The organism is Pontibacter sp. GD13, assembly GCF_058216355.1.
This window is the reverse complement of the sequence record NZ_JBYZMQ010000002.1, coordinates 461,374-643,875: the sequence shown is the minus strand read 5'-3', so window position 1 is coordinate 643,875 and position 182,502 is coordinate 461,374. Positions and strand designations below refer to the sequence as shown.

The 182,502-nt window shown below is 49.3% G+C and carries 158 protein-coding genes, 2 tRNA genes and 1 riboswitch (1 of these 161 only partly in view); of the genes, 70 read left to right on the top strand and 90 right to left on the bottom strand.

Annotated features, from left to right (window positions below):
- Window positions 1–168 precede the first annotated feature (168 nt).
- From AC4BAN_RS06425 to AC4BAN_RS06415, 3 genes are all read right to left on the bottom strand, one after another.
- Window positions 169–792, bottom strand: a complete 624-nt coding sequence (locus tag AC4BAN_RS06425) for an OmpH/Skp family outer membrane protein (RefSeq protein ID WP_490563550.1) — start codon at window positions 790–792, stop codon at window positions 169–171.
- A 76-nt stretch (window positions 793–868) separates the two neighbouring features.
- Entirely contained in the window at window positions 869–2,188 is a 1,320-nt protein-coding gene (gene mtaB / locus AC4BAN_RS06420; RefSeq protein WP_490563549.1) for a tRNA (N(6)-L-threonylcarbamoyladenosine(37)-C(2))-methylthiotransferase MtaB, read from the bottom strand.
- Window positions 2,189–2,309: 121 nt separating this feature from the next.
- The gene (locus tag AC4BAN_RS06415) at window positions 2,310–4,154 is read right to left on the bottom strand and encodes an LTA synthase family protein (protein ID WP_490563548.1); all 1,845 of its coding nucleotides are present in this window, start codon (window positions 4,152–4,154) and stop codon (window positions 2,310–2,312) included.
- Between the two features lie 256 nt (window positions 4,155–4,410).
- Here AC4BAN_RS06415 and AC4BAN_RS06410 point away from each other — a divergent pair, with 256 nt between their 5' ends.
- The 8 genes from AC4BAN_RS06410 (at window position 4,411) to AC4BAN_RS06375 (ending at window position 13,192) form a co-directional block, all read left to right on the top strand.
- Complete coding sequence (locus AC4BAN_RS06410; protein WP_490563547.1) at window positions 4,411–6,603, top strand: glutamine synthetase III family protein; 2,193 nt, start codon at window positions 4,411–4,413, stop codon at window positions 6,601–6,603.
- A gap of 224 nt (window positions 6,604–6,827) precedes the next feature.
- Window positions 6,828–7,550: a peptidase-C39 like family protein gene (locus AC4BAN_RS06405; protein WP_490563546.1), complete on the top strand. Its 723-nt coding sequence runs from the start codon at window positions 6,828–6,830 to the stop codon at window positions 7,548–7,550.
- A 3-nt stretch (window positions 7,551–7,553) separates the two neighbouring features.
- The gene (locus tag AC4BAN_RS06400; protein WP_490563545.1) at window positions 7,554–9,023 is read left to right on the top strand and encodes a RimK family ATP-grasp domain-containing protein; all 1,470 of its coding nucleotides are present in this window, start codon (window positions 7,554–7,556) and stop codon (window positions 9,021–9,023) included.
- Window positions 9,016–10,272: a carboxylate-amine ligase gene (locus AC4BAN_RS06395; protein ID WP_490563544.1), complete on the top strand. Its 1,257-nt coding sequence runs from the start codon at window positions 9,016–9,018 to the stop codon at window positions 10,270–10,272. The genes AC4BAN_RS06400 and AC4BAN_RS06395 overlap by 8 nt, the downstream gene beginning before the upstream one ends.
- The gene (locus AC4BAN_RS06390) at window positions 10,266–10,994 is read left to right on the top strand and encodes an N-formylglutamate amidohydrolase (protein WP_490563543.1); all 729 of its coding nucleotides are present in this window, start codon (window positions 10,266–10,268) and stop codon (window positions 10,992–10,994) included. The genes AC4BAN_RS06395 and AC4BAN_RS06390 overlap by 7 nt, the downstream gene beginning before the upstream one ends.
- Window positions 10,995–11,123: 129 nt before the next feature.
- Window positions 11,124–11,732: a YqaE/Pmp3 family membrane protein gene (locus tag AC4BAN_RS06385; RefSeq protein ID WP_490563542.1), complete on the top strand. Its 609-nt coding sequence runs from the start codon at window positions 11,124–11,126 to the stop codon at window positions 11,730–11,732.
- Between the two features lie 126 nt (window positions 11,733–11,858).
- Entirely contained in the window at window positions 11,859–12,800 is a 942-nt protein-coding gene (locus AC4BAN_RS06380) for a DnaJ C-terminal domain-containing protein (protein WP_490563541.1), read from the top strand.
- A 44-nt stretch (window positions 12,801–12,844) separates the two neighbouring features.
- Window positions 12,845–13,192, top strand: coding sequence for a hypothetical protein (locus tag AC4BAN_RS06375; protein WP_490563540.1), 348 nt, complete (start codon window positions 12,845–12,847; stop codon window positions 13,190–13,192).
- Here the strand turns inward: AC4BAN_RS06375 and AC4BAN_RS06370 are convergent.
- Window positions 13,182–13,910 carry a pseudouridine synthase gene (locus tag AC4BAN_RS06370; protein ID WP_490563539.1) on the bottom strand — a complete coding sequence of 243 codons (729 nt, stop codon included), beginning with the start codon at window positions 13,908–13,910 and terminating at the stop codon, window positions 13,182–13,184. The two genes, AC4BAN_RS06375 and AC4BAN_RS06370, sit on opposite strands and share 11 nt — an antisense overlap.
- A gap of 119 nt (window positions 13,911–14,029) precedes the next feature.
- On the opposite strand from AC4BAN_RS06370, the gene AC4BAN_RS06365 reads away from it, so the two are divergent.
- From AC4BAN_RS06365 to AC4BAN_RS06340, 6 genes are all read left to right on the top strand, one after another.
- A complete protein-coding gene (locus AC4BAN_RS06365) occupies window positions 14,030–14,230 on the top strand; it encodes a hypothetical protein (protein ID WP_490563538.1) in 201 nt (66 codons plus the stop codon).
- 184 nt (window positions 14,231–14,414) lie between these two features.
- On the top strand, window positions 14,415–14,864 hold the full coding sequence (locus AC4BAN_RS06360; protein WP_490563537.1) for a hypothetical protein: 450 nt from the start codon (window positions 14,415–14,417) through the stop codon (window positions 14,862–14,864).
- A 187-nt stretch (window positions 14,865–15,051) separates the two neighbouring features.
- Window positions 15,052–15,345, top strand: a complete 294-nt coding sequence (locus tag AC4BAN_RS06355; protein ID WP_490563536.1) for a GIY-YIG nuclease family protein — start codon at window positions 15,052–15,054, stop codon at window positions 15,343–15,345.
- Between the two features lie 151 nt (window positions 15,346–15,496).
- Window positions 15,497–16,495, top strand: a complete 999-nt coding sequence (locus tag AC4BAN_RS06350; RefSeq protein ID WP_490563535.1) for a cation diffusion facilitator family transporter — start codon at window positions 15,497–15,499, stop codon at window positions 16,493–16,495.
- Window positions 16,496–16,583: 88 nt separating this feature from the next.
- Window positions 16,584–17,258, top strand: coding sequence for a peptide-methionine (S)-S-oxide reductase MsrA (msrA, locus tag AC4BAN_RS06345; RefSeq protein WP_490563534.1), 675 nt, complete (start codon window positions 16,584–16,586; stop codon window positions 17,256–17,258).
- A 74-nt stretch (window positions 17,259–17,332) separates the two neighbouring features.
- Window positions 17,333–17,668, top strand: coding sequence for a phage holin family protein (locus tag AC4BAN_RS06340; RefSeq protein WP_490563533.1), 336 nt, complete (start codon window positions 17,333–17,335; stop codon window positions 17,666–17,668).
- Window positions 17,669–17,974: 306 nt separating this feature from the next.
- Here the strand turns inward: AC4BAN_RS06340 and AC4BAN_RS06335 are convergent, their stop codons facing one another.
- From AC4BAN_RS06335 to AC4BAN_RS06325, 3 genes are all read right to left on the bottom strand, one after another.
- Window positions 17,975–19,108 (bottom strand): tetratricopeptide repeat protein, encoded by a 1,134-nt coding sequence (locus tag AC4BAN_RS06335; protein WP_490563532.1) that lies wholly within the window; start codon window positions 19,106–19,108, stop codon window positions 17,975–17,977.
- Between the two features lie 77 nt (window positions 19,109–19,185).
- Window positions 19,186–21,726: a DNA gyrase subunit A gene (gene gyrA / locus AC4BAN_RS06330; protein WP_490563531.1), complete on the bottom strand. Its 2,541-nt coding sequence runs from the start codon at window positions 21,724–21,726 to the stop codon at window positions 19,186–19,188.
- A gap of 454 nt (window positions 21,727–22,180) precedes the next feature.
- On the bottom strand, window positions 22,181–22,954 hold the full coding sequence (locus AC4BAN_RS06325) for an SDR family oxidoreductase (protein WP_490563530.1): 774 nt from the start codon (window positions 22,952–22,954) through the stop codon (window positions 22,181–22,183).
- 252 nt (window positions 22,955–23,206) lie between these two features.
- On the opposite strand from AC4BAN_RS06325, the gene AC4BAN_RS06320 reads away from it, so the two are divergent.
- Together AC4BAN_RS06320 and AC4BAN_RS06315 are read left to right on the top strand one after the other, a co-directional pair.
- Window positions 23,207–23,989, top strand: a complete 783-nt coding sequence (locus tag AC4BAN_RS06320) for a hypothetical protein (protein WP_490563529.1) — start codon at window positions 23,207–23,209, stop codon at window positions 23,987–23,989.
- Between the two features lie 218 nt (window positions 23,990–24,207).
- Window positions 24,208–25,245, top strand: a complete 1,038-nt coding sequence (locus tag AC4BAN_RS06315) for an ion channel (RefSeq protein WP_490563528.1) — start codon at window positions 24,208–24,210, stop codon at window positions 25,243–25,245.
- Here AC4BAN_RS06315 and AC4BAN_RS06310 read toward each other — a convergent pair.
- The 5 genes from AC4BAN_RS06310 to AC4BAN_RS06290 form a co-directional block, all read right to left on the bottom strand.
- Window positions 25,242–26,408 carry a hypothetical protein gene (locus tag AC4BAN_RS06310; protein WP_490563527.1) on the bottom strand — a complete coding sequence of 389 codons (1,167 nt, stop codon included), beginning with the start codon at window positions 26,406–26,408 and terminating at the stop codon, window positions 25,242–25,244. The genes AC4BAN_RS06315 and AC4BAN_RS06310 overlap by 4 nt on opposite strands.
- 137 nt (window positions 26,409–26,545) lie before the next feature.
- Window positions 26,546–26,618, bottom strand: a tRNA-Thr gene (locus AC4BAN_RS06305).
- A gap of 56 nt (window positions 26,619–26,674) precedes the next feature.
- A tRNA-Thr gene (locus AC4BAN_RS06300) sits at window positions 26,675–26,747 on the bottom strand.
- Between the two features lie 125 nt (window positions 26,748–26,872).
- Window positions 26,873–28,996, bottom strand: coding sequence for a DUF349 domain-containing protein (locus AC4BAN_RS06295; RefSeq protein WP_490563526.1), 2,124 nt, complete (start codon window positions 28,994–28,996; stop codon window positions 26,873–26,875).
- Window positions 28,997–29,028: 32 nt separating this feature from the next.
- Entirely contained in the window at window positions 29,029–29,598 is a 570-nt protein-coding gene (locus AC4BAN_RS06290; protein WP_490563525.1) for a YqgE/AlgH family protein, read from the bottom strand.
- A 247-nt stretch (window positions 29,599–29,845) separates the two neighbouring features.
- Here AC4BAN_RS06290 and pdxH point away from each other — a divergent pair, with 247 nt between their 5' ends.
- The 4 genes from pdxH to AC4BAN_RS06270 are packed head-to-tail and all read left to right on the top strand — an operon-like array spanning window position 29,846 to window position 33,620.
- Entirely contained in the window at window positions 29,846–30,496 is a 651-nt protein-coding gene (gene pdxH, locus AC4BAN_RS06285; protein ID WP_490563524.1) for a pyridoxamine 5'-phosphate oxidase, read from the top strand.
- A 38-nt stretch (window positions 30,497–30,534) separates the two neighbouring features.
- The gene (locus AC4BAN_RS06280; protein ID WP_490563523.1) at window positions 30,535–31,833 is read left to right on the top strand and encodes a DUF1015 domain-containing protein; all 1,299 of its coding nucleotides are present in this window, start codon (window positions 30,535–30,537) and stop codon (window positions 31,831–31,833) included.
- On the top strand, window positions 31,799–32,380 hold the full coding sequence (locus AC4BAN_RS06275; protein ID WP_490563522.1) for a Maf family nucleotide pyrophosphatase: 582 nt from the start codon (window positions 31,799–31,801) through the stop codon (window positions 32,378–32,380). The genes AC4BAN_RS06280 and AC4BAN_RS06275 overlap by 35 nt, the downstream gene beginning before the upstream one ends.
- A 55-nt stretch (window positions 32,381–32,435) precedes the next feature.
- Window positions 32,436–33,620, top strand: a complete 1,185-nt coding sequence (locus AC4BAN_RS06270) for a class I SAM-dependent rRNA methyltransferase (protein ID WP_490563521.1) — start codon at window positions 32,436–32,438, stop codon at window positions 33,618–33,620.
- A 52-nt stretch (window positions 33,621–33,672) separates the two neighbouring features.
- On the opposite strand, the gene AC4BAN_RS06265 is transcribed toward AC4BAN_RS06270, so the two are convergent.
- The 3 genes from AC4BAN_RS06265 to AC4BAN_RS06255 are packed head-to-tail and all read right to left on the bottom strand — an operon-like array spanning window position 33,673 to window position 36,523.
- Entirely contained in the window at window positions 33,673–35,067 is a 1,395-nt protein-coding gene (locus tag AC4BAN_RS06265; RefSeq protein ID WP_490563520.1) for a methyltransferase RsmF C-terminal domain-like protein, read from the bottom strand.
- Between the two features lie 33 nt (window positions 35,068–35,100).
- On the bottom strand, window positions 35,101–35,514 hold the full coding sequence (locus AC4BAN_RS06260; protein ID WP_490563519.1) for a (deoxy)nucleoside triphosphate pyrophosphohydrolase: 414 nt from the start codon (window positions 35,512–35,514) through the stop codon (window positions 35,101–35,103).
- Window position 35,515: 1 nt separating this feature from the next.
- Complete coding sequence (locus AC4BAN_RS06255; protein WP_490563518.1) at window positions 35,516–36,523, bottom strand: acyltransferase family protein; 1,008 nt, start codon at window positions 36,521–36,523, stop codon at window positions 35,516–35,518.
- A gap of 319 nt (window positions 36,524–36,842) precedes the next feature.
- Between AC4BAN_RS06255 and AC4BAN_RS06250 the strand changes: the two genes are divergently transcribed.
- On the top strand, window positions 36,843–37,115 hold the full coding sequence (locus tag AC4BAN_RS06250; RefSeq protein ID WP_490563517.1) for a hypothetical protein: 273 nt from the start codon (window positions 36,843–36,845) through the stop codon (window positions 37,113–37,115).
- A 51-nt stretch (window positions 37,116–37,166) separates the two neighbouring features.
- Here AC4BAN_RS06250 and AC4BAN_RS06245 read toward each other — a convergent pair whose 3' ends face one another.
- The 4 genes from AC4BAN_RS06245 to sdaAB are packed head-to-tail and all read right to left on the bottom strand — an operon-like array spanning window position 37,167 to window position 41,726.
- Entirely contained in the window at window positions 37,167–38,156 is a 990-nt protein-coding gene (locus AC4BAN_RS06245) for an NAD(P)H-dependent glycerol-3-phosphate dehydrogenase (protein ID WP_490563516.1), read from the bottom strand.
- A gap of 12 nt (window positions 38,157–38,168) precedes the next feature.
- Window positions 38,169–39,551 (bottom strand): efflux RND transporter periplasmic adaptor subunit, encoded by a 1,383-nt coding sequence (locus AC4BAN_RS06240; RefSeq protein ID WP_490563515.1) that lies wholly within the window; start codon window positions 39,549–39,551, stop codon window positions 38,169–38,171.
- A 6-nt stretch (window positions 39,552–39,557) separates the two neighbouring features.
- Window positions 39,558–41,036, bottom strand: coding sequence for a TolC family protein (locus AC4BAN_RS06235; protein WP_490563514.1), 1,479 nt, complete (start codon window positions 41,034–41,036; stop codon window positions 39,558–39,560).
- A 12-nt stretch (window positions 41,037–41,048) separates the two neighbouring features.
- Window positions 41,049–41,726 (bottom strand): L-serine ammonia-lyase, iron-sulfur-dependent subunit beta, encoded by a 678-nt coding sequence (gene sdaAB / locus AC4BAN_RS06230; protein ID WP_490563513.1) that lies wholly within the window; start codon window positions 41,724–41,726, stop codon window positions 41,049–41,051.
- Window positions 41,727–42,019: 293 nt separating this feature from the next.
- On the opposite strand from sdaAB, the gene AC4BAN_RS06225 reads away from it, so the two are divergent.
- The 3 genes from AC4BAN_RS06225 (at window position 42,020) to AC4BAN_RS06215 (ending at window position 45,168) form a co-directional block, all read left to right on the top strand.
- Window positions 42,020–42,994 (top strand): tryptophan 2,3-dioxygenase family protein, encoded by a 975-nt coding sequence (locus tag AC4BAN_RS06225; protein WP_490563512.1) that lies wholly within the window; start codon window positions 42,020–42,022, stop codon window positions 42,992–42,994.
- Between the two features lie 109 nt (window positions 42,995–43,103).
- Window positions 43,104–44,678 (top strand): NAD(P)/FAD-dependent oxidoreductase, encoded by a 1,575-nt coding sequence (locus AC4BAN_RS06220; protein WP_490563511.1) that lies wholly within the window; start codon window positions 43,104–43,106, stop codon window positions 44,676–44,678.
- A gap of 127 nt (window positions 44,679–44,805) precedes the next feature.
- The gene (locus AC4BAN_RS06215; RefSeq protein WP_490563510.1) at window positions 44,806–45,168 is read left to right on the top strand and encodes a CoA-binding protein; all 363 of its coding nucleotides are present in this window, start codon (window positions 44,806–44,808) and stop codon (window positions 45,166–45,168) included.
- A 186-nt stretch (window positions 45,169–45,354) separates the two neighbouring features.
- On the opposite strand, the gene AC4BAN_RS06210 is transcribed toward AC4BAN_RS06215, so the two are convergent.
- The 3 genes from AC4BAN_RS06210 to AC4BAN_RS06200 all read right to left on the bottom strand — a co-directional run bounded on the left by AC4BAN_RS06210 (window position 45,355) and on the right by AC4BAN_RS06200 (window position 49,712).
- The gene (locus AC4BAN_RS06210; RefSeq protein ID WP_490563509.1) at window positions 45,355–46,194 is read right to left on the bottom strand and encodes an SDR family NAD(P)-dependent oxidoreductase; all 840 of its coding nucleotides are present in this window, start codon (window positions 46,192–46,194) and stop codon (window positions 45,355–45,357) included.
- Between the two features lie 189 nt (window positions 46,195–46,383).
- Window positions 46,384–48,963, bottom strand: coding sequence for an ABC transporter permease (locus tag AC4BAN_RS06205; protein ID WP_490563508.1), 2,580 nt, complete (start codon window positions 48,961–48,963; stop codon window positions 46,384–46,386).
- A gap of 47 nt (window positions 48,964–49,010) precedes the next feature.
- On the bottom strand, window positions 49,011–49,712 hold the full coding sequence (locus AC4BAN_RS06200; RefSeq protein ID WP_490563507.1) for an ABC transporter ATP-binding protein: 702 nt from the start codon (window positions 49,710–49,712) through the stop codon (window positions 49,011–49,013).
- A gap of 171 nt (window positions 49,713–49,883) precedes the next feature.
- Between AC4BAN_RS06200 and AC4BAN_RS06195 the strand changes: the two genes are divergently transcribed.
- The 4 genes from AC4BAN_RS06195 to AC4BAN_RS06180 all read left to right on the top strand — a co-directional run bounded on the left by AC4BAN_RS06195 (window position 49,884) and on the right by AC4BAN_RS06180 (window position 53,364).
- Window positions 49,884–50,594, top strand: a complete 711-nt coding sequence (locus tag AC4BAN_RS06195) for an arylesterase (RefSeq protein WP_490563506.1) — start codon at window positions 49,884–49,886, stop codon at window positions 50,592–50,594.
- A gap of 218 nt (window positions 50,595–50,812) precedes the next feature.
- The gene (locus AC4BAN_RS06190; RefSeq protein ID WP_490563505.1) at window positions 50,813–51,346 is read left to right on the top strand and encodes an RNA polymerase sigma factor; all 534 of its coding nucleotides are present in this window, start codon (window positions 50,813–50,815) and stop codon (window positions 51,344–51,346) included.
- Window positions 51,347–51,361: 15 nt separating this feature from the next.
- Complete coding sequence (locus AC4BAN_RS06185; RefSeq protein ID WP_490563504.1) at window positions 51,362–52,222, top strand: hypothetical protein; 861 nt, start codon at window positions 51,362–51,364, stop codon at window positions 52,220–52,222.
- Window positions 52,223–52,233: 11 nt separating this feature from the next.
- Window positions 52,234–53,364 carry a porin family protein gene (locus tag AC4BAN_RS06180; protein ID WP_490563503.1) on the top strand — a complete coding sequence of 377 codons (1,131 nt, stop codon included), beginning with the start codon at window positions 52,234–52,236 and terminating at the stop codon, window positions 53,362–53,364.
- A 56-nt stretch (window positions 53,365–53,420) separates the two neighbouring features.
- Here the strand turns inward: AC4BAN_RS06180 and AC4BAN_RS06175 are convergent, their stop codons facing one another.
- Window positions 53,421–54,173 carry a TrmH family RNA methyltransferase gene (locus tag AC4BAN_RS06175; RefSeq protein WP_490563502.1) on the bottom strand — a complete coding sequence of 251 codons (753 nt, stop codon included), beginning with the start codon at window positions 54,171–54,173 and terminating at the stop codon, window positions 53,421–53,423.
- Between the two features lie 14 nt (window positions 54,174–54,187).
- On the opposite strand from AC4BAN_RS06175, the gene tamL reads away from it, so the two are divergent.
- Together tamL and AC4BAN_RS06165 are read left to right on the top strand one after the other, a co-directional pair.
- Window positions 54,188–56,617, top strand: coding sequence for a translocation and assembly module lipoprotein TamL (tamL, locus tag AC4BAN_RS06170; RefSeq protein WP_490563501.1), 2,430 nt, complete (start codon window positions 54,188–54,190; stop codon window positions 56,615–56,617).
- 458 nt (window positions 56,618–57,075) lie between these two features.
- Window positions 57,076–59,556: a T9SS type A sorting domain-containing protein gene (locus AC4BAN_RS06165; RefSeq protein WP_490563500.1), complete on the top strand. Its 2,481-nt coding sequence runs from the start codon at window positions 57,076–57,078 to the stop codon at window positions 59,554–59,556.
- 103 nt (window positions 59,557–59,659) lie between these two features.
- On the opposite strand, the gene AC4BAN_RS06160 is transcribed toward AC4BAN_RS06165, so the two are convergent.
- Window positions 59,660–61,738, bottom strand: coding sequence for an alpha-ketoacid dehydrogenase subunit alpha/beta (locus tag AC4BAN_RS06160; protein ID WP_490563499.1), 2,079 nt, complete (start codon window positions 61,736–61,738; stop codon window positions 59,660–59,662).
- 195 nt (window positions 61,739–61,933) lie between these two features.
- Between AC4BAN_RS06160 and hemF the strand changes: the two genes are divergently transcribed.
- The 4 genes from hemF to AC4BAN_RS06140 all read left to right on the top strand — a co-directional run bounded on the left by hemF (window position 61,934) and on the right by AC4BAN_RS06140 (window position 66,770).
- Entirely contained in the window at window positions 61,934–62,833 is a 900-nt protein-coding gene (gene hemF, locus AC4BAN_RS06155) for an oxygen-dependent coproporphyrinogen oxidase (protein ID WP_490563498.1), read from the top strand.
- Between the two features lie 2 nt (window positions 62,834–62,835).
- The gene (locus AC4BAN_RS06150; protein WP_490563497.1) at window positions 62,836–63,414 is read left to right on the top strand and encodes a phosphatase PAP2 family protein; all 579 of its coding nucleotides are present in this window, start codon (window positions 62,836–62,838) and stop codon (window positions 63,412–63,414) included.
- 84 nt (window positions 63,415–63,498) lie between these two features.
- On the top strand, window positions 63,499–65,838 hold the full coding sequence (locus AC4BAN_RS06145; protein ID WP_490563558.1) for a TonB-dependent receptor: 2,340 nt from the start codon (window positions 63,499–63,501) through the stop codon (window positions 65,836–65,838).
- Window positions 65,839–65,840: 2 nt separating this feature from the next.
- Window positions 65,841–66,770, top strand: coding sequence for a DUF4249 family protein (locus tag AC4BAN_RS06140; protein ID WP_490563496.1), 930 nt, complete (start codon window positions 65,841–65,843; stop codon window positions 66,768–66,770).
- A 22-nt stretch (window positions 66,771–66,792) separates the two neighbouring features.
- On the opposite strand, the gene AC4BAN_RS06135 is transcribed toward AC4BAN_RS06140, so the two are convergent.
- Window positions 66,793–67,377 carry a riboflavin synthase gene (locus AC4BAN_RS06135; RefSeq protein ID WP_490563495.1) on the bottom strand — a complete coding sequence of 195 codons (585 nt, stop codon included), beginning with the start codon at window positions 67,375–67,377 and terminating at the stop codon, window positions 66,793–66,795.
- Window positions 67,378–67,560: 183 nt separating this feature from the next.
- Here AC4BAN_RS06135 and AC4BAN_RS06130 point away from each other — a divergent pair, with 183 nt between their 5' ends.
- From AC4BAN_RS06130 to AC4BAN_RS06120, 3 genes are read left to right on the top strand one after another with little or no spacing between them, the layout of a single operon-like run.
- Window positions 67,561–68,220 carry a protein-L-isoaspartate(D-aspartate) O-methyltransferase gene (locus AC4BAN_RS06130; protein WP_490563494.1) on the top strand — a complete coding sequence of 220 codons (660 nt, stop codon included), beginning with the start codon at window positions 67,561–67,563 and terminating at the stop codon, window positions 68,218–68,220.
- 57 nt (window positions 68,221–68,277) lie between these two features.
- Window positions 68,278–68,814 carry an acyl-CoA thioesterase gene (locus AC4BAN_RS06125; protein WP_490563493.1) on the top strand — a complete coding sequence of 179 codons (537 nt, stop codon included), beginning with the start codon at window positions 68,278–68,280 and terminating at the stop codon, window positions 68,812–68,814.
- Between the two features lie 3 nt (window positions 68,815–68,817).
- Complete coding sequence (locus AC4BAN_RS06120; RefSeq protein WP_490563492.1) at window positions 68,818–69,432, top strand: hypothetical protein; 615 nt, start codon at window positions 68,818–68,820, stop codon at window positions 69,430–69,432.
- A 125-nt stretch (window positions 69,433–69,557) separates the two neighbouring features.
- Here AC4BAN_RS06120 and AC4BAN_RS06115 read toward each other — a convergent pair whose 3' ends face one another.
- Genes AC4BAN_RS06115 through alaS form a run of 4 tightly spaced genes read right to left on the bottom strand, consistent with a single transcriptional unit; the run spans window position 69,558 to window position 75,146 of the window.
- A complete protein-coding gene (locus AC4BAN_RS06115; RefSeq protein ID WP_490563491.1) occupies window positions 69,558–70,676 on the bottom strand; it encodes a redoxin domain-containing protein in 1,119 nt (372 codons plus the stop codon).
- 9 nt (window positions 70,677–70,685) lie between these two features.
- Window positions 70,686–72,143, bottom strand: coding sequence for an Asp-tRNA(Asn)/Glu-tRNA(Gln) amidotransferase subunit GatB (gatB, locus tag AC4BAN_RS06110; protein WP_490563490.1), 1,458 nt, complete (start codon window positions 72,141–72,143; stop codon window positions 70,686–70,688).
- A gap of 32 nt (window positions 72,144–72,175) precedes the next feature.
- Window positions 72,176–72,505 carry a hypothetical protein gene (locus AC4BAN_RS06105; protein WP_490563489.1) on the bottom strand — a complete coding sequence of 110 codons (330 nt, stop codon included), beginning with the start codon at window positions 72,503–72,505 and terminating at the stop codon, window positions 72,176–72,178.
- 10 nt (window positions 72,506–72,515) lie between these two features.
- On the bottom strand, window positions 72,516–75,146 hold the full coding sequence (gene alaS, locus AC4BAN_RS06100; protein ID WP_490563488.1) for an alanine--tRNA ligase: 2,631 nt from the start codon (window positions 75,144–75,146) through the stop codon (window positions 72,516–72,518).
- Between the two features lie 200 nt (window positions 75,147–75,346).
- Here alaS and AC4BAN_RS06095 point away from each other — a divergent pair, with 200 nt between their 5' ends.
- The 5 genes from AC4BAN_RS06095 (at window position 75,347) to AC4BAN_RS06075 (ending at window position 82,535) form a co-directional block, all read left to right on the top strand.
- Entirely contained in the window at window positions 75,347–75,694 is a 348-nt protein-coding gene (locus tag AC4BAN_RS06095) for a MerR family transcriptional regulator (protein ID WP_490563487.1), read from the top strand.
- A 21-nt stretch (window positions 75,695–75,715) separates the two neighbouring features.
- Complete coding sequence (gene dprA, locus AC4BAN_RS06090; RefSeq protein WP_490563486.1) at window positions 75,716–76,837, top strand: DNA-processing protein DprA; 1,122 nt, start codon at window positions 75,716–75,718, stop codon at window positions 76,835–76,837.
- Between the two features lie 72 nt (window positions 76,838–76,909).
- Window positions 76,910–77,710, top strand: coding sequence for an aminotransferase class IV (locus tag AC4BAN_RS06085; protein ID WP_490563485.1), 801 nt, complete (start codon window positions 76,910–76,912; stop codon window positions 77,708–77,710).
- 446 nt (window positions 77,711–78,156) lie between these two features.
- Entirely contained in the window at window positions 78,157–81,267 is a 3,111-nt protein-coding gene (locus tag AC4BAN_RS06080; protein ID WP_490563484.1) for a M4 family metallopeptidase, read from the top strand.
- A gap of 197 nt (window positions 81,268–81,464) precedes the next feature.
- Window positions 81,465–82,535, top strand: a complete 1,071-nt coding sequence (locus AC4BAN_RS06075) for an oxidoreductase (protein WP_490563483.1) — start codon at window positions 81,465–81,467, stop codon at window positions 82,533–82,535.
- A gap of 100 nt (window positions 82,536–82,635) precedes the next feature.
- Here AC4BAN_RS06075 and AC4BAN_RS06070 read toward each other — a convergent pair whose 3' ends face one another.
- Both AC4BAN_RS06070 and AC4BAN_RS06065 read right to left on the bottom strand, forming a co-directional pair.
- Window positions 82,636–83,403 carry an MBL fold metallo-hydrolase gene (locus AC4BAN_RS06070; RefSeq protein ID WP_490563482.1) on the bottom strand — a complete coding sequence of 256 codons (768 nt, stop codon included), beginning with the start codon at window positions 83,401–83,403 and terminating at the stop codon, window positions 82,636–82,638.
- Window positions 83,404–83,461: 58 nt separating this feature from the next.
- Window positions 83,462–84,256 (bottom strand): thymidylate synthase, encoded by a 795-nt coding sequence (locus AC4BAN_RS06065; protein ID WP_490563481.1) that lies wholly within the window; start codon window positions 84,254–84,256, stop codon window positions 83,462–83,464.
- 241 nt (window positions 84,257–84,497) lie between these two features.
- Between AC4BAN_RS06065 and AC4BAN_RS06060 the strand changes: the two genes are divergently transcribed.
- The 6 genes from AC4BAN_RS06060 to AC4BAN_RS06035 all read left to right on the top strand — a co-directional run bounded on the left by AC4BAN_RS06060 (window position 84,498) and on the right by AC4BAN_RS06035 (window position 91,496).
- Complete coding sequence (locus AC4BAN_RS06060; protein WP_490563480.1) at window positions 84,498–86,762, top strand: efflux RND transporter permease subunit; 2,265 nt, start codon at window positions 84,498–84,500, stop codon at window positions 86,760–86,762.
- A 54-nt stretch (window positions 86,763–86,816) separates the two neighbouring features.
- Entirely contained in the window at window positions 86,817–87,386 is a 570-nt protein-coding gene (locus AC4BAN_RS06055; protein WP_490563479.1) for a hypothetical protein, read from the top strand.
- Window positions 87,387–87,512: 126 nt separating this feature from the next.
- Window positions 87,513–89,456 (top strand): AAA domain-containing protein, encoded by a 1,944-nt coding sequence (locus AC4BAN_RS06050; protein WP_490563478.1) that lies wholly within the window; start codon window positions 87,513–87,515, stop codon window positions 89,454–89,456.
- Between the two features lie 91 nt (window positions 89,457–89,547).
- Window positions 89,548–90,060, top strand: coding sequence for an FKBP-type peptidyl-prolyl cis-trans isomerase (locus tag AC4BAN_RS06045; RefSeq protein WP_490563477.1), 513 nt, complete (start codon window positions 89,548–89,550; stop codon window positions 90,058–90,060).
- Between the two features lie 368 nt (window positions 90,061–90,428).
- Window positions 90,429–90,899: a hypothetical protein gene (locus tag AC4BAN_RS06040; RefSeq protein WP_490563476.1), complete on the top strand. Its 471-nt coding sequence runs from the start codon at window positions 90,429–90,431 to the stop codon at window positions 90,897–90,899.
- 126 nt (window positions 90,900–91,025) lie between these two features.
- Complete coding sequence (locus tag AC4BAN_RS06035) at window positions 91,026–91,496, top strand: hypothetical protein (protein WP_490563475.1); 471 nt, start codon at window positions 91,026–91,028, stop codon at window positions 91,494–91,496.
- A gap of 123 nt (window positions 91,497–91,619) precedes the next feature.
- Here AC4BAN_RS06035 and AC4BAN_RS06030 read toward each other — a convergent pair whose 3' ends face one another.
- The gene (locus tag AC4BAN_RS06030) at window positions 91,620–92,204 is read right to left on the bottom strand and encodes an acyl carrier protein phosphodiesterase (RefSeq protein WP_490563474.1); all 585 of its coding nucleotides are present in this window, start codon (window positions 92,202–92,204) and stop codon (window positions 91,620–91,622) included.
- A 172-nt stretch (window positions 92,205–92,376) separates the two neighbouring features.
- Between AC4BAN_RS06030 and AC4BAN_RS06025 the strand changes: the two genes are divergently transcribed.
- Together AC4BAN_RS06025 and AC4BAN_RS06020 are read left to right on the top strand one after the other, a co-directional pair.
- Window positions 92,377–92,880, top strand: a complete 504-nt coding sequence (locus AC4BAN_RS06025) for a pyridoxamine 5'-phosphate oxidase family protein (RefSeq protein ID WP_490563473.1) — start codon at window positions 92,377–92,379, stop codon at window positions 92,878–92,880.
- Window positions 92,881–93,013: 133 nt separating this feature from the next.
- A complete protein-coding gene (locus AC4BAN_RS06020; RefSeq protein ID WP_490563472.1) occupies window positions 93,014–93,754 on the top strand; it encodes a spheroidene monooxygenase in 741 nt (246 codons plus the stop codon).
- Between the two features lie 13 nt (window positions 93,755–93,767).
- Here AC4BAN_RS06020 and AC4BAN_RS06015 read toward each other — a convergent pair whose 3' ends face one another.
- Both AC4BAN_RS06015 and AC4BAN_RS06010 read right to left on the bottom strand, forming a co-directional pair.
- A complete protein-coding gene (locus AC4BAN_RS06015; protein WP_490563471.1) occupies window positions 93,768–94,478 on the bottom strand; it encodes a DUF1003 domain-containing protein in 711 nt (236 codons plus the stop codon).
- 74 nt (window positions 94,479–94,552) lie between these two features.
- Window positions 94,553–95,221, bottom strand: a complete 669-nt coding sequence (locus tag AC4BAN_RS06010) for a DsbA family protein (protein ID WP_490563470.1) — start codon at window positions 95,219–95,221, stop codon at window positions 94,553–94,555.
- Window positions 95,222–95,481: 260 nt separating this feature from the next.
- On the opposite strand from AC4BAN_RS06010, the gene leuS reads away from it, so the two are divergent.
- Window positions 95,482–98,250, top strand: a complete 2,769-nt coding sequence (leuS, locus tag AC4BAN_RS06005) for a leucine--tRNA ligase (protein ID WP_490563469.1) — start codon at window positions 95,482–95,484, stop codon at window positions 98,248–98,250.
- A 152-nt stretch (window positions 98,251–98,402) separates the two neighbouring features.
- Here the strand turns inward: leuS and AC4BAN_RS06000 are convergent, their stop codons facing one another.
- The 4 genes from AC4BAN_RS06000 to ispG all read right to left on the bottom strand — a co-directional run bounded on the left by AC4BAN_RS06000 (window position 98,403) and on the right by ispG (window position 101,785).
- Window positions 98,403–98,903 carry a MarR family winged helix-turn-helix transcriptional regulator gene (locus tag AC4BAN_RS06000; protein ID WP_490563468.1) on the bottom strand — a complete coding sequence of 167 codons (501 nt, stop codon included), beginning with the start codon at window positions 98,901–98,903 and terminating at the stop codon, window positions 98,403–98,405.
- Between the two features lie 260 nt (window positions 98,904–99,163).
- Entirely contained in the window at window positions 99,164–99,526 is a 363-nt protein-coding gene (locus AC4BAN_RS05995; protein WP_490563467.1) for an MmcQ/YjbR family DNA-binding protein, read from the bottom strand.
- Window position 99,527: 1 nt separating this feature from the next.
- The gene (locus tag AC4BAN_RS05990; protein WP_490563466.1) at window positions 99,528–99,692 is read right to left on the bottom strand and encodes a DUF6728 family protein; all 165 of its coding nucleotides are present in this window, start codon (window positions 99,690–99,692) and stop codon (window positions 99,528–99,530) included.
- A gap of 119 nt (window positions 99,693–99,811) precedes the next feature.
- Entirely contained in the window at window positions 99,812–101,785 is a 1,974-nt protein-coding gene (gene ispG, locus AC4BAN_RS05985; protein ID WP_490563465.1) for a (E)-4-hydroxy-3-methylbut-2-enyl-diphosphate synthase, read from the bottom strand.
- 407 nt (window positions 101,786–102,192) lie between these two features.
- Here ispG and AC4BAN_RS05980 point away from each other — a divergent pair, with 407 nt between their 5' ends.
- Window positions 102,193–102,549, top strand: a complete 357-nt coding sequence (locus tag AC4BAN_RS05980; protein WP_490563464.1) for a hypothetical protein — start codon at window positions 102,193–102,195, stop codon at window positions 102,547–102,549.
- 27 nt (window positions 102,550–102,576) lie between these two features.
- Here AC4BAN_RS05980 and argH read toward each other — a convergent pair whose 3' ends face one another.
- The 8 genes from argH to AC4BAN_RS05940 all read right to left on the bottom strand — a co-directional run bounded on the left by argH (window position 102,577) and on the right by AC4BAN_RS05940 (window position 110,962).
- A complete protein-coding gene (argH, locus tag AC4BAN_RS05975) occupies window positions 102,577–103,908 on the bottom strand; it encodes an argininosuccinate lyase (protein WP_490563463.1) in 1,332 nt (443 codons plus the stop codon).
- A gap of 65 nt (window positions 103,909–103,973) precedes the next feature.
- The gene (locus tag AC4BAN_RS05970; RefSeq protein WP_490563462.1) at window positions 103,974–105,035 is read right to left on the bottom strand and encodes a M20 family metallo-hydrolase; all 1,062 of its coding nucleotides are present in this window, start codon (window positions 105,033–105,035) and stop codon (window positions 103,974–103,976) included.
- Window positions 105,035–105,826: an acetylglutamate kinase gene (argB, locus tag AC4BAN_RS05965; RefSeq protein WP_490563461.1), complete on the bottom strand. Its 792-nt coding sequence runs from the start codon at window positions 105,824–105,826 to the stop codon at window positions 105,035–105,037. The genes AC4BAN_RS05970 and argB overlap by 1 nt, the downstream gene beginning before the upstream one ends.
- A gap of 52 nt (window positions 105,827–105,878) precedes the next feature.
- Window positions 105,879–106,838, bottom strand: a complete 960-nt coding sequence (locus AC4BAN_RS05960) for a Rossmann-fold NAD(P)-binding domain-containing protein (protein ID WP_490563460.1) — start codon at window positions 106,836–106,838, stop codon at window positions 105,879–105,881.
- Window positions 106,838–107,992 (bottom strand): aspartate aminotransferase family protein, encoded by a 1,155-nt coding sequence (locus AC4BAN_RS05955; RefSeq protein ID WP_490563459.1) that lies wholly within the window; start codon window positions 107,990–107,992, stop codon window positions 106,838–106,840. The genes AC4BAN_RS05960 and AC4BAN_RS05955 overlap by 1 nt, the downstream gene beginning before the upstream one ends.
- 99 nt (window positions 107,993–108,091) lie before the next feature.
- Window positions 108,092–109,099, bottom strand: coding sequence for an N-acetyl-gamma-glutamyl-phosphate reductase (argC, locus tag AC4BAN_RS05950; protein WP_490563458.1), 1,008 nt, complete (start codon window positions 109,097–109,099; stop codon window positions 108,092–108,094).
- Window positions 109,078–110,289: an argininosuccinate synthase gene (locus AC4BAN_RS05945; protein WP_490563457.1), complete on the bottom strand. Its 1,212-nt coding sequence runs from the start codon at window positions 110,287–110,289 to the stop codon at window positions 109,078–109,080. Before AC4BAN_RS05945 ends, argC begins: the two co-directional genes overlap by 22 nt.
- A 22-nt stretch (window positions 110,290–110,311) precedes the next feature.
- The gene (locus tag AC4BAN_RS05940) at window positions 110,312–110,962 is read right to left on the bottom strand and encodes a GNAT family N-acetyltransferase (RefSeq protein ID WP_490563557.1); all 651 of its coding nucleotides are present in this window, start codon (window positions 110,960–110,962) and stop codon (window positions 110,312–110,314) included.
- A 534-nt stretch (window positions 110,963–111,496) separates the two neighbouring features.
- On the opposite strand from AC4BAN_RS05940, the gene AC4BAN_RS05935 reads away from it, so the two are divergent.
- Complete coding sequence (locus AC4BAN_RS05935; protein WP_490563456.1) at window positions 111,497–111,778, top strand: hypothetical protein; 282 nt, start codon at window positions 111,497–111,499, stop codon at window positions 111,776–111,778.
- A gap of 7 nt (window positions 111,779–111,785) precedes the next feature.
- Here the strand turns inward: AC4BAN_RS05935 and AC4BAN_RS05930 are convergent, their stop codons facing one another.
- Together AC4BAN_RS05930 and AC4BAN_RS05925 are read right to left on the bottom strand one after the other, a co-directional pair.
- Window positions 111,786–113,042 carry an aspartyl protease family protein gene (locus tag AC4BAN_RS05930; protein WP_490563455.1) on the bottom strand — a complete coding sequence of 419 codons (1,257 nt, stop codon included), beginning with the start codon at window positions 113,040–113,042 and terminating at the stop codon, window positions 111,786–111,788.
- A 163-nt stretch (window positions 113,043–113,205) separates the two neighbouring features.
- Window positions 113,206–114,549: a voltage-gated chloride channel family protein gene (locus AC4BAN_RS05925; RefSeq protein ID WP_490563454.1), complete on the bottom strand. Its 1,344-nt coding sequence runs from the start codon at window positions 114,547–114,549 to the stop codon at window positions 113,206–113,208.
- A 42-nt stretch (window positions 114,550–114,591) separates the two neighbouring features.
- A riboswitch (Fluoride riboswitch) is annotated at window positions 114,592–114,660 on the bottom strand.
- Between the two features lie 298 nt (window positions 114,661–114,958).
- Between AC4BAN_RS05925 and AC4BAN_RS05920 the strand changes: the two genes are divergently transcribed.
- The 4 genes from AC4BAN_RS05920 to nhaA all read left to right on the top strand — a co-directional run bounded on the left by AC4BAN_RS05920 (window position 114,959) and on the right by nhaA (window position 119,580).
- Complete coding sequence (locus tag AC4BAN_RS05920; RefSeq protein ID WP_490563453.1) at window positions 114,959–116,701, top strand: sodium:solute symporter family protein; 1,743 nt, start codon at window positions 114,959–114,961, stop codon at window positions 116,699–116,701.
- Window positions 116,641–117,093 (top strand): GNAT family N-acetyltransferase, encoded by a 453-nt coding sequence (locus AC4BAN_RS05915; protein WP_490563452.1) that lies wholly within the window; start codon window positions 116,641–116,643, stop codon window positions 117,091–117,093. Before AC4BAN_RS05920 ends, AC4BAN_RS05915 begins: the two co-directional genes overlap by 61 nt.
- Window positions 117,094–117,095: 2 nt before the next feature.
- Complete coding sequence (locus AC4BAN_RS05910; RefSeq protein WP_490563451.1) at window positions 117,096–118,169, top strand: alanine racemase; 1,074 nt, start codon at window positions 117,096–117,098, stop codon at window positions 118,167–118,169.
- Window positions 118,170–118,239: 70 nt separating this feature from the next.
- The gene (gene nhaA / locus AC4BAN_RS05905) at window positions 118,240–119,580 is read left to right on the top strand and encodes a Na+/H+ antiporter NhaA (protein WP_490563450.1); all 1,341 of its coding nucleotides are present in this window, start codon (window positions 118,240–118,242) and stop codon (window positions 119,578–119,580) included.
- 52 nt (window positions 119,581–119,632) lie between these two features.
- Here the strand turns inward: nhaA and AC4BAN_RS05900 are convergent, their stop codons facing one another.
- Window positions 119,633–120,553: a universal stress protein gene (locus tag AC4BAN_RS05900; RefSeq protein ID WP_490563449.1), complete on the bottom strand. Its 921-nt coding sequence runs from the start codon at window positions 120,551–120,553 to the stop codon at window positions 119,633–119,635.
- A 223-nt stretch (window positions 120,554–120,776) separates the two neighbouring features.
- Between AC4BAN_RS05900 and mbhE the strand changes: the two genes are divergently transcribed.
- The 7 genes from mbhE to mnhG are packed head-to-tail and all read left to right on the top strand — an operon-like array spanning window position 120,777 to window position 126,682.
- Window positions 120,777–123,008: a hydrogen gas-evolving membrane-bound hydrogenase subunit E gene (mbhE, locus tag AC4BAN_RS05895; protein ID WP_490563448.1), complete on the top strand. Its 2,232-nt coding sequence runs from the start codon at window positions 120,777–120,779 to the stop codon at window positions 123,006–123,008.
- Window positions 123,009–123,010: 2 nt separating this feature from the next.
- Window positions 123,011–123,556, top strand: a complete 546-nt coding sequence (locus AC4BAN_RS05890) for an MnhB domain-containing protein (protein WP_490563447.1) — start codon at window positions 123,011–123,013, stop codon at window positions 123,554–123,556.
- A 5-nt stretch (window positions 123,557–123,561) separates the two neighbouring features.
- On the top strand, window positions 123,562–123,912 hold the full coding sequence (locus tag AC4BAN_RS05885; RefSeq protein ID WP_490563446.1) for an NADH-quinone oxidoreductase subunit K: 351 nt from the start codon (window positions 123,562–123,564) through the stop codon (window positions 123,910–123,912).
- Between the two features lie 4 nt (window positions 123,913–123,916).
- A complete protein-coding gene (locus tag AC4BAN_RS05880) occupies window positions 123,917–125,443 on the top strand; it encodes a proton-conducting transporter transmembrane domain-containing protein (RefSeq protein ID WP_490563445.1) in 1,527 nt (508 codons plus the stop codon).
- Window positions 125,444–125,468: 25 nt separating this feature from the next.
- A complete protein-coding gene (locus tag AC4BAN_RS05875) occupies window positions 125,469–125,966 on the top strand; it encodes a Na+/H+ antiporter subunit E (protein WP_490563444.1) in 498 nt (165 codons plus the stop codon).
- Window positions 125,963–126,232 (top strand): MrpF/PhaF family protein, encoded by a 270-nt coding sequence (locus AC4BAN_RS05870; protein WP_490563443.1) that lies wholly within the window; start codon window positions 125,963–125,965, stop codon window positions 126,230–126,232. The genes AC4BAN_RS05875 and AC4BAN_RS05870 overlap by 4 nt, the downstream gene beginning before the upstream one ends.
- A 3-nt stretch (window positions 126,233–126,235) precedes the next feature.
- The gene (gene mnhG / locus AC4BAN_RS05865) at window positions 126,236–126,682 is read left to right on the top strand and encodes a monovalent cation/H(+) antiporter subunit G (RefSeq protein WP_490563442.1); all 447 of its coding nucleotides are present in this window, start codon (window positions 126,236–126,238) and stop codon (window positions 126,680–126,682) included.
- On the opposite strand, the gene AC4BAN_RS05860 is transcribed toward mnhG, so the two are convergent.
- The gene (locus AC4BAN_RS05860; protein WP_490563441.1) at window positions 126,657–127,469 is read right to left on the bottom strand and encodes a metallophosphoesterase; all 813 of its coding nucleotides are present in this window, start codon (window positions 127,467–127,469) and stop codon (window positions 126,657–126,659) included. The genes mnhG and AC4BAN_RS05860 overlap by 26 nt on opposite strands.
- A gap of 192 nt (window positions 127,470–127,661) precedes the next feature.
- Here AC4BAN_RS05860 and AC4BAN_RS05855 point away from each other — a divergent pair, with 192 nt between their 5' ends.
- Complete coding sequence (locus tag AC4BAN_RS05855) at window positions 127,662–129,455, top strand: chloride channel protein (protein WP_490563440.1); 1,794 nt, start codon at window positions 127,662–127,664, stop codon at window positions 129,453–129,455.
- A gap of 23 nt (window positions 129,456–129,478) precedes the next feature.
- Here AC4BAN_RS05855 and hisIE read toward each other — a convergent pair whose 3' ends face one another.
- The 17 genes from hisIE to AC4BAN_RS05770 form a co-directional block, all read right to left on the bottom strand.
- The gene (gene hisIE, locus AC4BAN_RS05850) at window positions 129,479–130,087 is read right to left on the bottom strand and encodes a bifunctional phosphoribosyl-AMP cyclohydrolase/phosphoribosyl-ATP diphosphatase HisIE (RefSeq protein WP_490563439.1); all 609 of its coding nucleotides are present in this window, start codon (window positions 130,085–130,087) and stop codon (window positions 129,479–129,481) included.
- Between the two features lie 83 nt (window positions 130,088–130,170).
- A complete protein-coding gene (gene hisF, locus AC4BAN_RS05845; RefSeq protein ID WP_490563438.1) occupies window positions 130,171–130,929 on the bottom strand; it encodes an imidazole glycerol phosphate synthase subunit HisF in 759 nt (252 codons plus the stop codon).
- Window positions 130,923–131,645: a 1-(5-phosphoribosyl)-5-[(5-phosphoribosylamino)methylideneamino]imidazole-4-carboxamide isomerase gene (gene hisA / locus AC4BAN_RS05840; protein ID WP_490563437.1), complete on the bottom strand. Its 723-nt coding sequence runs from the start codon at window positions 131,643–131,645 to the stop codon at window positions 130,923–130,925. Before hisA ends, hisF begins: the two co-directional genes overlap by 7 nt.
- Window positions 131,642–132,223, bottom strand: coding sequence for an imidazole glycerol phosphate synthase subunit HisH (gene hisH, locus AC4BAN_RS05835; RefSeq protein ID WP_490563436.1), 582 nt, complete (start codon window positions 132,221–132,223; stop codon window positions 131,642–131,644). The genes hisA and hisH overlap by 4 nt, the downstream gene beginning before the upstream one ends.
- Window positions 132,224–132,630: 407 nt before the next feature.
- Complete coding sequence (gene aroF / locus AC4BAN_RS05830; protein ID WP_490563435.1) at window positions 132,631–133,641, bottom strand: 3-deoxy-7-phosphoheptulonate synthase; 1,011 nt, start codon at window positions 133,639–133,641, stop codon at window positions 132,631–132,633.
- Entirely contained in the window at window positions 133,638–134,420 is a 783-nt protein-coding gene (gene trpA / locus AC4BAN_RS05825) for a tryptophan synthase subunit alpha (protein ID WP_490563434.1), read from the bottom strand. The genes aroF and trpA overlap by 4 nt, the downstream gene beginning before the upstream one ends.
- Window positions 134,410–135,600, bottom strand: a complete 1,191-nt coding sequence (trpB, locus tag AC4BAN_RS05820; protein ID WP_490563433.1) for a tryptophan synthase subunit beta — start codon at window positions 135,598–135,600, stop codon at window positions 134,410–134,412. The genes trpA and trpB overlap by 11 nt, the downstream gene beginning before the upstream one ends.
- Window positions 135,601–135,708: 108 nt before the next feature.
- Window positions 135,709–136,335: a phosphoribosylanthranilate isomerase gene (locus AC4BAN_RS05815; RefSeq protein ID WP_490563432.1), complete on the bottom strand. Its 627-nt coding sequence runs from the start codon at window positions 136,333–136,335 to the stop codon at window positions 135,709–135,711.
- Between the two features lie 21 nt (window positions 136,336–136,356).
- A complete protein-coding gene (gene trpC, locus AC4BAN_RS05810) occupies window positions 136,357–137,187 on the bottom strand; it encodes an indole-3-glycerol phosphate synthase TrpC (RefSeq protein ID WP_490563431.1) in 831 nt (276 codons plus the stop codon).
- Between the two features lie 40 nt (window positions 137,188–137,227).
- Window positions 137,228–138,238 (bottom strand): anthranilate phosphoribosyltransferase, encoded by a 1,011-nt coding sequence (trpD, locus tag AC4BAN_RS05805; RefSeq protein WP_490563430.1) that lies wholly within the window; start codon window positions 138,236–138,238, stop codon window positions 137,228–137,230.
- Between the two features lie 126 nt (window positions 138,239–138,364).
- The gene (locus AC4BAN_RS05800; protein WP_490563429.1) at window positions 138,365–138,928 is read right to left on the bottom strand and encodes an anthranilate synthase component II; all 564 of its coding nucleotides are present in this window, start codon (window positions 138,926–138,928) and stop codon (window positions 138,365–138,367) included.
- A 1-nt stretch (window position 138,929) separates the two neighbouring features.
- Complete coding sequence (locus AC4BAN_RS05795) at window positions 138,930–140,339, bottom strand: anthranilate synthase component I family protein (protein WP_490563428.1); 1,410 nt, start codon at window positions 140,337–140,339, stop codon at window positions 138,930–138,932.
- 309 nt (window positions 140,340–140,648) lie between these two features.
- Window positions 140,649–141,752: a bifunctional histidinol-phosphatase/imidazoleglycerol-phosphate dehydratase HisB gene (gene hisB, locus AC4BAN_RS05790; RefSeq protein ID WP_490563427.1), complete on the bottom strand. Its 1,104-nt coding sequence runs from the start codon at window positions 141,750–141,752 to the stop codon at window positions 140,649–140,651.
- Window positions 141,753–141,850: 98 nt separating this feature from the next.
- Window positions 141,851–142,894: a histidinol-phosphate transaminase gene (hisC, locus tag AC4BAN_RS05785; RefSeq protein WP_490563426.1), complete on the bottom strand. Its 1,044-nt coding sequence runs from the start codon at window positions 142,892–142,894 to the stop codon at window positions 141,851–141,853.
- On the bottom strand, window positions 142,887–144,179 hold the full coding sequence (gene hisD / locus AC4BAN_RS05780) for a histidinol dehydrogenase (protein WP_490563425.1): 1,293 nt from the start codon (window positions 144,177–144,179) through the stop codon (window positions 142,887–142,889). The genes hisC and hisD overlap by 8 nt, the downstream gene beginning before the upstream one ends.
- Window positions 144,176–145,027, bottom strand: a complete 852-nt coding sequence (hisG, locus tag AC4BAN_RS05775; RefSeq protein ID WP_490563424.1) for an ATP phosphoribosyltransferase — start codon at window positions 145,025–145,027, stop codon at window positions 144,176–144,178. The genes hisD and hisG overlap by 4 nt, the downstream gene beginning before the upstream one ends.
- A 356-nt stretch (window positions 145,028–145,383) precedes the next feature.
- On the bottom strand, window positions 145,384–148,944 hold the full coding sequence (locus AC4BAN_RS05770) for an MBG domain-containing protein (protein WP_490563556.1): 3,561 nt from the start codon (window positions 148,942–148,944) through the stop codon (window positions 145,384–145,386).
- 837 nt (window positions 148,945–149,781) lie between these two features.
- Between AC4BAN_RS05770 and AC4BAN_RS05765 the strand changes: the two genes are divergently transcribed.
- On the top strand, window positions 149,782–150,012 hold the full coding sequence (locus AC4BAN_RS05765; RefSeq protein WP_490563559.1) for a hypothetical protein: 231 nt from the start codon (window positions 149,782–149,784) through the stop codon (window positions 150,010–150,012).
- A gap of 434 nt (window positions 150,013–150,446) precedes the next feature.
- The gene (locus tag AC4BAN_RS05760) at window positions 150,447–151,319 is read left to right on the top strand and encodes a DUF2911 domain-containing protein (RefSeq protein WP_490563423.1); all 873 of its coding nucleotides are present in this window, start codon (window positions 150,447–150,449) and stop codon (window positions 151,317–151,319) included.
- Between the two features lie 14 nt (window positions 151,320–151,333).
- Here the strand turns inward: AC4BAN_RS05760 and AC4BAN_RS05755 are convergent, their stop codons facing one another.
- Genes AC4BAN_RS05755 through mnmA form a run of 5 tightly spaced genes read right to left on the bottom strand, consistent with a single transcriptional unit; the run spans window position 151,334 to window position 158,009 of the window.
- Window positions 151,334–153,769 (bottom strand): TonB-dependent receptor, encoded by a 2,436-nt coding sequence (locus AC4BAN_RS05755; protein WP_490563422.1) that lies wholly within the window; start codon window positions 153,767–153,769, stop codon window positions 151,334–151,336.
- 10 nt (window positions 153,770–153,779) lie between these two features.
- A complete protein-coding gene (gene rpe / locus AC4BAN_RS05750; RefSeq protein WP_490563421.1) occupies window positions 153,780–154,436 on the bottom strand; it encodes a ribulose-phosphate 3-epimerase in 657 nt (218 codons plus the stop codon).
- 40 nt (window positions 154,437–154,476) lie between these two features.
- A complete protein-coding gene (locus AC4BAN_RS05745) occupies window positions 154,477–156,141 on the bottom strand; it encodes a S8 family serine peptidase (RefSeq protein WP_490563420.1) in 1,665 nt (554 codons plus the stop codon).
- 3 nt (window positions 156,142–156,144) lie between these two features.
- Complete coding sequence (locus tag AC4BAN_RS05740) at window positions 156,145–156,882, bottom strand: hypothetical protein (RefSeq protein WP_490563419.1); 738 nt, start codon at window positions 156,880–156,882, stop codon at window positions 156,145–156,147.
- Entirely contained in the window at window positions 156,882–158,009 is a 1,128-nt protein-coding gene (gene mnmA / locus AC4BAN_RS05735; RefSeq protein WP_490563418.1) for a tRNA 2-thiouridine(34) synthase MnmA, read from the bottom strand. The genes AC4BAN_RS05740 and mnmA overlap by 1 nt, the downstream gene beginning before the upstream one ends.
- 240 nt (window positions 158,010–158,249) lie before the next feature.
- On the opposite strand from mnmA, the gene trpF reads away from it, so the two are divergent.
- Window positions 158,250–158,873 carry a phosphoribosylanthranilate isomerase gene (gene trpF / locus AC4BAN_RS05730; RefSeq protein WP_490563417.1) on the top strand — a complete coding sequence of 208 codons (624 nt, stop codon included), beginning with the start codon at window positions 158,250–158,252 and terminating at the stop codon, window positions 158,871–158,873.
- 40 nt (window positions 158,874–158,913) lie between these two features.
- Here the strand turns inward: trpF and trmB are convergent, their stop codons facing one another.
- The 9 genes from trmB to holA form a co-directional block, all read right to left on the bottom strand.
- Window positions 158,914–159,567, bottom strand: a complete 654-nt coding sequence (trmB, locus tag AC4BAN_RS05725) for a tRNA (guanosine(46)-N7)-methyltransferase TrmB (protein WP_490563416.1) — start codon at window positions 159,565–159,567, stop codon at window positions 158,914–158,916.
- A gap of 5 nt (window positions 159,568–159,572) precedes the next feature.
- Window positions 159,573–160,865: a bifunctional folylpolyglutamate synthase/dihydrofolate synthase gene (locus tag AC4BAN_RS05720; RefSeq protein WP_490563415.1), complete on the bottom strand. Its 1,293-nt coding sequence runs from the start codon at window positions 160,863–160,865 to the stop codon at window positions 159,573–159,575.
- A 14-nt stretch (window positions 160,866–160,879) separates the two neighbouring features.
- The gene (locus AC4BAN_RS05715) at window positions 160,880–161,785 is read right to left on the bottom strand and encodes a hypothetical protein (protein WP_490563414.1); all 906 of its coding nucleotides are present in this window, start codon (window positions 161,783–161,785) and stop codon (window positions 160,880–160,882) included.
- A gap of 13 nt (window positions 161,786–161,798) precedes the next feature.
- Entirely contained in the window at window positions 161,799–162,194 is a 396-nt protein-coding gene (locus AC4BAN_RS05710; RefSeq protein ID WP_490563413.1) for an ExbD/TolR family protein, read from the bottom strand.
- Between the two features lie 2 nt (window positions 162,195–162,196).
- Window positions 162,197–162,901, bottom strand: coding sequence for a MotA/TolQ/ExbB proton channel family protein (locus AC4BAN_RS05705; RefSeq protein WP_490563412.1), 705 nt, complete (start codon window positions 162,899–162,901; stop codon window positions 162,197–162,199).
- Between the two features lies 1 nt (window position 162,902).
- Window positions 162,903–164,036, bottom strand: coding sequence for an HU domain-containing protein (locus AC4BAN_RS05700; RefSeq protein ID WP_490563411.1), 1,134 nt, complete (start codon window positions 164,034–164,036; stop codon window positions 162,903–162,905).
- A 6-nt stretch (window positions 164,037–164,042) separates the two neighbouring features.
- A complete protein-coding gene (locus tag AC4BAN_RS05695) occupies window positions 164,043–165,731 on the bottom strand; it encodes a hypothetical protein (protein WP_490563410.1) in 1,689 nt (562 codons plus the stop codon).
- Between the two features lie 45 nt (window positions 165,732–165,776).
- A complete protein-coding gene (locus AC4BAN_RS05690) occupies window positions 165,777–168,863 on the bottom strand; it encodes a tetratricopeptide repeat protein (RefSeq protein ID WP_490563409.1) in 3,087 nt (1,028 codons plus the stop codon).
- Window positions 168,864–169,082: 219 nt separating this feature from the next.
- Window positions 169,083–170,129 (bottom strand): DNA polymerase III subunit delta, encoded by a 1,047-nt coding sequence (holA, locus tag AC4BAN_RS05685; RefSeq protein ID WP_490563408.1) that lies wholly within the window; start codon window positions 170,127–170,129, stop codon window positions 169,083–169,085.
- A 156-nt stretch (window positions 170,130–170,285) separates the two neighbouring features.
- Between holA and tyrS the strand changes: the two genes are divergently transcribed.
- Window positions 170,286–171,590, top strand: coding sequence for a tyrosine--tRNA ligase (gene tyrS / locus AC4BAN_RS05680; RefSeq protein ID WP_490563407.1), 1,305 nt, complete (start codon window positions 170,286–170,288; stop codon window positions 171,588–171,590).
- Between the two features lie 78 nt (window positions 171,591–171,668).
- Here tyrS and AC4BAN_RS05675 read toward each other — a convergent pair whose 3' ends face one another.
- Window positions 171,669–171,860: a histone H1 gene (locus AC4BAN_RS05675; protein ID WP_490563406.1), complete on the bottom strand. Its 192-nt coding sequence runs from the start codon at window positions 171,858–171,860 to the stop codon at window positions 171,669–171,671.
- A 106-nt stretch (window positions 171,861–171,966) separates the two neighbouring features.
- Window positions 171,967–173,205 (bottom strand): aminotransferase class I/II-fold pyridoxal phosphate-dependent enzyme, encoded by a 1,239-nt coding sequence (locus AC4BAN_RS05670; protein WP_490563405.1) that lies wholly within the window; start codon window positions 173,203–173,205, stop codon window positions 171,967–171,969.
- 209 nt (window positions 173,206–173,414) lie between these two features.
- Between AC4BAN_RS05670 and accC the strand changes: the two genes are divergently transcribed.
- Entirely contained in the window at window positions 173,415–174,908 is a 1,494-nt protein-coding gene (gene accC / locus AC4BAN_RS05665; RefSeq protein ID WP_490563404.1) for an acetyl-CoA carboxylase biotin carboxylase subunit, read from the top strand.
- A gap of 69 nt (window positions 174,909–174,977) precedes the next feature.
- On the opposite strand, the gene bshB1 is transcribed toward accC, so the two are convergent.
- From bshB1 to AC4BAN_RS05630, 7 genes are all read right to left on the bottom strand, one after another.
- Window positions 174,978–175,697 carry a bacillithiol biosynthesis deacetylase BshB1 gene (gene bshB1, locus AC4BAN_RS05660; RefSeq protein ID WP_490563403.1) on the bottom strand — a complete coding sequence of 240 codons (720 nt, stop codon included), beginning with the start codon at window positions 175,695–175,697 and terminating at the stop codon, window positions 174,978–174,980.
- A gap of 15 nt (window positions 175,698–175,712) precedes the next feature.
- On the bottom strand, window positions 175,713–176,765 hold the full coding sequence (locus tag AC4BAN_RS05655; RefSeq protein ID WP_490563402.1) for a peptidoglycan DD-metalloendopeptidase family protein: 1,053 nt from the start codon (window positions 176,763–176,765) through the stop codon (window positions 175,713–175,715).
- 129 nt (window positions 176,766–176,894) lie between these two features.
- Complete coding sequence (gene trxB / locus AC4BAN_RS05650; protein ID WP_490563401.1) at window positions 176,895–177,833, bottom strand: thioredoxin-disulfide reductase; 939 nt, start codon at window positions 177,831–177,833, stop codon at window positions 176,895–176,897.
- Window positions 177,834–177,990: 157 nt separating this feature from the next.
- Complete coding sequence (locus AC4BAN_RS05645) at window positions 177,991–178,854, bottom strand: sigma-70 family RNA polymerase sigma factor (protein WP_007656436.1); 864 nt, start codon at window positions 178,852–178,854, stop codon at window positions 177,991–177,993.
- Window positions 178,855–179,043: 189 nt separating this feature from the next.
- Window positions 179,044–181,182, bottom strand: a complete 2,139-nt coding sequence (gene pnp / locus AC4BAN_RS05640) for a polyribonucleotide nucleotidyltransferase (protein ID WP_490563400.1) — start codon at window positions 181,180–181,182, stop codon at window positions 179,044–179,046.
- Between the two features lie 131 nt (window positions 181,183–181,313).
- Window positions 181,314–181,589 (bottom strand): 30S ribosomal protein S15, encoded by a 276-nt coding sequence (gene rpsO, locus AC4BAN_RS05635; protein ID WP_490563399.1) that lies wholly within the window; start codon window positions 181,587–181,589, stop codon window positions 181,314–181,316.
- A 115-nt stretch (window positions 181,590–181,704) separates the two neighbouring features.
- Window positions 181,705–182,502: the 3' portion of an LptF/LptG family permease gene (locus tag AC4BAN_RS05630; protein ID WP_490563398.1), read on the bottom strand. 615 nt of this gene lie beyond the right edge of the window; only the last 798 of its 1,413 coding nucleotides appear in the window; the start codon falls outside the window, past its right edge — the gene reads right to left on this strand; its stop codon occupies window positions 181,705–181,707.

The following is a 182,502-nucleotide window of genomic DNA, read 5'->3' as shown; positions in this document are numbered from 1 at the left end:
GCAGGTTCGCTATGGAAATCAGAAACCTGGCTATTGCCATCGTGGTGGCTCATTGCCAAGGAGACTTGGACAAGCTCTTTAAAACATAAAAAGTGGTCAGAATTTCTTCCGACCACTCCTGAGTGTATGCCCGCCTTTTTGAATGTGCTATTTATGCTATTCAGATGTCTATTTCTTATTCGTGGTGTCTGCTTTTTTGGCTTCTCCTTTTTCAGCTTCATACTCTTCGTTCAGTCCGGCTACCACCATCTTCGTGATGTCTCTGGAATCATCACTGTAAAGTATGGCGCTGTTGCCACGCTGGTAGGTAAGCACCATTTCATAGCCTTTCTCAGCGCTTAGTTTTTTCAGGTACGCCTCCACCTGGTCGTAAATCTTTTTCATCTCATCAGACTCTTCGGTTGCCAGCTCGTTGCCGGAGCTTTGCTGTAACGCCTGTAACTGTTGTTGCTTTTGTGCCAGGCGCTGCTCAGTGGAAGCACGCTGGTCGTTGCTCATGCCCTGCGCTGACTGCTGGTAACGCTGCACCTCTTTCTGAAATGCCTCCGCCTGTGTGCGCAGATCTTTCTCCTTCGTGTCGGCTTTGCCTTGTAAGCGGCTGCGAACATCCTTAAAATATTCGTAATTCGCCAGCAGCGAGTCTGAGTTTACATACACGATGTCAGGATATTCTCCGGTTGTGGTAGTAACGCCATCTTTTTTATTTACAGCGGTTGTTGTGTCTGCTTTCTCGCAGGCAACCAAGGTGGCAGTAGCTACTGCAAGGCCTAATGTTAGTTTTAATAATTTCACAGTAAGTTTATTTGATTTACTATTTAGTGATTCAAAGCTTTAAATATAGCTTATTTTTAATGATGCCCGAAATTTTTTAGTGTTTCAATAATTCCTGAAAAGTCTCATCCGCCTCCATCAGGCCCGAGGCAGTCAGTCGGGTAAGGCGCACATGTTTAATCTCATTCACCAATACGGGGTCATACTTGGCAACCACCCGCACATAATTCTCCGTCCAGCCTTCCATCAGGCCATCTTTCACATCGTCTTCAAACAAAACAGAAAATTCCTTTTCTAGGTTCTGCTCGTAAAAACGGCGTTTTTTCTTTTCAGACAGAATGCGGAGCATATCGGCGCGCCGGTTCCTGTCTTTTATGCTGACTTTGCCAGGCATCTCAGGAGCCAGGGTATTCTCACGCTCGGAATAAGGGAAAACGTGCAGGTAGCTCACATCCAAATCGTTGAGGAAGTTATAGGTCTCCAGAAAGTCAGCCTCAGTTTCACCGGGGAAACCCACTATCACATCTACTCCGATGCAGGCATGCGGCATGTAGGCTTTAATGGTTGCCACTCTGTCCGCGTATAACTCGCGCTGGTAACGGCGACGCATCAGCTTGAGTATCTTGTTTGATCCGGACTGTAGTGGCACATGAAAATGCGGCATAAAGCGCTGGCTTTCTGCGACAAAAGCGATGATCTCGTCTTTTAAAAGATTAGGCTCGATGGAAGATATCCTGAATCGAGCAATGTCCTGCACCTGATCAAGGGCCTGAACCAACTCGTAAAAGGAGGATACGCGTTGGCCATCCTGTAAGCCGAAGTCTCCGGTATTCACGCCGGTTAACACTATTTCCTTTACCCCGGACGAGGCAATCTCGTGGGCAGCCGCTACTATATTTTCCACCGAATCGGATCGGCTATTGCCTCTGGCTAAAGGTATGGTGCAGAATGAGCAGGAATAGTCGCAGCCATCCTGAACTTTCAGGAAGGTTCGGGTTCTGTCGCCAAAAGAGTAGGAGTTATGAAACGTATTTGCCTCCGCTATAGGGCTGGCGTATACCTGTGGGGTTTCCTTTTTTTCAAATCCAGCCAATATGTCCACCAGCTGAAATTTTTCGGCGGCCCCCAAAACGGCATCGACTCCCGGAATCTCGGCGATCTCTTTCGGCTTTAACTGGGCATAGCATCCTACAATGGTAATAAAGGCGTTAGGAGAATGCTTCTGGGCCTCTTTTACTATTTTACGACATTTCTTATCTGCGTTTTCGGTTACGGAGCAGGTATTGATGACGTATATATCCGGGGTGTCTGTAAATTCGACCTTCTCGAAGCCACGCTCTTGGAAGATCCTTCCGATAGTGCTGGTTTCGGAGTAGTTCAGCTTACAGCCTAAGGTATAAAAAGCTACTTTTTTCATATGAAGGTGACAAAGGTACGAATTTCCGCTTTCATTCAACCAAGATCCGGTTCAAAAACCAGTCAACTAACCGGTTAAGAATAAGGTGAATGCTGTGAGGATAGTGCAGAAAACCGAGAATTTACTTTTGAATAAAGTCCTCGAAGGAATATTGCATGTAAGCCTGCCCGAGTTGTAGCTGGTATGGGGTTACACTGCTGTCCTGGGAAATTACCTTTTTAGCCACATTATCAAACGTAAGCACGCCCTGCGGCGTCACCCATCCAAACCCATCGTTGAAAACATAAAAGGCAAAAGGATCTGGAGTATTGAGCAGCAAATTGCGGCCCCAGGCAAACTCCTGGTGCGGTAAATTTAAGGCCGCCAGCAGTGTGGTGGCAATATCTGTCTGGGAGCCTATTGTTGCCACTGTGCGTCCTTTTTGTTGCAAAGCGCCTCCTGCAACTATAAACGGGATATGGAATTTAGCAGGGGCATGATTGGGGTCGTTGCCAGGAAGCGGGTGTCCGTGGTCTGCCACCACCACAACCAGCGTATTGGCCCACCAGGTCTCCTGCCGGGCTTGCGCCAGAAACCGGCCCAGCGCCCAGTCCGTGTAATACACGCTGTTCCGGAACAGTGCTTCGTTATCGGCCCCCTCAAATTTTGCGGTAATCGGAATCTCGAAAGGCTCATGGCTGCTGAGGGTATATACTGTTGTGAAAAACGGCTTTTTTTCCTGCTTTAAGTCCTGCAAAACCCGCTCGAACAAAACGTGGTCGTGCGCCCCCCACTTTGAGTTGTAGGTAGCTGGATCGAAGTCATACTTGTCGATCAGTCTATTATATCTGCCATTGAGTAGGTACGATTTGATGTTTGCAAACTCCAGTTCACCACCATAGTAATAGCTGGTGCTGTAACCCTGCTGAGCAAACACCTTGCTAAGATGCGGTAGCTGCTCTGTCTTTTTAGGAGATTTGATGATCGAGGTTATGGTTTGCACGGGGTAACCGCTCAGTATGGCCACCATGCCTTTCTCGCTGCGGTCGCCGCTGGCGTACATTTGCGTAAAGTTCAGGCCCTCGGCAGCCAGTTGATCCAGGTTTGGGGTAACCCCTTTCTCACCACCCAGGCTTTCAACAAATTTAGCAGTATAGCTCTCCAGTATAATAAAAAGGACGTTGGGGTTCGGTTTTACGAGTTGGGTGGACGAATCCGCTGGACTTGGTTGCGTGTATAAACCGGTTACAAGTTGCTGCGCTTCCTGATCCTCCATGTAATGGTAGGGGTTACTGTTCGTCTTGTTGTACTTCAGCAAGGCATACATCAGGTTCCAGGGCATGTTAAGTCCGGCGTGGTTGGCATAGGGTGTAGTGGAAAAATAAACGACACTCTGGTTGATGGGAATCTGCTGCCAGCCCCCGCGCAATGGCAACACCAGCAAAAGGAGATACACCCCAGATAAAGCTGCAGGAATAAAACGAGGCCTGTAGCTAGCAACCTGCGCATGAAGAGCAAAGAGCTTTTGATAGAGCCATACAAAAACGCCGCAGAGCAGCAGAACGATCAGTAAAAGCAGTAGGATGGGGGCAGCCGTGGCGGAGGCCATCATCTCGGTGGGTGTGTTCAGGTACTGGAGCGGGGTGGCATCCAGCCTGAATCCCCAAAAAGTATACAGTTCCAGGTCAGCGGCGAGTAATACGGAGATAACAACCAGCAGCAAGAAAGTATAAAGCCTGATCATGCCATTAAAAGCAAGGCGTGGAAAAAGGCTGGAGATTAGGAGGAGTAAAAAAGGGAAAATGCTGCTGTATGCGATAAACGACAGGTCGAGCTGTATGCCGTAAAAAAAAGTACGTGCGATGTCGGAGCTGCTGAGTTGCGCTGTTTTATCTAGATGATATAGCAGGAACAGGGCTCTGGCCCCTGCAAAATAAATTAACCAATAAAGAAAGTAGAGTGGTTGAAAATAGAATCGTCGTTTCACGCTGCAAATATAATGCATTCGGTTAGCCAATTTAAACGCCCCGGGCAGAAAGATAATTCCAGGAGGGATGTATGTTATCAAAAAGGAAACAATGAAAAGTATATCGATAATGAAAATAGGGTATGTTTATGAAGGGGGGTAGTTCTGATAACTTTAATTAATATTGCCAATACCCCCTTAATTTACACCCCCTTTTGTTTTGATCTTTAAAAATATCCTTATCTTTGATTCGATTTTCATTCAAACTCATAATCCCATGGCAATACTTCGTTTTAAGGCGCTGGAACTGGTAAGTCAGCGTAAACCAAGTGAGGTTACTTTACCTGCACCCAAGATCTCTGATTTTTTCGGGGAGAATGTATTCGGTCCTCAGGCGGTGCGCGCCACCATGTCATCGGACAATTATAAGCGCCTGCGACAGGTAACGGAATCTGGCGACAAAGTGGACCGGCACCTGGCGGATGCGGTTGCCGCTGCCATGAAAAGTTGGGCCATCAGCAAAGGGGCCACGCACTATACCCATTGGTTTCAGCCTTTAACAGGAGCTACGGCCGAAAAGCACGACTCCTTTTTTGACCTGACCTCCGAAGGCGAGGCGATTGAGAGCTTCAAAGGCAGCGCCCTGGTGCAGCAGGAGCCTGATGCTTCTTCTTTCCCGAGCGGCGGAATTCGCAATACTTTCGAAGCGCGTGGCTACAGCGCCTGGGACCCGTCTTCTCCGGCCTTTTTAATAGAGAATGCCGGAACAAAAACCCTTTGTATCCCAACCATCTTTGTTTCATATACAGGCGAGGCCCTTGACTATAAAACACCTTTGCTGAAATCACTGAAGTTGCTCAACGACGCAGCTGTGCCGGTGTGCCAGTATTTTGACAAGGACGTAACCAAAGTAAACACCACGCTGGGCATAGAGCAGGAATATTTCCTGGTGGACCGCGCTTTGTTTGAGGCTCGCCCCGACCTGGTGATGACGGGCCGTACCTTGTTCGGGCATGCCCCGGCAAAAGGACAGCAGCTGGAAGACCATTACTTTGGAAGCATTCCGAGTCGCGTACACGCCTATATGGTGGATTTTGAGAAAACAGCCTTGCGCCTGGGCATTCCCCTCAGAACGCGTCACAACGAAGTAGCGCCTAACCAGTTTGAGTGCGCCCCTACTTTTGAGGATGCAAACCTGGCAGTAGACCACAACCAGCTGCTGATGGATATTATGGACCGGGTGGCTGAGCGCCATAACTTTAAGGTTCTGTTGCATGAGAAGCCCTTTAAAGGTGTTAACGGCAGCGGAAAGCATAATAACTGGGCCATGAGCACCAACACCGGCGTAAACCTGCTGGGTCCGGGTAAAAAGCCGAAAGAGAACCTGCAGTTTCTGACGTTCTTTATTAATACCATTAAGGCAGTGCATGCTTACGACGATCTGCTGCGCGCCTCCATTGCTTCTGCCAGCAACGACCATCGCCTGGGAGCCAACGAGGCCCCGCCTGCGATCATGTCGGTGTTTATTGGCCAGCAATTGACAGCGGTGCTGGATGAGTTTGAAAAAACCTCGAAAGTGCCTATCGAGAAGGGCGACAACATGTACCTGAAACTGGGCATCGACAGAATTCCGGAAGTGCTGCGCGATAACACAGACCGTAACCGTACGTCTCCGTTCGCTTTTACGGGTAATAAGTTTGAGTTCAGAGCCGTAGGATCTTCTGCCAACTCATCTTCCCCCATGACGGTGCTGAACACCATTGTGGCAAACCAGCTGCTGGAATTCCGCAGGGCCGTGGATGAGCTGATCGAGAACCAGGACATGAAGAAAGAACTAGCCATCATTCAGGTGCTGCGCGAGTATGTGGTCGAATCAAAGGAAATCCGTTTCGAAGGAAATGGCTACTCCAAAGAGTGGGAAGAGGAAGCGGCAAGCCGCGGGCTATCGAATATCAAATCGACGCCGCTGGCCCTGGATATCTACGAACGCGAGGACGTGGTAGACCTATTTGCCAGGTATAACATCCTCTCAGAAGTGGAGTTGAAAGCGCGCCATGAGATTCTTTTGGAGGATTATGTGAAGAAGATACAGATCGAGTCGCGAATTATGGGAGACCTGGCGGTAAACCATGTGATTCCTACTGCCATTGCTTACCAGAACAAGCTTATCCAGAACATCCGCGGCCTGAAGGAATTGGGGCTGGAGGATGAGTACACGGCAACCATCCTGGACTCGATCAAAAAAATGTCGCGCCACATTACCACAATCCAGAAAAATGTGGATGAGATGGTGGAGGCGAGAAAAATTGCCAATAAAATAGAGGATGCCCGGGAGCGTGCTATCGAGTACCGCGATACCATTGTCGCGTTTTTTGAAACCATCCGCTACAGCGTAGATAAACTGGAGTTGATGGTGGATGACGAGGACTGGCCGCTGATCAAATACAGGGAGTTGATGTTCCGTCGTTAATTACTTTCATTCTTTATTAAACAGGAAAAGCACTCTAAACGGGTGCTTTTCCTGTTTTGAGGCGCTCCATTTTCCATCGTTTATTTCATAAGCTGATACCTTTCCCAAGGACCGGAACGAGGCAGCAAGCTGTGCTATTTTATCTTTCAATAGTATTACAACTTATATAAATACGCGCGTATACAGGCACAAGAGCAGAATAGACTACTACTTTAACTTGTGCCGTGATTCCGATAAAGATCCATACTCAGCCCGACGATTCTACCTGCGGTCCCACGAGTCTGCACGCCGTATACCGTTATTTTAAAGACCCCATTCCATTAAGCGAGGTGATCCGGGAGGTTCCCTACCTGGATGAGGGCGGCACGCTGGAAGTGCTGTTAGCCTGCCATGCCCTGAAGCGAGGCTACAGAGCGCGTATCTATACGTACAACCTGCACATTTTCGACCCTACCTGGTTTCAGTTGGAGAATGAGGTTATCATTGAAAAACTCAAGCTGCAAATGAGCCTGAAGAAAGGTAGCAAACTGCACCGGGCTACCCGGGCTTACATTGACTTTCTGGAGCTAGGAGGGGAGCTGCGCTGCCATGACCTGACGAAGGGGCTGCTGAGCGACTATTTCGAGCAAGGCATTCCCCTGCTTACGGGATTAAGCGCCACCTACCTGTACCAGAGCGCACGCGAAACCGGCGATGCAGAAGGTAATTCTGTGTATGACGACGTGCGTGGGTTACCCATGGGGCACTTTGTCGTGCTTTGTGGCTTCGGAAAAGACCAGAAATCAGTTGTCGTGGCCGACCCTTACCCAGAAAACCCCTACTTTAAAGACAATTACTATGAAGTAAAGTCCTCGCATCTGATCAATTCCATCATGTTAGGCATGGTCACCTTCGATGCGAACCTGCTGGCCATAAAACCGATCGAAAAAGAACCTATTCAGGATTAAGACATGCGAAAAATAGTGGTGGTGGACTATCTCAAAGACTGGGATATTGCATTAGAGGACGTAGAGGTGATTGATGCACAGAGCTATTTAACAGGAGCAGCTTATACCGATATTCGTAACGCCCGGATTTTCAACCTCTGCCGTTCTACCAAGTACCAGAGTGCCGGTTATTATGTGTCGCTGTTGGCTGAAGCCAGGGGGCACAAATCGCTGCCCAGCGTAACGACCATACAAGACCTGAAAAGCCCTACCATTGTGCGGGCCATTACAGTTGAAATAGAAGATCTAATACAGAAAAGCCTTTCGAGCCTGCGTTCCAGTACATTTACGCTGAGCATTTATTTTGGCCATAATGTAGCCGAAAAGTATGAAAAGCTGTGTAAGCAGTTGCACGATCTGTTTCAGGCGCCCTTGTTGCGCGCGCAGTTTGTTTATAAAGAGGCATGGGTGCTGCAAAGTATATCGCCCATACCGGTTAACGAGATTCCGGAGCACCACTGGGGCTATGTAACAAAGTTTGCCAAGGCCTATTTTGCGCGCCAGCGCTTCCCGGGGGCCCGCATCTCCCGCAAAACATACGACCTGGCCATACTTGTCGATCCAGACGAGCAGGAGCCGCCCTCTAATAAAAAGGCCATTCAGCATTTTGTGGATGAGGCAGACGCCCAGGGCTTTTACGTAGAGCTTATCACCAAAGACGATTACAGGCGGCTACCCGAGTTTGATGCCTTGTTTATAAGGGAAACCACATCTGTAAACCATCACACCTATAAATTCTCGCGGAAAGCGTTCGCCGATGGACTGGCAGTAATAGATGATCCCGTTTCTATACTGCGCTGTACTAATAAGGTATACCTGGCCGAGTTGTTGGCAAAGGCAAAGGTGCCCACCCCGAAAACCATGATCATTCACAAAGACAACAAAGGTGAAGTGGAGCAAATGCTTGGGTTACCCTGTGTGCTGAAGAAACCGGACAGCTCCTTCTCGCAGGGCGTGGTAAAAGTGAAAGACAGCGAAGAGTTGCAGCGCGAACTCGAGGAGATGCTGAACGAGTCAGAGCTGATCATTGGGCAGGAGTATCTGCCCACTGAGTTTGACTGGCGCATAGGCGTGCTGGACAAACAGCCGCTCTATGCATGCAAATACTTTATGGCAAAAGGGCACTGGCAAATTTATAATTGGGAGGGCAAGAAACAAGACACGACAGGTGACGTAGAGACTATTCCTTTTGAAGAAGTACCTTTTTCCGTATTGCACACTGCCCTGAAAGCGTCTAACCTGATCGGGAATGGATTATATGGTGTAGACGTGAAGGAAATAGACGGAAAGGCCTTTGTCATTGAAGTAAACGACAACCCAAGCATCGAAGCGGGGTGCGAAGACAAAATACTAAAAAAGAACCTTTATGCATCCATTATTAAGTCCATTAAGCGCCGTATCGACGATCACAAAAACATCCGAACCGATGCGTAACAGAAAAACACCGCTACAATTATTTGAAGGCTTTGGTGTGGAACTGGAATACATGATCGTGCAAAAAAACACCCTGCGTGTTCAACCCATAACTGACAAGTTAATTTATGATGCCGTTGGGGCCTACCTCTCCGAAATAGAATTTGGGGAGATTGCCTGGAGCAATGAACTGGTGCTGCACGTGGTAGAGCTTAAAACGAACGGGCCCGTTGCGAAATTGGCAGGCTTGCAATGGAAAATGCTGGAACACATTAGGCGCATCAATGACATGTTAACCAAGTATGACGCCATGCTGATGCCCACCGGGGCGCACCCGCTCATGAACCCTGATAAAGATACAACACTTTGGCCGCACGAGTATAACGCCGTTTATGAGGCTTATGATAAAATATTCAGCTGTCAGGGGCATGGCTGGTCCAATTTGCAGAGCACGCACCTGAACCTTCCCTTCGCCAATGATGAAGAGTTTGGCAGATTGCATGCGGCCATCCGCTTTCTGTTGCCCATTATCCCTGCCCTAAGCGCCTCTTCTCCCATTCTGGAGGGCAAGGTGTCTGGCTTTGATGATACACGGCTGGAAGTATACCGCCATAACCAGGACAGGATACCTGCGATAGCAGGAGCAATTATTCCGGAACAAGCTTTCACAAAAAAGGAGTATGATGAAAAGATACTGCAGCCCATGTATGCCGCCATTGCCCCCTACGACCAGGAGGGTTTGCTTCAGGATGAGTTCCTGAATTCACGGGGGGCTATTGCCCGCTTCCAACGAAACGCCATTGAGATCCGCCTGATTGATATACAGGAAAGTCCCGTGGCCGATGTGGCGGTGTTGCAGGCCATTGTGGCTGTGTTGCAGGCACTGGTTGCAGCACGCTGGGTAAATCTGGATGCGCTAAAAGCGCGGGAGGAGCATAAGCTGGCCCTTATCTTGTCAGATGTCATTAAAAACGGGCAGCAAGCTATCATCTCAGACTTCGACTTTTTGCGTTGCTTTGGCTATAACTGCACTGAGAACTGCACTGCAGGGGAACTGTGGCAGTATCTTGTAAAAGAAACTATGGAACTGGAAGAACAGCCGGAGGTGGCTTATGCGCTGCAAATAATTTTATCACGAGGGAATTTATCGCGCCGCATTCTTGCAGCTTTGGGCGAAAACCCAACAGAAGAAGAAATAAAGCATGTGTATGCACAACTAACGGTGTGCCTGCATAATGGTGGAATCTTTTTACCGGAAAAGGCATGCTGAAATTGTTACTGACCTGTGAACATGGCGGTAATCACATCCCACTGGCTTTTCAGTCGTGTTTTGAGGCACAAAAGGAAGTTTTAGAATCGCATGAAGCATATGACATTGGGGCACTGGAACTTTACCAGGAACTGGAAAGCCTGGCAGACGTTAGTTTCTATTCGCAGACGTCGCGCTTGTTGGTAGAGCTAAACCGATCGCTGCATCACAAAAAACTGTTTTCTGACTATACCCGGCCTTTGGGTAACATCGATAAAAAGGAGATCCTAAAAGATTATTACTATGAGTACCGTGACCGGGTGGAGCAAATGGTGCATGACTTTGTGATGGCTGGCAGGCGCGTACTGCACATTTCGGTGCATACTTTCACCCCTGAACTGGCCGGCGAAGTGCGGCAGGCAGATGTTGGATTGCTCTATGACCCAAAGCGTAAAGCTGAACAAAGCTTTTGCCGCGCCTGGAAAGAAAAGCTATATCTCCAAAACCCCGATTTACTGGTTCGCTACAATTATCCATACCTGGGCATTTCGGATGGTTTACCCACTTACTTGCGAAAAAAGTATGCTAAGGAGGACTATCTGGGCATTGAGCTGGAGGTGAATCAAAAATTCCCGCTCGGGTGCCAACAGGAGTGGGATGTACTGAAACAAGCCCTCAAACTATCGCTGAGAGAAGTTTTACTGCAGCATGACACAACTTTGTGCCAGGAGCGGACGGTCTGATATTTCCTTTCCGTGTTTAAAATATAACAAAAAGTAATTACATCAAGTATTCTCTATAAACCATGTCACTCTGAACTACAGGCTTACATGGTTTTCAATGTTTTCTAATTAAACTATATCCCTACCACTATGAAGATCAAAAGTTTACTCAACCTTGTGTTAGTTTTGCTGGCAGGCCAGTTCCTGTTTGCCTGTAGCTCGGCAAAGTACTACGAATTTGCGGCGCATAAGCCCGAGGCATTCAACAAAGCGAAGGAAAAACCAGCTCCTGACTCGAACGAGAAGGTTGCCAGTCTGTCCCAGATAGCTTTAGAAGCTGCAACGGATAAAGCCGCTGCAACCGAAATTGCACCAGTGCTGGAGGCTACCACGGCTGAAACGAAACCTGTAATGGCGCCCCGCAATGCCATACTTTCAGTTGTAAATGAAGAAGCTACAGATTTGGCCGTTGCCGTTGCCGAAGCCGAAGCCATGGCTATGGCTAAAGAGCGGATCTCTAACCTGACCAGAGCAGAGAAGAAAGAACTTAAGAAAGAACTTAAAGAGGCAGTACGCCAGGACAGGAGGCCTTCAGGCACCTCTATTATTGAGATCGTGCTGGCGGTTCTGCTTCCTCCGCTGGCAGTGTTCCTGCACGATGGCATCGGAACATCATTTTGGATAAACATCATTTTAACCTTGCTGTTTTTTATTCCAGGTATAATTCATGCCTTGCTTGTAGTAACGGACTCTATTTAAAGTATAGCATTTCAAAGTATTAGTGAAGCACCGCCTAAAACGGTGCTTCACTGTTTTAAATCGGTTTGCTTAACCAGAATGCCTGATATTCGTTTTAATAAAATGCTTAATTAACCCATCTTCCCCATGGAGTATAAAGATTACTATAAAATTCTTGGAGTAGATAAAACTGCTGCGCAGGCAGATATCAAAAAAGCCTACCGGGCACTTGCTAAAAAATATCACCCTGATAAAACCAAAGGAGATACAGCCTCCGAAGAGAAGTTTAAGGATATAAGTGAGGCCTATGAAGTGCTGGGCGACAAAGAAAAGCGGAAGCAGTACGATCAGTTGGGATCCAACTGGCGTCAGTTCCAACAAGGCGGACCTGGCAGGGGGCAGCACTATGGTAGCCCTGGCGGTGGATTTCAAGGCGGCTTCTCACAGGGCGATATAAATGATATGTTCGGTGGAGGTGGAGGTGGCGGCTTCTCCGATTTCTTCGAGCAATTCTTCGGAGGAGGTGGTGGTTTCGGACAAAGCGGCGGGCGAAGGTCTCAGTCCCAAAGAGGCCAGGATTACCAGGCGGAGGCCGATATCTCGTTACAGGAGGCATATGCCGGCACATCACGACTGATCACGGTACATAACCAACAGCTTCGGTTTAAAACGAAACCGGGTATTGAGGATGGCCAAACATTGCGCATTAAAGGGAAAGGGGCTCCGGCCACCGGCGGAGGCCAAAGTGGGGACCTGTACATTAAACTCAATGTAAAACCAGACCCGGATTTTGAACGGAAAGGCAACGACCTGTATACTACCTTAACCCTTGACATGTTTACGGCTATATTGGGAGGGGAGGCCCGTGTAAAAACCATGAGCGGACAGCTAAAAATGAAGATTCCGGCAGGAACGCAAAGTGGGCAAACACTGCGCCTGCGCGGAAAGGGCATGCCCATCTATGACAAGCCTGACCATTACGGCGATCTTTACGTAAAGATAGAGGTGAAACTGCCCGTAAAATTGACGGCAGAAGAGATCGCGTTAGTTGAAAAGCTGAGGGATATCAGGCATGAGAAGGCAGTCTGATAAAACACATTTCTCCAAACAATTTTAGCCGTTTTGCTATGTTAATGACCTTAGAACAGACTGAAATTAAAAGTACTTTAGCGGACTTCTTAAGCAGCATCGCTGATCAGAATTTAACTTTTTATGCCTCCGACCTGCTGCCCATAACCGGCTGCACGCACATGGATGAACTGAGCGGTGCACTGAAAAGGGCAACTGAAGTATGCAACTGCATGCATTTGCCCTTACGGGAGAACTTTAAAGTGGTATACCGCTCACAGGCTGGAGAAGTATTGCAGGATTGGCGCTTATCCCCCATGGCTTACCTGCTTTTAGTTATCAACGCGGATTCGCAAAATGATCTGGTGGCACACCTGCAGGTTGAAATGGTGAAGAAAGTGCTTAACGCTTAAGGTCTCTCATACGCTCCTCTATTAAGTCACCCCAATTAAACAACTCGCACAGGCGCCTCATATTATGCGGAGCCTCCGCCTGAATATGGATTGTGTTTCCTGTAAATGGATGCATGAACTGAGCATGGGCAGCATGCAGGAGTAAGGCGGCACTCTTGTATTCATCTAAGAACATCTTATTGTGTCTCCAGTCCCCGTGCCGCTTATCCCCTACGATGTAATGTCTTATATGCGCAAAATGTTTGCGGATTTGGTGCATGCGACCCGTTTCCGGCATTACCTTCACCAGGCTGTAGCGGGCAGTAAGGTAGCGTCCTACAGGCACCGGTACCTCAACAGTTGCCAGCCGTGTGTAATGAGTGATGGCATCCTGGGTAAGTTTGTGCGCATGGTCCTTATCAGGCCTGATGGGGCTGTCAATGGTTGCCGCATCCTGTGTATAGCCCCGTACTATGGCAAAGTATGTTTTGCTTACCTGGCGCTCCTCAAATGCCCGCACCATAGGAGCGGTAGCTACCGCCGACTTTGCGAAAACCAGCACGCCTGACGTACCCCGGTCCAGGCGGTGTACGGGAAATACGCGGTAGCCCAGTTGATCCCTTAACAACTGTAGTGCAAACTCTTTTTTTTCTTCAGCAATTCGGGTTCGGTGCACCAACAGGCCGTTCGGCTTGTTTATGGCTACAAAATGCTCGTCTTCAAAAATAATCTCCAGCACGGTTTTGTATTTGTCGGAAACAAATATAATGGTATTATTGCTTTTTTTCGTAATTCCGCTAAACTAGCAGTTGTTTCTGTATATTTGCTGCAAGCGCATCTCAAATTATAGCACCTGGTATGGCTATTTCACTTGACAACCTCCGGAAAGGAAAAAAATACAAATTAACCAATCATGGGGAGGAGTTTGATTTCCAGGTAATGGATATACCAGAAGAAGGAGCTTTTACGGTTAAAGACCTTCATACCCTGGATATCTTTCCGCTAGAAGAACTGCTACAATACGGAAAAGGGAAAGATTTTGATCTGGAAGAATTGTAAGTTTTGGAGGTTGGAAAATCATCAAGCAAAAGGTTTATAAGAATAGAAGTTAAAGGGCACACTCTATAAAACTATGTTGAGAAAATAATGCGTGCTTTGCCTTTAATTTGTGCATGTATCTGAAATATGCAATTAGCTTGTATAACATTATGGCATCAGGGCCTGTATAGAATAGTTCTAACGTATGCCTTTAGAAATGATTGGTTTAGAAGCAGATGCCGCTTTTGAAAAGCTATTCGCAAATGAGTTTCTGATTATCTCTGCCAACCGAGCAGATAGTTTCTTGATGGCAGATTGGTCAGGAACTATTGATGCTACAAAAGCTAAAAACGGATGTCTTGAAATCTTGAAGTGGCTTAAAAAATTCCCAACGCATAAGATTCTGAATAATAATTCGAACGTAAAGGGGCATTACCCAGGCGCCATTAACTGGGTAGGAAGAGTTTGGTTTCCGAGTATGCATCAGTTAGGTGTTCAGTATTTTGCCTGGGTATACTCCCCGGAGTTTTTTACACAAATAGGCACCGATGTAATCGTTAATCTCGCCTCCAGAGTCACTGTCCAAACTTTTTATAGCGTCTCAGATGCCCATGTATGGTTAAACAGCCAGATAGTTTCAATTGATCATGCTTAGCATAGGTAACTTTGGACCTGATCAAAAAGTATTTTAAGCGTTAACAGCTCATTAATAAAACCTCTACAGATATATTGTTTTAAGGATAAGAAACAGAAAAAACGCTGTATTTGAAGGATAGTTAACTCGTGTATCTTTAAAAACGCAGCATTATTCTTTACGTATACACAGCAAAGACCACCTTTGTATGCGAGACAAACAACAACATTACTTCGTCTATATTTTTGGAGATAAACCAGAGTCAGACGTTCAGATTGGCATTGCCGATGACCTCCGGCTGCAGGTAGCAACACATAATGCATCTCTTGTACAGCAACACCAAGCTAACACGAAGGGAAAGCTTGTTTATTATGAGCATTACGATTTAGAGTCAATTGCCTTAAACAGAGAAAGGCAAATTAAAAGCGGTGATAAAACTTCTACCAACAGTCTAATATCGTCCATGAATCCTAACTGGCTTGATTTAAGCGATACCTTGTAAAAACAGGTGCCATAAACTTGTTGCGTTGCATTCAGATATATGATTTAAACAAGACAGAACATATTTGGAAGCTATTGTTTAGACTTTCGGGCAAACTGGACTACCTTTACAGTCTCCAGATCTTTCCTACATATACCTGACAAAGTTGTCTGTGACCAATACAACAAACAAATGGAGTGACAATATCAGGCTGCAGCTTTTTGTGGTATTAGTAGGAGTGGTGCTCTTGCTCGGTAAGTTTGTCGCCTTTTTCATCACCAACTCAAACGCGATCCTCACCGATGCCCTTGAGTCAATTATTAACGTAGTTGCAGGGGCTTTTTCACTTTATAGCCTTATTATTTCTTCGCGCCCCCGGGATTTGAATCATCCCTACGGGCATGGCAAAATTGAATTTGTGGCTGCCACCCTGGAAGGATCGCTTATTATGGTTGCAGGAGGGGCCATCATTGTAAAATCCATTTACAATTTATTCGAACCCGTTACGCTTCACCAACTGGATTTGGGTATAATTTTAACGGCAGTGGCTGGCTTCGTTAACTATGGTGTTGGTTTTTTAACGGAGCGGCGGGGGCAGCAAAGTAATTCGTTGGTATTAGTGGCAGGAGGGAAGCACCTGAAAACTGATGCCTATTCAACAGCAGGTATACTGATAGCACTGCTGTTGATATACCTCACCGGACTAATTTGGCTGGATAGTGCGGTGGCTATTATATTCGGGACCATAATCTGCATAACCGGGTACCGTATACTAAGATCGTCTATAGCCGGTATAATGGATGAGGCGGATTATGAATTGCTGAAGCGCATTGTGGTTGTTTTAAACGATAACCGCCGGGAAAACTGGATCGATATACACAACCTGCGTGTGATCAAGTATGGCGCTACCTTACACATTGATTGCCACCTGACGGTGCCCTGGTACTTAAATGTACTGGAGGCTCATGAGGAGGTGGAAGCGGTGGGGGAGTTGGTGCGCAGTAAGATCGATCCAAGTATAGAACTGTTCATTCATACCGACCCCTGTTTAGGTCCGTCGTGCTCCATCTGCGCAAAAAGAGATTGCAGTGTGCGCAATGGCAGTTTCGAGCAGCGTATAGAATGGGATTTTGATAAAGTTATTTCAGACCGTAACCATAGCCTGCATTAATTTGTACTTTGGCAAAGAGCAATGTAGCATCGAACAAATCTGATTATAGCTTGTTCACGTAGTTAAAGCATATTAAAACCTACACGCCATGTTACAACAGATACTTTATTCCTTTGTCCCGCTTCTTTTTTTAGTAGCATCCTGCACGGATGGGACTTCCGAAAAATCAAACGCCAACTATACAGAAGTTCAATATGCTGAGCCAATAGACACAGCCGGCCTGGCGAAAGCCACTTTTGCCGGAGGATGTTTTTGGTGCACAGAGGCATACTTTGAGCGCCTGGCAGGAGTGAAACAGGTCATATCCGGTTATTCGGGGGGCACGCAGCCGAACCCGACATATGAAGAAGTAGGTGCCGGAAAAACCGATTATGCAGAAGCTGTGCAGGTGTATTATAATCCGGATGAAATTAGTTACAGAGATTTGGTTGATGTGTTTTTTGCAACCCACGACCCGACAACGCTCAACAGGCAGGGGCCTGATGTTGGCAAGCAGTACCGATCCATCGCATTTTACCGCACTCCAACTGAAAAGAAAGTTATTCAGGATTATGTGAAAGAATTAGGCGAATCTGGTACCTATAAAAATAAGATTGTTACACAGGTACAGCCTTATCAGAAGTTTTGGCCGGCAGAAGGTTATCATCAAGATTATTACATGAGAAATCCGAATGATCCTTACGTAAGCTCGGTTGCCAGGCCTAAGGTCCATAAATTTGAATCAAACTACCGCGATAAATTAAAGCCTGAGTACGTGAATTAATACTCTTTTCTATCAAAATGATTTGATTTTTCGTAATACATTAGAACTATATTTAAAATCTAAACTATTGTATTATGGACTTTATTATCAATTTGTTAGTGAGTGCGGGTGTCATTTTGCTGCTTTCGTACGCCATGTCGAGTGTACACGTCAAAAGCTTTGGAACAGCACTATGGGTCGCTTTATTAATTGGTATCCTTAACGCCACGATTGGCTGGTTACTGAGCGGCTTGTTTAACTTAGTATCGTTCTTTTTGCTGGAGGCTGTTGTCAGCTTAATTGTGACCGCATTAATGATTAAACTGGTTGATAAACTGGTAGGTAACTTTAAAGTGGATGGTTTTCTGCCAGCGCTTATCATCGCCCTCGTGACAGCCTTGGCTGTAGGTGCAGTAGGGTGGATATTTTAATCTTGCATTCGTTGCGTTCTTAAAATTCAGAACATAAAAATATTTTAAAAAAACACCAGTGTTTAGGGGCACTGGTGTTTTTTTATAAAGTCTCATCTATTTAACATAAAGTATATTATAAGTGACACTTTAAAAGATGATTTCTGATCATATATTATAAGTCTTATAATATATATTATGTTAAGTAATAGATATAATTTAATATAATTCACTGCTTCTAATCATGTGCTAAGTCCTCTTTCTAAAATTTTACAATAAAAAAGGGAAAGCAGATCTGCTTTCCCTTTTAAACAAAGTATGCTAAAACTATTTGTTCAGCAACTTACTATATTTATCAGCCTCAGCCTTACGGCCTAAGCGAGTATTTACTTTTACCAAGTTTTGTAAGGTAGACTGATCTTCTGGCTGTACCTCGAGTGCTTTCTGAAAATATGGTAAGGCGGCCTCATAATGCTTTTTAGCTTCGTTTTCCAGTGCCTTGCCTTTTTTCTGATACGTGGCATAGTCCATTTTGGCGGCCTTGTTATTAATTTCGCTTCCTTTATTGTACTCCAATACACCCAGGTTATAGTAAGCATCGAAATTATTTGGATCTACCTCGATAGCTTTTTTATAACTAGCGGTAGCGGCATCAAGCGTTCCTTTTTTCTCTTGCAGGTTACCTAGCACCGCATAAAGACTGGCGTTTGTCGGGTCGGCCTTGATGGCGTTCTCCAATTTAGCCATCGCTTCATCGCCACGATCGTTCTTCAAATAGTACTTCAGTTCCTCCTGCATCAGAAATACACTGTTCGGGTGCTCTTTTAAGGCATTGGACAACGTGGCCATAACCTTTTCATCAGATGCTTCGGTAGCTTGGAGCAACTGTACTTTCGCCTTGTATACATCTTCTGTTTTATGTCCCATTCCAATAAGCTGGTCATAAAAAGTGATGGCCTGTGGGTAATCTTTATTGGCTGTTGAAGCATAGGCAGCATAAAGCACGGCTGTGGTATCCGTAGGCTCAATTTTAGAAGCAAGCTTGTATTTATCGATTGCCTTATCCCATTCCTGGTTGTTATGGTATTCAACGGCCTCATTTAAGATCTGTCCATAAAGCATTTGCTTACGCTCCGGAACTAGTTTGGCATACTCCCCATCTTTTCCATCTAGCGTAACGGCCTTGTCAAACGATTCCATTATAATCATGGGCGTTTTCTCTGTTGTTAACTTACTGTAGATCGGGTTACTGATCATATCCTGGTATATTACTCCACGATAAAACCAGGTTTTGGCTTTGTCCTGTGTTTTCTTGTGCTCTATTGCTTTATCGATATCAGCCTGTGCCTTGTCCAGCAAGCCCTGCTTATGGTTCAGGATTGCGCTGTTTACAGCTGAGTTTTGCGCACTGGCAACTGTTACTGTTGCGGCGGCAAAGGCAGTTAAAAGTATTTTTTTCATACTAGTTTGTGAAATTGGTTTGTGTTGTTTGTCTGTTAACGAAAAATAAGTGAAATATAATTCCCTAAAAATACAGTTTATACCTCTTCAGTTGTCTCCGTATCCACCAAGGTGTCAGACTGCAAACTATCATCAGGGGTTAATTCAGACTGATCCAGAACAACCTCCTCCTCGTCCTGCATCTCAATCTTAGCCACTGATGAAATTTGATCCTCCTCATTCAAGCGGATCAGCTTAACACCTTGTGTTGCTCTTCCAATAACCCGGATCTCATTTACGTGAAGCCTGATGGTAATGCCTGATCTATTAATGATCATCAGGTCATCTGTGTCAATAACTCCTTTAATGGCAACCAGATTACCGGTTTTATCGGTTACGTTCATCGTTTTAACACCCTTACCACCACGGTTGGTGATGCGGTACTCATCAAGCATGGAACGCTTACCAAATCCATTTTCTGAAACAACCAAGAGTTCTGTGCTTTCGTTCTGTACACAAACCATACCAACTACTTTGTCTGTTGGTCCGCCCAAGGTAACACCGCGCACGCCTGCTGCATTACGGCCCATCGTTCTCACCTGAGATTCGTTAAAGCGGATGGCCCTGCCTGATTGCAATGCAATCACGATCTCGCTGTTCCCATTCGTCATCTGAACATCTAACAACCTGTCACCCTCATTGATGGTGATCGCGTTGATGCCGTTCGTTCTTGGGCGGGAATAAGCCTCCAGGACAGTCTTTTTGATCGTTCCTTGTTCCGTGATGAAAACCAGGTTGTGATTCAGCACAAAATCTTCATTCTTCAGATCGTGCACATTTAACACAGCGCGCACCTTATCTTCTTTTTCGATCTGAATGATGTTTTGTATCGCTCGGCCCTTGGTTGTCTTCCCTCCTTCTGGAATCTCATACACTTTCAGCCAGAATACTTTACCAAATTCGGTAAAGAACAACATGTAGTTATGTGTGCTGGCAATGAAGAGATGTTCCGTAAAGTCGCTTTCTTTTGAAGCGGCAACGCCACGCGAGCCCACGCCGCCACGGCTTTGGCTGCGGTACTCACTTAGAGAAGTGCGTTTGATATATCCTTCGTGGGAGATGGTGATTACCATCGCTTCCTCCGGAATCATGTCTTCGTAAGAAATGTCGCCTGTGCTTGCCTCAATGCTGGTGCGGCGTGCATCGCCGTAGCGTTCTCTGATCTCGGTCAGTTCATCTTTGATGATCTGCATGCGAATCTCCTCGTTGTTGAGGATCTCGGTCAGATGATCAATCAATTTCATGATCTCATCAAACTCATGCTGGATCTTATCGCGCTCCAGGCCGGTAAGGCGCTGCAAGCGCATGTCAAGAATGGCGCGGGCTTGGATCTCAGAAAGGGCGAAACGCTCGATCAGGCCGTTACGCGCTATCTCCGGATCTCGTGAGGATCGGATCAGGTTGATCACTTCATCCAGGTTGTCCAGGGCAATGAGTAGGCCTTCCAGGATATGGGCGCGCTTTCTGGCCTCTTCCAGTTCGTACTGTGTCCGGCGTACTACTACTTCGTGGCGGTGATCCACAAAATGCACGATCATGTCTTTGAGGTTCAGCGTCATGGGGCGTCCTTTTACGAGGGCCACATTGTTAACACCGAACGAAGACTGAAGGGCTGTATACTTGTAAAGGTTGTTAAGAACCACATTCGGAATGGCATCACGTTTCAGGTCATAAACGATGCGTAAGCCATCGCGGTCTGATTCATCCCGTAAATCCGAAATACCTTCTATTTTCTTTTCGTTTACCAGCGCTGCGGTCTTTTCGATCAGGGTAGCCTTGTTCACCATGTAAGGGATCTCAGTTACGATAATCTGCTCTTTGCCGGATGGCAAGGTTTCAAAGATCGCACGTCCACGCATTAAAACACGGCCCCGGCCGGTCTCAAAAGCAGCCTTTACGCCATCGTAACCATAAATAATGCCTCCTGTTGGGAAATCTGGCGCGGTTATGTACTGCATCAGCTCGGCCACGGTAATATCCCTGTTCTCAATGTAAGCGGAAATACCGTCCACCACCTCCGTCAGGTTATGGGGTGCCATGTTCGTGGCCATACCCACGGCTATACCGGAGGTGCCGTTAATCAAAAGGTTAGGTAGTTTGGCCGGCATTACGCTTGGCTCCTTCAACGAGTCATCAAAATTGGGGACAAAGTCGACGGTGTTCTTATCCAGGTCAGACAGTAATTCGTCGGCAATGCGCTTGAGGCGGGCTTCGGTATAACGCATCGCAGCCGGAGAGTCCCCGTCAATCGAGCCGTAGTTTCCCTGTCCGTCAACCAGGGGGTAACGCAGCGACCATTCCTGGGCCATACGCACCATCGTGTCATAAACCGAGGAGTCACCGTGCGGATGGTACTTACCCAGCACCTCTCCCACTATCCTGGCCGATTTCTTATACGATTTATTATAGGCCACCCCCAGTTCTGACATGCCATAAAGCACGCGGCGGTGCACAGGTTTCAATCCATCCCGAACATCGGGTAAGGCTCTGGAAATGATAACAGACATTGAATAGTCGATATAGGCACCGCGCATTTCGTCTTCAATGTTGATAGGTATTATTCGTTCGCCTTCAATCATGTCTAAAGTCTAAAATAATTAATTTGGTGTTTACAGTAGATAGGGCAAGTTATGCAAAAAAGCTGTTAAGGACTATATAGCTTAATCCTTATTTTTAGTGTTACTCCCCCTAGCGGCAGGCTTTTCCTGAGAATGCTTTGGAAGCTTCTCGCCAATTTTTGGATTTTGCTTTTTCCAGAAAGGCTGCCCTCTGAATTTATCCTCCCCGTGTGCATGCACCATACGCACATGGCAGGAGGAAATTGGGCAGGTTTTGCAGGAAGAAAACGCAACAATTACGCTTATTGAAAACAACAGCGTAAGCAGTCTGGTATTGGTCATGTGTAAGCGGTTAAAATTCCCCCTTATAAAAAGGGAGAAGTAATATCCTTAGCATACAAAATTAAACAAATTCGCACAATTAAACCAGTGGGAATCAGTATTATTTAGGGTTTTGAAGGCCTCTAGCCCTATTTTAAAGCGGGTGGAAGCCGTTTATGCTGAATCCTCCATCCACGGCCAGCGTCTGACCTGTAATGTAGGCTGCGGCTGGCAGGCACAAAAAGGCCACAGCCGCAGAGACGTCGGAAGGTTCGCCCACTTTCTGCATGGGCGTGCGATTAATAACAGCCTCCGCATAAGCTTCATTTTGCAGCACGGTTTGAGCCAGCGGTGTGCTGATGTACCACGGAGCCACGGCATTGACCCGTATGCCATCCGGTGCCCACTCTGCTGCCAGGTTTCGGGTTAGCTGTACTAAAGCGGCTTTTGTAATGCCATAGATGCTACCCGTGCGCACATGGGTTAAGCCTGCCACTGATGTTACGTGAATGATATTGCCCTGCGAAGCCTGACTTAAAAGCGGGTAAAAAAGCCGATTTAACTCAAAGGCGGAGCGGAGATTGGTATTCATAATAAAATCGTATTCCTCAGATGTATAAGCCACCGTCGGTTTTCTGATGTTCGTGCCAACATTGTTTACCAGAATATCGAGCGCGCCCCACTCCTTTCCTACATGTTCTGCCAGGTGCCGGCGCCCTGAATCTGTGCTTACGTCTGCCGAAAGGACTGAAAGTTTCCCACAATCGTGGTGTTCCTTCATCCTTTGCAGCTCATCTGGCTTTCGGGCCACCGCCAGCACCTGTGCACCCAGGTCCAAAAATTCTTTGACTACGGCTTCTCCAATTCCTTTTGACCCACCTGTGATTATGGCTCTTTTCCCGGTGAGCGTCCATCTGTTACTATGCATGCTGTATGTATGGTTTTGTTAATAAGGTTGACAAAAATGCAGATTAATTAAATATACTATACACTTTTATTCTGGTCTTCTTTTTTCATTAGACTGTGCTAAACTTTGCCATTTCTCCATAATTTATTACCTGATTATACAAATAGCTTTATAAAAAGATTTAAATAAAGGTATATTGCATCGGGTTATATTTTTAAGATTAACAATACCAGTGTATGTGTCTGTAGAGACGCCCAGGTTAAAATCCAAATAATGAGTATTACGAACGATCAACTATTTTTTTATAAACCTATCAACCTGAAAATGAATCTTAGACGAAACACTCCAAAACAGATGTTTTTAACGCTGGGCCTAAGCTTGCTGATGCTTGCTGCAAATGCACAAGCACCGGTTGGCGCTCTAAATCAAAATAACATTTTAGGTACCGATGGCTTTATGCGCACCATTGCCCCGGAAAAATTTGAGATAACAGGGTCGCCATATTTCTATACAGATTGGTCTAAAGCATCTATCTTCACCACAAAGAACCAGATATTTGAAAACGTAACAGCCAAATATAATATTTACAAAAATGAGGTCATCATTTTAAAGGCTGGAGGCGATTCCTTAGCCTTATTTAATAACGTTGTAAGTGGTTTTACCTTAACAAATCAAAAAAATGAAACCATTGAGTTTAAGCGTTTTGTAGACCTGAACACCAAAGAGAATGAGTTACGCGATATTTTTATGGTAGTGCTTTACGAAGGAAAAACCTCTCTGCTTCAGAAAGTGACATCGCGTGTTTTACGAGCCAGCACCATGGCCAATAGTGGCTATGGCACACAGCAAAAGAGTGATGAATTTATAAGAGACGAGGCCTACTTTTTTGTAAGTGCTAAGCAAGAACCCGCCTTAGTTAAATTGAATAAAAGGAATTTGCTTGCTGCCCTTGGTGATAAAGAAACCGCTATGAAACAATACCTGGTTAAAGAAAGATTAGATGCTACCACGCCTCAAGGCTGGATTAAAGCATTAACCTATTACGATACTTTATAAGTCAGTTGCCAGGGAAAGGCAGAAGCATATAGCTGCTCACGGCTAAACCTACTGTATAAAATCCCTATGATCGCTGCGATGCTAATGCCTTTATAATGTCTCTATTTTTTCCATAAAACAGGCAACCGCTCATCACCCGGAGCTGAAAGCATAACATGTTATGCTAGTAAAAGGTATAAGTTCCCTAGTAGGGCTCACTCAACCCTTTACCAGGTATCATGGACCATCTTACCTATTTTATAGTTGGAGCTTGCCTCGTAGCAGTTACCTCTTATGATCTTATCTTCACAACCTTTGCGCCCAGAGGGTCGGGTTTTATCAGCGGAACCATAACAACGCTTGTCTGGAAGGGCTTTGGGTTTTTATGCAGGATTACCGGCAAACGTTCCTATTTAAACGGGGCTGGCATCGTTATCGTCTGCACTATGCTGATCGTTTGGGTAATGCTGCTTTGGTCGGGCAACTTACTTATTTTTATGTCTGATACGGAAGCCGTAGTAAACAGTACGACCAATGTACCAGCTGATGCTAAAGAACGCATTTATTTTACCGGTTACATCCTGTCTACTTTAGGCAACGGCGATTTTAAAGGTGGAACTGATGGATGGCGTATTTACTCCGCATTTATCTCCTTCTCCGGACTAATATTGATTACCATTGCTATTTCATACATGGTACCTGTTCTTTCGGCCGTAACTGAACGCCGCAGTATCAGTATTCGCATTGCCTCTATAGGGGATAGTGCGCCACAAATACTCCTTAACAATTGGAATGGAGAAAATTTCAAACGCTTAGAGGAGCACCTTAGTGGCCTGGCGCAAAGCATAGCCGAGCAGGGACAGTTGCACCTGGCTTACCCTGTTTTACATTATTTTCATCACAATGAGAAGAGTGTGGCGCTTCTACCCAACCTGGCCGCCCTGGACGAGGCCCTCACCATTCTACTGCTCTATGTGCCGGAAGCGTATCACCCGGACAGGCAATACATGTTTCCTGTTAGGAAAGCGATCACGACATTCCTTGAGTCACTCAACGCAATATTCCTTCATCCGGATGGTTCTGAAGCACCTGACCTGGATATGGCTGCGTTGCGGCAGTCAGGCATCCCGATGAAAGTACCTGACCCCCACGAAATCAATCACCTGGACCTTAGACGGCGTACGCTTAAGGCCATGATCGATAATGTAGGCTGGAAGTGGGACGAGGTAGACAACAAGGCTTTCAACCTAAAAATGGACCTGCCTTCTATGATTTAGCGAATAATAGGCGCTCTTTTGAATTCTTTCGTTCTATCGAACAGATAGCGGTACGTTACATGGGTTTTGTAAATACGACTACCAAGCTGCTCTACCAAATGCATCATCTTCGGATTAAAATCTCCGATCCAGTTCATTTGCAGTTCCTGGTAAGGGATGCTTGGGTTTTGTTGTACCACTTTACCCGCTGCTACTACCATGGCAGCTTCTACCCCTTTGCTTTGGTGTTCGGGGGTAATGCCAAATACGATGCCGTACATGGTGGTGCAGGCGCCCCTCCAACGATGAAAGGCAAACTTCAGCTTGCCCCAAAGGTTCATATTGCCATCCACATAGCGGAATAGTTTGTTTAACTCCGGAATAGCGATAAAAAAACCCACAGGTTGCTCGTCGTAATACGCAAACCACATGATGCGTTCATCAATGATCGGTTTTAGGGTATTCATAATAATGGTTGCTTGCGCTTCACTCATGGGTTTTACCCCTTCATGTTTGGCCCAGCCCAAATTATAGACAGTTCTGAAATCTTCGGTATATTTTTTCAGGTTGGTTTTATCCATGTGCCTGAAGTGGTAGGACTTGTCTTGTAACACCCGCTGTGCTTTCTCATTGCATTTTTCGGTAAGCGGGTCTTCCACCCTCCTGTAATATGTATACTGTTTAAAGTATAACTGGAAGCCGTAGTTCTCGATCAGGCGCTGGTAATACGGAAAATTATAATGCATGCCGTAGTTAGGAGGGTAAAAGCCATCCACCAACAACCCCCACCACTTATCGCGCTCTCCTAAATTAATCGGCCCATCCATGGCCTCCATACCACGTTCCTGTAACCACTGTCTGCAGGCATCCAAAAGCATGTTCGCTGCTTGCTGGTTGTCTGTACAGTCAAAAAAGCCCATGCCGCCTGTGGGTTGCTCAAAGGTGTTAGCCGTTCTTTTATTCACAAAGGCAGCCACGCGGCCAATCGATTTTCCGGCGGCGTCTTTTAATATCCACCTGATCGCTTCGCTGTCGCGGAGCAGTTTGTTTTTTTTCGGATCAAACACATTGTTAATGTCCTTATCCAAGGGGCGGATATAGTTCTTGTCCTTTTTATACAGCCTCACCTGTACCATCAGGAATTCCTGTGCCAGCTCCGGGGTATTTACCTCAATTAGTTGCATGGTATTTTTATGATCAGGGTGCTAAATAAGTCATTATCTTAAAAAAAACATAATGCCTGTGCAACCCCATGTGCTTTGCGTTAGCTATGAAACGAAAAAAGCCTTCAGAAAAATTTCTGAAGGCTTTGCTCTGCGTGAGCCCCCTGCCGGGATCGAACCAGCGACCTACTGATTACAAGTCAGTTGCTCTACCAGCTGAGCTAAGGAGGCGTGTACTTTGTGAAAGAAAAAAGCAGTAGAAGTACACTTGCTGCTTTTCCAAGAAGAGCCCCCTGCCGGGATCGAACCAGCGACCTACTGATTACAAGTCAGTTGCTCTACCAGCTGAGCTAAGGAGGCTTTAATTGGGCTGCTTTGGTGTTTTAAAGCGTTGCAAAAGTATAGCGAAGTTTCATATGTTCCAAATACTCCACCAATAAATTTGCAAGGCTTTATATAAACTTTTGAAAGTCAGGCTTTAATTTTTACTGCCTGAAAGCGGTTAGCTGATGCTGCAGCTTTTCAATACGACTTTGTGCGTCCGCGATGCGGCCTTCGTACTCTTCCCGAAGCTTGTCCGCGTTCTTTGAGCGGGCAAAAAACTCGATATTGGTACGAAGTGTCTGTATGTCGTTCTGTAGCTGCGATATCTCACGGCGAATCGTCTGCTCCCGCTGGTGTAGCTTCTGTCCTGCATCCGGACTGTGCTTTATCCGATCTACCTGCAGTTTAACCAACAGGTCGGTTCGTTCCTGTAGGGATAACTCGGGCACACGTTCTAAATATTTCTCCATCAGGGCAAGGAACTTGTCCTCAGCCTTCGGACTGGTGCGTTTGTTGTCTTTATCCAGATCACTCCATTGTTGCCTGAAACCCTCAAACTCCTCCAGCGAACCCGTTGCTGTCGGCTGGGCTAATATAGTGGCGATCTTTTCGCATAGCTCCAGTTTTTCGGCAGAGAGCTTGTCCTGCTCAACCGTTTTCTGTTGCTCTACAGACTGTTTGCGATCGAAGAACTCGTTGCAGGCAGCCCGGAAGCGCTGCCAGATCTTATCAGAATATTTATCCGGAACACGGCCAATGGTTTTCCATTTTTTCTGTAACTGAATCAGCTTTTCCTTTGTCGTATTCCAGTCGGTGCTTTCTTTCAGGTTTTCAGCCTCTTCACACAAAGCAGTCTTTAACTGCAGGTTCTGCATTTTCTGCTCATCCAACCCCTTAAAGAACTGGTTCTTATGCTGGAAGAACGCTTTATAATTTCCCCAGAAGTTTTTATTCACCTCCTCGGCATTTTCCTTGGGCACTAATCCGGCGGCATCCCATTCTTCTTTTAGCTTCTGTATCTCATCGGTCTTATCGCGCCAGTCGTTGATGCGGTCAGTGTTAAAATTCTGGAATTGCTGCAGCCGCTCTAAGATAGCGCGTTTCTTCTGTAGGTTTCCCATCTCCTTCTCACGACGCTCGCCCTGGTAGGCGCGTCTTTTTTCATGCACTTTTTCAGAAGCAAGTATAAACCGATCCCAAATGGCATCGCGCTGCTCGTTGGGAACCGGGCCGATATTTTTCCACTCCTCATGCAGATGGCGCAATTCCTGTAAGGCTTTGTTAACCGATTCCTCGTTAACCAAGGCCTCCGCGCGGTCCAACAGCTGCAGTTTAGCGTCCAGGTTACGCTTGCGGTCCAGTTCCTTCAGCTCAAAGAGTATGCTTCTGTTATTGTAGAAAATGTCTAGCAAGGCGTGGTAAGAATCCCAGAGTTCCTGGGCCGTTCCAGCAGGTACAGGACCCAGGTTTTTCCATTCGGCCTGTAGCTTTTTAAGCTCCTCGTAGCTGTTTTTGGTTTCAGCGGATTCCACCAAAGTGCGTAGCTCAGCCAGGATCTGTTGCTTGCGCTCCAGGTTGGAATGGCGTTGCTTTTCCGCATTCTGGCGTTGCTGGTGCCGGGAATCACGGTAAGAGACCAGTAATGACTCCAGGTCCTGATGTTCTTTAGGGGCATGGTACTCAAAATCATCCTCGGTGCCGCCCTCCTGTTTAAACCTTTCCAGCGCTTCGGAGCGTTCCGACTGAAATTTCTGATCGTAATGTCTGTGTATCTCGTTGATGGCCCTGTAGCGTTTAGCCGCATCGGCACTTTTTAAGGAAGTATGCAGCTGCTGCCGTAACTCTTCCAACGACAGATGGCTATAGTCTGTGCTTTCTTCCTCGTCCTCGTCTTCGTCATGCTCCTGATGAGCAGGCTCCGAGGCAGGAGTTGAACTGTCTCTTCTCAGCTCAACTGTATCCGGCGATGGCACCGGTGCTGCTGCTATATCTGAACCGATTTCATCTTTATCTACAATATTAGTATTCGCTGTTACGAAAGCCTGTGTTATATTTTCAGAGGTTGCGCTTTCAGATTCCCCAGAAAGTTCTGGCTTTATTTCTGGTTGTTCCTCTTTAGGCACTCCCTGCTCTTCTGGCCCTGCCTTGGCGGCTTCTATATCGGCCAGGCGTTCTTCCACCTTTTCCAGCTGTGCTTCTTTTTCTGGCTGGTTTTCGGTCTCTTTTTGCTCAGGCTTATTTGCTTCAGCTCCGGTGGTGTCAATGTTCTTATTTTCAGTTGTCATGAGTACTTTTTATAGGTACAACGTTAAGGCGATTAATTCAGTCGCGGGTCTACCGGGTAGTTGGAGAGCACTTTAAATTTGCCACCCATCTGGCGCAATACACTCCGCCATAGCTTATCTGCCTCCAATTTAAATAATTTCTTCGCAGCAGCGTTATTTACAATCCAAACATTTTCATCTATCTCCTTTTGCAGCTGACCTGATGTCCAGCCGGAATAACCTAAAAAGAATTTAATATCGGAGGTCGTGATTAAGGCCGAATCTATTAATGTGCGTAGCCGCTCAAAATCACCGCCCCAATACAACCCCTCCCCTAGTTTAACGGCCTGCGGCAAATCCGGGATTCTGTGTATGTAATGTAGGGTATTATGCTGTACAGGCCCTCCAATACCCAACGCTACGTCAAAAGAGTCGTTATATAGGTCCATTACGTCCGTCAGTTTAAGACTGGACAATTGGTTCAAGACCAACCCGAACGTGCCCTGTGCCTCGTCATGGCTGCACAGCAATACCACACTACGCTCAAAGTTGGGGTCGCCTAAAAAGGGTTCTGAAATCAGTAAGCTTCCACTTTGCGGCTTCATTTGGTTCTCTTCTCCCATCGGTTATATATGTCGTTATCAGCGCAGCCATGCTAAGTTTTTACTTTCAAAAAACCATGTCTGTGCAAAGGGGTTTAGTATTTATTACGCAAACAACACCAGATTGTAACAGTCGGGTGCAATCCAGTTAAAATTGGTATGCATTCCCCCACATTACCATTGTTTAGTGTTTTATGTTTTTACTGTGGTAATTTATTATTCATCAACCGCGAATATTTTTATAATTTTGATAAAATCAAGAAAATTCATGTCATTGACTCCTAACATTGCAGACCTCCGAAAAAACTACTCTAAACAAGTGCTCACTGAAAGTACGGTGCTGGAAGATCCGGAACGGCAGTTTCAGGTGTGGCTGCAAGAGGCCATTAACGCAGCCGAGGATGAACCGACAGCCTTTGTGCTTTCAACAGTAAACGAAATGGGGCAACCCTCGGCACGCATCGTGCTCCTTAAAAAGGTTGATGAGTCCGGTTTCACGTTCTTTACTAATTATAATAGTCGCAAAGGAAAGGAGCTTGCCCAAAACCCGCATGCAGCTATGACTTTTTTCTGGTCTACGCTGGAACGGCAGGTGCGCGTTGAGGGTATTGTAGTGCAGATTTCGGAGCATGAATCTGATGCGTATTTTCACAGCAGGCCCAAAGGAAGTCAGATCGGAGCATGGGCCTCACCACAGAGTCAGGAAATTGAAGACCGTGATGTATTAGAGAATGCTGATTCGCTTTACAAGGCTAAGTTTGCGGATGCCGTAATTATTCCGCGCCCTGCGCACTGGGGCGGATATCTGCTACGCCCGGTTCGGATTGAGTTCTGGCAAGGTAGGCCTAACCGTTTGCACGATCGCATCACGTATGAAAAAACGGAAAATGGCTGGGTGCGGAAACGACTTGCTCCCTGATCTTCCTATTGCTCATTCATTTCACGCTAAGAAAGTTTATGGCCGAAATACTCCCCTTTAAGGCATGGCGCTACAACGACAGCCTAGTTCAGAACATTGAGGAGCTTACTTGCCCCTTGTTTGATGTAGTATCCGAAAAGCAACGTGAGGCGCTTTATAAAAACAACCTTAACAGCATTCACCTTTCTGTTCCAAGGGGCGCAGACCCTGCCGAGGAAGCCGCTGACCTGCTTGAAAACTGGAAGGATGCAGGCATTTTAGTTCAGGATCCATTACCGGGCATTTATGTTTACTATCAATACTTCCGGCTTCCGGGAGCTAGCCAGGAATATTGCCGCAAGGGTTTTATCTGCAACATTAAAGCCTACGATTGGGATGAGCGCGTGCTGTTACGACATGAAAACACGATTCCCAGTGCCGTTAATGACAGGATAGCGCTCTTAGACAAAACGGAGCTCAACACCAGCCCAACACACGGACTCTACACTGACACCACCTTTGCGCTGGAACCCTTTATGGACGAAAGCATAAAATCCCCGATCTATGTAACGGAGGATTACCAGGGAGTGCGGGATGTGCTGGCCGTTATCCACGACCACGATGTGATTGCCATATTTCTGCGCACGTTGCAGCAAAAGCAAGTATTGCTGGCCGATGGGCATCACCGCTACGAGGGGTCGCTTGAATACCGCAAGCGGATGACAGCACTGAACCCGGAGCACACGGGGTATGAGCCTTATAATTACCACTTGATGTACCTCACCAACTCAGAACACGATGACCTGCGCATTTTGCCCACACATCGCTTGCTGAAGCAAATTGATATGCCGGATGAGGAATTCCTGGATAAACTGCAGCAATATTTTACCATAACCCACCTGGAGGATGCCTTTGAGCTAAATGAGGTAATTTTGGGTAAAAACTGGGCTTTCGGGCTTTACTTAAATGGGCAGGCATATAAACTGCGTTTGAAAGCCGAAGCGCATGCGCTCATTGAATGGGATATACCACAGGAGGTAAAAGACCTGGACCTGACCGTGATGCATTACTTTATCTTTGAAAAGGTGCTGGGTATAGACCGGGAGGCCCAGCGAAATTATGCTGGCCTGAGCTATGTCAGGAACTTTACAGAATGTATCAGTAAAGTAAATGCCAAGGTCGCGCGCCTTGCCCTGATCACCAACGATGTATCGATGGAACAGGTGAAACGGGTCTGCTACAGTGGGGCAATCATGCCACAGAAGTCAACTTTTTTCTATCCAAAGGTAATCTGCGGATTTTTATTCAGTTCAATCAAAAACGATGAATTTATCACGGCCTCTGCTGCTTGCTTCTAACTCGCCCCGGCGGCGGGAACTGCTGACGGGCCTTGGCCTGGATTTTACCGTGCGCGTAAAGCAAGTGCACGAGGAGTATCCTGCTGATCTGAAAGGGGCTGCCATAGCTGAGTTCCTGGCAAACCAGAAAGCTGATGCCTATGTAAAAGAGCTGCAGGATGCACTTGTGATCACGGCCGATACCATTGTATGTGTGGGCAACAGCGTGCTCAACAAACCGCAAACACACCACGAGGCGGCTGAGATGCTGCGGCAATTGTCAGGCCGCGCCCACCAAGTAATTACCGGCGTTTGCCTGCTTTCTAAGGAAAGGAGGATTACTTTTCATGACACTACTACGGTATATTTTAAAGACCTGAGTGCCGGTGAAATCGAATTTTACATCAACCACTACAAGCCTTTTGATAAAGCAGGCGCTTATGGCATTCAGGAGTGGGTTGGCATGGTGGGTATCGAACGCATTGAGGGCTCCTATTTTAATGTAGTGGGCTTACCGGTACAAAAACTGTATGCTAACTTAATAGAAGCAGGGTACCTCACTTACTAAAATTATCCTTTTTACCTTTGTGCCTTTACTACATGTTTAACAAGCAGCAAATTCAATGGCTTTAATAAAATTATTCCTGGCACCTGGCAAAGAGCACTCCTTAAAACGCCTGCACCCCTGGGTATTCTCGGGTGCCATCCGGAAAATGGACGGCGAACCAAGCGAGGGAGAAGTGGTGGAAGTATACTCGCACAAGCAGGAGTTCCTGGCGATGGGCCAGTATGCTCCCGGCTCCATCGCGGTGCGCATCATCTCTTTTGAGCAGGTTGAGCCGGACTATGCCTTTTGGAAAAGCAAGGTTCAGGCTGCTTACGATTACAGGAAAAGCCTGGGCATTATAGATAATCCGCATACGGATGTATACCGCTTGATCTATGCGGAGGGCGACGGGGTGCCTGGCCTGATAGTGGATGTGTACAAAGACACAGCCGTGGTGCAAACGCATTCTGTGGGTATGTACCTGGTGCGTGACCATATAACAAAGGCACTGCAGGAAATATATGGCTCCTCGCTTACCGCCGTTTACGATAAAAGCGCTGAGTCGCTTCCCGCCAAAGCACCGGTAACTCCTGAGAACGGCTATCTCTTTGGCGCCACTTCAGGGGGTGTTGTGGTGACGGAAAATGAGAATGAGTTCTTTATAGATTGGGAAGGAGGCCAGAAAACGGGTTTTTTCATCGATCAGCGTGAAAACAGAGCCTTGCTGGCCCGCTATGTACAAAACAAAACGGTGCTTAATACTTTTTGCTATACCGGCGGTTTTTCGGTGTATGCCTTAAATGCCGGGGCAAAAGAGGTGCATTCTGTGGATGTATCCAAGAAGGCGATCGAACTGACGGAGAAAAATGCTGCATTAAGCCAGCACCCGGAACGGCATACGGCTTTTGCCATGGATACCTTTGAATTTCTGAAAGGCAAAGAGGACCTTTATGATGTGATCATCCTGGACCCTCCGGCCTTTGCCAAAAGCCAGAAAGTACGCCACAATGCCCTGATGGGCTATAAGCGACTGAACGCGGAGGCAATGAAAAAAATAAAACCCGGCGGGATCATCTTTACTTTTTCCTGCTCCCAGGTTGTGGATAAGTATCTATTCAACAGTACTGTAATGGCAGCTGCCATAGAAGCAGGCCGAAAAATCAAGATCATGCACCACCTCTCGCAGCCAGCAGATCACCCGATTTCTGTGTTTCACCCGGAGGGCGAATATTTAAAAGGCCTTGTGCTCTTTGTGGAGTAGCCCACTCGGAGTATTTGGCACCCCAAGCCAGATTCAAATAAAATTTAAAAGGCTAATTACTGAGCCAGTTATTTTCAGGAAGCGCATCCGGTAACTCCATCCGGATGCGCCATTCCTTCGGGTAATAGTTATTTACACGGTTCCCAATTTGCTTGGCCCAGCCCAATGGCAGTTGCTTGTACTGCAGCAGCACCCAGTCGTTGCCCCCTCCTTCCAGCATTATATCCTCTTTACGCAGGTACTTCAATGCTTGCTCCAGACTAAGCTCAGCCACCTGGAAGAAATCCTTGTTCAGATGTTGTGCCAGCGCCAGGGAATGCACAGGCTTAAGCTTTTTCCCTTTTACCTCGGCAACTTCGGTGCCTGCATAAATGACGTGCATGTTTTGATAGAGCTCATCCAGTGCTTCAAAATGAATGGTGGGAATAGCAGATAGCAGCTCTCCCCATTGCAGCCAGCTGTACCTTTCCGGTTCCTGAAGCCAATTATGTACCAGTGCCTGTTCTTTTTTACCGGCCAGCGTTACCTTGTGTTTCTTCTTTTTGGTGTTGTGGCCATGCGCCTCCGCTGTGCCCGCTTTTTGCAGTACGGCCAAAAAGAAGCCCTCACCCTGCACACGGTGCGGATAAAATCGATAGCCCTCGATGCCATTCAACTGGGAGGCTTCTATGCCCCAAGCTGGCTTTAAATCAATTTTTACACTTACTGCGCATTCCTGGGTAGCCAGCCAGGTCATATTCTCTTCATTCTCTGCTGTATTCCAGGTACAGGTGCTGTAGACCATTACGCCACCCGGCCTGAGTGTTTCCCATACATCGGACAGAATGCGCTGTTGCCGCTGGGCGCAAAGGTTGACATTGTCCTCTGACCATTCCTCCATAGCCTTTGGGTCTTTTCTGAACATCCCTTCCCCGCTACAGGGCGCATCGATGACCACCACGTCAAAGAAATCAGGTAGCCTGGAAAACTGACGTGGATCGTTGTTGGTAACCACCACATTGCCACTGCCCCATTTGGTTACGTTTTCAGCTAAAATACTTGCCCTGCTTTTGATCACCTCGTTGGTTACCAACAAACTATCTGCAGAGAGCAGGCTTGCCAGGTGCGTGGACTTGCCTCCGGGTGCGCCGCAAAGGTCAAGTACCCGCAAAGGTTCCTGTATGTTAACTGCCTGTTTTAGCGCCTGCTCCAGGAACATGGAACTGGCTTCCTGCACATAATACCCCCCGGCGTGCAAAAGTGGGTCTAATGTAAAAAGAGGCCGTTTGGCTAAATAGTAAGCTTGCCTGGCCCATGGAACTTCTGGTAAATCGGGCAAAGCGCTGATTTTGGCACTATTCATCCGGATGCTGACTGGGGCGGCTTGTGCCAGGGAAGCCTCAAAACATGCGAAGCTGTTACCCAGCATATCTTGCATGCGTTCCTTAAATGCGATAGGGAGTTCCATAAGTATAACAAAGGTACAGCTAATAGCCTGTAATTAAAATGAGGACTTCAAGCACATATATTCCCTGACGATGGGAAGGTCGGCTGGACTCCAGTCATACTGAAGCAGCGCGTTTGCCTTTTCCCATACTGCCTGCCGGTGCTCCAGCAATTGGATAACACCACTTTGGAACGAGCATATGTAAGGATTGAGCTGGATGGTATTAGTAGGGTAACTATAATACACCGGGGAGAGCATTTTGCCAGGCCTGACCTGAATGTTCAGCTCTTCCTGTATTTCACGTTGGAGGCATTCCCGTTCTGATTCACCCCTTTCGAGTTTACCCCCCGGAAATTCCCATAACAGGGGGTGCGACATTTCTTTGCTGCGTTGTGTGATTAAGGTAAGTCCATCTCTCTCAATAATGCCACATACTACTTGTAAATGCACTAGCTTTCTTTGAACCATGTCAAAATTTTATTCTCAAGCCTTTTACGACCCGTTCTGGTTTCTCTAGTTCATAAAAAGTATAACCTAAGCCAAGGCAAAAGATAAGGTTGAGCCAACCTATACTTTGGTCAGGTATCAGGCCAAAGTATAGTACCTGCACCAAGAAAATATGATAAGAAGCCTGTCCCAAGCGTGTAAGTATTACCAAGAAGAGGCTGCTGGAGTTTTGCGGAAATAGCATCAATCCCATCCACACTAAAAAGGCGGCGTAACCAAAAGACATAAAGTTCTGCAGTTTCCAATCTTGCCTGATGAAGGGTAGTGTATAGGAAGTATAGCCTACCAGATAGAGATAAACTATACCTAGAAAACCCACTGTAACAAATAACATAATCAAGTAAGTGCGATTCACTTTGCCAAAGGGCCATTTCGATAGCCAATACCCGAATGCAACGGACGAGAAGTATCTCGGAAAGGCCGCACTGTACAAATAGTTATCAGTGTTAAAGTAGGCAATATGGCTGCCCCACCAAAGAAAGGCGACTTCCAGGCTTATTAAAAGTAACGTTGTCAGGATAGCATTCTTGTTAAGCAGGTACCCGATAAGGGGCAATAAAAGTATGGATTGAAATAGCAGGGTGATGAAATAATTGCCTTCGCCAGTTACAGGAAGCAGTCCAACCAGGGAATAGAGATTAATGGAGATTACGTCTTTGTTAAAAACAAATCCCCAAAGTAGCCCTAGCACATAGGCCATCAGAAAAACCTGCAGGTACGGTACAAGTATTCGGGAGGCTTTCCGGTAAAAATAGCTGTCAGTATAGAGTGGCTGTACGCGTGGTTGCTCTGTACTCATCTTCAAACCCAGGTTCAGGCCCATAAGTGTCATGAACAGGGGCACCGCCTGCCATATATGAAAGGGGGCATAACTAGTATACAGCACTTCTTTCGGTAAAGAGTGAAGCAGGATAACTGCTATAATACTCAACCCTTTTAAGATGTCGATTTGCTGTAAATATACTTTCATCTAAAGCAGATAATCGGATACCAATCTGTTTGTAAATCAAAAGTAACGAATCTGCAGTATAAAAAGAGTACAAACGTAACGTATGGGTTTAAATCTCAATTATAAATTTGTATTGCTTATAAGTAGTGTGGCTGCCATCGTATCTGCCCTATTCAACACTGTCGCAGTGACTGTCTTATGGCTAGGATATAGACTCGTGCCGGTATGGGGCCCGCGTAGCCTATCGAATTATTTGTTCATTTACAGCATTGCTGTTAGCTTCCTGATAGCCTGGATAGTTACCAAAACAACCCGGCATGCAATTCGATCCCGTAAGGTTATGCCTTTGCACTGGCACCTGAAAAGCCAGACCCTCGTTGATAAATTGCCTTCCAGAACCTTACACCGATCGGTGCTGCTGGCTGTTACCAGCGGACTTATGACAAGCTTGACCTTATACTTGCTGGAGCTAAAGGAACTCCATACATTGTATGTGACAGAGATACTGTACTTCTGCAATTTTTATGTGATATTACAAGCTATTGCTATTGCCATAATGGCCATTTACAGGGCCATGGGGGATAACGTGATGTGGCATGCTAAAGCCACCTGAGCCAAACGCAATCCCAGCAAAGTGAGTTTTTTGCTCAGGTGCCGCGGATGTTTATTTGAATTGTTCTTTAAGAATTTCGAATTCCACGGTTGGCGAAATGCGGTCATACAGTATCATATAAACTGCTTTTGTAATGGGCATGTTAACACCTAGCTTTTTGTTAAGCTCATAAATGCTTTGCACGGCATAGTACCCCTCCGCCACCATGTTCATTTCTATCTGTGCTGACTTAACTGTATATCCCCTTCCGATCATATTGCCAAAGGTTCGGTTACGGCTAAACTGTGAATAGGCCGTAACAAGCAGATCACCAAGGTAGGCAGAACCACTTAAATCACGGTGAATAGGCATAATGGCATCCAGGAATCGTTCAATTTCAAACATGGCATTTGATACCAGTACTGCTTGAAAATTATCGCCATAGTTTAAACCGCGGGCTATTCCGCAGGCCAGGGCAATGATGTTTTTCATCACCGCGCAGTATTCCACCCCATCCAGGTCATCTAGGGGGTTGGCTTTAACATAACGGTTGCGCAGCATCTCACAGAAACGATCGGCAGTACCGAGGTCATGCGATCCAATAGTCAGGTATGATTGTTTCTCCAAGGCTACTTCCTCTGCATGGCATGGCCCGGCAATCACGAGTTGATGTGTATTCGGAACCTGAAACTCACGCTCCATATAATCCGTGATCAGGATGTTCTGTTTCGGAATCATACCTTTTACCGCCGAAACCACCACCTTGTCGCGGAAAGCATTGCGAGGAAGATCTGCCAATGCCTGTTGTACGAAAGCGGCCGGAACGGCAAGTATCACCCAATCTGCAGCGGCAATTACTTCCTTGATGTCAGAAGAGGGTTTAACAAAATCCAAATCAAAGGAAACGCCGCTTAAATAGCGCGGATTATGCCTGTAATTTAGCAAGTGTTGCACATCGTTGTGGTTGCGCATCCACCAGTGAATCTGCGATCGGTTCTCAGAGAGAATCTTAACCAAGGCCGTGGCCCAACTCCCTCCCCCTAAAACGGCTACTTTTTCCAATACTGATTTTTCTTAGTTCTCGTCCTTTGTTTCAGCAGCAATGGCGGCTTTGTCCAGCGTGGCGGCATCTTTCACTGCTACCTTAGCCCCGTCTTTGAGTGTTTTTGATACAGCCCTAAACGGACCCGATACAACTTTTTGACCTGCTTTTAGACCGCTAACTATCTCAATGTTCTCAAAATCGCTTATGCCGGTTTTAACCTTTACCGTTTTCACTGCGTTGCTAGCACTGTCGTAGGCAAAAACAACTTCCTCTATTTTAACAGGTGCTTTTGGTAAATCCTTTTCGGCGTTCGCATCTTTTTGCTCTTCCCCAGGGATATTTTCCTCCTGGTTGGCAGATCGCGTTGTCACGGCTGAAAGCGGAACTGATAAAACGTCGGATTTCTTTTCGGTGATAATGTCTACTGATGCCGTCATCCCAGGTCTGAAGGGTCTGGCATTGGTTTTGGAAAGGTGGCTGTAGGAATCATTGATAAGGCGAATCCGCACTTCGAATTCCGTCACTGCTTCCAGGCTGGCAACATCGCGGGCCGTATTGGCAATGGATGTAACAACCCCTTTGAATTTCTCGTCCTTACTGGCGTACGAATCCACCTCTACGATCACGGAGTCTCCGAGCGCTACCCGAATGATGTCATTTTCGTTCACGTTTACGCGCACCTCCATATTGTTTAGGTTAGCAATGCGCATGATCTCCGTACCGGCCATTTGCGAGGTGCCTACCACCCTTTCGCCCCGTTCCACGTTCAGTTTGGATACAATTCCGCTGGCGGGGGCGTAAATAGTGGTCTTGTTCAGGTTTTCACGGGCATCCTTTAACGATGCCTGCGCATTCTGCACATTAAATTCGGAGGCGCGCACACTTTGGCGCAACGACTCTACTTCCTGCCGGGCAGACTCGTAATTAGCGGCAATCTGCTGCCATTCCGCCTGCGATATAACTTTCTGGTCGAACAAGGACTTGTTGCGGTCATAGTTCTGCTTAACCTGCGCCAGGTTTGCCTGCGATTGGGCCAGCCTCGCCTTCGACTGCCCCAGGTTTGCACGTGAAGAGTTCACGCTTGCCTGTTGCGCATCTACAAAAGACTGGTAATTATCAGGCCGAATGCGCAATAACAGTTGCCCTTTGACGACAGAGTCCCCTTCTTCCACATTCAACTCAATAATCTCACCGGATACATCCGGGCTGATCTTAATTTCTGTCTCGGGTTGTATCTTTCCGGAAGCACTCACTTTTTCAACAATCTCTACTTTTTTAGCCTCGGCCAGAACAACTTCTGTTCCTTCGTCCTGTGCTATCCAACCCGCTTTTTTTGCGCCAATAATTCCAAACAGTAGAAATAAAAGTACGCCAACCAGGATGGGGATCAGCTTTGATTTTTTCTTTGCCATAGTTTTTTATAAAGAGATTTCTTTTCCTTGGTAAAAGTCTAGTACCTTTTGTTTAAATGTGAATTCATACTTGGCCTGCAGTAAATTAGACTGTGCAGCACGGTAGTTGTTGGCCGCTATGTTAAATTCTACCGTGTTTATCACGCCGCTGTTTAAGCGGAGCTGGGCATTCCGGTAATTTTTTTCAGCTGCCCTGAGTTGCTCTTTGGCAGCAACATATTTGCGCCTGGCAGCCAGGGCATCAACAGTCGCCTGCTCTATTGTCTGGCGCAGGTTATCGCGGGCGATATCGGCATTCAAGCGCGCATTCTGCTCATTTATAATTGCCCGCTGCACATTGCTACGCGCCTGCAAACCATTTAAGATGGGTACACTGAGCTGTACTCCCACCTGCTTGTAAATATTATCACCGATTTGGTCAAAAAACGGGTAGTCGCCATAAACAGGCTGAAATGCCACGCTGGGCAGGAATACGGTGCGGGCCAGTTGTTCTCCCTGTGGGTCACTGTAAAAGTCCTGCCGGATGTATCCGTTATCGATGATCTCGCGCCCTGTTAAAAACTTACTGGTGTTAGAGTACCTGCTACTAATACCGCCAACCAGACTAACCCTGGGGTAATAGGCGCCCCTGGCAATCTCCAGGCCTTTGGCGGCGCTAAGCACCTGAAGATCGGCTGCTTTGATAGCTGGCTGCTCCAATTCGGCAATTTCATAAACCTGCTGCCCGTTAACGAGTACTGGTGCCTGATCCGGGTCAGGAATCAGAGGTATTTCGATTTTAAAATCGGGGGTAACGGGAATGTTCAGCAACTGCATTAGCGACACGAGTGTCAGGTCGCGTTGATTCTCTGCGTTGATGATGGACAACTCATCGGAAGACTGCTGTGATTCCAGATCCAGGACAGAGTTCTCTGCAACACTGCCGGCTTTGAACAAAATGCGGGTTCTATCCAGCTGCTGTTTTGTTAGGTCACGCTGCTGCATCGATGTTTTGATCAGCTCCTCAGAAAAAAGTATATTCAGATAAGCCGTGATGATCTGGATAGTGATATCGTTCTGTACAGCTAATGCCCTTTGTTCACTGGCCTTTAAATCCAACTCGTTCTGCTTGATGGTGTTCGTGTACTGGAAACCCATAAAAAGCGGAATGCTGGCATTAGCCTGTACATTGGCCGTTTGAGAACTTTGGTTAACCAGACTAAAGGTTACCGGATCCTGGTACGAGCCTGAGTTATAGTTGTAATTACCGCCAGTGTTAATAGAAGGCAGGCGTTCATACTTAGACTGCTTGAGATCAACCACAGCTAAATTACGGTTAAGTAGGCTTTGGCGCACCTGCAGGTTTTTACTTAGCCCATAATTCACAGCCTCTTGTAACGACCAAGCCCCATCCCCATTGGGGTCTTGCTGCGCAGATGCTGCGTTAAAGCCGGCAGAACCTAAAAAACCTAAGGCGAATAAGATTAGTTTATTTTTTTTTTTCATAGTGCTAGCAAATTATAGATCGATATTCGGAATATATATCACATTTTTAACCCAGCTCAACTGGCGCATGTACTCCAGCGTTATGGGTTTTATGCCCGAGTCCATTTCTATAAACTGACGGGCCAGCTCGTTTCTTCCTTTCCGCGAAACGCTCATAGTGGCAATGTTACAATCGTCGTGCGCCAGTACAGAGGCGATGAATGCAATGCTGCCGCGTACGTCGCCTGCATCAATAATAAGGGTGTGCAGCGTGGCAGAGAAGCTGGCGGTAAAGCCATCCACTTCCACGATGTTGATCACGCCTCCTCCTCTGCTCTGGCCAATTACTTCTACTTCCCTTCCCCCACCCTTCAAGTATAACTTGATCGTGTTTGGGTGCATGGTAGAGGCGTTTCCGACAGATTTGAAAGTATATTTCAGCCCACGTTCTGCTGCATGGTCAAAAGCTTCTTTTATGCGTTTATCATCCGTTTTAAAATCCAGTAAACCCGCCACTATTGCCCTGTCGCTGCCATGGCCCTCATAGGTGCGGGCAAAAGAATTGTAAAAGGTGATTGTGGCCTCTTCGGGGGCAGCTCCCAATATGCGAATGGCAGCACGTGCAATCCGCACCACACCTGCAGTGTGAGAGCTGGACGGACCAATCATCACAGGTCCTATCATATCAAATACACTACTTTTTTCAGCCATGTAGCTTAACAACAGATCAGATATTGTAAAAACCAAATTTAGGAATTTACAACCAGTTTCGCAGAATTTACCCCTTAAAATAGCTTTATTTATACTAACAGCGTGTTTTGCTCTACAAATAGAACACAATAACCCATAAAGGCCCTGCTAACCGGCTATCGTTTTATAAGCTATCTATCCGCAAAAGCCAGGTATCAGGTAGCTAATGCCAGGCTATTTCTCGTTTATTAGTGAATGGGTGCTATAAAATGGTTAGTTTTGTGTCATTCGCAGCATCCTAAAGATTGATTAAAATGCGTGAAATGGAACATGTCTTTAAACCTGAAGTTCTGGAACAACTAAAGCGGCTGGAGGAAAAATACGTGCCCCTTGGCCAGGATCTTGCTGCCTACCTGGAAGGTATGTTTCACACCAAATTCCTGAATTACTGGGATTACATTCACCTGGATACCCTCCTCAGCCTGCAGAACCCCAGAACAAATATTCCTGATGAAAAGATCTTCATCATGTATCACCAGATCACAGAGCTATACTTTAAACTTTGCCTGGAGGAATTCCGTCAAATAGCTGAAGATAAAGACATTACCGTTGAATGGTTCATCAGAAGGTTAAAGCGGATTAACCGTTATTTCGATAACCTGATCAACTCCTTCGATGTGATGGTAGATGGCATGGACCCAAAGCAGTTCCTGCAGTTCCGGATGGCGCTTATGCCTGCCAGTGGCTTCCAGTCGGCACAGTACCGGCAGATAGAGATCGCCTCCACGGACCTGCGCAACCTGGTTGACAAGGCTAAGCGTGCAGCCCTGGGGCTGGAGAGTTCTCAGGAAGAAATGATCGGCTGCATTTATTGGAAAGCCGGAGCCACCGAAATGGCCTCGGGCGCCAAGACGCTTACCCTGCTGCAGTTTGAAGAAAAGTATACAGCAGAACTCATACAGTTTGCCAAGGAATACCAGCATAAGAATGCATGGAGCGTATACAAGCGCTTTTCCGAGGAAGAGCAACAGTACCCCAAAGTAAAAAAAGCCCTGCGCGAGCTCGACAGCAATGTAAACGTGAACTGGCCCCTGATGCACTACAAGTCGGCGGTACGGTACCTGCAGCGCGACCCTGAAGTGATCGCTGCCACGGGAGGCACCAACTGGCAGAAGTACCTCCCTCCTAAATTCCAGAAGCGCATCTTTTACCCTGAGCTGTATTCCGAGCAGGAGCTGGAGGACTGGGGTAAAGGCTGGGTGGAGAAAATTCTGAACGGAGATGATTGACGGAAGCAAGCGCAGGCTTAGAACTTCTGTTGCTGCAATCTTGTTCAAAAGCGGTTAAGAGTATTCACCATTTAATTCGGTTTAAGGCAAACTACCTTACCCCATCCCCATGAATAAAAAAGAACTTGACCTGGTACTGTCACCCGAGGTTGCCTTTGATGCGCAACTACTCGAACAGGAGATCCTGAAAAGTGCACATGTTTACCCCGAAGATGTAAGGTATGTGCATCGGGTAAAGCGTTCTATTGATGCCAGGGGCCGCGAAGTGTTGGTGCGCATCAAAGCCGATGTTTACCTGGAAACGCCACCCACTGATGTTATATCCCCATCTTTCCATTACCCGGATGTCTCCGGCAGCAAATCGGTGATCATCGTGGGGGCCGGCCCTGCGGGTTTGTTTGCTGCCTTGCGCTGCATCGAGCTCGGGCTTAAGCCCATTGTGCTGGAACGCGGCAAAGATGTGCGCAGTCGGCGGCGTGACCTGGCTGCCATCAACAAGGCGCATGTGGTACACCCGGACTCGAACTATTGCTTTGGAGAAGGCGGCGCCGGTACCTATTCTGACGGCAAGCTGTATACGCGCTCTAAAAAACGGGGCGACCTGCAACGCATCCTGCAAATACTGGTGCAGCACGGCGCCTCGCCGGATATCCTGTTCGACGCCCATCCGCATATAGGCACCAACAAACTCCCCGGTATCATCGAGGCGCTTCGTACTACCGTGCGCACGGCGGGTGGGGAAGTGCTTTTTGACAAGCGCGTTACCGACTTTATAGTTGAGCATGGGCAAATGCGCGGCGTAGTAACCCAGGACGGGCAGGCCTACACCGGAGAGTCGGTTATTTTGGCTACCGGCCACAGTGCCCGCGACATTTTTGAACTGTTGCAAACCAAAGCGATCCTGGTTGAGGCCAAACCTTTTGCCATGGGTGTGCGCGTGGAGCATCAGCAAAGCCTGATAGACAGCATTCAGTATAAATGTGAGGCGCGGGGGCCGTATTTACCGGCCTCTAGCTACGCGCTCGTGCACCAGACACACTATAAGAACCGGCAGCGCGGTATCTTCTCATTTTGCATGTGCCCGGGTGGGTTCATCGTACCCTCGGCCACAGCGCCCGGCGAGGTGGTGGTCAATGGGATGTCCCCGAGCCGGCGCGATTCCCGTTTCTCTAACTCCGGCATCGTAGTGGCCGTGGAGTTAGAGGACATGGATATTGAAAAGCACGGTGCCCTCGCGGGCTTGCGTATGCAACAGGAACTGGAACAGAAAGCGTGCGCCCTGGCAGGTGGCACGCAGGCCGCCCCAGCACAGTTGTTAAAAGATTTTACCGATCGTAAGGTCAGCCCCCAGTTGCTGGAGACCTCGTATCAACCGGGCCTGGTATCTGTCGACATGAATCAGCTGTTCTCCGAAGAAATGGCTTATCGTTTACGGGAGGGCTTTAAGGCGTTTGGAGGCAAAATGCGCGGCTACCTGAGCAACCAAGCCCAGATCGTGGGGGTGGAAAGCCGTACCTCCTCCCCTGTGCGCATTCCACGCGACCGCGACACGCTGGAGCACGTGCAGGTAAAGGGGTTTTATCCTTGCGGCGAGGGCGCCGGATATGCAGGAGGTATCGTGTCTGCTGCCATGGACGGGGAACGCTGCGCCGAAAAGATTGCCCTTAAGGTTTTGGTGCCCTGAACAGCTAAGTATTCCTTATTTTAAACTCTTCTGGTACTTTTCAGCGTAAACACACAGAAGGCGGCAGCTGTAATACTTCGTTTCTGAGCAGCGTGCGTCTTTTGTAGAACCAGGTAGAATTTTAAATATGAAAAAAACTGTAGTGTTAGGAGCCTCCGATAACCCCGCCAGGTATGCTTACAAAGCTGTGCACAGGTTGCAGCAGCATGGGCATGAAGTGGTGCCTGTAGGCATAAAAAAAGCTGAAGTGGGAGGCCAGTCCATTGTCACGGATAAAAGCCAGCCCATCGCGAATGTAGATACCGTTACACTTTACGTAGGGCCGCAGAATCAGCCTTTCTGGTATGAGTATGTACTTTCACTCAAGCCTAAACGAATTATTTTTAACCCAGGCACTGAAAACCATGTGTTTGAAAAAATGGCCGCCGATGCGAACATTGAAACACTGCACCATTGTACCCTGGTTATGCTGGCCACAGATAGCTATTAAAAAAATGATTTCAAGCTAAACCCCTCTTTTTCCGCAACGTATATAAGATAAAATAAGGCAGATGGCATTTGTTGTCTATGCCCATTAAGAAGGGATCTATAAAGATCCCTTCTTTTGTTTTAGGCCTTAAAAAAGCTGGGCCCGCTATTCGTTTAGCGGGCCCAGCTTTTCTAGTTATTTACATTTCTACAATTTACTTTCTTCAGGCTTTTGTGCCCCATCTTCTTCGTCTTCCATCATGTGGCGCATGGTAGATGCCAGCGCCATATCAGACATGATGTTGGAACCGGTGGTCTGCATTTTGTTTTTCAGGCCCGATACGATCCTCGATTCCCCGTGCATCAGGGCATCGTACCCATCCTTGGCCACTTCCTCTGGTTCTGAAAGGCTTCCGTTGGCGGCCCGGGTGTGGGCGGCTCCTGCCCTTCTGAAGAACATCGTGTTGCTGGCACCTGGGCAAAGTGCCGTTACAGTGATACCGGTATCCTTCAGTTCGTTAGTGAGCGCTTCCGAAAAGGATAGCATAAAGGCTTTGGTCGCGCCGTAGATCGTCATCAGGGGTGAGGGCATAAACGACACCACTGAAGCCAGGTTCAGGATTTTACCTGCATTCATTCTTTTCATGTCCTGCAGGAAAAGTTTGGTGAGCTCCACCGGGGTGACCATGTTAAGCTGCATGATCGCTTTCTCTCTGTCCAGGTCCGTTTCATCAAAGAAGCCATGCACACCTGCCCCGGCATTGTTGATGAGCACATCCACATGGATTCCGCTCTTTTTTACTTCATGGTATACTTCCCGTGCCGCATCCGGCCTGGAAAGGTCGGAGGTGATGATGCAGACATGTTCCAGTTGGTGTTCTTCCTGTAACTGATGCCCCAGTTTACGAAGGCGTTCTTTGCTGCGCGCCACCAGAATCAGGTTGTAGCCATCCTTTGCAAATAACTTCGCGAATTCCATCCCGAACCCGTTGGAGGCGCCGGTAATAAGTACTGTCTTTCCTTTGTTTTCCTCTTTCATTGTTTTCATAGTTAAAGTGGCAAGCTTGCCAGAATTGGCAAACAGGTTTCTATATGTACCTTGCCAGCCGGCGATAGGTTACCAGGTAACCCATATTAAAGCCCTTAAAATCATGGCTGCCATCAGCTGCAGCAAAGGGAAAATACTGTTCAGGGTTCAAGTATAAGCACACTGCGAGCGCCCAGGTATAAAGCCGGCCTAAGCTTCTCTCCTGAGTACCTCCAGGGGTGGCCTGTTGAGAATGCCCCGGCTGTTTAGCATGCCGATAAAAACAGTTAAGATCGTAATGCCAAAGAAGACCGGGATAAGTGGTGTGAGGTCCGGCACAAAGGCTACCTCAAAGCTAAATACGGCTAAGGCCCAGCTTGCCCCCACGGCCAGTATAACGCCAGTGCCGGCAGCCAGGGCGCCCAGTAACAGGTACTCAAAGGCGTTGATGCTTAAGATCTGCTTGCGGCTTGCCCCCAAAGTTCGCAGTAGTACACTTTCCTGCACCCGCTGGTATTTACTGTTATTAATCGACCCGATCAGAACCAACAAGCCTGTGCTGATGCTAAAGAGGGCCATAAAGCGGATCACAAAGGATATCTTTCCCAAAATATCATCCAGGGTTTCCAGAATCAGGCCAAGATCTATAGCGGACACATTCGGGAACTGCCGCACCAGGGACTGCTGAAACTGTGCCGCCTGCTTATCTGTTTCTGTGCGGGTCATGATGACATGGAACTGTGGGGCCTCCTCTAGCACGCCTTCTGGAAAGAGGACCAGGAAATTGGTCTGAACCCTGTTCCATTCCACCTCCCGTAAGTTTGCCACTACCGTTGTCACCATAGCCCCCTGCACATTAAAGACCATTGTATCGCCGATGCCTACTTTTAATCGCGCTGCATAATCCTCTTCAACGGAAATAGGTACGGGTGCATTCGGGTCCGTTACTTTGCCCTGCCAGGTGCCTTCCACGCTTTTCTCTGAGTTGATGAGGGAATCGCGGTAGGTGACGCGGTATTCGCGCGTAAAGGTCCAGTCGGGTATGCCGAGCGTGGTGTCTTTCCGCACATCAGCAGCGGTAAGCCCTTTAATCTCCTCCACGCGCATCGACACCACCGGAACTGATTGAATGATGGGCAGCCCCTGCTCGCGCGTAAACTGCGTAATGGCCTCTTTCTGGGCACTCTGAATATCAAACAGCACCAGGTTCGGTTGGTTCTCGCTCCCGGCAAAAGCCACTTCGCTGAGCAAGATGCGCTGCATCAGGAAGAGGGTGGCAATCAGCGCGGTGCCTAATCCGATGGATACCGTGAGAAGCAGCGTTTGATTGTTGGGCCGGTACAAATTAGCCAGGCTCTGGCGCCACACGTAGCCCCAGCCCACCGGAAAAAAGCGCCTGACAAACCACATCATGAGCCGCGCTATCAAGGCCAGCACTACAAAGGCCACCAGAACACCCGCTGTAAAAACCAGGGCCTGCAGCCAGGTGCCGAGCTGAAAGTAACTGAACACGAAAATAAAGCCTAAAATGAAAAGGTATACCACCCAGCGCCACTTGTCCTGCCCCCCGGCGGTTGGCTCCACGCTGGCCCGGAGGGTAATGAGCGGCGAAACATTACGGATAGCAAGCAAAGGGAGCAAGGCAAACAAAACAGCCACGATCAAGCCAATGGCAATGCCCTGCAAAATAGCCGGCCAGGAAACAGCGACGGTAACCTCCACAGGGAGAAACGTTTTAAACAACTCGGGCAGGTACAGCTGTATCAGGCTCCCGAGCACAGCGCCCACGATAGATCCGATAATGCCCATGGCCATCACCTGGAACAGGTACACCAGAAAGGCCTGTTTCCCGCTCATGCCCAGGCACCGTAGTACACCAATGGTAGGCAGCTTCTCACGGATGTAAATGTGTACCGCACTGGCAACGCCCACGCACCCCAGAAGCAAGGCCACAAAGCCTACAAGCGCCAGAAAACGGGCCAGGTCCTCATACGATTTGCCGGTACTCTTTTTGCGGCTCTCGATGGTGTCGTAGCCAAATCCTGCTTCCTCCAGCCTAGGTTCCAGCTTTTTTACCAGGGCATCAGGGTCAGTTTTCAGGGGTAGCTTGTAGTACTGGTAGTAACTGATGCGGCTTCCGCGCTGCATCAGGCCCGTTTCATCCAGATACTTGCGCGGAATGTAGACTGCCGGGGCAATGGTGGCCGTCATAGCCGATTGCCCCGGAATCTTGTGCAAGGCCCCGGCAATCTCAAAGGTCTGGTTCCCGACTTTGATGGAGTCGCCGGGTTTGGTGTTAAACTGCAACAACAAGGTGTTGTCCACGAGCGCTTTTCTGCCCTCGCTCCGAAAAGTGCGGCTGGCGCTCGCAGGCTCGGTCTCTATCGCCCCATAATACGGAAAGCCGCCTTCTTCCAGTGCGCGCACCTGCACCAGGCGTGTGCCTTGCGAGGCCTCAAAAAGGACCATCGAAACGAAGCGCACCTCATCAGACCTGTCCCCGCCCAGACCAATGGAGTCCAGTAAAAGCTGCATCTTGGGGTCAATCTCCTTGTTAGAGGCAATGACCAGGTCGGCCCCGATAAGCGATTTTGCCTGTTTGTCGATGTCTGTGCGCAGGTTATCAGAAAAGGAGTTGATGGCGACCAGGGCGGCAATCCCCAACACAATGGAAGAGATAAACAAGGCCAGCCTGCCCCGGTTACGGCGGCTATCGCGCCAGGCCATTTTAAGCAGCCAGTGCAAGTTCAGGGGTCTCTTTATAGCAGGGCGAATAATGATGTCGGACAAAGCGGCTTATTTAAAGTATGATAATTTCTTCAGCTGGCAACCTGGTACTATTCCCACTTGCCTTCCAGCTGTATCCTGTCATCAGATAGTACCGTGCCTCCTTTTATTCGGATGATGCGGTCGGTCTTCTCGGCAAGCTCCAGGTCGTGGGTTACCAGCACCAGCGTGGTGCCTGCTTCCCGGTTCAGGTCGAACAAGAGCTGCTCCACGCGTTGCCCCGTTTCATCATCCAGGTTACCGGTGGGCTCGTCGGCAAACAATATGGCGGGCTTGTTGGAAAAAGCGCGGGCCAGCGACACGCGCTGTTGCTCTCCCCCCGAAAGTTGGGTAGGATAATGATCGTGCCGGTCCGCCAGGCCGACCCTAGAAAGCAACTCCAGGGCCTGGCTCCTGACATGGCGCTCCCCGCGCAGCTCCAGCGGCACCATCACGTTTTCCAGCGCGGTAAGTGTCGGGATCAGCTGGAAGTTCTGGAAGATAAACCCCACATACTGGTTGCGCACCTGCGCCCGGGCATCTTCCGAAAGGTTATCCAGTTTAATGTTATTGAGTATTACTGAACCAGCGGTGGCTCTGTCCAGGCCGGCGCAAAGGCCCAGCAGCGTGGTTTTACCACTCCCCGAGGGGCCGACGATCGCACAGGTGTCCCCGGCTTGTAGGCTGAAGTTAATTCCCTGAAGCACGGTTAGCGGTTTATCGCCGCTATGGTAGGTTTTCTGAAGTTGCTGAACTGCTAGTATCGTGGACACAGATAGTTATTAAAGTGAATATATTTGTTACTTGCGCCTTAAAACCATTAAACCGCCTGGTTGAGTTATAGTTTAATGGTAGCGGGAGGCAGCCTTAGCGCCGTATTTTCTGTAAAGTATGTAATTGCCTTCCCAACACCGTATAAATTTAAGAAACTAAGTATAAAACTGATGTCAAAGACAAATATTTTAGCGATCTGCACTGCCGCAATTTGTACGCTTTATAGTTGTGGCGATGTGGAGAAAGCCGATACTAATGGCGCAACCCACACAACGGCTGAAAAGGCAGCTGACAAAGCCGTTAAGCATACGGATACGAAAACAATACTGTTTTTCGGCAACAGCCTGACAGCAGGTTACGGATTGGAGCCCGATCAGGCCTTTCCGGCGCTCATTCAGCAGCGAATCGATTCATTAGGACTCCCTTATAAGGTGGTTAATGCCGGGGTGAGCGGTGAAACCACGGCTGGCGGGAAAAGCAGGATCAGCTGGCTGTTAAAGCAGCCCGTGGATGTTTTCGTGCTGGAGCTGGGGGCAAATGATGGTTTGCGCGGCATCGCACCCGAAGAGACCTATAAAAACCTGCAGGCCATCATTCAGCGCGTCCGGGAGAAAAACCCGGACACGAAGATCATCCTGGCCGGCATGCAGATTCCCCCCAACATGGGCCTGAAGTACGCCACCAACTTTAAGGAGGTGTTCACCCGATTGGCAGCGGAAGAAAACGTGGCGCTGATCCCTTTTCTGCTGGAAGGGGTAGCCGGGAACCGGGAGCTGAACCAGGCCGACGGCATACACCCTACGGTTGCAGGACAAAAGATTCTGGCCAACAATGTCTGGACTGTTTTGGATGACATGCTGGAAGCAAAGGCTAAACTTTAAGTCTTTCATGCTGCCGTGTCGTTAGTTACTTAAGAATTTATTTAGCTAATAATCAAAATGTTATAGTATAGGGCAGCGCTGTGTAGTAAATTTTCTAGAAATTTATACTTGCTCAGGCAACCTACTTGGGCAAAGGGGCATCTAAAGGGTACAAAGCAGTTTTCAGCTTTGGGTTTTACCGGATCATAAACAGATAATTTGATAAAATATTACACAGCGTGTCAGAGTCCGAGTTAATAGCAGGGTGTCAGAAAGCTGACAGTAAAGCGCAGAAGGCGCTTTACGAGCGATATGCTTCGCCGATGTTTGGGGTTTGTCTGCGTTACCTGAAAAACGAGATGGATGCCGAGGAGGCCTTACTGAACGGGTTTATGAAGATCTATAAGCACATCGGGAAGTTTGAGGCCAAAGGAAGTTTTGAAGGTTGGGTGCGGCGCATCATGGTAAACGAGGCGCTGGGCTTTCTACGAAAAAAAGAACCCCTGCACCTGGCCATCGACGACAGTCACATTCAGGTGGCAGGAGGCAGCAAAGCAGATCATGACCTGGCGGAGGGAGAACTGATGGAACTTCTGCATGCCTTGCCTGCCGGTTACAGGGCGGTTTTTAACCTCTATGCCATCGAAGGTTACGCACATAAAGAAATTGCAGATATGCTGGGCATTACCGAAGGAACATCTAAATCGCAGCTAAGTAAGGCGCGCGCCATGTTGCAACGCCGTTTAGAAGGACAAAACGCTATTGCCGTTTAATTAAAGGAGGAAACCATGAAACCAGAAGACATAGACAAAATATTTCGGGAGCGTGTAGGCAACGCTGCCCCCACGCCCCGCGCTGATCTGTGGAGTCGACTACAGGATAGGTTGGAGGATGAAATGCCGCAGGAACAACTGCCATTTGCAAAAAAGGCAAAGGAAGAGAGGAAAACCTTTATGTGGCTTTACTCTTCTGTAGCAGCTACCTTGTCTTTGCTGCTTACGGTTGGCGTTGTCTTCTACAATATCAAAACTACACCGGAGGTTAACGAGCACATTGTCAAGGCCGAGCAGCCTGTAATTACAGAAACACCGGTACTGTCGCAACCTGTACCCGCTGCTACTGTAGCGCATGATGCGATCCCTGAAAATAAATCGGAGGTTCAGGCAACCAGCACCACTCCGGCTGCATCTACCCCTACAGAAGCGGAAAGTAAACCCGCCGCCATCGCGAAAGCGGTAAAGGCATCGGCGCCACGGCATACCGCCCAAGCAGAGGCCGCCGAAAAACCGAAGGCAACTGTGCAGCAGGCCATTGCCAACAGCACCCAAACTGACAAGCCTGTAACTGCAGAAGGTGCTACAGCAGCTGCCCTGGCAGTTAACACTGCCAGAAACGCTAACCTGAATGCAGAGCCTGTCGAAATTATATTCAAGCGTGGCGGTGCCCCCCATGCGGCCCAGGCAGAGCCAGAAAGTGAGCCGAGTGGCTTTACTAAAAAAACCAAGCTCGCCAAGAACATTTTTAAGCAGGTGCGCAACCTGGCAAACGGCGAAGAAGTCGAGTTACAGGCCCTCGGCATCCGTGCGGATAAAGTTGCGCTGGAAACCCAGATCGGAAACAGAAAACTATCGAAAGTAATTAATCTCTAACTCTTAAGATCATGAAACGAGTACTACTAATCATGGCCATTTTCATGGCCGCCGCTACCGGTGTGTCTGCTAAAAGCGGCCCTACCATTGCAGAGCGCTTGCAACCCAACCAGGATACCATTGTGGTAAAGATGGCAAATGGCGCCAAACTGATCCTGCAGCTACAGAATATTCAGCAATTGCAGGCCTTTCAGCACTATAGCCTAGACTCCCTAATGCGTGAACTCAACCAGTATGTGGAGCGTGTTGACCAGATGGAGAACACCAACCAGAAGTCAAAGGACATGGTGGTTACGTTTAACAAATCAAAAGCCGTTGATGGCAAAACAGAGCAAATAACAGTAACTGTACAAGAGGATCCCTCCAAAAAAGGTGAACCGAAAACTGAGCGCCACGAGATACGCATCAACAAGACCTTTAAAATAAATGTAGAGGTGGAAGAGGGCGGCGACGACACGAAAGTAAACGTGAAGGTGCCGGATAAGGCTGAGCGTGACAGCACCCGTGAGGCCTATAAAGAAACCCATTACAAGGCATCGCAGTTTAATTTCGACGTAGACCTTGGCCTGAACAACTTCACTGATTCGGATGGCGGACAGGTGCCGGACCTGAAGCCGCTTGGTTCCCGCTACGTGAGCCTGAACATGCACCTTAACTCACAGTTGGGTGGTCGTAAGAGCCCTTTTTACCTGGTATCAGGCCTGGAGTTTGCTTTTAACAATTACATGTTCGACGACGATATTATAGTATCAGACAACAATAATGTAACAAGTTTTCTGATGGCGACGGACCGGACTTTCGAAAAAACAAAACTGACGCATTCTTCCGTAAACATTCCCATAATACCCATGCTTATGTTTAAACGCGAAAACGGGAAGGACGGATTTAAAATTGGGGCTGGCGGCTTTGCAGGGTATCGACTGGGCAGCCATACCAAACTGAAGTATGAGGAAGGTAGCCGCTCAGAGAAAGATAAAACCCGCGATAATTACAACCTAAGCGATTTTCAGTACGGGTTGGAAGGAGTAATAGGGTATGGGGGCCTGGATCTGTTCGTGAAGTATAACATGAACGACCTTTTCAAGGAGAACCGCGGTCCCCAAACGAATGTGGTAAGCTTCGGGATCAGGTTGCTGAACTAATGTAGTGTCTGTGTGAAAGTGAGTAAAAGGAGGAGCTGTTATGGCTCCTCCTTTTTTTATGAAGCCAAACCGCGCATAAAATTATCCACGATAATGGCGGTTGCCGTCGCCACGTTCAACGATTCAGCCTTACCAAAGGCAGGTATCTTAATGAGTTGGTTAACTTTGGCAGCCACTTCAGGCCGAATGCCGTTCGCTTCGTTGCCCAGCACCAGAATGCCTTCGGGCTTCAGGCGCATGGTGTGCAGGTTTTTTCCGTGCAACGAGGCCCCGAATATTTTAAACGGCGCCCTGTGCTCTGCAAGCCATAACGGCAGGTCAACGTAGTGTACCTGTACCCTGGTAAAGGAGCCCATGGTTGCAGCAATAACCTTAGGGTTGTAAAAATCTGCGCAGGATTCGGAGCAAATCACATGCTTTATGCCGTACCAGTCGGCAATCCGAATAATCGTCCCCAGGTTTCCCGGGTCCCGTATATCGTCGAGTGCGATCACAAAGTCTGTTGAATTTAGCTTAAGATGCGGTAACTTGCGCATGCGTGCTATGGCCAGGCCAGCGTTGTTACTGGAAAAGGTGCCGGCTTTTACCAGGTCAGGCTCATCCACGATCTCGTACCTAAAACCTTTCTGCAGTGTTTCGGTATGTTGGCTGTAAAAGGAATCCGTGACAAATAAATGTTCTAGTTCGAAGTCAGAACGAAGCAACTCCAGCACGCTTTTAGCTCCCTCCACCACAAAGGCTTGGTGTTGGTTGCGGTATTTTTTTACTTGCAGCGAGTTAATGTATTTAATTAAAGCTTTAGATAACATAGCTGGATAAACGTTTGAGAGCACGAGTATACATATACGCCTTAGCATTTACAATTATCGGCCTGGCTGGCTGCATTCCTACCAAGTACCTGGGCAAGGACGAAAAGCTGTTAGTGGGCATCCAGCCCGTGGGGCTAGACAAGGTTGATCCGGTTGCTATTCAGGCACTTTACCAACAGCAGCCAAACCGGTTGGTGTTCGGCTCTGCCCCTTACCTGGCACTCTACAATTTTGGCAAAAAGTTTTACGACCCACTTAAGATACAACAAAAAATAGAGGCACAGCAAGCCATGCAAAAACAGAAAATTGCTGAGGCCGGTACCGACTCGACTAAAGTGCAGAAACTGCGCAGCAAATTCGATAGCCGCATAGAGCGCTTGCAGACAAAAAAGAAAGAGGGTAATTTTGTCATGCAGCTTGGCGAGCCGCCCGCCATCTACGACTCCCTGGCGATGGCGCGTACTCAGGATCAGATCAGTATTTACCTGAACTCGAAGGGGTTTTTTAACAACCAGGTAAGCTATTCGAAAGAGGTAGCCGATGAGAAACTGGTCACCGTCACCATCAACATCGCAGAAAACACCCCCTATCGCTATGCCGATTTAAGTTATTCCATCCCGGATACCGCTATCGCTCGAATCGTGCAGCAGCAAGCCGCCAGGTCGCTGTTGCAGCCAGGTGCTGTTTACGACGAGGAACAGCTGAGCCAGGAACGGGACAGGCTCTACAACCTGCTCAAGAACAGGGGCTACTACGATTTTGCCCGGGCTTACATCGAGTTTGAGGTCGATACCAGTTTTGCTCCCTACACAGCTCAAGTTAAGACCATCATTCAAAACCCGGATGAGGGTGCCAGCCACAAGGTATTCACCATCCAGAATGTATACTTCAAAACCGATGTAGACAGGTTTGGCATACCCCGTGACACCATTAATTTTAATGGCGTTGCGTACCTGGCCTATAAACACAAATACGCCACCGACATACTGGATAAGAAAGTAGATGTTTACCCGGGCCAGACCTATAGCCAATTGCGCACCGCCACCACCCAGCGCAAATTGTCGAACCTGGATGTATTTCAGTTCAATAATGTGTTGTACCGCAAAGTAACTACTTCTGCTGACTCCCTGAATTTGCTGAACGCCTACATCAATGCCGTTCCGGGCAAAAAATTCCAGGAAACCACTGAACTCGGTATGAATTTTACGGAGCGCAGGCCGGGTCCCTTTTCCTCTATTCGGTTAAGGGTACGGAATGTGTTTGGCGGCGCCGAAAACCTGGACATTGGGTTAAGAGGGGGCTACGAGGCTCAGATCGGCATCACCGACGATGACCAGACCGTGATCATAAAGGAATTTGGAGGAAACGTGGCGCTATCTTTCCCTGTTATCCTGGTGCCTTTCACTAATAAAAGCCTGCTCACCGATTTAAGTCCGCGCACCCGCTTTTATACTGGGTACACCAACGAAGACCGACGGGAATACCAACGCTCTAACTATGAGATCGGCCTTGATTACATCTGGCAGCAGGCCCGGTCGCCTTTACAGCCGCCCATCATGCAGTACATCTTTTCACCTGTTAACTTAAACATTATACAGGTCGGCCGCATTTCCGATGCTTTTCAGCGCCGTTTAGATCAGGACGGCCTCAACCGCGGGAACCGGTCATTGGCAGAAAGCTTTAAGAGCGCGTTCATCTCCTACATGTCATTCAACTTTATTTACAATACCAACGACTTTACGCAGTCTAAAAATGCCCGCTACTTCCGTACGCTTGTCGAACTAGGGGGCCTTTCGCAGCAGTTGGGTTTAAATGTGAATATCGGTGATCTGCGCACGTTTCAGTATGCCAAGCTGAATCCGGATTACAGGCGCTACATCCCTTTGGGCAATCAGCGCGTTTTCGCTTACCGGATCAATACAGGTGTGGCCTCCCCCCTTTTTACTTCCAATGTATTGCCCTACGACAAGCACTTTTTCGCCGGCGGTGCATCGAGCGTGCGCGCATGGCAGTCAAGGAGGTTAGGGCTTGGGTCCTTTTCCGCGACCTCCACGCTGGAAGGAGATACCATACGTGATTTTATTAGCGAACAGCCCGGTGAGGTTTTGTTGGAGGGCAGCGCCGAATACCGCTTTAACCTGTTTAGTTTCTTAAACGGGGCTCTGTTTGTTGATGCCGGAAACGTATGGCTCTTAAAGGAAGACGCTGGTAGACCGGGGGCTAACTTTGCCCTGAACCGCTTTTACCAGGAGATCGCGGTAGGTACGGGCTTTGGCATTCGCTTCGACCTTTCTGTGGTGGTACTGCGCTTTGATTTGGCTACCAAGGTGTATGACCCTACTGCACCAGGCAGTAAATTTGTTTTGGATAACTTTCAGTTCTCACAAATTTTTACCCGGAACAACCAGACCTCTCTGAACATTGGCATTGGCTATCCTTTTTAATAATTCAACTACCATATAAAGGACCTCTCGTAAATGCTGCTTTTCTCATTCAGCTTAATAATTATATTTTAATTAGTGTAGCTACGCTAATTTTATAGGTTTATTTTTAGAACTTTTAAAATAAAGTGTATTGCTAATATACTTTAGGCTGTGGTTTATATTTTTGATATTTTCCCAAAATGTGCCAGAAGGCAGTAGCTCCATTCAGCAAAGAAAAGCCTATAAAATTTCAGAAAGGCCTCCTGCTCTCATGTGCGTTCGCCCTAATGTTTCCTGAAAAGAAATTTATTTTATTAAATATGAATGAATATTTCCTTCTTTATGTAAAGGAAATTTATAAATTTAAGCAGGATATTGAAGTTAGTAAACTTATTGGAATTATCATATGCTGTATGTAATTATACAAATGTCATACAGTAATTCATTCCATATTACACTACGTAAATCCAGCGCGCCCTATGAAACAACCTTTACTCACCCTAATCTGCATTGCCCTGTGCTTACCCCTTTTGGTATGGGGCGAAGGTTCGAAGCAACTCACTCCTAATACCACCTCTAATGCGGCTACCAGTACTGCCAATACCTCTGTAGGATATCTTCAGCACGATGACAACAGCAGTACGCAGACAATTTCGTATGGCTTTCTGAAGCCGAACACCTGGTCAGTGACAGGTGCTTCTTTTATTGAGGATTACCGCATGTACGTTCGGTTAAAGGCAGGAGAAACCCTGTACTACGGTGTGAGAAGAATAAAGACAAATGCCTCTAATATTTCTCAGCGCGACCTGATCCTCACATTAAAGTATGGAGGCGGAGCAGGCACGCAGGTGCAGTCCACTACCCTGTTACGCGACCAGGCAAGCCCTAACCAAAGTACGCTATTAGCTGTTTTACCAGGCAGTAAAGGTAAAACAGTGCCACAGTATGGAGTTATTGCTACCCCCGCTGAGGCGCAGAATGGCCCCAATTACGGAACCATCACAAACGGATACAATGCACTGTCCTATACCAACACCACTGGCATGACACAGGATTTCTACCTGGAATTCACGCAGGTAGGGGAAGATGCCATATCAGACTCAAATGTAAAGAAAAGCTGGTACGACCTCTGGGATCTGACCGTGGTGGGAACGGATGGGATAGTAAAGCCGGGCAGGTTGTTTTCCAAGCAATGGTCTTTTACGGCAGGGGCCTCTGCGAATGTTCTTTCCAAAACATTTGCCTTTTTCCCGCTCATACCGAATCAACTGGATGGAAATACCTATTATGTCAAAAAAATTACCCTGGCCGGCATGCGTCCCTTTGGCTTCAGGTTTGTGACGAACCAATTCGGGTCAACTTCAGACTATGGTACTACATTTCAGGAGCGACGTAAAAGTCAATTGGTGCAGTCTGACTATTCTGAATACCTTAACTTTGTAAATAACCCTGACGAGGAAATGTGGCCCAGCGCCCCGGACCCTAAATTTTCCTTCTCCGCCCAAAGTATCTGTGATGGTAATCAGCCCACCATAGCTTTTACAAGTAATGCAGGGGTTTCCTCCACATTTAAGGTGGAGATCGATGTAAACGGGGATGGCTTTAAAAAAAATACCGCTGATGTACTGATTGAGAAAACGTTTGTAGCCGGAACCAACCAACTCATTTGGAATGGCCGTGATGCTTATGGTAACGTGGTACCGAGCGGAACAACTTTGAACTATACCTACAAAAGCTTTACCTCTCCCATGAACTTCCCAGTGTTCGACGCAGAAGGGAACGCTTCCGGGTTTATATCCGAAAATGTGCGTCCAGTGCCCAGCACGGTAAACGACCTGTTGTACTGGGACGACAGTAATTTACCGGTAGCGAAGTTTCCCTTGGCTACGCAGCAGGAGTTAAATGGGGTAAACGCCAATACCGGGGCGCACTTATGGGGCGCCACTGCAGACGATGGCGACAGGTATACCGTCAACACCTGGACCTATGGCTATACCTTCTCAAAGGAGGAGAGCCTGATTTTTACGTATGACTGCTCCACGGATTTACAGGTGACTAATACCGTGCCTCAGGTCACCTATTATGAGGGCGATTATGTCACCTTTACGGTAACAGTGAAAAACAATGGCCCAACCGACGCCAAAACCGTGCAGGTGGATTACCCGCTTTATCCTGGTTTTACTTTTGTGAGCGCTACGCCGACTGTCGGCACTTACGATGAAAATACAGGCATCTGGCTACTTGGGGTGCCTTTAAAGGTTGGGGAGTCACAGGTTATGCTTTTCAGGGCTATAGCGACAACCGTTGGCAACTGGCCCACTACAGCTACCATATCCACCGATCAAGCAGATACAAACAGCAGCAACAATACCTCAACCACCTCAATCAGGGTGTCGCCTTTGCCAGGCACGCTGCCTGTCAGCTTCAGCTTCTTTACCGCACTAGAAAGTACGAAGGGCGTAATGCTGCGGTGGAGCACGGCTATGGAGCATGAAAACGATCATTTTGCCATAGAAAGGAGCACCGATGGAGAAACATTTGTGAAAATCGGCCAGGTAAAGGGCAGCGGAACCAGTAGCCAGAAAGTAACCTATAGCTACATTGACCACGACGCGCAAGGCGGAGCGGTATATTATCGTTTAAAGCAGGTAGACCTAGAAGCCAACTACAGCTACAGCAGTATCAGGATGGTACAGTTAGTCCGGAAGTTGCCAAACGCCCGAGCTATCCTATACCCCAATCCGGCCAAAAAATCGGTGCAACTGGATATGACCCAGTTACAACAGGGCTTTTATGCGTTGGAGGTATATGATGCCTATGGGCGCAAATTGATGCAATTTAAAACGCTGGAGGGAGGTGAGGATCAAAGACTGGATGTGGGTTCCCTGGCAGCCGGGTACTATTTGTTGCGCCTCAGAGGCCTGGATCTGGACCAAACTCTCAAACTTTTTATTCAGTAATCAACTTCCCGAAGCCAGAAAAATCCGCACGTTTGAAGACAAGAAGCTCGCATGGATTTTCCCCCTCCTTTACATTAGGAGAGGGAAAATATAGTAGTATATTTTAATAATTGAGTAGCTCTTCTAACGCTGCGGCCACTTTATCGGGGTTCGGCAGCATCATTTTCTCCAGCTCCACATTTAGCGGTATGGCCGGCAGGTTTGCCGCACCCAGCGTAAAGATGGGAGCATCCAGCTTCTGGAAGCAATCTTTGGAGAGTCTGCCCGCCAATGATTCAGCAAAGGAGTTCTGCAGAGGTTCCTCGGTTAGCACCAGGGCTTTTCCGTGACGCTCCACCGAGGCACGCACTGTTTCATAATCAAGCGGGTTCAGCGTGCGCAGGTCCACGATCTCGATGCTGCCCGGAAATTGCTTCGACGCAGCCTTGGCCCAATACACGCCCATGCCGTAGGTGATCACGGTCAGGCTATTGCCTATGCGCAGTGCTTCCTCACTGGCCTGTTGCACCACATTCGCCTTGCCAAGCGGCAGCACATAGTCTTCGTCGGGCTCTATGGTTTTAGCATCCTCGGTGCCTGCCACTTTAGACCAGTAAATACCCTTGTGCTCCAGCATGACCACGGGGTTAGGGTCCAGGAAAGCGGCTTTCATCAGGCCCTTCATGTCGGCGGCATTGCTCGGAAACACCACCTTTATGCCCCGTATGTTAAGCAGCGTGGACTCTATACTTCCGGAGTGGTACGGTCCGCCACCACCGTAAGCCCCAATGGGTACCCGGATCAGCGATTGGATCGGAAACTGCCCATTAGATAGGTAGCAGCTTTTGGATAGCTCCTCTACCAGTTGGTTCATGCCAGGCCATATATAGTCGGCAAACTGGATCTCCACGATGGCCTTGGCACCTACAGCGGACATTCCCGCTGTAGAGCCGACAATGTACGCTTCCTGTATCGGTGTGTTGAACACGCGCGCATCGCCATACTTTTTAGCCAGCAAGGCAGCCTCTCTGAATACGCCTCCAAGCTCTCCTCCCACATCCTGGCCATAAAACAATGCTTCCGGGTAGTTGCGCAAGATATCATCAACGGCATGCAGGGCGGCATCCACCATAATGGTTTTCTCTGCCCCGGCAGGAGTGCGCTCCCCTTTTTCCTCGGTAACGGGTGTGGGTGCAAACTCATGCTTGTCGAAAGTGGCGGGTTCCGGAACCGGGGCATCCAGGGCGCGCTGGTAATCAGCAGCCACTGTGTTGTTAGCCTCCAGCTCCAGGGCTTCTACGTCCGCTGGGCTCACATCTGCGTCCAGAAGGAGTTGGCGCAGCTTTGGGATCGGGTCATCCTGGGCGTGCTGGCTGAGGTCATCTCCCCGGTACCACTCCCTCCGGACTCCCGACGTATGGTGGCCCAGCAACGGTACCTTGGCATGCACCAGTATAGGCCGGCGCAGCTTTCGGGCATACTCAAACGCCACGCGCATGCCTTCATATGATTCCTCAAAGTCAGATCCGTTCACGCGCAGGCGTTCCATGCCTTTGAAACCGGCGGCATACTCATAAGCATCCATGGCCCGCATTTCCTTGCCGGTGGCGGAAATACCCCAGTCGTTGTCCTGCACCAGGTACACGATCGGCAGCCCTTTTAAAACTGCCATTTGAAATGCCTCGGCTACTTCTCCCTCCGTCACAGAGCCATCCCCCAGCGAGCAAAGCACCACCGGCTTATCCTCCCCTTTCAGCAAGCCCTGCCCTTCCAGGTAAGCCACGCCATGCGCCATGCCTGTTGCCGGAATAGCCTGCATGCCTGTGGCAGAACTTTGGTGCGGGATGATCGGGAATCCTTCCCGCTTCAGAGAAGGGTGGCCATAATAGGTTCGCCCCCCAGAAAACGGATCGTCGGCCTTTGCCATCAGCTGCAGCATCAGTTCATAGGGCTGCATGCCGATACCGAGCAGAATAGAATCGTCGCGGTAATAAAGCGAGGCATAATCGTAAGACTTAAGCTGCAGTGCTGCAGCCAACTGAATAGCTTCGTGTCCACGCGAGGTGCTGTGCACATACTTGCTGCAAATGGCTTTATTTTCTTCGTAGGTGTCTGCCATGGTTTTGGCAGTTATCATCAGTCGGTAAGCCTTTTTAAGCAGGTCAATATCTAACTTAACAGCTTCCAGGGTATCTTTTGACATAGGTTGAGTTTCTTTTGCCCGAATTTACGAATTTTAAGCTTTTAAGTAAAATTTGAAATGGCTGCGACAAAATGCGGCAGAATCGTAATTTTGTACTTGGTAAACAATAAAAGGATACACAGCGAATTTTTAAGCATAGCCCAGCCAACACAAACGGCAAGCGGGTATCCTTTCTAGAAGTATTTTTTAAACAAGATGTTTAGAGATAAAGTGGAGGCGTTCATGCGCCAGTTTCAGAAAGACCTGTGCCAGGCCCTGGAGACCTGCGACGGGGGTGCCGCGTTTGCTTCGGATTCCTGGAACCATGAGAGTGGCGGCGGCGGGATATCCAGGGTCATTGAGAACGGAAACCTGCTGGAAAAAGGGGGCGTTAATTTCTCCGCCGTGCAGGGGGAACTCACCGAGCCCTTCATGAAAATGCTCCAAATGCCCGACCCGGCCTATTTTGCGACTGGCGTTTCTGTGGTGATGCATCCGCACAGCCCCATGATACCCATAACCCACATGAACGTGCGCTACTTTGAGGCAGGCAACGGGCAGGCCTGGTTCGGCGGCGGCATCGACCTCACCCCTATTTACCTCGACAAGGCGCAGGCCCGGTCTTTCCATACGCAGCTTAAAGCCGTGTGCGACAAACACCACCCTGCCTACTACGCTGAGTTCAAGAAGTGGGCCGACGATTATTTTTACAACGAGCACCGGGAAGAGACACGCGGTGTGGGGGGCATTTTCTTTGACAGGCTGATGGCTACACCGGAAATAAGCCTGGAAGACAGGTTCGCTTTCGTGCAGGATGTCGCCTATGCCTTTATCCCCTTTTACACGGCTGTGTTGAACCATAATCGCAACTTGCCCTATGGAGCGCGCGAAAAACAGTGGCAGCTCGTTCGCCGCGGGCGGTATGTGGAGTTTAACCTGGTTTACGACCGGGGCACAAAATTCGGTCTACTGACCAAGGGGCGCATCGAGTCCATTCTGATGAGCCTGCCCACCCATGCTTCCTGGCATTATAACTTTAACCCGGAGCCAGGCAGTGCAGAGGAAACGACCCAACAATACCTGAAAAAAGACATTGACTGGCTAAACCTAACCTAAGAATGATGGTGGAAGCACTGGAGCAGCTGGACAAAGAACTTTTTATCTATCTAAACAACATGCACAGCCCTTTCTGGGATGGCATCATGGTGTTTGTGTCCGAAAAGCTGGTCTGGATTCCCTTCTACTTAGGCATTATCAGCTATTTGATATGGCGATACCGCCGTCAGAGCATTTTTATGCTGGTGATGGCCGTGGTTGCCATTGGCCTGGCAGACTTTGTGGCGTCGGGTATCTTCAAGAATTTTTTTCTACGACTTCGCCCCTGCCACGACCCAGCGTTGGCTGAGTTCATTAACCTGGTAAAAGGATGTGGCGGGCAGTTCGGTTTCATGTCATCACATGCTGCCACAAGCTTTGCCCTGGCGGTGTTCTTTAACCTGATCCTCGCAGACCGATACCTGGTTTTTAAGATGGTACTGGTTGCCTGGGCGGTGGTGGTGTCTTATAGCCGTATTTACCTGGGCGTGCATTTCCCGGGCGATGTGATCGGGGGGGCATTGCTGGGCGCTTTTCTGGCCTATGTCTGTTCGTTGGGCTACACCATTTTGCTGAACAAATATCCCGCCTTCGTGCGTTAAACCTTTGAGACAGGCTGCTGTTCTCCTTGTGTTCACGCTTTAGCTACAGGTTTGCGACTACTTCCCTTTTATACAATATTGTTAGTGTTTGTGCTGGCTGCCGGCGCTGCGGTGGCACAAACGGGCATTACGTTCACGGGACAGGTGCGCGATGCATTATCCGGCGAGGCACTGGCAGGTGCAACTGTCTTTCTGAAAGAGAAACAGGTAACGGGCGCTGTAACCGATGCAAACGGGAAATTCAGTTTACAAACTACTCCGGGAAAGTATACGCTGGTGGTAAAGTCGATCGGCTACCAAACGCTGGAGCAGCAGGTTGCCGTGCTTCAAAGCGAGAGCCTGACATTCAGGCTCTCGCCTACCGCCTACGATGTGCAGGAAGTGGAGGTCATCGCCGCCCGGCAGCCTTCCCTTAACGAAACGGCTGCCATGGGGCAACTGGATATCCCCATGGAAACCCTGCGCTCGCTTCCCGTGCTTTTTGGCGAAACCGACATCATGAAGACCGTACAATTACTACCAGGCGTGCAATCAGGTGGCGAGGGAAACACCGGCTTTTACGTACGGGGTGGCGGGGCCGACCAGAACCTGGTGCTGCTTGATCAGGCCACCGTGTATAACCCCGGCCATTTGTTTAACTTTTTCTCTGTGTTCAACAGCGATGCCATTCAAGCCACCACGCTCATCAAAGGCAACATGCCGGCCCGCTACGGGGGGCGCCTTTCCTCGGTGCTCGATATTGAGATGAAAGACGGCGACAAAGCTACTTACAAAGCGGATGGAGGCATTGGGCTCATCGCTTCCCGGCTGACCGTGCAGGGCCCCATCGTGAAGGAAAAAGCCTCCTTTATTTTTTCCGGCAGGCGCACTTACGTGGATGTGCTTACCAATCCCTTTCTCAAAAACACTGAGCAGGGCGGCGTGCCCTATCACTTTTACGACCTGAACGGGAAGCTGGCCTATACGCTCACCGAAAAGGACAGGCTTTACCTCAGCGGCTATTTTGGGCGCGATGTAGGCAGGTTAAAGCTCTCGGATGGCCGGTTTACCTCTGATTTTTCATGGGGGAACAGCTGTGTCACGCTGCGCTGGAACCATTTGTTCAACAACAACCACTTTCTGAATGCCACTGCTATTCAGAGTGACTACGCGTTTGATTTCAGCTGGGAGTTCGGCGGCTTTACCACACTGCTGCAAACCGGCGTGCAGGACCGTGGCTTCCAACTTGACTTCGACTTCACCCCCAACGTGCGGCACCATCTGCAGTATGGCCTGCAGTATACTTACCATTCGTTGCGCCCCCGCACCGGACAGGCCGAAGACCTGGAAGGAGCCAACTTCAGCACAGACAGGGTAAAGCCCAAGTATGCCCATCAAACGGCACTGTACATTTCCGACGACTGGAACGTAACGGACAAGCTGCTGGTCAGCCTGGGCCTTCGCAACAGTTACTTTATGCAGGTTGGGCCTTTTAATTTGTACCGGTTTGGCGCGGATGAAATGGTGACCGACTCCACCCGCTACAAAAATGGGGAAAAAGTGAAACTGTTCAGCGCCTTGGAGCCACGGGTTTCGCTGCGGTATGAACTAAACCGGCAGTCCTCGGTTAAGGCCGCCTTCACCCGTTCGGCGCAGTACCTGCACCTGGTCTCCAACGCGTACACAACGCTGCCCCTGGATGTGTGGGTGCCCAGTTCGGCCCTGGTGGCTCCCCAGAAAGCTACCCAATATGCGCTGGGTTATTTTAAAAGTATAGCGGATAACCAATACGAGGGTTCAGTGGAAGTATATTACAAAAACCTGGTAAACCAGCTGGAGTACCGGGAGGGATATGCACCGGGGCCTTCCAACCGCGACCTGGAGTATGAATTTGTGTCCGGAAGCGGCCGTTCTTATGGTGTAGAGCTGTTTATGCGGAAAAACTTCGGCGATCTGCAAGGCTGGCTGGGCTATACCCTTTCCCGCACCACCCGCACTTTCCCTGATCTAAACGCGGGGCAGGCGTTTCCGGCGCGCTTCGACCGCCGCCACGACCTCTCGCTGGTCGCTAACTACAAATACAACGAACGCTGGACCTTCGGGGGGATCTTTGTATATGGCACCGGCCAGGCCACTACCCTGCCAGTCCGGCGCTACGTGATAGAGGGCAATGTTGTCTACCAGTACGGAGACCGGAACAGCTTCCGGATGGAGCCCACCCATCGCCTGGACCTGGCTGCTACGCTGGAGACCAAGCAACGTAAAAACATCCAATCAAGCTGGACCTTCTCAGTGTATAACGTGTATGGTCGCCGTAACCCTTTCCTGTACTATATTGATAACGAGGGCGCACCGTATAATCAGAGCCTGACTCTGCAGGCTAAAAAAGTATCCATCATTCCTTTTCCGCTCCCTTCCGTCACCTGGAACTTTACCTGGAAATAATCATGAGAACGACCCGCTTCCTTTTCCCACTCCTGTTGCTGCTTTTGGGCTGCGAGCAAAACCTGTTACTGGACATCCCGGCAGGCGAAGAAAAACTGGTGGTGCAGGGGCACATCGAGCAGGGCCTACCCCCGGTGGTGGTGTTAACCCGATCGGTTCCTGTGTTCACCGCAATTTCTGCCCAAGCCCTGGAGCAGGCCTTTGTGCACGATGCCCAGGTAATTGTAACGCACCGGGGGCAGAGCTTTACGCTGCAGGAGGTGGCCTCCGCTGCCTTTACAGAAGAACTCAGGCAACTGGTTGCCTTGCAGTTCGGTGTGCCGGCCAGCCAGATCGATGGCAGCAGCGGGTTTCCTTTTTATGTGTACACAACCAGCGCGTTGGAGGGAGAAACGGGAGAAAGCTATGGCTTGCGCATCAGTAGCGGCGGCCGCATGCTCAGCGCTGTTACCACCATTCCGCATTTGAATCCCATCGACTCACTATGGATAATGCCACACCCCGATCCAAAACAGGACAGCCTGAAGATACTGTTTTACCGCTATATTGACCCCGATACACTCGGAAACAGCGTGCGCTACTTTACCAAGCGAAACAGCGAGCCGTTTTATCCCGGCTTGTTCAGTTCTGTGTTTAACGATGAACTGGTAAACGGCGGCACGATTGTGTTCCCTCTGGACCGGGGGGAGCCCCGGGGGCAGGCCGAAGTGAACCAGGATCGCTACGGCTACTTCGGGAAGGGCGATACCATTACTGTGCGGTGGGCGGCCATTGATCTGGCCCATTACCGTTTCTGGAGCACGCTGGAGGGCGAGCAGAACAGCAATGGCAGCCCTATCGGCTCACCTAACACCACACGCTCCAATATCATGGGTGGTTTAGGGGTGTGGGGCGGTTATGGGGTAAGCTACCACCGCATCCTAGTTAACTAGTTCACAAGCAGGTTATGCCCAATTATCTGCCCAGTAAACGCGCTACATACTTTCCGATAATGTCAAATTCAAGGTTCACGGTGTCGCCTGCCTTAACCTGGTGCAGATTGGTATGCTCAAACGTGTAAGGTATGATAGCCACTGAGAAGGAATCTGGTTTGGAGTTGAAAACCGTCAGGCTGATGCCGTTCACGCAGATGGAGCCTTTCTCCACGGTTACGTTGCCAACGCCTGCATCATACTTAAAGGTAAACACCCAGCTGCCATTCTCATCCACCACCGACTCGCAGCGGCCAGTCTGATCAACGTGGCCCTGCACCACATGCCCGTCAAAACGGCCGTTTGCAATCATGCAGCGCTCCAGGTTAACCGCATCGCCTGGTTTTAAGGTATGCAGGTTCGTTTTCTGAAGCGTTTCGTCAATGGCCGTTACCGTGTAGGCATCACCTTTAATGGCCACCACTGTCAGGCAAACGCCATTGTGGGCCACGCTCTGGTCTACCTTCAGCTCATGGGTAAAGGGGCAGGTCAGGGTAAAATGCCTGTTTGTGTTCTCGTCCCGGATGTTCTGGACGCGGCCCAATGCCTCTATTATTCCTGTAAACATAGCAGCTTTCAAAATTAGAACTCAAAATTAACACCTTTCTAAACTTAATGCCCCCTTCCGGCAGATTAAAGTATAAATGCAGGGCGATTTAGGAAACAGATGCTTATTTTCGCATACAAATCTACTTGGTGAAGTATAAGTAATTAACCGGTAGCAAGTATACATCAGGCTTACACACAGAAAATGCAGACAGATTCGTACAGACACAAAGGCATGCGCCGCGCATTGGTGAATCACTTGCGCGAAAAGGGAATACGGGATGAGCGTGTGCTGGCCGCCATCGAGGCAGTGCCGCGCCATTTCTTTTTCGACAAGGCCTTTGTGGAGCAGGCGTACCAGGACAAAGCTTTCCCCATTGGCGAGGGCCAAACCATATCACAGCCTTACACAGTGGCCTTTCAGTCAGAACTCTTGCAAGTCAGGCCAACGGACAAGGTGCTGGAGATCGGCACCGGTTCAGGATACCAGTGCAGCGTGTTGCTGCAACTCACACCGCATGTCTACACGATCGAGTATAACCGCGCCCTTTACGAAAAAGCGCTGTTGTTTTTTCAGAAGCATGGCCTGAAGCCCCACACGTTTCACGGCGATGGCTCTCTGGGTCTGCCCCGGTTTGCACCCTACGACAGGATCATCGTGACGGCAGGAGCACCCGGCATCCCTAAAACGCTGGTGCAGCAACTCAGCGTAGGCGGCATACTTGTTATACCGGTGGGCAGCGAGAGCAGCCAGAAAATGATGCGCATTACCCGCGTTGAGCCCGATGAGTTTACAAAGGAGGAGTTCAGCGATTTTAAGTTTGTGCCCCTATTGGGTAAATCAGGCTGGGAATCGGAAATTTAATTTATCCTTAAACTTGCGTGGCGTATCTTTGCGGCAACACAAATAGGCATAACAGAAATGCGTAAACAGAAAAAAGTACAAGACTCTTATGTGATCATGACGGAGTTGGTTTTACCCAACGACACCAACACCCTGCACAACCTGATGGGGGGGCGCATGATGCACTGGATGGACATAGTTTCAGCGATAGCAGCGCAAAAGCACTCCAACCGCATCGTGGTAACCGCCTCAGTCGATAACGTATCCTTCTCTGAAAGTATAAAATTAGGCAATGTGGTTACGCTGGAGGCCAAGGTGACACGCGCCTTCAATTCCTCCATGGAAGTGCACATTGTGGTGTATGCCGAGGATATTCCTAGTGGCAAGAAAGTCATGTCGAACCAGGCATTTTTCACTTTCGTGGCAGTAGACCAGTTAGGCAACCCGATTGATGTGCCGGAGGCGACTCCTGAAACGGAAGAAGAAATTCGCTTATACGACGGAGCGCTGCGCCGCCGGCAGCTAAGGCTGGTTTTAGCCGGACGCATGAAACCGAGCGAAGCCAATGAGCTGAGATCTATTTTTGATATCAAAGAAGACGCACAGGGCAACTAAAGTATGGCAGTACCGCTGGACGCACACTTAAGCGATGAGTTTTTAAAAATTTTCCTCCCGGAAACCCTTTACCTCTTGCCCGAGGACAAAGCGGCGCCTCATGCCCCTGCGGCCAGCCATTCACCAGCCGCTGAAGTGGCAGAAGCTCAACCAACGCCTGCGCAGCGCGTGCATCAGACACCCGATATCCCTAAAACTGCAGAGCCTGAGAAAACTGCGCCAACAGGAAAATACCAGGTGATCGGGGCAAATAAAAAAGGGGTGATTGTGTTGGTTACAGTTCCGGATGCTGCCTTTAAGGCTTTGCCAAAAGTAGGTTTTCTGCAAAAGATACTTGCCGCCATTGGCCTGCATGCCGATGATGTGGCTTATTTGAACTATGTGTCGGGGGCTGTTGCCAGGTTCGAGGACCTGCGCCAGGAAATGGAGGTAAACTATATCATCAGCTTCGGCAGTCGCCTGGACACAGACCTGCCACATGAGAAGTTCACCCTATACAACCCGGTAAAAGTTGACAGCGTGCCCGTGGTCTTCTCCCTGGCTCTGGATAAGTTAGAGCACGACGTGGAGCAGAAAGGACAATTATGGACTGCTTTGCAAAAGGTTTTTCTGGGTTGAAAAAAGCCTTTTCAAATGAAGCAAAGTGTATTTTTTAAGTAAGGTTGCCTTACTAAGCAGTATTGACCAAAAAAAACGCCTGTCTGGATTCGACAGGCGTTTTTGCGTTAAAATAAGCAGTTGAGTTACTCCAACAGTGAAGCCAGTTTTTGCTCCAGGTCCTCTCCCCTCAATCCTTTCGCAATGATCTTGCCCTCCGGATCGATCAGGACGGTTTGTGGGATGGCTGTAACATTGTAAAGCTGCGCGGCACTGCTCTCCCACCCTTTCAGGTCGGAAACATGCGGCCAGCTCAACTGATCTTTCTCAATGGCGGCCAACCACTTTTCCTTCGACTGGTCCAGCGAAACGCCAAAGATCTCGAAGCCTTCTCCCTTGTTCTTGTACTTGTTGTACATCTTCACCACATTCGGGTTCTCCTTGCGGCAAGGACCGCACCAGCTGGCCCAGAAATCGATCAGCACATATTTTCCCCTTAAAGAAGAAAGGGATTTCTGAGCACCTGCTGGTGTAGCCAGCGTAATTTCAGGGGCCGCTTGTCCGATGGCCGTACTGCGGAACGACTTCAACCGCTCATTGAGCATGGCGGTATACTTGGAGTTAGGTAGATTTTGTGTAAACAATGTGGCCATACTGTCTGCGAAGGCAAAGTCATTTACCGGATCGATCAGGCTGATGGTGCCAAAAGCGGAAACAACAGAGCCCGGGTGCGTTGCGATAAAGTTTTTCACCCCTTGCTGCAACACCAGGTACTCCTGGCGTATTTTTTCGGCTTCAGCTTCGTTGCCTTGCTGCATGGCCTCGTTAAAGCGTTGCTCTAAGGCCATCTGCTGCATCCTCGACTCATTAATAAGCTTGTTCAGTTGCTGAAACAAAGCAGATTCAGGCGAACCTTCAATTTTTAAAGAGCCCTGCAGGTCCTGCACATTGGCATCCACTTTTATCTTGCCCGAGTCCAGCACCAGCATAATGCCTGTCTGCTGGTTCAAGGAAATACGGTAAAAGGTAGGCTCCTTCACTTTCCCTTCAAAGGCAAAGGTGCCATCTGCCGCAACCTGCGCGGTATCGCGTGGCACAAACTGCTGATCGGTTAGTTCATACAGGTAAACTGGGCCTGCAGGGGCATTCTCGAACTTACCCTGCAACGTAAAGTTGTCGGTTTCAGTGGAAGTCGACTTGTTTCCCTGGCATCCAGCCATTACTATGGCAGCTGTGGCTGCCCATACGATGTTCTTCAGTGTCATAAGCTATAGTTAAGCATTTAAGCCGTCGCGGAGCAGCTGATTGGCTACTTTAGGATCCGCTTTGCCTTTTGTTTTCTTCATGATCTCTCCCATAAACATGCCAATCAGCGATTGCTTCCCCGCCTTATACTCTTCTACCTTGGCAGGGTTGGCGGCAATTACCTCCTGAACAACCTGGGTAAGCTCTCCTGCGTCGGATTCCTGCATCAGGTTTTGCTCCTGGGCCAGTTCTAGGGCTGTTTTATCAGGATGCTCCAGCATGTGCGGGAAAAGTTTTTTGGAAGCCACAGAATGGCTCACCTTGTTGGCATCGACCAAAGCGATGAGCTGGGCAATTTGCGCCGGCGCCAGCGGGAAATCCTTGATGTGCAGCTGCAGCTCATTCAGGTAAGACTTTACCGGGCCCATCATCCAGTTGGAGGCAGCCTTGTAGTTTGTAGTTTCCTGGCAGAGTGCCTCAAAGTATAGCGCAATCTCTTTGGCATCGGTTAAAACGGCTGCATCATACGCCGGCAGCCCCAACTCGTTTACGAAACGGTTGTAAAGCTCCTGCGGCAGGCTTGGCATGGCCGCGCGAACGCTTTCCAGCCACTCCTGCCCGATGATGAGCGGTGGCAGGTCCGGCTCCGGAAAATAGCGGTAGTCGTTCAGGGTCTCCTTGGAACGCATGGCCGTAGTAGTTCCGGTGTTGGCATCGAAGTTCCTGGTTTCGCCGTCAACGGTGCCGCCATTTTCCAGCACCATGATCTGGCGCTCGATCTCATGCTCGATGGCCCGCTGCACGTTCCTGAACGAGTTCATATTCTTTACCTCTACCTTGGTACCCCAAAGCGGGGAGTTGTGTAGCATTACCGACACGTTGGCGTCGCAGCGCAAGGAGCCTTCCTCCATGTTTCCATCGCAGATGTCCAGGTACTTCACCAGGCGCTTGATCTCTGTCAGGTAGTTATAGGCTTCCACCGAATCGCGGATGTCGGGCTCCGACACGATCTCAATAAGGGGCACGCCGGCACGGTTGAAGTCCACCAGCGTCTCAATCTCACCGGGTAGGTGCATGGATTTTCCGGCATCCTCTTCCATGTGGATGCGCGTGATGCCGATGCGCTTGTCGTTGCCTGCCGCATCTTTCACATCGATGTGGCCCAGGGTGCAGACAGGCGTTTTGTCCTGTGTGATCTGGTAGCCTTTTGGAAGATCGGGGTAAAAGTAGTTTTTACGTGCGTAAATGTTGTAGCGCGTGATGTCGCAGTTAGTGGCAAGGCCCATTTTTACGGCCATTTCCACCACTCTTTTATTAACACGCGGCAAAGTACCCGGATGCCCCAGTGTTATCTCACTTAAATTCGTGTTAGGCAGCATGCCGTACTCCGTGGAATCGGAGGAATAAGCCTTGCTTTCCGTCAGCAACTGCGCGTGCACTTCCAGACCGATAATAGCCTGGTATTTATCTCTAATCGCTTTATCCATTGTAAATATTTCTTGTACCTGTTAAGTATAGATTATAATGTCATAAAATCAGGACCCCAAATAATCAATAGCAGTATTACTACTACAGTGACTATGTTCGCCAACACTATACCTGTCAGATAAACTTTCTTTTGCTTCTGGTTATCTTCTTTTCTGGAAAAACTCTTTAATATGTAAAATAAGCCAATAGGTGAAGCTATAAACCCAATAACAGCTGGGAAAAAAGGAAATAACAAAGCGAAATCACCCTTTATAACCGAAACGCGTGCTAATGAATAGCCAATATTTGAAAATATAAATGAAAAAAAGATAACATTATAAAATGTTCTCGCTTTATCCAGATTTATAGTTTCAGTAGCCAATAGCTTGCAACTATAACAGGCTTTTAATCAGTTCCACTGCCTTACCCGGCACTGCAGGTAGGCCTGCAGCGTTCTTGCCTCCAGCCGTTGCATAGAATGGCTGCCCGCCCCCGCCGCCTTGTATCTCCTTGGCCAGTTCGCGCACCATCTGGCTGGCGTTCAGGTTCTTTTCCTGAATCAGGTTGTCCGATAGCATCACCGCTATCTGCGGCTTGCCATCAATCTCGGCGGCCAGCACCAGCACCAGGTTATCTACTACCTGGCGCATGTCGAAGGCCAGTTTTTTCAGGTAATCAGCTGAACTGACCTCCACCTGCTCGGCCACCAGGTTAATGCCCTGAAGCGGTTGCGCCTTATGTACCAGCGTGTCTTTCAAGGCGCCAAGCTGCTTGAGTTCAAACTGCTCCAGTTGTTTCTGTAGGGCTTTGTTGTCTTCCTGCAGCTTCTCCACTGCGCCTGATACATTGCTTTGCGTGTTCAGTACTTCGCGCACGGCATGCAGTTCATCCAGTTGTGCCTGCACAAAGTCTTCTGCCGCCTTGGCTGTTATCGCCTCGATACGTCGAACGCCTGCTGCTACCGAGCTTTCCGAAACTATTTTAAAGTAGCCGATTTCGCCGGTATTATACACGTGCGTGCCCCCGCAGAGCTCCACGGAGTGTTCTCTGTCAAAAGCGATCACACGCACATACTCGCCGTATTTCTCGCCAAACAGGGCGGTGGCCCCCATTTCTTTGGCCTCCGCGATCGGCACGTTTCGCTGCTCCTCTAAGGGGATGCTTTGGCGGACCCGCTCATTTACCAGGTGCTCCACCTGGCGCAGTTCTGCCTCCTCTATCCTGGCAAAGTGCGAAAAGTCGAACCGGAGCATGCTCTCATTTACCAGAGAGCCTTTCTGCTGCACATGCGTGCCTAAAACTTCCCTTAAAGCAGCATGTAGTAAGTGTGTGGCAGAATGGTTTTTACGAATAAAGTCACGACGCTCCCCATGGATCTCGCTTCGAAAGGCAGCCTCCAGGTTTTGCGGTAGCTTTGCAGTGATATGCAGGATCAGGTCATTCTCCTTTTTAGTATCCAGCACCTCTACCTGCTCCGATTCCGACACCAGGTATCCTGTATCCCCTACTTGTCCGCCACTCTCGGCATAGAAAGGTGTTTTATCAAGCACCAGGTGGTACTCGTTTTTATTCTTTGTCTTTACCTGCCGGTAACGTACGATGTGTGCCTGCGCCGTATCGCAGTCGTAACCAATAAATTCGGTAGTAACGTCCTGCTGAAGTATTACCCAGTCGCTTTGTTCGGTGGCAGAGGCATTGCGGGAGCGGTTCTTCTGCTGCTCCATCTCAGCGGCAAAGCCTTCTTCATCCACGGTTAAGCCTTTCTCACGGGCGATCAGAGCTGTCAGGTCCAGCGGAAAGCCAAAGGTATCATACAATTCGAAAGCGGTTTTACCGTCAATCGCATTGTTGTTCTCCCTGAACTTGCTCTCCAGGGTGTCCAGTCGTTTCAAGCCATTCTCCAGGGTACGCAGGAAAGCGTTCTCCTCTTCCTCGATCACGCGCTGCACAAACCCCAGCTGTTGCTTCAGTTCCGGGAACACGTGCTCCATCTGGTTGGCAAGTACTTCGGTCAGTTTAAAGAGGAATGGTTTTTTGAAATCCAGGAAGGTGAATCCGTAACGCACGGCACGGCGCAAAATGCGGCGTATTACATAACCGGCCTTGTTGTTGGATGGCAGCTGTCCATCAGCAATCGCGAAGGCAATGGCGCGGATGTGGTCGGCGATCACACGAATGGCAATGTCCACTTTCTCGTTTTCGCCATAGGTCACGCTTGCTTCCCGCGCAATGAACTGAATCAGTGGCTGGAAAACATCGGTGTCGTAGTTAGACTGCTTGCCCTGGATGGCCATGCACAGTCGCTCGAACCCCATACCGGTATCTACGTGCTGGGCAGGCAGTTTTACCAGCGAGCCATCGGCCAGGCGGTTAAACTCCATGAACACGTTGTTCCAGATCTCCACCACCTGCGGATGGTCGTTGTTCACCAACGTTTTGCCGTCTACCTGAGCGCGCTCTTCCTCCGAGCGCAGGTCTATGTGTATTTCGGAGCAGGGGCCGCAGGGGCCGGTGTCACCCATTTCCCAGAAGTTATCTTTCTTGGAACCCATCAGAATGCGGTCTTCCGCGAGCATGGATTTCCAGATATCGTAGGCCTCCTGATCTTTCTCCAAGTTCTCAGAAGCGTCGCCCTCGAAAACAGAAACGTACAGCCGATCTTTGGGAAGCTGATACACCTCGGTTAAAAGCTCCCAGGCCCAGGCCAGCGCGTCCTTTTTAAAGTAATCGCCAAACGACCAGTTGCCCAGCATCTCGAACATGGTGTGGTGATAGGTGTCATAACCCACCTCTTCCAGGTCGTTGTGCTTGCCGCTTACGCGCAGGCATTTCTGGGTGTCGGCGGCACGGTTGTATGGGGCTGGCTTGTTGCCCAGAAAGTAGTCCTTAAACTGGTTCATGCCCGCATTGGTGAACATGAGAGTTGGGTCGTCTTTTACCACGATCGGGGCGGACGGCACTACCTGGTGCTGTCTGGAAGCAAAGAAGTCGAGAAACTTTTGTCTTATCTCAGCTGAATTCATGTATGAGTATTAGGCTTTTAAATACTTCGTGCTATACTTGTTGTTTAAGAACAAAAAATATAGAATTTTTGCCCTACGGAAGTACCTGCTTTGGGTGCCGCCGGACAGGCCTGACAGAGGCAAAAGTAGCATATTTTACCTGTAAACAGTAGTATCTGTCCGAAAATTAGTGATGCTGTCCTTTAAAATGAACGAAAGCGATGCCTTATAAAGAGAAAGAAATAGAAAAGCAGTATTATACCATCGGTGAGGTGGCCGCCATGTTTGAAGTGGCCCCCTCGCTGATCCGCTTCTGGGAGACGGAGTTTGAGCAGCTCAACCCAAAAAAAAACAAGAAAGGGAACCGGCAGTATACGGCCAAGGACATCGAGACCATGCGTACGGTATTCCACCTGGTAAAAGAGCGCGGGTACACCATCCAGGGGGCCAAGGAAATGATGAAGAACAAATCGGTGCAGACAAAAGACAAGATCGAGATCATCTCCTCCCTCGAAAAAGTAAAGGCATTTTTGACAGGTATCAAGGAGCAGCTGAACACCAAAGCCTAAAAGCCCCGTAAGCCCCTTACAATGGCAGAAGAAGAAATGATGTACGCCGTGGCCTTAACCAGGTTGCACGGCGTGGGCTCGCAGCTCACACGCATGCTGGTGAGCTACTGCGGATCGGCAAAAGCGGTGTTTGAGGCGCCTGCCGGCAAACTGGAACGGGTGCCCGGCATCGGTACGGTGCTGATCAGAAGAATTGCGGAGGGAAAGCGAACTGCGCTGCAGCAGGCTGCGGAGATTGTGCGGCAGGCAAAGGCTGAGGATGTGCAACTGCTATTTTACACGTCGGCCAATTATCCGGACAGGCTCAAGCAGATTGGCGACGCCCCCACGCTGCTGTATTACCGCGGCAACGGCAACCTGAACCAGCGGTGCATTGTCAGTATGGTGGGTTCCCGGCAAATTACCAGTTACGGCCAAACGGTTACAGAGCGTATCGTTGAAGAGCTGAAGGCTTACAATGTGCTCATCGTGAGCGGCCTGGCGTATGGCGTGGACATTGTAGCGCACCGCGCTGCGCTGCAGGCCGGCTTGCCTACCATAGGCGTGATGGCAACGGGTCCGGAGGCAGTGTACCCTGCCGTGCACCGGAAGTATGCCGAGCGCATGCTCACGCAGGGTGGCCTGCTGACAGAGAACAGTTTCGGCACCAAACCCGATGCCCCGCGCTTTCCGGCCCGCAACCGGATCATTGCCGGCATGTCGGACTGCACAATAGTGGTGGAAGCAGCCTTGAAAAGCGGTACCCTGATCACCGCCGACATAGCCCATGGCTACGACAAGGAGGTGATGGCGGTGCCGGGCAACATTACCTCCCCCGTGTCTGAAGGCACTAATTACCTGATCAAATCGCTTAAGGCGGTGGCCTACACGTCGGTGCAGGACCTGGTGGAACTCATGAACTGGGACCTGCAGGATGAGGCGGAAGCCAGGACGAAAGCGAAATTTACCTTCGATCCTGCTGCGTTTAATCCGGAGGAACTGAAAGTGCTGGCGGTTTTGCAACAATCCAGGGAAGAGCAGATGGATACCCTTAGCTGGAAATCACAGTTATCCGTGAGCACTTTAGCCGGGGTGTTGCTGGGCCTGGAGTTTAAAGGGATGGTAAAGGCCAAGCCCGGTAAAGTGTTTGCAATCATTGGGTAAGGTGGAGAAAGGCCCTTTAATATTACTCACGTTTCTTACTGTGATATGATGCTGCTTTACAATGACCGCTGTATGCCAGAAAATGAACTGCGGCTACCGGTTACTAACCGGGCGTTTCAGTACAACGATGGTTTTTTTGAGACCGTGCTGGTGGTAGACGGCAGGCTGCGGTTCTGGCCCGATCATGTTACGCGCATGCAGGAGGCTGCGCTTGCCCTTGGTCTGCAAATGCCACCCGCCTTCATATCCCCATCTTTTGAAGCAGAATTGCTGGAACTGGCCTGTCGTAACGGTGCCCTGGCCCTGGGCAGGCTCAAATTGAAAGTATGGCGTGCGGGAGAAGGCTTGTACGCACCCCAAACAGATGCTATTGATTGGCTGGCCACGGTGCAGCCTGCTATCCCATTTTCTGAGGCACCGCTTCACATCGGAATTTGCCAAACGGTGAGAACAGTATTTTCACCGCTTTCCCATTTTAAAGGGCCGCATGCGCCACTATACGTGTTGGCTGCCCGCGAGAAGCAAAGCAGTGGCTTCCAGGATCTGTGCCTCTTGCATTCAGATGGTTTTGTGAGTGAGCTTACGGCAGCCAATGTTTTCTGGGAAAAAGACGGGGTACTTTACACGCCCTCCCTATCAACGGGCTGCATTAATGGAATAATGCGCCGCAACATCCTGAGATGGTGCCAAGGCAGAGGAGTACATACACAGGAGGTGCTGGAAAAGCCAGAGAATTTGCAACAGGCATACACAGTTTTTGCAGCGAACGTGACCGGTATAAGAAGGATCGCCTCCTTAAACGGAGTGCGCTTGCAATTAGCTTCCTCCCTCTTCTTTATGCTGCAACAGCAGCTTTCAGCTCAAACTAACTGAGCTTCAGTTTTACTATTTCTTTTATTAACCAGCTGGAATACTTGCTTTAGGATAGCTTCTATTGAATAAATTATTCAAGAAATTTTAAAGGCCTGGTATAACTATTGGCAGAACATAGCCTGTATCAAATGTTACCTTCTAATTTAAAAATCTTGAATTGCATACTTTGCATCCGCAGCGCCGGCGCATCTCAATAAAACGCTTAATACGCTTACGAAGCGCGTTTTGAGGATCTATCCGCATCTTTCCCTGACACGGTCCTTTTCTCCACATATCTTTAAAAGTATACGCGAATACGGTATCATGCAAGTTACCTTTTTGGCCAAATTTTCCTGTTTCATAAACACAACTTTCAGTAGTATTGTAAGGTAAGCACTTGATAAATAAGCTTCTATATTCTATATTGCTAATATAACCTTAACAACACTCACCTTAAACATTTATTTATGAAACACATGTACGTGTATGCCTCCTTGCTGATAGGAGGATTGCTCTGCTCCCCAGTTGCCTTTGGGCAGGGTCAGGGCAGGATCAAACAAAAAGTTCAGGCAACCAACGGCACGCCTGCCTTTATTGAGTTCAGCTCCAACGGAGCTACTCACCGTTCTGACCAGGCCAACGAGGTGCTTAGAACCTACCTCGATCTTTCGGCAAATGATGCCATGCAGCAGGCCAAGGCGGAGAAGGACAACCTGGGCTTTGAGCACCAGCGGTTCCAGCAGTTTTACAAAGGTGTGAAGGTGGAGCACGGCACCTACACCGTGCACAGCAAGAATGGCACGGTACAATCCATTAACGGTGAGCTTAAGAAGCTGAATGACCTCAGTGCCACACCTGCTCTGTCAGAAGGCGCAGCGCTTTCTAAGGCCCTCTCTTTTGTAGGGGCCCAAACCTACATGTGGCAGGTGCCGGCCCAGGAGGCCTGGGTGAAGGAGCTGAAGCATGATAAGCATGCTTCGTTCTACCCACAGGGAGAACTTGTGTTTGTAGACAATTACCTGGCTGCCTCAAAGGAAAGCAGCGACCAAATGGTGCTTGCCTGGAAGTTTGACATTTATGCCCAGACGCCGCTTAGCAGAAGCAATGTGTATGTGGATGCACAGACAGGGAAGGTAGTTTTTCAGGATGCCATTATCAAGCATGCCGCAGCCACCTCTTCTGCTGCCACACGTTACAGCGGAACCCTGAACATCACCACAGACAGTTACAGCGGTGCTTATCGCCTGCGTGACTATACCCGTGGCACAGGTATTGAAACTTACAATTGTAAAACCACCACGAACTACAGTACGGCTTCGGATTTTACGGATGGCGACAATAACTGGACAGCTGCCGAGTTTAATAATACCGCAAAAGACAATGCGGCACTGGATGCACACTGGGCAGCCCAGATGACCTTCGATTACTTCAAAAACAAGCATGGTCGTAACAGCTACGACAATGCCGGCGCAAAGATCAAAAGCTACGTGCATTACGACAAAAGTTACGAGAACGCTTTTTGGAACGGCTCTGTGATGACCTATGGCGATGGCGCCACACGCTTTGATGCGTTGACCAGCCTGGATGTGGGTGCCCACGAAATAGGCCACGCCGTTTGCTCTAATAGTGCCAACCTGGTGTACAGCAACGAGTCAGGCGCCATGAACGAAGGCTTCTCCGACATTTGGGGAGCAGCCGTTGAGCAGTTTGCGGCACCCGCCAAATCTACCTGGTTAATTGGAGAGGATATAGACAAGCAGCGCCCATCACTGCGCTCTATGAGCAACCCGAAAGCAGAAGGACAGCCGGATACTTACAAAGGCACGAACTGGTACAGCGGCACCGGAGACAACGGTGGCGTGCATACCAACAGCGGCGTGCTGAACCATTGGTTCTATGTTCTGTCAGTGGGCAAAACCGGCACCAACGATGTGGGCGTAAGCTACAGCGTGTCAGGAATTGGCATAACGGATGCTGCTAAGATTGCTTACCGTATGGAAACAGTGTATCTGACCGCAAACTCGGTTTACGCCGATGCGCGCACCTATGCGATCCAGTCGGCTACGGACCTTTTTGGTGCCGGTTCTACCCAGGTTATCCAAACAACTAACGCATGGAATGCTGTAGGCGTGGGTGGTAAGTATGGCGAAACAACCTACTGTACCTCACAAGGCAACAACTCCTCTTATGAGTATATCGCCAGTGTTACAATAGGCAGCTTTACGAAAACTTCCGCCGCTGCCGGATACTCTGATTTTACCAGTTCTACCGTTAGTGTAAACGCAGGAGGCTCTTATGCCCTTACACTTACGCCTGGCTTCGCCAGCACCACTTATAACGAATACTGGAAGATATGGATCGACTACAACAAGGACGGTGATTTTGACGATGCCGGTGAACTGGTCTTCGACGCAGGAACACTGAGCAAAACAGCTGTTAACGGTAATCTGGTTATCGCATCTTCTGCCTCTGGCACGACCCGCATGCGTGTATCCATGAAGTATAACGGAGCGCAAACTGCCTGTGAGTCTTTCGGTTATGGCGAAGTGGAGGATTACACAATCAGCATCTCGGGTGCCGCCGCAACTTGCGCGGTACCAGCCAGCCTTTCGGCTTCTAATGTCGCAACGACCTCTGCCACCCTTTCATGGGGAGCCGTAAGTGGCGCTACTAGCTACAACGTGCGCTTCAGGGCAACGGGCACTACCACCTGGACGACGGGCAGCGTAACCGGAACTTCGGCCAACGCCACAGGGCTTTCGCCAGCTACAACTTACGAATTCCAGGTAAACACGGTGTGTGCCAGTGGCAGTTCGGCCTATTCTGCCTCTGCTAACTTTACAACCACCTCAGCGGCTGTTAGTTATTGCTCTTCTAAGGGCAGTAACTCCAGCTACGAGTGGATTGACCTGGTACAGTTTGCGGGTATTAACCGGTCCTCCGGAAATGATGGGGGCTACAAAGACAACACGGCTTTAACAGGCAGCGTGGCACGCGGCAGTAGCAATTCCATTTACTTTAGCACAGGCTTCTCCAAAACAGCCTATACCGAATATTGGAAGATCTGGATTGACTTTAACCAGGACGGCGATTTCGACGATGCCGGTGAATTGGTGGTTAGCGGCTCCTCTTCAAGCAGTGGTACACTGAGTGCCTCCGTGGCGGTACCAACCACCGCCTTGCTGGGTACAACCCGCATGCGTGTATCCATGAAGTACAACGCGGCGCAAACCTCCTGCGAGACCTTCAGCTATGGCGAAGTGGAGGACTACAGCGTGAACATTACCAACACCTTAACAGCGGTTTCTGCCAACGCCATGGTGGCAGCCGAAACCCTGGGCGATGCCATCGGGCCGGATGTGGTTGTTTATCCTAATCCTGCCAGGGGCTTTATCCGTGTAAGCACCCCTTCTGAAAGCGCCTCCGTTAAAGTAATGAGCGTAACAGGTGTTGAGCTGATGCGCGCTGAAATGAAAGGCAATTCCCGAATGGATATCGCATCCCTTCCGAGCGGCGTGTACCTGATCAGCATCCACGACGGACAGAAAGAAACACACCAGCGCTTTGTGAAGCAATAAATCGCCTACGAAAGCAGTAATTTTTTGTATAACCCCGGCCAGCTTGGTCGGGGTTTTTTTGTGCAAACTCCGTGTTTACTGAAAGTTGCAGTGCTGTATGGGCATTGTTCAGGTATGGGTGTAAAGAAGGTTATGTTCTTTGATTTAATACTTGGTTTGCGCATTTTACAGGCCTTTAGGCATGACATTTTTTAAATATGAGCAAAATAATACAGGTTGGATTAGTGGGTTACGGAATGGCAGGCCAGGTTTTTCATGCGCCTTTTATTTCGGAAGTTGCCGGACTGCAGCTTAAAACTATCCGGGAAACACGCCCTGAAAACATTGCCCGGGCTAAAACTCGCTACCCCCAGGCCACGATCGTTTCCGACACGCAGCATATACTAGCGGATAAGGCCATCGACCTGGTGGTGCTGGCCACCCCGAACGCCACGCATTTTGCCTTAGCTAAGCAAGCGCTTAACGCTGGCAAACATGTGCTCGTGGACAAACCCTTTACCACCACCACCACCGAGGCAGATGAACTGATCGCACTGGCACAAAAACAGGGGAAACTGCTCACTGTGTTCCAGAACAGGCGCTGGGACAGCGATTTGAAAACAGTAAAGAAAGTGCTGGAAAGTGGCCTGCTGGGAAACCTGGTGGAATACGAAGCGCATTTTGACCGATTCCGCAATTTTATTAAAGAGAACACCTGGAAAGAGGAAGACCAGCCAGGCGGCGGCATTTTGTATGACCTGGGCTCGCATCTCATCGATCAGGCGCTCTACCTGTTTGGAAGCCCTGAGGAGGTTTCCGGAGACCTTCGTACACAGCGGAAAGGATCGCGTGTACCCGATTACTTTGAAGTGATGCTCTATTACAAGAGTGGGCTTAAGGTAATTCTGAAAGCCGGCATGCTGGTAAAGGAACCGGGGCCCAGGTATAGGCTGTCAGGTGACCAGGGCTCTTTTGTGAAGTATGGCCTGGATGTGCAGGAAGAGCACTTGAAAGCGGGCCTGACGCCGGCGACACTTGCCGACTGGGGAAAGGAACCCGAGTCTATCTGGGGAAAATTCAACACAACTGTAAACGGCTTGCAGCTTACCGGCAAAATAGAGAGTGAGCCGGGCAATTATACGGACTTGTATCAGAATGTGTACAGGGCCATCCTGAACGAAGAAGCACTGGTTGTGCGTCCGGAGCAGGCCCGTGACACCATCAAAGTAATTGAACTGGCCATGCAGAGCAGCGCCGAAAAACGTCGACTTGGCTTTGCTTTAAAGTAGTCGCCGTTTTAAAAAAACATACTTTTGCCAGTTTATACTTTAGTAAAACAGAAAAGCACAGGAATCCCTGTGCTTTTCTGTTTTACTAAAGTATAATTGCCTACTGCTTTGTAGGGTACCAGTCCAGCAGACGTACGTCAATGTTCTGATCCTTCTCGTTCACCATCTTTTTAAACGCCTCCACATCACTTAATCCGTTTTGTCCGCGGTAGTGATACGGATACACTATTTTCGGTTTAAATTCGAGCACGGCACTGGCCGCCTGGTCTACATCCATGGTGTAAGGCAGGTTCATGGGCACAAAGGCTACATCGATATCTTTCAGGCTCCGCATCTCCGGAATGCCTTCTGTATCACCGGCCAGGTAGACCTGCTTGCCGCCCAGGGTTAAGATATACCCGTTGCCTCTGCCCTTGGTGTGCTTCGCGTCGTCACTTTCAGGCAGGTTATACATCGGGATAGCTCTGATCGGAACAGCGAGTACGTTTGTGCTTTCGCCGTTGGCCAGCACTTTTACCCGGCTTTTAAACTGTGCCGGTAGCTTTTCGGCCACGGCCTGCGGCACCACAAACGTGGCGCGACTCGTTTCCAGCGCCTCCAGGGTCTTTGCGTCCAAGTGGTCACCGTGAATGTCGGTGATCAGGATCAGGTCGGGTTTGGGTAAGCCCTTGTATGCTTCCGCCCCGCCTACCGGGTCCACATAAATGGTTTTGCCATTCCAGTTCATAACTACCGAAGCATGCGAAATTGGCTGGATAGTTAGGTTGCCTTTATCAGTTTTTACTTGGTCTTTCATGGGCCGCTGCTGTGCAAACAGCTGCAGGAAAGCGAAGCTGAAGAAAAATGTTAAAAGAAGTTTTTGTTTCATGGTCCGTCCGGTTAAATTGATTTCAATCCTTTAACTTCTATTGGCCCACAATGTTTAACTATACGGCCACCGGCGCTTTAATTCCCGGGTGTGGATGGTAGTGCAGCAGCTCAAAATCATCGAAAGTAAAATCAAATATATCTTTTACATTCCGGTTCAGTTGCATGGCAGGCAGTGGGCGTGGCTCGCGACTTAGTTGCAGACGTGCCTGCTCCAGGTGGTTCACATACAGGTGCGTGTCGCCGCCCGTCCAGATAAACTCCCCTGGCTCTAAACCCGTTACCTGTGCCATCATCTGCACAAGCAGCGCATAAGAGGCAATGTTGAAGGGCACCCCCAGGAAAACGTCGGCGGAGCGTTGGTACAGCTGGCACGAGAGTTTACCCTCGGCAACATAGAACTGGTAGAAAGCGTGGCAGGGCGGCAGCTTCATGTTGCTGATCTCGGCCACATTCCAGGCGCTCACAATTATGCGGCGGGAGTCCGGGTTGTGCTTCAGCTGGTCCACTACCTGCGCGATCTGGTCGATGTGGCGGCCATCCGGCGTGGGCCAGCTGCGCCACTGAGAGCCGTATACCGGGCCCAGATCACCGTTTGCATCCGCCCATTCATCCCAGATGGTTACCTTGTTATCCTTTAGGTACTGAATATTGGTGTCGCCCTTCAAAAACCACAGCAATTCATGAATGATGGAGCGCAAGTGCACCTTTTTAGTGGTGACCAAAGGAAAACCCTCGGCCAGGTTAAAGCGCATCTGGTAGCCAAACACACTTAGCGTACCCGTTCCGGTTCTATCCTCCTTCTTTACCCCCTTGTCCAGGATGTACTGCATCAGGTCTAAATACTGCTTCATGTCGGTTTGGCTGCTTGGTTATTTGGAGGACTAAAGATAGTATGAAATGTTGGAAAACAGCAAGCCAAAAAGCAAGCTGAACAAAAGCCGTTTCGGTGCATAGCACCTTCTTCCGCAAACCTTACCTTTGCTACAAACGGAAAGCAGCAGGGGTTTAAACAAAATTTGCTGCCTTTAGTTGTTGCTTGGTAGTATGCTGCCAGAAACCGATCTTTAACACCCGCTCAATTGTTTGCAAGGTTTGAATTACAGAAGAAATAGTTACCTCGTTTTGTTGCTTGTGGCCATCGTTACCGCGCTAAGCGTTTATTATGCCTCCACGCTGCGGTTTGATTATAATTTCGACAATTTTTTTCCGAAAGGCGACCCGGACCTGGCCTATTACATGAAATACCGCCAAACGTTCGGCAACGACAACGATTACCTGCTTATTGGCCTCGATCATGATAAAAGCCTGTTCGACCAGCAGTTCCTGACAAAAGTAGACAGCCTGACCACCTTTCTGCAGCGCCAGCCAAACGTGGAGGCGGTGCTCTCCCCTACCTCAGTCAAAATTCCGGTACTGGAGCAGTTCGGGTATTTTGAGATTCCTTACCTGCACCCCGACGACCCGGGCCGGTTTGAGCAGGATTCGGTTCAGATTTACAGTTCAGGTGAGTTGGTGGGCACGCTGTTCTCGCAAGATGCCACCTCAGTGTCGCTTTTTGTGCAAACGACCGATGACCTGGGCAAAGGGGCCAGCGACACGCTGGTGGCTGCGCTGGAGAACAAGCTGCAACAACTGGATCTGCCAGAACACCATATTGCCGGGAAGGCCCTGGCACAGTCCGTTTTCATAGACAAGATGCAGGTGGAGCTGGTGCTTTTTATGTCAGCCTCCATCCTGCTGGTGATCCTGTTCCTCTGGATTACCTTCCGAACCATCTGGGGGGTACTGGTGCCGCTCCTGATCGTGCTGCTCTCGGTGGTCTGGGGCCTGGGGGCGATGGGCCTTTTCGGCAAGCCCATAGATGTGATGACGGTGCTGTTGCCCACAATCATTTTTGTGGTGGGCATGTCGGATGTCATCCACCTGCTCTCGCGCTACCTGACAGAGCTGAGCCATGGAACCGAAAAGATTGCCGCCATTAAGATTACGTTGCGCGAGGTGGGCCTGGCCACCTTTCTGACCTCCCTCACCACAGCTGTCGGTTTCCTAACCCTGCTGACCACGGCCATTGTGCCCATCCGCAATTTCGGCCTCTATACGGCCATCTCTATCGGACTCGCTTTTATACTTGCCTTCACCGTGTTGCCAGCTTTGTTGGTGCTGCTCAAAAAGCCCAATGCCGCCAAAGTAAGGCGCAGAAATCTGTCGTGGCCAGTGCAGTTGCGCCGCATGCTGCGCTACGTGCTCCGAAACCCCAGAGCCATACTTACTGTGACGATCGGCATCTCGGTCATCAGTCTGGTTGGCATCAGCCTGGTAAAAGTAGACACAACCTTACTGGAAGACCTGGGTGATGACGACCCGATCATACTAGACTTTAACTATTTTGAACAGAAGTTCTCCGGTGTCAGGCCCTTTGAGATGCATTTGGTGGCCGCTCCGGGGCACACACTGTATGACTACGAGGTGCTGCAGGAGGTTGATAAGTTGGAGAATTACCTGACGGACACGTATGGACTGAAATTTATCAGTTCGCCTGCCACGGTGGTAAAAACCGTTAACCGCGCACAGAATGGTGGCCTGAACAGGTTTTACACCTTGCCTCCTGACAAACCAAGGCTGCAGCGCGTGCGCAGGAGCCTGGATGCTTTCAAAAACAGAAGCGAGTTGCGCAGCATTATTACTCCGGATGCCACCCAAGGCCGCCTGACCGGTAAAATGACCGATGTTGGCAGCGCCGCCGCCACCGAGCTCAACGATTCGCTTCGTACCTTCATCGCGCAGCACATCAACTCCGCCTACCTGCAAACCAGGCTCACGGGCAGTGCCCTGCTCCTGGATAAGAACAACACCTACGTTACGATGAACATGATGCAGGGCCTCCTGATCGCCTTTGGGGTAATCGCCCTAATCGTGGGGCTGATTTACAAATCGCTACGGATGGTGCTCATCTCACTGGTTCCCAATATCATTCCACTGCTCATGATCGGGGGCCTCATCGGTTTTCTGGGCATCAATTTTACCGTTTCCATTTCCATCATTTTCACCATTGCCTTTGGCATCGCCGTAGACGACACCATCCATTTTTTAAGCAAGCTAAAACTGGAGCTGATGGCCGGAAAATCATTGCCCTATGCCATTAAACGTTCATTTATTTCGGCAGGTAAAGCCATAATCATCACCTCTTGTATTTTGATGGGCGGGTTTATGACGCTCTTGCTCTCCAGCTTTGACGGCACCTTTTACGTGGGCCTTTTTGTGAGCCTGACGCTGCTGTTTGCCGTGGTAGCCGACCTTTTCCTGTTGCCTGTCCTGATCCTGTATTTCTATAAACCCGCAAAAAAAATGAAGGGCTAGTCCAATAAGATGGCCATATTTGTGTGTAAATTGTAAGCAACTAATTAGGAGAGCATGAAGAAGCAGAAGGTTTGGGCAATTTCGATTTTATGCCTGATTTTTTTTGGGGCCAACGCGCAGGAGGATAAACTTACCCGGCTGATGAGCGAGCGGGAGCAGTTAGTGATGGAGTACCAGTTCTATAATCAGCAGAACAGTAATTTCTGGGGTAAAAAATCAAAGAAAGACCTGCTGCAGATCATAGAAACACTTAAAAAGATCATCAACGCAGACTCGGAACTGATAGGTGCCGTAAAAGAGGCTAGTGTGAAAAAAATAGCCGAAAGCACGGTAGAGAACCAGCGCGAGGGCAAAATAGTGCAGCAAGACCAGCGCAGTATCGACCGGAACTTTAGCGAGTTGCAGGGCCAGGTAAGAATGCTGCAGTCGCAGATTAAAAAGCGTGAGATGGAAATTGCGGACCTGAAAATACAATTGAACGAGTCTGCTGAGCTGCGCTATGGCAAGGATAAAGTAATCACGATCGTGGCCATAGTCGCCTTTTTACTATTGCTTTGTGCCGTGTTTTTGCAGATACGGTTAAATAAAGCGCTGGCTACTTCGCGAAAAAAGAAAAAGGCTTAAGCAAATTTTCCGGGCAAACTAACTGTATCCTTTCAGGGTATCCTATAGGCGCAGAAAAAAATCTTTCCGGCCCGATGAATCTGCAAGTGTGCATTTCCCGGATTGCCAGCAATATTTAGAACAACGATGAGCGAGATATTATTTGAACTGAAACGGGTTCAGGAACTGCTGAAGATAGAGCAGGAAGAAGACCGCCAGCAGTATAAGATCAAAAGCCTGAAGAGTACTATTTCTGAGCGTAAGGCCATGGGCATTTGCTGGTACCCGGTCAGTATTACCAAAGAGGAACTCGGCTTCGGCAATAAGATGGTGCTGGAACTGGAGCGTACCAAAGACCGCGACCAGCTGCACCTTTTCCAGACCGGGAAAGCGGCGGCCTTGTTTTCGAATAACGGGGAACGGCAAAGCATCAGCGGTGTGATCGTGGGACTTAGGCGCAACAAAGTGCTGCTGGCAACCAATAAAGAGGACCTGCCCGACTGGATTGACGAGGGGCGGCTGGGCATCGACCTGACCTTCGATGAAATGAGCTACCGCGAAATGGAGATAGCTCTGAAAAAAGTGCTGGATGCCCACAAGACCCGGCTTGCCGAGTTGCGCGACATACTTTTAGGGGATGCCACTCCGCGTTTCACCGATGCGCCAACGGAGGCGATCCCGGCCCTGAATCCTTCGCAAAACGAGGCGGTCCGTAAAATCGTGCAGGCAAAGGATGTGGCCATTATTCACGGTCCGCCCGGCACCGGCAAAACCACCACGCTGGTGCAGGCCATTCTCAAAACGCTGGAAACGCAGCAGCGGCTTCTGGTAACGGCCCCATCCAACACGGCCGTGGATCTGCTTACCGAAAAACTAGCCAACGAAGGTGTAAACGTGATCCGGATCGGCAACCCCTCCAGAGTGTCGGATGTGTTGTTGGAGCATACCATGGATGCGCAGATCATTGGCCACCGCTCTTACAAAAACCTGAAGGATTACCGTAAGACAGCGGCAGAGTATAAGCGCCTGGCTTTCCAGTTTAAGCGGCAGTTTGGTCCGGAAGAACGGCAGCAGCGCCAGTTCTTTAAGGCAGAAAGCCGGCGGTTGCTCGATGAGGCCGATCGTGTGGAGGAGTACATCACCGAAGACCTTCTCAACCAGGTGCAGGTGATCACCTGTACCCTGGTTGGCGCCGCAAACAAGACCATCCGGCACCTGGAGTACGACACAGTATTTATAGACGAGGCGGCCCAGGCCCTGGAATCAGCCTGCTGGGTACCTATTACGAGGGCCAAGCGGGTAGTACTGGCCGGCGATCATTTCCAGCTTCCCCCTACCGTAAAATCGTTTGAGGCGGAGAAAGGCGGCTTGGGTAAAACCCTTTTCGAGAAATGCATCGAGCGGCACCCGAGCGTGGCCGTGATGCTGAAAACACAATACCGCATGCACCACCACATCATGGAGTTCTCGAACCAGCAGTTTTACCAGGGTGAACTGATTGCGCATGAAAGCGTGCATAACAGCGATTTGCATGCCTATAACGTTCATTTTGCGCCCGGCCTGGCCGTAGAGTTTGTAGATACGGCCGGTTGCGGCTACCACGAAGAAGATTCACCTGAAAGGCAGAGCTCAGCCAACCCCGAGGAGGCAGACCTGTTACTAAGCCACCTGGCACATCTATTAAAGGATTACACGCCGGCAGACGAAGAAGTGGAGCACCTCCGGATCGGGGTGATCTCGCCGTACCGTGCCCAGATAAACTACCTGATGGATAAAGTGGAGCACATGCCGCACCTGAACCAGTTAAAGCAACATCGTTATTTGGCTGTGGGCACCGTAGACAGTTTTCAGGGGCAGGAGCGCGATATTATTTACATCAGCATGACGCGCAGCAATGCCCAAGGCGAAATAGGTTTTCTGGCTGACATCCGGCGCATGAACGTAGCCATGACACGCGCCAAGAAGAAACTGGTGATCGTGGGCGACAGTGCCACCCTGGGCCAGCATCCGTTCTACGCCAGCTTCCTTACGTACGTAGTAAGTATAAACGCATACCGTAGCGCCTGGGAACTGACAGAACTGATGCCCTAGGCCCTGCTATAAATGAAAACAAGGAGCAGAATTAGAGGAAGGCTTTAATTTTTACTAACTTTAATTTTTGCGGGAATTAAATCTTTAAAACATGAAAATAGAGGAAAACAAAGTAGTTACACTCACTTATGAGCTACGCATTACAGATGAAAACGGGGAGCAGAACCTGGTAGAAACAGCGGATCAGGAGCATCCGATGGTGTTTATTTATGGCATGAGCGGCTTGCCAGAACAATTCGAGGATAGCCTTAAGGGTAAAAGCGCCGGCGATACATTCGACTTTAAACTGGAGTCGGAAGAAGGCTACGGCGATATTAACCCCGAAGCTGTGGTAGACCTCCCGAAGAATGTGTTTGAGGTGGAAGGAACGGTTCCGGACAACATGCTGGAGGAAGGCAATTTTATACCAATGTCCGATAGTGAAGGCAACCAGTTACAAGGTCGCGTACTATCCGTAAAAGAGGATACCGTTACCATGGATTTCAACCACCCACTGGCAGGCAAAGCCCTTAGCTTTAAAGGCAAAGTAGAAGATGTGCGCGAAGCGACACAAGAGGAGCTGGACCATGGCCATGTGCATGGTGAAGGCGGTGCGCATCACTAAAGTTAAACTTACATAAAGCTTGTTTGAACAGGGAGTATCTGCTAAGGTGCTCCCTATTTTTTTGTGCGTGTTTTCTAACTATTTAATGCAGCACTTTGCATGTTATTTCAGGGGCAGCAATTTTTTAAGCTGGTATGCGATAGGGGTAGTTTAAGTCCATAAGCATAAACGTAAAATGCTTCATTTTTAAACTACTTGATTAAATTAAAGAGTTATATTCGTATGGCGCTATGTAGAAGGAGAGTTAATGGAAAGTTGGTATTACTTTAACTATAACTCGAGGAATAGGTAGGAATGCTCTATGTATAGTGCAGATTAACGTTTGTTTACGCATATCCGCTAGTTGTGGTGTAAAAAAAAATTATAAAATGAAGAGTGACAAATTTGCTTTTGGTGGATTAAAATACGGGCTGTTGCTCTTCGGAATGCTCTTTTTAATCATTCCAACTCTAAACATGGTAGACCCTGAACTCGCTACTTTTAACGGTGAGCATAAGCGGATGGACACCTACTCCTTTTTGATTTTTATACTGGTAGGAGCAGTTGGGATTCTCGTATTTCTGCTGTTTCAGTCAAAGTTTGTAATGGTAGAACTGGGAAACCAATGTATCAAGATTAGGAAGGGGAAAGAAATCCTTGAAGCAGACTGGATTGAAGTTGAATCCGTGGTTTTACTTCACTTTGTCTTTCCTCCATTGTACAAGCTGAGAATAAAGGGACAAGATAACTATTACCTATTCGCAACTCAACGTTCTGGATTAAGCATTGCTGGATATACAAAGGATTTTAGTGAAATGGGAAGTTTGATAAAAAAGAAAAAGCGAGAGTTAGGAATATAAATAACGAAACCACAACAAAACCTATAAGTTAGCTGCGCCACCTTATAGCAAAGCCGTTGTGTGCAATGGTAATTTAAAAGAAGTACGCGTTAGCAAGAGCCAATAAATTAATACCAGCAGCCTAAGATGAGTAAAGAAAGGAAAATCAAAGTAGGTTTTGTAAAAACGACAGGCTGGTTCTCACTCGCAGGGTTGTTCATTCCTGGCTTCACAACAATCGGAATTTTTGGATTACAGTCTTTCATAACTTTATTGGGGATTGAGTGCTCAGACTCGTGGAGTTTCCTTTTCAGAGTAACTAGTGCTGGTTGTATACTTGCTCCTTGGCTCTTCTTCCGCTTTATCCAAAAAACAGCATTAGATAATGAAACGCTGAATAAATGGCTATTGCTCTTCAATGTTATAGAATACACATTTCTTCAGGCAAGCATTACCTCTTTCTTTACAAATGGCAAGACCCTTTGTTACGTGACAGACGGGCAGAATGGATTAGAAATTATCTTTGCTGGCTGGTTTGCTATACCTGTTTTACTTTTATTGAGCTTCTTTTTTCAGCAGGTCCAGAAAACAAAGTTGGAGCAAACAGAACTTGAATAATAGAAAAGAAGAACTCCACCCAACAAAGGTTGCGCTTAGGCTCAGCTACGCCTCACCATCTGCTATACCAGTACGTTGTAGAAAAACAGTCTGAAACATTAAAATCAAAAGTAGGCCTTCCTTTCACAACTGCTCCCTCACTCCTACCACATACTGCTGCAGTTCCGGAAAAAAAGCTTCGAACTCGGCTGCGTACAAGTTATAATTTTCCTCTAATTCCAGGGCCGCTGTCTCCATACCGGATACAAAAGTGGCGCGGCGGCTCATGCCGGTCAGGGCGCTGTTAATGCCCGCCAACTGCGCATAGCCTGCCAGCCAGTCGTGGGCCATCATGTGCCTGAAAATGTGCTGCATGCGCTCCGGGAGAATGTCATACGCCTCGTTCACGATGGAGTACACGCGTTGGGTATAAGCTTGTAGCGGTTCTGCTGTGTAGTTGTGAAACCGGCTGGCCAGGAAATGATCATAAAACATGTCGGCAATTACGGGGGCGAACTTTCTATACTTTGGCCGAAGCCTTGCCTTGGTCTCCCCCACAACCCTGTGGGTATCGGTGTAGCTGTCGATCAGGCGATGCAGCCGGATGCCGCGGGCAACTGCCGGCGTAAACATGTCAGCTTGTTTGCCCTTCACCGAATCTGCTATAAAGTTTCCTAACAGTAAGTCCGGGTCGTTTCCGGATAAGAATGCATGGGCCAGAAAATTCACGAAACGTTATTTAAAGTATAAATTCATGAGATTGATTGTGATCTTAGGCTTACCGTGCAGTAAACAAAAAGTTACCGCAGCTGTTTCCAAAGTATAAAAGCGTGCACCGCCAGGAGTAAACTTTACCGCGTTGCCCCGCGTAATCTAAACCACAGAAACAAAGTATAAAACTATGACAAACAATACAACCTCACAGGAGAATCTGCAGAAACTCATCGATATGATCCAGGACATAGACATTGCCATGATGACCACGATCGAGCGTGATGGCAGTCTGCGCAGTCGCCCCATGAGCACACAGAAAATAACCAATGACGGCTTCCTTTGGTTCTTTACGGGCTATGAGTCGGGCAAATCGCATGAGATTAACGAGAATGACGCCCACGTGAACATCAGCTACGCCGAACCGGATGACCAGGTATATGTATCTGTGTCGGGCACAGCCTCGCTGACCAGGGACAAGCAGAAGATAGATGAACTTTGGAACCCTTCGCTGAAGGCCTGGTTTCCGGAAGGAAAGGACGATCCGAATATTGGCCTGATTAAAGTAACCATCGACAAGGCCGAATACTGGGATGCTCCGAACAGCACCCTCATCCATTTATACGGCATGGCCAAGGCAGCTCTCACCGGTGAGCCCGCTAAAACCGGTGATCACAAAAAGATCGATTTATAAAAGTATGAACGCATAGGTGGGAGCAAGCAATTTATAGATCTGCTTTCATTTTTAATTTAAAAACACCTGTTAAACAATTGTGTTTGGCAGGTGTTTTTGCGTAAGATTTACACTTGTTCTGCACCTTAAACAGTTGTCATATACTTTGCAACCCACCCCTGCTATAGCCGCCCGTCTTACCACCCTTACTTTGTTTGGCATACGCGAAGGCCACGTACGTTGGGGGCTGGCACAGATGGGCACCTCAGTACCGCACCTGAAAGCCACACCCGGACTACGCTTTTTTAAACTACTTGGGAGCGGGCAGGGAAAAGGGTTTAGCATTTTGCCGAATTTAAGGCGCTACGGACTGCTTTGTACCTGGGATAACGAGGCTGCCGCCGACCAGTTCCTGCAGCATGCTGCATTAATGGCCACTTACCAAACGCACTGCCACGAAGTATGGACCGTGAAACTGCTGCCTTACCAGGCGCATGGGCAATGGGACAAGCAGGAGCCCTTCGCTCCTACCCTCTCAGAAACGTACACCAGTGGCCCCATCGCTGTGCTAACAAGGGCAAGCATAAACTGGCGCGCCCTGCCAAACTTCTGGCGCTTCGTGCCCCAATCCAGCAAGGCGCTCGACGATGCACAGGGGCTGCTCTGCTCAATCGGCTTGGGGGAAATGCCACTTATACGGCAGGCAACTTTCAGCGTCTGGGAATCGGGAGAGGCCATGAGAGCTTATGCTTACAAGCACGCTGTCCACCAGGAGGTGATACGCCGGACCAGGGCGGAACATTGGTACAGCGAAGAACTTTTCGCGCGCTTTAAACCTGTGGCAAGCCAGGGTCTTTGGAACGGGCAAGACCCTCTTGCTGCGCTGACTTCATAAGCATAGTCACTTGTTATCGGTTCATCCGCTCCATAATGTCCTCTAATAGGTCTACCTGTATCTGCTGAATTTCGATCAGGCGCTGGTTCTGGTGTGAGATAATGTGGTTTAGTTTCTCGTGCAGCAGCCGAATTTCCAGTTCAGCCTTCAGGTTAACCTGGTAATCATACTCTGATCGCTGCCTGTCCTTGGCTTCTTTCCTGTTCTGACTCATCATGATAATGGGGGCCTGAATGGCGGCAAGGCATGACAGGATGAGGTTTAACAGGATAAACGGATAGGGGTCGAAAGGCCTGACGGACAGCACGTAGATGTTGAGCAGCATCCAAAGCAGGATAAAGCCAAAGAAGAACAAAATGAACCGCCAACTGCCGCCGAACGTGGCAATGGCATCGGAGGTGCGTTGCCCGAAGGTCAGGTTTTCGTTAATCTCCTCCTCGATGTTAGAAGAAAGCAGCTCCTGCTTGTTGATGCTCTGGATCACCTCCTCCTCCAGTTCCGAGAGTTCGCCTAACTCGTGTTTCAGTAGCTGTTCCAGGTACTCATTCCGGTAGCGGTTTACGATCTCCAGCGAAACATAATGCTGCTCTTCCAGGTCGGGGTAATCCACTTTCATCAACTCCAGAATGCTTTTCCGAATGCTGGATACGGGAATGAGCAAGGGATAGGGCAAGTGTTTCTTGCTGATATGGCAAATTCCCGTGCTTTTTCGGTGGTCTTTCATAGCGTAGCGCAATACCCTATGTTGACTTACGCAATTCTTTGTTTAGCGCATAAGTTTATAAAGTTTATCCTTTATTAAGAAAGCTGGTCAGGGGCAATTTGTTGAATCACGCGCAGCAGGTGCGCCGCCAGTCCATCATAAGGCCTGTAGCCGCGGTTCACGAGGTGTATGCTGGTGCCGTTCAGCAGGTAGAGGCTCGGAAAAGCGGTGGCCTGTAAGTGGCGTGCGATGGCAAAGTCCTGTTGCGTTTTCTCTTTCATTTCATCGGACTGGAATTTAGCCAGGAACTCCTCTTCCGGCACCCCAAAGGCAGCCGCGACCTGGGCCAGCACCTCAGGTCGGGTTACATCATTGTTCTTCGCGTAAAAAGCTTTTTGTATGGCCTCTGCCATCTCCAGTTCTTTTTCAGGGTGCAGGTAGCGCAGGGTTACCACGGCGCGGCAGGCAGGTTCGGTGTCGTACACAAAACCCTCGCGGTCAAAAAAAGTATAGTCAAATGGCTGATTGGTCACTTTTTCAACATCCTCCCAATGGTGCCTGATCGTTGCCTGCATTTGGGGCTCCAGTGGTTTCACGGTACCGGGGCGCAGGCCGCCCATCACCAGCTTAAACTGCATCTTGTCTTCCTGCTCTGCCACCAGTTGCTGCATTACCGGCGCAAAACCATAGCACCACGAGCACATCGGGTCCATGATGTAAATCAGGTGCAGTTTATCGAGCAGGTCGTGTTGCTTTTTCATCATGCGGAAGTATAGTTTTTTGAGATGAGTTCTTTTTGCTTCAGACCATCGTCTGTCACTTGCTTTAGTATACGCACAAAGGTAACATCATTTTATATTTTGATGTCCGGAAAGCTGTGCTGTAACTGGTTTTTACAAAATTGATCAGAAACGTGGTGTGCTGTCTGGTTGCCAGGCACGTTTGGCAACAAAGCCATCATAAATTAACATTTATGCCGTATCTTAGCAGTTTAACTTCGGACTAAAGAATTCATCTATAAGCAATGTCGGCGTATAATTTTATCGAGATCGAGAAGAAATGGCAGCGTTACTGGGAACAGAACCAAACGTTTAAAGCCACAGTCAAAAACGAGAAGCCAAAGTACTACGCCCTGGACATGTTCCCGTACCCATCGGGCGCGGGTCTGCACGTGGGGCACCCGCTGGGCTACATTGCCTCCGACATCGTGAGCCGCTACAAGCGCCTGAAAGGCTTTAACGTGCTGCACCCCATGGGCTTCGACGCCTTTGGCCTGCCAGCGGAGCAGTATGCTATCCAGACCGGGCAGCATCCTGCCATCACCACCGAACAGAACATCCAGCGGTACGTGGAGCAGCTGAAGAACATTGGCTTCTCCTTTGACTGGGAGCGCGAGGTGCGCACTTCTGAACCAAGCTATTATAAATGGACGCAGTGGATCTTTATGCAGCTGTTTAACAGCTATTATAACTACAACACAGGTAAAGCCGCGCCGGTACAGGAGCTTGTAGAAGCGTTTGAGCAGGATGGGAATTTGAACGTGAACGCTGCCTGCGACGAAGACACGCCTGCATTCTCTGCCGCTGACTGGAAAAACATGAACGCGCAGCAGCAGGCAGAAATGCTATTAAAGTATAGACTCACTTACGTGGCCGAGGCCATCGTGAACTGGTGCCCTGCCATGGGTACGGTACTGGCTAACGACGAAGTGGTGGGCGGCGTGTCGGAGCGCGGCGGATACCCGGTGGAGCGCAAGAAAATGCGCCAGTGGATGATGCGCATCACCGCTTATGCCGAGCGCCTGCTGCAAGGCCTGGAGGAGATTGACTGGCCAGAGCCGGTAAAGGAGATGCAGCGCAACTGGATCGGTAAATCGGTTGGTGCCGAGCTGGACTTTGCGGTGGAAGGCATTTCAGAAAAGATCAAAGTGTTCACCACCCGCATCGACACCATTTTCGGCGCTTCATTTGTCGTGTTGGCGCCTGAGCATGAACTGGTTAGCCAGATCACGACGGATGTGCAGCGCCAGCAGGTGCAGGAGTATGTGACAGTGGCCAAAAACCGCTCAGAGCGCGAGCGCATGACAGACGTGAAGACGGTGAGCGGGGTGTTTACAGGCGCTTATGCCCTAAATCCGATATCAGAGGAACGTGTGCCGATCTGGATTGCCGATTATGTGCTGGCCGGGTATGGAACCGGGGCGGTGATGGCTGTGCCGGGCCACGATTCCCGCGATTATGCTTTCGCCAAACATTTTGAGCTGCCGATCAAGCAGGTAGTGGATGGCGGCAACATCGAGGAGGAAGCTTATGCCGGGAAAGAGGGCAAGATCATCAATTCCGGTTTCCTGAACGGGCTGGATGTAAAGGAAGCCATCAAAGCCGGTATTGCCAAAGCGGAAGAACTGGGGGTTGGTAAAGGCAGAACGCAGTTCCGCATGCGCGATGCCGTGTTCAGCAGGCAGCGCTACTGGGGCGAGCCGGTGCCGGTATACTTTAAAGACGGGGTGCCACACCTGGTGAAGCAAGAGGAGCTGCCCCTAGAGCTGCCGAAGATCGACGCCTACCTGCCCACCGAAACCGGTGAGCCGCCTTTGGGCCGTGCCGTGGATTGGAAGTATGATAACCAGTATGAGTATGAATTAAGCACCATGCCCGGTTGGGCAGGCAGCAGTTGGTATTGGTACCGCTACATGGACCCGCAAAACGAAACAGCTTTTGCCGACAAGGATATTATCAAGTACTGGCGCAACGTAGACCTGTACATCGGAGGTTCGGAGCACGCCACCGGTCACCTCCTCTACTCCCGCTTCTGGAACAAGTTCATGTTTGACCTGGGCCTGGTGGTGGAACAGGAGCCTTTTAAAAAGCTGATCAACCAGGGCATGATCCAGGGGCGGTCTAACTTTGTGTACCGCATCAACGGCACCAACCAATATGTGTCCTTGGGCTTGAAGGATCAGTACGAAACCACACAGCTACACGTGGATGTAAATATCGTGGAGAATGACGTGCTGGACCTGGAGGCCTTTAGAAAATGGAGACCGGAGAACGCAGACGCTGAGTTTGTATTGGAAGACGGCAAGTATGTGGTGGGCGTGGAGATTGAAAAGATGTCCAAGTCGAAGTATAATGTGGTGAACCCCGATGACATTGTGGAGCGGCAGGGGGCCGATACCCTGCGCATGTACGAGATGTTTCTGGGCCCGCTAGAGCAGTTTAAACCCTGGAACACCAATGGCATGGATGGCGTGCACAAGTTCCTTAAAAAGTACTGGAGGCTTTTCCACGATAATGAGGGCACCTTTGTGGTAACTGATGGCGCACCGACAGCGGAAGAGTTGAAGGCACTGCACAAGACCATTAAAAAGGTAGAGGAAGATGTAGAGCGGTTCTCTTTTAACACCTCCGTTTCCACGTTCATGATCTGCGTGAATGAGCTGACGCAGCTCAAGACAAATAAACGCGCCATTCTTGAGCCCCTTACCATTATCCTTTCCCCGTACGCACCGCACATTACCGAGGAGCTGTGGGAGAAGCTAGGCCACCGGGAAAGTATCAGCTATGCCAGTTTTCCGGATTGGAAAGAGGAATACCTGGTGGAGAACACCTTTGAATATCCGGTTTCTGTGAACGGCAAGACCCGCACCAAGCTTACCTTTGCGCTGGATACGCCCCGTGAGGAGGTAGAAAAGGCCGTGCTGAACGATGAGCAGGTGACCAAATTTTTTGAAGGCAAAACGCCTAAAAAAATCATCATCGTTCCAAACAAAATTATAAACGTGGTAGTATAATCTAGCTCCATCTTACTATTTAAATGAAGCAGAGCCGCCAAAACCCCAAACTTTGCGGCTCTGTTTTAGTAAAAAGCAACAGGTCCTGAAAATATTTTCCAGGACCTGTTGCTTAAATAAGAAAGGTTAGAGGGGTGCATAAAGTAAAAGTATTATGCATTTAGTTGTTCAGATGCAACATTCTTCTCTTCTTTGGCTTTTATGGATCCTCGCACTTTATAAAGCAATTCCACCAGGTTACTTGCTTCCTCTTCGGTTAACCCCTGTAGCATTTCGTCTAGTTCATGCAAGGAGCTATCCATGGTGCCGATCATTTGGTTCCCCTTGTCTGAGATAACGATGTTCACCAAGCGTTTGTCAACGGGGTTCTGCGTTACATTTACATAACCTTTAGCATTCAACCGGCTGACCAATCGAGATGCATCCGACATTTTATCCAACATTTTTTCGCGCAGAAAAGAAGTGGAGACTGGTTTAGGAAATTGATCTCTCAAAATGCGCAGGGCGTTATACTGTTGCGCGGTCATATTGAATTTTTTAAAAAAACTCTCGTAGCAATTACTTAAAAAACCGTGCGTGTACAAAATACTGATACTTGCTTTCTGCCATTCGTTTCGGAAACTGTTCACTCCGACTTCTTTCTCTAAAATCATGTTTCTTGTTAAGGTGAGTTTATCAATTATACTAATAAAAAATGAATTTTAGGCATTTGAAACCAGTATATTTTTGAGTTTTTAGGAATGAATGTTTACACAGTAATAAATTGATAAAAGCCCCCACAGCTGTTGTTAAAATTCTGAATATGTTGTGGCAAACAAAAGGGAACAAAAAAGCTGCCCGTACAGGCAGCTTTTTTGTTCCTTCCCTCAGCCAGAAGATGGTTGAAAAGAATTGAAAGATACCGTAGGAACAGCTAATTATCTAATAGTCCGATCCCCCTTTGCAAATCCTTCTTCAACTTGGATCCTACTAACAGAAAGGAGTCATCGATCCATTGCCTGATCAGGTTATCAGGCAATCCGGCATCTGGCAAAACGTTGATCCAGTGCACTTTATTCATATAGGAGGCAGTGCCCACCTGATTATGACGTTCACGACGTTCAATCGCTTTATCCGGGGCGCACTTTAGGGCAATGCCTTTGCTAAAATCGGCAAGGCTGCAGAGGGCAAACATCTTTCCGCATACTTTAAAAACAAGCGTATCTTCATCAAATGGCATTTCCTCTGTTGTGCCTGCTTTGGCCAAGCAATAGTCCCGGAGTGCTTCTATGTGCATGTTAAATATGCTTAATGATAAAATAGACCATAGCTGCCAGAAACATCAGCATCGAAATTTTATTGATCGTATGCATGGCACGCAGGTTGAAGTTAGATTTGCGCTTGGGGTCCTTTTTACGGAAGAAGTAGGTGGCTACCTCTGAAAAGTCAAACAATCCTTTCATGGCGAATCACTGATAAGTTAATTATAAATTTCTGTTCAGGTAAATGTGATCTGTAGTGTTGCAGTTACATTCTTAACAATCCAGGTGTGAAAAGAGTTAGCCCGCAAGCGCTTATTTCTTTACATTTCCAAACTTACAGGCTCAATCCATTTCTCGTCTTCCCTTATGAGTTCAATCAGTTCATCCACGGCCCGATCAGCCGGCACGGCTTTCTTAATCACATTCTGCCCGCGGTAAAGGGCGATCTTGTCTTTGCCCACACCTACGTACCCGTAGTCGGCATCGGCCATTTCTCCCGGTCCATTTACAATGCAACCCATGATACCGATCTTCACCCCCTTTAAATGGTCAGTGCGTTTCCGGATCATGGCGGTGGTTTCCTGCAGGTCGAACAGGGTGCGTCCGCAGCTGGGGCAGCTGATGTACTCGGTTTTGCTCATGCGGGTGCGGGCTGCCTGTAAAATACCAAAACCAAGTTTGTTGAGTTGATCGATGGTTTCGAGCCAGGCTCCTTTCTCCCGCTCCGGCAGCAGTTCGGTTCCGAGCATTACCCCATCTCCCATACCATCTATTAACAAGCCTCCCACATCAGTGGCTGCATAGAGTTGTATTTCGTCAGCAGTAAGGTTGCCGTAGGCACGCTTGATGATACAGGGATTTTTTACGCCATTGTTCATCAACCTGAAAAAGCATTTGCGAAGCTCGGGCATGGCATGCGCGTTTGTGGTCTCTAGCAACAGCACTGCGGTAGCGTCATGCTTCAAGCGTTCCAGCAGGGCATTCGTGAGGTCATCCAGCTGAACAAGTATGAAGTTGAGCGTGGCATGCTGCTCAGCTCCGGCCAGGTATTGCCCTGCCTGTAACAAGGGATGCCTGTCTTCGCGTTGTTCCGCTGCCAGCCAGGCGTTTTGGTTTACGATCTCTTTCAGGCCGTTGGGCAGCATGAAGCTGATGGGGGTATCGCCGGTGTAAATAAAGTCAGCGCCCAGGTCGTTCATGTTAAACTTATCAAGCAGCATGGAGTACAAATGCCCCACGCTTTTCAGGTCAGCATATTTAACATCGGTCAGCCGGCTCAGGTCAGCCACAACGCGGGGCACATTCAGCGCCCCCAGGTTCTGCACTTCCATCGTCTCGCGGCGGTGGTACTGGAACGGATCTATCGGCACGTTGCAAATTGGCTTAATTGGCCGTGCATTTGAGGCGCGGCGCGCATAACGGTCGATCAGGGCTTTTGCCACAGGTGCTTCTGCCTCCGGGGCCTCCGTTAACGACACCCGCACGGTATCTCCTAATCCGTCTTCCAACAGGGTGCCTATTCCGACTGCCGACTTAATGCGGCCGTCCTCTGCCTCTCCGGCTTCTGTAACGCCCAGGTGCAACGGGTAAGGCTGCAGGCCCTCCTCCTCCAGCTTCTGCACCAGCAAACGATATGCCTGTACCATTACCTGCGTGTTGGAGGCCTTCATGGAGATCACGATCTCGTAATATTCCTCGTCCTCGCAGATGCGCAGAAACTCCAGCGCACTCTCTACCATACCCAGCGGCGTATCGCCGTAGCGGCTCAGAATCCTGTCAGACAGCGAGCCGTGGTTGGTGCCGATGCGCATGGCGGTACCATGTTCTTTACAAATGCGCACTAAGGGCACAAAGCGCTCTCTTATCCTGTCAAGTTCTGCCTGGTATGAGGCGTCATCGTAGGTTATTACCTGAAATTTCTTTTTGTCGGCATAGTTGCCCGGATTCACGCGCACTTTCTCCACGATACGGGCAGCCACCTCAGCAGCATTCGGCGTGAAGTGAATGTCTGCGATCAGGGGTACACTATACCCGCGCAGCTGCAGTTCCTGCTTGATGTTCCGGAGGTTTTCGGCTTCCTTCATACTCGGCGCGGTGATGCGGATATACTCACAGCCGGCTTCAATCATGCGGATGCATTGCGCCACAGAACCTGGCGTATCCATGGTGTCTACGGTGGTCATGGACTGCACCCGGATCGGGTGATCGCCACCCACAGGCACGCCGCCAATGTTTACCACGCGCGTTTTTCTGCGCTTATACTGCGTAAGGCTTGGGCAATAGGTTTTGTTCATAAGTAAAGTATGCGTGCGCTCGATTCCTTAACTAAAGATCAGCCTTGTTTGTTCAAAGGCTGATACTGTAAAAATAGTACCTTTATTTTAAAGAGGCTAAAGGATAGCTGCACCTAAGGGTAAAATACTCTGAAGCATGATATGAAATGGGTAACTAAACGCCAAAAATTGCCCGGCCTGCCAGCAGAAGGAAGGTGATCCTTCTGTCGAATCAGAAAGACAAGGGACATTGAAATTCTAGGGATGTTTGGCCGCGCTATTTTGAATACCTTTCCAGTTAAATTATGCGTATTTTAAAAATACCGGTATCAGCGCGGATTTATAGGCAAACATAAGATTGCTGGCTGTCGCTGATGCATATAGGATATGCAAAAAATGTTCACCTAAAATTTAAGAGGATGATTTTCATGCGTAATTTTCTGCCCGCCAACTCGGGCATCGCTTTGCAGCAACTGCAGCGGTGGACGAAGCTGCGTCAGGACCAACTGGGGAAGGCTATTTTGATAACTAAGGATACTGTGCTGGGTTTTTTGCAGCGGCAACTGGAGAAGGGCGACCTGAAAACGGTGCAGGAAGTACTCAAAGGCAAGCCCATGACTGAAGCCGGCCGTCGTTTGTATTCCGAACTACGCAGCAACGTGGTCAGCAACCTGATTCTGCGCATGGGCTTCAGGCGGGTAATTGCCGTATCCATTGCCTTCGTTGTTTTGCCGCTTATTCTGGCTAAAGTAGCGGGTAAGTTTGCAAACAGGATAAAGCAGTAGCGTGTGCACAGTAGATTACCTCATGCTTCAGGCCAGCAGATTTTTATAGGCCGCCTCTACTTTTCCAAAGTCAAATTCCTGTAGCACCTTTTGCATCTGGGTAGCAATCTCGGTTGTGCATAAATTCCCAATGCTACCTGCATGGGTGTGCGTTACGGCAGCAGGCGGTGCAAACTTCCCCGATTCTATCTGTTCCCCTACGGTTTTATAAGCATCCCGAAAGGGTATACCATTCAGCACCAGTGCATTAACTGCATCTACACTAAAGAGGTATCTATACTTGTCGTCGTCTAGTATGTGCTGACGCACCTGTACCTGCTGCAGCATGTAAGTCATCATATGCAGGCAGCCCTGCAACTCTGTAAAAGCGGGAAACAGATCCTCTTTAAGTAACTGCAGGTCGCGGTGGTACCCGGATGGCAGGTTAATGAGCAGCATGGAGACTTCTGTAGGCAGCGCCTGCAGCCTGTTACATCTACCCCGAATGATTTCAAACACATCCGGATTTTTCTTATGTGGCATGATGCTGGAGCCAGTAGTGAGCTGATCTGGTAAGGTAATAAAGTTGAAGTTCTGGCTCATGTACAAGCAAAGGTCCATTGCTAATTTGCCCAGGGTAGCAGCTACCGAAGCCAGCCCGGTGGCCACTATCCTTTCAGACTTCCCTCGGCCCATTTGGGCGTATACAACATTGTAGTTCATGCTGTCAAAGCCAAGCAGCTCTGTGGTGAGTTGGCGATTTAAGGGGAATGAGGAGCCATAGCCTGCTGCTGAGCCCAACGGGTTCTTATCAGCTGTTTTATACGCGGCCAGCAGCAGTTGCATGTCATCTGCCAGGCTTTCGGCATAGGCTCCAAACCATAAGCCAAACGAGGACGGCATGGCTATCTGCAGGTGCGTGTAACCTGGTAGCAGCACATGTTTATACTTTTCGCTTTGGCTTTGCAGCACATCGAAGAGTAATTTTACTGCCTGCACCACTTCTTTTAACTGATCGCGGAAGTATAGTTTCAGGTCCAGTAGCACCTGATCGTTTCGAGAGCGGCCGCTGTGAATCTTTTTTCCTGCTTCCCCTACTCTGCGCGTCAGTTCCAGCTCTACCTGCGAGTGAATGTCCTCCACCCCTGGATCAAGCGTTAGCTCGCCAGTTACAATTGAATTATAGATTTGTTTTAGCCCAGTTTGAAGAATCTCTAAATCCTCTTCAGTTAACAGGTTTATGCTTTGCAACATACGGGTATGCGCCAAAGAGCCCAACACATCAAAGCGTGCCAGTTCCATGTCCAGTTCTGCATCTTTGCCAACCGTAAAGTTTTCGATCTCAGCGGCTACGCTGGTGTTCTTCTGCCAGAGTTTCATGATTTGATTTTGAATGTGTGAACGCGCAAATAGTTAGTACATACCAAGAACAAACGTATCATTGCTCACTTGATTACTTTCTCAAGTAATGCAATGTAGAGTTCTATCCCCTCAGCTATCTCATTCAGGCAAATGTACTCATCCGCTATGTGCGAACGAACGGAAGAACCAGGTCCCAGCTTAAAGGAAGGAACGGGAATAAGGGCTTGGTCTGACGTGGTGGGTGAACCATACACTTTTCGCCCAAGATCAAGCCCCGCTTGCACAAGGGGATGGTGCAAGGCAATAGCAGAAGGCCTTAGTCGCGTGGAGCGCGGGGTGATTTCCGCCTGCACATGCTGGCGTATCACCTGCAATACCTCCTCCAGGGTATATGCATCGGTTAAGCGCACATCCACTGTAAAGTGACAGGCTTCGGGCACCACATTATGCTGTGTGCCTGCGTGAAGCATGGTAACAGACATTTTTACCGGCCCCAGGAGTTCCGATTCTCTCTCGAACTGATAATTTCTGAACCATTCCATGTCAGGCAGTGCGGAATAAATGGCGTTAACGCCTTCTGCTCGCGCTGCATGCCCCGCTTTTCCAATAGCTACACAATCGAGCACCAAAAGGCCTTTTTCAGCTATGGCCAGGTGCATTTCTGTTGGTTCTCCAACCAGGGCCGCCGCAATGTTCCCTAATTTCGGGAGTATCAGTTCAATGCCGTTCCGGCCAGATATCTCTTCTTCGGCAGTGGCGGCCATAGCAAGGTTATACTTCAGGTTAGTCTGTGCATAAAAGTATAGGAATGCTGCGATCAGCGTTACCAGGCAACCGCCCGCATCATTGCTGCCGAGCCCATAGAGCTTTCCATTCTCTATTGTAGCCGCAAAAGGATTGCGGGTGTATCCGGCGTTTGGTTTTACCGTGTCGTGGTGTGAGTTTAGCAGCAGGGTGGGCTTGGCAGGATCATAATGCCTGTTAAATGCCCACACGTTGTTCTGTTCCTGATGCACCTCCACTTCATTCTGCTTCAGAAAATCGTAAAGTACGGCAGCCGTCCCGGCTTCTTCCTGGCTGAAAGAGGGTGTCGTGATCAGGCGCTGCAACAGCGACAACGCTTGTGTGTATAAAGCTTCCTGCATCAGGTCCGTACTAATGTGGTACCGGGGAACTTACCGGGTGTGTTTATACTTTTAAGTGCTTCCGCCTCACCGATCAGTACTTGTTTAACCCCCATTTTCAGGGCCGCGAATGCGTTGTCCAGTTTAGGGATCATGCCCGCATGCACCGCACCGCTTTCTTTTAAAGATTTATACTTCTCAGGGTTCAGGCTGTCTATTAAAGAAGCTTCGTCTGACGCATTTGCCAGTACGCCACGCTTCTCGAAACAATAGACCAGCTTTACCGCATGGCTACCGGCAAGCGCTGTTGCCAGTACAGCTGCAATCGTGTCAGCATTTGTGTTCAAGAGGCTGCCATTTCTATCGTGGGTCAGGGGTGCAAACACCGGAATGAGGCCGGCATTAAAAAATATATTCAATATCCGGGTGTTTATGCATTCAGGTCCTGCCACGTCGCCCACAAAACCATAGTCAATTGTACGCTCAGGCCGCTTAACTGCCATTATACTGTTGGCGTCTGCACCGGTTACCCCAATGGCGTTGCAGCCGAGTGCCTGTAGCTGTGCTACGATCTGTTTGTTAATCAGGCCTCCATAGACCATGGTAACCAGTTCAAGCGTTTCTGTGTTTGTGATGCGCCGGCCTTCAACCATTACAGGTTCTATGCCCAGTCGCTGGCCAATGGCAGAGGCTATTATTCCTCCGCCATGCACCAACAACCTGGGGCCCTGCAGCTGCGCAAAATCAACCAAAAAAGAACGCAGCCGGACAGGGCTATCCAATATGTTTCCGCCAATTTTAACGAGTATCATATGCTAAGCTTTATATGTATAAGATACTGCTTCCGTCGAAGTGCTTTCAGGTTTAACTTTGTTGCAAACACTCCAGCATTTTCTTTAGAACAGCCTGCGTTGCAAAAGTTCTGTTGTTTGCCTGTTCCAGTACCAGAGAGTTGGGGCCATCGAGTATCTCATCGCTCAGTTCCAGGTTGCGCCGTACAGGCAGGCAGTGCATGACTTTTGCTTGATTACTTGCCAACAGTTTCTCTTCTGTCAGCATCCAGCCTTCGCCATCAGTCAACACCTTGCCGTAATCGTTGTAGCTCGACCAATTTTTTACATAGACAAAATCGGCGTCTTTCAGGGCTTGCTGCTGGTTGGTGGTTATGTTCACTCCTTTTGTAAATTCTTCAGCCAGTTCGTAGCCTTCCGGGTGGGTAATCACCAGCTCTACATCAGCCGCCTGCATCCACTCTGCAAACGAGTTGGCCACGCATTGCGGAGTAGGCTTGCTGTGCGGTGCCCAGGTGAGGACAACCTTCGGTTTCTTCCCGGGCTGTTTTCTTTCAGTGATGGTAAGCAGGTCGGCCAGGCTTTGCAGCGGGTGGCGGGTGGCACTCTCCAGGCTAAGTACCGGAATTTGACTGTACTGTATAAACTGTTGCAACAGCTCCTCGCTATAGTCTTCTTCTCTGTTTTGTAACGTAGGGAAAGAGCGGATGCCGAGTATATCGCAATACTGGCCCAGTACAGCGGCGGCCTCCTTTATATGTTCAACACTCGTGCCGTTCATGATGACCCCCTCCCGTGTTTCAAGGGCCCAACCCTCCTTGTCCAGGTTCATCACCATCACGTTCATGCCAAGGTTTGAGGCCGCTTTCTGGGTGCTAAGCCGGGTGCGGAGGCTCGGGTTTAAGAATATTAGTCCGAGGGTTTTATTCTCGCCCAGTTGCTTGTATTGATAAGGGTGCTCCTTCTGGTGCATCGCCTCATTCACCAACTCCTGTAGGTTAGCCACATCCTGTACGGCTGTAAATTTTTTCATCAGACTGCTTGTAGTTCTAATTTTAAAAGAATGGATTTAAAGGCCTGCAGGAATACCTGCACTTCGCTAGCGCTGATGCAAAGCGGCGGTAAAAGGCGAAGCGTGTGCTTATCTGAGGATGCCCCTGTAAAGATGCCGTGCCCGTTCAATAGCTGGTTCCGGATGGGGGCACAGGGCTGATCCAGCTCCACCCCGATCATCAGGCCGTGCCCGCGCACTGCTGTTACACCGGGTAACCCTGTGAGTCCATTCAGCAGGAGCTGGCCCATGCGTTGCGCATTCTGCGCCAGGTCTTCCTCCTCCATCACTTCCAAAACAGCCAGGGCTGCCACGCAGGCCAGGTAATTTCCGCCAAAGGTGGTGCCCAGCATGCCGTGTTTCGCTTCTACCTGGGGGTTAATGAGCACTCCTGCCACCGGAAAACCATTGCCCATGCCTTTGGCCACGGTAATCAGGTCAGGGCGAACATCAGTGTACTGGTGCGCGAAAAACTTACCGGTCCTTCCGTAGCCTGACTGCACTTCATCCAGTATCAGCAGGGCCCCGGCTTTTTTACAACCAACGGCAACCACCTTCATAAAATCGGGATCCGGAATGCGAACGCCTCCCACACCCTGTATGCCCTCCACTATGATGGCTGCGAGCTCTCCCTCCAGTTCCTGCAAGGCACGGGCTAAAGCAGCAAGGTCATTTAGTGGCAGAAAGGTTATGTTGTCCGTTTTATTGATCGGCGCCTGTATCATGGGGTCGTCGGAGGCGGCTACGGCGGCGGAGGTACGGCCATGAAAAGAGCCCTTAAATGCGATCACTTTTTTACGCCCCGTATGGAAGGAGGCCAGCTTCAAGGCGTTTTCGTTGGCTTCGGCGCCTGTGTTGCACAAAAAGAGTCGATATGCACTGTAGCCACTCATAGCGCCTAACTTGTCGGCCAGTTGTTGCTGCAAGGGCATACGTACGGAGTTGGAATAGAAACCGATGTCGTAGAGCTGCCTGGCAATCCTTTTCACATAATGCGGGTGGCTGTGGCCGATCGAGATGACAGCATGCCCCCCATAGAGGTCCAGGTACTTTTTGCCCTTGTCATCCCAAACATAGGTGCCCTGTGCTTTTGCAGGTGTTATATCAAATAGCGGATATACATCGAAGAGATTCATGTTTCGGAAAACTAGAGGTAAGAAGTAAGACAGTAGAGAAAATACTTGACAAACATGCTTGAAAATTATGAAGGTGTAAGATAGTTTATGTCTGTAGTGTTAGAATGCGGTGGCCTTCAGTTTCAGGCCGGTAGTTTCTTCGAAGCCAAACAGCAGGTTCATATTCTGAAGCGCCTGCCCAGAAGCTCCTTTCAACAGGTTATCGAGCAAGCTGGTAATGATCAGATGGTTGCCTTGCCGGGCCAGGTGCAGCTGGCATTTGTTTGTGTTCACCACCTGTTTCAAGTCGGGCGCATTGGCTGTAACAGCTACGAACGGGTGACTTCTGTAATAGCTCTTGTAAAGCTGCCCCGCCTCTTCCAGCCCCAGGTCAGTAGTCAGATAGCTAGTGCAGAGGATGCCTCTTGTAAAAGGGCCTCGATACGGCACAAAATAAAGTGCAGGTACTCTCACTCCCTGCATTTCACTTAAGGTGCGCCTGATCTCGTGCAGGTGCTGATGCTCCAGCACCTTGTAGTTTGATACGTTGGCGCTTCTCCAGCTGTAATGCGAGGTAGCGCTCAGGCTCTGCCCCGCTCCGGTACTGCCTGTGATGCCGCTTATGTGTACCTCCGTGTTAAGCTTATCCTGAGCGGCTAGGGGCAGCAAGGCCAGCTGGATAGCTGTGGCGAAACAACCCGGGTTGGCAATGCTGTCTGCCTTTTTGATCTGCTCCCGCAGCAACTCCGGCAGACCGTATACAAAACTTCTGCCAAATGCCTCCACCTTATCCTGGGCCACGTCTTCGTGCCAACGGAAATCCTGGCTAAGGTCTATTAACTTAGTTTTCGGGGGCAGCATATTCTGCGATAAAAACGCTTTGGCTGCCCCATGCCCTGCGCACAGGAAAACTGCATCAACATCGGGGAGTACTGTTTCTGAGAAATGGAGCGCTGTATCTCCTGTCAGGTCCTGGTGTATGGCATCAACGGGTTTGCCTGCCTGGCTACTGCTTTGCACAAAGGCCACTTCTACATGTGGGTGGTGCAGGAGCAAACGGAGCAGTTCGCCACCGGTGTATCCTGCGCCACCAACGATCCCAACTTTTATTCTGCCTCTTTTCCCCATCCTGCTGCGCTGTTTACACTGTGGTAGAGCTTGGTCTGGTTGCCGAAAATCCTGGCAAAACCTTTCACATCGTCCGAGGTCCAGGCGCGGTTCATTTCGCCATAACTTCCAAACGTATCATTCATCAGGTCGTGCTTACTCTCTACCCCCTCCACTTGAAAGCGGTAAGGTGCCAGCAACACGAACACTTTGCCGGTCACGTTCCCCTGCGTGTGCTCCAGAAACACTTCTATGTCGCGCATAGTAGGATCCAGCAGCTGTCCTTCATGCAGCCAGTTGCCATACCAGGTAGCCAACTGCTCTTTCCAATGCAGTTGCCACTTGGTAAGCACGTGTTTTTCAAGGGTATGGTGCGCTTTGATAATTACAAGTGGGGCAGCAGCCTCAAACCCGACACGCCCTTTGATGCCAATGATGGTGTCGCCTATGTGAATGTCGCGGCCAATGGCGAAGGGGGCAGCCAAAGCATGCAGGTGTCGTATGGCATGAACTGGCGAAACAAAGCTAACATCGTTTACACCTACCAGCTCACCCTTTTCAAACTGCAGGCTTATACGCTCAGGCTTATGTTTGCTTAGTTGCGTGGGGTAAGCCTCCTCTGGCAAGGGCAGGTTTGAGGTGAGGGTCTCTTTGCCTCCCACCGAAGTGCCCCAGATGCCTTTATTAATGGAGTACTGCGCTTTCTTGAAGTCCATAGCCACGCCGTGCGCCTGCAGGTAGGCAATTTCCTCTTCTCTTGAAAGGCGCTTGTCGCGGATAGGCGTGATTATCTCAACCTCAGGGATCAGCGCCTGGAACACCATGTCAAAGCGCACCTGGTCGTTACCTGCGCCGGTACTGCCGTGTGCCACGCAGTCAGCCCCGATAGCTTTGGCATAATTTGCAATGGCCATCGCTTGCGTTACACGCTCTGCGCTTACACTTAAGGGGTACACATTGCTCTTAAGTACGTTACCAAAAATAAGGTAACGGATACAGCTTTTGTAGAAGTTTTGTGTTTCATTCAGTTGCATGTGGTGCTTAACACCCATGGCATAGGCCCGAAACTCAATATCCCTCAGTTCCTCCTCCGAAAAGCCTCCCGTATCTACAATGGCTGAGTATACTTCCAGGCCCAGGTCCTTTGCAAGGTAAATGGCACAGTAAGAGGTATCTAATCCGCCGCTAAAGGCCAAAACTACTTTCTTCATTTTTAATGGTATTCAGGTAAAATCAGAATTGCACGGTGTCTATATCCCTACCGGTATCACCGAAACGAACGCGGTGGCGTTTCCAGCGATCGTTTACAGCAGAAATGCTGTTGGCTGGTAGTACTGCTGCTAAAGGCAGGGGAATAAGGGTTTTGTTCTTTTCAGGATCAAACAACATGGCTGTGCAAAGGCAGTTACTGCGGTTCTTGCTTTGTAGGATTTCAAAGTTCACACAGCTGCGGCAGCCTTTCCAGAATTCCTCATCATCCGTCAGCTCCGAATAGGTTACGGGGGTGTACCCCAGCCCCGAGTTGATGCGCATCACAGCCAGAGCCGTAGTTAAACCAAAAATCTTGGCTTCCGGGTACTTTGATCTTGAGAGTTCAAATATCTTATGCTTTATCATCCGGGCTAAACCGCTCTTTCGGAGTTGCGGAGAAACGATTAAGCCCGAGTTAGCAACATACTTGCCATGGCCCCATGTTTCGATGTAGCAGAAGCCGGCCCAGGCGCCATCCGGGTGCAAGGCGATGACGGCCTTGCCCTCCAACATTTTCTGGGCGATATAATCCGGGGAGCGCTTGGCAATGCCGGTACCGCGTGCTTTGGCCGAGGCTTCCATCTCGGTACATATCTGTAACGCATGGATAATATGTTGCCCATCAGCAACCATCACAGAGAATGCAGATTGATCCATCCTACGCAAAAGTATACCTGCGCCGGAAAGGCACAGCGTCTTGAAAATAAGTTATTTGAATGCAGCGAACCCAGAACAATGCCGGTTGGCATGTACTTACAGTATGGGGCTTATATAATTTTGGAAAGAAGGCTACCACATAGGTAACCAGTAAATATGCTGGCCTAGGGCCTGTAGCGGACCGCCAGTGTCTGATTTCTGAAAACTATCCTGGTTGCCTGGATAGAAAAAGGCGCATGCTCCGGGGCCGGAACATGATTTATCACAGAAAATGATAAAAGCGACTTTTTTTGCATTTCTTTATTGAGTTGTTTGGGATATACCCTGATGTCGACACAAAGTTTTCATAATTGTTTTTGAATTTCCAACTGCAAAACTCAAAAACATTGAAAATTTATACTACTTATGGAAATCATATCAAAAGTAAAGTTTGGTTTACATTTGAGACAAATTTGTTACATTGCATTACCGCAAACGACTGCGGGAGCACTTTAAACCATTTTAATCTGAATGAAGAATCTTTCTTTGCGCGTGCTCATTGGTGCGCTGTTCTCAGCAATCGGACTAATGAGTTTATTTGTTTTAAAAGACACGCTTACCGCCGCCATCTGGCTGAGTTTTGGCAATGGACTTGTCCTGTCTGATCTTCGATTTACGGGTACAGATGCAACGGGCAGTGTGTATACAAAACCGATCCCGAAGTTGCGGTCGGCAGTGGCCGTGGCCCTGTTCGCTCTCGCTGTTATGCTGCTGCTTTTCCAGGTGTACACGGATTATGCATTCGGGAGTTAACAACCTGTTAAATTCGGCTCTGCAGTACCAGATTCACGTCAAAAACAGCGGTGTTTCGTTTAAACTTGAGGCGCACCGTGCGCCCAGGTCTGCTATCCATAATCTCCAATACCTCCGTCAGCTTCAGGTCTTTGCAATCGTGGCCATTGATGTTCAGCAACTGATCCCCGGCCTTCAAGCCAAGCTGCATTGCCGGTGAATCGGATACCACATTAGCGATCACGTAAAGGTTGGTGCCGGGCAAAGGAGTGGAAAGCTCGAAACCTGCCAGGTTGTAATTGAAGGGCTTTTTGAATTTGCTGTTAGGAATGAGCGTCATCTGTTGGTGCGGGTAATCAAATATCACCGTGAACCTGTTGAGGATATCGGAGCCTAAATTGCCGTTTCTGTTTGAGATATGCATCGCCACCCGAATAGCCTCCTCGTCGGGGTAGGATGCCGGTAAGTTTTCAAGTTCATACTTGCCCAACGAGAAAGAAGTAAGCCTGCCGATTTTACCGTGTATATCCCCGCTTAATCCGCGTCCCAGGTATGCTTCCATCACTTTGGGCGGTAACGTCAGTTTATCGTCGGTGGGCAGGTATAACGAGAGCGTGTGGCTGGCGCCGGTATCAAGCACCAGCTTCACCTTCACGCTATCGCCGTTATCCTGGCGTACATTGGCGTACACATAGGCCTTGTTGTTCTCTATCAGGAGCGGGTAGGTCTCGGCTTTTTTGCTTTTCCTGATCTTCGCGTCTGGCCGGTACAGCGTTAAGGTTTTGCTGCCGTAATTCACTTTCACAATAAAGTTTTTAAAGATATCATAGCCGATAATCCCGTGCACAGGCATGCCCATCCGCATCGACAGGTCAAAAACATCTTCCAGCAGCACATACACCTGGTGGTTATCTCCCCTGATCCCCTTCATCGACATCACGTTTCCGCTCGAGTAAAGCGCCTCAATTTCATTCCCGGTACCCAGGCCCTGTATCTGTATCTTATCAGCCGAGTTTAGGCTAAGCGAATCGGAATAGTACAACCGGGTAATGAGCGTGTTCTTCACGCCAGAGTCCAGTATAAAATTGAGCGGGCTTGATTCGTTGATCTGGATAGGGATGATGATCAGGTTATGGACCAGCTTGAAAGGTATAGTTATCTTCTTCCGTTTAGAGGTGAAGTAAACAGTATCTTTCTCGAAAGTTGGCTGTATTTGTGCGCCTGCGCTGTTTGGCAGCAGGTACAGCAACAGACAAAGCAGCGTAAGGAAACCAGCTCTCGTCATGCCACAATTTTTAGGGTAGCGGGTGTTACAGGAATAACACTTATACTACGCAAAAAGTCGCAAAAAAGAAAATATATATAAGCTGATCTTCAATATTTTATAGCCAAATCAATTCAAGCGCGCTTTCTGCCGAAGGAGTTATAAACGCTTTTTCTCCGGAAACTCAGGGTTGCCTCCGGCTCCGGCGTTCAGCAGCAACTTTTGCTATGTTGGTGCCCTTCAGGCGACCATAGAAGATGTGCTTGGGCGTACCGATGATCTGTGCCCCGTAGATGCCGGTGTGCCCTGAAAAAAGATAGGCCACCACGCAGGCCAGCGCGATGTATACGCTGCTTTCTGCACCAAACAGCTCGATGCCCATGATGGTACAGGTAAGGGGGGTGTTGGTGGCGCCTGAGAAAACGGCCACAAACCCCATGCCGGCCATCAGTGCCATGGGCAGCGGCCCCATCTGCGACAGGGCATTGCCCAAGGTGGCGCCTACATAAAAAAGTGGGGTTACCTCCCCGCCCTTAAAGCCGGCACCCAGCGTAAAAGCAGTCAATATCACTTTTAGAAACGCATCGTACCAGGGCAAAGGCTGCGCAAACGATTCCAGGATGGTGGGTATGCCCAGACCGATGTATTTGGTAGTGCCCAGCATCCAGACGGCCAGCGCAATAACAAATCCACCCAGTAAAGGCCGCAACGGGGCATAGGAAATCCGCTGTTTAAACTGGTTGGCGAAAAACAGCGTCGATTTGGAGAAAACCATACCCGTAAAGCCAAAAATGGCCCCGCCAAACAGGGTAAACAAGAAGCCTGCGATGGTGAGTTCGGGCACATACGGAATGGCAAAAACAGTATGTCCTACCCCCCAGCTGAGGCAGGTGAAGTCTGCCACCACGGCAGCCAGAAAACTTGGCAAAAGCGCCTCGTAGCGTAGACGGCCAAGTATAAAAACCTCTAGTCCAAACAAGGCCCCTGCCAGTGGCGTGCCAAATAAAGAGGCAAAACCTGCACTTATCCCAGTAATGATCAGCACCTTTCTGTCGCGGGGTCGCAGGCGGAATAAGGGCGTGAACTGATCGGCAATGGCTCCCCCCATCTGCACGGCGGTACCCTCCCGCCCCGCCGATCCACCTAACAAGTGCGTCACTAGTGTTCCGGCTAAAACCATGGGAGCCATTCGAAACGGGATTACCTGTCGGGGCCGGTGAATCTCCTCCAGGAGCAGGTTGTTGCCTTTTGCCGCACTTCCGGCATAATAATGATAAAGCAGGCCCACAGCCAGGCCACCCAGGGGCAGCAGCCAGATGATCCAGGTATGAGCTTCTCTGTAAGCGGTAACCCATTCGAGGGCAACCAGCAAGAATGCGGAAGCGCTGCCTGCCAATACCCCCACCAGCAAACTGATCAGGAGCCATTTTAAAGTATAAAACAGCGCGGTAGACTGCTCGCCGGCAGAAAGCATTTTAAGGACAAGGCAGGTGAAGGCGGAAGGGTGCTGTTCGGGATTCTTTTTCATATCAACTGATGACAAATACACATACAGGCTTAAAATTTAAGCCGTTCAGCAGGAGTCATCAGCGCTGCCTGGGCAGGCGGTTCCAGGTGGTACCCCATCACCTGTCGGCAAGATACGATTTATCAGAAATATGCGCCCGCTTTTTTGTCAGAAATTACCGGCCTTTTCTTAGAACGCTTTGCAAAATTGAACTTAGCTGATATTCCGGGCAAGTATGAAGTATGAATAGCCATACCAAAACTCTGTTAACCTGTGATGGTATTTTGCACAAAAACAACCCGCAAATATTGCCTTATTGCCATGTTACACGGCGATGAAGTTCAAAAGTGCCGCAATTGAGTTATTTTTTGAGTATCTTTAAGAAAAGCAGCACCATGCTGTAATTTTTAAATTTATACTTTTCCGATAAATGCACTACATCGACCTATCCATCTTCGTGCTCTATATGCTGGCGATGCTTGGCGTTGGATTTTATTTTTTGAGAAAGAACGAGGGCGCCGAAGATTATTATGTCGGGGGCCGGACCATGACGAGTGGGCACATCGGGCTATCGGTGGTTGCCACTGACGTAGGGGGCGGCTTTTCCATCGGGCTGGGGGGTTTAGGCTTTACCATGGGGCTGTCGGGCTCCTGGATGCTTTTCACAGGTTTACTGGGCGCCTGGCTGGCAGCGGTTTTTCTTATCCCGAAAGTGAAGAACACTCCGGCCTTTGCCCGTTTTTTTACCTTCCCTCAAATACTAGGACACTATTTCAATGCCCGTGTGGCACTCCTGGCCGGTATAATCTCCGCCATTGGCTATACCGGCTTTACCAGTTCGCAGATACTGGCAGGCGCCAAACTGGCCAGCGGAACCTTTGTTAACCTGGATCTAAACACGGGCTTGCTGATAATGGGCGCGATAGCCGTGGTTTACACCGTAATGGGCGGACTTAAAGCGGTGATTTACACCGATACGATACAGTGGGCGGTATTGATGGGAGGCCTGATCTTTATTGGCATACCGGTGTCGTTCCTGGCAGTTGGCGGTGGCTTGCAGGGCCTGGAATTCTCACAACTCATGGACCTGGACTTTCTGGCGGCTCAGTCAGCCAGGAGCATGGCAGCCATTCGCACCACCCTGCCCCCACATTTTCTGAGCCTTACCAACATCACCTGGCAGCAGATCGTGAACTGGTCCATTACCATCATCCCGATCTGGTTTGTGGGCATGACGCTGTACCAGCGGATCTATGCCTGCCGTGATGAGAAAACGGCGAAGCGCGCCTGGTACATCGCGGGCTTTTTTGAGTGGCCCGTAATGGCGTTTATGGGTGTGAGCCTGGGCATACTGGCACGCGTGGCCGCTGAGCAAGGCATGTTCCAGGCACTGGGCGGCGGCGCTGAGGCAGACCCCGAAACAGGCCTGCCGATGCTGCTGCGCACCGTGCTACCCGTTGGCCTGATGGGCCTCATGCTCTCGGCTTATTTTTCTGCCATCCTCTCCACCGCAGACAGCTGTTTGATGGCTTCCTCGGGCAACATTGTGACGGATGTTTTGAGCCACTTCTGGAAAATAGACCCGGAGTCGCCCGCCACCCTGCGGCTCTCACAACTTGTAACGCTCTTAGTAGGCGTTTTGGCGCTGTGGCTGGCCACCATGATGACCAATGTGCTGGACCTGATGCTCTACTCCTACGCGTTTATGGTGTCCGGATTATTTGTACCGGTAGTGGGGGCTTTGTTCTGGAAAAAGCGCAGTAGCCTGGCCGCCTTCTGGTCGATGCTGCTGGGCGGTGCCGTCACGGTTATTTTACAGGTTTTTACCCTGATTGGCCCGGTGCCGCAACGCACGCTGGCGCAGATAGCGCATAAGTTGCAACCCTATTTTCCTGCTGAGACTGGTAGTGGCTGGCTGAGCCTAAGCGAAATGGAACTGCATGCACTCATTGAGCGCACCCTGGCAGCGAACAGCATCGTGCACCTGCCCTGGATCGACCTGACTTTCAGCCTTCCGTTTAACCTGGACCCAAATTTATTTGGACTCACCGCTTCCTTGTTGCTCTATATTACGTTAACATTTTTATATCTTGATAAACCAAAACAAAAGAAATGGCAGAAAACAACAGTGTCAGCTACGACGTTTACACCCCAGGCAACCATAAAGGGCTAAACAAAGATGAGGTGCTGGATTTCCTTTTCACCCACCTGGATGAGTACGGAGATCAACGCGAGGACATTGCCAAGTGCATGGACTATGCCCTGTCAGAGGCTGCCGGTAAAGGTGGGGCTGTGCTTGTTGCACGCGAGGCCGACCAGGTGGTTGGCGCGCTTATTCTCAACAATACGGGCATGAGCGGGTATATACCAGAGAACATCCTGGTGTATGTGGCCGTGCACAACAGCCAGCGTGGCAAAGGCGTGGGCAAAAAGCTGGTGCAACTGGCCGCTGATAATTCTACGGGAAGCATTGCACTGCATGTGGAGCCCCAGAACCCGGCACGGCACCTGTATGAGAAAATGGGCTTTACGAATAAATATTTAGAGTATAGATTACAACGATAAAAATGGCAGTTCTAAAGCTGTATCACAATAAACTACAACACAACTACAACCACCTCGACAAGGTTTTTAAGGAGCATAACATTGATTGGGGCATCGTGACCAAGCTACTTTGCGGCCACGAGGTGTTCCTGAAAGAAGTACTTGCGCTGGGAACAAAGGAGATCCACGATTCGCGGGTGACCAACCTGAAAGCTATAAAAAAGGTAGCCCCCGATGTGCAGACGGTTTACATAAAGCCTGCCCCCAAGAAAAGTATACCCGACATTATCAAGTATGCTGATGTCAGCTTTCAAACCGAGTTTGAGATCATCAAGCTGTTATCGGATGAGGCACAGCGCCAGAACAAGCTGCACAAGATCATCATCATGATCGAGATGGGCGACTTGCGTGAGGGAGTGATGGGCGATGAATTGGTAAACTTTTATGCGCAGGTGTTTGAGCTTCCTAAAATATCAGTCATTGGCCTGGGCGCAAATTTTAATTGCCTGCACGGCGTAATGCCCACCCGCGATAAACTGATCCAGCTAAGCCTTTACAAGCAGGTCATCGAGGCGAAGTTTAACCGGAAAATCCCCTGGGTGTCCGGGGGAACCTCGGTTACCATCCCCCTGCTTTTCAATCACCAGCTGCCGCAGGGTATCAACCACTTCAGAATTGGGGAAGCCCTTTTCTTTGGCCTAAATCTTTTCACCGGCGAGACATTTGAAGGCATGTATGATGATGTTTTTGAGCTTTTCACGGAGATTATCGAACTCACCGAGAAACCCATGGTGCCCAATGGCATGCTGGCCGAGAATCCCAGTGGCGAGAGCTTTGAGATAGATGAGACCCTGTACGGAAAAACTTCGCACCGCGCCATTCTGGATGTAGGGCTGCTGGATATTAACCCGAAGTTCCTTTTACCAAAAGATGAGGCAATAACCGTGATTGGCGCCAGTTCTGATATGCTGATCGTGGAGTTGGGTGAGAATAAAAACAAATACAAAGTGGGTGACACCCTGCGTTTCGGACTACGCTACATGGGTGCCCTCAGCGTACTGAATTCCCGCTACATAGCGAAGGAACTGGTCAAGTAAAATCAACTAATTAAGTAAAGCACTCGTCATAAGCAGGAAAGGAAAATTCTACTATCCTTATCCTTAATCTATGACTAAGTTGCCGCTTGTTCGTCGCATGCTTTACCCGTTGCAGGAATTTGTGCGTGCGGAGGCTTTCAGTGGGGTGTTGCTCCTGCTGGTTACGCTACTGGCCCTTGCTTGGGCAAACTCCCCCTGGACAGCCAGTTACTCCGAAACATGGGCTACTGTGCTCACGGTGCGGCTAGGCGATTTTGAAATCAGTAAAACTGCGCTCCACTGGATCAATGACGGGTTGATGGCCCTCTTTTTCTTTGTTGTCGGTTTAGAGATCAAGCGCGAGATGCTTTTTGGGGAGCTCTCTAGTTTTAGGCGTGCCGCTTTTCCGGTAATGGGTGCACTTGGTGGGATGGTGGTTCCCGCGGGTATATACGCATACCTGAATCAGGGACTCGAAGGATTTAATGGCTGGGGTATACCCATGGCCACTGACATAGCGTTTGCCCTGGGCATTTTAGCCCTGCTTGGCAACCGGATACCGCTATCCCTCAAGCTTTTTCTGGTAGCCTATGCCATTGTAGATGATATTGGTGCCGTGCTGGTGATCGCCCTGTTTTATACTTCAGAACTAAACATGCTGGCTTTGTGGGTCGGGATGCTGGGGTTTGGCCTTTTGCTCATGCTCAACGCAGTCCGCGTGAACAGCATCTGGGTTTACACCCTGCTCGGTGTGCTGATGTGGATCGCTTTTCTGAAGTCGGGTGTGCATGCGACGCTAGCTGGCATATTGCTGGCGACTACCATACCGGTACGCTCTTCCCTATCGGAACAGGATTTTGTGGAAAGCACAGATACAGTTTTGGGGGAGCTGCATGCAGCGCATGCAAAGGCAAAAAATAAAGGTTCCAGGCATGCGGAGGAAATTGATTTTCAGGCCGCGGTACTCACCCTGGGGCAGAACTGCCGGCAGGTGTTATCGCCGCTTCACCGGTTAGAGCATTCCCTTCATGCCTGGGTAGCGTACGCGATCATGCCTCTTTTTGCGTTCGCTAACGCGGGCGTCCTCATCAATGCCTCCTTAACGGATGGGTTCAACAATGCCATGACCTGGGGTATCCTGCTTGGATTGGTGGCAGGCAAACCGATCGGGATTCTGCTTTTTACTGGTATAGCAGCCCTGACAAGGCTTTCTCCTAAACCCAAGGCGTATAGCTGGCTGCAGCTAACTGGAGTATCCTTGCTGGGTGGGATAGGGTTTACTATGGCTATATTTATAGCCAACCTGGCCTTTGCAGAAACAGACCTGTTGCCGCAGGCAAAACTTGGAATCTTATGTGCCTCCCTACTTGCAGGAGTTTTGGGCTACCTGCTGCTCCGTTTGGCGAAGCCTACGTTGGCAGCAGCCTCCTGAAATCTGGAAGCGTTTAACGTGCCTTAAGGGGCCTGTCCCCGGAATATGCGAGTTAGGACAGGATCGCATCCAGGAGGCTCATTTCCTGGTTTTTCCTTTTAAATACCAACAAGGGGATATCCATATCGTGTCGGAGGATTTTCTCGGTCACGCTTCCGATCACGAACAGGGCTGCGGCAGTCAGTCCTTTTGCACCTATCACCAGCATGTCTGCGCGCATGCGTTTGGCTTCCAGCACGATCAGTTCCCCGATATCGTCTTCCGCATTTTGTCTTACCAGTAACAACTCGGCTCTGTCCTGTAATTCCGGGAAACGGTGTAGCAATTTATCATATTTTTCACGGGCAAACCCCTGCATTTTGTCATCAAAAGAAGCATAGCTCATGCCAAGCGTACGGTAACCAGTGGGTACCTGGTAAATGTGAAGGCAGGTTACGCGAATATCCGGTTTTGCCAACGCCGAATGCAAAACCCTGTCAAGTGCCATGTCGCTGTAGGCAGAGAAGTCAACGCTCACCACCACATGTTTTAACCCTGGATTAAACGTTTCGGGAACAAAAAGCACACTGACGTGGCCCGTGCGCAATAATTTCTGGGCCAGCACGCCGCTCCCGCGCAGGCGCAATTTTCTGCCTACCAGCATTAGGTCTACCTGCTTCAACCTTGACCAATGCAGGAGCTCCTTTAGCGGGACACCCTCTTTCACCAAGATCTCCACAGCCACATGAGGCATGCCCACAAGGGCGGGCATCACTTTGTCACTGATCATTTGCCTGATGGTTTCATCGGCTGGCATACTTTGGGGCTCCAGACTCTCCATTAACTCACGCGGAAGCTCCAGGCTTTTTTCAATATGGATAAAGTAGATTTTCTCTATATGCAACGCCTCACTTAGGAATGCGGCATAAGCGATCAGTTGCTCATCCATTGCCGTGAGATCCAGCCCAACCATTATCCTTTTTAGCGTGTCCATGGTAAAAACAATTAACTAATGTTAAAATTAAATAATCCCCGACCGGTCTTCTGGCGTCCTGCTGAAACTTAATCCGGGTAACATGGTACTAGTGTTTAAGTACATACGGTGCTTTTCGGATATATATTCAATAATTTGTATTGGTATGCTCCCAGTCATACTTATTAGCCTCTCTGTTACCTTTTGTGCTCCACTAGTGTTCAAGTGGCTGGGTAGGTATGCCGTGTTTCCAATCGCTCTGCTGCCCCTGGGCGTCTTTGTTTACTGCTGCAGCCTGGTCGGCCAGGTGCGCGCAGTGCCCTATGTGGTGCAGCAATATGAATGGGTGTCAGTGCTGGGGGTAAACCTTACGTTTAGGCTAGATGGTCTCAGCCTGTTCTTTGCTCTTCTGATCTCTTTCTTTGGCTTTTTAATCGTTATATACAGTCATGGTTACCTCCGGCACCACGCGCAGCTGGGCAGGTTTTACCTGTACCTGCTCTTGTTCATGACGGCCATGCTGGGTTTGGTCACTGCTGATAATATCTTTTGCCTTTTTGTTTTTTGGGAGCTTACCAGTGCCAGCTCTTTCCTGTTGATAGGTTTTAAAAGCGATGTGGCGGAAGCGCGTGCTGCTGCCCGGCAAGCGCTTTTGGTGACGGGTCTGGGTGGCCTTGCCTTGCTGGGAGGCCTGGTATTTTTACATATTGCCAGCGGAAGCAATAACTTAAGTGACATCTTGCTGCACGGTGACGTGATTACCTCACATCAACTTTTCCTACCTGCGTTTATCCTGATCCTGGTGGGGTGCTTTACCAAATCTGCGCAATTCCCGTTTCATTTTTGGCTTCCGAATGCCATGCAGGCCCCTACTCCGGTAAGCGCTTACCTGCACTCAGCCACCATGGTGAAAGCAGGCATCTACCTGCTGGCGCGTTTTTCGCCGGTATTTGCTACTACTGAGATATGGCAGTACAGCCTGGTGGCCATTGGTGGTTTCACTGCGCTCTTAGGAGCGGCACTTGCTTTGCAACACACCGACCTGAAAGCCATACTGGCCTATACCACCATTTCGGCACTCGGGCTGATGGTAACCATGCTCGGTATTGGTACTCAAACAGCCCTGAAAGCCGCAATGGTTTTTTTACTGGCCCATGCGCTGTACAAGGGCACCATGTTCCTGATCGCCGGCATTGTAGACCACAGCACCGGCACCCGGGAGTATTATGCCCTGAATGGGCTGGCACGCAGTCTTCCGGTAACTGCACTGGGCGCTACCCTGGCAGCACTGTCTATGGCCGGGCTGATGCCTTTTTTCGGTTTTATAGGCAAAGAAATGCTTTACGAGGCCACGTTAGAAAGCCCTCTGTTTGGCTTTGTTGTTTTTGGCCTTACCTTCCTGACAGGCATTGTGTATGTGGCGGTTGCCACACTGCTGAGCTATGGAGTATTTTGGAAGAAGACCGAAGGACCTACTATGGTGTGGCATGCGCCATCTGCAGCACTCTATATTCCGCCCCTGCTATTGGGTATAGCCGGACTGGCACTTGGTATTTCGCCGCTGCCCTTTAGTCCAATCCTGGAAAAAGCGGCACAAAGTATAGCCGGAAGCCAGGGATTAAAATTAGAACTGGTGCTGTGGCACGGATTAACTAGAGAACTTTTATTTAGTGCTATCACCCTTTTGCTGGGTTTATTGCTGTACCGCTATTCCAACCGTGTGCACAAGGCCATTCCTACGCTCAAAAACCTGCATCGGTTCGGCCCTGCCGGCACATACGAATATGTCTTGAAAAAATTTATGCTCGGCGCCAAACGTCTTACTTTCATAATCCAGAACGGTTTCCTGCGTAGCTACATCATTTACATACTGTTATTTTTCACCGGACTTCTTGCTTATGTGCTTTGGTCGGAAGCCCCTGCGCTGGACCCGGCAACTACGGTCCGGCAACTTGTTAGCATCAGAGTGTATGAAGTCGTAATCTTTCTTCTGGTGCTGGCCGCACTGGCCTACTTGCTGAGCACGCGGTCCAGGCTAACCTCTATCATTGTGATGGGACTCATCGGATACGCAGCCGCCCTGACGTATATCCTTTTTGGCGCACCGGATGTGGCTGCGACGCAGCTGTTGATTGAGACCCTGACCGTTGTCATTTTTGTGCTGCTGCTGCATAAATTGCCCGCTTTTATTTATCTGTCCCATCAGTATGGAAAATTTAAATACATAGTAGTATCCATCCTTTTTGGTTCTGTGATGACCTATGTCATGCTTTTGGTGCAACAGCATAGCGTGCCCTCCCAACTAAAGGACTTTTACGGTAAAACTAGCTTGACAGAAGCACACGGCCATAACATCGTGAACGTGATATTGGTAGATTTCAGGGGGCTGGATACACTTGGCGAAATAACAGTGCTGGCTGTAGCCTCTTTGGGGATTTTTGCCTTGCTGCGTCTGATTACAACTAAAGAAACCTAAGCATGAAAACACTGATTTTTGCAACCGCTATCCGTATTCTTACACCCCTGTTTATTATGTTCTCCGTGTATATTCTGCTTCGGGGGCATAACCATCCCGGGGGGGGCTTCATCGGCGGCCTGATCGGGGCCATTACCTTTGTCTTTCATGTGCTGGCCCATGGCTCACAGCGTACAGCCAAAGAATATTTTAGTTTCCGGATTTACCGCAACAACAAATCGCCGCAACAGAACTCGGGCGATTACCTTTTACGCTTTTTGCACGTTAACCTTTTTCAGCGGGAGCAGCAAGCCGTTAAACAAGATGGCTGGCGCTATTACATCATTCCACTTCGACCTAGTTTCATCATGGCATTTGGCTTACTGCTGGCCGTTAGCAGCGGGATGGTAGGGCTCTTCTATGGAGCACCCTACATGACAGGCTTCTGGCTTAACATAAAACTCCCACTTGTGGGCTCACTGGGCACACCGCTACTTTTCGACGCAGGGGTATATCTGTTGGTATTGGGCATGGTGCTCAAGATGGTGTTCACAATGTCTAAAGAGTAAAGCTTATGCAGGCCCTCCTCCCCTTTCTGATCGGAACCTTATTTGCCGTAAGCATTTATTTTATCCTGCACCGGCATTTGTTCAAACTCATACTTGGTCTTATTCTTTTTGGGCTTTCCACGAACCTTTTCCTGTTTGTGGTGTGCGGCATAACCCGTGGTGGCGTCGCAATTATTCACGAGGGCAACGCTTTTCCTTCAGAACCCTTTTCCGATCCTGTACCGCAGGCGCTTTTACTCACCGCCATTGTCATCGGCTTCGGCATTCAGGCTTTCGCCATTGTGCTGATCCGGCGCGTGTACCGTACGTTCGGCTCCAACAACCTGGACGACATCAATAAAAACGAGAAGATATAAGCTCATGTCAGTTGACCTATTGCTTATCCTGCCCCTGCTCTTGCCCCTGTTGGGTGCCGTGTGTAGTGTGTTTGTGTGGCAACTTGTTAACTGGCAAACGTTGATCGTAGGCATTATACAGGTGGCCTGGGTTGGGGTTGCTGGACTTTTACTGCATCAAGTGCTGCCACAGGCCATACTTACCTCACAGGTCGGTAATTGGCCAGCCCCTTATGGCATTACCCTTGTGGCCGATATCTTTAGTGCGTTGGTGCTGTTTGTAGCCGGTATCACAGCCCTTTCCGTTTATATTTTTTCGCTTGCTGGTCTTGATAAAAGCCGAAAAAAATATGGCTACTATCCCTTAATGCTGCTTTTACAAATGGGGGTGGCCGGCGTTTGCCTTACGGGTGATATTTTTAACCTGTACGTGTGGTTTGAGCTGATCCTGATCTGCAGCTTTGCCCTCCTGTCGCTGGGTGGAAAGAAGTTGCAGCTGGAGGGTGCCCTGAAGTATGTTACGCTTAATTTTATTGCTTCCGGACTCCTTTTGACAGGCATCGGGTTAATATACAGTCTTTACGGCGCCCTGAACCTGGCCGAGCTGAGCCGTCTGGTACATGCAAACAATGCCAACCTGAAACTACTTCCGGTAGCCGGCGTTTTCTTCCTGACCGGTTTAGGAATCAAGTCCGCCCTCTTCCCCTTATTCTTCTGGCTTCCGGCTTCGTATCATGCACCCCCGATAGCAATTTCGGCCTTTATAGCCGGATTGATCTCAAAAATTGGCATATACGCTTTGTTACGTTTGTACACCCTTATTTTCAGCGTACACCTGAATCAAACGCAGCCGCTTTTATTGCTACTTGCAGGTTTTACAATGGTGATTGGGGTGTTAGGTGCAGCTGCGCACATGGATTTCAGAAAGATACTGTCCTTTCACGTGGTCAGCCAGATAGGTTACATGCTGATGGGGCTTGCCATATATACACCCCTTGCCATAGCAGGAAGCATCTTTTTCTTACTTCATAACGTGCTCGTCAAAACCAACCTGTTCCTGATCAGCGGGGTGGTGGCACAAAGGCACCATACTTTCTCGCTAAACAAACTGGGCGGCCTCTATGTGCGACAGCCATTTCTGGCAGCCTTCTTTTTTATCTGTGCCATGGCGCTTGCCGGCATTCCGCCCTTAACAGGATTTTGGGGGAAACTGATGTTGGCAATAGCAGGTTTGGAAGCTGGCAACTATGGCATTGTAGCCACCTCACTTTGCGTCAGTCTTGTCACCCTTTTTTCCATGACAAAAATATGGAACGAGGCTTTCCTGAAACCACAGGCCCCGGGGCAGGAAACATCTGTTGCGATCTCTGCGGATGACCTGCTGCGCAACAGACTGCTTTATGTCCCGGTAATTTTTCTGCTGAGTATAATTTTAGGTATTAGCTTTTTTGCGCAACCCGTAATTAAAGCAGCCCAGGCGGCGGCCGCTCAATTGCTGCACAGCGAAATGTATGTTCAAACCGTATTACAGAGCAAAGGGTTGCAACACTGAAACTATTTAAAGTAAGCCCTCTGGTATGCGTATTTTCATTCTTCATTCCATGCTTTCTTTCCTGCTTGCCTACCTGGTTTTTAGCAGGGATGTGCCGCCTCTGCCTTATAGTGCAGTAAGTGCCACATCTATTTTTCTGCTCTCGTTTTGGCTTCTCTGGTTTACCTCCTGGTTCTATAGCAGCATGTATTTTTATAAAATGCCCAAAGCGGTGAACCTGGTCCTCTATTTTATGAAGGAGCTTTTGGTGGCGAATGTGAAAATAGCCTACGATATTTTAACCCCGCATTATTATATGCGGCCCACAGTTATTGCCTTGCCCCTTTCCGTGAAATCAAACCTGGCTATTACCCTTTTGGCAAACATGATCACGTTAACCCCCGGAACCCTGAGCTTAGATGTCAGCAAGAACAGGGATTTTTTGTACGTACATGCCCTTTACGTTAAAAAAAACGATATTGAACGCCTCAAACGGCACATCAAGCACGGATTTGAACGCAGACTAATGGCACTGACCGCATGAACTTTTTTCAGATCACTTTGATGGTTGCCATGGGGTTACTGAGTGTCTGCCTGTTACTGACAGCCATCCGTTTTGCCATAGGCCCCACTTTGCCGGACCGTATCACGGCCTTCGATCTGATTGTGGCCCTGGTTATTGGCATGATTGCCATTTACACGGCGTTTACCGGTAACGAGGACTTTATAGACGTGGCCATTATACTTTCTGTGTTCGGGTTTCTGGGTTCAATCACCTTTTCGTACTACATTATGAAAATAAACAAGTAACGCATGCTTCTAACGCTGGATGTTGGCCTATTAAAAGAGATCCTGAGTGGTATTCTGATCTTAACCGGGGTTCTTTTTATGTTCATCTCTACGATCGGGCTCCTACGTCTACCTGACTTTTATATCCGAATGTCTGCTATTACAAAAGGGGCTACGCTGGGCCTGGGTTTAATCTTGCTGGGGATAGGCGTGTATTTTAATAAGCCCGATGTCTTGCTAAAGGCCCTGGCCATCATTACTTTTATATTTATCACGGCACCGGTTGCGGCCCATGTGATAGGCCGGACTGCCGTGCAGAACCGAACGCCATTTTGGGAAAGAACTAATCTGAAAGAGTTTGAGAAGTATTTGCATCAAAACAACCTGGATGAGGTTAAAACCTTTGACAAATACGAAGAGGAAGAACAGCGGCTTGGGGAAAAGACTAATGATGCTGGTGATACCGGATAAAAGGGCGGACCGAGTCCGAGTAAGTATGCAAGGCATCCACAGCTACCGTTACATTATCCGGGTAAACCAGGCAGGATAAGCGACCGCCAAAAACACAGCCGGTATCAATGTTGATCGTGTTATTGCGCCAGTGTGGCTCATGCACCGGGGTATGCCCGTAAACCACCACTGCCCGGCCACAATAGTCTGCGGCCCAATCCAGGCGGACCGACAGCCCTTTCTCATCTGTTTCTCCTGTGGTGGGGCCATAGAGGCACAGCTCTCGTACGCCTTTGGTATTGCGCCCGTGCAGGTGTTCTTCCAGTCCGGCGTGCGCCACTACCAGCCTGCCCTCATCGAGCAGGATATGGTGGGGCAACTTGGCCAGAAAGTGCTCTATTCTTTTCCAAAAATCCTTATTATAATTTTTCAGCTGATCTACTGTAAACTCCAGGCCGTGCCTCACCTTCACCTTTCTTCCGATCAGCATGCGGTAAAGTTTATCGTCGTGGTTACCGCTTACACAATAAGCAATTCCCTGATCTGCCATATCCATCACAAGCCGTAAAACCTCCGGCGAATTGGGACCCCGGTCAACCAGGTCGCCGACAAAAAGGGCAAGGCACCCGGTGGGCGCTGTCACCTTATACCGTTGGGCCTCGTTGTTAAAATCAATCTTATAGCCGAGTTTAGTTAACAGCAGCCGAAGTTCTTCAAAACAACCATGAACATCACCAATGATATGAAAAGGGCCATGCAGCTGTGGGAGCTCCAGGTTATTTAGTTCTTGTTCTGGATTTATATCCATACATACCGTTTTTTATTAGAAATCTGTTTTCCCTTACGATTTTACGCAAATGTTGCGTACATATATAACAATCTGCAGCATTAGTTCATTCACGAATACCTTTAAAATAAGAGATATACAAAATGAGGACGAAATTTGGTTGAGGTTAGTTTGTGGAATCCCTACTTTTGTGAATCATTTGAAACAGCCCTTTTGGCCCGGCCCGAAATGCCCCACTTTAAAAAGTTAAAAATTCCCTTACTCTGGCTTCGCCGTCACACCTCCGATCGTGAGTTCATGTTGGTATCCAGTGTATTGGTAGGTCTTACGGCTGGTTTGGCGGCAGTAGTGCTCAAAACCATGGTGCATTACATTCACCTGATGCTGGCGTATGGCAACCGCTTACTCGATCAGCCTTACTGGCTGGTGATCTTTCCGATCATCGGCATTCTGCTCACTGTGTTCCTGGTCAAAGTCATGTTTAACGGACGCATCGGACGCGGAACGGCCAATATTCTTTTCAACATTTCCCAGAAGTCAAGCATGGTAGAGCGGCACAAGATGTATTCCCATGTGTTAACCAGCGCTTTAACGGCTGGCTTTGGTGGTTCCGCTGGTCTGGAGTCTCCGATTGTGGTAACGGGCTCGGCCATAGGCTCTAACTACGGGCGCGAGTATCATTTAAATTACCGCGACCGCACCTTGCTGCTCGCCGCGGGTGCCGCTGCAGGAATTGCGGCAGTTTTTAACGCGCCCATCGCCGGTGTGCTTTTTGCCATTGAAGTGTTGCTAACCGATATCAGTATCTCTGCGTTCATTCCCCTGATCATCGCGGCAGTGGTAGGGGCACTTTGCTCGAAACTCATTTTGCAGGAAGAGATCCTGTTTTACATTGGGCAGAAAGAGTTTTTTGAAGCTGGGCATCTTCCCTTTTTTCTTTTGCTCGGTATTATTTGCGGCATGATGTCGGTGTATTACACGCGCATGGCCCTGCAGGTGGAGGAGATATTTGAGGGCTACCAGACCAAGATCTACCAACGGGCCATTATTGGCGGGGTTTTGCTCGGACTCCTGATCATGCTTTTCCCGCCACTGTTTGGTGAGGGTTACGACAGCATCCGGCTGTTTGAAGGAAACAATGCCGAGAAGCTACTGCAAGATAGCTGGCTGGCCTTTTTTGGATCTAACGAGTGGCTGCTCCTATGCTTTATTGGGGCCCTTGCCCTGGTAAAAGTGTTTGCCGCTACCATAACCATCGCGGCCGGTGGCAACGGCGGCAACTTTGCGCCTTCCATGTTTGTGGGGGCCAGCTCCGGCTTTTTCTTTTCGCGACTGGCTAACATGCTGCACATTGGTAAGTTACCCGAAGGCAGTTTTGCCATGGTAGGCATGGCCGGTATTTTAAGTGGTGTCATGCATGCGCCCCTCACCGCCGTCTTCCTGATCGCTGAGATCACAGGGGGCTATACACTCATGATTCCGCTGATGATTGTGGCAGCCACCTCATTCGCGCTTGTCAAGTACTTTGAGCCGTATTCCCTTGATACTAAAAAGCTGGCCCAGAAAGGGCAGTTGCTGACCCACAACAAAGACCGCACAATCCTGCATATCATGAAGATCCGTCACCTGATCGAGGTGGATTTCCAGGAAATATCGCCGGAGGCAACCCTGGGAGAGCTGGTGCAGGTAATTGCCCATTCGCGCCGCAACCTGTTCCCGGTAGTCAACCTGGAGAACAGGCTGGAGGGCATCATTCACCTGGAAAAAGTGCGCGAGATCATGTTCAAGACGGAGAAATACGAGGTGGTGAGAGTAAAAGAGCTTATGGTAAAGCCCTCAGCCACTGTGCAGTACGATGACAGCATGGCCGATGTCATGAAAAAATTCGATGAATCGGATGCCTGGAACCTGCCCGTGCTAAAAGAAGATAGCTACCTGGGCTTTGTTTCCAAGTCGAGCATCTTTACCAAGTACAGAAAGCTGCTGATCAAAACCACGAACGTATAACCAGTGCCCCTCCCTGGGTCTGCTTACTCCTTGTGCCGCTCCTGCAGCACGTCCACTACATCTTTTAATTCCAGTCCGGAGGCAGCCAGTAGCACCAACAGGTGGTACAGCAGGTCCGCAGCCTCGCCCTTCATGGTGTCCAGTTTACCGGCCACGGCATCGATCACGGTTTCAACGGCTTCCTCGCCTACTTTCTGCGCGATCTTGTTGATCCCTTTTTCGAAAAGGAAATTGGTATAGGAGCCTTCTTTTGGCGTTGTCTTGCGCTCTTGAACAACCCCTTCTAACTGCGCGATGAAGCGGATGGCCGCCAAACGGTTTGACGCCGCTTCCTCACCGAAACAGCTGGTAGTGCCGGTATGGCAGGTAGGCCCGTTCGGCTTCACTTTTATCAGCAGCGAATCCGCATCGCAATCGCGGGTAACACTGATCACCTCCAGTGTATTGCCTGAGGTTTCGCCCTTGGTCCAGAGGCGGTTCTTGGTGCGCGAGAAGAACGTGACCAGGCCTTCCTGGCGTGTTTTATCCAGTGCTTCCTGGTTCATGTAGCCCAGCATCAGCACCTGGCCTGTTACATTATCCTGTATGATGACGGGCACCAGGCCGCCTGCTTTTTCAAAGTCTAGTTCCAAAACGGGGTATGCGTTAAATGTAAAACGGTTTGTGCTGAACGTGATAGGTTGACACCTTAAATCAGTGGTTCATTCTTTTAAAATTATAATCGTACCGCGATGCCCTGCGCTTTCAGGTACTCTTTAAGCTCAGGCACACCCAGTTCCCGGAAGTGAAAGAGACTGGCAGCAAGCGCCGCGTCAGCTTGCGCTACCTGAAACGCCTCGGCAAAGTGCTGCTTTGCACCAGCGCCTCCGGAGGCAATGACAGGCACAGAAACGGCTTTGGCCACATCGCCGGTAATATCCAGCGCGAAACCTGCTTTCATGCCATCGTTGTTCATGCTGGTGAGCAGTATCTCACCTGCGCCTAGGTCTGTAACCTGCCTGGCCCAGTCTACGGTGGCTTGTGCTGTTTCTACGGTGCCTGCGCGGGCATAAACTTTCCAGCCGGAGGCTTCGGTGTGCTTGGTATCAATGGCAACGGTTACGCACTGGCTTCCAAAATGCTTCGCCAGTTCTGCAACCAGCTGTGGATTTTTGATGGCCGATGAGTTGATAGAAACCTTATCAGCCCCGGCATGCAGGAGCACCTCCACATCGGCCACAGCACTGATTCCGCCGCCTACCGTAAACGGGATATCGATGTGGCGGGCAATGTCGCGTACCAGGGCCGCAAAGGTTTTACGCTCTTCGTTCGTGGCGGTTATATCCAGAAAGACCAGTTCATCGGCCCCTTGTTCGGCGTACCATTTCGCCAGCTCCACCGGGTCGCCGGCATCGCGGATGTTCTCGAACTGCACCCCTTTTACAGTGCGCCCGTTTCGGATGTCGAGGCACGGGATAATACGTTTGGTTAGCATACGAATCGCTCTAAGTCTTTGAGTGGAATGGTGCCCTCGTAAATGGCTTTGCCGATGATGGCACCTTTTACCCCTATCTCTTGCAGTTGCTCTAGGTCCTGTATGGTGGTAACGCCGCCGCTGGCAATAATGCCCGCAGCTGGCAATGTAAGCTTCAGATGCCGGTATGTTTTTAGGGAAGGCCCTTGCAGCATGCCGTCTTTGCTCACGTCGGTGCAGATAAACAACTTGGCTCCGGTTTGAACATAACCGGATATAAATTCCTGCAGCGGGTATTTGCTTTCCTCGGTCCAGGCGCTGATGGCAATGTTAGCCCCCTTGAAATCAGCACCGATGATAATTTTGGCTGCGCCATACTTCAGCAGCCACGCCTTCACCGTTTCTGGTTCTCGCACTGCAATGCTCCCGGCTGTTATTTGCGCGGCGCCGGCATCAAATGCCTGCTTCACGGCCTCATCCGACTGTAAACCTCCTCCGAAGTCGATGCGGAGGTTGGTGTTGGCCGCTATACTTTCCAGTATCGCCAGGTTGACCGGTTTGCGTGCGCGGGCTCCGTCCAGGTCTACCAGGTGCAGGCGCTTGATGCCGTGGCCCTCAAAACGCCTGGCCACCTCCAGGGGGTTACTGTCGTAGGTGGTTTGCCGGGCGAAGTCGCCCTCGGTCAGGCGCACGCACTGGCCGCCAATTAAATCTATGGCTGGGATTATCTCCATCATAAGGCTAAAAAGTTCTTCAGGATTTGGGCACCGGCAGGTCCGCTTTTTTCGGGGTGGAACTGCGCAGAGTAAAAGTTCTTATACTGTAAGGCCGCCGAAAAAGGCTCGGGATAGGCAGTTTGTGCAATGGTGTACTCACTCAGCGGCACATAATAGCTGTGCACATAGTACACGTACTCCTGCTCCTGCACCCCCTTAAACAAGGGTGAGGCTGGCTGTTCCAACTGGTTCCAACCCATGTGCGGCACCTTCAGCTCCGTCTGGAACCGCTTTACCTGCAACGGAATTATGTTCAGCAGCTCGGTATCGCTTTCCTCGGAGTGCGCGCACAGCAACTGCATGCCCAGGCAAACACCGAAAAACGGCTGTTTCAGCGTCGGCAACAGCTTATCCAGTTGGCGCGCCTTTAGCTGCGCCATCGCCGAAGATGCCTCTCCCACTCCCGGAAAGATCACTTTGTCTGCCGCTTTGATCGTATCGGCGTCGGCACTGAGCGTGGCCTGCACACCCAAACGCTCCAGCGCAAAAAGCACCGACTGCACGTTGCCAGCCTTATAATCAACTATAACCAGGTTCATAGTATGGACATCTGCTTTAAAAATACTGTTTAAAAGAGGCAGGGCCTCTGTCGCAAGTATACCACGGTACACTTTAAAAAATAGCAAGGCGTTTGCACCTGACAACATCAAAAGGCAAGGTGCAGGTGCATGTTAACTTTCATCCTATTTATACCTTCACACTTCCATCCTGCTTCCCGAAAAAAAAAGCCTGACTCGTTTCGGAGTCAGGCTTTTGGATATATTCGCGTATGCTTTTAGCAAATCCATAGGCAAGCGGCTCCGAAACTTTTGCTTCGTGCAGGATGATGGTGCTTATGTGCCAGTATGCCTTTCATTGCTGCAAATATAGGACATCTGTTGCAGTATACAACTATTTTTTGCCCCTTTCCGGTAATACGGATGCATCATTCCTGCTGAAATCACACTTAAAAGCTCTCCCGAAGTGCATAGGCCTGGCGCATGCGCTTGATCAGCCGCTCCGACTCTTTGAAATTCAGGGTCTGCTGCCCATCCGAAAAGGCCTCCTCCGGTTTCTGGTGCGTCTCGTAGATCACGCCATCAGCACCGGCCATTACGGCAGCCAGGGCCATGCTATCCACATAGTCGCGCAAACCGATGCCATGCGAGGGGTCCACGATAACCGGCAGGTGCGTTTTCTCTTTTAGCACCGGCACCGCATTCAGGTCCAGCACGTTGCGGTAGGCTCCTTCGTAAGACCGGATACCGCGCTCGCAAAGCATGATCTTTTCATTCCCGTTCGAGAAGATATATTCAGCCGCCTGGAGCAACTCTTCCAGCGTGCCGGAAATGCCCCGTTTTAGCAGCACCGGCTTCTGCGCCTCGCCCAAGGAATCGAGCAGGTTAAAGTTCTGGCTGTTGCGGGCCCCCACCTGGAAAACATCCACATAATCGATCATCTCCTCGATCTGCGACACCTGCATCACCTCAGTAATGATCTTGATGCCGTTCTCGCGGCAAATGCGGTAAAACATCCGCAGGCCCTCCAGGCCCAGGCCACGGAAAGCGTACGGGGAGCTGCGGGGCTTAAAAACGCCCCCGCGCATGATCTGCACGTTGTTTTCCTTCAGGTGCTGCACCACCAGCTCGATCTGCTTCTCGCTTTCGATGGAGCAGGGGCCGGCCATGATGCTGAACTGCCCTTCACCGATCATCACTCCGCCGCCGAGGTCGATGCGGGTGGGCTCTACTTTCCATTTGCGTGAGATCAGTTTGTACTCATCCGATACGCGGTGAATGTCGGCCACTCCGGGTAACTGGCCCAGGGTGCGGATATCGAAATCCTTTTTGCCGATGCCCACAATATAATGCCCCTCCTGCGTGCGCACCTCATTGCCTTTAAAGCCCACCGCTTTAATTTGCTGCAGGATATTATCTTTTAGGTCGGCGGGGATGCCTTGCTGTAGCTGTATGATCATGATGCGTTTCTGATGCTTTGGATAAATGTTTTGATGTTCTGCTCCAGGCTTCCCTCCTGCGCCAGCGCTTTGATAAAGGCACTGCCGATGATGGCGCCGCTGGAGTGGTTACATGCTTCCGCAAAGGTGTCGCGGTCGTGAATGCCGAAGCCGATGATGTTGGGGTTGCGCAGCCCCATGGCGCCTACCCGCTGAAAATAGGTTGTGTTCACCACGGCCTGGCCCGTGGTGCTGCCGGTAGTGGAAGCCGACGACACCATGTAAATAAAGCCGTTGGTGTGGCTATCAATCTCCCGGATGCGCTGCTCCGGTGTCTGGGGCGTTACCAGGAAGACCTTGCTTAAATTATGCTGCTCAAACAGTTGCTTGTACTCGCGTACATAATCGCTTAAAGGCAGGTCTGGCAAAATGATGCCGTCCACCCCGATTTCACCGGCTTTCTGGCAAAAGCGCTCCACGCCATACTGCATCACCGGGTTCAGGTAGCCCATCAGCACCAGCGGTATTTGCGTGTGCTTCCGGATGCCTTTTAACTGCTCAAACAGCTTCGGAATGGTCATGCCGTTACGCAGCGCTATTTCGCTGCTCTGCTGTATAGTTGGGCCGTCAGCCAGCGGGTCAGAAAAAGGCATGCCGACCTCTATCATGTCCACGCCGTTCTTTTCCAACTCCAGGATGATCTGCACGGTATCGTCCAGGTTAGGGTAGCCCGCCGTAAAGTATACCGAAAGCAGCCCCTGTGGCTTGCTTGCAAAAAGTGACTTAATTCTATTCTCCATCTAATTGAAAACGCTCTAAGTAAGTTGACAGATCTTTATCGCCACGTCCGGAAAGGTTAATGACCACCACCTCATCCGGCTTAGCTCCTATTCTGCCAATGGCAGCTAACGCGTGCGCCGACTCCAGGGCAGGGATAATACCCTCCAGCCTTGTCAGTTCGAGCACGGCCTGCAAGGCTTCCTCGTCGGTGATGCTTTCGAAGATGGCGCGCTTCGAATCGAATAAGTGGGCATGCAGGGGGCCTACACCCGGGTAATCCAGTCCGGCAGAAATGGAGTACGGCTCCGTAACCTGCCCGTCGTCAGTTTGCATGAGCAACGTGCGGCTGCCGTGTATCACCCCGATCTTTCCGAGTACAGAGGTAGCGGCAGACTCACCAGAATCCACGCCAAGGCCGGCGGCTTCCACGGCTATCAGCTTTACATCCGGCTGGTCGAGGTAATGGTAAAACGCTCCCGCTGCATTGCTGCCGCCACCTACGCAAGCCACCACGTAATCCGGGTTCTCACTACCCGTCTTCTCCAGCAACTGCGCTTTCATTTCCTCCGAGATCACGGCTTGAAAACGGGCCACCATGTCCGGGTACGGGTGCGGCCCCACCACCGAACCGATGATGTAGTAGGTGTCTTCGGGGTTGTTGATCCAGTCGCGAATAGCCTCGTTGGTAGCATCTTTCAGGGTTTTGCTACCACTTGTAGCCGGCACTACCGTTGCGCCTAACAACCTCATACGGGCCACGTTGGGGGCCTGCCGTTTAATGTCTACTTCACCCATGTACACAATGCACTCCAGGTTCATCAGGGCGCATACCGTGGCCGTGGCCACCCCATGCTGTCCGGCTCCTGTCTCGGCAATAATGCGGGTTTTGCCCAACCGCTTTGCCAGTAATATTTGCCCGATGGTGTTGTTGATCTTATGGGCCCCGGTATGGTTCAGGTCCTCGCGCTTCAGGTAAATGTTGGTTTTATACTTTGCGGAAAGGCGCTTGGCAAGGTAAAGCGGTGTAGGACGCCCTACATAATCCTTGAGCAACGACTGCAGTTCTTCCTGAAAGTCAGGCTCCTGCATGATGCTAAGGTAATTCTGGCGTAACTCCTCCACGTTCGGGTACAGCATCTCGGGTATGTATGCCCCTCCGAACTTGCCGTAAAAGCCGTTTTCGTCTACGTTATAATTCATGTTGATTGATTTAAAAGTGGAGCGCAAAAAGGTATGCTAGAAAATAATCCAAACCTGTAACCTGCTGTGCTCTTCATTATATTTGTGAATTTAATTGATTCGCAAGTCTTAATTTTCTGCGCTGCGCAACTGAAACAACTCTCTTAGCAGCGTTATATCCTTCTGCCCTGGCGCAGTCTCGAAACCACTGTTCACATCCAGGGCGAAAGGTTTTGGCCGTACTTTATCCAGGTGTTGCAAGTTTTCCAGGTTCAGACCTCCGCTCAGAAAGTATGGTTTAGGAGAAAGGTTGTCTTTCAGCAGTTCCCAGTCGAAGGGGAAGCCGTTGCCGCCATACTCCTTCCCGCGCGTATCGAAGAGGAAATAATCAGAGCAGGACTCGTAGAGCAGGGAGTTCTCGAAGGCGAATTTATCATCCACGGAGAATACCTTGATCACCTCCACGCCCAGGTCCTTCAGTTCGGCGCATTGGCGGGGTGTTTCGCGCCCGTGCAGCTGCACTGCGTCCAGGTTATACCGGGTTATGGTGTCTTGGATCTTGTCTGTGTTTTCGTTCACAAACACGCCCACTTTTTTAATGCTTTTAGGCAGTTCCTCCAGCAGCTGGGGCGTAATATGCCCTTCGGCGTAGCGCTTGGAGTCTTCGTAAAAGATAAAACCCATGTAATCCGGCTTCAGGGCAGCCACCTGCCTGATGTTCTCCGGTTCTCGCATTCCACATACTTTTATTTTCATAGAGCGGGCTTAAATAAACATTCAGTGCTGATCATTAACTAAAGAGGCTTTTTTCTTATCCTGCAGCAACCTTAGCTCTTTAATGAACCTGGCGGCAGCCTGCTCTGGCCTGCTGTTGGCCATAAAGCTCTCCCCTATCAGGAAACCATTGTAACCCGCCTCCTGTAAATCAACCAAGGTTTGCGGTTCACTCAGGCCGCTTTCAGATATTTTTATAACGCCTGCCGGAATGTGCCTGGCAAGTTCAAAGGACAAACCCACTTCTGTTTTAAAGGTTTTCAGGTTACGGTTGTTTACGCCCACCACATTCACCTCGGCACAGTAGCTTTGCTGCAGCTCTTCCAGGTTATGCACCTCCAAAATCACCTCTAACCCTAACGATCTGGCATACGTGGCAAGTTCCAGCACCCGATTTGGGGGCAGCGCTGCCGCGATCAGCAGGATAGCGTCGGCACCGATCGACTTCGCCTCCAGTATCTGGTAGTTATCCACGGTGAAGTCTTTGCGCAGAATGGGGCAATAGTTATACTTACGGGCCGTGACAAGGTCTTCGTTTTTGCCACCGAAAAAGTTGGTATCCGTTAGGATGGAGAGCGCCGACGCCCCGGCCTGCATGTAGCCGATGGAGGTTCTTTCTACCGAAACATAGGGGTTGATATCTCCCTTGGAGGGCGACTTGCGCTTGATCTCGGCAATAATCCCGCTTTTATCCTGGCGAAGCAGGTAATGCTCCAGCGAGAGGCAAGGTGTCTGGAAGTAAAGGCTTTTTTCCAGCAGTTTTTCCGGGTACAGCGCTTTGCGCTCCGCCACCTCAATGTGTTTCTGGGCTATTATTTCGTCTAGAATATTCATGGTTGATTCTTAAAATTGATAGCGTATGTCCGAAGTGCGTTTAGGCATTCACCACTTTATGATCGTTTATTAACTTGTTGAACAGCTGGTAAGCCTTGCCTGATGCAAGTGTTTCTTTTGCTAGAAGCACGGCCTCGGTCAACTCCAACTCTGGGCGTGCGCACTGAAGCGCCATGCCCGCATTCGCAGCTACAACAGATGTCTGCGCCATTGTTCCATCTCCCTGCAAAACTTTCAGGAAAAGGGCAGCGGAGTCTTCCACGTTCTGGCCTCCCCTGATCTGTTCATGCTGCAGCCGCGGCAACCCCAGGTCAGCGGCATCCAGTAAGGTTTCCTTTCTATCAGAGATCACTTTAAACGGACTGGTCAGGGACACTTCGTCGTAGCCATCCAGGGTATGGATGATGCTGTACTGCACACCGGGTTGCTGCTGGTACAGGTAGCCGTACATGCGCGCCAGTTCGAGGCTGAATACGCCCACCATCTGGCGTTTCGGGAAAGCCGGATTCACCATTGGGCCCAGCATATTGAAGAACGTTTTCACGCCCAGCTCCCTTCGTATCGGCCCCACACTCTTCATGGCCGGATGGAACAAAGGGGCATGCAAAAAGCAGATGTGGTACTTGTCGATGCTGCGCTTTAGGGCATCGGTGTCGGTGGTGAATTTTATCCCCAGCGCTTCCAGCACATTAGATGAGCCGCAGCTGGATGATACTCCATAATTGCCGTGCTTGGCAACATGCACGCCGTTGGCAGCCACCACAAAAGACGACAACGTAGAGATGTTGAAGGTATCTTTCCCGTCGCCGCCTGTGCCACACAGGTCTATCGGGTTGTAGGCATCCAGGTCTACGCGGTGGCAAAGATCGAGCAGGGCATTCCGGAAGCCCTCTAATTCCTCCACGGTAATGCTGCGCATCATAAACACGGTCAGGAAGCTGGCAATCTGGTTCTGGTTATACTTTCCGGCCGCAATACTGACCAGCACCTCATGCGCATGTCCCTTGGACAGCGTTTTATGCTCGAATAAATGATTCAGTATCTCTTTCATTTTTTATAGACAAAAGAATTTTTGACAAAAGACAATGGAAGGTTCTCAAACGTATGACTGCTGGCCAGTAAAGTATAACTCCCTTAAAGTCACCTGTAGGTTGACTCAGCGTCCGTTGCCATAGAATTAGCTTTCCAGCCAGTTTTTAATAATTTCCGGGCCATGTTTCGTTAGCACCGACTCCGGGTGAAACTGCACGCCTCGCACATCATGTGATGCATGGCGCAGGGCCATCACGTTTCCGGCCTCATCCTCGGCGGTAACCAGCAGGCACTCGGGCACTGCTTTCTCTACCAACCAGGAATGATAACGGCCTGTATCGAACTGCTGTGGCAGGTTCCGGAAAAGCGGTTCCTCTGCGCGAGTCACCCTGATTGGCGTAGCCACGCCGTGCCATACTTGGCTGCTGTTAAAAAGGATACCCCCGTATACTTCACCAATCGCCTGATGTCCCAGGCAAACGCCGAACATGCTTTTGGAAGACCCGAACTCTCGGATAATCTCTTTCAGCATGCCTGCCTCATCCGGGATGCCCGGCCCCGGAGAAAGCAGTATCTTATTGAAGGTGGCTACCTCTGCCAGGGTTGTCTTGTCATTTCTCCGGACTGTAACTTCCGCACCCAGTTCCTGCAGCATTTGCACCAGGTTGTAGGTGAAGGAGTCATAATTGTCAATTACCAGTACCTCCATATCAGTTGATCTCCTGTGCTAGTTGTAAAGCCGTGCGCAGCGCCATGAGTTTATTGTCCACTTCCTGCAATTCACTCTGCGGGTCTGATGCAGCCACAATGCCTGCCCCGGCCTGGTAGAACAATTTGTAGTCCTTGCTCAGGAAAGAACGGATCATGATGGCGCTGTTGAAATTGCCGTTAAAATCGAGGAAGCCGATGCAGCCGCCATAAAAGGCGCGGTTGGTGGTTTCGTATTGATCGATCAGCTGCATGGCCCTGTGCTTGGGTGCTCCTGACAAGGTGCCGGCCGGAAACGTGCTGGCCACCATCTGCAGGGAATCCTCCTGCCGCTGCAACTGCCCGGATACTTTAGAAACAAGGTGAATGACATGGGAATAGAACTGGATCTCCCGGAAGGTTTCCACCTCCACGCTGTGCCCGTTGCGGCTCAGGTCGTTGCGGGCCAGGTCCACCAGCATCACATGTTCCGCGTTTTCCTTGGGGTCGGCCAGTAGTTTTTCAGCCAGGGCTGCGTCGGCGGCATCATCGCCGGTTCTCCTGAACGTACCCGCAATCGGGAAAATGCTGGCTTTCTTGTCTTTGATCACCAGCTGTGCCTCCGGTGAGGAACCGAAGATCTTAAAGCTGCCGTAATCGAAATAAAACAGGTACGGCGACGGGTTTATGGAGCGAAGGGCTCGGTATACGTTAAATTCATCTCCCTGAAACGCCTGCTCAAAACGCCTGGAAAGCACCAACTGAAACACGTCGCCGCGGTAGCAATGCTGCTTGGCTTTCTCTATATTCTCTAAGAACGCCTCGCTGCTAATGTTATAGGTCTCTTCGCCGTCGGTGTTAAACGTATAGCTCGGAATGTTACGGCTGTTGAGCAGCACCTCAATCTGCTCTATGCCGTAGTCATCGTCGAGGTTGTAACTGTGGGCGAAAATGTAAGCTTCATTTGTGAAATGGTTGATGGCGATCACATACCTGTATACCGCATAAAACAGATCCGGAAGCTGCTGCCGGTCCGGGCGCAGGTTTAGCGCAATATCCTCGTAATAACGCACGGCATCGTAGTTCATGTAGCCGAACAAACCGTTGTGAATGAAGTTGAATTTGTTGCGTTCAACCTCGAAGCTTTGCGAAAAAGCAGCTAATGCGGCCGGCACGCTGATTTCTTTTGAAATGGGTGTCTGCGTGGAACTTCCATCCGGGTAGACCTCTGTCAGTACCTCGTTCTCGGCCTTTATACTTGCCATAGGGCTGCAGCAGATGTAGGAGAAACTGTTCTCGGCGCCATGGTAGTCAGAGCTTTCCAGTAGAATACTGTTTGGGTAACGGTCGCGCAGCTTGAGGTACACGCTTACCGGGGTCAGGGTATCGGCAAGGAGGCGTTTATGGGAAGTTGATAGCTTGTACTTACGCATTTTTAATTTAATGGGGATGAAACAAAAAGCCCGCTGATCAGAGGAACAGCGGGCTTTTAAACCTTTACTTTTGCTATAATCAATTACTTATGAGCTATAGCAGTGCTGTTCACAATACTTTTCGTAATGTGCCACCACCAGGTCATATGTAAGTTCTGAGTCATTTATTTTTACGTTTACGAGGCGTCGGTCACCTTGTTTCCGTTGCAAATGTAAACGCTAAAATGTTAAAACAAAAAATTATACGCTTTTTTTCTTACTCCGTCTGTTACTAATATCTACCAAAAACATCCCTTCTTGCTTTGCTTTTTACAATATCCCCTTCGTGCTCGGGATGGAGGTATCGTTCGGATCCTGGGCAACAGCCATGCGGATGGCGCGGGCAAAGCCCTTGAATATTGCCTCTATCTTGTGGTGTTCGTTGTCGCCCGCTACTGTTATGTTGAGGTTAGCCTTTGCCGTGTCCGAGAAGGACTTGAAAAAGTGAAAGAACATCTCTGTGGGCATGTCCCCTACTTTCTCCCGTCTAAAATCAGCCTTCCAAACTGCCCAGGGGCGGCCACTGAAATCGATGGCTACCTGCGCCAGCACCTCATCCATAGGCAAAAGGAAGAACCCATAGCGGCTGATGCCGCGCTTATCGCCCAGCGCCTGCAGGAAAGCCTCTCCAAGGGCCAGTCCGGTATCCTCAATGGTGTGGTGCTCATCTATGTGCAGGTCGCCCTTTACCCGTATGCTCAGGTCTAGCTTACCGTGCTTGGCCACCTGCTCCAGCATGTGGTCAAAAAAGCCAAGACCGGTGCTTATATCCATTTTACCGGTTCCATCCAGGTCCAGATCCACCTGTATCTCCGTTTCTGAGGTTGTGCGGCGTACGCTAGCCCGACGACCTGCTTTCTGCTGCTTCAGAAAAGTATAGATCTCGTCCCAATCTTCAGTGCTCAAATCGGCGCCTGGTGCTTTACTTTCCCCGATAAAGATGGCTCGGGCACCCAGGTTCTGCGCCAGTTTCACGTCTGTCTGGCGGTCACCGATCACAAAGCTGTTTGCCAGGTCGTACTCGCCTTCGAGGTACCGCTTCATCATCCCGATTCCGGGCTTCCGCGATTCCAGTCCCTCGTGCTCAAAACTGCGGTCGATCAGGATATCATCAAACTGAATGCCTTCTGTCTCCAGGATCTCCAGCATCTTGTTCTGGTACGGCCAGAAAGTATCTTCCGGATAAGCGTCGGTCCCTAATCCATCCTGGTTGGTCACCATCACGAACTCATAATCCAGTTCCTGGTAAATTTTCGCCAGGTTTCGGATGGATTTCGGAACGAAGGCGAATTTCTCAAAGGAGTCTACCTGGAAATCGGTTTTCGGCTCAACCAGTATGGTGCCGTCGCGATCTATAAATAATGCTTTTTTCATTTTTTTATATGTATCAAGTAACACGTATTTCGAATCCTGCTCTTCAGCACATAAAGTAACTTGTAGAGCAACGCGAACCGACCTACATGATGCGATTTCTAAAACTCCGCCAATGCTTTTAATAGTTCCTGATTCTCCTCCAGGGTGCCAATGGATATGCGGATGCACTCTTCACACCCCGGCAAGCCAGACCTATTACGAACAACTATGCCTCTGTCCAGCAAATGTTTATACACAGCCTTTGCATCTGTTACTTTAACAAGTATAAAATTGGCATCGGATGGATAAACTATCTCAACTGGGTTCAGGGTGGGCAGGGCGTTCATTAGCAGTTTACGTTCCTGCACGATCTCCTCCACCATGTCTTTCAGCACTTCGGTCTTGTCGATAGCCTGCAGCACCAGTGTTTGCGTGGCTTCGTTGATGTTATAGGGCGGCTTTATTTTATCCAATAAAGCAACAATCTGTTCTGAGGCGAAGGCCATTCCCAAACGCAACCCGGCCATGCCCCAGGCCTTTGAGAAAGTCTGCAGGATAACCAGGTTCGGATACGTGTTCAAGCGGGTGGTCCAGCTGGGGGTATCGGCAAAATCAATGTAAGCTTCGTCGATCACCACCAGGCCGTTAAACCCACCCAGTAGCGTTTCGATGTCTTCTGTGCGGATGCTGTTCCCGGTGGGGTTGTTTGGGGAGCAGATAAAAAGCAGCTTCGTTTCAGGTGTGATAGTTTCTAGCACCTCCTGCACCGGAATCTGAAAATCCGGCGTCAGCTGTACCGTGTCTATGCGAACCTCGTTCAGGTTGGCGGACACCTCATACATGCCATAGGTGGGTGGCAGGCACAAAAGCGCGTCCTGGCCCGGACGGCAGAATGCCCTTAAAAGCAGATCAATGGCTTCGTCGCTGCCATTGCCTAAGAAAACCTGGTCCGGCCGCACCTCTTTCATCTCCGCGATCAGCGTTTTGAGCTCTTTCTGGTGCGGATCGGGGTAGCGGTTGTAATTCTCCCCAGCCAGACTGCCCAGGCTGTTTTCGTTGGCATCAAGAAAGATGCTGGCAGAGCCTTTAAAATCATCGCGGGCTGATGAATAGGGTTTCATTTGGAGTACGTTCGGGCGTACGATACTTTCGAGGTTAAACATTACCAATCTCCTTTAATCTGATAGAAACAGCGTTTTTATGGGCCTGCAAGCCTTCGGCTTCAGCCATTACCTCTACGGTGCGGCCAATGCTCTGCAGGCCCTGCTGCGAAATGTGCTGAAACGTGATCTTTTTGATGAAACTGTCCAGCGACACACCGCTGTAGACGCGGGCAAAACCGTTGGTAGGCAAGGTATGGTTTGTGCCCGACGCATAATCTCCTGCCGACTCCGGGGTATAGTTGCCCAGGAAAACAGAACCTGCGTTGATCACGCCCTCTGCCACCCGCTCAAAATCCGACACCGCCAGGATCAGGTGCTCCGGCGCATACAGGTTAGAGAAGGCCAGCATTTGCTGGGTTGAGCTTAATACAATGGCCATGCTATTCTCCAGTGCTTTGGCGGCAAATACCTCGCGTGGCAGTTCTCTCAGCTGCCTCTCCAACTCCTGCCCTACTTTATCCAGAAAGTCTTCTGAAGTAGTCAGCAATACTACCTGCGAATCGGCTCCGTGCTCCGCCTGCGACAGCAGGTCCGCAGCAACGAAAGCCGGATTGGCAGCCTCATCGGCCATGATCAACACTTCTGATGGCCCAGCGGGCATGTCAATGGCCACACCCAGCCGGCTCACCAGTTGCTTGGCTACGGTTACATACTGGTTACCCGGCCCGAATATCTTGCTCACGGCAGGCACGCTTTCTGTGCCAAAGGCCATGGCAGCCACTGCTTGTGCCCCTCCTGCTTTTACGATGTTGGTAATGCCTAGCAGGGCTGCTGTGTAAAGTATGGCGGGGTGCACTTCTCCTTTGCTGTTTGGAGGTGTACATAACACGATCTCAGCACAGCCAGCCAGTTTGGCCGGTACCCCCAACATCAGCAGCGTAGAGAACAAAGGCGCCGTTCCGCCCGGAATATACAAACCTACTTTCTCGATGGCGACACTCTTTCGCCAGCACACCACCCCAGGCATGGTTTCGATGGGTTGCATCTGCTCGGCCTGTTGCGCATGGAACATCTGTATGTTGCTGTAGGCTTGCAATATGGCTTCTTTCAGCGCGGCAGGTATAGCTGCGTCCGCAGCGGCCAGTTCATCCCGGCTTACCAGTAGCTGACCGGGGCGTACCCCGTCATACTTCTCAGCGAGTTGCAGCAACGCCTCATCCCCCTGCTCTTGCACCAGCCGGAAGGTATCTTTGATGCCTGCTTCCAGCTCGTCCAAATCCTTTACCGGGCGTTTCACCAGCTCATGCCAGGTGGCCGCATCCGGGTTTATTATTTTACGGATCATATGATCATCTTTTCGATCGGTACAACTAAGATGCCCTGCGCTCCTGCGTCTTTCAGTTTTTCGATGATCTCCCAGAAATCATCTTCGTTCACGACTGAGTGCAGCGAGCTCCAGCCTGATTCTGCCAGCGGAAGTATGGTAGGAGACTTAACCCCGGGAAGCAAGGCGCTGATCTGCTCTACCTTGTCGTTTGGCGCATTCAGCAAAATGTACTTGGCGCGCTGGGCGCGCTGCACGGCATGGATCCTGAACAAGAGTTTATCCAGTATCTGGCTTTTCTCCGCATTCAGCTCCTGGTTGGCTATAAGCACTGCCTGCGATTTAAACACGCGCTCCACCTCTTTCAAACCGTTGCTGATCAGGGTGCTGCCGGAACTCACAATATCACAAATGGCATCGGCCAATCCAATGCTTGGGGCAATTTCTACAGAGCCGCTGATCGTGTGAATGTGCGCTTCTACGCCTTTTTCGGTCAAATAAGCCCTCAGCAGGTTTGGGTAGGATGTGGCAATGTTTTTCCCTTGCAGTTCAGAAATACCAGTGTAGGTATCGCCCTTGGGCACAGCCAGTGACAGGCGGCATTTGGAGAAACCCAGTTGCTCAACGGCCAAGCGCTGCATCCCCTCCTCTACCAGTACGTTCTCGCCCACAATCCCGATATCTGCCACGCCATCGGCCACATAACCGGGTATGTCATCATCGCGGAGGTACAGGATCTCGAGCGGGAAGTTGGTGGATTCAGTTTTTAACTTAAGACTGCTGTTTACATAGGAAATACCACATTCCTTGATCAGTTTCAGCGAGTCTTCACTTAGTCTGCCTGACTTTTGAATGGCAATACGAAGCATATAGTATAGTTTGAGTTTAATGAAAATGATTATACGCTTTGCAGCTTTGCAAAGTATAGATAGGGTTAATCCCTGGGGGGCTATATGGTGCTTATCTTCCTCTTACGAGGAATGATGGATGTGATGGAAATGCACAGTTGAGCCATGAGCAGCAGGCGCTGCCGGGGTAGTGAAGAGAATATCGTTGTTGTTGATGCTCATACTGTGCTGCAAATGTAGCAGGATTTTTATATAAACTTCATATTTAGCAAAATGTTTTTAATCCTCCCATAATTTGCCTGACCTAAAATGCAAAGCGCCGGCCCCTTTACAGGAACCGGCGCTTTGCACGTTAGGTCAGGCAATAAACCTGTAGCTTACTTCTTGAGGATCATCTTCAGACTCTGAGATTTAGAGCCAGTAACCAGTCGGGCAATGTAAATGCCTTCTGCCAGGTTTCTGCCATCTACCTCAAACTCATACAGCGTGTTGGCCTCAGCCACTCCCATACTTACCTTCTTCACCAGGGCTCCTTTCACGTCGTACACTTCAAGCAGGTAACTCTGCTCTTGGTCTACTGAGAAAGCGATGGTTGTTCTGTCAGAGAATGCGTTCGGGAAGTTGTAGAAGCTGCCTCTCTCGTCCATGGCTGGTTTCGCTTCGGTGATAAGCTTGCCGGTTGTTGAGCCGCCTTTGATATTTGGTTGGTGTATCACGATGGAACCCCCACCAATTGTGGTACCTGAACTTGCAGTTAAAGATGCCGGATCGTCAGATGCGCTTTGCTGGTTATCGTACACGACGGTTCCTGTGTTCTTGTCCCAAATCTTAATCCTGAACAGGTCATCTGTTTTGGTATTTCCTAAATCTCCATCAACGGCAGTAAGCATGAAACCATAGTCGCCGGTGCCGTTTATGGTACCAGAACCCTTGTATTGCGCTCTGCTACCAGCCACAGTTAACCAGTCGTAAACCGTACTCTTGAAATTCATGCCACCGGCTTTAAACTGGAACTCTGTATTTCCAGAAGGTTTGTTGGCTCCTTTCTCGTACTTAGAGACAAATCCGAAGTTCGCCTTGTCTGATACCATCATGTACTGATATGTACCAATAGGAGAATTAATCCAGCCGCCACCTGTTACAAAACCAGCTGTAGGATCATAAAAGACAGCATAAACAGGCTCTGAACTGTAAGAATCTCCTAATCCATCCTTATATCTAACCTGCACCGTAAACACGCCAACAACATCACTATTAATGGTTAATTGATTACTGGTTTCTGTAATGCTTACCTGGCTGCTGGCTACACCTGCAGGAAAGGTTACTTTCCATCCATCATAGTTGGTATCAGGGCCGAATGTAACATTAGCTAAAGAGTTACTCTTAATAGCTACAGGGGCTGATACGGATAAACCCGTAACACTTGGAATCGCAAAAATTGTGGCTGTTGTTGTAGCACTGGCACCTGTCGGAAGCTCATAGTTCTGAGTCACAGCTTCCGCGCCAACAAGACTTAAACCAGTAGCCGTAACTGTGTGCGTTCCGGGAACAGCAGAAGCAAAATTTGCTGCGGTCACAGAAAGCCCAACAGTCTCCCCCACAATCACACCTTCTACCCCTTTACTCGATAAGGTGGCAGTGGTAGCATTATCAAATAATTTGTTTTTAGCTGCGATTACTGGGATCAATGTTTTCTTGCCGATGGTCAGCTCACCAGACGTGTTGGTGATCTCGTAGTTGCCCAGAACTTGCGCTGGGATTAGCGTGGCGGTGATGGCGTAAGGGCCACCGGCAACCGTTTCGCCAGCTGCACGTGCATAAGAAGCAGTCACATTGTCGCCAGCCAGGAAACCCGTCAACGAACCCGTGAAAACTGGATCAGTAGCACCATACTCTTTTGTCTTAGAAACAACAGTTACAGAAGCCGTTTTCTTGCTGATGGCAAAGGTCTTGCTGCCCGAGGAGGCCTCGTGGTTGGCGTCACCAGCATAGCTGTAGCTGGCCGTGGCCGTGCCCGCATTCACGTTGTTTGCATAAGTCGCCGCTGGTGTCAAGCTCAGACCACCTGCACCGGTTACGCTCACTGTGGCTGGCGTGATCGCAGAACCTGTGTACGTAAAAGGACCGCCATTAATGGTTACGACCGTAGCAGAAGCGGCTTTGTTGATGACGATACTGGCTGTGCCGCTGGCATCATTGTAGTTGCCTGTAACGTCGGTGAACTTCCAGTTGGCCGTGCCGCCTGGAGCGTTGGTGAAGCTTGCGCCTAAGTCAAGACCTGTTAAAGTCTCACCTTTCACGCCTATGGCAGAACCTGTGGCGCCGTGCGCAGCTCCGTCATAAATGCCGGTATAGCCAATTACATCAATCAAAGCATTTGCTTTATCTACTCTCAGCGTCACTTCCATCGTGCCTGCGTTGTAGTTAGCAGTAGCAGCGGCACTCACTGATAAGGTGTGCGCTCCCGCACCCAGCACTGTGGTTGCCTCCGGGCTGTATGTTAGAGTTGCTCCTCCAAGTGCGGAGGCGTTTAGCTGGGTGTCAGACAATGCCGTGCCGTACGTGATGTCAGCAGGGTTGTTCCAGGTGATCACCTGATCAGCTTTTTCAATTACCAGATCACCTGTTACATTCTCAGCCTGATAATTAGCGTTATCCAGGGATACCGTCACGGCATAGGTGCCGGCATTTGTTTTGCCGTTGTTGCTGATGCTTACTCCAGACAAACCAGCTGGTAAAGTAGTGGCGGTTGCAGACTTGATAGTGCCATCGTAAGTATGGGACAGATTAGCCAGTGTTAAAGTAGCAGTCGCCTTGTTCACAGTAAAAGTCACAGACTTATCCGCAGCGGCCAAATAATTTGCTGTGGCGGCGGAGGAAGCTTGTACCGTCACACTTCCAGCACCCTCAATGGTTAGCGTGGAACCGTTGACTGTCGCATTTCCGCTGGTAACGGCAAAGCTAACCGAAGCGCCCGATTCAGCTGTTGCATTTAAACTTACTGTAGCAGCCGGCGCATACGTCTGAGCACCAGGATTTGTGAATGAAATGCTGTTTGCAGCCTTGCCGATCGTGAAGGTCTTGCTGTCGGAGGAAGCAAGATAGTTCTCACCACCTGCATAGCTGTGGCTGGCCGTGGCCGTGCCGGCGTTGATGTTTTCTGCATAGGCAGCCGCTGGAGTCAGGTTCAGGCCGGGGCCTGTGACGCTTACGGTGGCTGGCGTAATGGCCGAACCCGTGTAAGTGAAAGGACCAGCAGCAAGCGTTACAACAGTAGTCGTGGCAGCCTTGCCGATGGCGAAGGTCTTGCTGTCGGAAGAAGCAAAGTGGTTGGCGCTTTCGGCATATGTTGTAGTAGCCGTATAAGTACCCGCATTCACAGGCGCTGTGGTAGAAGCGGCATATACTGTCGGCGCGACACCTGCATAGGTAACGGGCAGAGAAGCACTTAATCCGCCAGCGCCAGTTACGCCTGCTGTGCCCGCAAAGGCCGCTCCGTTGTAGGTGCCGCCGCTTACAGAAACTGCCGTGGTGGTCGGAGCCTTGGCAATATCCAAGGTGCCTGTTCCGTTTGTAGCTGCATAGTTGCTGTTATTTAATGCTGCAACCACTGCATAGGATCCGGCATTTGTGGGTACAGTAGCAGCGCCAGCATACGTAACGTTCACGGCCAGGTTAGCTGGGGAGGTAGTTACAGTAGCTCCTTGTGCGCTGCCAGTATAGGTTTTAGACAAACCCGCTACTGTGATGGTGGCTGGTGCTGGAGTTATTTTTAATGTACCATTGGCACTTGGTGAACTAGTACTTGATGTATAAACGCCTGTTCCTGTAAAATTTGCTCTTACAGTATAGTCACCTACATTTGCTCCATTCAGGTTATAAGCAAATAAAACAGTGCCGGAAGTAACTGCAGAAGTTCCTACTGAAACACCATTCACAATAAATTCTACGCTACCAGTGGCAGCGGCCGGAGTAACAGAAGCACTCAGTGAAACAGAGGCATTTCCATAAACAGCTGTTGCATTTCCGGCAGTTATAGTAGTTGCAGTTACATTACTAAAAGAAATTACAACATCATCAGATGACGTACATGAACCATTGCTAATTGTCCAACGAAGCGTGTAAGAGTTTCCAGCAACTCCACTAAATTGAGAATTAAGATTCGTTGGACTAGCTATAGTACCTCCTGTTCCACTAACTATAGTCCAGTTTCCTGTTCCTATTTGTGGTGCATTACCAGCTAGATTAGTTGATATTCCAGTGACAGAGGTCTGATCAGGTCCTGCATCTGCAGTAGTAGGAGATAGATTTACCTGAAGATTGACTGTATTGATAGCATTGTTTGTTATAGGATCGATCGACCTTACTCTCACTCGATATGTAGAACCTGTAACAGCAGATGGAATAATTCCATTTATAATTAATGTTCCATTACCTCCATCATTATCTTTTATCCGCCCTATTTCTCCTAAAATAATTGTTCCTGCTGTGTTTGTGAGTTCTGCTATAAATGTAGCACCTGCTTCAAATTGACCAGTAACATTATTGTTTTTGGCAGCTATCTTTTCAAAATTAACAGAAATAGGTCCTCCTATACAAAATGTAGAGTTAACCACAGTAACATTACCGATTCCAGCATCCGTAAAATGAGCTACTGCTATACTTCCAGACTCGCCCTTAGCCGTCAATACAAATGCCACCCCCAGGTGGTTTTCCTTAATTAAAAACTGATTGTTAAAAATATTGCCTTCCGCATCTGCAATAGCAAACAAATCGTGCGGATTGACACAGGTAGCTGGCTTAGGTGTTTCTTCAAAACTGAAGTCTACCCTTTCGCCGGGCTGCCAGCCCGATCCGGTGATCGTTACATACTGGCCAGGAGAATAGTCATCCTTGTCAGTCGTAACCGTTTGCGCCTGCACCCCAAATGCAGCAAACAAACAGAGCAGGGTGATCAGCAGGAGGCGCTGGCCAAAGAGGTGCTCCGTAATTTTTCGGTTCAGTAAAAATTTTAAATTCATACTTCGTAAATAGTTAGTAGTTAATAATATAGGATGTGGTTAAAGCTGCTTGTGGCCATAGAGCATCACGCTTAGAGCCTTCACTAATCCCTTCACTTGGGATTAGCGCATATAAGAATGCCTTTCCTATTAGGAAAAAGCATACTTCAAAGTTGAAATCAATTAAAGTTTTGTGGGGAATTAGTATTAATTTAAACTATTAAGTGAATTATACATGCAAAAGTTCAAAAGGTTGTATTATTCACTTAAATAATAAAATATTTTTAACTAAATAAGTCTTGTATTTTAAATGGATTTTTATAGCAAAATATCTACACATGGAGTGCAGGTAAACATTTCTGTTTAAATTTGCCCCTGCAACGCTTTGGCACAGTTTTTACGGTTAAAGCTTATACCCTGTAGTGCAAATTACCTATATAATGAAGCAGCCATTTTTAAGTATTATTTTTTTAAGTGTCCTGTGTTTTTTTTCTGTCCAGGCTACTGCCCAGCTTAATTTACCACAGGCCAGCCCCGCGGCTTTTATAAAACAAACCATTGGTTTAACCGATATTACGGTCAGCTATCATGCGCCGGGTGTAAAAGGACGTAAAGTGTTTGGAGGCCTGGTGCCTTACGGAAAACTATGGCGTGCTGGCGCCAACGAGGCTACTCTCATCCATTTTGAGGATGAATTATTCCTGAACAACGAACGGGTGCCTGCCGGAACCTATTCTTTCTTCCTGTTGCCTGTAAACGATTCGCTCTGGCATGTGGTGTTAAACAAGGATACCACACTCTGGGGACTGGAAGGGTATAGCGAACTGAACGATGTAGCCTACCTGGATATAAAACCCCAGGATGCCCCTTTCCAGGAAACCATGCAGTTCAATTTCACAGATATTGGCACCAATTCCGGTAAGTTAAACCTGGCCTGGGAAAACAAGCAGGTAACGATCAACATCGAAACGGAGATCGAGAAAAAGGCGCTGGCCAACATTCAGGCTGCGCTGGCAAAGGCCGAACCGAACGACTGGTACATATGGGCGCAAAGCGCGGAGTATATGCTGCCCCGGCGCGAACACCACCAAAAAGCGCTGGAGTGGGTGAATAGGTCCATCGCAATTAAAGAAAACTTTTTTAACAGCTGGATCAAGGCTAAACTTTATGCCCTGAACAAAGAGTATGGAATGGCCACAAAGCTGACAGCACAGGCCATGAAGCTCGGCACTTCGGAGCCCGATTCCTATAAAACCTATGCCAAAGAAATTGAGTCGGCTTATAATAGCTGGAAAAAAATCAGGACCAACTAAACGTTAGGGCAGTGTTAAAACTTCGCCACGAACCTTAAGTTCAAGCGCCTTCCGGTCAGGAAGTTAGGCACAGCGTAGGTTAAACCGTTCACATCCTGCACATAAGTATAAGATACCCTGTTCCGGGCATCGATCAGGTTGAGTACCTCCAGCCCTATCCAAAGACTCTGAAGGGCTACTTTTTTGCGCTCCAGCAGCTCACTTTCTAGCACGATCACTTTTGAAAAGCCAATGTCGAGGCGTTTATACGACTTACCGTTAAAGGCATTCCGGTACTCCGGTTGCCTCGGCGGACCAAAAGGGAGTCCGCTGCCATACACCAGGTTGAGGTACATGCGGATGGTGGGGTTATCGGGCAAATGATCCTGGAAAAATACCCCGATGTTCATCAACTGATCCGTGGGCCTGCGCAAATAGCCCAGTTCTGTTTTGCCTGTAATGTCTCCGCTACCGGAATACACAAAGGTAGAGTCGCCGGTTACGTTCTCCTTTGTCTGCATCAGTCCCAGGCTCAACCACGACTCAGCCCCCTCTATAAACTCCCCGTTCACGCGCATGTCCAGGCCTGTGGCATAGGCCTTTGCGTTGTTTCTGGCATAATACCGCAAGCGCACATTGTCCACGTCGTAAGGTATCACGTTGGTCATGTGTTTGTAATAGGCTTCGGCAGTGAATTTAAAGTCGCGGTTCCAGGCTTTGAACAGGTAATCGGAGCCAACAATGGCGTGCAGGGAGCGCTGCGCTTTGATCTGTGGGTTCAATTGCCCGTTAAAATCACGCAGCTCCCTGTAAAAAGGGGGTTGCACGTATAACCCGACAGCCGCTTTAAAAGAGAGATCGGGGTTACGGCGCGTGATGAAGGAATACTGCACGCGTGGCGAGACGTTCGCCTGCTGGTTATAGTCCCAGTAAGTGGCCCTGATGCCGTAGGTAACCGTTTTCAGGGAGTCGACTTCAAAAGTATGCTGCAGGTACCCGCTGTAGCGCATGCTGTGCAGCGCCAGGTCTGATTGCAGCAGGTAGGTTTGGTTAACAAAATCGGCGGAATCTACAAAGCCATACTCTGATATCTGGTCATCAATGTTCTCACTGCCTGCCTTTAGCCCGAATTGAATTGCGCTGTGCTGGCTGGTTTGCCAGGTATTACGGGTTTCTAAAGTAGCGATGCGGGCTAACAGCGTGTTTCGGGCATGGTCAAACTGACTGCCTACTCCCCTTGTACGCTCTTCCTCACCCAGGTTGTTGGCATTCACGCTTACCTCACTCAACCTGTAACCCGCTTCCACATCGCGGAACTCCCGTTCCCTGGATTGTACTCCCGAAAGTATAAATTCGCTGGTAAAATTATCCGAGAACTGGTGGCGCAGGTTTAAACCCGTCTGAAACGTGTTGTACTCCATCAACTCCCGCCCATCAAAACCCACGTACAAGCGCAGGGGGGCGCTTCTGGTACCAAAGGTAGTTACCCTGTTCTCGGGTATAACCAGGTAGCGATTGCGGGCGTAGCTGGCCAAAACGCCCAAGGTTGTTCTGCCGCGCCCCGCCAGAGCTTTGCTCAGGTCATAGGTAACATATGCCTGTGCATCCGAAAAGCTGGGTCTGTATTCGCCGTTAACCTGCAGCCCCTGTAGCAGGTACTGCCCGTTCTTATGCCGGACACCCAGCAGGTAGGTCATACGCTTGTTTTTTGAGGCGGATTCGAGGTGAACAGATCCGCCTGTCAGGCCGCCGGCAGCAGAGGCAGCAAACTTTTCGGGTTTTTTGTACTGAATACTCAGCACCGAGGAAAGCTTATCGCCATACTTGGGTTGCCAGCCGCCAGAGGAGAACGCGATGTCGCTGACAAGGTCTGGGTTTACAAAGCTTAAGCCCTCCTGCTGCGCGCCCGTGATCAGGAAAGGCCGGTAAATCTCGATGTTATTTACGTAGACCAGGTTCTCATCGTAATTGCCCCCTCTTACGGAGTAGGTGCTGGAGAGCTCATTGTTGCTGGCCACCCCCGGAAGTGTTACCAGTAGCTTGTTGAAATCGCCATAGGCGGAAGGCAGGTTGCGCGTCAGGCGCGGGTCCAGCCTGGTCATGCTCACCTGCTCGCGGGTGTCGTTCAGGTTCTTGCCCCTCACCTCCACAGTGCCCAGTTTTTTAGGATCAGGATCCAGTATGAATTCGAGCTCGGCGATCTCGTTGGGCGCCAGCAGCAAGCTTTTCGCTATTTCCTTAAACCCCAGGTAACGGACCACCAACGTGATTTTTTGGTTAGCCGGCACTTGCAGCTGAAACAGGCCCTGGGCATTGGATTGGGTGGCAAGCGTGGTGCCCAGCACCCCGATGGTGGCAAGCTCTAGCGGTTGCCTGTCACCGATCAGCACACTGCCCTTAACGACAGCCTGCTGTGCTGAAACACCTAACGGCAACAGTATAAGCAACCATACCGGTAAATATTTCAGCATAAGCCAGTGTCTATTTAGATAGGTTCTTCAGGTTGGCGATGGTTTGCTCAGGATTGGCAGAAGAGAATACGAAGCTTCCGGCAACCAGTATATCAGCGCCTTTATCCAGCAGAAGCTGTGCATTGTTTTCGTTCACCCCCCCGTCCACTTCTATGAGTGCATGCGAGTTGTTGGCCTTAATCAGGTTTTTGAGCGACTCGATTCTTCTATAGGTGTTCTCGATGAACTTCTGGCCGCCAAACCCGGGGTTAACCGACATGAGGCAAACCATGTCGAGGTCAGCGATCACATCTTCCAGCAACTGCACTGAGGTATGCGGGTTAAGTGCTACGCCAGCCTTGGCCCCCGTGGCTTTAATCTGCTGTATGGTGCGGTGCAGGTGGTTGCAGGCTTCCAGGTGCACACAGATCGTATCGGCACCGGCATCCCTGAAACGCTCGATATACAGCTCCGGCTCCACGATCATGAGGTGGACATCCATCGGTTTTTTGGAGTGGCGCCTGATTGCCTCCATTACAGGGAAACCAAATGAGATGTTGGGCACAAAACGGCCGTCCATGATGTCGATATGCAGCCAGTCGGCCTGGCTTTTTTCCAGCATCTCTACCTCCGCTTGCAGGTTTGCAAAATCAGAAGCTAAGATGGAAGGGGCTATAATGGGTTTCATACTTGCAAAGGTAGTTGATTAATTAGGAATCAAAAGCGGATTATATTTTAACGAAACGAACCGTTGTGCTTAACGCTCCGGATCGTAGCCGACACAAATAGAGGCCCTTGCGCAAATGATGGGATTGGATATTCAGCTCCTGCTCCAGGGTTCCATCTGTTATCACCTGCTCAAACACCTGCTTGCCGGTGGCATCCATTATAAGTACTTCTACGGGTTGCTGTAGCCAATCGAAGCCCAGGGTCAACACCACCGGGCCCTGCACTACGGGGTTTGAAATCACGATCTCCTGCTTTTCAGGCAAACGCCCCTGCAGGGCCAGGAACTGCCTGTAGGTCGGTATGCCATAGCCCGTTCTGTTATCGGGTGAGGTGAAGTTACTGCCCATCCGGCGTAGCAGCTGAATCATGTCGTAGTTCGTTTTACGCCGATTGGCCTGCCAGAGGCTGGTGGCAAAACCCGCCATGATCGGACCGGAGAAGGACGTGCCATTCCCTTTCAGTACGCGACCTGAGGTACTGAGCACGTAAGCTCCCTGGCCTAGTGCCACCACATCCGGTTTTACCTGGCCATCGGCACTTGGGCCAAAAGAGCTGAAAGAAGCTTTGACGCCAAGGGAATCTACTGCGCCAACCGCTAACACCGAATCCGCATCCGCCGGTGATGAGATGTATTGCCAGCCACTGTTACCCTCATTGCCCGCGCTCACCACAACCAATATGCCGGCTGCGGCTGCCAGATCGGCGGCGCGCGCTACCAGGGTCGTGTTTCCGTCCAGGTCAGCATACGTATAGCTTTTTGAAGGATTATCAAAAGTTGTATAGCCAAGGGAGGAGTTGATGACATCCGCACCGGCGCTATCTGCATACTCGGCGGCTAACAGCCAGTTTATCTCTTCTATCTGGTGTTCAGAGGCTGCGTCTTCCGTCCGCAATAGCAGGTAGTCTGCTTCATACGCCGTCCCGATCATTTTGCCGGGGGCAAAGGCGGCCATGGTAGATAAAACAGCGGTGCCGTGCGAACTGGAAGCATAAACGTCAGCCTGCTTCCGGACAAAGTCAAACGTTCCCTTAATTTTATCTTGCTTAAACAGATGCGCAAAGGCGTCCAGCTGCTGCACAGCCGGGAAACCGGCATCCAGCACAGCAATGGACATTCCTGCCCCTGTGTAACCGGCTTCATGCAATGCAACTGCTCCCAGCATATTTGCCTGATGATAGGCAAGGCCATAATCTCCCTGGGCAGACATGTCCATGGCCAAAAGAGAAATGGGAGAAACCTCTATAGGTTTCAGGGCATGAGGTGCAGGCGCAGCAGGTGCCACTAAACGGTTAAGCGTGATGCTGGATTTAACGAAAGAAAGGTTTTCAAGGGCGTTTAACTGTTCCTGACTGCACGTTACTACTGCCGCATTAAACCACCGGGAAGTATACCAAACCACTATGCCCTCGGCTTTTATGGCGGTTACGTAGGCTGGGTTTACAGGGAGATCGCGAGTGGTTAAGGCAATGCGTTGCCTTTTTCTGCGTTCCAACGCCTTCGGCGACAGAAATGCCAAGGGCTGCTGCAGCGAATAAGGTGATCCGTATTTATCGGTAAAGTAAACGAGGCGTTTTTGAGGGGCTGTTGATCCACTTGTCTGCCCCAGCGCCACTGGCCAGGGCGCTAAAAACAAAAAGCTCAGGTAAATCAGCAGCGGGCGCATAGCTTACCTGCTTCCGTAAGTTACCAACACCTCATGGCGCTCATGGCCCTGTAGTTTGTAATCCGCCCCGTCAGGGCAGGAGTCGGCGGTACAGCTAGCATAGTAAACGCGGTTAAAAAGCGTATAAATGCGCCCGATCCCTTTTGAATAAACTTCACGGCGGTCATCTAAATGCGTGGTGTACTTGGCCGGAGTCCCCTTTAAAACCACGACCGAGTTAGGGTAAGCCTTGCCAGTGAGTTGATACGTTTCCCCGACCCGGGTATACATATTCTGTTCCTTTCGCAGGTAAAAGTCCGATTCCTTATCATTAATGATGTGGTCATTATAGGCATCTCCTACCCAGGTGGCCCCCTCTTTTACGGGAAACACCAGCTTCACATACTTGGTGTTATCCTTTGTGAGCAGCACCATACTTTCAGTTTTTGAAACAACCTGCACAGAATCGTCTTCCCAGGGGCTCTGCTCATTTGGCCTCACGGAGCGGATGATCTTGTAGTTCAGCGTGTTTGTCTGATCATAGAAAGAAGTGTCCACGCGTTCTTTCATCTGAAATCGTGTGGTATCGCCCACATTAAACTTAAACCGAATATCGGTCACATTATAAATGCGGTAATCCCCGACAGCCAAGGGGTAATAGGCCAGGCCGAGCGCTTCCTGATCAGGGGTCACATAGTTTTCTTTGCAGCCCGCTATACTTGCGGCCAGCAACAGGAAGACAAACAGCGCTTTTTTCATCATTATTGTAACACGTCCAGCTTATAGTCTAAATTATAGTTGGTTTCAATCCAGCCTCCGCCAATCACATCATCGCCCTCGTAGAAAACGGCCGCCTGTCCGGGCGCAATGGCATGCACACCGCTCAGGAAATGCACCATCATCTTGTCTCCTACCTGCTCAACAATAGCCTCTGTGCCCGGGTCGTTGTAGCGCACTTTGGTAATGGTTGGCAGTGGCTGGCCGATCAGGTTTTCATACTTGCCCAGCGTCAGCTTCCCGACAGTCATGGCATTTTTGGCCAGTTCCTCAAAATTACCCAGCACGACGCGGTTCATTTCCTTTTCGATGCGCGTGACGTACGCCGGGAAACCCAGGGCTATCCCGAGCCCCTTGCGTTGGCCTATGGTGTAAAACGGATACCCCTCGTGGCTGCCCACAACGGTGCCATCCTCCAGCACGAACTCTCCGCCGGCTACACTTTCCTCTAAACCTGCTACGCGCCTTTTCAGGAAGCCCCGATAGTCGTTATCAGGTATGAAGCAGATCTCGTAAGACTCTGGTTTGTTTACGAGCTCCGTAAAGCCGCGGTCCAGGGCCATCTGCCGGATTTCGGTTTTATGCAGTTTGCCCAGCGGGAAAATGGTGCGGCTAAGGCTTTGCTGTGATATTCCCCAAAGGGCGTAAGACTGATCTTTGTGCGCATCCAGTCCTTTGGAGATCACAAAGCGTCCGTTCTCCTCCCTGATATTGGCATAGTGGCCCGTGGCGATGAACTCGCAGCCAAGCTGATCGGCACGGCGCAGCAGGGCATCCCACTTAATATGGGTATTGCAAAGCACGCATGGGTTTGGTGTGCGACCTGCCAGGTATTCATCCGTAAAATGGTTGATCACAAAATCGCCGAACTCCTCGCGGATATCAATAATATAATGCGGAAACCCCAGGGTAACGGCAATGTTGCGGGCATCGTTGATGGAATCGAGGCTACAGCAGCCCGTTTCCTTCTTGCTGGCCCCGCTGGAGGCGTAATCCCAGGTTTTCATGGTCATGCCGATTACCTCATACCCCTGCTCGTGTAACATCACTGCTGCCACTGAACTGTCAATCCCCCCGCTCATGGCTACCAAAACCCTTCCTTTTGTACTCATCTATCTAAAAACTCTTGCGTGCGACTTAATATTGATTTTACACAAATATAGCAACAACTGCAGAGTAATAAAGATTCAGGCACCCAAATATTGTAGCTACAAATAAGAGAGATGCCATTTAAGAAATAGAAAGAACAGTAAAAAAAATGCTTAAAAGGTAGCATCGTGTTAGAATTGGCTTTTACTTTGAAGTCTAAAATTACCAGCACCTCAAACTTAATAATTAAAGAATAGCTTACAATGTCGCTACGTACCTCAGTAATAGTTAACGGAATAAATAATTTAAGCGATGCGCGTTACTGTGCCGGCATGGGCGTAGACATCATCAGTTTCAACCTGAAGCTGGATGATCAGGCGCGTGTGGCCCCCGAAATCTTAAAAGAAATCACGGGTTGGGTGTCTGGCGTGAAACTGGCCGGTGAGTTTGAGCGGGCAAAACCAGAGATCATCAACGACATGGTGGCTGACTTCGGACTGGACTTTATCCAGTTGGATACCCCCTACCTGATAGACGAGATCGAGGAGATCAACTGTCCTGTTATTCAGAAGATCTTCATCAACAAAGATACCGTTGAAAGCGAGTTGCTCGAAATGATGGAGCTCTACAACACGGTGGTGCACGCCTTCATCATCTATTCCGAAGATTTCACGACCATTGACGAGACAAACACCAGGTTTCTGGCTAACCTGGCAAAAGAGTACACCATTTACCTGGGCTTCGGCCTCGACAAAGGCAACATCAATGCTACCCTGTCTCAAATAAGGCCGGAGGGCATTGGTTTGCAGGGCGGTCATGAAATAAAACCCGGCCTCAAGGATTTTGACGAGCTACAGGATATTTTTGAGGAAATAGAAGAAGCTTAAAGCAGGGTGATCTGACAGATCACCCCAATCTCGCTGTTGGCTATACTTTAAACTGCAGATACTTTATTTTAATGCCCTCGGCCAGGTAACGCTTTTCATAGGTTGTGTAAATCCCCATGGTATGCTCCTGCAGATCTGACGCATACAGGTCTGAAGTATGAAGCAGCCCGGATACGCTCCTTTCCTGTAACACCTCTAGCGTAAAGTTAAACAGATCAAGGTTATCCGTTTTAAGGTGTATAGTACCGCCGGGTTTTAAAATGCGCGTGTATTTATCCAAGAAGCCCGGTGCTGTTAGTCTTTTTTTAACATCCCGGTCTTTAGGGCGTGGATCAGGAAAGGTGATCCAGATCTCATCAATTTCATGGGGAGCGAACTGGTCTTCTATCCGCTCCACAAAGGTGCGCAAAAATGCCACGTTCTCCAGCCCCGCTTCCTGCGCCATGGTACTCCCCTTCCATATCCTGGCCCCTTTGATGTCGGTGCCGATAAAGTTTTTGTTGGGGTGCAGTGTTGCCATGCCAATGGTATATTCCCCGCGTCCGCAGCCAACTTCCAGCACAATAGGGTTATCGTTTTCGAACTGTAACTCGCCCCATTTCCCTCCTATCTGGCCGTAAAGCTCATCCCCCTCCTGCACGACATTGTCGTGCACGGCAATTGCTGCAAACTTTGCTAATTTCGATCTTCCCATGCTCTTTATAAATCCTCTATTTCGGCTACCACAAAGGTACTGCCTCCTATAAATATAACCTCGTCGGGTGCCGCGTTTGATCTGGCTGCTGCCATAGCCTGCGCTACACCTGGATAAGCCTGACCTGAAAGCCCGGCAAGTGCTGCATGTTCCAACAGCTCCCCGACCGGCAAAGCCCTGGGTATGGTTGCCTGGCAAAAGTAATAGCGGTAGCTTTTGGGTAACAGTGCCAGCACAGGCCTAACGTCTTTGTCATTTACCATTCCGAAAACCATATGCACCTGCTTGGGGTGCAGGGCCGCCAACTGCTGCACAATCTGTTTAATGCCATCCTCATTGTGGCCTGTATCACAGATGGTTAAAGGCGATCGGTCCAGGATCTGCCAGCGCCCTTTCAGTCCGGTGGTGCTCTTTACATGCGCTAACCCCTGCCTGAGTGCCTCCTGGGAAATATGATAGCCTTTTTCAACCAATAGTTGCAGCACCTGCAGCACGCCGGGCAGGTTATACTTTTGGTAAGTGCCCGCCAGGTCAATTTCGAGCCCTGCCAGGTATACCTGCCCCTTTTCGAATACCTGGTAAACCTGGCGCTGCATATCCCCTTCCACCAGGTTAAGTTTAAAATGGTCGGTGGCAAAGCATAAAGGCGCCTGCACTGCTGCTGCTTTAGCCTCGAACACATCCGCTACTTCTTGCTGCCGGGTACTGATGACCACCGGCACGCCAGGTTTTATGATGCCTGCTTTTTCAAAGGCGATGGCGGGTAGCGTGTCCCCCAGCAGAGCCTGGTGGTCCAGGCCGATATTCGTGATCAAAGAAACCTCGGGAGTAATGATGTTGGTGGAATCGAGCCTGCCGCCGAGGCCTACTTCTATAACGGCGATGTCCACCTGCGCATCAGCGAAGTACTTAAACGCAAGTGCTACCGTCATCTCAAAAAAAGAGGGTTTTATTGCTTCGAACAGGCTCTTATGCTGCTCCACGAAACGGATCAGGTAGTCCTGTGGCAGCTCGGCGCCACTTACGCGTACCCGCTCTGTAAAAGATTTAAGATGCGGCGAAGTATACAAGCCGATTTTATAGCCGGATGCTTGTAGCACGGCAGCCAGCATGTGCGAGCTGCTCCCCTTGCCGTTGGTACCTGCCACATGTATGGATCTGAACTTTAGCTGGGGCTGCCCGAGCGCATCACAAAGCGCGATGATGTTATCCAGGCTCTTTTTAAAAGCAGCATTGCCGATGCGTTGGTACATCGGCAATTGCTGGTATAAATAATCAAGACAGGCTTGATAGGTCATTAATCTAAAAAATGTTAGCGTGAACGGATTACAAAAGTAACCACACCCGAGGCTCCTGCTGATCCGTTTCCGGTTCTTACCAGAGATGCCTTGGTAAAGAGCTGGTCCTTGTACCAATTTACTACGTGCGGCGACACAGTAGATTCGATCACATCAGCACTTGTAACATTTCCATCAGAATCTACTTTTATCCTGAACTTCACAATCCCCGACTCGTTGGTGTAAGGGTCTTTCTGTGGTTTGATGTCGAAGCGCCAGCCAGGCATGTCCAAGCCGTCGCTGCCACCGCCGGCTTTGCCGTACAGTGATTTGGCGTCAACTTTACCATCGGGGTCACCTTTGTCGCCTACTTTCCCGGTATCGTCGCCGTTGTTATTTCCGGTGGCCTGGTCAGAGGTGCCGCTTTTACCTGTTCCGGTACTGTTGGTAGGGGTGCCCGGGTAAAGCGACCTTGGTTTCTCAGGCTCCTTTTTTACGACTTCTTTCGGTGTCTCCTTGGCCGGCTCCTTTGCAACTTCTTTGGTAGGCTGTGGCTTGGGCTGTGGTTTTACGACCTCTTTCACCGATACAGGCGCATCAGCTGTGGTGGTGGTTACCTTGGGTGTCTCTACAGGCTGAGCTGGCGGAGTAGCCGCTGCAACAGGCTGTGGTTCCGGTAAAGGATCTGGCTGTGTTGGGGCGGGTTTACTATCCTGCTTGTTCTTGGATACGTTCGCTACAGCCTTTGTCTGGATATCACCACTCCCTACCGCATCCATACCGAAATTCATTTCAATGCCATACTCTTCTGCAGGCGGACTAGCGGGCTGCCAGGCGAGCATGTAGATCAGGAATAACAGGATAAGCGCGTGCACGGCAATGCTGATACCGGCGGCTATGCGCTTATTCTTTACTTCCTGTGGCGTGAGTGCGATGGACATAAATTTCCTAACCTTATTCTGCGGGCACGGTGGCCAGGGTAACACTTGCATTCAGATTCTTGGCTATGCCTGCCACCTTTACTAAATGCTCTACAGGCACGCTCTTATCAACGTGTAACACCACGGCTCCTTCTTCTGTTCCTTGTAACAGGGTTGTCAGCTGTGGCTCGATGTCTTCTAATGCAATGGGCTTGTCGTTCAGGTAATACTTGAGGTCCTCGGTAATGGTCACACTCACTTTTTGCATCACTATATCCGAAGTCTTGCTGCTTGGCAGGCTAACTGGCAAACCGGAAGGTGTGACAAAATTTGAAGTGAGCATGAAGAATATCAGCAACAGAAAAATAATGTCCGTCATGGACGACATGCTGAACTCAGGGTTTATCCTGTTCTTAGAGCGAAGATTCATGCTTACAGTTGTGGTTCTTGTAACAGATCTAGGAATTCGATGGATGAATATTCCATGGAATGTACGATGTTGTCAATTTTAGAAACAAGGTAGTTGTAGCCTACATAAGCCGGAAGGCCGATGATCAGACCCGTTGCAGTGGTCACCATTGCCTCGTAAATACCGCTGGATAGTAACTTCGGGCTAACTGTGCCCTCTGCCTGTGCGATAGCGATAAAAGCACCGATCATACCGGTTACAGTACCTAAAAATCCTAACATTGGCGCGGCACCCGCTATAGTGGCCAGGGCAGACAGGTTTCTTTCCAGGCGGCTGATCTCAATCTTGCCCACGTTTTCGATCGAGGTTTCGATGTTTTTCAAGGGACTGCCGATGCGCGACACGCCTTTTGAGATCATTCTGGAGATAGGTGAGTTCGCCTGCGCGCAAAGCATTTTAGCCCCGTTAATGTCACCGGCAAGCACCATGCTTTTGATCCGGTCGTTAAACCCTTCGGGGGTTTTAGCCGCTTTCTTCAGGGTGAGGTAACGCTCCACAAAAATATAGATGCCGGCCAACGACAGCAGGAGGAGCGGATACATGGCCCAGCCGCCGTTCATGGCTAAATCAAAAAGCGATACGGAGTTATCAGTTGCCGTAGCCCCTTCAGCTAAAGCCACTGCAGTATCAGCGGGTGTAGTTGTGATTTGTAAGAAGAGTGAAGTCATTTTAATAATTAAAAACCCAAATTGTTTCTCCGAATGATTTTTTATAAGCGGCAATAGCCTGGTGCGCCTCGGCCTCCGTGGCAAAGTCTGCTACCGATACACGAAATAACCTGCTTCCGGCGCCTGGTAACAGCACTTTTGAATCCTCTCCTTTATTGCGGATTGCCGTTCGGCTTGCCTCGGCATTCTGCAATGTAGAGTAACCCCCGGTAATGATGTAAAAACGTCCGGTTTTGCCATTAATTGTAAGTACAGGCGCTATTGTTTTCGTTTCCTCCACAACAGGCTCGTCCCGCGCAATCTCCTTGTTATCAACAACTTCATTAACTTCAGCTAAAGCATCGCTTACAACTAAAGCTACTTCGTCTGCTGCATATTCCTCCGTTAGTGACACCGCTGCGGCTACAGAAGGCAAAAAAACCTGGTACGCCGCAGCGCGTTCCTCCTCGGTGAAGGGCACATAATCGCTGGAGTATTTATCGGGTGTTGCATTCGAGATATTGAAACCCGAACTGAAAAGCATGATCGGATTAAGGCTGCTTAAATTGTAAGGCGTTTGGAGCGAGAAAAAGTAAAGTGCGGAGGCTGTGAGGCCCGTGAGGGCTAAACCCGCCGCCACATTGTAGGCCCGCTTCAGGCGCTTGCGCAGGGGCTGCTTCATGTTGAAAGGCTCCTGCTGGTGCTCTTTCAGCAACGTGCGCATCATGGCTGGCTCCTCTACCCGAATTGGTCTGAGCACCAGGTCGGGTAACCCGAAGCTGGCTTCCAGAAAGTTGTCGGCAGCCACGTACTCAAATTCCAGCTTACGTTCGGGGTTATACTTAAACACCCCTACATCCTTAAGTATAAATCTATCCTCGTTCTGCAAAGTGGCTTTGGCCCGAAATACAAAAGCAGAAACAAGTCTCTGTGCTTCTTCTTTTGTGATATTGTTTCTGTAAGCGATGGTGCTGATCAGCAAACCATCGTTTAAAACCAGCTTCTCATTAAAAGCGATTGTTTTAGAAGGCGGTGCAAGGCTGTGCTTAACCGGATTCATACAAGCTGACACATAACGCGTGATCAAGCCCCCGAAATCAGGGATGATGACACAGTCATGGTCATAGAGCAGAGACTTTATGTGCTTTTCTACCATAGGCTTTTAGAAAGAGTAGGTAACCCCACCTAACAGGTTTATGCTTTTACTTGGGTAGTTAACGAACCTTTCGTATTTCTGACCCAGTATATTATTTGCCATCACAAAAATGGTAAAATTATTTGTGAATTTGTAATCAGCCTTCAGGTTCAGATCCACAATGGTGTCAGTTTGCCTGAGTACTGTTGTTCCATCCGGCCTGGTGATCCGCCCAAATGAATTCCCAATATAATAAAGTTCTGAATTAAAGAGAATCTTATCATAGAAGTTATAGGTGCCGAAAACGCTTGCCATCAGTTCCGGGCGGTGAAACGGTTGCTCGAGGGTAGCCAGGTCATACTTGTTATAATCAGCCTTTAAGCCCAACCTGATCTCATCAGAATAATTGAAAGAGGCCTCAGCATAAAAATTTAAAACATTTGTTAAGCCATCGTCATACACCAGGTCGAACTTGGTAGAATCGCTGACGGAGTTGTTGTAAAAGTATAGATTGCGGAAATTCTGGTAGGCCACGCGACCTGTCAGGTGCACATAGTTGGCAATGTTGGCCTGAAAGCCCCCATACAGCTCTAACCCTTTGTTGATGTCTGCCACTTGTACATTCGGTGCCAGCCAAGGATTCTCCTGGGTCAGTCCATATAAAGTCACCCTTTTCAGGTCGCCGCCTAAGCCAGTATAAATCAGCAGGTTATCCTTAATGGGCTCTACCCCTAAACGAATGTCCGGATAGATGTTAAATTTACGGGCATCGTTCACCTCATCACCTGTGTAGGCCACCACCGCACCCAATGTAAGGCGCAGGGCATTCAACTGGCGCTGGTACACTGGGTGTACTTTCACGAAATTACGGCTAACAGTAGCCGAGTCACTCTGCGATAAAATGGACACGTCAGCATCCACTTTAAAAGCGGAGACCTCATCCACCACATACTCACTCTTAAAGCCTACCGCGAAGTTCGCCTCGCTCAGGTTGTAATGATCGTTGAGGTAATTGAACCGCACATCGGTTTTGTACAGCAATGGAGCCCCGGAGGTTTGGTTATGCAAGAAAGCCTCGGCAGCTATCCGGTTAAACACCTGCTTGATAGCATCTTTATCGATCTGCTGCTCCATGGCGGGCGCATACCCATAAAAATGATACAGGTCACGGCCATAGCCCAGACTCCCACCCACGGTGGCCCCCTTTAAATAACGCTCGCCATGCGCACTGATCGCACTGTTGGCCACGGCTGAGTTGCCTTTGTCGACGGGGCCGCGAGCCGAGGAAACATGGCTTACCTGTGCGCCGAAGTCAGCCACATCGCTGCGTTTGTTATGAAAGTAGCCTTTCAGGTATAAACTGCCATAGTTCCCGATCCCGGCCTTCAAGTAGTTTCCGTACAGCTTAGACAATTCGTCCTGCTTAATGGTCAGCACCTTCATCTGCAGGTTTATGTCCTGCGATGGCAGGCGGTAATCCACGAAGCGGTAGCGCACATTGCGGTCTCCGGTTTCCGGTGGCGGAATCCTGAATTTCTCGAAGTTGCGGGCTGCCTGTGGTAATTCTATCACGCGGTTCTTCTCCACCACAATTTCGGCATCCTCCAGCTTCGCTCCTTCTCCCCAACCCTGTGTTTGTGCCTGCGCCTGATTCAGAAAGCTGTAGCCGACTGATAAAACAATAGCAAGCGTAGCTAATTTGGTTCTATTTTTCATGGTGATGATTCTGTTCTGAATATTCGGTTTAAGAAACGCGGTGTGCTACTGCTGATCTGTCGTATCGCTTACCGGCACCTGCTCCTCCGGCGTTTGGGTTGGAGCGGTGCCGCCCTCCAGTTTAGCCAGCTTTTGCTTCGCTTCCGCCACGATTTCTTTGTTCGGGGCATTCTGAATGATAGAGTTTAGGGTTGCTTTTGCCTGGAACATCTCGTTCAGGCCGACATAGTTGTCCGCAATGATCAGGAATGTTCTGCCCAGCCAGGTATCATAGTTTGAGAACCTGTTGTTGAAGCTGAAAGCGACGTCCAATGATTCCTGGTATTTTTTCTGCTTATACAGAACCTCCGCCACCAGGTACTGGGCTTCGGCACCGTTCACATCCGATGCGGCCTGCGCCGTTTCACGCAACTCTTTCAGGGCCTGGTCCAGGTTGCCCTGGGCATAACTGGACTTACCTTTGTAGAGCAGCGCTGAGTTGTATGCGTTCAGTGAGGCGTTGCCCTGGCTGATCAGCTCGTTGGCTACGCGTTTGGAACCATCATAGTCGCCGGTTTTGAAATAACTATGCATTAAGCCCGTGAGGGCTGTCTGCTGTTCCTTGCGGTTGGTGGCCAGGTCGCGAAGGCGGCCATAGTATTTAATTGCCTCGTTGTAGTTTTTCGCTTCGAACTCAATATCTGCCACACGCTGTATGGCGCGGTTCACGAATTCAGTTTTATTCTCTCCAATCACCGCTTTCATACGCTGTAAGCCAACCTGCGTCTGGTTCTGCCGCAGATAAGAATCAGCAATGAAATAGTTCGCATCCGAAACAAACTTGCTCTTGGGGTAAGCCTTTACATAAGCTTCAAACTTAGGAATAGCCTGCTCGTATTTCTGACTGAAATACAGGTTCTTGGCCGCGTTAAACTCAATGCTTTCCAGCGCACTGTCATCCGGGTTGGCTGATTTATACTTGTTCAGGTAAGCATCAAACTCATTCGTACGGTTCTCGGACCCCAGCACCTCCTGTAAACTGTACAAGGCACCGCTTGCCACTTTAGAATCCGGGAACTCATTCAATACACGCTGCTGGTCGGCGATTGCTTTCTCGTTCTGCTGCAGGTTGGCATAGGCTATTCCACGCTTCTGCAGGGCAGCCGGAACCAGCTTGCTATCTTGCATAGTGTTTATCAGGGTAGAGAAACCTGTTACTGCGGCCTGGTAATTACCCGATTCAAAGTCGATCAGGGAGCGCTGGTACTGGGCATCGTCTACGTAGCGGGAACTTGGGAACTTGGCAATGATCTCCTGCAGGGCCTGCACTGCTTTATCGTTTTTGCCGATAATGCTGTTCACCACTCCTTTTTGGAACAAGGCATAATCACGGTCCGGAGAGCTGGAGGCTACCACACGCTCATAGAGGTTGAGCGCTTCACTGTATTTCTTATTCACATAATAGGTATCGGCCAGTCGCAAGGTGGCATCGTTGTAATTCGGGTTACTCGGCTTGATCGCATCCAGATACGCCTTAAAGTGCGTCATGGCCTTGTCGTACTCCTTTGTGTTGTAATACGCGTAGCCAATGCCATAGCGCGACTTGGTGTAGTAGTCCTCCTTGGCACCCGGCGAGGTGCGGAACACGGCGCCATAACTATTAATGGCATCGGGGTAACGCTGCCCGATGGAATACGCCTCTCCTTTCACGAAATGGCTTGCCGCTGTAACTTCTTTGTCGTAAGGGTACTGCAACGACTTGTCCAACATCTGCACCGCTTGCTGAAACTTGGCGTCGTTGAACAGGTTAACGGCATGGTAATAGGTTACCCGCTGATAGGTCTGTAAAATCCGCCAGGTCTTTTTCTCCATACTTTCTATATGGCGAATGGCATCGGCGTAATTGTTAGAGCTAAAGTAGGCCTCGCTCAGGAGTTTATCCGCCTCCTCTGCCTGATCGGAATCAGGGTAGTTTTTGTGGAACTCCGACAGCGAGTTGATCACCTCTTTAAAATTGCCGAGCTCGTAACTCACCTGGGCATACTTGATGGTAGCGGCCTCTGTTACGTCCTTGTCCTTGTCGTTCTTGCGGGCCTGATCAAAAGCAGTCAGGGCGAATTGCTTGTTGTTTTCCTTCAGGTAACTCAACCCCAGGTAATAGGCTGCATTCTGACCTAAAGCATCTTTTTTAAGTGCTACTGCCTTTAAGTTGGCAATAGCGTTTTTGAAGTTGTTGTTCTTGTAATCTGTGATCGCAATTTTATACTGCACCACTGGATCAAGGGTTCGCTTCCCCTCTGCAAAACGGCTCAGGTATTTTTCCGCCGTTTTATAATCCGCTTTCTGATAATAGGCATCCCCCACCAGCAAGGCAATTTCATCCGCCTGCTGTACTTCAGGCTTTCTGGCCAGGGCAGCTTCGCCGTAACGGATCACTTCATAAATATCATTCTCTTTGTAGAGTATCTCCGTGATCATGTATGGCACAATGTTCGCGTAAGCCTCATTCTTCTCAGCTACTTTTAAATCTGCTTTCGCGCTGGCATAGTCGCCCTTGCGGTATGCAATATAACCGGCGTAGTAACTGGAGGCATATCCAAAGCGGTGCTCATCCTCCCGGAAACCGGTCGTTTTGTTTTTATCGAAATAAATTTTGGCGTTGTCGAAATCCTTGGTGGCAAAGTATGAGTAGCCCAGCTTAAACTCCAGTTCCTTGTTTTGCTTGATGCTTAACAGGTGAGTTGGAGCAAGTTTTAACAGTTCCACCGCTTTCTTAAAATCCTTTTGCTCAAAGTAATACAGACCCAGTTCGTAGTTGGCCAGCGCTGTTTTAGGGTGCGTGGGGTATTTTTGCACAAAGTCCAGTATCAGCTGTTCTGCATCGGGGTGAAGCAGGTACAAACCGCTCAAAGCATAATAGTAGCGGGCATCCGATGTTCGGGCATTGTCACCTATCAGGTCAATATACTTTCTGAATGCCTCCTGGGCAGGGCCATACTTGGCACGGTCGAATAGCTCTACGCCTTCGTGGTAAAATCTTTCATCGGCAGTAAAGGCCTGTGTGTGCTGCGCAGCCACCACATGCGACCCACCAGCCAGTACGGAGACGAGGGCTACTTTATAAGCTAAATTCATATGTTTCTTGTCACCCATAAGGAGCTTCAGGTTAATGCGTTTTACCAGCGATACACCTCCCCTCGTTTGTATTACTGCCTTGCCGGGGAGACATACATCTCTCAAAGTTAATTAAAATTTAAGAAGCCTTGCCCGGGTTTATTTTTTTAAATCCAAATAGCGCCAACCCAGACTAAGCAGGCCAATTATACAATGCAGGAAGCGCTATATTTATTGTATAGGTTTTTAAAATGTGTTTCAGTACGCCATGACGCTGGGCACAGGATGAATGATCTTAAAAACAAGCTCCCTCAAAATATCCGCTTCTGACATGTTGCCGCCTATAATTCCCTTCACCTGCAAATCTGCTGTTCTAATCTCATGTATAATGCCTGCGCAGCGCGGCAGCGGATACACGCGCAAGGCGATTACATAATCCTTCACCTTCCAACCCTGGTTGCCCAGGCTCTTTCGAAGGCCCTGCTCCGACTTGTCGGCCTGCATGTGGAGGGTCAGTAATTTCGTGAAAAAGTTAAAGAGCATGGACAAATTGGGAATGAGCGGGTTGTTTTTGGGGTTGGCTTCAAAAAAATGGATGATGCGGTTCGCCTTCAGGCTATCGCGCGCAATAAGAGAGGCCTGCAGTTCAAAAATATTATACTCTTTGCTGATGCCGACGTTCTCCAGTACTACCTTTTCGTCTATCGTGGTGCCTGGTTTCTGGTTGATCAGTAACTTATCGATCTCGTTGGCCAGCCTTGATAAGTCAGACCCAATGTGCTCGCTGAGCATGACAACTGCCTGCGGACTAGCTTTAGCTCCTTTTTGTTTCAGGTAACCGCTCACCCAGGCCGGCACTTGGTTATCGTATAATTTTTTGGTGGTGAGCAGCACGGTGTGTTTACCTATGGCTTTGGCCAGCGCTTTCCTTCCGTCCAGTGTTTTGTGCTTGTAGCAAAACACCAATATAGTGGAGGGCAAGGGTTTCTGCAGGTAAGCCTCCAGTTGTTTCATGCCTTCCTCCTTCTCTATGTCCTGTATGCTCTGGGCCTCCTTCACGATCACCACGGAGCGTTCCGCCATCATCGGAAAACGCTTGGCCTGCAGCAGTACGTTTGCCACCTCCACATCCTTTCCATAAAGTATAACCTGGTTGAAGCCTTTTTCATGCTCCTGCAGTGCGTGCTTCTCGATATAATCGGCAATGGCATCAATATAAAAAGACTCTTCGCCCTGCAAAAAATAAATGGGTGCGAACTGATTCTTTTTAAGCTGCTCTATTATGCCCTCGGGTGTATGTGCCATGGTTGCTCCTTAAGATCGGTTTACAAATTTAAGGCATCAGCGGGAATCTCAAAGTAATTCGGCATAATAAGGTAAGATTGATAAAAGCTGGGGACCTTTCGCGCTTTAACTGCTAACTCTTTTTTATATTTGCCTTGATACCTGAATTTGAAATACATGAATTTGATAGAAGAATTAAGATGGAGAGGCATGCTCCACGATTTCATGCCTGGTACTGAAGAGCAATTGGCATCGGGAATGCAGTCAGGTTACATCGGCTTTGACCCAACCGCGGCCTCGCTCCATATCGGCAACCTGGCTACTATTATGTTGCTGGTTCAGTTGCAGCGCGCAGGCCATAAGCCCTATGCGTTGGTGGGAGGCGCCACCGGTATGATCGGTGACCCTTCCGGAAAATCGTCGGAGCGGAACTTGCTGGATGAAAGCACGCTGCAAGCCAACCAGGATGGGATTCGCGCGCAGCTGGAGAAGTTCCTCGATTTCGACTGCGGCGCCAATTCCGCCGAAATTGTTAATAATTACGACTGGTTTAAGGAGTTTAACTTTTTGGGTTTCCTGCGCGAGGTAGGCAAACACCTGACCGTGAATTACATGATGGCCAAGGATTCGGTTAAGAAGCGAATCAGCGCTGACGAAGAAGGGGAACGCGCCGAAGGGCTTTCCTTCACGGAGTTCTCATACCAACTGATACAAGGATACGATTTTTACCATCTGTATAAAAACAACGGCGTGCGCCTGCAGATGGGTGCCTCCGACCAGTGGGGCAACATTACAACTGGCACCGAGCTTATCCGCCGCATGGATGGAGGAAAGGCTTTTGCCTTGGTAGGCAAATTGGTCACAAAATCAGATGGCACAAAGTTCGGTAAGTCAGAGGGTGGCAATGTGTGGCTGGACCCTGCCCTTACCTCCCCTTATAAATTTTACCAGTTCTGGCTTAACCTTTCGGATGAGGAGGCCGGGAAGCTGATAAAGGTCTATACATTGCTTCCTCAAGAAGAGATTGAACGACTGGCCGAAGAACACAAACAAGCCCCTCATTTACGGGTTTTACAGAAAGCTTTAGCTAAAGATGTTACAATTCGGGTGCATTCTGAGCAAGAGTATGAATCGGCTGTAGAAGCATCAGAAATTTTATTCGGCAAGGGTGATTTAGAGACATTAAAGGGGCTGAAAGAGGATGTTTTGCTCGCTGTGTTCGAAGGTGTGCCCCTGATAGAGATCAGCCAGAGCAGCTTTCAGGATGCTGGAAACGTAACGGACCTGCTCTCTGAGATAACAGCAGGCCTGATCTTTGACTCGAAAGGCGAAGCAAGGCGCATGATTAAAAATGGCGGCGTTAGCCTGAACAGGCAAAAGGTGCAGGGCCCGGATGAGGGCGCAGATTTCGAACTGCTGCTTCAAAAGTACCTGGTGGTGCAGAAGGGAAAGAAGAATTATTACCTGATTTCAGTTAAATAATTGATTTTCATATTGTTACAAATAAAAAAGGTGGCCTTTTCAGGTCACCTTTTTTATTTGTAACAGCCATCTCTGAGCTTATTTCTTCTCTGCAGAGCTGTTTTTTGCATCCTGAACTTCCTTACGGATGTCCTGAGCCATGTTTTTAAGATCCTGCATGCCTTTGCGTACACGAGTACCGGCAGCTGCGTTATTCTTATCGTAGAACTTTTCAAAATCAGATTCTAACGACATTACCAAGTCTTTCAATTTGTTAAAGTTGTTGTTCATTGTAGCTATTTGTTATAGTGAAACAATTGTTAATACAGCTCCAATATACACATTTGTGACAAACAAGCAAAAATTAAGAAAATTTAATATATGCCTTTTAAAGCACCTATGCGGTAACTGCCGGACTTGCATACAAGCCTTTGTCCAATTTTTGTGCAATTTTTTCAAATGCCGCGATGGTTTCCTCTACGTCGTCCAAAGTATGGGCAGCCGTTGGAATAAGACGCAGCATGATCACATCCTTAGGCACTACCGGATAGACCACGATGGAGCAGAAAATGCTATAGTTTTCTCGCAGATCCAGGGTTAACTGGGTAGCATCCGGAATCTGACCGTTCAGGAACACGGGTGTTACCGGCGACTGCGTGGTGCCGATATTGAAGCCTTTCTCACGAAGACCGGACTGCAGGGCATCCACCACTTCCCAAAGTTTGTCCTTCAGTTCCGGCTTTGAGCGGAGCAGCTCCAAGCGCTTCAGGGCACCAACTACCAGGGGCATCGGCAGTGACTTGGCAAAGATCTGCGATCGCATGTTGTAGCGCAGGTATTCTACTACTTGCTCATTAGAAGACACAAAAGCCCCGATGCTCGCCATAGATTTGGCAAAAGTAGAGAAATATATATCGATTCCTTCCTGACAGCCCAGGTACTCGCCGGTGCCCGCACCCGTTGCTCCCATGGTTCCAAAACCGTGCGCGTCATCCACAAACAGCCTGAAACTGAATTTCTCCTTTAAAGCAACCACTTTATCCAGGCTTCCTATGTTTCCTGACATACCGAAGACACCTTCGGTAATAACCAGGATGGATCCGCCGGTATTATCAGCCCAGCGCGTGGCCCGCTCTAGCTGTTTCTCCAGGCTCTCCATGTCGTTGTGGCCATACACAAAGCGTTTGCCCTGGTGCAGGCGAAGGCCGTCTATGATACAGGCATGTGACTCTGCATCATAAACGATCACATCATGGCGGTCAACCAATGCATCGATGATGGAGACCACCCCCTGATATCCGAAGTTCAGCAACAGTGTATCGGGCTTTTTAATAAAATCTGAAAGTTCGGACTCCAGCTGCTCGTGCAGGTTAGAATTACCTGACATGATACGTGCCCCCATTGGGTACGCCATGCCCCATTCAGCGGCAGCTTCGGCGTCCGCTTTGCGCACCTCTGGATGATTGGCCAGGCCCAGGTAGTTGTTTAAGCTCCAGGTAAGTACTTCTTTGCCCCTGAACTTCATACGTGGCGCTATCTCCCCCTCTAGCTTAGGAAATGTAAAGTAGCCATGCGCATAATGTGAGTGGCTACCTAATGGACCTCTGTTGGTCAACAACTTTTCAAATAAATCCACTTGTATATAAATTAGGTTATCGGGATAATTTCAGGATAAAGTGCTTTCTTTTTACGTGTAAGAAAACACAAGGCATACTGCCATGCAAATTTATGCTTTTAAAGATACATATACAATTCCTATACTATATCGCTGAACCTTTTTATTAATACGCTTTTAAGTTTGCCGGCAATGCCCTTTCTTTGAACTTTAGAATTTAAGGGTCCCGGATGAAAAAAATTAACAAGATACTTATAGCGAACAGGGGTGAGATTGCACTTCGGGTAATGCGAACTGCCAAAGAAATGGGGATCAGCACGGTGGCTGTCTACAGCGAAGCAGACCGCAATGCCCTGCATGTTCGTTTTGCCGATGAGGCTGTTTGCGTGGGCGGTCCCAAATCGAGTGAGTCTTACCTGAGAGGAGACGTGATCCTGGACGTTTGTAAGCAACTCGGCGTGGATGCCATTCACCCGGGGTATGGTTTCTTGTCAGAGAACGCTGATTTTGCCCTGAAAGTACAGGAAGCCGGCCTGATCTTTATCGGTCCGTCGCCGGAAGCTATTGAGTTAATGGGCAATAAGCTCGCCGCTAAGGCCGCCGTTGCCAAATACAACATCCCCATGGTGCCGGGCACCGAAGAGGCCATTACGGATGTAGAAGCGGCTAAACAGATAGCCTCTGAGGTAGGATTTCCTATCCTGATCAAAGCAAGTGCGGGTGGCGGTGGAAAAGGCATGCGCGTCGTGGAGAGCGTGGAGGCATTTGAGGAGCAGATGCAACTGGCCGTCAGCGAGGCCACTTCTGCTTTTGGCGACGGCGCTGTGTTCATCGAAAAATACATCGGCTCTCCGCGGCATATCGAGATTCAGGTATTGGGCGACACGCATGGTAACATCGTGCACCTGTTCGAGCGCGAATGCTCGGTGCAGCGTCGCCATCAGAAAGTGATCGAAGAGGCTCCCTCAGCCGTGCTGACCTCTGCACTGCGCGACGAGATGGGCCGCTGCGCCGTGAATGTTGCCAAGGCTTGCAGTTATGTGGGTGCCGGGACCGTGGAGTTCCTGGTAGATGAGAAGCTGAATTTCTATTTTCTGGAGATGAATACACGCCTGCAGGTAGAACACCCGGTAACAGAGCAGATCACGGGTCTTGATCTGGTGAAGGAGCAGATCCTGATCGCTGAGGGTAATCCTTTACAATTTAAGCAGGAGGATCTGGAAATTAACGGGCATGCCCTGGAACTAAGGGTTTATGCCGAGGACCCCGCCAATAATTTTCTTCCGGACATCGGCACCCTGGAAACCTACAAGCGCCCCCAAGGGCTCGGTGTGCGTGTTGACGATGGTTTTGAGCAAGGCATGACTATCCCAATCTATTACGACCCCATGATCGCGAAACTGGTTACTTTCGGTAAGGACCGGCAGGAGGCAATAGATAAAATGCTGCGTGCCATAGATGAGTATAAGATTACGGGTATCCAAACCACGTTGCCCTTTGGTAAGTTTGTTTTACAGCATGAGGCTTTTGTGAGCGGTAATTTTGACACGAAGTTTATCGAGCGCTATTTTACGCCCGAAATGCTTGATGAGAAGCTGAGCCAGGAAGAAGAGGAGGTTACAGCCGTTTTAGCGGCCATGCTTCTTAACACTAAAAAACCAAAAGTCACCGCAACTGAACAATCCGCGAACACAACAAGCAGTTGGCGTAAAAACAGGATATAGGTATAAGAAAGGGGTGTCAACTTTAATTGACACCCCTTTCTTATACTATGTTTATGAGACTGCGAGCTGCTACAAAAGGTCGAAAAAGCTTCTGATACCAATATTGCGCTCTTTGGTAAAGCCCTCCCCGTAAGTTACCCCAATCGAGTGCCCCATTTCCATGGCCCGGGCTTCAATGAATTTAATAAATTCAGGTGAAGATATATACGTGTTCGGGCTGGTATCGTCGGGGTTGAAGAACTGGGACTTAAACGCCCGGATGGTCTCCATCTTTTTATCCCACTGTGCCGTCACGTCCACAACCAGATCGGGTGATATAAAACGGTCCTGAATATAATGGTAAACAGCTTTGGGTCGCCAGGCTTCCTGCTCCTCCCCCGCGCCGGACTGGGTGCTAATCATTTTAAGACCTGATTTAAAGCAGGCTTCCGACACCAGCACTGAGCCGCGCCCATGGTCCGGATGGCGGTCATGTATTGCATTGATCAAAACAATCTCTGGTTTATACTTCCGGATTACTTCAATAACCTTGAGTTGATGCTGCCGGTCATTCTGAAAGAATCCATCCGCAAAGCCCAGGTTTTCCCGTGCCGCAATCCCCAAAATGGCAGATGCAGCCTCCGATTCCTGAATCCTGATCTCAGGAGTTCCGCGTGTACCTAACTCCCCTTTTGTCAAATCTGCGATGCCAACCATTCTTCCGTCCGCAATATGCGCCAACAGAGTGCCTGCGCAGCCTAGTTCGATGTCGTCGGGATGAGAGGCGAAGGCCAGTATATCTAATTTCATGGGAATGCTTAAGGTTTATTTAACACGCAGTTTTTTCCCTACCCGCAGTGTAGAACGTGTGCTCATGCCGTTGAGTTTGGCCACCTGGCTTGCGGATACCCCATACTTTTTGGCTATGCCGGAAAGCGTATCGCCTTTTCTAACCGTATGGTAGGCGGTTCTTCTTCCAGCGCTGGCGGCTCCGGAAGGCCTGGCGCGGTTGGAATAGTTGAAAAGAGCAGAGGTAATGACAAAGTTTTCGCCTTTGAGCAGGTAATCCGGAAAATCATACATATTCTCCGGGTCAATGGGGTTACCCTGGTAACGCACCTCATAATGCAGGTGTGGACCTGAACTGCGGCCTGTGCTTCCTCCTAAACCGAGCAGGTCGCCGGATTTAACAAAGGTGCCGGGTTGCGCTATTGCCTTGCTCATGTGGCCGTAAAGCGTTTCTAGCCCATTATAATGCCGCACGACAATGTAGTTGCCATAGCCTCCTCCATCCCACTTATTGATCCTGACAACCCCATCAAAAGCAGAAAAAATAGAGTCTCCTGTGTTCAGGTCAATGTCGGTGCCATAATGCCAGCGCGAGCCCCGATAGCCAAAATGGCTGGTGATGGGGGTTTCAGTAAGCGGCATTTTATAGTTACGGTTATTGCGCGGGTCGTACAGTTTAATATCGACAGAATCTTTTAGCTGCCTGCCGTCCATTCTGTAAGGGTTGATGTTGCGGGTATCCCAAATGGCGTAATAACCTGCGATTTTAACCCAGGAAGAATCGAGCAAAACTTCCTCCGACATCTCAACGATGTGCTGCTCACCCAGGTCCAGCTCAGAGGTGTCCTCGCTTACGATAGACAATTCCTTCTTTGGATTAAAAAAAATAGACTGATCCGCATCTGAATTCTCATCCGGAAACTCTTCGTACTTGATCAGAATAGTAGTGTCTGGCCTAACATACTGTATTTTAGGAGACTTTACCTTGAATAGGTCTTTTACCTTGCTCTGTGCCTGAGCGTTTTGGGCGCCGGCAACTAAACAGAATAAGAAAAATACCAAAAATAAGGGGTATCTTAATTTTGACATGAGCATCAACTTTGGCTAAGTTGCCTTAAAACATTTGCATACTAAACTACTTCCGTTGCTTATTATTGTAAGTTCCCTAACATAAGGATTCAAAAATAAGTGCAAACAGAATGTATGATGCATTTTAATTTAATGCAATTCACGCGAGGCAAGATAACGTTCGGCGTCCAGGGCGGCCATACAGCCGGAACCCGCAGCCGTCACCGCCTGCCGATAAGTAAAATCCTGCACATCGCCACAGGCAAAAACGCCGTCTATATTGGTTTTAGAAGTTCCCGGAATCGTACGGATATACCCGTTTTCATCCAGGTTCAAATACTCCCGGAAAATATCCGAGTTGGGTTTATGGCCAATGGCAACAAAGAAACCCTGTACCGCAATTTCCCTGGTTTCATCGGTTAATAAATTTTTGACCCTTACCCCTTCCACACTGTGCTCTCCCAAAATCTCATCGGTTCCGGTGTTCCAGAGAATTTCGATGTTCTTCGTCTTCTTAACCCGCTCCTGCATGATGGTAGAAGCGCGCATTTCATCCCGCCGAACGATCATATATACTTTCTTACACAAATTAGCAAGGTAAGTGGCCTCCTCGGCAGCCGTATCCCCGGCCCCTACAATCGCCACATCCTGCCCACGGTAGAAAAACCCATCACACACGGCACACGCCGACACACCACTTCCGTTGAGGCGTGATTCAGAGTCCAGACCAAGCCATTTGGCAGACGCTCCGGTGGAAATGATGACAGTATGCGCCTCGATTACTTTCTGGTCGTCAATAGTTACTTTGTGGGGCTGGGAGGAGAAATCGACATTCGTTGCAATACCATAGCGCACATCTGTGCCAAATCGTTCGGCCTGTTTCTTAAAGTCCTCCATCATCTCAGGGCCCATAACTCCTTCAGGATAACCAGGGTAGTTCTCTACGTCATTTGTGATGGTAAGCTGTCCTCCTGGCTGAAGACCCTGGTACAGTATGGGACTGAGGCCTGCCCTGGAGGCATAAATAGCTGCTGTATAGCCCGCCGGACCAGAACCGATAATAAGGCATTTAACTCGTTCAATTTCCATGATATGTTTTAAGCTTATAGAAACTCGGATGCAAGTATACAAAAATTCTGTGCCTCTGCCTGCATGAACAGCTGTAAAATGACTGGCGCAAGCATTAAAAAAAGCCCTAACCACGTGGTCAGGGCTTTAATCTTAGAAAAGCGGTGCTGTGTACTTTTTATCCCAGGTAAGGCTTCAGGGCCTTACTGCGGGAAGTATGACGCAGCCTTCTGATGGCTTTTTCTTTAATCTGCCTCACGCGTTCACGCGTCAGGTTAAACTTCTCACCAATCTCTTCTAAAGTAAGAGAGTGCTCCCCATTCAAACCGAAATAGAGCGTGATCACATCTGCTTCGCGCTTGGTTAGAGTTGAAAGCGCGCGCTGTACCTCCTTGCGAAGCGAGTCGTTCATCAATCCTGTATCAGGAGATTCTTCGTCTTCGTTCTCCAGTACGTCCAGCAAACGGTTTTCCTCACCCTGCACAAAGGGAGCATCTACGGATACGTGGCGACCAGATATTTTGAGGGTATCTACTACTTCGGCAGTGGTAAGCTCCAACACTTCGGCAATTTCTTCTGGCGAAGGCTCGCGCTCAAACTTCTGCTCCAGCTCAGAGAATGATTTAGATATCTTGTTAAGTGAACCTACCCGGTTTAGTGGGAGGCGTACGATACGCGACTGCTCTGCCAATGCTTGCAGAATAGACTGACGTATCCACCAAACGGCATAAGAAATAAACTTAAATCCTCTTGTTTCGTCAAAGCGCTTTGCAGCTTTAATAAGACCGAGGTTACCTTCGTTGATCAGGTCGCCTAACGACAACCCCTGATTCTGGTACTGCTTGGCTACCGACACAACGAAACGCAGGTTAGCTTTCGTTAACTTCTCAAGTGCAAACTGATCGCCTTCTTTGATCCTCTGTGCCAGGGACACCTCTTCATCCGGAGTAAGCAGATCTACTTTACCGATCTCTTGCAAATATTTATCAAGCGACTGGCTCTCGCGGTTCGTAATCTGTTTGCTTATCTTGAGTTGTCTCATCAGAGTATAATGTTATGGCAATAAATGTAAAAATTTGAAATGGCTCGGTGACTTAACATCAGAAAACCGCGCAAAGTTCTTACTTCTCACAAATAAAATCAAGGAGAAAGCATGGTGCGCGGTAAATAAAAAAACTCCTGGTGCCGGAATACCCTTTCAGGCAGGCACCAAGAGTTTTAGGATAAGGAATTACTTTTGTTGGGAAGCCTCTTGCTTTGGTAACAGCGCTTTGCGGGAAAGCTTGAACTTACCGGTCTTTTTATCAACGTCGATAAGTTTAACCTTTATTTCCTCACCGATCTCAAGCACGCCATCCATGGTTTCCAGACGCTCATGCTTGATCTCAGAAATATGCAACAGGCCATCCTTGCCAGACATGAATTCCACAAACGCACCGTAAGGCTGAATTGACTTAACTTTTCCAATATACTCTTCGCCTATCTCTGGTTGCGACACAATGCTCTTGATTTTTGCAATCGCACTGTTCATGGCATCCTGATCGCTGGCGAAAATATTTACATGGCCTTTCTCATTCTTCTCTTCGATAATGATAGTGGCACCTGTATCTTTCTGAATCTGCTGAATCACTTTTCCACCTGGTCCGATCACTGCCCCTATAAACTCTTTGTCGATCACGATGTTGAATGAGCGAGGAGTGTGTGGCTTGTAGTCAGCAGCTGGCTCGGCCAGCGTCTTGTTCATCTCGTTCAGGATATGCAAACGACCGGCGTTTGCCTGCTCAAGCGCCTGTGTAAGCACCTCATGCGATAAACCACGCACTTTGATGTCCATCTGGCAAGCTGTGATACCATTTTTAGTACCTGCAACTTTAAAGTCCATATCACCCAAGTGATCTTCATCACCTAAGATATCCGAAAGAACCGCGAATTTACCGGTCTTCTCATCCGTGATCAAACCCATGGCGATACCTGAAACGGCTCCCTTTACAGGAACACCGGCATCCATTAGGGCTAAGCTACCAGCACAAACTGTTGCCATGGAAGACGATCCGTTCGATTCCAGGATATCGGATACGATACGGATCGTGTACGGATTTTCAGACTCAGCCGGAAGCACTTTCTTCAGCGCTCTTAATGCCAGGTTGCCATGTCCCACTTCTCGGCGGCCAGGCCCTCTGTTTGGTCGCACCTCGCCAGTAGAGAAGGCAGGAAAGTTATAGTGCAGCAGGAACTTGCTTGTGCCAGACAGCATGGCGCTGTCAATCATCTGCTCATCCAGTTTTGTACCCAGGGTAACAGTGGTTAAAGACTGTGTTTCGCCGCGTGTGAAAATGGCAGAACCATGTGTAGCGGGCAAATAATTCACTTCGCTCCAAATTGGTCGAATCTGATTCAGGGCACGTCCGTCCAGGCGTATTCTATCATTCAGAATCATGTTCCGCACGGCTTCCTTCTCCACATCGTGGTAGTAGGTTTTAATCAGGCTCATGTCATAGCCATGATCGTCTCCCAGTGATTCCACAAATCCTTTGAGAACAGCAGCAAAACCTTCCTTACGGTCAGACTTGTTGGCGCTGCCTCTTTTGGCTACTTCGTAAGTTTGGGTATAGGTTGCTTCACGTACTTTCTCACGCAGCGCCTCATCATGTGTTTCGTGCGAATACGTGCGTTTCTCCAGTTTACCTACCATTTCGGCAAGTTCTAACTGCGCCTGGCACTGTACTTTTATTGCTTCGTGAGCGAACTGTATTGCATCCAGCATCTCAGACTCAGAAACTTCGTTCATCTCTCCCTCCACCATGGACACGCTGTCGAAAGAAGCACCTACCATCAGGTCGATGTCGGCTCTTTGCAAGTCCGTTACGGTTGGGTTGATCACAAACTTTCCGTCAATCCGTGCTACCCGAACCTCGGAAATGGGACCATTGAAAGGAATGTCTGATACCGCCAGGGCCGCAGATGCTGCCAATGCAGCTAAGGCATCGGGCATGATGTCGGTATCTGCGGATATCAGGTTGATTGTCATTTGTGTTTCCGCATGGTAATCATCCGGGAACAGGGGGCGCAGCACACGGTCAACCAAACGCGAAACCAGTACTTCATAATCAGATAACCTGGCTTCTCTTCTTAAAAATCCGCCGGGGATTTTACCGGAGGAAGCAAATTTCTCCTGGTAATCCACAGAAAGGGGCAGGAAATCTATGCCTTCACGGGCTTCTTTGTTTGAAACTACGGCGGCAAGTAGCATGGTGTTACCCATTTTTACTACAACAGAGCCATCTGCTTGTTTTGCTAATTTACCAGTTTCAATTATGATCTCCCGGCCATCCGGAAGAGCAATTGTTTTGTTTATCGCGTTATATGACATCTTCAATAGTTTTTACATCAAAAAGACAGGGCAACCCATCGTGGCCTCTGTCGGTACTGGCAAAATGAAATAAGAAAGGGGGTGTAAAAACATTAGGGAATCCCCTACGTGAATTCCCTAATGCTAAACCGTTATTTTCTGATACCAAGCTCAGCAATAATAGCTCTGTATCGCTCGATATCGTTTTTCTGAAGGTAATTCAGAAGTCTTCTTCTTTTACCAACAAGCTTTAAAAGACCTAAACGAGTTGAAAAGTCTTTTCTATGAATCTTCAGGTGCTCTGTCAGGTCTGCGATGCGCGTAGTGAAGAGCGCAATCTGTGCTTCAGGAGATCCTGTGTCAGTCTTAGACTTGGCCAGACCATGCTTTTCAAAAATTTCTTGTTTCGCTTCAGTAGTTAATTTCATTGTGTATAATAAATATCAATCTGTGTTTTTCGTTCGTAAGACTCCTGTATAAGGCGCAAAGTTAGGGAAATATATTTTAATAAAAAATTAATCACCTATACTTCTTTTCCTGCATTTACAGCTTCCGTCGGCGTAGGCGTGCCATCAGTTTTCGCCAGAAGTCAATTTCCAGCAGGCTAGAGTCATTACGGGCCTGGTTCAGGAAAAACAAACCAATGGGGAAAAGGATCAGGTTGGCAGCCCACATCCCTGCTCCGACTGAAACAAGCCCCTCCCGCGCCCACTTCTCACCAAGTATCCCCATCACATACATCATAATAAAAAAGATGATCGAGATGATTACGGGCACACCCAGTCCACCTTTCTTAATAATGGCACCCAAGGGGGCCCCAATCAAAAACATGATCAGGATAGCTACTGACTGCGTATACTTACGCCATATCTCAATCTCATAGTTATTGGCATCCCGCAGGGTTGTGCTGATCCGCTCCACATAACTGCCGGTAAAACTCTTTACATTGCGCGCCTTGTTAGTGGCAAGCGCCAGAACCTCAGCGTCTACGGGCTGCAACTCCTTCCGGACCTTTTCCCCAGACAGGCGCATCCCGTTCTTAACCTGGCTGGTATCTGCTTTAAAGTACATGTAGAACGGGTCTACGTTTTGGGGGTAGAGCCTTTGCTCCCTTAATCCGTAGTTTCGCAACGAGTCCGTCACCACATGAAGCTGGGAGATATTTTTCATCATCTTGTTGTCCGAAAAAAGTTCTTCGCGGGTCCTATCCAGGTTAAAGGAGGACAAACTAAGTATGATCTTGCTTTCATCGAAGGCCTGCCTCACGAACTGCTCGTTGGATGAGCGAAAAGCGCCACCACTCTCATCCACATAGGTATTGCCCTCATAAAGCTCCATCAC

Bases quoted from the DNA above. Each gene is read 5' to 3' on its own strand.
- AC4BAN_RS06325 (WP_490563530.1), bottom strand. From the start codon at position 22,954: ATGCATAGTAACAGATGGACGCTCACCGGGAAAAGAGCCATAATCACA.
- accC (WP_490563404.1), top strand. From the start codon at position 173,415: ATGAAAAAAATTAACAAGATACTTATAGCGAACAGGGGTGAGATTGCA.
- AC4BAN_RS05920 (WP_490563453.1), top strand. From the start codon at position 114,959: ATGCACTACATCGACCTATCCATCTTCGTGCTCTATATGCTGGCGATG.
- AC4BAN_RS05995 (WP_490563467.1), bottom strand. From the start codon at position 99,526: ATGCACATAGAAGCACTCCGGGACTATTGCTTGGCCAAAGCAGGCACA.
- AC4BAN_RS06375 (WP_490563540.1), top strand. From the start codon at position 12,845: ATGACCTTAGAACAGACTGAAATTAAAAGTACTTTAGCGGACTTCTTA.
- AC4BAN_RS05970 (WP_490563462.1), bottom strand. From the start codon at position 105,035: ATGCAGGAAGCTTTATACACACAAGCGTTGTCGCTGTTGCAGCGCCTG.
- AC4BAN_RS06150 (WP_490563497.1), top strand. From the start codon at position 62,836: ATGATGGTGGAAGCACTGGAGCAGCTGGACAAAGAACTTTTTATCTAT.
- hisB (WP_490563427.1), bottom strand. From the start codon at position 141,752: ATGAAAAAAGCATTATTTATAGATCGCGACGGCACCATACTGGTTGAG.
- AC4BAN_RS06040 (WP_490563476.1), top strand. From the start codon at position 90,429: ATGAAGAGTGACAAATTTGCTTTTGGTGGATTAAAATACGGGCTGTTG.
- AC4BAN_RS05655 (WP_490563402.1), bottom strand. From the start codon at position 176,765: ATGTCAAAATTAAGATACCCCTTATTTTTGGTATTTTTCTTATTCTGT.
- AC4BAN_RS05880 (WP_490563445.1), top strand. From the start codon at position 123,917: ATGTCAGTTGACCTATTGCTTATCCTGCCCCTGCTCTTGCCCCTGTTG.
- AC4BAN_RS06055 (WP_490563479.1), top strand. From the start codon at position 86,817: ATGAAGAAGCAGAAGGTTTGGGCAATTTCGATTTTATGCCTGATTTTT.
- AC4BAN_RS06355 (WP_490563536.1), top strand. From the start codon at position 15,052: ATGCGAGACAAACAACAACATTACTTCGTCTATATTTTTGGAGATAAA.
- AC4BAN_RS06340 (WP_490563533.1), top strand. From the start codon at position 17,333: ATGGACTTTATTATCAATTTGTTAGTGAGTGCGGGTGTCATTTTGCTG.
- AC4BAN_RS05925 (WP_490563454.1), bottom strand. From the start codon at position 114,549: ATGAAAAAGAATCCCGAACAGCACCCTTCCGCCTTCACCTGCCTTGTC.
- mtaB (WP_490563549.1), bottom strand. From the start codon at position 2,188: ATGAAAAAAGTAGCTTTTTATACCTTAGGCTGTAAGCTGAACTACTCC.
- AC4BAN_RS06215 (WP_490563510.1), top strand. From the start codon at position 44,806: ATGAAAAAAACTGTAGTGTTAGGAGCCTCCGATAACCCCGCCAGGTAT.
- AC4BAN_RS05800 (WP_490563429.1), bottom strand. From the start codon at position 138,928: ATGGAGGTACTGGTAATTGACAATTATGACTCCTTCACCTACAACCTG.
- trpD (WP_490563430.1), bottom strand. From the start codon at position 138,238: ATGAAAGAGATACTGAATCATTTATTCGAGCATAAAACGCTGTCCAAG.
- AC4BAN_RS06390 (WP_490563543.1), top strand. From the start codon at position 10,266: ATGCTGAAATTGTTACTGACCTGTGAACATGGCGGTAATCACATCCCA.
- AC4BAN_RS06270 (WP_490563521.1), top strand. From the start codon at position 32,436: ATGGCTTTAATAAAATTATTCCTGGCACCTGGCAAAGAGCACTCCTTA.
- AC4BAN_RS05860 (WP_490563441.1), bottom strand. From the start codon at position 127,469: ATGGATATAAATCCAGAACAAGAACTAAATAACCTGGAGCTCCCACAG.
- AC4BAN_RS06025 (WP_490563473.1), top strand. From the start codon at position 92,377: ATGACAAACAATACAACCTCACAGGAGAATCTGCAGAAACTCATCGAT.
- AC4BAN_RS06175 (WP_490563502.1), bottom strand. From the start codon at position 54,173: ATGTTATCTAAAGCTTTAATTAAATACATTAACTCGCTGCAAGTAAAA.
- trpA (WP_490563434.1), bottom strand. From the start codon at position 134,420: ATGGAGAATAGAATTAAGTCACTTTTTGCAAGCAAGCCACAGGGGCTG.
- AC4BAN_RS06395 (WP_490563544.1), top strand. From the start codon at position 9,016: ATGCGTAACAGAAAAACACCGCTACAATTATTTGAAGGCTTTGGTGTG.
- AC4BAN_RS05900 (WP_490563449.1), bottom strand. From the start codon at position 120,553: ATGGACACGCTAAAAAGGATAATGGTTGGGCTGGATCTCACGGCAATG.
- AC4BAN_RS05815 (WP_490563432.1), bottom strand. From the start codon at position 136,335: ATGAAAATAAAAGTATGTGGAATGCGAGAACCGGAGAACATCAGGCAG.
- AC4BAN_RS05740 (WP_490563419.1), bottom strand. From the start codon at position 156,882: ATGATGAAAAAAGCGCTGTTTGTCTTCCTGTTGCTGGCCGCAAGTATA.
- AC4BAN_RS05720 (WP_490563415.1), bottom strand. From the start codon at position 160,865: ATGACCTATCAAGCCTGTCTTGATTATTTATACCAGCAATTGCCGATG.
- AC4BAN_RS06135 (WP_490563495.1), bottom strand. From the start codon at position 67,377: ATGTTTACAGGAATAATAGAGGCATTGGGCCGCGTCCAGAACATCCGG.
- AC4BAN_RS06210 (WP_490563509.1), bottom strand. From the start codon at position 46,194: ATGAAAACAATGAAAGAGGAAAACAAAGGAAAGACAGTACTTATTACC.
- AC4BAN_RS06220 (WP_490563511.1), top strand. From the start codon at position 43,104: ATGAATAAAAAAGAACTTGACCTGGTACTGTCACCCGAGGTTGCCTTT.
- AC4BAN_RS05890 (WP_490563447.1), top strand. From the start codon at position 123,011: ATGAAAACACTGATTTTTGCAACCGCTATCCGTATTCTTACACCCCTG.
- AC4BAN_RS06295 (WP_490563526.1), bottom strand. From the start codon at position 28,996: ATGACAACTGAAAATAAGAACATTGACACCACCGGAGCTGAAGCAAAT.
- AC4BAN_RS05755 (WP_490563422.1), bottom strand. From the start codon at position 153,769: ATGCTGAAATATTTACCGGTATGGTTGCTTATACTGTTGCCGTTAGGT.
- trmB (WP_490563416.1), bottom strand. From the start codon at position 159,567: ATGGGAAGATCGAAATTAGCAAAGTTTGCAGCAATTGCCGTGCACGAC.
- AC4BAN_RS06365 (WP_490563538.1), top strand. From the start codon at position 14,030: ATGGCTATTTCACTTGACAACCTCCGGAAAGGAAAAAAATACAAATTA.
- AC4BAN_RS06265 (WP_490563520.1), bottom strand. From the start codon at position 35,067: ATGGAACTCCCTATCGCATTTAAGGAACGCATGCAAGATATGCTGGGT.
- AC4BAN_RS05705 (WP_490563412.1), bottom strand. From the start codon at position 162,901: ATGACTTCACTCTTCTTACAAATCACAACTACACCCGCTGATACTGCA.
- AC4BAN_RS06185 (WP_490563504.1), top strand. From the start codon at position 51,362: ATGAAACCAGAAGACATAGACAAAATATTTCGGGAGCGTGTAGGCAAC.
- AC4BAN_RS06015 (WP_490563471.1), bottom strand. From the start codon at position 94,478: ATGAAAGACCACCGAAAAAGCACGGGAATTTGCCATATCAGCAAGAAA.
- AC4BAN_RS06380 (WP_490563541.1), top strand. From the start codon at position 11,859: ATGGAGTATAAAGATTACTATAAAATTCTTGGAGTAGATAAAACTGCT.
- AC4BAN_RS06260 (WP_490563519.1), bottom strand. From the start codon at position 35,514: ATGGTTCAAAGAAAGCTAGTGCATTTACAAGTAGTATGTGGCATTATT.
- AC4BAN_RS05690 (WP_490563409.1), bottom strand. From the start codon at position 168,863: ATGGGTGACAAGAAACATATGAATTTAGCTTATAAAGTAGCCCTCGTC.
- AC4BAN_RS05715 (WP_490563414.1), bottom strand. From the start codon at position 161,785: ATGTCCATCGCACTCACGCCACAGGAAGTAAAGAATAAGCGCATAGCC.
- trpF (WP_490563417.1), top strand. From the start codon at position 158,250: ATGTCGCTACGTACCTCAGTAATAGTTAACGGAATAAATAATTTAAGC.
- AC4BAN_RS06035 (WP_490563475.1), top strand. From the start codon at position 91,026: ATGAGTAAAGAAAGGAAAATCAAAGTAGGTTTTGTAAAAACGACAGGC.
- AC4BAN_RS06290 (WP_490563525.1), bottom strand. From the start codon at position 29,598: ATGGGAGAAGAGAACCAAATGAAGCCGCAAAGTGGAAGCTTACTGATT.
- AC4BAN_RS05910 (WP_490563451.1), top strand. From the start codon at position 117,096: ATGGCAGTTCTAAAGCTGTATCACAATAAACTACAACACAACTACAAC.
- AC4BAN_RS06045 (WP_490563477.1), top strand. From the start codon at position 89,548: ATGAAAATAGAGGAAAACAAAGTAGTTACACTCACTTATGAGCTACGC.
- alaS (WP_490563488.1), bottom strand. From the start codon at position 75,146: ATGAATTCAGCTGAGATAAGACAAAAGTTTCTCGACTTCTTTGCTTCC.
- hisC (WP_490563426.1), bottom strand. From the start codon at position 142,894: ATGTTTAACCTCGAAAGTATCGTACGCCCGAACGTACTCCAAATGAAA.
- AC4BAN_RS06235 (WP_490563514.1), bottom strand. From the start codon at position 41,036: ATGAAAAAAAAAAATAAACTAATCTTATTCGCCTTAGGTTTTTTAGGT.
- AC4BAN_RS06195 (WP_490563506.1), top strand. From the start codon at position 49,884: ATGTCAAAGACAAATATTTTAGCGATCTGCACTGCCGCAATTTGTACG.
- AC4BAN_RS06335 (WP_490563532.1), bottom strand. From the start codon at position 19,108: ATGAAAAAAATACTTTTAACTGCCTTTGCCGCCGCAACAGTAACAGTT.
- AC4BAN_RS06140 (WP_490563496.1), top strand. From the start codon at position 65,841: ATGAGAACGACCCGCTTCCTTTTCCCACTCCTGTTGCTGCTTTTGGGC.
- bshB1 (WP_490563403.1), bottom strand. From the start codon at position 175,697: ATGAAATTAGATATACTGGCCTTCGCCTCTCATCCCGACGACATCGAA.
- AC4BAN_RS06000 (WP_490563468.1), bottom strand. From the start codon at position 98,903: ATGATTTTAGAGAAAGAAGTCGGAGTGAACAGTTTCCGAAACGAATGG.
- AC4BAN_RS05710 (WP_490563413.1), bottom strand. From the start codon at position 162,194: ATGAATCTTCGCTCTAAGAACAGGATAAACCCTGAGTTCAGCATGTCG.
- trpB (WP_490563433.1), bottom strand. From the start codon at position 135,600: ATGAATTATAACGTAGACGAAAACGGCTTTTACGGCAAGTTCGGAGGG.
- tyrS (WP_490563407.1), top strand. From the start codon at position 170,286: ATGAATTTGATAGAAGAATTAAGATGGAGAGGCATGCTCCACGATTTC.
- argC (WP_490563458.1), bottom strand. From the start codon at position 109,099: ATGGGGAAAAGAGGCAGAATAAAAGTTGGGATCGTTGGTGGCGCAGGA.
- AC4BAN_RS06275 (WP_490563522.1), top strand. From the start codon at position 31,799: ATGAATTTATCACGGCCTCTGCTGCTTGCTTCTAACTCGCCCCGGCGG.
- mnhG (WP_490563442.1), top strand. From the start codon at position 126,236: ATGCTTCTAACGCTGGATGTTGGCCTATTAAAAGAGATCCTGAGTGGT.
- argB (WP_490563461.1), bottom strand. From the start codon at position 105,826: ATGATACTCGTTAAAATTGGCGGAAACATATTGGATAGCCCTGTCCGG.
- AC4BAN_RS05990 (WP_490563466.1), bottom strand. From the start codon at position 99,692: ATGAAAGGATTGTTTGACTTTTCAGAGGTAGCCACCTACTTCTTCCGT.
- AC4BAN_RS06315 (WP_490563528.1), top strand. From the start codon at position 24,208: ATGGACCATCTTACCTATTTTATAGTTGGAGCTTGCCTCGTAGCAGTT.
- msrA (WP_490563534.1), top strand. From the start codon at position 16,584: ATGTTACAACAGATACTTTATTCCTTTGTCCCGCTTCTTTTTTTAGTA.
- rpsO (WP_490563399.1), bottom strand. From the start codon at position 181,589: ATGAAATTAACTACTGAAGCGAAACAAGAAATTTTTGAAAAGCATGGT.
- hisH (WP_490563436.1), bottom strand. From the start codon at position 132,223: ATGAACCTGGTTATAGTTGATTATAAGGCTGGCAACGTGCAGTCGGTG.
- AC4BAN_RS06115 (WP_490563491.1), bottom strand. From the start codon at position 70,676: ATGACACTGAAGAACATCGTATGGGCAGCCACAGCTGCCATAGTAATG.
- AC4BAN_RS05885 (WP_490563446.1), top strand. From the start codon at position 123,562: ATGCAGGCCCTCCTCCCCTTTCTGATCGGAACCTTATTTGCCGTAAGC.
- trxB (WP_490563401.1), bottom strand. From the start codon at position 177,833: ATGGAAATTGAACGAGTTAAATGCCTTATTATCGGTTCTGGTCCGGCG.
- argH (WP_490563463.1), bottom strand. From the start codon at position 103,908: ATGAAACTCTGGCAGAAGAACACCAGCGTAGCCGCTGAGATCGAAAAC.
- AC4BAN_RS05645 (WP_007656436.1), bottom strand. From the start codon at position 178,854: ATGAGACAACTCAAGATAAGCAAACAGATTACGAACCGCGAGAGCCAG.
- AC4BAN_RS05795 (WP_490563428.1), bottom strand. From the start codon at position 140,339: ATGCGTAAGTACAAGCTATCAACTTCCCATAAACGCCTCCTTGCCGAT.
- gyrA (WP_490563531.1), bottom strand. From the start codon at position 21,726: ATGATTGAAGGCGAACGAATAATACCTATCAACATTGAAGACGAAATG.
- AC4BAN_RS05675 (WP_490563406.1), bottom strand. From the start codon at position 171,860: ATGAACAACAACTTTAACAAATTGAAAGACTTGGTAATGTCGTTAGAA.
- AC4BAN_RS06360 (WP_490563537.1), top strand. From the start codon at position 14,415: ATGCCTTTAGAAATGATTGGTTTAGAAGCAGATGCCGCTTTTGAAAAG.
- rpe (WP_490563421.1), bottom strand. From the start codon at position 154,436: ATGAAACCCATTATAGCCCCTTCCATCTTAGCTTCTGATTTTGCAAAC.
- AC4BAN_RS05745 (WP_490563420.1), bottom strand. From the start codon at position 156,141: ATGCGCCCGCTGCTGATTTACCTGAGCTTTTTGTTTTTAGCGCCCTGG.
- ispG (WP_490563465.1), bottom strand. From the start codon at position 101,785: ATGAACAAAACCTATTGCCCAAGCCTTACGCAGTATAAGCGCAGAAAA.
- AC4BAN_RS06130 (WP_490563494.1), top strand. From the start codon at position 67,561: ATGCAGACAGATTCGTACAGACACAAAGGCATGCGCCGCGCATTGGTG.
- AC4BAN_RS05760 (WP_490563423.1), top strand. From the start codon at position 150,447: ATGAAGCAGCCATTTTTAAGTATTATTTTTTTAAGTGTCCTGTGTTTT.
- AC4BAN_RS06240 (WP_490563515.1), bottom strand. From the start codon at position 39,551: ATGGCAAAGAAAAAATCAAAGCTGATCCCCATCCTGGTTGGCGTACTT.
- mnmA (WP_490563418.1), bottom strand. From the start codon at position 158,009: ATGAGTACAAAAGGAAGGGTTTTGGTAGCCATGAGCGGGGGGATTGAC.
- AC4BAN_RS06080 (WP_490563484.1), top strand. From the start codon at position 78,157: ATGAAACACATGTACGTGTATGCCTCCTTGCTGATAGGAGGATTGCTC.
- leuS (WP_490563469.1), top strand. From the start codon at position 95,482: ATGTCGGCGTATAATTTTATCGAGATCGAGAAGAAATGGCAGCGTTAC.
- AC4BAN_RS05955 (WP_490563459.1), bottom strand. From the start codon at position 107,992: ATGAATCTCTTCGATGTATATCCGCTATTTGATATAACACCTGCAAAA.
- AC4BAN_RS06410 (WP_490563547.1), top strand. From the start codon at position 4,411: ATGGCAATACTTCGTTTTAAGGCGCTGGAACTGGTAAGTCAGCGTAAA.
- AC4BAN_RS06160 (WP_490563499.1), bottom strand. From the start codon at position 61,738: ATGTCAAAAGATACCCTGGAAGCTGTTAAGTTAGATATTGACCTGCTT.
- AC4BAN_RS06120 (WP_490563492.1), top strand. From the start codon at position 68,818: ATGGCAGTACCGCTGGACGCACACTTAAGCGATGAGTTTTTAAAAATT.
- AC4BAN_RS06075 (WP_490563483.1), top strand. From the start codon at position 81,465: ATGAGCAAAATAATACAGGTTGGATTAGTGGGTTACGGAATGGCAGGC.
- AC4BAN_RS06165 (WP_490563500.1), top strand. From the start codon at position 57,076: ATGAAACAACCTTTACTCACCCTAATCTGCATTGCCCTGTGCTTACCC.
- dprA (WP_490563486.1), top strand. From the start codon at position 75,716: ATGGCAGAAGAAGAAATGATGTACGCCGTGGCCTTAACCAGGTTGCAC.
- hisD (WP_490563425.1), bottom strand. From the start codon at position 144,179: ATGATCCGTAAAATAATAAACCCGGATGCGGCCACCTGGCATGAGCTG.
- AC4BAN_RS06385 (WP_490563542.1), top strand. From the start codon at position 11,124: ATGAAGATCAAAAGTTTACTCAACCTTGTGTTAGTTTTGCTGGCAGGC.
- nhaA (WP_490563450.1), top strand. From the start codon at position 118,240: ATGACTAAGTTGCCGCTTGTTCGTCGCATGCTTTACCCGTTGCAGGAA.
- AC4BAN_RS05700 (WP_490563411.1), bottom strand. From the start codon at position 164,036: ATGGTAGAAAAGCACATAAAGTCTCTGCTCTATGACCATGACTGTGTC.
- pnp (WP_490563400.1), bottom strand. From the start codon at position 181,182: ATGTCATATAACGCGATAAACAAAACAATTGCTCTTCCGGATGGCCGG.
- AC4BAN_RS05930 (WP_490563455.1), bottom strand. From the start codon at position 113,042: ATGACGAGAGCTGGTTTCCTTACGCTGCTTTGTCTGTTGCTGTACCTG.
- AC4BAN_RS06280 (WP_490563523.1), top strand. From the start codon at position 30,535: ATGGCCGAAATACTCCCCTTTAAGGCATGGCGCTACAACGACAGCCTA.
- pdxH (WP_490563524.1), top strand. From the start codon at position 29,846: ATGTCATTGACTCCTAACATTGCAGACCTCCGAAAAAACTACTCTAAA.
- AC4BAN_RS05870 (WP_490563443.1), top strand. From the start codon at position 125,963: ATGAACTTTTTTCAGATCACTTTGATGGTTGCCATGGGGTTACTGAGT.
- AC4BAN_RS05915 (WP_490563452.1), top strand. From the start codon at position 116,641: ATGGCAGAAAACAACAGTGTCAGCTACGACGTTTACACCCCAGGCAAC.
- AC4BAN_RS06255 (WP_490563518.1), bottom strand. From the start codon at position 36,523: ATGAAAGTATATTTACAGCAAATCGACATCTTAAAAGGGTTGAGTATT.
- AC4BAN_RS06225 (WP_490563512.1), top strand. From the start codon at position 42,020: ATGCGTGAAATGGAACATGTCTTTAAACCTGAAGTTCTGGAACAACTA.
- AC4BAN_RS06010 (WP_490563470.1), bottom strand. From the start codon at position 95,221: ATGATGAAAAAGCAACACGACCTGCTCGATAAACTGCACCTGATTTAC.
- hisA (WP_490563437.1), bottom strand. From the start codon at position 131,645: ATGATGGAGATAATCCCAGCCATAGATTTAATTGGCGGCCAGTGCGTG.
- AC4BAN_RS06180 (WP_490563503.1), top strand. From the start codon at position 52,234: ATGAAACGAGTACTACTAATCATGGCCATTTTCATGGCCGCCGCTACC.
- AC4BAN_RS06070 (WP_490563482.1), bottom strand. From the start codon at position 83,403: ATGAAACAAAAACTTCTTTTAACATTTTTCTTCAGCTTCGCTTTCCTG.
- gatB (WP_490563490.1), bottom strand. From the start codon at position 72,143: ATGGATAAAGCGATTAGAGATAAATACCAGGCTATTATCGGTCTGGAA.
- AC4BAN_RS06085 (WP_490563485.1), top strand. From the start codon at position 76,910: ATGCCAGAAAATGAACTGCGGCTACCGGTTACTAACCGGGCGTTTCAG.
- AC4BAN_RS06050 (WP_490563478.1), top strand. From the start codon at position 87,513: ATGAGCGAGATATTATTTGAACTGAAACGGGTTCAGGAACTGCTGAAG.
- AC4BAN_RS05695 (WP_490563410.1), bottom strand. From the start codon at position 165,731: ATGAAAAATAGAACCAAATTAGCTACGCTTGCTATTGTTTTATCAGTC.
- holA (WP_490563408.1), bottom strand. From the start codon at position 170,129: ATGGCACATACACCCGAGGGCATAATAGAGCAGCTTAAAAAGAATCAG.
- hisF (WP_490563438.1), bottom strand. From the start codon at position 130,929: ATGCTAACCAAACGTATTATCCCGTGCCTCGACATCCGAAACGGGCGC.
- sdaAB (WP_490563513.1), bottom strand. From the start codon at position 41,726: ATGGCTGAAAAAAGTAGTGTATTTGATATGATAGGACCTGTGATGATT.
- AC4BAN_RS06250 (WP_490563517.1), top strand. From the start codon at position 36,843: ATGCCTTTGCACTGGCACCTGAAAAGCCAGACCCTCGTTGATAAATTG.
- AC4BAN_RS06310 (WP_490563527.1), bottom strand. From the start codon at position 26,408: ATGCAACTAATTGAGGTAAATACCCCGGAGCTGGCACAGGAATTCCTG.
- AC4BAN_RS06095 (WP_490563487.1), top strand. From the start codon at position 75,347: ATGCCTTATAAAGAGAAAGAAATAGAAAAGCAGTATTATACCATCGGT.
- AC4BAN_RS06125 (WP_490563493.1), top strand. From the start codon at position 68,278: ATGCGTAAACAGAAAAAAGTACAAGACTCTTATGTGATCATGACGGAG.
- AC4BAN_RS05940 (WP_490563557.1), bottom strand. From the start codon at position 110,962: ATGGTTGCTGATGGGCAACATATTATCCATGCGTTACAGATATGTACC.
- AC4BAN_RS06400 (WP_490563545.1), top strand. From the start codon at position 7,554: ATGCGAAAAATAGTGGTGGTGGACTATCTCAAAGACTGGGATATTGCA.
- AC4BAN_RS05960 (WP_490563460.1), bottom strand. From the start codon at position 106,838: ATGAAAAAATTTACAGCCGTACAGGATGTGGCTAACCTACAGGAGTTG.
- hisG (WP_490563424.1), bottom strand. From the start codon at position 145,027: ATGCTTCGTATTGCCATTCAAAAGTCAGGCAGACTAAGTGAAGACTCG.
- trpC (WP_490563431.1), bottom strand. From the start codon at position 137,187: ATGAATATTCTAGACGAAATAATAGCCCAGAAACACATTGAGGTGGCG.
- AC4BAN_RS05980 (WP_490563464.1), top strand. From the start codon at position 102,193: ATGCGTAATTTTCTGCCCGCCAACTCGGGCATCGCTTTGCAGCAACTG.
- AC4BAN_RS06320 (WP_490563529.1), top strand. From the start codon at position 23,207: ATGAGTATTACGAACGATCAACTATTTTTTTATAAACCTATCAACCTG.
- hemF (WP_490563498.1), top strand. From the start codon at position 61,934: ATGTTTAGAGATAAAGTGGAGGCGTTCATGCGCCAGTTTCAGAAAGAC.
- AC4BAN_RS06065 (WP_490563481.1), bottom strand. From the start codon at position 84,256: ATGAAGCAGTATTTAGACCTGATGCAGTACATCCTGGACAAGGGGGTA.
- aroF (WP_490563435.1), bottom strand. From the start codon at position 133,641: ATGATCATACAGCTACAGCAAGGCATCCCCGCCGACCTAAAAGATAAT.
- AC4BAN_RS05935 (WP_490563456.1), top strand. From the start codon at position 111,497: ATGAAGAATCTTTCTTTGCGCGTGCTCATTGGTGCGCTGTTCTCAGCA.
- AC4BAN_RS05875 (WP_490563444.1), top strand. From the start codon at position 125,469: ATGCGTATTTTCATTCTTCATTCCATGCTTTCTTTCCTGCTTGCCTAC.
- AC4BAN_RS05945 (WP_490563457.1), bottom strand. From the start codon at position 110,289: ATGAAGAAAGTAGTTTTGGCCTTTAGCGGCGGATTAGATACCTCTTAC.